General features: G+C 70.5%; 216 protein-coding genes, 1 tRNA gene and 9 pseudogenes (2 of these 226 cut by a window edge). 92 read left to right on the forward strand and 134 right to left on the reverse strand.

The window, feature by feature from the left end; all coding sequences use genetic code 11:
- The 3 genes from I6J71_RS36065 to I6J71_RS36075 form a co-directional block, all read left to right on the forward strand.
- Nucleotides 1-868, forward strand: the 3' portion of a protein-coding gene (locus I6J71_RS36065) for a cation acetate symporter (RefSeq protein ID WP_204090948.1). Its footprint begins 875 nt before the window's first position; the window shows 868 of its 1743 coding nt (coding positions 876-1743); its start codon lies beyond the left edge, outside the window; it ends in the stop codon at nucleotides 866-868.
- 71 nt (nucleotides 869-939) lie between these two features.
- Nucleotides 940-1305: a DUF485 domain-containing protein gene (locus tag I6J71_RS36070; protein ID WP_204090949.1), complete on the forward strand. Its 366-nt coding sequence runs from the start codon at nucleotides 940-942 to the stop codon at nucleotides 1303-1305.
- The gene (locus tag I6J71_RS36075; protein WP_204090950.1) at nucleotides 1305-2936 is read left to right on the forward strand and encodes a cation acetate symporter; all 1632 of its coding nucleotides are present in this window, start codon (nucleotides 1305-1307) and stop codon (nucleotides 2934-2936) included. The genes I6J71_RS36070 and I6J71_RS36075 overlap by 1 nt, the downstream gene beginning before the upstream one ends.
- Nucleotides 2937-3020: 84 nt before the next feature.
- On the opposite strand, the gene I6J71_RS36080 is transcribed toward I6J71_RS36075, so the two are convergent.
- The 4 genes from I6J71_RS36080 to I6J71_RS36095 all read right to left on the reverse strand — a co-directional run bounded on the left by I6J71_RS36080 (nucleotide 3021) and on the right by I6J71_RS36095 (nucleotide 6548).
- Nucleotides 3021-3491, reverse strand: coding sequence for a peptidylprolyl isomerase (locus tag I6J71_RS36080; RefSeq protein ID WP_370542018.1), 471 nt, complete (start codon nucleotides 3489-3491; stop codon nucleotides 3021-3023).
- 631 nt (nucleotides 3492-4122) lie between these two features.
- Entirely contained in the window at nucleotides 4123-4578 is a 456-nt protein-coding gene (locus tag I6J71_RS36085) for a hypothetical protein (RefSeq protein WP_204090951.1), read from the reverse strand.
- Between the two features lie 302 nt (nucleotides 4579-4880).
- Nucleotides 4881-5330, reverse strand: a complete 450-nt coding sequence (locus I6J71_RS36090) for a hypothetical protein (protein WP_204090952.1) — start codon at nucleotides 5328-5330, stop codon at nucleotides 4881-4883.
- Between the two features lie 30 nt (nucleotides 5331-5360).
- Nucleotides 5361-6548 carry an acetyl-CoA C-acetyltransferase gene (locus I6J71_RS36095; protein WP_204090953.1) on the reverse strand — a complete coding sequence of 396 codons (1188 nt, stop codon included), beginning with the start codon at nucleotides 6546-6548 and terminating at the stop codon, nucleotides 5361-5363.
- A gap of 130 nt (nucleotides 6549-6678) precedes the next feature.
- On the opposite strand from I6J71_RS36095, the gene mce reads away from it, so the two are divergent.
- Nucleotides 6679-7149 (forward strand): methylmalonyl-CoA epimerase, encoded by a 471-nt coding sequence (gene mce, locus I6J71_RS36100; RefSeq protein ID WP_370542019.1) that lies wholly within the window; start codon nucleotides 6679-6681, stop codon nucleotides 7147-7149.
- Nucleotides 7150-7151: 2 nt separating this feature from the next.
- On the opposite strand, the gene I6J71_RS36105 is transcribed toward mce, so the two are convergent.
- Together I6J71_RS36105 and I6J71_RS36110 are read right to left on the reverse strand one after the other, a co-directional pair.
- Complete coding sequence (locus I6J71_RS36105) at nucleotides 7152-7724, reverse strand: TetR/AcrR family transcriptional regulator (RefSeq protein ID WP_204090954.1); 573 nt, start codon at nucleotides 7722-7724, stop codon at nucleotides 7152-7154.
- A 10-nt stretch (nucleotides 7725-7734) separates the two neighbouring features.
- The gene (locus I6J71_RS36110) at nucleotides 7735-8103 is read right to left on the reverse strand and encodes an SPW repeat protein (RefSeq protein ID WP_204090955.1); all 369 of its coding nucleotides are present in this window, start codon (nucleotides 8101-8103) and stop codon (nucleotides 7735-7737) included.
- Nucleotides 8104-8355: 252 nt separating this feature from the next.
- Here I6J71_RS36110 and I6J71_RS36115 point away from each other — a divergent pair, with 252 nt between their 5' ends.
- The 3 genes from I6J71_RS36115 to I6J71_RS36125 all read left to right on the forward strand — a co-directional run bounded on the left by I6J71_RS36115 (nucleotide 8356) and on the right by I6J71_RS36125 (nucleotide 11760).
- Entirely contained in the window at nucleotides 8356-9525 is a 1170-nt protein-coding gene (locus tag I6J71_RS36115; protein WP_204097399.1) for a chromosome segregation protein, read from the forward strand.
- 675 nt (nucleotides 9526-10200) lie between these two features.
- Nucleotides 10201-10650, forward strand: coding sequence for a universal stress protein (locus tag I6J71_RS36120; RefSeq protein ID WP_204090956.1), 450 nt, complete (start codon nucleotides 10201-10203; stop codon nucleotides 10648-10650).
- A 3-nt stretch (nucleotides 10651-10653) separates the two neighbouring features.
- Entirely contained in the window at nucleotides 10654-11760 is a 1107-nt protein-coding gene (locus tag I6J71_RS36125) for an adenylate/guanylate cyclase domain-containing protein (protein WP_204090957.1), read from the forward strand.
- A 1-nt stretch (nucleotide 11761) separates the two neighbouring features.
- Here the strand turns inward: I6J71_RS36125 and paaE are convergent, their stop codons facing one another.
- The 6 genes from paaE to paaZ all read right to left on the reverse strand — a co-directional run bounded on the left by paaE (nucleotide 11762) and on the right by paaZ (nucleotide 17538).
- Entirely contained in the window at nucleotides 11762-12838 is a 1077-nt protein-coding gene (gene paaE / locus I6J71_RS36130; protein WP_204090958.1) for a 1,2-phenylacetyl-CoA epoxidase subunit PaaE, read from the reverse strand.
- A gap of 1 nt (nucleotide 12839) precedes the next feature.
- Nucleotides 12840-13337: a 1,2-phenylacetyl-CoA epoxidase subunit PaaD gene (gene paaD / locus I6J71_RS36135; protein ID WP_204090959.1), complete on the reverse strand. Its 498-nt coding sequence runs from the start codon at nucleotides 13335-13337 to the stop codon at nucleotides 12840-12842.
- A complete protein-coding gene (gene paaC / locus I6J71_RS36140; protein WP_204090960.1) occupies nucleotides 13331-14188 on the reverse strand; it encodes a 1,2-phenylacetyl-CoA epoxidase subunit PaaC in 858 nt (285 codons plus the stop codon). Before paaC ends, paaD begins: the two co-directional genes overlap by 7 nt.
- Before the next feature lie 13 nt (nucleotides 14189-14201).
- Nucleotides 14202-14486: a 1,2-phenylacetyl-CoA epoxidase subunit PaaB gene (gene paaB, locus I6J71_RS36145; RefSeq protein ID WP_204097400.1), complete on the reverse strand. Its 285-nt coding sequence runs from the start codon at nucleotides 14484-14486 to the stop codon at nucleotides 14202-14204.
- 68 nt (nucleotides 14487-14554) lie between these two features.
- Nucleotides 14555-15490 (reverse strand): 1,2-phenylacetyl-CoA epoxidase subunit PaaA, encoded by a 936-nt coding sequence (gene paaA, locus I6J71_RS36150; protein ID WP_204097401.1) that lies wholly within the window; start codon nucleotides 15488-15490, stop codon nucleotides 14555-14557.
- A 20-nt stretch (nucleotides 15491-15510) separates the two neighbouring features.
- Nucleotides 15511-17538, reverse strand: coding sequence for a phenylacetic acid degradation bifunctional protein PaaZ (paaZ, locus tag I6J71_RS36155; protein WP_204090961.1), 2028 nt, complete (start codon nucleotides 17536-17538; stop codon nucleotides 15511-15513).
- A 262-nt stretch (nucleotides 17539-17800) separates the two neighbouring features.
- Between paaZ and paaI the strand changes: the two genes are divergently transcribed.
- Genes paaI through I6J71_RS36170 form a run of 3 tightly spaced genes read left to right on the forward strand, consistent with a single transcriptional unit; the run spans nucleotide 17801 to nucleotide 20104 of the window.
- Nucleotides 17801-18196, forward strand: a complete 396-nt coding sequence (gene paaI, locus I6J71_RS36160) for a hydroxyphenylacetyl-CoA thioesterase PaaI (protein WP_204097402.1) — start codon at nucleotides 17801-17803, stop codon at nucleotides 18194-18196.
- On the forward strand, nucleotides 18193-19476 hold the full coding sequence (gene paaK / locus I6J71_RS36165; RefSeq protein ID WP_204090962.1) for a phenylacetate--CoA ligase PaaK: 1284 nt from the start codon (nucleotides 18193-18195) through the stop codon (nucleotides 19474-19476). Before paaI ends, paaK begins: the two co-directional genes overlap by 4 nt.
- Before the next feature lie 34 nt (nucleotides 19477-19510).
- Entirely contained in the window at nucleotides 19511-20104 is a 594-nt protein-coding gene (locus tag I6J71_RS36170; protein WP_204090963.1) for a TetR/AcrR family transcriptional regulator, read from the forward strand.
- 255 nt (nucleotides 20105-20359) lie between these two features.
- Here I6J71_RS36170 and I6J71_RS36175 read toward each other — a convergent pair whose 3' ends face one another.
- A complete protein-coding gene (locus I6J71_RS36175) occupies nucleotides 20360-20677 on the reverse strand; it encodes a hypothetical protein (RefSeq protein ID WP_204090964.1) in 318 nt (105 codons plus the stop codon).
- Between the two features lie 195 nt (nucleotides 20678-20872).
- Between I6J71_RS36175 and I6J71_RS36180 the strand changes: the two genes are divergently transcribed.
- The gene (locus I6J71_RS36180) at nucleotides 20873-21538 is read left to right on the forward strand and encodes a TetR/AcrR family transcriptional regulator (RefSeq protein ID WP_204090965.1); all 666 of its coding nucleotides are present in this window, start codon (nucleotides 20873-20875) and stop codon (nucleotides 21536-21538) included.
- Here the strand turns inward: I6J71_RS36180 and I6J71_RS36185 are convergent.
- On the reverse strand, nucleotides 21465-22514 hold the full coding sequence (locus I6J71_RS36185; protein WP_204090966.1) for an AraC family transcriptional regulator: 1050 nt from the start codon (nucleotides 22512-22514) through the stop codon (nucleotides 21465-21467). The genes I6J71_RS36180 and I6J71_RS36185 overlap by 74 nt on opposite strands.
- Nucleotides 22515-22595: 81 nt before the next feature.
- Here I6J71_RS36185 and I6J71_RS36190 point away from each other — a divergent pair, with 81 nt between their 5' ends.
- The 3 genes from I6J71_RS36190 to I6J71_RS36200 all read left to right on the forward strand — a co-directional run bounded on the left by I6J71_RS36190 (nucleotide 22596) and on the right by I6J71_RS36200 (nucleotide 26915).
- Nucleotides 22596-23684 carry a winged helix DNA-binding domain-containing protein gene (locus I6J71_RS36190; protein WP_204090967.1) on the forward strand — a complete coding sequence of 363 codons (1089 nt, stop codon included), beginning with the start codon at nucleotides 22596-22598 and terminating at the stop codon, nucleotides 23682-23684.
- A 76-nt stretch (nucleotides 23685-23760) separates the two neighbouring features.
- On the forward strand, nucleotides 23761-25221 hold the full coding sequence (locus I6J71_RS36195) for an NAD(P)/FAD-dependent oxidoreductase (RefSeq protein WP_204090968.1): 1461 nt from the start codon (nucleotides 23761-23763) through the stop codon (nucleotides 25219-25221).
- Entirely contained in the window at nucleotides 25218-26915 is a 1698-nt protein-coding gene (locus I6J71_RS36200; RefSeq protein WP_204090969.1) for a GMC oxidoreductase, read from the forward strand. Before I6J71_RS36195 ends, I6J71_RS36200 begins: the two co-directional genes overlap by 4 nt.
- 174 nt (nucleotides 26916-27089) lie before the next feature.
- Here I6J71_RS36200 and I6J71_RS36205 read toward each other — a convergent pair whose 3' ends face one another.
- Nucleotides 27090-28565, reverse strand: coding sequence for a chitinase (locus I6J71_RS36205; RefSeq protein WP_204090970.1), 1476 nt, complete (start codon nucleotides 28563-28565; stop codon nucleotides 27090-27092).
- A gap of 157 nt (nucleotides 28566-28722) precedes the next feature.
- Between I6J71_RS36205 and I6J71_RS36210 the strand changes: the two genes are divergently transcribed.
- Nucleotides 28723-31101, forward strand: a complete 2379-nt coding sequence (locus I6J71_RS36210; protein WP_204090971.1) for a Tex family protein — start codon at nucleotides 28723-28725, stop codon at nucleotides 31099-31101.
- Nucleotides 31102-31161: 60 nt separating this feature from the next.
- Here I6J71_RS36210 and I6J71_RS36215 read toward each other — a convergent pair whose 3' ends face one another.
- Nucleotides 31162-32871, reverse strand: a complete 1710-nt coding sequence (locus tag I6J71_RS36215; RefSeq protein WP_204090972.1) for an acyl-CoA dehydrogenase — start codon at nucleotides 32869-32871, stop codon at nucleotides 31162-31164.
- 231 nt (nucleotides 32872-33102) lie between these two features.
- Here I6J71_RS36215 and I6J71_RS36220 point away from each other — a divergent pair, with 231 nt between their 5' ends.
- Nucleotides 33103-34767, forward strand: coding sequence for a DEAD/DEAH box helicase (locus tag I6J71_RS36220; RefSeq protein ID WP_204090973.1), 1665 nt, complete (start codon nucleotides 33103-33105; stop codon nucleotides 34765-34767).
- Between the two features lie 188 nt (nucleotides 34768-34955).
- Here the strand turns inward: I6J71_RS36220 and I6J71_RS36225 are convergent, their stop codons facing one another.
- From I6J71_RS36225 to I6J71_RS36240, 4 genes are read right to left on the reverse strand one after another with little or no spacing between them, the layout of a single operon-like run.
- Nucleotides 34956-35951, reverse strand: a complete 996-nt coding sequence (locus I6J71_RS36225; protein WP_204090974.1) for a YdcF family protein — start codon at nucleotides 35949-35951, stop codon at nucleotides 34956-34958.
- 50 nt (nucleotides 35952-36001) lie between these two features.
- Nucleotides 36002-36886, reverse strand: a complete 885-nt coding sequence (locus I6J71_RS36230; RefSeq protein ID WP_204090975.1) for an ABC transporter permease — start codon at nucleotides 36884-36886, stop codon at nucleotides 36002-36004.
- The gene (locus I6J71_RS36235; protein ID WP_204090976.1) at nucleotides 36873-37664 is read right to left on the reverse strand and encodes an ABC transporter ATP-binding protein; all 792 of its coding nucleotides are present in this window, start codon (nucleotides 37662-37664) and stop codon (nucleotides 36873-36875) included. The genes I6J71_RS36230 and I6J71_RS36235 overlap by 14 nt, the downstream gene beginning before the upstream one ends.
- Nucleotides 37665-37680: 16 nt before the next feature.
- Nucleotides 37681-38739, reverse strand: a complete 1059-nt coding sequence (locus tag I6J71_RS36240; RefSeq protein ID WP_204090977.1) for an ABC transporter substrate-binding protein — start codon at nucleotides 38737-38739, stop codon at nucleotides 37681-37683.
- A 299-nt stretch (nucleotides 38740-39038) separates the two neighbouring features.
- On the opposite strand from I6J71_RS36240, the gene I6J71_RS36245 reads away from it, so the two are divergent.
- Genes I6J71_RS36245 through I6J71_RS36255 form a run of 3 tightly spaced genes read left to right on the forward strand, consistent with a single transcriptional unit; the run spans nucleotide 39039 to nucleotide 42158 of the window.
- Entirely contained in the window at nucleotides 39039-40421 is a 1383-nt protein-coding gene (locus tag I6J71_RS36245; RefSeq protein ID WP_204090978.1) for a cytosine permease, read from the forward strand.
- A 25-nt stretch (nucleotides 40422-40446) separates the two neighbouring features.
- A complete protein-coding gene (locus I6J71_RS36250) occupies nucleotides 40447-41127 on the forward strand; it encodes an SDR family NAD(P)-dependent oxidoreductase (protein WP_204090979.1) in 681 nt (226 codons plus the stop codon).
- Nucleotides 41124-42158 (forward strand): S-adenosylmethionine:tRNA ribosyltransferase-isomerase, encoded by a 1035-nt coding sequence (locus I6J71_RS36255; RefSeq protein ID WP_204090980.1) that lies wholly within the window; start codon nucleotides 41124-41126, stop codon nucleotides 42156-42158. The genes I6J71_RS36250 and I6J71_RS36255 overlap by 4 nt, the downstream gene beginning before the upstream one ends.
- A gap of 82 nt (nucleotides 42159-42240) precedes the next feature.
- On the opposite strand, the gene I6J71_RS36260 is transcribed toward I6J71_RS36255, so the two are convergent.
- Nucleotides 42241-43209 (reverse strand): hypothetical protein, encoded by a 969-nt coding sequence (locus I6J71_RS36260; protein WP_239154104.1) that lies wholly within the window; start codon nucleotides 43207-43209, stop codon nucleotides 42241-42243.
- A 95-nt stretch (nucleotides 43210-43304) separates the two neighbouring features.
- Nucleotides 43305-43487, reverse strand: a pseudogene (locus I6J71_RS51345) (multiprotein-bridging factor 1 family protein); the annotation flags it as partial.
- A gap of 56 nt (nucleotides 43488-43543) precedes the next feature.
- Here I6J71_RS51345 and I6J71_RS36265 point away from each other — a divergent pair.
- The 3 genes from I6J71_RS36265 to I6J71_RS36275 all read left to right on the forward strand — a co-directional run bounded on the left by I6J71_RS36265 (nucleotide 43544) and on the right by I6J71_RS36275 (nucleotide 45590).
- Entirely contained in the window at nucleotides 43544-43807 is a 264-nt protein-coding gene (locus I6J71_RS36265) for a hypothetical protein (RefSeq protein WP_204090981.1), read from the forward strand.
- Nucleotides 43804-44010 carry a hypothetical protein gene (locus I6J71_RS36270; protein WP_204090982.1) on the forward strand — a complete coding sequence of 69 codons (207 nt, stop codon included), beginning with the start codon at nucleotides 43804-43806 and terminating at the stop codon, nucleotides 44008-44010. Before I6J71_RS36265 ends, I6J71_RS36270 begins: the two co-directional genes overlap by 4 nt.
- A 239-nt stretch (nucleotides 44011-44249) precedes the next feature.
- On the forward strand, nucleotides 44250-45590 hold the full coding sequence (locus tag I6J71_RS36275) for an MFS transporter (protein ID WP_204090983.1): 1341 nt from the start codon (nucleotides 44250-44252) through the stop codon (nucleotides 45588-45590).
- On the opposite strand, the gene I6J71_RS36280 is transcribed toward I6J71_RS36275, so the two are convergent.
- From I6J71_RS36280 to I6J71_RS36290, 3 genes are all read right to left on the reverse strand, one after another.
- Nucleotides 45508-47478, reverse strand: coding sequence for a protease pro-enzyme activation domain-containing protein (locus tag I6J71_RS36280; protein ID WP_204090984.1), 1971 nt, complete (start codon nucleotides 47476-47478; stop codon nucleotides 45508-45510). The two genes, I6J71_RS36275 and I6J71_RS36280, sit on opposite strands and share 83 nt — an antisense overlap.
- Nucleotides 47479-47773: 295 nt before the next feature.
- A complete protein-coding gene (locus I6J71_RS36285) occupies nucleotides 47774-49327 on the reverse strand; it encodes an alkaline phosphatase (protein ID WP_204090985.1) in 1554 nt (517 codons plus the stop codon).
- A gap of 33 nt (nucleotides 49328-49360) precedes the next feature.
- On the reverse strand, nucleotides 49361-50014 hold the full coding sequence (locus I6J71_RS36290) for a hypothetical protein (RefSeq protein ID WP_204090986.1): 654 nt from the start codon (nucleotides 50012-50014) through the stop codon (nucleotides 49361-49363).
- Between the two features lie 102 nt (nucleotides 50015-50116).
- On the opposite strand from I6J71_RS36290, the gene I6J71_RS36295 reads away from it, so the two are divergent.
- Together I6J71_RS36295 and I6J71_RS36300 are read left to right on the forward strand one after the other, a co-directional pair.
- Entirely contained in the window at nucleotides 50117-53122 is a 3006-nt protein-coding gene (locus I6J71_RS36295; protein ID WP_204090987.1) for an AfsR/SARP family transcriptional regulator, read from the forward strand.
- A gap of 90 nt (nucleotides 53123-53212) precedes the next feature.
- Complete coding sequence (locus tag I6J71_RS36300) at nucleotides 53213-54334, forward strand: hypothetical protein (RefSeq protein WP_204090988.1); 1122 nt, start codon at nucleotides 53213-53215, stop codon at nucleotides 54332-54334.
- A 184-nt stretch (nucleotides 54335-54518) separates the two neighbouring features.
- Here the strand turns inward: I6J71_RS36300 and I6J71_RS36305 are convergent, their stop codons facing one another.
- Entirely contained in the window at nucleotides 54519-55079 is a 561-nt protein-coding gene (locus I6J71_RS36305) for a TetR/AcrR family transcriptional regulator (RefSeq protein WP_204097404.1), read from the reverse strand.
- Nucleotides 55080-55124: 45 nt separating this feature from the next.
- Between I6J71_RS36305 and I6J71_RS36310 the strand changes: the two genes are divergently transcribed.
- On the forward strand, nucleotides 55125-55904 hold the full coding sequence (locus I6J71_RS36310) for a methyltransferase (protein ID WP_204090989.1): 780 nt from the start codon (nucleotides 55125-55127) through the stop codon (nucleotides 55902-55904).
- A gap of 30 nt (nucleotides 55905-55934) precedes the next feature.
- Here the strand turns inward: I6J71_RS36310 and I6J71_RS36315 are convergent, their stop codons facing one another.
- The 3 genes from I6J71_RS36315 to I6J71_RS36325 all read right to left on the reverse strand — a co-directional run bounded on the left by I6J71_RS36315 (nucleotide 55935) and on the right by I6J71_RS36325 (nucleotide 59165).
- The gene (locus I6J71_RS36315) at nucleotides 55935-57245 is read right to left on the reverse strand and encodes a serine hydrolase (protein ID WP_204090990.1); all 1311 of its coding nucleotides are present in this window, start codon (nucleotides 57243-57245) and stop codon (nucleotides 55935-55937) included.
- A gap of 43 nt (nucleotides 57246-57288) precedes the next feature.
- Nucleotides 57289-58515 (reverse strand): glycoside hydrolase family 88 protein, encoded by a 1227-nt coding sequence (locus I6J71_RS36320; RefSeq protein WP_204090991.1) that lies wholly within the window; start codon nucleotides 58513-58515, stop codon nucleotides 57289-57291.
- A gap of 191 nt (nucleotides 58516-58706) precedes the next feature.
- The gene (locus tag I6J71_RS36325; RefSeq protein WP_204090992.1) at nucleotides 58707-59165 is read right to left on the reverse strand and encodes a DUF4396 domain-containing protein; all 459 of its coding nucleotides are present in this window, start codon (nucleotides 59163-59165) and stop codon (nucleotides 58707-58709) included.
- Between the two features lie 343 nt (nucleotides 59166-59508).
- Between I6J71_RS36325 and I6J71_RS36330 the strand changes: the two genes are divergently transcribed.
- Nucleotides 59509-60528 (forward strand): autoinducer 2 ABC transporter substrate-binding protein, encoded by a 1020-nt coding sequence (locus I6J71_RS36330; RefSeq protein WP_204090993.1) that lies wholly within the window; start codon nucleotides 59509-59511, stop codon nucleotides 60526-60528.
- Between the two features lie 47 nt (nucleotides 60529-60575).
- Here the strand turns inward: I6J71_RS36330 and I6J71_RS36335 are convergent, their stop codons facing one another.
- From I6J71_RS36335 to I6J71_RS36345, 3 genes are all read right to left on the reverse strand, one after another.
- Nucleotides 60576-62192, reverse strand: coding sequence for an esterase-like activity of phytase family protein (locus tag I6J71_RS36335; protein WP_204090994.1), 1617 nt, complete (start codon nucleotides 62190-62192; stop codon nucleotides 60576-60578).
- Between the two features lie 91 nt (nucleotides 62193-62283).
- Complete coding sequence (locus I6J71_RS36340; protein WP_239154105.1) at nucleotides 62284-63423, reverse strand: DUF4394 domain-containing protein; 1140 nt, start codon at nucleotides 63421-63423, stop codon at nucleotides 62284-62286.
- 32 nt (nucleotides 63424-63455) lie between these two features.
- Nucleotides 63456-64217 carry a DUF4239 domain-containing protein gene (locus I6J71_RS36345; RefSeq protein WP_204090996.1) on the reverse strand — a complete coding sequence of 254 codons (762 nt, stop codon included), beginning with the start codon at nucleotides 64215-64217 and terminating at the stop codon, nucleotides 63456-63458.
- 517 nt (nucleotides 64218-64734) lie between these two features.
- Here I6J71_RS36345 and I6J71_RS36350 point away from each other — a divergent pair.
- The 3 genes from I6J71_RS36350 (at nucleotide 64735) to I6J71_RS36360 (ending at nucleotide 68759) form a co-directional block, all read left to right on the forward strand.
- A complete protein-coding gene (locus I6J71_RS36350; RefSeq protein ID WP_239154106.1) occupies nucleotides 64735-66147 on the forward strand; it encodes a family 2B encapsulin nanocompartment shell protein in 1413 nt (470 codons plus the stop codon).
- A gap of 181 nt (nucleotides 66148-66328) precedes the next feature.
- A complete protein-coding gene (locus tag I6J71_RS36355; RefSeq protein WP_204090998.1) occupies nucleotides 66329-67714 on the forward strand; it encodes a family 2B encapsulin nanocompartment shell protein in 1386 nt (461 codons plus the stop codon).
- Between the two features lie 22 nt (nucleotides 67715-67736).
- Nucleotides 67737-68759, forward strand: a complete 1023-nt coding sequence (locus I6J71_RS36360) for a polyprenyl synthetase family protein (protein ID WP_204090999.1) — start codon at nucleotides 67737-67739, stop codon at nucleotides 68757-68759.
- A gap of 304 nt (nucleotides 68760-69063) precedes the next feature.
- Here I6J71_RS36360 and I6J71_RS36365 read toward each other — a convergent pair whose 3' ends face one another.
- Nucleotides 69064-70185, reverse strand: a complete 1122-nt coding sequence (locus I6J71_RS36365) for a CapA family protein (RefSeq protein WP_204091000.1) — start codon at nucleotides 70183-70185, stop codon at nucleotides 69064-69066.
- 422 nt (nucleotides 70186-70607) lie between these two features.
- On the opposite strand from I6J71_RS36365, the gene I6J71_RS36370 reads away from it, so the two are divergent.
- From I6J71_RS36370 to I6J71_RS36390, 5 genes are all read left to right on the forward strand, one after another.
- Nucleotides 70608-71567: a substrate-binding domain-containing protein gene (locus I6J71_RS36370; protein WP_239154107.1), complete on the forward strand. Its 960-nt coding sequence runs from the start codon at nucleotides 70608-70610 to the stop codon at nucleotides 71565-71567.
- A 65-nt stretch (nucleotides 71568-71632) separates the two neighbouring features.
- The gene (locus tag I6J71_RS36375) at nucleotides 71633-73168 is read left to right on the forward strand and encodes a sugar ABC transporter ATP-binding protein (protein WP_204091002.1); all 1536 of its coding nucleotides are present in this window, start codon (nucleotides 71633-71635) and stop codon (nucleotides 73166-73168) included.
- Nucleotides 73165-74208 (forward strand): ABC transporter permease, encoded by a 1044-nt coding sequence (locus I6J71_RS36380; RefSeq protein ID WP_204091003.1) that lies wholly within the window; start codon nucleotides 73165-73167, stop codon nucleotides 74206-74208. Before I6J71_RS36375 ends, I6J71_RS36380 begins: the two co-directional genes overlap by 4 nt.
- A 13-nt stretch (nucleotides 74209-74221) precedes the next feature.
- The gene (locus tag I6J71_RS36385) at nucleotides 74222-74887 is read left to right on the forward strand and encodes a FadR/GntR family transcriptional regulator (RefSeq protein WP_239154108.1); all 666 of its coding nucleotides are present in this window, start codon (nucleotides 74222-74224) and stop codon (nucleotides 74885-74887) included.
- Between the two features lie 103 nt (nucleotides 74888-74990).
- Nucleotides 74991-76085, forward strand: a complete 1095-nt coding sequence (locus I6J71_RS36390; RefSeq protein ID WP_204091004.1) for a glycoside hydrolase family 88 protein — start codon at nucleotides 74991-74993, stop codon at nucleotides 76083-76085.
- 39 nt (nucleotides 76086-76124) lie between these two features.
- Here I6J71_RS36390 and I6J71_RS36395 read toward each other — a convergent pair whose 3' ends face one another.
- From I6J71_RS36395 to I6J71_RS36420, 6 genes are all read right to left on the reverse strand, one after another.
- Nucleotides 76125-77441: a DNA polymerase IV gene (locus I6J71_RS36395; protein ID WP_204091005.1), complete on the reverse strand. Its 1317-nt coding sequence runs from the start codon at nucleotides 77439-77441 to the stop codon at nucleotides 76125-76127.
- 1 nt (nucleotide 77442) lies between these two features.
- A complete protein-coding gene (locus I6J71_RS36400; RefSeq protein WP_204091006.1) occupies nucleotides 77443-77760 on the reverse strand; it encodes a transcriptional regulator in 318 nt (105 codons plus the stop codon).
- Nucleotides 77757-78389: a hypothetical protein gene (locus I6J71_RS36405; protein ID WP_204097406.1), complete on the reverse strand. Its 633-nt coding sequence runs from the start codon at nucleotides 78387-78389 to the stop codon at nucleotides 77757-77759. Before I6J71_RS36405 ends, I6J71_RS36400 begins: the two co-directional genes overlap by 4 nt.
- A 53-nt stretch (nucleotides 78390-78442) precedes the next feature.
- Entirely contained in the window at nucleotides 78443-79303 is an 861-nt protein-coding gene (locus I6J71_RS36410; protein WP_239154109.1) for an ABC transporter permease, read from the reverse strand.
- The gene (locus tag I6J71_RS36415) at nucleotides 79300-80256 is read right to left on the reverse strand and encodes an ABC transporter ATP-binding protein (RefSeq protein ID WP_204091007.1); all 957 of its coding nucleotides are present in this window, start codon (nucleotides 80254-80256) and stop codon (nucleotides 79300-79302) included. The genes I6J71_RS36410 and I6J71_RS36415 overlap by 4 nt, the downstream gene beginning before the upstream one ends.
- Nucleotides 80257-80429: 173 nt before the next feature.
- Complete coding sequence (locus tag I6J71_RS36420; protein WP_239154110.1) at nucleotides 80430-82004, reverse strand: alpha/beta hydrolase; 1575 nt, start codon at nucleotides 82002-82004, stop codon at nucleotides 80430-80432.
- Between the two features lie 314 nt (nucleotides 82005-82318).
- Between I6J71_RS36420 and I6J71_RS36425 the strand changes: the two genes are divergently transcribed.
- Nucleotides 82319-83473 (forward strand): macrolide family glycosyltransferase, encoded by a 1155-nt coding sequence (locus tag I6J71_RS36425; RefSeq protein WP_204097408.1) that lies wholly within the window; start codon nucleotides 82319-82321, stop codon nucleotides 83471-83473.
- Nucleotides 83474-83732: 259 nt separating this feature from the next.
- On the forward strand, nucleotides 83733-83909 hold the full coding sequence (locus I6J71_RS36430; RefSeq protein WP_204091008.1) for a hypothetical protein: 177 nt from the start codon (nucleotides 83733-83735) through the stop codon (nucleotides 83907-83909).
- Between the two features lie 138 nt (nucleotides 83910-84047).
- On the opposite strand, the gene I6J71_RS36435 is transcribed toward I6J71_RS36430, so the two are convergent.
- Genes I6J71_RS36435 through I6J71_RS36450 form a run of 4 tightly spaced genes read right to left on the reverse strand, consistent with a single transcriptional unit; the run spans nucleotide 84048 to nucleotide 88371 of the window.
- Nucleotides 84048-85772 carry an aminotransferase class V-fold PLP-dependent enzyme gene (locus I6J71_RS36435; protein ID WP_204091009.1) on the reverse strand — a complete coding sequence of 575 codons (1725 nt, stop codon included), beginning with the start codon at nucleotides 85770-85772 and terminating at the stop codon, nucleotides 84048-84050.
- On the reverse strand, nucleotides 85769-86536 hold the full coding sequence (locus tag I6J71_RS36440) for an amino acid ABC transporter ATP-binding protein (protein ID WP_304503252.1): 768 nt from the start codon (nucleotides 86534-86536) through the stop codon (nucleotides 85769-85771). Before I6J71_RS36440 ends, I6J71_RS36435 begins: the two co-directional genes overlap by 4 nt.
- Nucleotides 86529-87422: an amino acid ABC transporter permease gene (locus tag I6J71_RS36445; RefSeq protein WP_204091010.1), complete on the reverse strand. Its 894-nt coding sequence runs from the start codon at nucleotides 87420-87422 to the stop codon at nucleotides 86529-86531. The genes I6J71_RS36440 and I6J71_RS36445 overlap by 8 nt, the downstream gene beginning before the upstream one ends.
- The gene (locus I6J71_RS36450; RefSeq protein ID WP_204091011.1) at nucleotides 87409-88371 is read right to left on the reverse strand and encodes an ABC transporter substrate-binding protein; all 963 of its coding nucleotides are present in this window, start codon (nucleotides 88369-88371) and stop codon (nucleotides 87409-87411) included. The genes I6J71_RS36445 and I6J71_RS36450 overlap by 14 nt, the downstream gene beginning before the upstream one ends.
- A 174-nt stretch (nucleotides 88372-88545) precedes the next feature.
- On the opposite strand from I6J71_RS36450, the gene I6J71_RS36455 reads away from it, so the two are divergent.
- Nucleotides 88546-89223 carry a Gfo/Idh/MocA family protein gene (locus tag I6J71_RS36455; protein WP_239154111.1) on the forward strand — a complete coding sequence of 226 codons (678 nt, stop codon included), beginning with the start codon at nucleotides 88546-88548 and terminating at the stop codon, nucleotides 89221-89223.
- Nucleotides 89224-89430: 207 nt separating this feature from the next.
- On the opposite strand, the gene I6J71_RS36460 is transcribed toward I6J71_RS36455, so the two are convergent.
- The 4 genes from I6J71_RS36460 to I6J71_RS49265 all read right to left on the reverse strand — a co-directional run bounded on the left by I6J71_RS36460 (nucleotide 89431) and on the right by I6J71_RS49265 (nucleotide 92827).
- Nucleotides 89431-89943, reverse strand: coding sequence for an NADAR family protein (locus I6J71_RS36460; protein WP_204097410.1), 513 nt, complete (start codon nucleotides 89941-89943; stop codon nucleotides 89431-89433).
- 1432 nt (nucleotides 89944-91375) lie between these two features.
- Nucleotides 91376-91705 carry a hypothetical protein gene (locus tag I6J71_RS36465; protein WP_204091012.1) on the reverse strand — a complete coding sequence of 110 codons (330 nt, stop codon included), beginning with the start codon at nucleotides 91703-91705 and terminating at the stop codon, nucleotides 91376-91378.
- A 3-nt stretch (nucleotides 91706-91708) separates the two neighbouring features.
- Complete coding sequence (locus tag I6J71_RS36470) at nucleotides 91709-92659, reverse strand: erythromycin esterase family protein (RefSeq protein ID WP_239155519.1); 951 nt, start codon at nucleotides 92657-92659, stop codon at nucleotides 91709-91711.
- Between the two features lie 18 nt (nucleotides 92660-92677).
- A complete protein-coding gene (locus I6J71_RS49265) occupies nucleotides 92678-92827 on the reverse strand; it encodes a hypothetical protein (protein WP_239154112.1) in 150 nt (49 codons plus the stop codon).
- 138 nt (nucleotides 92828-92965) lie between these two features.
- On the opposite strand from I6J71_RS49265, the gene I6J71_RS36475 reads away from it, so the two are divergent.
- Nucleotides 92966-93367: a pyridoxamine 5'-phosphate oxidase family protein gene (locus I6J71_RS36475; protein ID WP_204091013.1), complete on the forward strand. Its 402-nt coding sequence runs from the start codon at nucleotides 92966-92968 to the stop codon at nucleotides 93365-93367.
- Here I6J71_RS36475 and I6J71_RS36480 read toward each other — a convergent pair.
- The 5 genes from I6J71_RS36480 to I6J71_RS36500 form a co-directional block, all read right to left on the reverse strand.
- Complete coding sequence (locus I6J71_RS36480) at nucleotides 93342-93902, reverse strand: TetR/AcrR family transcriptional regulator (protein ID WP_204091014.1); 561 nt, start codon at nucleotides 93900-93902, stop codon at nucleotides 93342-93344. The genes I6J71_RS36475 and I6J71_RS36480 overlap by 26 nt on opposite strands.
- Nucleotides 93902-95461: a long-chain-fatty-acid--CoA ligase gene (locus I6J71_RS36485; protein ID WP_204091015.1), complete on the reverse strand. Its 1560-nt coding sequence runs from the start codon at nucleotides 95459-95461 to the stop codon at nucleotides 93902-93904. Before I6J71_RS36485 ends, I6J71_RS36480 begins: the two co-directional genes overlap by 1 nt.
- A 114-nt stretch (nucleotides 95462-95575) precedes the next feature.
- Entirely contained in the window at nucleotides 95576-96769 is a 1194-nt protein-coding gene (locus I6J71_RS36490; RefSeq protein ID WP_204091016.1) for a GTPase, read from the reverse strand.
- Nucleotides 96766-98538, reverse strand: a complete 1773-nt coding sequence (locus tag I6J71_RS36495) for an isoniazid inducible protein IniA (RefSeq protein WP_204091017.1) — start codon at nucleotides 98536-98538, stop codon at nucleotides 96766-96768. Before I6J71_RS36495 ends, I6J71_RS36490 begins: the two co-directional genes overlap by 4 nt.
- Before the next feature lie 97 nt (nucleotides 98539-98635).
- Nucleotides 98636-99685 carry an IniB N-terminal domain-containing protein gene (locus tag I6J71_RS36500; protein WP_204091018.1) on the reverse strand — a complete coding sequence of 350 codons (1050 nt, stop codon included), beginning with the start codon at nucleotides 99683-99685 and terminating at the stop codon, nucleotides 98636-98638.
- Nucleotides 99686-99992: 307 nt separating this feature from the next.
- On the opposite strand from I6J71_RS36500, the gene I6J71_RS36505 reads away from it, so the two are divergent.
- Both I6J71_RS36505 and I6J71_RS36510 read left to right on the forward strand, forming a co-directional pair.
- Nucleotides 99993-101138 carry a molecular chaperone DnaK gene (locus I6J71_RS36505; RefSeq protein ID WP_204091019.1) on the forward strand — a complete coding sequence of 382 codons (1146 nt, stop codon included), beginning with the start codon at nucleotides 99993-99995 and terminating at the stop codon, nucleotides 101136-101138.
- A complete protein-coding gene (locus I6J71_RS36510) occupies nucleotides 101135-103579 on the forward strand; it encodes a helix-turn-helix transcriptional regulator (protein ID WP_204091020.1) in 2445 nt (814 codons plus the stop codon). The genes I6J71_RS36505 and I6J71_RS36510 overlap by 4 nt, the downstream gene beginning before the upstream one ends.
- A 94-nt stretch (nucleotides 103580-103673) precedes the next feature.
- On the opposite strand, the gene I6J71_RS36515 is transcribed toward I6J71_RS36510, so the two are convergent.
- The 3 genes from I6J71_RS36515 to I6J71_RS36525 are packed head-to-tail and all read right to left on the reverse strand — an operon-like array spanning nucleotide 103674 to nucleotide 105615.
- Nucleotides 103674-104417: a ferredoxin reductase gene (locus I6J71_RS36515; RefSeq protein WP_204091021.1), complete on the reverse strand. Its 744-nt coding sequence runs from the start codon at nucleotides 104415-104417 to the stop codon at nucleotides 103674-103676.
- A complete protein-coding gene (locus I6J71_RS36520) occupies nucleotides 104387-104986 on the reverse strand; it encodes a sulfite oxidase-like oxidoreductase (RefSeq protein WP_204091022.1) in 600 nt (199 codons plus the stop codon). The genes I6J71_RS36515 and I6J71_RS36520 overlap by 31 nt, the downstream gene beginning before the upstream one ends.
- 32 nt (nucleotides 104987-105018) lie before the next feature.
- Nucleotides 105019-105615: a pentapeptide repeat-containing protein gene (locus tag I6J71_RS36525; protein ID WP_204091023.1), complete on the reverse strand. Its 597-nt coding sequence runs from the start codon at nucleotides 105613-105615 to the stop codon at nucleotides 105019-105021.
- Between the two features lie 97 nt (nucleotides 105616-105712).
- On the opposite strand from I6J71_RS36525, the gene I6J71_RS36530 reads away from it, so the two are divergent.
- Both I6J71_RS36530 and I6J71_RS36535 read left to right on the forward strand, forming a co-directional pair.
- Nucleotides 105713-106006 carry a hypothetical protein gene (locus I6J71_RS36530; RefSeq protein WP_204091024.1) on the forward strand — a complete coding sequence of 98 codons (294 nt, stop codon included), beginning with the start codon at nucleotides 105713-105715 and terminating at the stop codon, nucleotides 106004-106006.
- A 93-nt stretch (nucleotides 106007-106099) separates the two neighbouring features.
- Nucleotides 106100-106888 carry a hypothetical protein gene (locus I6J71_RS36535; protein WP_204091025.1) on the forward strand — a complete coding sequence of 263 codons (789 nt, stop codon included), beginning with the start codon at nucleotides 106100-106102 and terminating at the stop codon, nucleotides 106886-106888.
- Here the strand turns inward: I6J71_RS36535 and I6J71_RS36540 are convergent.
- The 11 genes and pseudogenes from I6J71_RS36540 to I6J71_RS36590 all read right to left on the reverse strand — a co-directional run bounded on the left by I6J71_RS36540 (nucleotide 106875) and on the right by I6J71_RS36590 (nucleotide 119330).
- Nucleotides 106875-108125, reverse strand: a complete 1251-nt coding sequence (locus I6J71_RS36540; RefSeq protein WP_204091026.1) for a cytochrome P450 — start codon at nucleotides 108123-108125, stop codon at nucleotides 106875-106877. The genes I6J71_RS36535 and I6J71_RS36540 overlap by 14 nt on opposite strands.
- The gene (locus I6J71_RS36545) at nucleotides 108122-108781 is read right to left on the reverse strand and encodes a TetR/AcrR family transcriptional regulator (protein WP_204091027.1); all 660 of its coding nucleotides are present in this window, start codon (nucleotides 108779-108781) and stop codon (nucleotides 108122-108124) included. The genes I6J71_RS36540 and I6J71_RS36545 overlap by 4 nt, the downstream gene beginning before the upstream one ends.
- A 198-nt stretch (nucleotides 108782-108979) precedes the next feature.
- The gene (locus tag I6J71_RS36550; protein WP_204091028.1) at nucleotides 108980-109192 is read right to left on the reverse strand and encodes a hypothetical protein; all 213 of its coding nucleotides are present in this window, start codon (nucleotides 109190-109192) and stop codon (nucleotides 108980-108982) included.
- A 250-nt stretch (nucleotides 109193-109442) separates the two neighbouring features.
- Nucleotides 109443-110223 (reverse strand): annotated as a pseudogene (locus tag I6J71_RS36555) (transposase family protein).
- 60 nt (nucleotides 110224-110283) lie between these two features.
- Complete coding sequence (locus I6J71_RS36560) at nucleotides 110284-110859, reverse strand: hypothetical protein (RefSeq protein ID WP_204091029.1); 576 nt, start codon at nucleotides 110857-110859, stop codon at nucleotides 110284-110286.
- Nucleotides 110856-112469 (reverse strand): substrate-binding domain-containing protein, encoded by a 1614-nt coding sequence (locus I6J71_RS36565; RefSeq protein WP_204091030.1) that lies wholly within the window; start codon nucleotides 112467-112469, stop codon nucleotides 110856-110858. The genes I6J71_RS36560 and I6J71_RS36565 overlap by 4 nt, the downstream gene beginning before the upstream one ends.
- The gene (locus I6J71_RS36570; RefSeq protein WP_204091031.1) at nucleotides 112466-113617 is read right to left on the reverse strand and encodes a toxic anion resistance protein; all 1152 of its coding nucleotides are present in this window, start codon (nucleotides 113615-113617) and stop codon (nucleotides 112466-112468) included. The genes I6J71_RS36565 and I6J71_RS36570 overlap by 4 nt, the downstream gene beginning before the upstream one ends.
- A complete protein-coding gene (locus tag I6J71_RS36575; protein WP_204091032.1) occupies nucleotides 113617-114711 on the reverse strand; it encodes a hypothetical protein in 1095 nt (364 codons plus the stop codon). Before I6J71_RS36575 ends, I6J71_RS36570 begins: the two co-directional genes overlap by 1 nt.
- 232 nt (nucleotides 114712-114943) lie before the next feature.
- Nucleotides 114944-116380 carry an ATP-binding protein gene (locus I6J71_RS36580; protein WP_204091033.1) on the reverse strand — a complete coding sequence of 479 codons (1437 nt, stop codon included), beginning with the start codon at nucleotides 116378-116380 and terminating at the stop codon, nucleotides 114944-114946.
- Entirely contained in the window at nucleotides 116377-118029 is a 1653-nt protein-coding gene (locus tag I6J71_RS36585) for an FAD-dependent oxidoreductase (RefSeq protein ID WP_204091034.1), read from the reverse strand. The genes I6J71_RS36580 and I6J71_RS36585 overlap by 4 nt, the downstream gene beginning before the upstream one ends.
- Before the next feature lie 128 nt (nucleotides 118030-118157).
- Complete coding sequence (locus I6J71_RS36590; protein WP_204091035.1) at nucleotides 118158-119330, reverse strand: sigma-70 family RNA polymerase sigma factor; 1173 nt, start codon at nucleotides 119328-119330, stop codon at nucleotides 118158-118160.
- 78 nt (nucleotides 119331-119408) lie between these two features.
- Here I6J71_RS36590 and I6J71_RS36595 point away from each other — a divergent pair, with 78 nt between their 5' ends.
- Nucleotides 119409-119807 (forward strand): ester cyclase, encoded by a 399-nt coding sequence (locus I6J71_RS36595; protein ID WP_204091036.1) that lies wholly within the window; start codon nucleotides 119409-119411, stop codon nucleotides 119805-119807.
- 101 nt (nucleotides 119808-119908) lie between these two features.
- Here I6J71_RS36595 and I6J71_RS36600 read toward each other — a convergent pair whose 3' ends face one another.
- Nucleotides 119909-122116 (reverse strand): RICIN domain-containing protein, encoded by a 2208-nt coding sequence (locus I6J71_RS36600; protein ID WP_370542020.1) that lies wholly within the window; start codon nucleotides 122114-122116, stop codon nucleotides 119909-119911.
- A 419-nt stretch (nucleotides 122117-122535) separates the two neighbouring features.
- Between I6J71_RS36600 and I6J71_RS36605 the strand changes: the two genes are divergently transcribed.
- Nucleotides 122536-122608, forward strand: a tRNA-Ala gene (locus tag I6J71_RS36605).
- A gap of 777 nt (nucleotides 122609-123385) precedes the next feature.
- Here the strand turns inward: I6J71_RS36605 and I6J71_RS49270 are convergent.
- The gene (locus tag I6J71_RS49270) at nucleotides 123386-124258 is read right to left on the reverse strand and encodes an alpha/beta fold hydrolase (RefSeq protein ID WP_239154113.1); all 873 of its coding nucleotides are present in this window, start codon (nucleotides 124256-124258) and stop codon (nucleotides 123386-123388) included.
- 748 nt (nucleotides 124259-125006) lie between these two features.
- Between I6J71_RS49270 and I6J71_RS36615 the strand changes: the two genes are divergently transcribed.
- The 4 genes from I6J71_RS36615 to I6J71_RS36630 all read left to right on the forward strand — a co-directional run bounded on the left by I6J71_RS36615 (nucleotide 125007) and on the right by I6J71_RS36630 (nucleotide 127089).
- The gene (locus I6J71_RS36615; RefSeq protein WP_204091038.1) at nucleotides 125007-125177 is read left to right on the forward strand and encodes a hypothetical protein; all 171 of its coding nucleotides are present in this window, start codon (nucleotides 125007-125009) and stop codon (nucleotides 125175-125177) included.
- A 240-nt stretch (nucleotides 125178-125417) separates the two neighbouring features.
- Nucleotides 125418-125723, forward strand: a complete 306-nt coding sequence (locus tag I6J71_RS36620) for a transposase (RefSeq protein ID WP_204091039.1) — start codon at nucleotides 125418-125420, stop codon at nucleotides 125721-125723.
- 11 nt (nucleotides 125724-125734) lie between these two features.
- A complete protein-coding gene (locus tag I6J71_RS36625; protein WP_204091040.1) occupies nucleotides 125735-126613 on the forward strand; it encodes an IS3 family transposase in 879 nt (292 codons plus the stop codon).
- Nucleotides 126614-126690: 77 nt separating this feature from the next.
- Nucleotides 126691-127089: a hypothetical protein gene (locus I6J71_RS36630; protein ID WP_204091041.1), complete on the forward strand. Its 399-nt coding sequence runs from the start codon at nucleotides 126691-126693 to the stop codon at nucleotides 127087-127089.
- Here the strand turns inward: I6J71_RS36630 and I6J71_RS36635 are convergent.
- Nucleotides 127067-127750: a hypothetical protein gene (locus tag I6J71_RS36635; RefSeq protein ID WP_204091042.1), complete on the reverse strand. Its 684-nt coding sequence runs from the start codon at nucleotides 127748-127750 to the stop codon at nucleotides 127067-127069. The genes I6J71_RS36630 and I6J71_RS36635 overlap by 23 nt on opposite strands.
- Nucleotides 127751-127944: 194 nt before the next feature.
- Between I6J71_RS36635 and I6J71_RS36640 the strand changes: the two genes are divergently transcribed.
- Entirely contained in the window at nucleotides 127945-128334 is a 390-nt protein-coding gene (locus tag I6J71_RS36640; protein WP_239154114.1) for a transposase, read from the forward strand.
- Here the strand turns inward: I6J71_RS36640 and I6J71_RS36645 are convergent.
- The 11 genes and pseudogenes from I6J71_RS36645 to I6J71_RS36695 all read right to left on the reverse strand — a co-directional run bounded on the left by I6J71_RS36645 (nucleotide 128317) and on the right by I6J71_RS36695 (nucleotide 137299).
- Nucleotides 128317-129390 (reverse strand): IS630 family transposase, encoded by a 1074-nt coding sequence (locus I6J71_RS36645; protein WP_204091043.1) that lies wholly within the window; start codon nucleotides 129388-129390, stop codon nucleotides 128317-128319. The two genes, I6J71_RS36640 and I6J71_RS36645, sit on opposite strands and share 18 nt — an antisense overlap.
- A 74-nt stretch (nucleotides 129391-129464) precedes the next feature.
- Nucleotides 129465-129734, reverse strand: a complete 270-nt coding sequence (locus I6J71_RS36650) for a hypothetical protein (protein WP_204091044.1) — start codon at nucleotides 129732-129734, stop codon at nucleotides 129465-129467.
- Nucleotides 129731-130887 (reverse strand): annotated as a pseudogene (locus tag I6J71_RS36655) (putative T7SS-secreted protein). The gene I6J71_RS36650 and the pseudogene I6J71_RS36655 overlap by 4 nt, the downstream one beginning before the upstream one ends.
- Nucleotides 130880-131173, reverse strand: a complete 294-nt coding sequence (locus I6J71_RS36660; RefSeq protein WP_239154115.1) for a hypothetical protein — start codon at nucleotides 131171-131173, stop codon at nucleotides 130880-130882. Before I6J71_RS36660 ends, I6J71_RS36655 begins: the two are co-directional and overlap by 8 nt.
- A gap of 296 nt (nucleotides 131174-131469) precedes the next feature.
- A complete protein-coding gene (locus I6J71_RS36665; RefSeq protein WP_204091047.1) occupies nucleotides 131470-131832 on the reverse strand; it encodes a hypothetical protein in 363 nt (120 codons plus the stop codon).
- A gap of 599 nt (nucleotides 131833-132431) precedes the next feature.
- Complete coding sequence (locus I6J71_RS36670) at nucleotides 132432-133253, reverse strand: formylglycine-generating enzyme family protein (RefSeq protein ID WP_370542021.1); 822 nt, start codon at nucleotides 133251-133253, stop codon at nucleotides 132432-132434.
- 60 nt (nucleotides 133254-133313) lie between these two features.
- Nucleotides 133314-133586 (reverse strand): DUF202 domain-containing protein, encoded by a 273-nt coding sequence (locus I6J71_RS36675; RefSeq protein ID WP_204091048.1) that lies wholly within the window; start codon nucleotides 133584-133586, stop codon nucleotides 133314-133316.
- On the reverse strand, nucleotides 133583-133933 hold the full coding sequence (locus tag I6J71_RS36680; protein WP_204091049.1) for a YidH family protein: 351 nt from the start codon (nucleotides 133931-133933) through the stop codon (nucleotides 133583-133585). The genes I6J71_RS36675 and I6J71_RS36680 overlap by 4 nt, the downstream gene beginning before the upstream one ends.
- Complete coding sequence (locus I6J71_RS36685; RefSeq protein ID WP_204091050.1) at nucleotides 133934-135367, reverse strand: sulfatase; 1434 nt, start codon at nucleotides 135365-135367, stop codon at nucleotides 133934-133936.
- Nucleotides 135368-135422: 55 nt separating this feature from the next.
- A complete protein-coding gene (locus I6J71_RS36690) occupies nucleotides 135423-136940 on the reverse strand; it encodes an arylsulfatase (RefSeq protein ID WP_204091051.1) in 1518 nt (505 codons plus the stop codon).
- Nucleotides 136937-137299 (reverse strand): MFS transporter, encoded by a 363-nt coding sequence (locus I6J71_RS36695; RefSeq protein WP_204091052.1) that lies wholly within the window; start codon nucleotides 137297-137299, stop codon nucleotides 136937-136939. The genes I6J71_RS36690 and I6J71_RS36695 overlap by 4 nt, the downstream gene beginning before the upstream one ends.
- Here I6J71_RS36695 and I6J71_RS36700 point away from each other — a divergent pair.
- Nucleotides 137292-137825 (forward strand): hypothetical protein, encoded by a 534-nt coding sequence (locus tag I6J71_RS36700; RefSeq protein WP_204091053.1) that lies wholly within the window; start codon nucleotides 137292-137294, stop codon nucleotides 137823-137825. The genes I6J71_RS36695 and I6J71_RS36700 overlap by 8 nt on opposite strands.
- Here I6J71_RS36700 and I6J71_RS36705 read toward each other — a convergent pair.
- Nucleotides 137765-138994 carry an ROK family transcriptional regulator gene (locus I6J71_RS36705; RefSeq protein ID WP_204091054.1) on the reverse strand — a complete coding sequence of 410 codons (1230 nt, stop codon included), beginning with the start codon at nucleotides 138992-138994 and terminating at the stop codon, nucleotides 137765-137767. The two genes, I6J71_RS36700 and I6J71_RS36705, sit on opposite strands and share 61 nt — an antisense overlap.
- Nucleotides 138995-139117: 123 nt before the next feature.
- Here I6J71_RS36705 and I6J71_RS36710 point away from each other — a divergent pair, with 123 nt between their 5' ends.
- Nucleotides 139118-140116 carry a LacI family DNA-binding transcriptional regulator gene (locus I6J71_RS36710; protein ID WP_204091055.1) on the forward strand — a complete coding sequence of 333 codons (999 nt, stop codon included), beginning with the start codon at nucleotides 139118-139120 and terminating at the stop codon, nucleotides 140114-140116.
- On the opposite strand, the gene I6J71_RS36715 is transcribed toward I6J71_RS36710, so the two are convergent.
- Both I6J71_RS36715 and I6J71_RS36720 read right to left on the reverse strand, forming a co-directional pair.
- Nucleotides 140101-141477, reverse strand: coding sequence for a sugar porter family MFS transporter (locus I6J71_RS36715; RefSeq protein ID WP_204091056.1), 1377 nt, complete (start codon nucleotides 141475-141477; stop codon nucleotides 140101-140103). The genes I6J71_RS36710 and I6J71_RS36715 overlap by 16 nt on opposite strands.
- Nucleotides 141478-141520: 43 nt before the next feature.
- A complete protein-coding gene (locus tag I6J71_RS36720; protein WP_204091057.1) occupies nucleotides 141521-142861 on the reverse strand; it encodes a sulfatase in 1341 nt (446 codons plus the stop codon).
- Between the two features lie 234 nt (nucleotides 142862-143095).
- Between I6J71_RS36720 and I6J71_RS36725 the strand changes: the two genes are divergently transcribed.
- The gene (locus I6J71_RS36725) at nucleotides 143096-144877 is read left to right on the forward strand and encodes a sulfatase (RefSeq protein ID WP_204091058.1); all 1782 of its coding nucleotides are present in this window, start codon (nucleotides 143096-143098) and stop codon (nucleotides 144875-144877) included.
- Here the strand turns inward: I6J71_RS36725 and I6J71_RS36730 are convergent.
- The 4 genes and pseudogenes from I6J71_RS36730 to I6J71_RS36745 all read right to left on the reverse strand — a co-directional run bounded on the left by I6J71_RS36730 (nucleotide 144870) and on the right by I6J71_RS36745 (nucleotide 148228).
- Nucleotides 144870-146369: a glycoside hydrolase family 3 C-terminal domain-containing protein gene (locus I6J71_RS36730; RefSeq protein ID WP_204091059.1), complete on the reverse strand. Its 1500-nt coding sequence runs from the start codon at nucleotides 146367-146369 to the stop codon at nucleotides 144870-144872. The two genes, I6J71_RS36725 and I6J71_RS36730, sit on opposite strands and share 8 nt — an antisense overlap.
- Before the next feature lie 106 nt (nucleotides 146370-146475).
- Nucleotides 146476-147006, reverse strand: a pseudogene (locus tag I6J71_RS51350) (hypothetical protein); the annotation flags it as partial.
- Nucleotides 147007-147343: 337 nt separating this feature from the next.
- Nucleotides 147344-147883, reverse strand: coding sequence for an alpha-L-rhamnosidase C-terminal domain-containing protein (locus tag I6J71_RS51355; RefSeq protein WP_204091061.1), 540 nt, complete (start codon nucleotides 147881-147883; stop codon nucleotides 147344-147346).
- Nucleotides 147884-147922: 39 nt separating this feature from the next.
- Nucleotides 147923-148228 carry a MerR family transcriptional regulator gene (locus I6J71_RS36745; RefSeq protein ID WP_204091062.1) on the reverse strand — a complete coding sequence of 102 codons (306 nt, stop codon included), beginning with the start codon at nucleotides 148226-148228 and terminating at the stop codon, nucleotides 147923-147925.
- A gap of 780 nt (nucleotides 148229-149008) precedes the next feature.
- On the opposite strand from I6J71_RS36745, the gene I6J71_RS36750 reads away from it, so the two are divergent.
- The 3 genes from I6J71_RS36750 (at nucleotide 149009) to I6J71_RS36760 (ending at nucleotide 150507) form a co-directional block, all read left to right on the forward strand.
- Entirely contained in the window at nucleotides 149009-149440 is a 432-nt protein-coding gene (locus I6J71_RS36750) for an Hsp20/alpha crystallin family protein (protein WP_204091063.1), read from the forward strand.
- Nucleotides 149441-149588: 148 nt separating this feature from the next.
- The gene (locus I6J71_RS36755) at nucleotides 149589-149768 is read left to right on the forward strand and encodes a hypothetical protein (RefSeq protein WP_204091064.1); all 180 of its coding nucleotides are present in this window, start codon (nucleotides 149589-149591) and stop codon (nucleotides 149766-149768) included.
- A gap of 49 nt (nucleotides 149769-149817) precedes the next feature.
- Entirely contained in the window at nucleotides 149818-150507 is a 690-nt protein-coding gene (locus I6J71_RS36760) for a J domain-containing protein (protein ID WP_204091065.1), read from the forward strand.
- A 229-nt stretch (nucleotides 150508-150736) separates the two neighbouring features.
- Here the strand turns inward: I6J71_RS36760 and I6J71_RS36765 are convergent, their stop codons facing one another.
- Nucleotides 150737-150958, reverse strand: a complete 222-nt coding sequence (locus I6J71_RS36765) for a DUF2188 domain-containing protein (RefSeq protein WP_204091066.1) — start codon at nucleotides 150956-150958, stop codon at nucleotides 150737-150739.
- 273 nt (nucleotides 150959-151231) lie between these two features.
- On the opposite strand from I6J71_RS36765, the gene I6J71_RS36770 reads away from it, so the two are divergent.
- Entirely contained in the window at nucleotides 151232-151606 is a 375-nt protein-coding gene (locus tag I6J71_RS36770; protein WP_204091067.1) for an STAS domain-containing protein, read from the forward strand.
- 109 nt (nucleotides 151607-151715) lie between these two features.
- On the opposite strand, the gene I6J71_RS36775 is transcribed toward I6J71_RS36770, so the two are convergent.
- Nucleotides 151716-152879 (reverse strand): NUDIX domain-containing protein, encoded by a 1164-nt coding sequence (locus I6J71_RS36775; protein ID WP_204091068.1) that lies wholly within the window; start codon nucleotides 152877-152879, stop codon nucleotides 151716-151718.
- Nucleotides 152880-153113: 234 nt separating this feature from the next.
- On the opposite strand from I6J71_RS36775, the gene I6J71_RS36780 reads away from it, so the two are divergent.
- The gene (locus I6J71_RS36780; RefSeq protein WP_204091069.1) at nucleotides 153114-154565 is read left to right on the forward strand and encodes an alkaline phosphatase family protein; all 1452 of its coding nucleotides are present in this window, start codon (nucleotides 153114-153116) and stop codon (nucleotides 154563-154565) included.
- Between the two features lie 118 nt (nucleotides 154566-154683).
- Here the strand turns inward: I6J71_RS36780 and I6J71_RS36785 are convergent, their stop codons facing one another.
- Both I6J71_RS36785 and I6J71_RS36790 read right to left on the reverse strand, forming a co-directional pair.
- Entirely contained in the window at nucleotides 154684-155328 is a 645-nt protein-coding gene (locus I6J71_RS36785; protein ID WP_239154116.1) for a PhoU domain-containing protein, read from the reverse strand.
- A 372-nt stretch (nucleotides 155329-155700) separates the two neighbouring features.
- Nucleotides 155701-156546 (reverse strand): SAM-dependent methyltransferase, encoded by an 846-nt coding sequence (locus tag I6J71_RS36790; protein ID WP_204091070.1) that lies wholly within the window; start codon nucleotides 156544-156546, stop codon nucleotides 155701-155703.
- A gap of 219 nt (nucleotides 156547-156765) precedes the next feature.
- Here I6J71_RS36790 and I6J71_RS36795 point away from each other — a divergent pair, with 219 nt between their 5' ends.
- Nucleotides 156766-157275, forward strand: coding sequence for an OsmC family protein (locus tag I6J71_RS36795; RefSeq protein ID WP_204091071.1), 510 nt, complete (start codon nucleotides 156766-156768; stop codon nucleotides 157273-157275).
- 100 nt (nucleotides 157276-157375) lie between these two features.
- Here I6J71_RS36795 and I6J71_RS36800 read toward each other — a convergent pair whose 3' ends face one another.
- The 12 genes from I6J71_RS36800 to I6J71_RS36845 all read right to left on the reverse strand — a co-directional run bounded on the left by I6J71_RS36800 (nucleotide 157376) and on the right by I6J71_RS36845 (nucleotide 168671).
- Nucleotides 157376-158602 carry an RNA polymerase sigma factor gene (locus tag I6J71_RS36800; protein WP_204091072.1) on the reverse strand — a complete coding sequence of 409 codons (1227 nt, stop codon included), beginning with the start codon at nucleotides 158600-158602 and terminating at the stop codon, nucleotides 157376-157378.
- Nucleotides 158599-158922: a YciI family protein gene (locus I6J71_RS36805; RefSeq protein ID WP_204091073.1), complete on the reverse strand. Its 324-nt coding sequence runs from the start codon at nucleotides 158920-158922 to the stop codon at nucleotides 158599-158601. The genes I6J71_RS36800 and I6J71_RS36805 overlap by 4 nt, the downstream gene beginning before the upstream one ends.
- Before the next feature lie 111 nt (nucleotides 158923-159033).
- Nucleotides 159034-159654: a dihydrofolate reductase family protein gene (locus I6J71_RS36810; RefSeq protein WP_204091074.1), complete on the reverse strand. Its 621-nt coding sequence runs from the start codon at nucleotides 159652-159654 to the stop codon at nucleotides 159034-159036.
- A 174-nt stretch (nucleotides 159655-159828) separates the two neighbouring features.
- Nucleotides 159829-161787, reverse strand: coding sequence for a hypothetical protein (locus tag I6J71_RS36815; RefSeq protein ID WP_204091075.1), 1959 nt, complete (start codon nucleotides 161785-161787; stop codon nucleotides 159829-159831).
- A gap of 89 nt (nucleotides 161788-161876) precedes the next feature.
- Nucleotides 161877-162836 (reverse strand): LLM class F420-dependent oxidoreductase, encoded by a 960-nt coding sequence (locus tag I6J71_RS36820; protein ID WP_204091076.1) that lies wholly within the window; start codon nucleotides 162834-162836, stop codon nucleotides 161877-161879.
- 224 nt (nucleotides 162837-163060) lie between these two features.
- Nucleotides 163061-164206 (reverse strand): hypothetical protein, encoded by a 1146-nt coding sequence (locus I6J71_RS36825; RefSeq protein ID WP_204091077.1) that lies wholly within the window; start codon nucleotides 164204-164206, stop codon nucleotides 163061-163063.
- Between the two features lie 114 nt (nucleotides 164207-164320).
- On the reverse strand, nucleotides 164321-165355 hold the full coding sequence (locus I6J71_RS36830) for an alcohol dehydrogenase catalytic domain-containing protein (RefSeq protein WP_204091078.1): 1035 nt from the start codon (nucleotides 165353-165355) through the stop codon (nucleotides 164321-164323).
- Nucleotides 165356-165383: 28 nt separating this feature from the next.
- Complete coding sequence (locus I6J71_RS49275; protein ID WP_239154117.1) at nucleotides 165384-165824, reverse strand: FAD-dependent monooxygenase; 441 nt, start codon at nucleotides 165822-165824, stop codon at nucleotides 165384-165386.
- A 29-nt stretch (nucleotides 165825-165853) separates the two neighbouring features.
- The gene (locus I6J71_RS49280) at nucleotides 165854-166405 is read right to left on the reverse strand and encodes a hypothetical protein (protein ID WP_239154118.1); all 552 of its coding nucleotides are present in this window, start codon (nucleotides 166403-166405) and stop codon (nucleotides 165854-165856) included.
- A gap of 9 nt (nucleotides 166406-166414) precedes the next feature.
- Nucleotides 166415-166570, reverse strand: coding sequence for an NAD(P)-binding protein (locus I6J71_RS49285; RefSeq protein ID WP_239154119.1), 156 nt, complete (start codon nucleotides 166568-166570; stop codon nucleotides 166415-166417).
- Nucleotides 166571-166815: 245 nt separating this feature from the next.
- Complete coding sequence (locus I6J71_RS36840; protein ID WP_204091079.1) at nucleotides 166816-167181, reverse strand: CdaR family transcriptional regulator; 366 nt, start codon at nucleotides 167179-167181, stop codon at nucleotides 166816-166818.
- Nucleotides 167182-167372: 191 nt separating this feature from the next.
- On the reverse strand, nucleotides 167373-168671 hold the full coding sequence (locus I6J71_RS36845; RefSeq protein WP_204091080.1) for a GAF domain-containing protein: 1299 nt from the start codon (nucleotides 168669-168671) through the stop codon (nucleotides 167373-167375).
- A gap of 154 nt (nucleotides 168672-168825) precedes the next feature.
- Here I6J71_RS36845 and I6J71_RS36850 point away from each other — a divergent pair, with 154 nt between their 5' ends.
- From I6J71_RS36850 to I6J71_RS36855, 3 genes and pseudogenes are all read left to right on the forward strand, one after another.
- Complete coding sequence (locus I6J71_RS36850) at nucleotides 168826-169956, forward strand: DUF3500 domain-containing protein (RefSeq protein WP_204091081.1); 1131 nt, start codon at nucleotides 168826-168828, stop codon at nucleotides 169954-169956.
- Between the two features lie 1277 nt (nucleotides 169957-171233).
- A pseudogene (locus tag I6J71_RS49290) lies at nucleotides 171234-171377 on the forward strand (protease pro-enzyme activation domain-containing protein); the annotation flags it as partial.
- Between the two features lie 121 nt (nucleotides 171378-171498).
- A complete protein-coding gene (locus tag I6J71_RS36855; RefSeq protein WP_239154120.1) occupies nucleotides 171499-172917 on the forward strand; it encodes a serine protease in 1419 nt (472 codons plus the stop codon).
- 48 nt (nucleotides 172918-172965) lie between these two features.
- Here the strand turns inward: I6J71_RS36855 and I6J71_RS36860 are convergent, their stop codons facing one another.
- The gene (locus I6J71_RS36860) at nucleotides 172966-173610 is read right to left on the reverse strand and encodes a PhoU domain-containing protein (RefSeq protein WP_204091082.1); all 645 of its coding nucleotides are present in this window, start codon (nucleotides 173608-173610) and stop codon (nucleotides 172966-172968) included.
- Between the two features lie 328 nt (nucleotides 173611-173938).
- Here I6J71_RS36860 and I6J71_RS36865 point away from each other — a divergent pair, with 328 nt between their 5' ends.
- The 6 genes from I6J71_RS36865 (at nucleotide 173939) to I6J71_RS36890 (ending at nucleotide 182220) form a co-directional block, all read left to right on the forward strand.
- Nucleotides 173939-175771 (forward strand): glycoside hydrolase family 15 protein, encoded by a 1833-nt coding sequence (locus I6J71_RS36865; RefSeq protein ID WP_204091083.1) that lies wholly within the window; start codon nucleotides 173939-173941, stop codon nucleotides 175769-175771.
- Nucleotides 175768-177135 carry a glucose-6-phosphate dehydrogenase gene (locus tag I6J71_RS36870; protein WP_204091084.1) on the forward strand — a complete coding sequence of 456 codons (1368 nt, stop codon included), beginning with the start codon at nucleotides 175768-175770 and terminating at the stop codon, nucleotides 177133-177135. Before I6J71_RS36865 ends, I6J71_RS36870 begins: the two co-directional genes overlap by 4 nt.
- Before the next feature lie 58 nt (nucleotides 177136-177193).
- Complete coding sequence (gene ilvD, locus I6J71_RS36875) at nucleotides 177194-178933, forward strand: dihydroxy-acid dehydratase (protein WP_204091085.1); 1740 nt, start codon at nucleotides 177194-177196, stop codon at nucleotides 178931-178933.
- 34 nt (nucleotides 178934-178967) lie between these two features.
- A complete protein-coding gene (locus I6J71_RS36880; RefSeq protein WP_204091086.1) occupies nucleotides 178968-179990 on the forward strand; it encodes a C-terminal binding protein in 1023 nt (340 codons plus the stop codon).
- Between the two features lie 82 nt (nucleotides 179991-180072).
- On the forward strand, nucleotides 180073-180966 hold the full coding sequence (locus I6J71_RS36885; RefSeq protein WP_204091087.1) for a universal stress protein: 894 nt from the start codon (nucleotides 180073-180075) through the stop codon (nucleotides 180964-180966).
- Between the two features lie 207 nt (nucleotides 180967-181173).
- Nucleotides 181174-182220 (forward strand): M20/M25/M40 family metallo-hydrolase, encoded by a 1047-nt coding sequence (locus tag I6J71_RS36890; protein WP_204091088.1) that lies wholly within the window; start codon nucleotides 181174-181176, stop codon nucleotides 182218-182220.
- 172 nt (nucleotides 182221-182392) lie between these two features.
- Here I6J71_RS36890 and I6J71_RS51360 read toward each other — a convergent pair whose 3' ends face one another.
- A complete protein-coding gene (locus I6J71_RS51360) occupies nucleotides 182393-183022 on the reverse strand; it encodes a helix-turn-helix domain-containing protein (protein WP_204091089.1) in 630 nt (209 codons plus the stop codon).
- Nucleotides 183023-183073: 51 nt separating this feature from the next.
- Nucleotides 183074-183496 carry a cupin domain-containing protein gene (locus I6J71_RS51365; protein ID WP_370542243.1) on the reverse strand — a complete coding sequence of 141 codons (423 nt, stop codon included), beginning with the start codon at nucleotides 183494-183496 and terminating at the stop codon, nucleotides 183074-183076.
- Nucleotides 183497-183512: 16 nt separating this feature from the next.
- Between I6J71_RS51365 and I6J71_RS36905 the strand changes: the two genes are divergently transcribed.
- The 3 genes from I6J71_RS36905 (at nucleotide 183513) to I6J71_RS36915 (ending at nucleotide 185617) form a co-directional block, all read left to right on the forward strand.
- Nucleotides 183513-183758, forward strand: coding sequence for a hypothetical protein (locus tag I6J71_RS36905; RefSeq protein WP_204091091.1), 246 nt, complete (start codon nucleotides 183513-183515; stop codon nucleotides 183756-183758).
- Between the two features lie 148 nt (nucleotides 183759-183906).
- Nucleotides 183907-184731, forward strand: coding sequence for an alpha/beta fold hydrolase (locus tag I6J71_RS36910; RefSeq protein ID WP_204091092.1), 825 nt, complete (start codon nucleotides 183907-183909; stop codon nucleotides 184729-184731).
- A 328-nt stretch (nucleotides 184732-185059) separates the two neighbouring features.
- Entirely contained in the window at nucleotides 185060-185617 is a 558-nt protein-coding gene (locus I6J71_RS36915) for a dihydrofolate reductase family protein (protein WP_239154121.1), read from the forward strand.
- A gap of 117 nt (nucleotides 185618-185734) precedes the next feature.
- Here I6J71_RS36915 and I6J71_RS36920 read toward each other — a convergent pair whose 3' ends face one another.
- Nucleotides 185735-186868 (reverse strand): hypothetical protein, encoded by a 1134-nt coding sequence (locus tag I6J71_RS36920; protein ID WP_239154122.1) that lies wholly within the window; start codon nucleotides 186866-186868, stop codon nucleotides 185735-185737.
- Nucleotides 186869-187118: 250 nt separating this feature from the next.
- A pseudogene (locus I6J71_RS50015) lies at nucleotides 187119-187504 on the reverse strand (hypothetical protein).
- Nucleotides 187505-187611: 107 nt separating this feature from the next.
- On the opposite strand from I6J71_RS50015, the gene I6J71_RS36930 reads away from it, so the two are divergent.
- On the forward strand, nucleotides 187612-188217 hold the full coding sequence (locus I6J71_RS36930) for a hypothetical protein (RefSeq protein ID WP_239155523.1): 606 nt from the start codon (nucleotides 187612-187614) through the stop codon (nucleotides 188215-188217).
- A gap of 252 nt (nucleotides 188218-188469) precedes the next feature.
- Here I6J71_RS36930 and I6J71_RS36935 read toward each other — a convergent pair whose 3' ends face one another.
- The gene (locus I6J71_RS36935) at nucleotides 188470-189261 is read right to left on the reverse strand and encodes an IclR family transcriptional regulator C-terminal domain-containing protein (protein ID WP_204091094.1); all 792 of its coding nucleotides are present in this window, start codon (nucleotides 189259-189261) and stop codon (nucleotides 188470-188472) included.
- Between the two features lie 98 nt (nucleotides 189262-189359).
- Here I6J71_RS36935 and I6J71_RS36940 point away from each other — a divergent pair, with 98 nt between their 5' ends.
- Genes I6J71_RS36940 through I6J71_RS36950 form a run of 3 tightly spaced genes read left to right on the forward strand, consistent with a single transcriptional unit; the run spans nucleotide 189360 to nucleotide 193006 of the window.
- A complete protein-coding gene (locus I6J71_RS36940; RefSeq protein ID WP_204091095.1) occupies nucleotides 189360-190688 on the forward strand; it encodes an MFS transporter in 1329 nt (442 codons plus the stop codon).
- 13 nt (nucleotides 190689-190701) lie between these two features.
- Nucleotides 190702-192225, forward strand: coding sequence for a class I adenylate-forming enzyme family protein (locus I6J71_RS36945; RefSeq protein ID WP_204091096.1), 1524 nt, complete (start codon nucleotides 190702-190704; stop codon nucleotides 192223-192225).
- Nucleotides 192226-192241: 16 nt separating this feature from the next.
- Nucleotides 192242-193006 (forward strand): citryl-CoA lyase, encoded by a 765-nt coding sequence (locus I6J71_RS36950; RefSeq protein ID WP_204091097.1) that lies wholly within the window; start codon nucleotides 192242-192244, stop codon nucleotides 193004-193006.
- A gap of 24 nt (nucleotides 193007-193030) precedes the next feature.
- On the opposite strand, the gene I6J71_RS36955 is transcribed toward I6J71_RS36950, so the two are convergent.
- From I6J71_RS36955 to I6J71_RS36970, 4 genes are all read right to left on the reverse strand, one after another.
- Nucleotides 193031-193957, reverse strand: coding sequence for a VOC family protein (locus I6J71_RS36955; RefSeq protein WP_204091098.1), 927 nt, complete (start codon nucleotides 193955-193957; stop codon nucleotides 193031-193033).
- A gap of 49 nt (nucleotides 193958-194006) precedes the next feature.
- Nucleotides 194007-194240 (reverse strand): amidase family protein, encoded by a 234-nt coding sequence (locus I6J71_RS36960; protein WP_204091099.1) that lies wholly within the window; start codon nucleotides 194238-194240, stop codon nucleotides 194007-194009.
- Nucleotides 194241-194291: 51 nt separating this feature from the next.
- Entirely contained in the window at nucleotides 194292-194801 is a 510-nt protein-coding gene (locus I6J71_RS49300; RefSeq protein ID WP_239154124.1) for a hypothetical protein, read from the reverse strand.
- Between the two features lie 383 nt (nucleotides 194802-195184).
- Nucleotides 195185-195667 carry a MarR family winged helix-turn-helix transcriptional regulator gene (locus tag I6J71_RS36970; protein WP_239154125.1) on the reverse strand — a complete coding sequence of 161 codons (483 nt, stop codon included), beginning with the start codon at nucleotides 195665-195667 and terminating at the stop codon, nucleotides 195185-195187.
- An 82-nt stretch (nucleotides 195668-195749) separates the two neighbouring features.
- Between I6J71_RS36970 and I6J71_RS36975 the strand changes: the two genes are divergently transcribed.
- The 4 genes from I6J71_RS36975 to I6J71_RS36990 all read left to right on the forward strand — a co-directional run bounded on the left by I6J71_RS36975 (nucleotide 195750) and on the right by I6J71_RS36990 (nucleotide 199147).
- On the forward strand, nucleotides 195750-196364 hold the full coding sequence (locus I6J71_RS36975; protein ID WP_204091101.1) for an NADPH-dependent F420 reductase: 615 nt from the start codon (nucleotides 195750-195752) through the stop codon (nucleotides 196362-196364).
- Between the two features lie 151 nt (nucleotides 196365-196515).
- On the forward strand, nucleotides 196516-196959 hold the full coding sequence (locus tag I6J71_RS36980) for a hypothetical protein (protein WP_204091102.1): 444 nt from the start codon (nucleotides 196516-196518) through the stop codon (nucleotides 196957-196959).
- Between the two features lie 63 nt (nucleotides 196960-197022).
- A complete protein-coding gene (locus I6J71_RS36985) occupies nucleotides 197023-198036 on the forward strand; it encodes a YdcF family protein (protein WP_239154126.1) in 1014 nt (337 codons plus the stop codon).
- Nucleotides 198037-198118: 82 nt separating this feature from the next.
- Nucleotides 198119-199147: a class I SAM-dependent methyltransferase gene (locus I6J71_RS36990; protein ID WP_204091103.1), complete on the forward strand. Its 1029-nt coding sequence runs from the start codon at nucleotides 198119-198121 to the stop codon at nucleotides 199145-199147.
- On the opposite strand, the gene I6J71_RS36995 is transcribed toward I6J71_RS36990, so the two are convergent.
- Nucleotides 199125-199685, reverse strand: coding sequence for a hypothetical protein (locus I6J71_RS36995; RefSeq protein ID WP_204091104.1), 561 nt, complete (start codon nucleotides 199683-199685; stop codon nucleotides 199125-199127). The genes I6J71_RS36990 and I6J71_RS36995 overlap by 23 nt on opposite strands.
- Before the next feature lie 668 nt (nucleotides 199686-200353).
- Entirely contained in the window at nucleotides 200354-200710 is a 357-nt protein-coding gene (locus I6J71_RS37000; RefSeq protein ID WP_204091105.1) for a cupin domain-containing protein, read from the reverse strand.
- A 327-nt stretch (nucleotides 200711-201037) separates the two neighbouring features.
- Here I6J71_RS37000 and I6J71_RS37005 point away from each other — a divergent pair, with 327 nt between their 5' ends.
- Nucleotides 201038-202045: an alpha/beta fold hydrolase gene (locus I6J71_RS37005; RefSeq protein ID WP_239154127.1), complete on the forward strand. Its 1008-nt coding sequence runs from the start codon at nucleotides 201038-201040 to the stop codon at nucleotides 202043-202045.
- Between the two features lie 632 nt (nucleotides 202046-202677).
- On the opposite strand, the pseudogene I6J71_RS37010 reads toward I6J71_RS37005, so the two are convergent.
- Nucleotides 202678-203712 (reverse strand): annotated as a pseudogene (locus I6J71_RS37010) (aromatic amino acid ammonia-lyase); the annotation flags it as partial.
- Between the two features lie 6 nt (nucleotides 203713-203718).
- Here I6J71_RS37010 and I6J71_RS49305 point away from each other — a divergent pair.
- Nucleotides 203719-203943 carry a hypothetical protein gene (locus I6J71_RS49305; protein ID WP_370542022.1) on the forward strand — a complete coding sequence of 75 codons (225 nt, stop codon included), beginning with the start codon at nucleotides 203719-203721 and terminating at the stop codon, nucleotides 203941-203943.
- Nucleotides 203944-204115: 172 nt separating this feature from the next.
- The gene (locus I6J71_RS37015; RefSeq protein ID WP_370542244.1) at nucleotides 204116-204529 is read left to right on the forward strand and encodes a hypothetical protein; all 414 of its coding nucleotides are present in this window, start codon (nucleotides 204116-204118) and stop codon (nucleotides 204527-204529) included.
- Here I6J71_RS37015 and I6J71_RS37020 read toward each other — a convergent pair.
- A complete protein-coding gene (locus I6J71_RS37020) occupies nucleotides 204526-204978 on the reverse strand; it encodes a nuclear transport factor 2 family protein (RefSeq protein WP_204091107.1) in 453 nt (150 codons plus the stop codon). The two genes, I6J71_RS37015 and I6J71_RS37020, sit on opposite strands and share 4 nt — an antisense overlap.
- A gap of 60 nt (nucleotides 204979-205038) precedes the next feature.
- Here I6J71_RS37020 and I6J71_RS37025 point away from each other — a divergent pair, with 60 nt between their 5' ends.
- Nucleotides 205039-205890, forward strand: a complete 852-nt coding sequence (locus I6J71_RS37025; RefSeq protein WP_204097419.1) for a sigma-70 family RNA polymerase sigma factor — start codon at nucleotides 205039-205041, stop codon at nucleotides 205888-205890.
- 4 nt (nucleotides 205891-205894) lie between these two features.
- Here I6J71_RS37025 and I6J71_RS37030 read toward each other — a convergent pair whose 3' ends face one another.
- Entirely contained in the window at nucleotides 205895-207190 is a 1296-nt protein-coding gene (locus tag I6J71_RS37030; RefSeq protein ID WP_239154128.1) for a multidrug effflux MFS transporter, read from the reverse strand.
- Nucleotides 207191-207466: 276 nt separating this feature from the next.
- Here I6J71_RS37030 and I6J71_RS37035 point away from each other — a divergent pair, with 276 nt between their 5' ends.
- The 7 genes from I6J71_RS37035 to I6J71_RS37060 all read left to right on the forward strand — a co-directional run bounded on the left by I6J71_RS37035 (nucleotide 207467) and on the right by I6J71_RS37060 (nucleotide 211603).
- A complete protein-coding gene (locus tag I6J71_RS37035; RefSeq protein WP_204091108.1) occupies nucleotides 207467-207985 on the forward strand; it encodes a hypothetical protein in 519 nt (172 codons plus the stop codon).
- A complete protein-coding gene (locus I6J71_RS37040; RefSeq protein ID WP_204091109.1) occupies nucleotides 207982-208356 on the forward strand; it encodes a hypothetical protein in 375 nt (124 codons plus the stop codon). The genes I6J71_RS37035 and I6J71_RS37040 overlap by 4 nt, the downstream gene beginning before the upstream one ends.
- Complete coding sequence (locus tag I6J71_RS50020) at nucleotides 208344-208469, forward strand: hypothetical protein (RefSeq protein ID WP_255570459.1); 126 nt, start codon at nucleotides 208344-208346, stop codon at nucleotides 208467-208469. The genes I6J71_RS37040 and I6J71_RS50020 overlap by 13 nt, the downstream gene beginning before the upstream one ends.
- A 198-nt stretch (nucleotides 208470-208667) precedes the next feature.
- Complete coding sequence (locus tag I6J71_RS37045; RefSeq protein ID WP_204091110.1) at nucleotides 208668-209105, forward strand: VOC family protein; 438 nt, start codon at nucleotides 208668-208670, stop codon at nucleotides 209103-209105.
- 115 nt (nucleotides 209106-209220) lie between these two features.
- Entirely contained in the window at nucleotides 209221-210273 is a 1053-nt protein-coding gene (locus I6J71_RS37050; protein ID WP_239154129.1) for a zinc-binding dehydrogenase, read from the forward strand.
- Between the two features lie 34 nt (nucleotides 210274-210307).
- Nucleotides 210308-210796 (forward strand): VOC family protein, encoded by a 489-nt coding sequence (locus I6J71_RS37055; RefSeq protein ID WP_204091111.1) that lies wholly within the window; start codon nucleotides 210308-210310, stop codon nucleotides 210794-210796.
- Nucleotides 210797-210811: 15 nt separating this feature from the next.
- Nucleotides 210812-211603 carry a MerR family transcriptional regulator gene (locus I6J71_RS37060; protein ID WP_204091112.1) on the forward strand — a complete coding sequence of 264 codons (792 nt, stop codon included), beginning with the start codon at nucleotides 210812-210814 and terminating at the stop codon, nucleotides 211601-211603.
- 6 nt (nucleotides 211604-211609) lie between these two features.
- Here I6J71_RS37060 and I6J71_RS37065 read toward each other — a convergent pair whose 3' ends face one another.
- The 7 genes and pseudogenes from I6J71_RS37065 to I6J71_RS37090 form a co-directional block, all read right to left on the reverse strand.
- Nucleotides 211610-212335, reverse strand: coding sequence for a class I SAM-dependent methyltransferase (locus I6J71_RS37065; protein ID WP_204091113.1), 726 nt, complete (start codon nucleotides 212333-212335; stop codon nucleotides 211610-211612).
- 67 nt (nucleotides 212336-212402) lie between these two features.
- The gene (locus I6J71_RS37070) at nucleotides 212403-212597 is read right to left on the reverse strand and encodes a hypothetical protein (RefSeq protein WP_204091114.1); all 195 of its coding nucleotides are present in this window, start codon (nucleotides 212595-212597) and stop codon (nucleotides 212403-212405) included.
- Nucleotides 212594-212767, reverse strand: a complete 174-nt coding sequence (locus I6J71_RS37075) for a hypothetical protein (RefSeq protein WP_204091115.1) — start codon at nucleotides 212765-212767, stop codon at nucleotides 212594-212596. Before I6J71_RS37075 ends, I6J71_RS37070 begins: the two co-directional genes overlap by 4 nt.
- Nucleotides 212764-213204: an NmrA family NAD(P)-binding protein gene (locus I6J71_RS37080; RefSeq protein ID WP_204091116.1), complete on the reverse strand. Its 441-nt coding sequence runs from the start codon at nucleotides 213202-213204 to the stop codon at nucleotides 212764-212766. Before I6J71_RS37080 ends, I6J71_RS37075 begins: the two co-directional genes overlap by 4 nt.
- Nucleotides 213205-213281: 77 nt before the next feature.
- Nucleotides 213282-213674 (reverse strand): annotated as a pseudogene (locus I6J71_RS51370) (hypothetical protein); the annotation flags it as partial.
- 19 nt (nucleotides 213675-213693) lie between these two features.
- Nucleotides 213694-215313, reverse strand: a complete 1620-nt coding sequence (locus tag I6J71_RS37085; protein WP_204091117.1) for an ABC-F family ATP-binding cassette domain-containing protein — start codon at nucleotides 215311-215313, stop codon at nucleotides 213694-213696.
- Between the two features lie 294 nt (nucleotides 215314-215607).
- Nucleotides 215608-217095 (reverse strand): alkaline phosphatase family protein, encoded by a 1488-nt coding sequence (locus I6J71_RS37090; RefSeq protein WP_204091118.1) that lies wholly within the window; start codon nucleotides 217093-217095, stop codon nucleotides 215608-215610.
- A 206-nt stretch (nucleotides 217096-217301) separates the two neighbouring features.
- On the opposite strand from I6J71_RS37090, the gene I6J71_RS37095 reads away from it, so the two are divergent.
- Complete coding sequence (locus I6J71_RS37095; protein WP_204091119.1) at nucleotides 217302-217679, forward strand: hypothetical protein; 378 nt, start codon at nucleotides 217302-217304, stop codon at nucleotides 217677-217679.
- A gap of 71 nt (nucleotides 217680-217750) precedes the next feature.
- Here I6J71_RS37095 and I6J71_RS50200 read toward each other — a convergent pair whose 3' ends face one another.
- The 3 genes and pseudogenes from I6J71_RS50200 to I6J71_RS37110 all read right to left on the reverse strand — a co-directional run.
- Nucleotides 217751-218572, reverse strand: a complete 822-nt coding sequence (locus I6J71_RS50200; RefSeq protein WP_204091120.1) for a hypothetical protein — start codon at nucleotides 218570-218572, stop codon at nucleotides 217751-217753.
- 70 nt (nucleotides 218573-218642) lie between these two features.
- Nucleotides 218643-218954, reverse strand: coding sequence for a 3-hydroxyacyl-CoA dehydrogenase NAD-binding domain-containing protein (locus tag I6J71_RS37105; protein WP_204097422.1), 312 nt, complete (start codon nucleotides 218952-218954; stop codon nucleotides 218643-218645).
- Nucleotides 218955-219030: 76 nt separating this feature from the next.
- Nucleotides 219031-219696: pseudogene (locus tag I6J71_RS37110) on the reverse strand (acetoacetate decarboxylase); the annotation flags it as partial.
- 107 nt (nucleotides 219697-219803) lie between these two features.
- On the opposite strand from I6J71_RS37110, the gene I6J71_RS37115 reads away from it, so the two are divergent.
- A complete protein-coding gene (locus I6J71_RS37115; protein ID WP_204091121.1) occupies nucleotides 219804-220565 on the forward strand; it encodes a class I SAM-dependent methyltransferase in 762 nt (253 codons plus the stop codon).
- A 37-nt stretch (nucleotides 220566-220602) separates the two neighbouring features.
- Here the strand turns inward: I6J71_RS37115 and I6J71_RS37120 are convergent, their stop codons facing one another.
- From I6J71_RS37120 to I6J71_RS37140, 5 genes are all read right to left on the reverse strand, one after another.
- A complete protein-coding gene (locus I6J71_RS37120; protein ID WP_204091122.1) occupies nucleotides 220603-221259 on the reverse strand; it encodes an alpha/beta hydrolase in 657 nt (218 codons plus the stop codon).
- Between the two features lie 176 nt (nucleotides 221260-221435).
- Nucleotides 221436-222119: a S8 family serine peptidase gene (locus tag I6J71_RS37125; protein ID WP_204091123.1), complete on the reverse strand. Its 684-nt coding sequence runs from the start codon at nucleotides 222117-222119 to the stop codon at nucleotides 221436-221438.
- Nucleotides 222120-222452: 333 nt separating this feature from the next.
- Nucleotides 222453-223913, reverse strand: a complete 1461-nt coding sequence (locus tag I6J71_RS37130) for an NAD(P)/FAD-dependent oxidoreductase (protein WP_204091124.1) — start codon at nucleotides 223911-223913, stop codon at nucleotides 222453-222455.
- The gene (locus I6J71_RS37135; RefSeq protein ID WP_204091125.1) at nucleotides 223903-225375 is read right to left on the reverse strand and encodes a class I adenylate-forming enzyme family protein; all 1473 of its coding nucleotides are present in this window, start codon (nucleotides 225373-225375) and stop codon (nucleotides 223903-223905) included. The genes I6J71_RS37130 and I6J71_RS37135 overlap by 11 nt, the downstream gene beginning before the upstream one ends.
- 17 nt (nucleotides 225376-225392) lie before the next feature.
- Nucleotides 225393-226163: an SDR family NAD(P)-dependent oxidoreductase gene (locus I6J71_RS37140; RefSeq protein ID WP_204091126.1), complete on the reverse strand. Its 771-nt coding sequence runs from the start codon at nucleotides 226161-226163 to the stop codon at nucleotides 225393-225395.
- 135 nt (nucleotides 226164-226298) lie between these two features.
- On the opposite strand from I6J71_RS37140, the gene I6J71_RS37145 reads away from it, so the two are divergent.
- Complete coding sequence (locus tag I6J71_RS37145) at nucleotides 226299-226895, forward strand: TetR/AcrR family transcriptional regulator (protein ID WP_204091127.1); 597 nt, start codon at nucleotides 226299-226301, stop codon at nucleotides 226893-226895.
- 52 nt (nucleotides 226896-226947) lie between these two features.
- On the opposite strand, the gene I6J71_RS37150 is transcribed toward I6J71_RS37145, so the two are convergent.
- On the reverse strand, nucleotides 226948-227200 hold the final stretch of the coding sequence (locus tag I6J71_RS37150) for an alpha/beta fold hydrolase (RefSeq protein WP_239155525.1). 452 nt of this gene lie beyond the right edge of the window; 253 of the gene's 705 nt are visible here — the last part of the coding sequence; its start codon lies beyond the right edge, outside the window; the stop codon is at nucleotides 226948-226950.

The following is a 227200-nucleotide window of genomic DNA, read 5'->3' on the forward strand; positions in this document are numbered from 1 at the left end:
CCCGCTGCTGGCGACGTGGGCGGTGCTGATCGCGACCATGCTCGGCACCATGGGCCTGCCCCACGTGCTCATGCGCTTCCACACCAGCCCCGACGGCCGCGCCGCGCGCCGGACCGCCGCGATCACCGTGGCGCTGCTGGGCGTGTTCTACCTGTTCCCCGGTGTGTACGGGGTGCTCGGCCGCGTGCTCGTGCCCGAGATCTACCTCTCCGGCGACACCGACACCGTCGTCGTCGCCCTGCCGTCGCAAGTGGACACCGGGTGGGCGGGCGAGCTGTTCACGGCGCTGCTCACGGCGGGCGCGTTCGCGGCGTTCCTGGCGACGTCGCTGGGTCTGCTGCTGGTGATGTCCGGCGCGCTCGCCTACGACCTGATGCCCGGCGGCCTGCGCCGCCTGCGGGTGACCGTCGGGTTCGCCGCCGCCGCGATGGTGGTGCTCGCGCTGCCGTCGGCGCAGCTCGACGCAGGCGTGCTGGTGACGTGGGGCTTCACCGTCGCCGCGTCGACGTTCTGCCCCCTGCTCGTGCTCGGCATCTGGTGGCCGCGGCTCACGGCCGCGGGCGCGATCAGCGGCGTGCTCACCGGGCTCGTCGCGTCGTCGGGCTCGATCCTGTTCGCCCTGGCCGGGCCACGGCTCGACGGGTGGGTGGCGATCTTGGTGTCGCAACCGGCACCCTGGTCCGTACCTCTCGCGTTCGGCGTGATGGTGCTCGTCTCACTGCGCGGCCGGCCCCCGTCGTGGGCCGGCGCGGCCACGCTGCGCCTGCACCTCGACGAGCGGGCGCCCGGGCCCGAACCGCCCCATTCGTCCTCCCCCGCGTACCGTTCGTCAACCGTTCGTCGTGTGGCACGGCGTTTGAACCGCTGACGCTTCCTCCCCCACTCCGGTCTCCCTACTGTGGCGCGGACCACAATCCGCAGCGTGGCGAGGGAGTAGCCATGAGTCCCACCGACACCGACGTGTCCGGCGAACCACCGGACACCTGGGAACAAGTCCAGTCGAGTGCCGAATTCAGGCAGCTGCGCACGCGGCTGCGCCGCTTCGTCTTCCCGATGGCGGTGCTGTTCCTCGCCTGGTACCTGCTCTACGTGCTGCTGGCGGACTACGCCCACGGCTTCATGAGCACGAAGCTCGCGGGCAACTTCACCGTCGGCCTGCTGTTCGGCCTGCTGCAGTTCGTGTCGACGTTCCTCATCACGTGGCTGTACGTGCGCTACGCCAACCGGAACCTCGACCCGCTGTCCGAGCGGATCCGCGAAGACATCGAGAACCCGGCCGAGAGCCCGGCCGAGAAGGAGCGCTGATGAAAACCCTCGCCGCGGGCGTCGAGGGCAGCAACCCGACGCTCAACATCATCATCTTCGCGGTGTTCGTGCTGATCACCCTGGTGATCGTGTTCCGCGCGAGCCGCAACACGAAGACGGCGTCCGACTACTACGCCGCCGGCCGGGCGTTCAACGGCCCGCAGAACGGCATCGCGATCAGCGGTGACTACCTGTCGGCCGCGTCGTTCCTCGGCATCGCCGGCGCCATCGCCGTGTACGGCTACGACGGGTTCCTGTACTCGATCGGCTTCCTCGTCGCGTGGCTGGTCGCGTTGCTGCTCGTGGCGGAGCTCCTGCGCAACACCGGCCGCTTCACGATGGGCGACGTGCTGGCGTTCCGCATGAAGCAGCGCCCGGTCCGCGCCGCGGCGGCGATCTCGACGCTGATCGTCTCGTTCTTCTACCTGCTGGCGCAGATGACCGGCGCCGGTGGCCTCGTGGCGCTGCTGCTGGGCATCGAAGGCAAGGCGGCGCAGTCGGTGGTCATCGCGATCGTCGGCGTGATCATGATCGCCTACGTGCTCATCGGCGGCATGAAGGGCACCACGTGGGTGCAGATCATCAAGGCCGCCCTGCTGATCATCGGCGCGCTCGTGATGACGCTGTGGGTGCTCGGCAAGTACGGCTTCAACTTCTCCGCCCTGCTGCAGGGCGCCGTCGACAAGGCCGGCAAGGCCGGGGAGACGCTGCTGGGGCCGGGTAAGCAGTACGGCGCCACGGGAACGTCCAAACTGGACTTCTTCTCGCTCGGTATCGCGCTGGTCCTCGGCACCGCGGGCCTGCCGCACGTGCTGATGCGCTTCTACACCGTGCCGACCGCGCGCGACGCCCGCCGCTCCGTGGTGTGGGCGATCGTGCTGATCGGCGTGTTCTATCTGTTCACGCTGGTCCTCGGCTACGGTGCCGGCGCCCTCGTCGGCCCGGACGACATCAAGGCCGCGCCCGGCGGGGTCAACTCGGCGGCTCCGCTGCTGGCCCTGAACCTCGGCGGCCCGGTGCTGCTGGGCCTGGTGTCGGCCATCGCCTTCGCGACGATCCTGGCCGTGGTGGCTGGTCTGACGATCACCGCGTCGGCTTCGTTCGCGCACGACGTGTACGCGAACGTGGTGAAGAAGGGCAAGGCTTCCACGGGTTCCGAGGTGCGGGTCGCCCGCTGGACGGCCGTGGTCATCGGCGCCGTCGCCATCCTCGGCGGCATCCTGGCCAACGGGCAGAACGTGGCGTTCCTCGTGGCGCTCGCCTTCGCCGTCGCGGCCTCGGCCAACCTGCCGACGATCCTGTACTCGTTGTTCTGGAAGCGCTTCAACACCCAGGGCGCGCTGTGGAGCATCTACGGCGGGCTGGTCGTGTCGATCGTGCTCATCGTGTTCTCCCCGGCGGTGTCGGGCAAGCCGATCGACGCCAAGACGGGCAAGAGCCCGTCGATGCTGCAGGGTGTCGACTTCCACTGGTTCCCGCTCGACAACCCCGGCCTGGTGTCGATCCCGGTGGCGTTCCTGCTCGGGTGGCTCGGGACGGTCTTGTCCAAGGAGCGGACGTCGAAGAAGTACGCCGAGATGGAGGTCCGGGCGCTGACGGGTGCCGGGGCCGAGAAGGCTGTGCAGCACTGAGCTCGCGGTGGACAAGCGGGCCGGGGCGTGTCGCCCCGGCCCGCTTTTTCATCGCCTTCGCAGCGGCAGCTCCGACAGCGGGTTTCAGAACCCCAGCGGCAGCACCAGCTTCAGCTGCGTCGTCCGCACCGGTTTGCCGTCGACGGGAGTGGTGCCGGGTGGGGTGCCGGCATCCGGTTGGATGCCGCCGGCGGCGATGCGGTCCAGGGTGCGCAGGCCGGGTGCGCCGACGGTGCCGAAAACGGTGTAGCCGGGCAACAGGCTGGAGTCGCCGTAGACGAGGAAGAACTGGCTGCCGTTGGTGTCCGGGCCGGCGTTGGCCATGGCGAGCAGGCCACGGGAGTACGTGCGGCGCTGCCCCGTCGGGTCGTTCGGCGCCGGCGGGAGCGTGGTGGGCAGTTCGTCGCGGAAGCTGTAGCCCGGGCCGCCCTCGCCGGTGGCCGACGGGTCGCCGCACTGGAGGACCTTGAGGGTCGGGTACGCGGTGAGGCGGTGGCAGATCGTGCGGTTGAAGAAGCCGTGGCGGCCAGGTGCAGGAAGCTCCGCACGGTGCACGGCGCCTCCGCGCGGTCGAGCCGCAGCGGGAGCGGGCCCTGGTTGGTGAGCACGGCGACGTCGACCCCGCCCCGGTCGGGCGTGTGGCGCGGGTCGGGTGGCAGCGGGACGGGGCGGGCGGCGGGCTCGTCCGGCGTCTCGGTGTACTGGCAGGCGCCGTGCGTGGTGCGCGCCGGCGCGGCTTGCGCGGCCGGGACCCCCGGCGGCGAACAGGGCGCCGACGGCCAGCGCGGTGACAAGGAACCTCTTCATCGTGGTAACTCTCCCGTTCGAGAACCGCAGTACAGGAAGGTCCGGACCACCCGGCTTCCAGCGAAATCGGGGCCTCACGAAACGCTGACCGGCTCCTGACAACTGTTCCCTGGCGTTCCGCGCATGATCACCCGAATCTTCTTCACCGTGGTGGCGGCCGCCTCCGTCGCGGTCGTGGCGCCGAGCGTCGCGTCCGCCGCGACCGGTCCCCTCGTGCAGCCCCTGGCCCCCTCGCCCGCCGAGCAGCAGGCCGTGCTCGACTACTGGCCCCCCGAACGGCTGAACGCCCTAACGCAACCGTCGTCGGGCAACCCGCCGAAGGCCGAGCCCGACGGGGCGCCGTGGACCCGGCCCGCCCCGACCGTCGGGCGGCTCTTCTTCACCGATCACGGTGCGGACGTCCAGCTGCACCGCCACGGTCGTCGACAGCGCCAACCGCAGCACGATCGTCACGGCCGGCCACTGCGTGAACAACACCGACCTCCGCGGGGAGAACAACGCGTGGAACGCCCACTCGATGTTCGTCCCGGGCTACCACGACGGGCAGGCGCCCTACGGGAAGTTCGTCGCCCGCGCCGGCGTCGCGGACCGCACTTGGCTGCGGAACGACCAGATCGACGCCCGGAAGTCCGACACGTACGACCAGGCCTTCGTCGTCCTCGATGCCGGCGCCGACGGCCGACCGGTACAGGACACCGTCGGCGCCGCCCAGCACCTGGGTTTCGACCTGCCCGGCGACACGGGCGTGCACCAGTTCGGCTACCCGCGCGCCGCCGGCGAGCCCGCACGCGAAGGCCTGCCCGAATACACGGGCGCCCGCCTCGCTTTCTGCCACGGCCCCGCCCGCCACTGGCCGGGCACCCCGGACGCCCCCGACTCCGCCGACCAGTGGGGCACCGCCTGCGTCATGGGCGGCGGCTCCAGCGGCGGTTCCCGCCCCCGCGACTTCGACCCGGCAAGACTTCGACCCGGCGACCGGCGTGGGCACCGTCGTCGGCGACAACACGCACGCCGGCTTCTTCGACGCGTCGGCAAGCCGTGCACCGCACCCGACGGCTGCACGCGGTACCTGGTGGGCCCGCAGTTCAGCGACGCGGTGACGAAGCCGTTGTACGAAGCAGCACAACACGCCCGATCTCACGCCGCATCGTCCACCACACCCCACCACGGGAAGTCCCGCGCCCGGGTGGCCGCCACGAGCCGTTGCCGGCTGCGCAGCTCTTTCGCCTCCTGCCGCGCGGCATCGCTGTTCGCGGCATCGCGCGGCGGGAACTGGACGGCCGGCACTGCCCGGAAGTCGGGCCCCTTCGCGCGGTGCACGGTGCCCACCTTCATGCGGTCGTCGGACGCGCCCGTGTGGTGTTCGAGGCTCTGCGTCGCGATGCCCGAACCTTCGAGCAGGCGGCGGCGTTCGTCGGCGTCGTGCTTGCTGAAGGTGATGAGCGCGGTGTGCCCGTGCGGCAGGTCCCGCCCCGCGTCGGTCAGGTTGATAGGAAAGAGGGTCGTGGTGATCTTCGCCGGGATGCACCCGGATGCCGCAGCCGCCTGCACATGCACTGGCGCACAAAAAACGAGCCGGGCGGCCACCAGGCCACCCGGCTCGACAAGACCGCAGGATCAGGCAGAAGGCACCCGCAGCAGCAGCGCGTCACCCTGACCGCCGCCACCGCACAGGGCCGCGGCGCCCAGGCCGCCGCCGCGACGGCGTAGCTCGTGCACCAGGTGCACCGCCAGCCGCGCACCCGAGGCGCCGATCGGATGGCCCAGGGCGATCGCGCCGCCGTTCACGTTGACCTTCGACGGGTCCAGGCCCAGCTTCTCGCTCGACACCACACCGACGGCGGCGAACGCCTCGTTGATCTCCACGAGGTCCAGGTCGCTCACGTCCAGCTTCGCCTTGGCCAGCGCCTTGCGGATCGCGTTCGACGGCTGCTCGTGCAGGGAGGCGTCCGGGCCCGCGACCACGCCGTGCGCGCCGATCTCGGCCAGCGGCGTGAGGCCCAGCTGCGCGGCTTTCTCGGGGCTCGCCACGATGACCGCGGCGGCGCCGTCGGAGATCTGGGAGGACGAGCCGGCGGTGATGGTGCCGTCGGAGGCGAAGGCGGGGCGCAGCTTGCCCAGCCCGTCGACCGTCGTGTCGGCGCGGACGCCCTCATCGGTGGAAAAGACGATCGGGTCGCCCTTGCGCTGCGGGATCGTGACCGGGGCGATCTCCTCGCGGAAGAATCCGGCCTCGATGGCGGCGGCGGCGCGCTGGTGCGAGCGCGCGGAGAACTCGTCCTGCTGCTCGCGCGTGATGCCGTAGCGGGCGTTGTGCTTCTCCGTCGACGCGCCCATCGCGACCTGGTCGAACGCGCAGAACAGCCCGTCGTAGGCCATGTGGTCGAGCATGGTGACGTCGCCGTACTTGAAGCCGCCGCGGGACTTCGGCAGCAGGTGCGGTGCCTGCGTCATCGACTCCTGACCGCCGGCCACGACGAGGTCGAACTCGCCGGCGCGGATGAGCTGGTCGGCGAGCGCGATGGCGTCGAGGCCGGACAGGCAGACCTTGTTGATGGTCAGCGCCGGCACGTCCATCGGGATGCCCGCGGCCACCGCGGCCTGCCGAGCCGGGATCTGGCCCGCACCAGCGGTGAGGACCTGGCCCATGATCGTGTACTCGACCTCGGACGGCGACACCCCGGCCCGCTCCAGCGCGGCCTTGATCGCGACCCCGCCGAGCTGCGCTCCTGAGAAGTCCTTCAACGAACCGAGGAGCCGCCCGATGGGGGTACGGGCAGCGCCCAGGATCACGGAACCGGACACGTCGTCCTCCCAAGAATTCCGAACACCTACGGTTTGTCGACTCTACCCGCGTCCGGGCTGTCTTGATTGAGCCAGTGTGAGGGGACGCACGTCACCTCCGGGCGATTCGCCCGGCGCCTATCCTGCCCCCATGAACCCTGCCTCCATGAACACCGACGCGCGGGCCGTGCTCAAGCCGTTCGTGACGGCCATCGACCACGTCGGCATCGCCGTGCCCGACCTCGACGAGGCCATCGCGTTCCACTCGGAGCACTTCGGCCTGGAGGTCGCGCACCAGGAGGTGAACGAGGAGCAGGGCGTCCGCGAGGCCATGCTGCGCGCGCCCGGCACCGCGGGCACCGAGACGATGATCCAGCTCCTCGCGCCGCTGCGCGAGGACTCGACCATCGCGAAGTTCCTCGGCCGCAGCGGGCCGGGTCTGCAGCAGCTCGCCTTCCGCGTGTCCGATGTGGACGCCGCCGCGGCCGCGCTGCGCGAACAGGGCCTGCGGCTGCTGTACGACGAGGCCAAGCGCGGCACGTCGAACAGCCGCGTGAACTTCGTGCACCCCAAGGACGCCGGGGGCGTACTCATCGAACTCGTGGAGCCCGCCGCGCACTGAGCTCAGTCGGTGCGCGCCTTCGCGGACAGGGCGTTGGCGAGGAACGTCAGCTCGCCGTCGAACTCGGCGGGCCGGTCGTCGCCGGAGTGGCGGGCCGTGGCGTGGCGGTGGCTGACGGCGCGGGCCAGCAGGCCAGACGCGCTGTCGATGTCCGCGACGGCGAGCCGCCCGCCGGTCGCGGCGACGATCACCGAGTGCACGAGCCGCACGAGCTGCTGGAAGCGGTCGCCGAGGGCGTCGCGCACGACGTGGTGGGTGTCGGCCTCGCGCCAGAGCAGGTGCGACAGGCCGAGTGAACCCGTGAAACGCCGGTCGAGCTCCGAGACGAGCCGGCGCAGCGACCCCGCGAGGTCACCGGGCACGACCACCGCCGACGGCTCGATGTGCTCGTCGGGCAGGCGATCGACCAATGCGGCCAGGAGATCGGACTTGCGGCGGAAGTAGTAGTGGACGAGACCCTTCGGCACCCCGGCGCGCTCAGCGATGCGGGACGTCGGGGTGGCGTCGAAGCCGGACTCGGCGAAGAGCGCTTCCGCCGCGCACAGGATCCGCTCCCTCGCCGAGTCCTCCGTCATGTCAGCTCCTTCAGTGCTGCCCCGCCGTCCGGTGGGCGGCGTTGGCCATCGGCATCGCGGCTGCGCCGGCGATGATCGTGAGCGCACCGGCGACCCAGGACGTCCAGGACGCCCCGTTGAACCCGGTGTACCCCATCACCCACGGGGCGATGAACAGCAACACCCCGAGGACGACCTGAATGCCTTCGCCGTAGACCGCACCCGGTGCCGCGAGCGAAACCAGGCCGTCGATGGCGATCAGCGCACCGAGGACCACCATCGTCCACACCGTCATCGTGTTCGTGCTCAGCCAAAGGGGTGAAAGAGCGGCGACAACACCGATGACGACTTCGGCCCAGTCATGGGGCCTCGTCCAGGCGCGCGTCGAGACTTCACTCATTCGTGCTCACCTCCGCGGAGAACTCGCTGTTCAGGATGTTTCCCTGGTTCGATCATGCGCCTTGGTTGGCCAGCCGGTCAAGAATGGTTCATCACAGTTCCGTTGAGACTGCTTTCGTCGGAGGTCCGAGCCATCGGGCTACTGTGTTCGGCCGCTCGGCGCACGCTCGCGAGGACAGCGTGGGTGCTCACCCGTCCGTGACCGCGTTGCGACTACGGTAGGGCCATGAGCCTTGGCGAGGAACGGGAGCTTGTGCCGCTGGGAGCCGGCTTCGACGTGGCGAAGCGCGGGTACAGCCGAGCGCAGGTCGACGAACATCTGGAACGGCTGGACGCCGATCTGAAGATGCTCACCGCCGACCGCGACGCCGCCATCGCCCAGGCGGGTGATCTGGCCAGGCAGCTGGAGATCGCGCGCGGTGAGATCGCGGACCTGCGCGGCCAGGTCGACCGCCTGGCGCAGCCGCCGACGAGCGTCGAAGGCCTGTCCGAGCGCCTGCAGCGCATGTTGCGGCTGGCGCAGGACGAGGCCGCCGACACGCGGGCGCGCGCCGAGGCCGAGGCCGGTCACATCCGCGCCAAGGCGGAGACCGACGCGAGCGCCATGCGCGCCCGTTACGAGCAGCTCCTCACCGAGCTCGACCTGCGGCGCAAGGAGATGGAGGCCGAGCACCGCAAGGTGCTGGAGGACGCCCGAGCCGAGGCCAAGTCGATCACCGACAAGGCCGAAGCCGAGCGCCAGAAGCTCGACGCCGAGTCCGAGGCCCGCCGCACGCAGGTCGAAGAGGACTTCGAGATCGCGATGGCCGCGCGTCGCACCGAGGCGATGCGCGTGCTGGCCGAGCAGGAGGCCGCGTCGAAGGCCGAGGCCGAACGCCGCGTGCGCGAAGCGGCCGAGGACGCAGCCGCCATCCGCGCCAAGGTGCTGGAAGAAGAAACCGCAGCCCGCGCCGAGATCGACCGGCGCCAGCGCGAGTCCGTGGCCGACGCGAACAAGCGCAAGCAGGACTCGATCACCGAGGCCAACGCTCGTCTCGCCGAAGCCGCCGACGAGGCGCGCCGCCGCGTCCGCACGGCCACCGACGAGTCCAACCGGCGCATCACCCAGGCCAACGAGCGGGTCGAAACGCTGCGCAACGTCCGCACCAGCCTGGCCGACCAGGTCCGCCAGGCCCGCACCGTGCTGGCCGAAGCCCACCACGTCCTGGGCGAAACGGACACGCACATCCCGGCGGACATCAAGGCCGCGCCGGCGCCGGCGAAGAAGCCGGCCGACGCTCCGGCCAAGCCGGCCGACTCGGGCTCGGGTTCGGGTTCGATGCAGGGCGACGTCGAGAAGACGGTCCGCCTCAACACCGCCGACGTGCCGAAGGCAAAGGTCCAGGCCCAGCCCTCCCCGAGCCCCGGCAAGCGCACCGACTGATCAAGCCGGCGCAGGCGCGCAGCGCCGCCGGACGCCGCCATTCCCGCACGGCGCCGTTGGGGCACACCCGCGCGGCAGGCCTGAGAATCCCCGGTGGCGCCGGCTGACGACCCCGACCTGGGTGCCACCCACGCGAACCGGCTGGGCACCGTCGTCCCCGCACGGCGCCGCCAGGCTTGCGCCGGCGTGGCCAGGCCGAAGATGCGGCAGGGTCCCGGCGGCTGACGGAACAGACCGGCCAACTCACCCGGCCTAGGCACCGAACAGTCGCGGCATCCTTCTCGCACGGCACCGAGGGCGCCCGCCTCCGAAGTCATCGCGGGAATTCCTCCTTCACCTCGGCTGGTTGCGCCGAACAGCAGGGCCGTCGTCTCCGCACGGCGCCAGTGGACTTTCTCCGAATGGCCAGGCCGAACGCGCCATGGGTGCCACCCGCTTGACCGACCGGACCGGCCACCACTCGCCGGCCAGCAGGCCAGGTGCCTCGTCGTCCTGAGCGGGCGCCGGCAGAGGTTCCGCGAGCTTGGCCAGCCCGACCACATCTGCGCCGGCCAGGGAATCCGGAGCGGTGCCCACCGTGCCCGGCACGATAACCGACTGGCGAGTAACCTTCCTCCGGAACAACCGACAAGAGGGGCGACGCCGCCCCGTTTCGGGATCGCCGGGAGGTTCTGGATGGCTGTCTATCGGACCGTGGTGGTGGGGACGGACGGGTCGGATTCGTCGTTCGCCGCGGTGGATCGGGCGGCCGGGGTGGCCGCGGACGCCGGCGCGAAGCTGGTCGTGGTGTGCGCGTATTTCCCCGCCGGCAAGCACGACATCGAGAAGGCCCAGGACGAACTGGGTGACGAGGCGTACCAGGTCGTCGGCTCGGCCCCGGCCGAAGATACGCTCCAGAGCGCCCGCGACCGCGCGGCGAAGGCCGGCGCGGCGAACGTCGAGACGGTCGCCGTGAAGGGCGAGCCGGTGGAGACGCTGCGGAAGGTCGTGCACGACCGCAGCGCCGACCTGCTCGTGGTCGGCAACCGCGGGCTCAACACGCTGGCCGGGCGGATCCTCGGCTCGGTGCCGTCCGAGGTCGCGCGCAAGTCGGGTGTGGACGTGCTCATCGTGCACACCACCTGAGCCGTGCCCGAATCCCCCGGCCTGCAGCAGCGCCTCGAGGAACTCCTCCTCGGCGGCCCCCGCAAGTACACGCGCCTCGAAGTCGCCCGGCGAGCCGGCGTGCCGGAAGAACGTTCACGCCGACTGTGGCGCGCCCTCGGGTTCGCGACCGCCGGAGACGACGAGGTGGTCTTCACCGATGCCGACGTCGAAGCCATGCGCACAGCCGACAACCTCGTGCAGTCGGGGCTCGTCGCGGGCAACCTCGAAGTCGCGGTGACGCGCGCGCTCGGCCAGCACCTGTCGCGCCTGGCCGAGTGGCAGGTGCACCTGCTGTGGTCGCTGATCACCGAGCATCCGGACCTGGCCCGCACCGACCGCCAGGTGACGCGGCTGGTCGAGCGCCTCTTGCCCGAGCTGGAGCAGGTGCAGAGCTTCGTGTGGCGGCGCCACCTCGCGGCCTACGCGGGGCGCGCCTTCGCGGCCGACGACGACCTCGAAGCGCGCCCGCAGGTCGTCGGCTTCGTCGACATGGTGGGCTACACCAAGATGACCCGCCGGGTCGACGAAGACGAACTCAGCACGGTGCTCGACGCGTTCGAGTCGCTGGCGGCCGGCGTCATCGCCGACCACCGCGGCCGCATCGTGAAGATGATCGGCGACGAGGTCTTCTACGTGACGGACTCCCCAGCGTCCGGCGCGGAGATCGCACTGACGCTCGCGGAACGCGCGGCGGAATCCGACACCCTGCCCGCTGTGCGCGGCGGTCTGGCCTTCGGGCAGGTGCTTTCGCGCTTCGGCGACGTCTACGGCTCGGTCGTCAACCTCGCCGCCCGGCTGACGTCCGTCGCCCGGCCCGGCACCGTGCTCATCGACCGGGCGCTCGCGGCCGAGCTTGCCGAGGAGCCGGCGTTCGAGCTGCGCACCCGCCGGCCTGTCGCCGTGCGCGGCTACAACCGGCTGCGCCCGTCGGCCTTGCGACGCGCCAAAGACCGGCCGGCCGGGATGTTCGCCGCCTCCCAGGAACGCGCCGCCGAGATGATGGGCCTGCCGGACACGACCCGGGCCGCCTCCGAACCGGACACCCCGGACGACCGCACCGTCGGCCGGCGTGGCCGCCGGCGACGCTGAGTCACTCGTCGAAGTCCACCGTCACGCGCTCGCTCACCGGGTGCGACTGGCACGTGAGCACGAACCCGGCGTCTACTTCGGACTTCTCCAGCGCGAAGTTGCGCCGCATGTCCACCGCGCCGTCGGTCACGCGGGCCCGGCAAGTACCGCACACACCGCCCTTGCAGGCGAACGGCAGGTCCGGCCGGAACTTCTGCGCACCGTCCAGGATGGACGACTCCTGCGGCAGGCTCATCGTGGTCGAGCGCCCGTCGAGGATCAGCGTGACCTCAGAGGACGCGCCGGCGACGGCCGGATCCACGTGCTTCACCGGCTCCGGCGGCACGTCGTCCACGTAGAACAGCTCCTGGTGCACCCGGGACTCCGGCACACCCAGCGTGGCCAGCACTTCCTGTGCGCCCGTGACCAGCCCGAACGGCCCGCAGAGCCAGAAGTGGTCCACGGACTCGACCGGCACGAGCGAACCGAACAGCGCGCGCAGCTTGTCCGCGTCGAGCCGGCCGGTGAACAGCTCGGCCTCGCGGGGTTCGCGCGAGAGCACGTGGATGAGCTCCAGCCGGGCCGGGTAGCGGTCCTTGAGATCGGCCAGCTCGTCGGCGAACATCACGGTGTCGGTGCGCCGGTTGCCGTACAGCACGGTGACGGTGGCGTCCGGCGTCTCCAGGAGCGACGCGACGATCGACAGCACCGGTGTGATCCCCGAGCCGGCCGCGATGAGCACGTGGTGACCGCCCGCGGTCAGATCCGGCGTGAAGGTCCCCGTCGGTGCCGCGACGTCGACGACGTCGCCGGGACGCACCTCGTTGACCAGCCACGTGGAGAACACACCCTCCGGCACCAGGCGGACGCCCACGCGCGGCCGCCGCCCGGCGGGCGCGCAGATCGAGTACGAACGGCGCTCGTCACGCCCGTCGACCGTGCGGCGCAGTGTCAGCGACTGGCCGGGCGCGAAGGCGAACGTCTCCGCCAGTTCCTCGGGCACGTCGAACGTCACGGCGACCGCGTCGTCGCACAGCCGCTCGACGTCGGCCACCCGAAGGGAGTGGAAGCCGGTGCGCCGGGAAATCGTGCTGGTCAACTCAGATCTCCTTGACGTGTTCGAACGGTTCCAGGCACGCGCGGCAGCGGCGCAGCGCGCGGCACGCGGTGGCGCTGAACCGCGATTGCTCCTCCGTGTCGAGCGAACCGCAGTGCGGGCACGCGATGCGTGACACGGGCGGTGACAACGTGAGGGGCACCGGTCCGCTCGCGCGCCGTGGCGCCGCGCCCGGCGGCGCGATCCCGGCCTCGGCGAGCTTGCGCCGCCCGTCGGCCGAGATCCAGTCGGACGACCACGCCGGTTCGAGCACCGTGCGGATCTCGACGTCCGCGTAGCCGGCGCCGAGCAGCGCGTGCTCCAGGTCGTCGCGCATGGTGTCCATCGCCGGGCAGCCGGTGTAGGTGGGCGTGATGGCCACGGTCACGCGACCGTCTTCTTCGGACACCGAACGCAGCACCCCGAGGTCGGCGAGCGTGAGCATCGGCAGCTCCGGGTCGGTGACGGTCGCCGCGACGGCCGCAGCGGTGGTGCTCACCATGTCGCGTCCGGCATCGCACGCGCCACGCTCTGCAGCTCGGCCAGCAGGAAGCCCATCTCCTCGGTGTGGACACCATCGCGGCCGGTTCGCCCGGACACGCCCGCGACCGCGCCGGCCGTTGGCCGCTGCAAGGTGGCCGTGGTCAGCACCTGGTCCGCCACCGCGTCGAACTCCGGCCGGAGCGTTGCCGCGTCCACGAGCTCCAGCGGGTGCGTGCGGAAGAGCTCGCCGACGTACGGCCACACCTCGTCGAAGCCCTCCTGCATGCGCTCGTGCGACCGCCGGGTGCCGTCGCCGAGCCGCACGACCCAGCGGGCCGCGTAGTCGCGGTGGTAGGCCAGTTCCTTCACGCCCTTGGCCGCGATCGCCGCGAGCACGGGATCCACACTGGACTCCAGCCGCTGCAGCAACGCCAGCCGCCACGTCGAGAACACGAACAACCGCGCGATCAAGTGCCCGAAGTGGCCGCCGCCGAGCTCGGCGAGCCGGACGTTGCGGAACTCGTGCTCCGGCCGCAGGAACGCCAGGGTGTCCTCCGAGCGGCCCGTGCCGTCGGCCTTCCCGGCGCGCGCCAGCAACAGCCGGGCCTGGCCCAGCAGGTCGAGGCCGATGTTGGCGATCGCCACCTCGTCCTCGAGCTCCGGCGCGTTCGTGACCCACTCCTGCAGCCGGTGCGAGAACACGAGCGCGTCGTCACCCAGCATCAGGCAGTACGCCGCCAGCGCGGCGGCGTCCACCCCGGACGGCACCGAAGTGTCCACACCGGACAGCGGATCCGCGAAACCCGTCCCGAACGCCCACCGGGCATCGTTGTCCTCGGTGATGGCCTCGTACACGTTGTCAAAAGACACAGCGGACATCCTTTTACATGTGCGGAACGTTGTCGGGGATGTCGTAGAACGTCGGGTGCCGGTACACCTTGTCACCGCTGGGCGCGAAGAACGGGTCCTTCTCGTCCGGCGAGGACGCGGTGATGTCGTCGGCGCGCACGACCCAGATCGACACGCCCTCGTTGCGGCGCGTGTACAGGTCGCGCGCGTGGTGCAACGCCATCTGGTCGTCCGCGGCGTGCAAGGAACCCACATGCACGTGGTTCAGCCCGCGCTTGCCCCGCACGAACACCTCGTACAACGGCCAGTCGTGCTTCACAGTGCCGGACGCGGCGGGCACGCCCTCCAGCGGGACGGCTCCATGGCCGCCCTCGGCGGTCAGGTCGCTCACTTGCGCTCCTCACGGTTCTTGGCGGCGTGCGCCACGGCAGCTTCGCGCACCCAGGCACCGTCGTCGTGGGCCTTGCGCCGGTGCTCCACGCGCTGCTTGTTGCAGGGCCCGTAGCCCTGCAGCACGTTCTTGAACTCGTCCCAGTCGACGGCGCCGAAGTCGTAGTGCTCGCGCTCGGCGTTCCACCTCAGGTCCGGGTCCGGGAACGTCACGCCCAGCGCCTCCGCCTGCGGCACCGACATGTCGACGAAGCGCTGCCGCAGCTCATCGTTGGTGTGCCGCTTGATCTTCCACGCCATCGACTGCGCCGTGTTGGGCGATTCGGCGTCGGGCGGGCCGAACATCATCAGCGACGGCCACCACCAGCGGTTCACGGCCTCCTGCACCATCTCCCGCTGCTGCGCGGTGCCCTTCATCATCGTCATCAGCAGCTCGTAGCCCTGCCGCTGGTGGAAGGACTCCTCCTTGCAGATGCGGATCATCGCCCGCGCGTACGGCCCGTACGAGCTGCGGCACAGCGGCACCTGGTTGCAGATCGCCGCGCCGTCGACGAGCCAGCCGATCACGCCGACGTCGGCGAAGGTCAGCGTCGGGTAGTTGAAGATCGACGAGTACTTCTGCCGGCCCGAGATCAGCTTGTCGGTGAGGTCCGCGCGGTCGGCACCGAGCGTGGCCGCGGCCGAGTACAGGTACAGGCCGTGCCCGGCTTCGTCCTGCACCTTCGCGAGCAGGATCGCCTTGCGCCGCAAGGAAGGCGCGCGCGTGATCCAATTGCCCTCCGGCTGCATGCCGATGATCTCCGAATGCGCGTGCTGCGCGATCTGGCGGACCATCGTCTTGCGGTAGCCCTCGGGCACCCAGTCGCGCGGCTCGATGCGCTGGTCGCGTTCGATGGTGTGCTCGAAGTGACCGAGCAGGTCCTCTTCGGACATCGTCCCAGAAAGTGTCTCGGTCACGGCTGCTCCTTCGAGACGAGGGTGAGCACGTCGTACTTCGCCACGGACTCACCGTTCTGGTTGGTGACGTCGGCGTCCCAGCGGACCTCGCCGTACTCCTGGTCGACGCGCGGGGTGATCTGCTTCGCGGTGAGCGTGACGGTGAGCGCGTCGCCTTCCTTGACCGGCGTGAGGAACCGGAGGTTCTCCAGGCCGTAGTTGGCGAGCACCGGGCCGGGCTCGGGCGAGACGAACAGGCCCGCGGCGAACGACACCACCAGGTAGCCGTGGGCGACGATCCCGCCGAACAGCGGGTTGGCGGCCGCTGCGGCCTCGTCGGTGTGGGCGTAGAACGTGTCGCCGGTGAACTCGGCGAAGTGGTCGATGTCGGCGCGCGTCACGGTGCGCGGGCCGGCCACCACGGAGTCGCCGGGGCGCAGCTCGGCCAGCGACTTGCGGAACGGGTGCTCGCCCTCGACACGCGGCGCACCTTCGACCCAGCGGCCGGTGACCGCGGACAGGACCTTGGGCGAAGCCTGCACGGCGGTGCGCTGCAGGTGGTGCAGCACGCCGCGGATGCCGCCCATCTCCTCACCGCCACCGGCGCGACCGGGCCCGCCGTGCACGAGCTGCGGCATCGGCGAGCCGTGGCCCGTCGACTCCTTCGCGTCGTCGGCGTCCAGCACGAGCAGCCGGCCGTGGTAGGGCGCGACGCCCAGTACGACGGTCCGCGCGAACTCCGGGTCCCCCGTCACGATCGAGCCGGCGAGCGAGCCACCGCCGCGCGCGGCGAAATCGATGACCTGCTCGATCGAGGTGTAAGGCAGCAGCGTCGAGACCGGGCCGAACGCCTCGACCTCGTGCGGCTCCGAGCGCTCCGGGTCGGCCTTGAGCAGCACCGGTGAGAGGAACGCGCCCGTGGACTCGTCGGCCCCGACGACGTCGACGTGCTCGGGGTCGCCGAACACCACGCTGCCGGCGTCGAGCAGGGCCTTCAGCGAGCGGCGGACCTCCTCGCGCTGCTCGAGGCTCGCCAGCGCACCCATGCGCACACCCTCAGCGGCCGGGTTGCCGACCACGACCCTGGCGAGCCGCCCGCTCGCGGCCGCGGCGACGTCGTCGAGCATCTCCGCCGGCACGAACGCGCGGCGGATCGCGGTGCACTTCTGGCCCGCCTTCACCGTCATCTCGGTGACCAGCTGCTTCACGAACAGGTCGAACTCCGGCGTGCTCGGCCGCGCGTCCGGGGCGAGGATCGAGCAGTTCAGCGAATCTGCCTCGGCGTTGAATCGGACGGAGTTGCGGACCACCGCCGGGTGCGAGCGCAGTTTCTGCGCGGTGGACGCGGAACCGGTGAAGGACACGAGGTCCTGCGCGGTCACGTGGTCGAGCAGGTCGCCGACGCTGCCGGCGATGAACTGCAGCGAACCCTCGGGCAAGATCCCGGATTCGATGATGAGCTCGACGAGCTTCGCGGTCAGATAAGCGGTTTGGCTCGCGGGCTTGACCAGGCTCGGCACCCCGGCGAGGAACGCGGGCGCGAACTTCTCCAGCGGCCCCCACACCGGGAAGTTGAACGCGTTGATCTGGATCGCGACACCGCGCAGCGGCGTGGCGATGTGCTGCGCGACGAACGTGCCGCCCTTGCTCAGCGGCTCGACCGCTCCTTCGATGTACACGGTGTCGTTGGGCAGCTCGCGCTTGCCTTTCGACGCGTAGCTGAACAGCACGCCGATGCCGCCGTCGACGTCGAACTTCGAGTCCCCCAGTGTGGCGCCGGTGCGCGCCGACAGCGCATACAGCTCCTCGCGGTGCTCACGCAGGTGGGAGGCGAGCGCCTTCAGCAGGGCGGCGCGCTGGTGGAACGTGAGCTCACGCAGGGCCGGGCCGCCCACGCGGCGACCGTGGTCGAGCGCGCCGGCGAAATCGACGCCGGCCGACGACAGGCGGGCGACCTCCTCACCGGTCGCCGCATCGTGCAGCGGCACTCCCTCGTCCGTCGCCGTGTGCCAGCCGCCGGAGACGTAGCTGCGGAGCAAAACCATGGGGCCCGACCCTCTCGCCGTGTCGTGAACCACTGAACCCTGAACCACCACTGAACCCTGAACCGATTTACCAACCGGACGTTCAGTAATTCCATCGTAGCCGGTGCGGCGCCTGATCGGAAGTCCCGGTGCTTGACACGGAACCCGGTGGCCGCCTTTACTGACGTCGGTGGTTGATTACCGGCCATTCGGTCAGTTGGACATGCCTCAGCAAGTCACCGGGAGGTCGCCGGCCGTGACGACGCGCAACGCGGCACACGCCATGTTCGACACCGACGAGGCGTCGAAGGGTCTGGGCATCGAGCTCGTGGAGGCCGCCGACGGTCGCGCCGTCGCCACCATGAAGGTGACGGAGTCGATGGTCAACGGCCACGACATCGCCCACGGCGGATTCCTGTTCCTGCTGGCCGACACCGCGTTTGCCCTCGCGTGCAACACCCACGGGCCGGTCACCGTCGCCGCCGGCGCGGAGATCTCGTTCGTCGCGGCAGGCCGGCTCGGCGACCACCTCGTCGCCACGGCCACCGAGCGCACCCGCTACGGCCGCAACGGCATCTACGACGTCACCGTGCACCGGGACGCCCCCGGCGGACCCGAGGTCGTCGCCGAGTTCCGCGGCCGCAGCCGCGTCATCGAAAAGAGCCGGGAAACCCGATGAAAGACACCGCCGAGAGACTGAGTGCCGACGAGCTCGCCGCCCTCCAGCTCGAGCGCCTGCAGTGGTCGCTGCGCCACGCGTACACCAACGTGCCCTTCTACACCAAGAAGTTCGACTCCGCAGGCGTGCACCCGGACGACTGCGAGGAGCTCGCGGACCTCGCGAAGTTCCCGTTCACCACCAAGGCCGACTTGCGCGACAACTACCCGTTCGGGATGTTCGCCGTGCCGCAGGAACAGGTGCGGCGGCTGCACGCGTCCAGCGGCACCACGGGCAAACCGACGGTCGTCGGCTACACCGAGGACGACCTCGACACGTGGGCGACCGTGATGGCGCGCTCGATCCGCGCGGCCGGCGGGCGGCCCGGCCACAAGGTACACGTGGCCTACGGCTACGGGCTGTTCACCGGCGGGCTCGGCGCGCACTACGGCGCGGAAAAGCTGGGCTGCACCGTGATCCCGGCTTCGGGTGGCATGACCGCTCGGCAGGTGCAGCTGATCACCGACTTCAGGCCCGAGATCATCATGGTCACGCCGTCGTACATGCTGACGCTGCTCGACGAGTTCGAGCGCCAGGGCGTGGACCCGCGGGCGAGCTCGCTCAAGGTCGGTATCTTCGGCGCCGAGCCGTGGACCGAGCAGATGCGCGCGGAGATCGAGGAGCGGTTCGCGCTCGACGCCGTGGACATCTACGGCCTGTCCGAGGTGATGGGGCCGGGGGTCGCGCAGGAGTGCGTGGAGACCAAGGACGGCCTGCACATCTGGGAGGACCACTTCTTCCCCGAGGTGATCGACCCGTTCAGCGAAGAGGTGCTGCCGGCGGGCGCACAGGGCGAACTGCTGTTCACCTCGCTGACGAAGCAGGCGCTGCCGATCATCCGCTACCGCACGCGCGACCTCACGCGGCTGATGGCGGGCACCGCGCGGCCGGCGTTCCGGCGCATGGAGAAGGTGACCGGGCGCAGCGACGACCTCATCATCCTGCGCGGGGTCAACGTCTTCCCGACTCAGATCGAGGAAATCGTGCTGCGCGTGGAGGCACTGAGCCCGCACTTCCAGCTCGTGCGCTCGACGCGCGGGCGGCTCGACCACCTGACCGTGCGCGTCGAGGCCCGCCACGACGCGTCGGCCGAAGCGCGCACGGCAGCTGCCGCCGCGTTGATGGCCGGGGTGAAGGACGGCGTCGGTGTGACGGTCGGGGTCGACGTGGTGGATCCGGACACCCTGGAGCGGTCGGTGGGCAAGATGCGCCGGGTGATCGACGAGCGGGACCGGGCATGACAACCGCCGGCGTGCTCCCCTCCGCGGAGACGGCATGAGCACCGCGCCGGCCCGGCGGGGGCGGCCCGGGTACGACCTGGAGTCCTTGCTGCGGGTCGCGGTCAAGCTGTTCAACGAGCGCGGCTACGACGGCACCAGCATGGAGGACCTGTCGCGCAAGCTGGGCATCACGAAGTCCGCGATCTACCACCACGTGCCCAGCAAGGAAGAACTCCTGCGGCTCGCCGTGAACCGGGCGCTGGACGGCTTGTTCGAGATTGCCGCGTCGACCGAAAGCCTGGACGGCCGCGCGATCGACCGCCTGGAACACCTCGTGCGCGGCAGCGTGCTCGTACTGGCCGACCGCCTGCCGTTCGTGACACTGCTGCTGCGCGTGCGCGGCAACACCAAAGTGGAACGCGCGGCGCTGGCCCGCCGTCGCGAGTTCGACCACCTCGTGACCGACCTCGTCAAACAGGCCGAGGCCGAAGGCGACGTCCGCCCGGACATCGAGCCGGCCGTCGCCGCGCGACTGCTGTTCGGCACCGTGAACTCGCTCATCGAGTGGTACCGCCCCCGCCGCGGCTCCTCGGCCGAAGACCTCGCGGACGCCGTCTGCAAAATGGCCTTCGACGGCCTGCGGTCCTGACGTGGCGGGGATTTCCGGGGGTTTCCCGGGACGGAATCCGACAACCACCGCACACCAGGGTTTTCGCGCCGGATTCCGCGCAACGAGCAGCAGTCAAGGCCGCCCGGCGAAGCTGCCCGAAGGCGGCCGCACAGAAGACGTTCGCGCAGCCGCACCGCGCGACGAACCACCTTCACGTGCCGCCACAGCACGAGAATCCCCGTCACCGACTGTCCTGATGTGACACTTCCCGCCGGGAGTCCCACCGGGCAGGCGTCAATCGCCGGTCGTGCTCTGGGGTGGGGGATGGGACTGCCAGAGCATGGCAGCGCGCAGTTGCTCGATGAGGACCTCGTCGTCTTCCTCGCTGGGTTCCGCACCCAGGGGGATCCAGCGTTCGGACACGAGTTCGCCGTCGGCGTAGTTGCTGATGGCGATGCCGTCGTAGGACATCGTCAACCCCGGGTCCACCGGGCAGTCCCCGGTGCAGTCGTCCGCGCAGGCGGGCTCGTCCACCCACACCTGGCGGCGTTGCAAGCGCACGCTGACCCAGCGCCCGGTGGGCCCCGTCGCGCCGCCCTCCGCATCGCTCATGTGCTCCTACCCCAGCGCCCGGCCCCCAGTCCATCCGTCGCGCGACGGGGCGGCGAAGTTACCAGCCGGTTATTCCGGTTGGGTAACGACGCCGCCCGACCGGAGAAATACCCTGCCGTACAGCACCAAAGCACGACCTTTACGCGCAGTAAACAAGTTGTTGACAGCACGACCACGGACGACGAGGCTGACACGATGAGCACCGGAACCCGGCCCACGCGGCGCCGGCTGGAACCGGCCGAACGCAGGGCCGAGATCCTCGCGGTGGCGCGGCGGCTGTTCGGAGCCGGCAGCTACGCTTCTGTGTCCACTTCGGACATCGCGGCGGCCGCGGGGGTGGCGAGGCCCCTGATCAACCACTACTTCGGCGGGAAGCGCGAGCTGTACCTCGAGGTGGTGCGGCAGATGATGATCGTGCCCGCGCCCGTGGTCGAGGCGCTGCCGGAAGGTCCGGTCCGGCGCCGGCTGGAGGTCGGCATCGAGCGCTGGATCGACGTGGTCGACCGCAACCGCGACGCGTGGCTCACGGCGATCGGCCCCGAAGCCGCGGGACGCGACCCGGAGATCGAGCGGATCATGCTGGAAGCCGACGACGTCGCGGCCGACCGCGTGCTCGCCGCGGCTCTGATGACCGACGTCAGCGAAGGCCGCGAACAGCTGCGGGCGATGATCCGCTCGTACGGCGGCATGTTGCGCGCCGCGTCGCGCGAGTGGCTGATCCGCGGCACGTTGAAGCGCGATGAGCTGCGGACGTTCCTCGTGGAGTCGATCATGAACCTCCTCGAGGTCACCTACCCGGCCGTGCTCGCGGAGCGGACCGCCGCGCGTAGGCCGCCGGCGTCATCCCCGTCCAGCGCTTGAACGCGTAGATGAAACTCGATGCCTCGGCGTAACCCAGTCGCAGCGCGACGTCCTCCACGGACAACGCGCCCGTGTCGAGCATTTCCTCGGCGAGGGTCTGGCGGACCTCGTCCACGAGCTGCCGGTACCCCGTGCCGGCCTCGGTGAGCCGGCGGCGCAGAGTCCGCGGGCTCACGGTGAGCTGGCGCGCGACCTCGGCCATGCCGGCGTCGACGCCGCCGAGGCGCACCAGGCGTTCCCGCACCAGCTGCGAGATGCCGGACCGTTCGCGGCGGCGCGCCACGAGCGCGTCGCACTGGGCCGCGCACAGCGCGACGGTCTGCTCGTTGGCCTGCGGCAGCGGCATCATCAGCAGCGCGGGGTCGAAGCTCGCCCGGTGGCGGTCGGCGCCGAACCGCGGCCCAACACCGAAGGTGTCCACATAGGACGCAGAAGAGGGGGGCGCCGCGAACGCGAACTCGAGGCCCTGCACGGAGATCTCCGGCAGCAGGTCCTTCATCACCGTGTGGATCGCCGCCAGGTCACGCAGCACGAGGAACCGTGCGACGTCGGCCGGCACGCGCGAATCGTCGAGCGCCAGGCCGATCCCGCGGCTGTCGAGCTCCACGTGCGGGATGGAGAACGTGAAGCTCAAGTCGAGGTAGCGCAGCGCGAACACCATCGCGTCGCGCATCGTCGGGCTGCTGATGCACGCGAAGCCGAAGATGCCGAACGTCGTCACGCGGTAGCGCCGGCCCAGCTCCAGCGCGAGGTCGTCGCCACCGCCGGTGTGCGCGACGAGCGCACGCGCGACGGCCAGCTCCTGCCGCGCGTCCACCTGTTTCTCGGGGCCGGCGAGCGCTTCGCGCGGAGTGCCGGGCAGCAGCTTCTCCGCGGGCACTCCATGGTCCTCGGCGAAAGCGAGCATGAGCAGCACGCTCGCGGTGCCGCGGGGAAAGTCCCAGTCGCGGACCGCGGGGGCTGCCAGCTCTGCCATGGCCGGAATTATCGATCAGAGGACCCCGCCCGCGCCTCTCGAGGGCCGGAACTGTCCGCGACGCCGGATACCCTCGCCCCCATGAAGCTCAGCCAGCGGGCCCTCAACCGCGCCACGCTCGACCGACAGCTGCTCCTGCGCCGGGTGAACCTGTCGGTGCTCGAAGCCGTCGAGCACCTCGCCGGACTGCAGGCGCAGGCGCCGGTCCCGCCGTACTACGCGCTGTGGACGCGCTTGCACGGCTTCCGGCCCGAGAACCTGGCGAAGCTCCTGCTCGACCGCGAGGTGGCGCGGCTCGTGCTGATGCGCGGCACCGTGCACCTCGTGACGTCGGCCGACGCGCTGGCCTGGCGCCCGCTCGTGCAGCCGGTGCTGGACCGCGGCCTCAAGACGAACGCCCGGCACGCCGCGCTCGTGGCCGGCCTCGACCACGGCGCCGTGGCCGTCGAGGCCCGCGCTCTGCTCGCCCAGCGCCCGCACACGAGCGGCCAGCTCGCCGCCGCGCTCGCGCAGCGTTGGCCCGACCGGTCCGGCCGCGCGCTGACGCACCTCGTGCGGTGCCTCCTGCCGCTCGTGCAGATCCCGCCGCGCGGGGTGTGGGGCCGGGCCGGGCAGCCGACGTACCAGGTCGCCGAAAGCTGGCTCGCCGGCACTTCGGCGGTGTCGTCGCTGGATCAGCTCGTACGGCGCTACCTCAAGGCGTTCGGCCCGGCGACGATCGCCGACGCGCAGGCGTGGTCCGGGCTCACGAAGCTCGACGAGGTCATCGAACGCATGGATCTGCGCACGTACCTCGACGAGGCGGGCCGGACGCTCTACGACCTGCCCGAGTCCACGCTGCCCGGCGAGGACGTGCCGGCCCCGCCGCGGCTGCTGGCGCCGTTCGAGCAGCCGATCCTGTCCTACGCCGACCGCACGCGCGTGATCTCCGACGAGCACCGCAAACGCGTGATCTCGCAGAACGGCATCGTGAAGGGCACGGTGCTGGCCGGCGGGTACGTGCAGGGCTACTGGGAGGTCGAGACCGCGCGCGAGCGGGCGACGTTCGTGCTCACGCCGTTCGAACGGCTGCCGAAACGCGACGCGGCCGCGCTGGAGAGCGCCGGCCGCCGGCTGCTCAAGTGGGCCGAGCCCGCAGCTGAGCACGACGTGCGGCTGAAGCCCGCATAACCACTGGCCGGAATTCTCGATTGTCTGACCGTTCGTGTCCTTCCGCCGCGGCGAACCGATCGGTAACTTCCTGCAGATGGGTGACACGCCAAGGACGCCGTCGGTGCTGATCGTCGGCACCGGCTTCGGCGGGGTCGGCACGGCCATCGAGCTGAAACGGGCCGGCTTCCACGACTTCACGATCCTCGAGCGCGCGGACGAGCCCGGCGGGGTGTGGCGCGAGAACACCTACCCCGGCGCGGCGTGCGACATCCCGTCGCCGCTGTACTCGTTCTCCTACGCGCCCAATCCCTGGTGGCCGAAGCGGTTCTCGATGCAGCCGGACATCCACGCGTACCTCAAGCGCGTGATCGCCGACCACGACCTCGGGCCCCACATCCGCTACGGGCGCGAAGTCACGGCGGCGACGTTCGACCAGGGCCGCTGGCGCGTCGAGACCGCGGGTGGCGAGACGTACGAGGCCGACGTGTTCGTGCCGGCCGTCGGGCAGCTGTCGCGGCCGGTGCTGCCGGACATCCCGGGGCGCGACAGCTTCGAGGGCATCAGCTTCCACTCCGCGAAGTGGAACCACGAAGTGGAGCTGGCCGGCAAGCGCGTCGCCGTGATCGGCACGGGCGCGAGCGCGATCCAGTTCGTGCCACCGCTGCAGAAGCAAGCCGCGAAGCTCACGATCTTCCAGCGCACCGCGCCCTACGTCATGGCGAAGAAGGACACGCGCTACGCCCGCTGGCAGAAGCGGCTCTTCGAAACCCTCCCGGCGACGCAACTGCTCGGCCGGCTGCGGATCTTCCTGCTGGCCGAGTACGCGACGTACGCGATGACGCGGCACCCCGTGCTGGCCAGGCTCTTCGAGCTGCGCACGGCCCAGCTGCGGCACAAGCACATCAAGGACCCGCAACTGCGGCGCAAGCTCAAGCCCGGCTACCCGTTGGGCTGCAAGCGGATCCTGTTCACCAACGACTACCTGCCCGCACTGGCGCAGCCGAACGTCGAGGTCGAGACCGGCCGGATCCGCGAGATCACCCCGCGCGGCGTGCGCACCGAAGACGGCGTGGAGCACGAAGCCGACGTGCTCGTCTACGGCACGGGCTTCAACGCCACCGACTTCCTCGGCTCGATGAAGGTGCTGGGCCTCGACGGGCGGAACCTCGACGACGCGTGGCGCGGCGGCGCACGGGCGTACCTGGGGATGACGGTGCCCGGGTTCCCGAACCTGTTCTGCGTCTACGGCCCCAACACCAACCTCGGCGCCGGGTCGATCATCTACATGATCGAACGGCAGGCGCGCTACATCCGTCAGGCCGTGGAGCAGCTCGCGCGGCCCGGAGTGTCCTACCTGGACGTTCGCCCGGAGGTCGAGGAACGCTACGACCGTGAGGTGCAGAAGCGGCTGGGACACAGCGTGTGGAGCGCGTGCACGAGCTGGTACCGGCAGGCCGACGGGCGCGTGAGCACCAACTGGCCCGGCCTGGTGACGGAGTACGACCGCAGGACCCGGGTCCTCGACCCGGCCGACTTCCGGGTGGTGGGTTCGTGAACACCGACTACGACGTGCTGGTGATCGGTTCCGGCTTCGGCGGCAGCGTCACGGCGTTGCGGCTGCAGGAAAAGGGCTACCGCGTCGGCGTGCTGGAGAGCGGCCGGCGCTTCGCCGACGACGAGTTCGCCACAACCTCGTGGCGGCTGCGGAAGTACCTGTGGGCGCCGAAGCTCGGTTTGTACGGCATCCAGCGGCTGACGTTGCTCAAGAACACGTTCGTGATGAGCGGCACCGGCGTCGGCGGCGGTTCCCTGGTATACGCGAACACGCTGTACGAGCCGCCGGACACGTTCTACCGCGACCGCCAATGGGCGCACATCACGGACTGGAAGGACGAGCTCGCGCCCTACTACGACCAGGCCAAGCGGATGCTGGGTGTGGTCGAGAACCCGCTCACCACGCCGGCCGACGAGGTGCTGCGCGAGGTCGCGGACGACATGGGCATCGGGCACACCTACCGCCGCACGCCCGTCGGGGTGTACTTCGGTTCGCGCCCCGGCGAGGAGGCGCCCGACCCGTTCTTCGGCGGTGCCGGTCCCGCCCGTCGCGGCTGCACGCACTGCGGCGAGTGCATGACCGGGTGCCGCGTCGGGGCGAAGAACACGACCGTGAAGAACTACCTCCACCTCGCCGAACGGGCGGGTGCCGTCGTGCACCCGCTGACCACGGCCGTCTCGGTGCGGCCGGTGTCCGGCGGCTACGCGGTCGACACGGAACGCACGGGCCGGTGGGTGCGCAGGGGCCGCCGGACGTTCACGGCGCGGGAAGTGGTGTTTTCCGCTGCGGCGCTGGGGACGCAGCGGCTGTTGCACAAGTTGCGTGATGACGGCACGTTGCCGGACTTGTCGCCGCGGCTGGGTGTGCTGGCGCGCACGAATTCCGAGGCCGTGCTCGCCGCGCGGTCGCTGCGCAAGGACACCGATTACACGCGCGGGGTCGCGATCACGTCGTCGATCCACCCGGATGCGGTCACGCACGTCGAGCCGGTGCGCTACGGCAAGGGCAGCAACGTGATGGGCCTGATGGCCACGGTCCTCGTGGACGCGGTTCCCGGCAAACGCCGCTGGGCGCTCGGACTGCGGGAACTGGCGCGCCGCTGGCGCGACCTGCCGCGCCTGCACAACCCGCGGCACTGGTCGGAGCGGATGATCGGCTTGCTGGTCATGCAGACACTCGACAACTCCGTGACCACGTACACGAAACGCGGCCTCTTCAGCCGGCGCATGACGACCCGGCAGGGCACCGGCGAACCGAGCCCCGACTGGATCCCCGCGGGCCACGAGGTCACCCGCCGCGTCGCCGCCAAGATCGGCGGCCTGCCCCAGGGCGCCTGGACGGACCTGGCCAACACGCCGATCACCGGCCACTTCATCGGCGGCTGCACCATCGGCGACTCCCCCGACACCGGCGTCGTCGACCCGTACCACCGTGTGTACGGCTACCCGGGCCTCCACATCGTCGACGGCTCCACGATCTCCGCGAACCTGGGCGTCAACCCGTCGCTCACCATCACCGCCCAGGCCGAGCGCGCCCTGGCCCTCTGGCCGAACAACGGCGACGCAGACCCCCGCCCGGCGCCGGGCGAACCGTACCGGCGGATCTCCCCGGTCGCCCCGCGCCACCCCGCGGTGCCGCCCACCGCCCCCGGTGCGCTGCGGCTGCCGGTCGTCGAAGCACCAAAGACGGTCTGAACAGCGGATTCAACATTTGCTCAACAGTTTCACCTACCGGCGCACGGCACTCTTACCCCCGCACGTGGTCACCCCCCTCTGAGCACGTGCACTGGGGGTGTCTTGAAAGGAGCTCCCGCGACGACGCCCTCCCTGCCGTCGCGGGAGTCCTTCCAAGGTCTGTCCGGAAACCTCCTAAGGCAGGTTCGCGAGCCCGCCTCCGACGGTGTTCGCAAACGCGTACCCGGCGGACGCGTCCCAGTTGATCGACCAGGTCATGGCCCCGCGGATCGACGGGTACGTCGCCGAAGTCTTGAAGCCCGCACAGCTGGTGCCACGAGCCAGGCAGTTCAGCGCCGACACGACGTTGGCCGGCGACTGGTAACCGCCGCCCGCCGCGGAGCCCGCGGCGGGCAGGCCGAGAGCCACCTGGTCCGCGCGCAGGCCGCCCTGGAGCTGGATGCACGCGAGCGCCGTGAGGAAGTCGACGGTGCCCTGGGCGTAGACCTGGCCGTTGCAGCCGAGCATGGTGCCCGAGTTGTAGTACTGCATGTTGACGACCGTCAGGATGTCCTTGATGTTCAGTGCGAGCTGGAAGTAGCCGCCCTGCGTGGACTGCATGTCGATCGTCTGCGGGGCCAGGGTGATGATCGAGCCGCCGCCCGAGTGGATGCTGCGCAGCGCCTGCGCCAGATAGGTGGCATTGACGCCGTTCTCGAGGTCGATGTCCACGCCGTCGAAGCCGTAGGACGAGATCAGCTGCTTCACCGAGTTGGCGAAGTTGTTCGCCGACGTCGAATCGTTCACGCTGATCGTGCCGTTCTGGCCACCGACGGAGATGATCACCTTCTGGCCGCGTGACTGCAGCGTCTTCACGTCGGCACGGAACTGCGCGTCGGTGTAGCCGCCGAGCTGGGCGGACAGGCCGGAGTCGAGTGTGAAGTTCACGGCGCCGGGCGTGCCGGTGGCGTCGGCGAAGGCCACGGCGACGATGTTGTAGCTCCTCGGCACGTCGGCCAACCGCAGGGCCTTCGCTCCGTTGAAGAAGTTCTGCCAGTAGCCCGTGAGCACGTGCTTCGCGAGGTCACCGACGACCGGCGGCTGCGAGGTGGTCGGCATCGTGGGCACGGTCGTCGGGGTGGTCGGGGTGGTCGGGGTCGTCGGTGGCGGGGTGCCCGGGCCGTCGAGGTTCACGTCGTCGGCCAGGTAGGCCGGCTGCCCGTACCAGCCGTGCAGGTAGACCGTGACGCTGGACGACGCACCCGTGGTGAAGCCGAGCGACAGCTGGTTCCACCCGCTGGTGCCGGGCGTCCACGTGCTGCTGTCGGCGCCGCCGGTGCCGGACACGCCGAGGTACACGTAGCTGCCCTGCACCCACGCCGAGAGCCGGTACGCGGTGTTGGGCTTGACCGTCACCTGCTGGGCGCATTGCGCGGTGTCGGACGACGAGGGCGCGGCGCTCAGCGCTTTGCTCCCGCTGTGGGCGCCGCTCGACACGACGGACGCGGAGCCGCTGCAGGTCCAGCCCGAGAGGCTGCCGCTCTCGAAGCCGGGGTTGGCCAGGATGTTGGCCGCCGAGGCGCTGCCGCCGACGGCCAGGGTGACACCGAGGCACGCGGCCACGGTGGCGACCAGCGAACCGAGCGCCAGTCTGGATTTCCGAGGGGACACGGTGGGGACCTCCACGCAAGAGTGAAGTACGTCACCACAAAGTGGACTAGACCAATCTCGGTGTCAAGGAACGGTTCGACAGGCCCATACGAAAGTCGCGGTGCGCCGGGCGGCAGAATGCTCGCCACGGGACACCGAGAAGGATCAGGAGCCTGTTGTGAGCGTGCAGTCGGTCGAGGAGCGCATCGCCGGAGAGCTGGGGGTGCGCGAAGGGCAGGTCAAGGCGGCCGTCGACCTCCTCGACGGGGGGTCGACCGTGCCGTTCATCGCCCGGTACCGCAAAGAGGTCACGGGAATGCTCGACGACGCGCAGCTGCGCACGCTCGAAGAGCGCCTGCGCTACCTGCGCGAGCTCGACGAGCGCCGCGTGGCGGTGCTGGAGTCGATCCGGAGCCAGGGCAAGCTCGACGAAGCCCTCGAAGCCCAGATCATGGCCGCGGACACCAAGTCGCGGCTCGAGGACATCTACCTGCCCTACAAGCCGAAGCGGCGGACGAAGGCGCAGATCGCCCGCGAGGCGGGCCTGGAGCCGCTGGCCGACGGCCTCTTGAGCGACCCGTCGACCGACCCGCAGGCGGCCGCCGCGGTCTTCGTCGACGCGGACAAGGGCGTGGCCGACGCGCAAGCCGCGCTCGACGGCGCACGCGCCATTCTCGTGGAGCGCTTCGCCGAGGACGCCGACCTGATCGGCGAGCTGCGCGAGAAGATGTGGGCGGAGGGCCACCTCGCGTCGAAGGTCCGCGCGGGCAAGGAGACCGACGGCGCCAAGTTCGCCGACTACTTCGACTTCTCCGAGCCGTACACGAAGCTCCCCTCGCACCGCATCCTCGCGATGCTGCGCGGCGAGAAGGAGGAGATCCTCGACCTGTCGATGGAGCCGGAAGAGCCGAAGGCCGAGGACGCGGAGCCGCGGGTCGGGCCCACGGAGTACGAGCAGCGGATCGCACAGAAGTTCGGCATCAAGCAGGACGGCCGTCCGGCCGACAAGTGGCTCGGCGACACCGTACGCTGGGCCTGGCGCACGAAGATCCTGCTGCACCTGGGCATCGACCTGCGGATGCGGCTGCGCCAGTCGGCGGAGGACGACGCCGTGCGCGTGTTCGCGGCCAACCTGCGCGACCTGCTGCTGGCCGCTCCGGCCGGCACGCGCACGACGATGGGCCTCGACCCGGGCTTCCGCACCGGCGTGAAGGTGGCCGTGGTGGACGCGACCGGCAAGGTCGTCGACACGCACGTGATCTACCCGCACCAGCCGGCGAACAAGTGGGACCAGTCGATCGCCGAGCTGGCCGCGCTCGCCGCCAAGCACAACGTGGAACTCATCTCGATCGGCAACGGCACGGCCTCGCGCGAGACCGACAAGCTGGCGGTCGAGCTGATCAAGAAGCACCCGGACCTGAAGCTCACCAAGGCCGTGGTCAGCGAGGCGGGCGCGTCGGTGTACTCGGCGTCGGCGTTCGCGTCGCAGGAGCTGCCGGGCATGGACGTGTCGCTGCGCGGCGCCGTCTCGATCGCGCGCCGGCTGCAGGACCCGCTGGCCGAGCTCGTGAAGATCGACCCGAAGTCGATCGGCGTCGGGCAGTACCAGCACGACCTGTCCGAGGTGTCGCTGTCGCGCTCGCTCGACGCGGTGGTGGAGGACTGCGTGAACGCCGTGGGCGTCGACGTGAACACCGCATCCGCTCCCCTGCTCACGCGCGTTTCGGGCATCACGACGTCGCTGGCGGAGAACATCGTCGCTCACCGCGACACAAACGGTCCGTTCACCACGCGCACGGCGCTCAAGGAGGTCGCGCGGCTCGGGCCGAAGGCGTTCGAGCAGTGCGCGGGCTTCCTGCGCATCCCGGACGGCGACGACCCCCTCGACTCGTCCGCGGTGCACCCCGAGGCCTACCCCGTGGTCCGGCGGATCCTCGACAGCACCGGCTCGGGCATCCGCGAGCTGATCGGCAACGCGCGCACGCTGCAGGCGCTCAAGCCCGCCGACTTCGTGGACGAGACCTTCGGGCTCCCGACCGTCACGGACATCCTGAGCGAGCTCGAAAAGCCCGGCCGCGACCCGCGCCCGGCCTTCAAGACGGCCACGTTCGCCGAGGGCGTCGACAAGATCTCCGACCTCAAGCCGGGCATGCGCCTGGAGGGCGTGGTCACGAACGTGGCGGCCTTCGGCGCGTTCATCGACGTCGGGGTGCACCAGGACGGCCTCGCGCACGTGTCGGCCCTGTCGAAGAACTTCGTGAAGGACCCGCGCGACGTCGTGAAGCCGGGTGACATCGTGAAGGTGAAGGTGCTCGACGTCGACGTGCCGCGCAAGCGGATCTCGCTGACGCTGCGCCTGGACGACGAGCCGGGCGCCTCGTCGCAGGACCGCCGCGGCGGCGGCGGTGGCGGCCGGGACCGCGGCCAGGGCGGCGGCCAGCGCCGTGGCGGCGGCCAGCAGCAGAACCGCGGCGGCGGCCAGCGCCGCGGCGGCCAGCCGCAGACCGGCGGCGGCGCCATGGCCGACGCGCTGCGCCGGGCCGGGTTCGGCAAGTAGGTCTCAGCGAAAGCCGCCTCCCCCGGGGTGCTCGGGGGAGGCGGCTTTTCGTTGTGCTGCTTACGGGTTCATCTCGTAAGCACCCGACAGCTCACGTACCATCGTCCACACGCGAGCGAACCGGTCGGCGTCCACGAGGGGCTTGCGCAGCGCCGCCAGCGCGATCTCCTGCTGCTTCGCGGTCGAACTCGCCTTGCCGATGAGGTCGACCGCGGCCGCGCTGAAGTCCTGCACCAGCACGGCGAAGAGCTGGTCGAGCACGTCGTCGGAAGCCGCCATCAGCTCGGCCTGCTCGAGGATCAGCTGGCCGTAGACGACGAGGGTGAACAATTCCGTCAGCGCGAGCCCGAAGTCGAGGTCGGCTTGCTGTGCCTCGTCGGGCGAGGCTTCGGCGAGCAGGCGCACGAGGTGCTCGGCCTGCTCGCCGAACAGGGCGACGTTCGGGATGCGAGCGGCGCGGGCGTAGGCCGTTTTCCAGTCGTGGAAGCGCACCTTGGACAGGCCGCGAGCCGGGCCCTGGCGGAAGAGGAATTCGTCGTCCGCGGCGTCGGTGCGGGTCGGCACCGGGGCGTGGTCCTGGGGCGCGAAGAGGTAGTTCGGCATGAACTTCGCGATGAGGGCGAGGTTCACCGCCACCGTGCCCTCGAGCTTGGGCAGGCCGTCGATGTCGTTCTTGGCCATCGCGAGGTAGGTGTCGGCCTCGAAGCCCTTCGCGGCGACGACGTCGGCGACCAAGCCGATCACCTTCTGCGCCTGCGTGGTCACCTTCATCTTGGTGATCGGGTTGTAGAGCAGGTAGCGGCGGTCGTCCGGACCAGCCGAGCGGAAGTAGTCCACGGCACGGTCGGAGAAGAGCTTCATGCCGATCAGCCGCGCGTAGGCCTCCACGAACTCGCGGCGCACGTGCGGGAAGTCGGTGACCGGCTTGCCGTACAGGATCCGGTTGTGGGCGTGGGTGATCGCCTCGTACAGCGAGTGCGTGGCCATGCCGATGCCGCCGAAGCACAGGTTGAACTTGCCGATGTTCACGGTGTTGAGCGCGGCGCTGAACGCCTCCGCGCCGACGTGCAGGAGGTCCTCGGCGTGCACCGGGTAGTCCTCGAGCCGGAACTCGGCGACGAACATCTGCGAGGGCACGATGTTCTTCACCAGGCGGTAGGCCGGGTGCTCGGAGTCGGCGTAGAAGAACACGTACTGGTCGGGACCTTCGACGCCGTCGATGCGGCCGAACACCGACACGGTGCGGGCGATGTTGCCGTTGCCGATGTAGTACTTCGAGCCGTTCGCGCGGTAGCCGCCCTCGCCGTCGGGCGTGAGCACGAGGTCCGACGAGTAGATGTCGGCGCCGTGGTCCTTTTCGGACAGTCCGAACGCGGCGGCGCCGCCCGCGGAAAGCGCGGCGGCGGCACGCTTTCGGGCGTGTTCGTTGGCGCTCTGCCACACCGGCCCGAGGCCGAGGATGGTGACCTGCCAGGGGTACCAGTAGTTGAGGCCGTAGAAGCCGAGGAGCTCCGACACGGCGGCGACGCGGCTGGTGTCCCAGCGCTTGTCGGGATTGCCGTCGGCTTCGGCCGCCGGGGTCAGGAAAGTCGAGAACAGGCCTTCCCGCCCGGCGAATTCGAGGAAGTCCGCGTAGAAGGTGCGGTTGTGGTAGTCCTCGGTCAGCTTGCGCTTGCCGCGGGTCTCGAACCACCCGATCGTGGCGAGCAGCAGGCGCCGGGTCTCCGGGTCGAAGGACTTCGGGTCGTACGCCCGCGGGTTCAGCAGCATGGCACTCCTCCGTGATTACCGACGGGTAACTTAGCAAGGTGGCGGGAGTGCGGGCAAACTCACTCGGCGGTTCGGGCACGGGCAGTTATACTGATCTTGCGGTCCGCACAGTTCTGCCTCGGACCGCCCTCGTTGTCAGTACCACGCGCCGCGGCCCCCCGAGGTCTGCGCCGGGCAGGACAACCCTTCTCACGTATGGAGAACCGGGGCGCCCCGCGCCCGCACGCACCTATGACCACTTTCACCGAACTCGGCCTGTCCCTGCCCCTCGTCGACGCGCTGGCCGCGCAGGGAGTCACCGCACCGTTCCCGATCCAGGAAGCGACACTGCCGCACACGCTCGCCGGGCGCGACGTGCTCGGCCGCGGCCGCACCGGCTCGGGCAAGACGTACGGCTTCGCGCTGCCCGTGCTGGCGCGCCTGTCCGGCGGCCCGACGCGGCGGCGCCCCGGCCGGCCGCGCGCGCTGATCCTGGCGCCGACGCGCGAACTCGCCACGCAGATCGACGCCACGCTCCAGCCGCTCGCGAAGGTGCTGGGCCTGAAGACCACCACGATCTTCGGCGGCGTGAGCGCCGTCCCGCAGGTCACGAAGCTGCGCGACGGCGTGGACATCGTCGTCGCGTGCCCCGGCCGACTGGCCGACCACATGCGCTCGGGTGAGGTGAAGCTCGACCGGATCGAGATCACCGTACTCGACGAAGCCGACCACATGGCCGACCTCGGCTTCCTGCCCGAGGTCCGCCGCATCATGGCCGCGACCCCCGAGCACGGCCAGCGGCTGCTGTTCTCCGCGACGCTCGACCGCGGCGTCGACGTGCTGGTCAAGCAGTTCCTGCACGACCCGGTGACCCACAGCGTCGACTCGGCCCAGTCGCCGGTCACGACGATGACGCACCACGTGCTGCACCTCGATGAGACGCACCGGCTGCCGGTGCTCGTCGACCTGACGGCCGCGCCCGGGCGCACGCTGGTGTTCACGCGCACAAAGCACCGCGCGAAGGCGCTGACGCGCAAGCTCGTCGCCAACGGGGTGCCGGCCGTCGAACTGCACGGCAACCTCGGGCAGAACGCGCGCACGCGCAACCTCGAGGCGTTCTCCTCGGGCACCGCGCGCACGCTCGTCGCCACCGACATCGCCGCCCGCGGCATCCACGTGGACGACGTCACGCTCGTCATCCACGCCGACCCGCCGGTCGAGCACAAGGCCTACCTGCACCGCTCCGGCCGCACCGCGCGGGCGGGCGCGTCGGGCACCGTGATCACGCTGATGACCGACGACCAGGTCGCCGACGTCCGCGACCTCACCCGCAAGGCCGGCATCAAACCCACGACCACCCAGATCGGCCCCGGCCACCCGCTGCTGACGGAGCTCGCCCCCGGCGAACGCACCTTCAGCCGCCGCCCGGCCGTGGACAACCGGCCGAAGAAGGTCACGGCGTCCGGCGCCGACCCCACCGCCCCGCGCTCCGGCAGCTCGGGTCGCCGCGGCGGCCCCTCCGCGGACAACCGCGGCGGCCGGGGCGCCCGCGCCGCCGCCCGCCGCCAGGACGACTCGCCGAGCCGCACCCGCCCCACCCGCGGCGGCACCGCTCGCGATGGCGCTCCTTCGGGCCGCAGCCGCACCGCCACCCCCGGCGACGGCGGCGCAGGCCGTTCGACCCGCGCCGGCACTTCCGGCAACGGTCGCGCCGCCCGCACCGGCGCTTCCGGCACCGCCGGCCGTTCCGCTCGCACGAGCAACGGCCGCGGCACATCCGCCCGCCAACAGGGCGAGCCGCGCCAGAACCGCAACGGCTCCGGCCAGCCCCAGGGCAACCGCACCCAGAAGCCGAATCGCGGCGCCGCGGCTTTCTCCGCGGGCACCCGCGCCGGCTCCCGCCGCGGCGGCCGCTGAGCCAAGTCCGCGGCCCGCTGGTTCACCCCAGCGGGCCGGTCCGGCCTTCGGCACACCACGCAGTGCGGTGGCCGCCGGCCTCGGCGGTACCGGTCCAGCTGGTTCGGATTCCCGGAAATCGCAGCCCGATCCCGACGTAGGTCGCCTGGACCGCAAGCGTTTGCGCGACCACGCCTTCGACCGAGCCGTCAGAGGACGGTGGCGAGGGCGAGCGCCGGCGGGAACCCGCCCAGCACCACGAGCACCGCGATGTTCGTCTTCTTGTACTGCACCAGCAGGGCCACGAACTCGCGCAAGAAGGCGCTCGGCACGAAGTACGACGCGGTCTTCGCGCCGATGACGTCGAGCTTCAACCCGAGCCGCCGGGCGAGGACGGCGGTGCGGAAGACGTGGTAGTTGTTCGTCACGGCCAGGAAGCGGCCGGAGATGCCGTGGTGGTGCAGGACGTCGACGCTGAAGCGGAGGTTCTCGTCGGTCGTCGTGGCGCGGTCTTCCAGCAGCACGGCCGAACGCGGGACGCCGGAGTTCTCCAGGTACGACGCCATGGCGGCGGCTTCCGACGTGAGTTCGTCGCTGCCCCGGCCGCCGGACACGACGACGACCGCGTCGGGGGACCGTCGGAGGACCTGGGCGCCGCGGTCGAGGCGGCTGGCGAGCAGGGGCGGGACGCGGTCGCCGAGGAGGCCGGAGCCCAGGACGATCACCGCGTCGGCGCGGGCGCGGCGGTTCACGCGGCTGTAGAGCACGGAGTACAGCAGCAGCGCGGTGAACACGAACGCCAGGTACGCCGACACCAGCAGCGCCGAGGCCGCCAGCACGAGCAGCCACGATTCGCGCAGGAACACGAGCGCCGCGAGTGTCACCACGAAGATCCCCAGCATCGCGAGGCCGGCCAGCAGCGACAGCATGTTCGCCGGCCGGTGCCCCTCGCGGCGCCACATCACGACGCCGTTGGCGATCAGCGCCCACGGCAGTACGAGCGCGGACATCGCCGCCACCACGCCGACGACGATCAGCACCACCACCTGCACCCACACGAGCCCGGCAGTGAGGCTGAACAACCACAGCGCGGTGAACAGGAGCGCGATCGCGAACCACACGGCGTTGCCGAACCGGCGGGGCTCGCGCAGGAAGCGCACGACGAAGATCAGATCGGCGATCAACGCCAGGATCCCGGGGGCCACGATCGGACATTGTGCTGGACGCCCGTTGCCCCGTTCGGACGAGCCCCTCACTACAGCGACGACGTGAGGCCCCGCGCCCGCAGCACCATCCGCTCCAGCGGCCGGAACACCAGCAGTTCGATGCCGATCCCGACGAGCAGGATCAGGAAGATCGCCGCGATCACCGTCTCGATCGCGTTGAGCGACGAGCCCTGGTTCAGGTACGCGCCGAGTCCCACGCCCAGCTGCGGCGACAGCGCGATCAGCTCCGCCGCCATCAGCGAACGCCACGAGAACGCCCACCCCTGCTTCAACCCGGCCAGGAACCCGGGCAACGCGGCGGGCAGCAGGATGTGCCGGGCCGCCGACAGCCGGCGCGCCCCCATCACCTGGCCGACGCGCGGCAGGATCGGCGGGATCTGGTCGATGCCCGACACGAGCCCGTTGGCGATCGACGGCACCGAACCCAGCAGCACGACGAAGTAGATCGCCGCGTCGTTGATGCCGAACCACAGGATCGCGGCCGGCACCCACGCCACCGACGGCAGGCTCTGCAGGCCCGTCAGCAGCGGCCCGATCGCCGCGCGCACCACGCGCACCTTGGCAACGAGCAAGCCCAGCGGAGTCCCGATCAGCACCCCCGCGGCGAACCCGAGCGCGGCGCGGTGCACCGATGTCCAGATGAACCCGAACACCTCGCCGTCAGTGAGCCGGCTCCAGAACTCGTGCCACACGGCCAGCGGCGCGGGCAACTGTGCCTCCGGCCAGAACGCCGCCGCCCACAGGATCTGCCACACCACCACGAGCAGCACGAGCGCGAGCACGGGCGGCAGGAACCCCCACGCGAACCGCCGCCAGAACGACGGACGGCGCTCCCCCACCGGGGCGTCGAGCGCGTCGAGGCCGGAGCCGACGGCGTCGAGCTCGTCGACCGCGGAACGGTCAGGCTGCGGCATGGGTGCTGATGACCTTTCGCAGGTGCCCCGTGATCTCGTCGGTCAGCTCTTCGGTGTCGGCCGACGCCACGTCGGTCCACTCGCGCACCACCCGGCCCGGCCGCGACGACAGCAGCACCACGCGCTGCCCCAGCCGCACGGCCTCGCGCACGTCGTGGGTCACGAACAGCACCGAAGTGCCGGTGCTGCGCCACACGCGCAGCAGCTCGCTCTGCAGCACGTCACGGGTGATGGCGTCGAGCGCGGCGAACGGCTCGTCCATCAGCAGCAGCGCCTGCTCGGTCTCGCCGCCGACCCGCTGCGTCGCGGCCAGCGCCCGCGCGAGCGCGACGCGCTGTCGCATGCCGCCGGACAGCTCGTGCGGCCGCTTCTTGCCGACGCCGTTCAGCCGCACGAGCTCCAGCAGCTCGGCGGCCTTGTGGCGGCGCTCGGCACGGCCGAACCCGGCCAGCCGCAGCGGCAGCTCGACGTTGCGGCTCGCCGTGAGCCACGGCATCAGCGCGGCTTCCTGGAACATCACGGCCGGCCGCGAGGTGTTGAGCGTGATCTCACCCGCCGACGGCGCGTCGAGCCCCGCGACGAGGTTCAGCAGCGTGCTCTTGCCGCAGCCGGACGCGCCGAGCAGGCACACGAACTCCCCCGGCGCGACGTCGAGGTCGACGCCGTCGAGCGCGACCACCGCGCGCCCGGCGGGGCCGAACGCCTTGCCCACGCCGGACAGGTGCACGGCGGCGGTGCCGGTGAAGTCCGTACGGTCATCGGGGAGGGTGACGGTCATCCGCTCGCTACCTCTCTCACTTGGCCAGGTCGCCGGATTCGACGGCGGGGAGTTTCGCGTCCTTCAGCACGTCGTTGAGCGGGCCGAAGTCGGCGAAGCCCTTCAGCGACACCGCGGACTTGGCGATCCCCGCCGTGACGGAGTCCTGGGCCAGCTGCGGGAACTGGCCCGGGATCGGGTCCGTGGTGAGCTCGATGCCGGAGAACGCGCGGTCGAGCACGGCCGGGCTCAGGGAGCTGCCCGCCAGCTTCTTCAGGGCGCCGTTCACGACGGTCTTCGCTTCGCCGGGGTTCGCCTTTGCCCAGTCGATCGCGGCGAGCTCGCCCTTGAGCACCGCGCGAACCGTGTCCGGGTGCTGCTGCAGGAACTCACTGCGCACGATCACCACGGTCGTCGGGAAGCGGCCCTGCGGCCACAGCGACTTCTCGTCCACCAGCACCTTCGCGCCGGCGTCGAGCACGAGCCGCGACGACCACGGCTCGGGCAGCCAGCCGCCGTCGACGTCGCCCTTGCGGAACGCGTCGAGCGTCTTCGGGTTGTCCATCGTAGTGACGGTGACCTGGCCGGTCAGCTTCTTGCCGGCGAGGAACTTCTTGAGGGCGACGTCCTGGGTGTTGCCGAGCTGCGGTGTGGTCAACGTCTTGCCCTTGAGCTGGTCGACGCTGGTGATACCGGGCTTGACCACGAGCTGCGCCCCGGCGGACACCGCGCCGGAGACCAGCTGGATGGCGCCGGCGGACTTGCTGAACGCCGTGATGGCCGGCCCGGAACCGATGAACGCCATGTCGAGCGACTTCCCGAGCAGTGCGTTGACCTCGTCGGGTCCCGCGTTGAAGGTTTGGGTGGTGAGCTTCGTCTTCCCCAGCTGCTGGGTGAAGAAGCCCTTCTCGACGCCGATCAGCGCCGGCGCGTGCGTGACGTTCGGGAAGTAGCCGAGCCGGACCTCGGTGGCCGCGCCCTCGTTCTGCGCTTGCTCCTGCGGCCGCTCCGCGCGCGAACACCCGGCGAGGACGCCTGCCATGGACAGCGCGGTCAGCGCGGCGGCCAGCAAGCGGGTTCTGCGGTGGGTGCGCACGTCGGGATCGCCCTTTCACGGATGTGGTGTCGGGCGGAGGTTCGCATGTCTGCGCACGAGGCCGCACCGACATCCGCATGCCGAGAAATCTCGTGGGCGCCTCTTGACAGAGCCCGTGACCGTGGTTATCGGCTGCGGGGAGACGTTCGTCGCGGTCGCTTCCCGGGAACACCCCGGAGAGGAATCATGACTCGGGCCGCACGAAGAAGGGACGATTACGACGTGAACGAGCCTGTGAGCGAACCAGTCACCACTGCGCGGCGGGCGGATGCCGGGCCGAGCGCCGGCGAGGCGAGCGCATGAGCGGGATCGACGCCGATGTCTTCGGGGGGCGCATGCCCTCCGGGGCCGGCGACCTCGCGATCGAGACGCACGGCATCACACCCGTGCCGGAGGGTAACCGCTTCGGCCGGCCGTGGCGGCTCGCGAGCGTCTGGTTCGCGCCGAACCTCACCATGACCGCCGTGTTCACCGGCACGCTCGGTTCGACGCTGGGGCTCGGCTTCACCACGGGGTTCATCGTCGCGCTGATCGGCACGGTCCTCGGCTCACTGCCGCCCGCGTACCTGTCGACCTGGGGCCCGCGCACCGGCACCGGACAGCTGCCGCTCGCGCGCCTGCCGTTCGGGCGCGGGGTCGTGCTGCCGGGGCTCGTGCAGTGGCTCGGGTCGATCGCGTGGGACGCGCTGGTCGGCCTGTTCGGCGGTGAGGCGCTGGCCGAGCTCACGGGCCTGCCGTTCTGGGCCGCCGTGCTGCTCGTGCTTGTGCTGCAGTGCGCGCTCGGGGTGTTCGGGTACGCCGTGATCCACCGCGTGCAGGCCGTGATGAGCGCGGTGCTGGTGGTCGCGTTCGTGGCGCTCGCGGTGAAGGTCGTGCTCGACCACCCGATCACGTTCACCGACTCCGCGACGGGCGGTGACTTCGCTGGCGCCGTGGTGCTGTTCTCGACGATCACGCTCAGCCTCGCCATCTCGTGGGCGCCCTACGCGGCCGACTTCAGCCGCTACCTGCCGGCGGACACCAAGCCGGCTGGGGTCTTCTGGTTCACCCTGCTCGGGCTCACCGCGTCGTACGCGCTGGGTGAAGGCATCGGGCTCGCGCTGGGATCGGCGCTCGGCGACCAGACGGCCGCCGGGGTGTCGCAGCTGGTCGGCGGCGGGGTCGTCGGCGCGCTCGCGTTGCTGGTGATCGGGCTGGCCGCCGTGTCGTCCAACGCGATGAACGACTACAGCGGTTCGCTCGCGCTGCAGACGGTGGGCGTGCGGCTGCGCCGTCCGGTGTCGGCGGTGGTGGTGACGGTGCTGGCGTTCGCGCTCATCCTGTGGATGCACAGCGGTGACCTGTCGGCGAAGTTCGAGAACGTGCTGCTGTTCGTGAGCTACTGGATCCCGCCGTTCCTCGGTGTCGTGGTGCCCGACTGGCTGCGCCGCACGCGCGGCGGCCGGCGGTTCGACGTGCTGACCGAGCTGGCGAAGCCGGCCCGGTGGTGGCCGGCGGTGATCGCGTTCGTGGTGGGCTTCGCGGCGGCCGTGCCGTTCATGAACACCACCGTCTACACCGGACCGGTCGCGGCGGCGCTGCACGGAGCGGATCTGGCGTACTACGCCGGGTTCGTCGTTTCGCTGGTGGCGTACACGATCCTGCGCCGGTTGACCTCCAGTAAGGTGGAGGTCGCAGGCTGAAAGGTACCTACTCCAGGAGGTACCCATGCCAGCCGCCGTCATCACCGGCGCGTCCGCCGGTCTCGGCCGGGCCCTCGCCGCGGCCCTCGTCCGTCGTGAGTGGACGGTGCTCGGCACCGGCCGGGGCGAGGCCGCGCTGCGGGCCGCCGCCGACGAGCTCGGCTTCACCGCCGTGCCCGGCGACGTCACGGACCCCGCGCACCGCGCCGCCCTCGCCGAGGCCGCCGGGCCGAGGCTCGACCTGCTCGTGAACAACGCCAGCACGCTGGGCGTGAGCCCGCTGCCGCCGCTCGCGCAGTACCCCGACGACGAGCTGGCGGCCGTGTTCCGCACCAACGTCTTCGCACCGCTCGCCCTGGCGCGGTTGCTGCTGCCGGCGTTGACGGCGGCGCACGGCACGCTCGTTTCCGTGAGTTCCGACGCGGCCGTCGAACCGTACGAGGGCTGGGGCGCGTACGGCTCGGCGAAGGCCGCGCTCGACCACGCCACGGCCGTCCTCGGGGTGGAGAACCCCGCGGTCGCGGTGTACGCGGTCGACCCGGGTGATCTGCGCACGGCCATGCACCAGCTCGCGTTCCCGGGCGAGGACATTTCCGACCGGCCGCTGCCGGAGACGGCCGTGCCGGCGTTCCTGCGGCTGCTCGACGATCGCCCGGCCGGTGGCCGGTACCGCGCGGCCGACCTGCTCGAGGCGGTGCGTCCGTGAGACCGGTTCGGGGCGGTGCGCCGCGTACCCGCTTCACCCTGCCCGAGGACCTGTACGCCGCCGCGCCGCCCGAAGCGCGCGGGCTCGCCCGCGACGAGGTCCGCCTGCTGTTCGCCGGTCCGTCCGGCGTCCGGCACGCCGTTTTCCGCTCCCTCGGCGACTTCCTGCGCCCGGGCGACCTGCTGGTGGTCAACACGTCCGGCACGCTGCCCGCGGCCGTCGACGCGGTGCGCTCCGGCCAGGTCGTCGGCGTCCACTTCTCCACCGAACTCGACCACGACCTGTGGGTCGTCGAACTCCGCTCCCCCGGCGGCCCGCTGCTCGACGGCCGGCCGGGCGAGCTCCTGCGCTTGCCGGCGGGCGCGACTCTGACGCTGGACGCCCCCCACGTCCCGGGCGGGCGCCTGTGGCGTGCTCGCGTCGGCGTGGAGGGCGGCGTCGCCCAGTACCTGGCGCGGGTCGGGCGCCCGATCCGCTACGGCTACGTTCCGCGCACCTGGCCCCTGACCGACTACCAGACGGTGTTCGCCCTCGACCCGGGCTCGGCCGAAATGCCCAGCGCCGCCCGCCCGTTCACCGAAGCCCTGGTCACCCGCCTCGTTTCCCGCGGCGTCCTGTTCGCGCCGCTGCTCCTGCACACGGGCGTCTCCTCCCCGGAAGCGGGCGAACCCCCGTACGCCGAGCGCTTCCACGTCCCCGCGACGACCGCGGCGCTCGTCAACTGGGTGCGTGCACAGGGCGGGCGCATCATCGCCGTGGGGACCACCGCCGTGCGCGCCCTGGAATCGGCGGTCGTGGACGGGGCGGTGACGAGCGCGTCGGGGTGGACTTCGCTGGTGCTGGGGCCTGCGCACCCGGCCTCGGTCGTCGACGGCGTGATCTCGGGCCTGCACACCCCGGAGGCTTCGCACCTGCTGCTCCTGGAGGCGGTCGTCGGCCCTTCGCTCGTCCAACAGGCCTACGACGCGGCCGTCGAACGGCGGTACCTGTGGCACGAGTTCGGGGACGTGTCGCTGTTGCTGAAGCGGTGACTGTTCTCCGGTCCTTTGTGGACCTTCAAGCGCAACCGACTTTCCCTGCCGTTCCGCGCCGGCGGCGGTGGCGTCGTTGCGCTCACAGCCGGATGCCTGCCCACGGCGCGAACCCGGCCAGCGAGCCGGTGACGCGCCGCTCGGCGGCGGCCGGCGCACGCACGGTCTCGGTGACCGACGGGTGGTGGCGAGTGGCGTTCGGCGCGACCTTCCGCGCCGCGGTCAACTCGGCGAGCGCCCTTTCCCGGTTGCCGTGCAGCAGCCACGCCCGCGCCATGTCGATGTGGTGGTGCCCGACGCGCTCCGGACGACCGGGATCCACCACGGTCACCGACTCGGCGCGGCGCACGGCTTCGGTGGCGTCGTAGTTCTCGACGGGCGCCGCGAACCAGTGGACGACTATGTTCGTCACGCTCGCGTCCACGTTGTAATAGGGCGTCTCAGGCGGGTGGAATTCGTCGGCGAACGCACGCGGCTCGGACAAATACCCGTCGGCCTCGTTCGGGTCGCCGGCGCGCGCGGCGAGGATCGCCGAGCGCAGATCGAGCTGGATCGCGATGGCGCGGTCGGCCGGCCCGGCGGCGACGTGCCGGCGCGCACGGTCGAGAAGCCGCAGCCCGTTGCGGTAATCGCCGTGCTGGAGGTAGCGCGTGCTGCGGTGGTACGCGCTGATCGCGATGCGCAGCGGGTCGCCGGTGGCCGGCGCGAGCTGGATGTGGCGCTCGGACGCGATCGCAGCGAGGTCAGCCTGCCGAAACCGCCCGGCGACGGTCGCCGCCATCCGGTAGGCGTCGTGCAGGAACGCGCGCGCCTGCTCCCCGGCGTGGCCCCGCTCGTCGGCCAGAACGTACAGGTGGTGCAGCAGAGGGGGCAGCTCGGCGAGCACGTCGGCGTTGCGCAGCAAGAGAGCCTTCGCCGAGGTTTTCGTGAGGCGTCCGGCGATGGTGTCGAGGGTGAGCGGGTCCCCCTCAGGCCGGGGGTCGTCGTAGGCGTCGAGCGCACTGCGCAGCTCGGCGACACCGGCTGACTCCGCGCTCGGCTCGTCGAGCACCTCGTTTTCCCGGGTGCCGTACAGCGTGGCGACCTGATCCCGAGCACTCGGGCCGCTCCCGCCACGAACGCGGCGCTCGGCGGCTTGCTGCCCTGCGCCACCTTCTTGACCAGCGACTGCGAGAGGTTGGCGCGCCGTGCGAGCTGGAGCTGGCTCAGCCCCTTCAGCTTGCGAGCTGCTTTGAGCCGATCGGCGACGCTGTCCCCGGAAGATCGGGCACGCGCATGGTGCTCCTGCCGTCCGCCTGGTGTCCCTTCGGTGTCCCTCCAGCAAACCAATCACTTTTAGCCTCTCGGCAGTAACTATCAGCTACAACGCGTGTGGACGGTGCACGATGACGGCGCAGATTGCGGGCACGCTGCCCGCAGACGAGATCGAAGAAGCGGCGTACGCCGTGCACTTCTGGGCGGAGGAAGCCCGCAACCACCTGTTCCGCCGGGCCGAGGTCGACGACCCGGTTCACGACGTGCTGGAACCGCAGTGCACCCGTGGGCGCGTGATCCCCGCGCGCTGGGTGTTCCGTTCGGAGCTGTCCGACGAGCACGGCGGCGACCGCGACCGTCCGCGGGAGGGCCGGCTGTGCTTCCGGAGGCGATGACGGTGGGCTGGTGGATCCGCGACGACGGCGGCGAGACGGTCACCGACCCTGAGACCGGCGTCGTGATCGCGTCGGCGATGTCCACGACTTCGTGCGAGCTGTCCTCCGGCAGTCGGGTGCTCTCCTGGGAACAGCCCGCCGCCGACCTGTCCGAACCGGGCACGATCGAGCTGCCGTGCCCCAACGCCTGCGGCGACGAGTGACGGAGCGTGACCGGGTTATCGAGCAAACCGAGGACCCGGCCCACGAACCATTCGCGGCCGGGCGGACCAATCCCGGGAAATCGGCCACGACTTCATCACTGCCATCCTTCGGCAGACCGGGCATCTCGAGCATTGACCGGCGCAGCGGCGCGGAGGTGCCGAAACCGCCGAAGTCCTTTGTGGACCCCCCGGCCGTAAACAACTTCCCCGGCCGCCCCCTGCCCTGCCAAGATCACCGGATGGGGGTTCCACGGCCGTTGCGCCACCGGCGGTTCACGCTGTTCTTCACCGCTCGGCTGGTCTCGCTGCTGGGCAGCTCCATGACCCCCGTGGCGCTCGCCTTTGCGGTGCTCGACAGCAGCCGCACCACCGGTGACCTGGGCGTGGTCCTCGCGGCCAACATGGTGCCCATGCTCGCCCTCCTGCTGGTGGGTGGGTCGGTGGCCGATCGGTTCCCGCGGGCACTCGTCCTGCGCGCCGCGAACCTCGGCAGCGGCGTGACACAACTGGTCGCGGCCGGGATCCTGCTCACCGGTGACTACTCGCTCCCGGCGCTCATCGCGACGGAGTTCCTCAACGGCGTCCTCACCGCGTTCACCACGCCGGCGCTGCGCGGGATCGTGCCGCAGCTCGTGGAGCGCGCGAGCCTGCGGCAGGCGAACTCGCTGCTGGCCACGGCGCGCAACGTGGCCAAGGTGACGGGCCCGTCGCTCGCCGGGGTGCTGGTGGTGACGACGAGCGGCGGCTGGGCGATCGCGGCCGACGGGGTGTCGTTCCTGGTCGCCGGTGCGCTGCTCAGTGCGTTGAAGCTGCCACCCGCGCCCGCCGCCGCCCGGGAGTCGGTGGTGCGCGGCATCCGCGAGGGCTGGCGCCACTTCCGCCGCATCCCGTGGCTGTGGCAGATCGTGGCCGCCTACACGGTGGTCAACATCGCGCAGACGGGCGTGTGGCAGGTGCTCGGCCCGATCATCGCGCGCGACACAGTGGGCGAGGCGTCGTGGGATGTGGTGCTCAGCGTGCGGGCCGGGGGCGTGCTGATCACGGGTGTCCTGATGTACCGCGTCGCAATCAGGCGGATGCTGTCGCTGGGCCAACTGTGCGCCGCGCTCGGGGCTACGCCGTTGCTCGTGCTCGGCACCCACCCCGGCTTCCCCGCGCTCGCCGCGGCGGCGCTCATCGCGGGCGTCGGCAGCGGCGTCGCCAACGTCGCCTGGGACACCACGATGCACGAAAACATCCCGAGCACCTGCTGTCGCGCATGGCTTCCTACGACGACTTCGGTTCCTACGTGGGCATTCCCCTCGGCCAGCTCTCCGCGGGGCCCCTGGCCTCGGCCTTCGGCGCGGGTCCCGTGGCCACCGCCGGCGGCGTGCTCCTCGCGACGGCCGCGCTCGTCCCGCTGCTGTCGCCGGCTGTGCGGAGCATGCGCCACGACACGAAGCAGGCCCCCTCCCTGCCGTGACGGGGAGGGGGCCTGCTCCGACCCTCAGTGGCGGATCACACGAGCAGCAGGAACGGCAGGCCGTTCGGCGAACCGAGGCCGGTCACGTCGTCGTAGCCCTCGGTCGTGTGGATCGTGAGGTTGGGGTAGTCGAACGTGCGGGCCGACGTGAGCAGCCCACCCGACGCGTCGACGCTGTTGGCGAAGTCCACGCGCTCCACGGCACCGTCCACGTGCTTCACGTCGTAGATCACCGAGGTGCGCGACGTGAGCTGGTACAGCGCGGGGTTGATGAAGCCGTGGTGGAAGTGGTCGAGCGAGTCGGCCACGGCCATCACGCCGGCGAAGACCGGCGACGCGAGACTGGTGCCGCCGATGCGGTACTGGTCGTAGTAGTCGCCGTCGGGGAAACGCTGCGTCTGGCCCACCAGCATGCCGGTGTTCGGGTCGGCGACCGCGGAGATGTCCGGGACGACGCGGCCCTTCTTGTTGCCCTTCTGGTTCTTCGTGGACAGCGCGTCCGGCACGACCCCCTTCTGGTAGAAGGGCTGGCCGAACACGCGGCTCGTGCCACCGCCGGCGCCACCGTTGAACGCACCCGGGAACGCCGGGGCGTACGCGCCGTTGGTCAGCGTCGACTTGCCGGTCTCCCAGCCCGTCTCGAAGATCCGCTGGCCCTTCTTGTCCACCGCCAGCGAGGTGCCGCCCACCGCGGTCACCCACGGCGACGAAGCGGCGAAGTCGGGCGAAGGCGTGCCGAGGCGCGCGGCCTCGTCACCGTTGTCGCCGGAGGAGAAGTAGACGCCGATGCCCTCGAGCGCCGCCTGCTCCGCGATCTGGTTGAACGCCTTGATCTCGCTCGCCGGCAGGTCCTCGCCCGTGTCGCCGTAGGAGTTCGACACGATGTCGGCCTTGTGGCCCGCGACGACGTAGTTCAGCGCGGTGTCCAGTGACAGGTCCTCGCAGTCGGAGCCGCCGACGTAGAGGATGTCCGCACCGGGCGCCAGGCCGTGCGCGGCCTCGACGTCGAGGGTCTCCTCGCCGTACCAGCCCGAAGCGTCGCACTGGTCCGGCGGCTCGAGAGCCGGGTTCGCCGGGAAGACGTGCTGGCTGAACTGCGACTGCTTCAGCGGGTGCGCCGGGTCGTTGCGCTTGGCGTACTCGGACGCGTCGGCGTAGATGGTCGGCGACGCGAAGGCATCCACGATCGCGATCGTGGTGCCACTGCCGTCGGCGCCCAGCTTGGCGGCCTGGTCGACGCCGTAGGCAGAACGCAGCTGCGCCGGCGTGTAGCCGCACGGCGCGTACGGCAACTGCTTGCCGTTGTACGCCGGGTCGGTGGTGTCGGTCTTCTCGCCGTAGTAGGCGCTGCACGGACCGGAGTTGCGGAAGCCGGGTCCGGGCGGCGCGGTCTGCGGGCCGGACGACTCGGCGGTCCGCGAGTCGGCTCCGTCGGTGTGGTCCGGCTTCAGCAGGTTCGTGGCCTGGTCGACACCGACCACGCCGAGCACGTCGGCGGCCACCGACGCGGGCACGGACAGGTCCTTGTCCGCCGCGCGCAGCGTCTGGCCCTTCACCGAGTACTTGCCGAGCGTGACGTCGAACGCCCGCTGGACCTGGTCGGCCGAGCCGGTGGCCTCGACGTACGCGCGGTTCGACGGCACGTCACCGATCTTGAACCCGGCGCCCGAGAGCCAGTTCTTCACCGCCGCCACCGTCTGGTCCGACGCGGCGTAGCGGTCGCGCACCTGCTCCGGCGACAGGTACTGCTTGTAACTCTTCGACTGCGGGTTCGACACGGCCGCGGCCGCGGCTTCGGCGCCGGCTTCGTCCCGCTGGTTCAGGTACACGCGGAAATCCAGCTGAGAGGCCGGCGCGGTGTCGGCGACCTTGGCCCCGGGGTTCGCCCAGAGCGGGTGCGACTGGGGGATGTCGGCCCGCCCCTGGGCCGACGCCACCGCCGGCGTGGTGGCCGCGAGACCACCCGCCACCGCCAGCGAAAGGAACACGGTGAGACTTCTTCGCACAGGCAACTCCCTCGTGAATCGCGGACCCCAGGCCGCGAACGTCCGGCCTGAGACTAGGTCCGCACCCGCCGCCGGGGAAGCGCCGGCCACGCCGGTTCGCAACCGTTATCTCGCCCGCCGGATCGATCTTCGGCGGCAGGACAAGGAGAAGTCCGATTCGTCCGCACTGTCCCGAGTGGAATGGCGGGAGATACGAGGAAAGTCCGGTTTTCGTGTTCCGCCGAACGGTAACACGGAGCACGCCGGGCGGCCGAGCACCACCTACTTCCGTCTGGTGCTTCGGCCGCCCGGATGATCAGACCGCCTGCAGGCCCTTCGAACCCGCGTTGACCACGAAGCTCTTGTCCGCGTTGATCACGAGCTTCGCCGGGTCGTTGACACTCGTGTCCGACACGACCACGAAGTCCGCCAGCAGCTGCGCCGGCGTCGCGGTGACCCGCACGTACCCGCGTTCGCCCTTGCAGTACTTGATGTGCGGGTTGTTCGCGAGCCACGCGGCGCTCGGCGGCGCCGCGTCGTCGCTGTTGGACGTGACCGAAGTGGTCACCAGCTCCGAGCCGACGATCGGATCGCTGTGGTCGAAGTAGTCCTTGCGCAGGTCGGCCGCCCAGTGGCGGTGCACATCACCGGTGAGCACGACCGGGTTGGGCACCCCGCGGTCGATCCAGCCCTGCGTGATGCGGTCGCGCGAGGCCTCGTAGCCGTTCCACGAATCCGGGCTCTCGCACGTGGCCGAGCTCCCGTCGCCGTCGCGCTGCGCGAAGAACACCTGCTGACCCAGGAAGTCCCACGTGGCCGGGTGCGACTCGAACGCCTTGAGCAGCCACTGCTCCTGCGCCGTGCCGGTGATGGTGCGCGACGTGTCGCGGTAGGGCCCGCACGCCGTGCCGCTGACCTGCGCGCTGCGGAACTGGCGCGTGTCCATCATGTGGAAACGCGCCAGGTTGCCCCACAGGAACTGGCGGTACAGCTGGATCGACGCGCCGTTGGGCTTGGCCGTGGACCGGATCGGCATGTGCTCGTAGAACGCCTGGAACCCGTAGCCCTTGCGCGCGGTCGAGGCGGGGCTCGTGGTGCTGTTCCAGTTGTTCATCACCTCGTGGTCGTCGAACACGACCATCCAGGGGGCCAGCGCGTGCGCGGCCTGGAGGTCCACATCGGTCTTGTGCTGGCCGTGGCGCGCGCGGTAGAGCGCGAGCGTGGTGGTGTCCGAAGGCACGGCGAGCTTGCGCGGGTTGAGCTCCGCTTTCTTGCGCCCGGAAGGCTTTTCGTAGATGTAGTCGCCGAGGAACAGCACGAGGTCCGGGTCGTCGCGCACCACGCCCTTGTACGAGTGGTACCAGCCCTCTTCCCAGTGCTGGCAGGAGGTGAAGCAGTACTTCAGCCGGTTCACGGCCGCGCCGGCGGCCGGCGCCGTGCGCGTGCGCCCGACCGGCGAAATGTACCCACCGGCCTTGAAGCGGTAGAAGTAGTCGCGGGCCGGCTCGAGGCCCGTCGGTTCGATGTGGACACTGTGCGCCGAAGCGCGCACCGCGCTGGCCGATCCGCTCTGGACGATCGAGGAGAACGCTTCGTCGTTCGCGATCTCCCAGTCCACGGCGTACGTCGCGTCCGGCATGCCGCCGAACCCGTCGGCGTTGAGCGGCGCGGGCGCGAGCCGCGTCCACAGCACGACGCTGTCCGGCAGCGGGTCGCCCGAGGCGACACCGAGCTGGAACGGGTCGTGGATCGGCGGTGCGGCGATCGAGGTGCGCGCGGTGGCCCACGAGGGCAACGCGCTCGTGGTCGCGGCGGCGGTCACGGCGGCGAGTCCGCCCAGCAGCACCGAGCGCCGGTTCACCTGGCCCATGGCAGGGTTCCTTTCTGGAGAACAGGGGTTGTGTCAGGCTGCGAAGTCGGTGAGGCCGGCGCTGCACCCGGCGAAGGTCGGCGGCGACGTGTGGTGGCCCGTGCAGACCTTGTAGAACACCCACTTGCCCTTCGCGACGGGCGCGGCCTGGTCCACCGATGTGCCGTTGCCGCCGGAAGCCCAGACGTAGTAGGGACCCGAGCCGTCGGCGAGCCAGTACTGCACGACCCCGGAACTGCCGTCGGCGTTGGTGTCGTAGGCGACGAAATGCGCGTCGGCCGAGCGGAACACCCCTTCGGCGGCGCACGACGCGGCGCACTGCGCGCTGCCCGTGCCGGTGCCGCAATCGGGGGCGACGCGGCCGTCGGACCCGGTCTGCACGTAGCCGTCGGACACGTACCCGCCGAGGGCGGGCACGTAGTCCCAGATCGTGGTGGTGCCGAGCGGTCCGGCCGCGGAGTTGCCCGTGGTCTGGCACTCGATGTTCACGGTGGCACCGTTCGCGACCGTTTTTACCGACGTGGCCGCGGTGTTGGGCGCGCGGCGGACGTTCAGCGGGTCACCGGCGGTCTGCACCTTGCCGGGGACAGTGGCGGACGCGGGCACCGCCGCGGTGAGCGCGAACCCGCCCACCGCGGCCAGGACGACCCCGAAACCGGCGAGGCGCCGGAGCTTCGAACGCTTCATGGCCGTAGCGTGTCGAGGCGTTGTACACGACCCGTACAAAACGCATTTCAGGGGCGTTCAGCGGCCGAATGGATCTAGCTAAGTGCCACGGACGCTCCTAGCATGCCCGGTCATGGGGACCTTGCCGCTCAGGCGGGTAAATTGTTGACTTCGCTCGCGTTCCGGATTCTCGGGCCGCTGGAGGTCGTCGCTGAAGGCCGGGCCGTCCCGCTGGGCGGGCCGAAGCCGAGGTTGCTGCTGGCCGCGCTGGCTTTCCAGCCGAATGTCGTGGTGTCCACCGAAGTGCTGGTCGAAGTTCTCTGGCCGAGCGCAGCACCTCGTTCCGCGGCAGCCAACATCCGCACCTACGTCCATTCCCTCCGCCGGCGGCTCGCGGACTCGGCGCCCGAGCTGGGCGACCGAATCAGCAGCCGCGCGTCGGGATGCCTGCTCTCGGCCGCAGACGAAGAACTCGATCACGTCGTTTTCGGCAAACACGCCGCCGAAGCGCGGAATGCGTTCGAACGCGGCGACGCGGAATCGGCGCTCGCGCTGCTCGACAAAGCCGACGCGCTCTGGCGCGGCGAAGTGCTCGAAGGCCTGCCGCACGACCACAGCTGGGGTGCCGCGATCGCGCGGCTGACCGAGCTGCGGCTGGCAGTGCAGGAACAGCGGCTGAAAGCGCGGCTCGAGCTGGGCCGCCGCGGCGAGGCGATCGCCGAGCTGCGCGGCCTCGTCACCGAGCACCCGCTGCGTGAACAGCTGTGGCAGCAGCTCGTCACGGCGTTGCGCGACGGCGGCCGGATCGCCGAGGCCGTCGAGGCCTACGAGCTGGCCGAACGCACGCTCGAAGAGGAACTCGGCGCCCGACCCGGCGCCCGGCTGCGGGAGCTGCGGGCGACGCTCGTGGCGCCCGAGACCGCCGTGCCGGTCGTGCCCGTCGACTTGCCCGCCCTCCGCCCGGCGGCTGACCTGCCGATCTGCCAGCTGCCACTGGACCTGCCGGACTTCACCGGCCGCGACGACGTGGTCGAACAGCTGGTCACGCGGCTGCGCGAGCACGGCGAGACGGGCAAGCCGACGGTGGTCGTGTTGTCCGGCGCGCCGGGCGTCGGCAAGTCCGCGATCGCGGTGCGGGTGGCCCACGCGGTACGCGACGCGTTCGGCGACGGCCAGCTCCACGTCGACCTCGCCGGCACGTCGTCGTCGCCGCGGGCGCCGATGGGTGTGCTGGCCGAGTTGTTGCGCGCCCTCGGCATCCCGGATGCCGGGCTGCCGCGCGACCTGCCGGAACGCTCGGCGCTGCTGCGTTCGCGCCTGGCCGGCAAGCGCATGTGCGTGGTGCTCGACGACGCCGGCAGCGCGGCGCAGGTGCGTCCGCTGCTGCCGGGCACGGGCGCGTGCGCGGTGCTCGTGACCAGCCGTGTGCGCCTGCCCGACCTCGACGGAGCGGCGCCGGTGGACGTCGACCTCCTGCCCGAGCCGGAGGCGGCGCGGCTGCTGGAGGGCATCGTCGGCGCGGAGCGCGTGGCGGCCGAACCCGACAACGCGGCGGCGATCCTGCGCCAGTGCGGGCACCTGCCGCTCGCGATCCGCGTGGCCGGGGCGAAGCTGACCAACCGGCCGAGCTGGTCGCTGCGGATCCTGGCCGACCGGCTGCACGACGAGAGGCGCCGGCTCGACGAGCTGCGCGTCGGCGACCTCGCCGTGCGGGCCAGCGTGACGCTGTCCTACGACCTGCTGCCGATGTCGGCGGCCGCGGCATTCCGCTGGCTCGGGGCGCTGGGGCCCGTGCAGTTCCCGGCGTGGGTGGTCGCCGCGATGCTGGGCCGGCCCTCGGCCGACGACGTGCTCGACGTGCTGGTCGACGCCCACCTCGTGGAGCTCGTCGCGTCCGACGCCACCGGCCAGCCCCGTTACCGGCTCCACGACCTGCTGCGTGTGTACGCGGCGGAGCTGGCGGAGCGGGACGCGCCAGGGAAGACGAAGCAGGCGGCGCGACGGGTGCTCGAGGGGTACCTCGGGCTGGCCGTCGCGGCGGCCGAGCGGATGCCGATCCACTTCTTCGGGCAGTACCGCGACCACGCCGTGCCGTATCCGGAACCGCCGGACGGGACCGACGAGCTGCTGGCCGACCCGGCCGCGTGGTTCGCCGCGGAGCGCCACTCGGGCGTCGCCGCGGTGACGCTGGCCGCGCAGCGGGGGCTCGACGACCTGGCCTGGCAGCTCACGGCCGCGTTCACGCCGTACTTCGACCTGCGCGGGCACCAGGACGACTGGCACGCCACCCACGCGGTGGCGCTCGCGGCGGCCCGGCGCGCGGGGGCCGTGCGCGGCGAGGCGATCATCCAGCGCAACCTGGGGCAGATCCACCTGTACCAGGACAGCTACGCCGAGGCGTTCGTGGCGTTCGACGCGGCACGTGAGCTCTACGAGCGGGTCGGCGACGCGCAGGGCACCGGCGTCGCGCTGGCCGGGCTCGGCACGATCCTGCGGATCCAGGGTGACAACGACCTCGCGCTCAAGCGCTGCCACGAGGCATCGGAGCTCTTCGCCGAGGCCGGTGATCCGCACGGTGAGGCGGTGGTCCGGATCGCCGTGGGCGCGGTGTGGATGGCGCAGAAGTGCTACGCGCCGGCCAAGCGGTGGTTCACCGACGCGCTCGAGCTGGCCGCGGCCATCGGCGACCGGCACCGCGAAGCCCACGCGCTGCAGCGGCTCGGGCTGCTGCACCAGCACGAGGGCAACCTCGGGCCGGCGCGCGAGCACGTGACGCGCGCGATCGCCGTGTTCACCGACCTGGGCGACGACCACTGCGTCGGGTACGCCAACCAGAACCTCGGTGAGCTCTGCCTGGCCAGCGGCGACTTCGCACACGCGCAGCTGCTGCTGGTCAACTCACTGAGCGTGCACCGCCGCAACGGCGACCGCCGGTCGGAGGCCGAGGTGTCGCAGCTGCTGGGCGAGCTGCACTCCGCGCTCAGCCAGCCGGAGCGGTCGCGCACGTACTCGGAGCGGGCGCTGGCGATCTGGCGAGAGCTCTCGGCGCGGCCGCAGCAGTCGGCGCTGGAGACGAGGCTGGAGTCCGCGGACTCCACGGGTGAGGGACCACGGATCGTGTCAGCCTGACCCCCATCCGCGCGGCGCCGCTTGCCACCGCGAAGGGTCCTGCCGGGCCGAAGATTCCGGCGGGACCCTTTGTCGTGGGAGGAAACGCGGATGGTGCGGCTCGTCGCGGCTGTTGTCTTGGCGTTGACGGTGGCGCCGGCGCCGCCCGGTTCGTGGCGGGTGGATCTGTCCACGGTGGACGGCGACGACGTCAACGTCTTGTGGACCGGCGACGGACTGACGTTGCGGGATCCGAACCCCGCGTCCGCCGGGAGTCTGGTCAGCCCGACCTTTGCCGTGCCCGTTCCGGCCGGTCGGGTGATCGCGCGCGTGGCGGCGGACGAGCCGCTCGGCACGGCGGTGGAGGTCGACGTCCGCGGCGAGGACGCGGCCGGGAACTGGACGGAGTGGACGAACGGGGCGTTCCCGTTCGCGGTCGACCTGGTCCAGGCGCGGGTTTCCCTGTCCTCTTCGGTGCGTGGGGTGGCGCCGGTCGTGCGGAGCGTGACGCTGTCGGCGGTCCCCGGCGCGGCGCGGTCCGCTGTGGACACCGCGCCCTCGACGTACCGGATCTACGCGACGCGCGAGGGCCTCGTCGGCAGCACGACCTCCAACGGGCACGTGATCGCGAGCCGGGACCACTTCGTGTCGTTCCCGTCGACGAAGTCCGTGTCGCCCAAGGGAAGCGGCACGTACACGGCGAAGGTCTGCCGCACCGACGGCACCCGCTGCGAGTACGCGCCCGTGTGGGAAGTCGGCCCGTGGAACACGCACGACGACTACTGGAACCCGCCGGCTTCGCGAGCCACGTTCCCGACCCTGCCCCAAGGCACCCCCGAGGCGCAGGCGGCCTTCCAGGACGGCTTCAACGGCGGCAAGGACGCGCGCGGTCGCGTCGTCAAGAACCCGGCCGGCATCGACCTCGCCGATGGCGTCCTGTGGGACGGCCTCGGGCTGACCGGGAGTTCGTGGGTGGACGTGACCTTCCTGTGGACAGGCACGGCGGAGGGCTGGGGAGCGGTGACCACGGCGGGCGCGCCGCTGAACCTGCGCGCGAGCGCGAGCACGTCGGCCGCGGTCACGGGACTGGCGGCGAACCACGCCCGCGTGCCCCTCGAGTGCTGGGTGCCCGGCGAGGCCGTCGACGGCAGCGCACGCTGGGACCGGCTGGGCCCGGGCGAATACGTGGCGGAGGCGTGGGTTCAGACCACGGGCGACGTGCCGCCGTGCTGAGTCAGCGGTTCGTGTCGGGCGTGATGTGCTCGATCGTCGGCCCGGAGCGCGCGGCGCCATCGGGTGCGGCCCAGCGAAGCGCCGGGATGGTGAGGCAGCGGGCGCGCGCGCCGTCAGCCCCGCTCTTCGGCGACACCGACGTCCAAGCTCGCCTGTGTGACCGGCAGCGTGCCGGCGTGCTGAGTCAGCGGTTCGTGTCGGCCGTGATGTGCTCGAACAATCCCGGCCGGATCCGCGTGCGCACCCCCTCGGCCCATGGCGCAGCCACCTCGTCGGCTCCGAGCGCGGCGGCGCCGTTGAGGAGCGCGCCGAAGGCGAGGAACGACTTGACCGTCACCGCGTCGAGGCCCGTCGTGTCCGCGACCGTGTCCCACATGCGGGCGACGCGGGCGCGAACCAGTTCGCGCACCTCGTCGTCGCCGCAGGCGGCGAAGCCCTGCAGCTGCAGTTTGAGCGTGGTGCGGTCCGCGAGGGACTCGTAGTAGCGGGCGCCCATGCGGGTCAGCGCTTCGCGGCCGCTGGTGTCCGCCGCGGCTTCGGCCATGCCCTCGCTGAAGCGGTCGAACGCCGCGCCGACCAGCTCCAGGAACAGGGCCTTCTTCGTGCCGAACATCCGGAACACGTAGGCCTGGGTGATGCCCGCCTCGTGCGCGATCGCCTCGACCGACGCGCCGTGGAGCCCGTGCTCGCCGAACTCACCCGCGGCGATGGACAGGACCTGGGCCCGCCGTTCCGACCCGCTCATCCTCACGTGCCCAAGTTATCAGTGACTAACTGCTAACTTCGGGGCATGGCCGATGACACCTGGGCCGGCTTGGCCGACAGATTCGCGGACGGCGCGTACGCCACCGTGAAGGGGCGCGTGCGGACGTACGTGATCCACCAGCAGCTGCTCGACCACCTGCCCGCTCCGCCGGCCACGATCCTGGACGTCGGCGGCGGCGCGGGGCACCAGTCGTTCCCGCTGGCCCAGGCGGGATACGACGTGACGCTGCTCGACCCGTCGGCGGGCATGCTGAACAAGGCACGCGAACGGCTGCCGGCCGCGTTGCAGGACCGCGTGACGTTCGTGCAGGCGGACGGCGAACACGCGTCGACGGCGGTTTCCGGCGTGTTCGACGCCGTCCTGTGCCACGGCGTGCTGGGTTACCTGGAGGACCCTGCCGAGGTGCTCGACCAGCTCTGCGCCTGCGCCGCGCCCGGCGGCCTCGTCTCGATCATGGCCGGCAACGCTCACGCGTCCGCCGTGCGCCCCGCCCTGGAACGCCGCTGGGCCGATGCCCTCGCCTCCTTCGACGCGACGAGCGAGATCGGCGTCCTCGGCCTCCCCACCCGCAGCGACACCGTCGAAGACCTCAGCGCCGAACTGACCGGCCGCGGCGTCTCCCCACTCGAGTGGTACGGCGTCTGGCACTTCGTCGACTGGCTCGACCTCAGCGGCGCCGACCTCGACCCGGACAACACCGCCCAGGTCGCCGCAGCGGCGGCCGTGGAACTGGAGGCGGGCCGCCGCGACCCGTACCGGCAGCTCAGCCGGATCTTCCACTTGGTGGGACGCAAGGAATCCTGAGTCCGGCCCGGATGGCGTCGGCGGCGACCATCAGGCGATCCGGCAGGCGGCCGCGCCGTTGTGCAGAAAGCGGGCGCGGCCGTGCCGGTCGGCGCCGACCAGGGACAGGACCTGGTGGCCGTTGGCCTTCGGTGCGGCGGTGATGATCGCGCTGTCGCCGAGGCGGACGACCTCGACGCGGTCGTCGGGCTTGCCGAGGAAGGACTTCGCGCGTTCGGCGCGGGGGCGTCGGGTGAGGAACGCGTGGTCGTTCTCAACGGTGAGCGTGAGGTCGTACTGGGTGGTGCGGTAGGTGCCGCACATGCGGTCCACGTCGATGGGGGCCGGATTCGCGGGCGGCGCCGGCAGCGGCGCCGTCTCGACGCCGGCCAGATCCCTGAGCACTGCGCCGAAGATCTCGTGGGCCAGCGGCTCGGCACCCGAACTGTTGGTCAGCACAGCCACCGCCACGCCGGCCGACGGAGCGACGCGCAGGAACGCCTTCTGTCCCCTGGAGACACCGGTGTGGCCGACGACGCCGTCCCGGTAGCGCATCCAGCCGAGCCCCCAGCCGAGGATGCCGCCGCCGAAGTCCGGGACGGGTTCGAGCTGGGGTTCGCGCAGTGCCGCGAGCGCGCGGTCGTCGAGGTGCAGGCGGACGAACTCCAGCAGGTCGCGTGCGCTCATCGCGAGATGGGAGCCACTGGGCGTGGAGAAATAGCGGACCGCCCAGCTCTTCGTGGGCACGAGTGCCCCGCCGGTCTCGACATGGCCGACCGCCGCCCGGTGCAGGATCGCCTCGTACGTGGTGGTGGCGACGGTGGGCAGGCCCAGTGGCGTCACGAGGCGCTCGCGCAGCACGTCGTGGAAGGGCTTGCCGCGCAGCACCTCCACGAGCCGGCCGAGCACCACGTACCCGCTGTTGGAGTAGGAGAAGAGGGTGCCCGGCGGGAGAAGGTGCTCGGCATCGGCGAGGGTGGCGACGAACTTCTCGATCGCGTCATCGTTGCGACCGGTGTCGGGGACGTGGTTGCCATCGATTCCGCCGGTGTGGGTGAGCAGGTGGCGGGTGGTCAGGGATTCCGTCGCGGCCGCGTCGCTCAACCGGAAGCCGGGCAGGTAGTCGCGAACGGGACGGTCGAGGTCCAGGACACCGTCGTTCACCAGGTGCTGGATCAGCGTGGCCGTCCAGATCTTGGTGATCGAGCCGATCTTGAACACCGAGTTGGTCGTGGTCTCGACCCGGGTGTGCAGGCTCAGCACTCCCGCGGCTTCGTCCTGGATTTGCCCGCCGGCCAGCACCGCGACCTGTGCACCCGGTACGTCGTACTTCGCGATGAGCTCGCGCAGCTGCCACCCCACCTCACCAGCCTAGGGCAAGCAAACCGGGGGCGAGTGCTCGAGATCAGCAGCTCGACAGGTCGATCGCCCGGTCCAGTTCCCGCGGCTTCAGCACCCGGAGAATCCCTTCCAGCAGGTAGTAATCCGCATACGGCAACGAAATCTCGACCCCGTCCTCGGCGGGCCGGTTGCGCGTGCAGCGGGCGACCACCGCGTCGGCCCGGGTCGAGCGGGTGGTCAGGCAAGTCCGGGCCGTCGCCTCCAACAGGCGCAGGCCCGCGACCCGGTAGTGCGGCTGGCCCGAAACCTCGGCCAGGTCCAGAAGCCCGCACGCCATCACCACGCCGGCGGACGCGTCCTTGATGTCGTTCGGCGCCTGTGGGGCCAGGTAGTCCCACACCGGCACGTTGTCCGGCGTCAGAGCCCCGAGTGCGAAGTCCGACAGGCGCCGCGCGGTGGTCAGGAACGATCGGTCGCCGGTGCGGCGGTACATGGTGGTGAAGCCGTAGATGCCCCACGACTGGCCACGCGACCAGCACGAACTCGCGCTGTAGCCCTGCACCGTGCCGGGGCCGAGTTCGGCGCCGGTGGCCGGGTCGAAGTCGAAGACGTGGGGCGTGGACCCGTCGGGGCGCACGAACACGCGCTGGGCCGTTTTGGCGTGCTCCACGGCGATGTCGAGGTACTGGCGCTCACCCGTCTGCCGAGTCGCGAAGTCGAGCAGGTCGAGGTTCATGATCGTGTCCATGATGATCCGGCCCGCGTCCTTCGGGTCGGTCAGCGCACCCCAGGCCCGGATGAAGTGGCCCTTCGCGTTGTAGCGCTTGATCAGCGACGCCGCGGCCTGCAGCGCGCCGGCGCGCCACTTGTCGTCGCCGGTGAGGCGCCAGGCGGTGACCCACGACGGGTAGAAGAGAAACCCGAGGTCGTGGGTGGAGGTGTCGTTCTGGCGCGGAGCGAGTTTGTCGGCCGACGCGAGAGCGAGGTCGCTGAATTGCGAGTCGCCCGTGTAGAGGTGCGCCATCCAGAGCGTGCCGGGCCAGAATCCGCCGACCCAGTCACCATTCTGGGAAAAGGCCCATTTCTCGAACTTGGTCCCCGTCGGAAACGCGGTGACGCCCGGCGCGACCGCGCGCAGCTTCTTCACCGCGTAGTCTGCCGCTGAGCGGAACACCGCGGTTTGACCGGAGACGCCCTGGTCGGAGGCTGCCGCCGGAATGGTGCTGGTGGCCGTCGCCGCCACCGCGGCACCGGCCGCCGTGGTCAGCAGAGTACGCCGGGAAACGCTCACGAGTGCCCGCCATTTCACAAGTGGGGAAATGCATAACCGGAAGGTCGACTGAGTTTTACACGACCGTCCTGACCTTGTACACCCGCCGAAGCGAGCATTCACAACCGTGAATTGTTCAAGGATGTGAACTCGCATTTCCGCGGCAGGAGCGGCTCCCGGGCGGCGAACCGGAACCGCTCCGGCCGGACCACTCAGTGGTGGTGGTGCGCGTGGACGACGGCGTGCCCCTTGCCACGGCCGATCATCCACTTGTTCACCGGCACCGTGACCACGAAGGCGACGGCGAGCGAGAACGCCAGCGACAGCCAGAACAACGCGCTCGTCAAGCCGGCGTCCAGCGCGCCCGGGATGACCACGACCACGAGGTTGTCGATGATCTCCATCACCGCGATCGACACGGTGTCGGCGGCCAGCGCGACCTTGAACGCCGCGGCGAGCGCGAGGCCGGACTTCAGGACACCACGCATCGTCAGGCCGTAGCCGAAGACGAACGCGAGCACGATCGACAGCACCACCGTGGCCGCGTTGTGCAGCCCGAACGCGGTGCCGAGAACCATGCCGAGCACCTCACCGATGGCACACCCGGTGAGGCAGTGCAGTGTCGCCTGGATCGCGGTGGACCAGGGTGCTCCGTGCTGGTGGTCGGTCATGGCGCTCACCATACCCCCTTAGGGTATAAACCGACGAGCATCGTCTTCAGCGACGCGATCTCCGCCTACGCGGGCCGACGACCTACCGGGCCATCGCGTTCCCGGCTGTGGCACTCCCCTGCACCGCCTCAGTTCGCGCCACCTCGACGGCACCCGAGGGGTGGGCATCTCGTGATCAGCCTAGCTAAATACCCCGAACGGGTACCCCGTTACTGCGCCATCCGGTTGAACTCACTTCAGTAACCCTTTGCACACAACCGGTTGACCCCCGTGACCGGTCTCCCTTACGTTCGCTCCAGGTCGCCGGCGGTGCGCAGACCGGGAAACCGAAGGAATGGTGGGGATGCGAAGGCCGTCCAAGACGCTCGTCCTGGGCGTCGCACTGCTGCTCAGCGCGGTGACGGGCCTCGGCAGCTGCTCGTCGGAGTTCCGCACCACGGCGACGGACGACGCCCCCGTCAAGATCGCCTTCGTGCCCAAGGTCGCCGGCATCGCGTACTTCGACGCCATGAGCGCAGGCGGGGTCGAAGCGGCCAAGCGGCTGGGCGTGCAGTGGCTCACCAGGGGCCCCGCGACGGTCGACCCGGCCGCCCAGGCCGCGATCGTGCGCGACCTCGTCGCCCAGCACGTGAACGTGATCGCCGTGGCGCCCAACGATCCCGCCGCACTCGCGCCCGCGATCGCCGACGCGCGGGCCCGGGGCGTCCACGTGCTCACCACCGACACCGACGCGTCGCAGTCACAGCGCGAGGTGTTCGTGAACCAGGCCTCCCCCGAAGGCATCGGCACGGCGCTCGTCGACTCGCTCATGGCGAAGACGGGCGGCGCCGGCAAGATCGCCCTCGTTTCGTGTGGTGAAACCGCGGCGAACCTCAACGCGTGGATCGACGTCGAGAAGTCCTACACCGCGCGGCGCTACCCGAAGGCGCAGATCGTGGAAACCGTGTACGCCGGCGAAGACACGACGACCGCGACCGAGCTCGCGAAGGAGGTGCTCGACCGCCACCCGGACCTCACGGGCCTGATCGGCGAGTGCACCACGTCGGCGCCGGGTGTCGCGCAGGCCGTGCGCGACCAGCAGAAGATCGGCCGCGTGTACACCGTCGGCACGGGCACGCCGCAGACGATGAAGCCGTACCTGCTCGACGGTTCGTGCTCGGCTTCGGTGCTGTGGAACGTCGAATCCCTGGGGTACCTCACCGCGTGGACGGGGCAGCAGCTCACCGAAGGCCGCGGCTTCTCCCCCAGCAACGATGTGAGTCCCGAGCTGCCGGCGGTGAAGTACGACCAGCGCACGAAGACCCTGCTGCTCGGTGACCCGCTGCTGATCACGCAGAACAACGTCGACCAGTTCAAGTACTGAGCACGGCCGGGGCCCCGCGGGGAACCCCGGCCGTTTTCGGACAGCGCTCAGCGGACGTCGATCGTGACCGTCGCCGTCGTGGTGCGGGCGGGCAGCTTCGCCATGTCGATCTTCAGGTACTCCCCGTCGTCCTGCTGCCCGTTCGGGAGCGTTTTGGCGTGGAGCGTGTACGGCGGCTCCGTGTCGGTCAGGCCATCGATGCCGAAGTCGTTGTCGTTGCTGACCACCACGGTGCGGCCGCCGTCGGTGGTCGCGACGCCTTCCACCTTGTCGTGGCCGAAGAAGCCGCCGGTCGGGTCGAACCCGGTCACGAGCGCGCCGAGGTCGAGGAACAGCTTCTTCGACACCGGCTTGATGCCGGCCTTCGCGAGGGCGGCAGTGGCTTCGTCGGTGGTGTCCTTGCCGACGTAGGCGTCGATGCTCTGCTTGGCGTCGCCGACGAGCAGGCCGCCCTTGACCGCGTCGTACGAAGCACCCGAAACGTTCGCCTTCGGGCCGACGTCCGTAGCGCCCGTCAGGTCGATCTCGTAGAGCTTCTTGAACGCGCCCGGCTCGAAATCGCCGTCGCGTTCGTCCACCAGGAACTTCGTGGCCGACAGCGCGGTGATCTCGCTGACGGCCGTGCCGGTGTCGTCCGGGTCGTCAAGCAAGTAGAGGTACTCGTGCGTCGCGCGGGACTTGAGGTCGACGGTCACGATCCGCAGCGTGGTCACGTTGCCGGGCTTCTTGGTGAGGTCCGGCTGCTGCAACGCCGACTGCATGACCCCGACGAGCGTGCGGCCGTCGGGTGTGAGCGCGAGGCCCTCCATGCCCTTGTTCGGCACGCGGTACTTCAGCTCACGCGGCAGCGTGCCGTCGAACGGCGAGAGCCGCTCGATCGCGCGGCCGTCGGCGCGGAAGTGCGTGATGAACGGACCGTACTCATCGGACACCCAGAACGTGCCGTCGCGTTCGGCGACCAGCCCCTCCGAGTCGTAGCCGTTCGGCGTGGCAGGCAAGGGCTTGCCGTCGAGACCCACGATCGTCTCGCCGGTGTCGGCGGCGGTGCTGACCTGGCCGTTGTACGGCGAACCGTCTTCGGCACGCAGCGGGATCCGCTTCTCCAGCACGGCCTTGCCGTCCTTGAGGCGGAATTTGCCGATGGCCGGGTCGAAGGCCGGCAACGGCTCGACCTTGGCCCCGTCCGGCGCGTCGACGTTCGGCCCGCGGTCGGTGAGCCCGTAGAACTCGTCGCGCGAACCCGGCACCGGCGTGAGCGCGGAACCGTAGGCGCCACCGGTGATCTTCACGCCGCCGATGGTCGCGAGCGGGGGCAGGTCGGTCGGGTAGAGCCGCACCGCGTCCGACACCGAGTAGGTGAAGGAGTCGAGCCCGTGGAAGTCCGCGGCGGGCGTGTAGCGGAACGTCCCGTCGGGGTTGAGGGTCAGGGAACCGTGCGCGGGCGCGGTGTGGCGGACGATCGCGCCACTGTCGCCGCTGCCACGCCCGTCGTTGCCGAGGACCCCGTCGCCGCGCACCTGCAGCGGCTGGCCGGCTCGCGTCCCGTAGTGGTCATCGCGGGCGGCGAACGCGGGGTCGCCACCGCCGTGCGCCGACGCCGTGCCGGTGGCCACCAGCCCCACGGCGAGGGTCCCCGCGGCGACCCCGATTCTCACGCGCTTCATCCGTTTTCTCCTCCTCCGGCGTCACCCGACGCCGGAGGACGAGTCTGGTTACCGGAGTTGGACAACGCCCGTCATCGAGGCGACGCCCGCGTTAACGGCCGCGCCTCACATGCGCGGCGGCTGCGCCGCCGCCGAGGATGAGGACCAGCGCGGTGAGGCCCCACCTGCGGTGTTTCTCGACGCGCTCACCGGCGTCGGCCACCGGTCCGGCCGTCGGGACCGGACGGAAGTTCGCCGGCGGCGCCGCGGCAGCCGGTGCCGCGACAGGATCCGCCGGCGCCGAGACCGGCGCCGGGTTCACGGACGGCGGTTGTTCGGCCACTTGGCGCGGTGGCGCGACCACCTGCGACGGCGCAGGTATCACGGAACTCCGCGACGGCGTGGGAGACGGCGGTGGTGGCAGTGACGGTGGTGGCAGTGACGGTGGTGGCGGCGGTGGGGCCGCGACGGCGAGGCACCCGGCGGCGTCCGAACTGACGAGCTCCGGACCCGTGCTGATCTCCACGGCCGGCCCGGCTCCGTTACGGGGCAACCGGTACGTGACGCTGCGGCGCCCGATCTTGTTCGCGGTCGCGTAGAGCGCACCATCCAGTCCGAACACGACCGAGCCGTACGACGTCGCGAGCGGGAACTCCAGCCCAGGCACGGCAGCCACCCGGCCGTCGCGCGGGTTGATCGTGACCACCGAACCGTGGCCGGCCGCGGTGACGGAAACGCCGTACAACAAGCCATTCGCGGGGTTGTAGGCGATGTCGTCGACACCGGCGGACAGCACGACGGGCCGCAGCTGCACGCGCCCGGTGACGTCGAGGTACGCGCGACTCGCCGGATCGGCGTCCACTGTGTACAGGTTGTCGGCGCGCAGCACGTACCACGTGTTCGCGGCCATGGCACCACCGACGGCGCCGGTCACGCCCGCGCCGCGCTGGCTGCCGAGGTCCGTCACCCGGCCCGAACTGTCGACGCGCACGACGTGAGCCTTGTCCGTGACGCCGTACGACACGCCTTGCTCCGCCGAATAGGCCAGCGCGTTGATCGAAGAGCCGGCGCTGCCTAGCACGCGGCGCTCACCGGAGGGCAGCGTGAGCCGCACGATCGAGGACGAGTGCGTGGTCTGGTTCTCGACCTGCAGGACGGGACACGACGCGGGTGCCGCCCCGCGCGTGCGGCCGGGCGGCCCGAGCCAGCCCGACACGACGAGCAGGGCCGACACGGCGACCGCGGCCGCCACCACGGGAACGAACCGGGGAAGGCACACGGCGGTCAGGCGAGCCGGGACAACGCCGACGTGAACGCATCGGGCTGGATGCTCGCGCCGCCGGCGAACGAGTTCTGCAGCTGGTAGATCGCGTAGACCAGCAGCGCGATCGTGCCCGCCAGCGTCGACACGATCACCAGGTGCGCCGCCATGCGCGTGCCACCGAAGAGGTTCGGCAGCAGCACGCAGATGACGCTGCCGAGGATCAGCGCGAACCACACGACCGAGCCGACGCCGCTGGTGGCCGCGGCGGTGAGCCGGGCCTGCCGGGCCTGGTAGACCTGCCACAGGTCGTTGGCGGCCTCGGTTTTGCGGTCGTTCTGCCAGTCGTTGCCGGCCGGCGCCGCGGCGATCGTCTTGCGCAGCTGGTCGAGCTGCGTCCAGCCCGTCTGCGGGACCTCGCCGTCGTCGGCGAGCCGCGGCCACTCCTGGTGCTGCACGGTGTTCGCGTACGCCTGGGCCAGCTGCTGCACGCGCGGCCCGGTGTCGCCTGGCAGCGCTTCGGCGGCCCACGTCATCGCGACGAGGCTGTCGGCCTCGGTGTAGGAGCCGTCGCGTGCCGTGCCGACCGTGTCGAACAGCGAGATCAGCACGAACGCGACGAGCACCGCGTGGAGCCCGCCGACGATGGTGAACACCTGACCGGCCGCGTCGTTGTTGTCACGACGACCTTCGTCCCAGCCGAACCGCCGCACCAGATAGCCGATCACGGCGGCCACCACGGCCGCTCCGACCACCCAGAAGATCCCGGTCAGGTAGACGTTCATCCGACCCCTTTCCCACTTGAACACCGCGCGTTTCACCATTGTTCGGCGAATTCCCGACGCGGGCCCGGCTCAAGCTAGTCACGCGATTCCGGCGCGACAAGCAACAGCACTTCGGTTCATTCGAGTGGCCGTGTGCGGGACCTGCTGATCACTGGAACGGAGCAGTTGAACGTTGGAACACCCGCTCTGAATAGGCCTGTCACCTGCGAACCACCGTAGATCTCTCGCAGAAACTCCCAACCGGGTGACAGCCATCGACCCACGGTGACCGGAATCGGACATCGGAAGATCATCTCGAAACTGGCAGTCTGACAACAGGAACTGAAATGCCCGATTACCCCTTCTGGCAAACAGGTGAATCGAGTCTGCTGACCCGATCGTGGGGTTGTCCGCACAGGTCGGCTTGATATGTTGAATCCCGCGGCGCCGTTGAAATGAATTCACGCAGCAAACGATGTTGCATTCGTGCTGGACCCTATTTCGCACGTTGGATATTCGACGATGGGTGGTTTTCGCAGTGACCGTCACGGACCCCGTGGACTCCGCGAACCCGGAACAACCGCAACTGAGCCTGGGCCGGGCCGCGGCCCGCACGCTCGCGACGACGACCAAGTCCGTTCCGCAGATGCAGGGCATCACCACGCGGTGGCTGCTCAAGGTGCTGCCGTGGGTCGAGGTCTCGGGCGGGGCGTACCGCGTGAACCGCCGGCTGAGCTACTCCGTCGGCGACGGCCGCGTCACGTTCGCCACCACCGGTGCCGAGGTGCGGGTGATCCCGCCGGAGCTGGGCGAGCTGCCCCCGCTGCGCGGCTACGACGACGAGGAGGTGCTGACCGAGCTGGCCGGGCGGTTCGTGCAGCACGAGTTCGAACCCGGCGACGCGCTCGTGGAGTTCGGTCACCAGGCCGACCAGGTCTTCCTCGTGGCGCACGGCAAGATCAGCAAGGTCGGCACCGGCGCGTACGGCGACCAGACGGTGCTCGGCACCCTCGCCGACGGCGACTACTTCGGTGACACCGTGCTCACCACGGCCGACGGGATCTGGGAGTACACGGCCAAAGCCGTGACCGCGTGCACCGTGCTTTCCCTGTCCCGCAGCGAGTTCCAGGGCGTGCTCGAGCGGTCCGATTCGCTGCGTGAGCACGTCGCGGCCGTCGCCGAGGGCGCGGCGGGCCCGGCCAACGACCACGGTGAGGCGGCGATCGACGTCGCGTCCGGTCACGACGGCGAACCGCAGCTGCCCGGCACCTTCGTGGACTACGACTCCGCACCGCGGGAGTACGAGCTGAGCGTGGCGCAGACCGTGCTGCGGGTGCACTCGCGCGTCGCGGACCTCTACAACCAGCCGATGAACCAGATCGAGCAACAGCTGCGCCTGACCGTCGAAGCCCTGCGCGAGCGGCAGGAACACGAGCTGGTCAACAACCGCGACTTCGGCTTGCTGCACAACGCGGACTACGCGCAGCGCGTGTCGACCCGCACCGGGCCGCCGACCCCGGACGACTTCGACGACCTGCTTTCCCTGGTGTGGAAGGACCCCGCGGTCTTCCTGGCCCACCCGAAGACGATCGCCGCGTTCGGCCGCGAGTGCAACCGCCGCGGCGTGTACCCCGACGCCGTGGACCTCGGCGGGCACCAGGTGCCGGCGTGGCGCGGGGTGCCCGTGCTCCCGTGCAACAAGATCCCGGTCACCGACACGCGGACCAGCTCCGTGCTGCTGCTGCGCACGGGCGAGCAGGCGCAGGGCGTCGTGGGCCTGCACCAGACCGGTCTGCCCGACGAATACCAGCCGGGCCTCAACGTGCGGTTCATGGGCATCAGCGAGCAGGCGATCATGTCGTACCTGGTGAGCGCGTACTACTCCGCCGCCGTGCTGGTGCCCGACGCGCTGGCTGTGCTGGAGAACGCCGAGATCGGACGTGGTGACTGATGCCCGCGCCGGCCACGCCGCCGCGGCCGCCCGAGGCGGGGGCTCCCGGGCCTTGCGCGGCGCCCCTGCCGCCGTCGGCGTTCGGGCCGACGGGGCTCGGCACGAGCGCGCTGAAGATCGTGCCGAGACCGGCGGACGCGCGAACCCCGGACGCTCCCGAGCCTGACAAGCGAGGAACCGCATGACCGTCGCCGAAGAACCGCGCGCGCCGCTTTCGCTGTCCACGCGCGCGGCCCGCACGCTCGCCACCACCACGAAGTCGCTGCCGCAGATGCGCGGCATCACCCCGCGCTGGCTGTTGTCGCAGCTGCCGTGGGTCGAGGTGCCGTCCGGTTCGTACCGGGTCAACCGACGGCTCACCTACACGCTCGGCGACGGCCGGGTGAGCTTCTACAACACCGGAGCGCAGGTGCACGTCGTGCCGGCGGAGCTGGCGGAACTGCCGCTGCTGCGCGGGTTCGGCGACGCCGACGCGCTCGCGGCACTGGCCGAACGGTTCGAGCAGCGCGAGTACGAGCCGGGCGACACCGTCGTGACGGCCGGCGCGCCGCTCGACACGGTGGTGCTGGTGGCCCACGGCAAGGTGGCGCGGACGGCGCCGGGCGCCTATGGCGAGGACGCGCACCTGGGCACGCTCACCGCGGGCGATCACTTCGGCGGCTCGGTGCTCGGCGGCGGCGCCGGGACCTGGGAGTTCACCGCGAAGGCACTGACCCGATGTGTCGTGCTCGTGCTACCGGCCGACGCGTTCGAGCGGCTCAACGGGCGCGTCGAAAGCCTGCGCTCGCACATTCGGTCCGTGCTGCAGAACCCGGCGAAGGCGCACAACAAATCCGGTGAGGCGAACATCGACCTGTCCGCCGGGCACGACGGCGAGGTCGCGCTGCCGGGCACGTACGTGGACTACGACCCGGCGCCGCGGGAGTACGAACTCGCGGTGGCGCAGACGATCCTGCGCACGCACAACCGCGTGACCGACCTGTACAACCAGCCGATGAACCAGCTCGAGCAGCAGCTGCGGCTCACCGTGGAGGCGTTGCGCGAGCGGCAGGAGTACGAGCTGGTGAACAGCACGGACTTCGGCCTGCTGCACAACGCGGACCTCGGGCAGCGCATCACCACCCGCTCGGGTCCGCCGACGCCCGGCGACCTCGACGAGCTGCTGTGCCGCCGGCGCAAGTCGCGGTTCTTCCTGGCCCACCCCAAGGCGATCGCCGCGTTCGGGCGTGAGTGCACCGCGCGCGGGCTGTACCCGGCGAACGCGGTTCTCGACGGCCGGCGCGTGACAACGTGGCGGGGCGTGCCGCTGCTGCCGTGCGACAAGACCCCGGTCTCGCCGCGGGGCACCACGTCGATCTTCGTGCTGCGCACGGGCGAGGAGGACGCGGGCGTGATCGGGCTGCGGCCGGCGGAGCTGCCGGACGAGTACCAGCCGGGCCTGAACGTGCGGTTCATGGGCGTGAACGACCGGGCCGTGACGTCGTACCTGGTCAGCGCGTACCACTCGGCCGCGGTGCTGGTGCCGGACGCGCTGGGTGTGCTCGACGACGTGGAGATCGGGCGCTGAGGCTCACCTTCGGAGAGGACGTATGACCACAGTGGACACGCGGGCGAGGTCGGTTCCGGAGGTGCTGGCGTGGAGCCGCGAGCTGTGGGAGCCCGCGATGCGCGCGGCGGTCGACCGGCTGCCCGAATCGATGCGGCGCATCGCCGGTTACCACTTCGGGTGGTGGGACGGGTCGGGCTCGGGTGCCGCGGTACCGAGCGGCAAGGCTTTGCGGCCGGCGTTGGTGCTGTTGTCGGCGGAGGCCGCCGGCAGCGATCCGGCCGACGCGGTCGCGGCCGCCGTGGCGGTGGAGTTGGTGCACAACTTCTCGTTGCTGCACGACGACGTCATGGACGGCGACGAAACCCGGCGGCATCGGGCGTGCGCGTGGACCGTGTTCGGGACCAGTCCGGCGATTCTGGCCGGCGATGCCTTGCTGGCGCTGGCTTTCGACGTGCTGTCGGTGGACGGTCCGACTTCGGCTCGGGTGTTGAGCACTGCGGTGCTTCACCTGTTGCACGGGCAGAGCGAGGATCTGGCGTTCGAACGGCGGCCGTCGGTCGATCGGGAGTCGTGCGTTCGCATGGCGGAGGGCAAGACCGGGGCGCTGCTGGCGGCGGCTTGCACGCTCGGTGTGCTGGCGGTGGGTGGGCGTGGTGAGCACGTTGCGGGACTGGGGGCGTTCGGTCAGTCGTTGGGGCTGGCTTTCCAGCACGTCGACGATCTGCTGGGGATCTGGGGTGACCCGGCGGTGACGGGCAAGCCGGTGTTTTCGGATCTGCAGAGCCGGAAGAAGTCGTTGCCGGTGGTGGCCGCGTTGGGTGCTTCTGGTGCGGCTGCGGTGGAGTTGGGTGGGTTGTATCGGCAGCAGGAGCCGTTGTCCGAGGCCCAGCTGGTGCGGGCGGCTGAGCTGGTGGAGTCGGCTGGTGGGCGGGAGTGGAGTGCTTCGGAGGCTTCGCGGTTGGTCGGGTGTGCGTTGGAGGCGCTGGAGGGAGTGGCGCCGGTGAGGAGGGCCGGGGCGGAGTTGAGGGGGATTGCCGAGCACATCACGCGTCGGGATCGTTGAGGGGTGGGGTTGGCGGTTGTGGTCTCGCGCCTTGGCCAATGGGCGCGTGGATTCGGTTGCGGGAGAATGCTTGCGACTCGTTGCGCTGGCGCGCAACGTTGCGCGCAGGGTGGTTGCGAGGGGCACCCCGATCGTTGAGTGTCACCGGAGGCGGGGATCGAGGTGCTGGGCGGGGGCTGGGTGCACCGGTGGGTTTTGCAGATCGGTGCGGGGAGGCTCGGTGGGTGGTGCGTGGCGTAGGCGAGGTGGGTGGCGGGGGCACCGGGGCTTGTTCTGTGGCCGCTGGGGCGCCGGTGGATTGCGGCTACTTGCCTGGACGGGTGAGGCCGTTGTCGGCGGCGCCGCGGGAGAGGACTACCTCGTCGGTGTTGGAGAGGGCTTCCGTGCCGCGGGGGGTGGGGGTGGCGGTGGTCAGGTCGCGGAGGCGGATGGGTGGGCCGAGGTCGATGAGGGTCGGCAGGTATTCGGCGCGGGAGACGGTCCAGTGGGCGCCGGAGCGGGAGAAGGTGAAGCGGGCGGCGACGCCTTCTTCGGTGGAGCCGCGGGGGTCGTCGTGGCGGGCGATTTCGTTGCCGAGGCCGTAGGCGACCCACTTGTTCTCCACCTTCTCGAACGGCTGGACCACGTGGGCGTGGTGGCCGATGATCAGGTCGAGATCAGGGGAGGCCAGGAGTTTGCGCGCCAACGACTCCTGTGAGGCCGTCACCTCGTGGTGGTATTCGGTGCCCCAGTGGAGGCTGGCGATCACGACCTGCGCGCCGGCTTCCCGGGCGGCGTGGGCGGCGGCGAGGATCGAATCAGCGTCGATCTCGTTGGCCAGCCACGGTTTGCCGGCCGGGCGTTCAATGCCGTTGAAGCCGAAGGCGTAGGAGAGCTGCGCGACGCGGACGCCGTGGACATCCAGGATCAGGGGCTTGGCAGCTTCCGCGGCCGAACGCGCCGAACCCGTGTGCTTGAGGCCCACCGCGTCGAGTTTGTCCAGCGTGCGCGTGATGCCCGCCGCGCCCTTGTCGAGGGTGTGGTTCGACGCCGTGGAGCAGGTGTCGTAGCCGGTGTCCTTCAGGGCGTCCGCGATGACCGGCGGCGCGCTGAACGACGGGTACCCCGTGTACGGCCCAGCCTCGGGCGCCAACGGTGTCTCGAGGTGGCAGATCGCCAGGTCCGCCCCGGACACGAGCGGCTTCACGCCCGCGAGGATCTGCCGGTAGTCGATGGTGCCGCCACCGTCGGCCATGGCCTGGTCGGTCAGCGGCGGGTGGATGAGGACGTCGCCGGTGGCCACCACCGTGAAGGAAGCCGCGGGAGCAGCCGGCGACGAAGGCACCGGCGAAGCGGGCAGAGCCGGCTGCGCGGCCGGCGCACCACTGCACCCCGCCAGCACCAGCACGGCTCCGGCCCACGCCAAGGCCGGTCGGATGCGTGCCACGTTCGCCCCCTTCGTCCAGATACGGCCGCGTTGCGCGCCACATCCTGCCGCATGTCCACCGGACAGGCCGCAAGCCCCGGCATCACGGATCGTAATCACACCTAAGTCAACAAGAAAACCCACCAGCGACCGCAAACCGGTCACCACCAGCGCAGGGTAACAAACCCTGGCCAGGCAGGAAAAAATACGATAATTACCGCGTCCGCCGCCGTGAAGTGATCACACTGAGTAGGTAACACCCTGCTAACCGCCCACAAACCTGTGGTTGACGTCACCCGATCCAGTGTCTTGTAATACGAGCCACGCGCGGTTCACGCAGACGCACCACTCGCCTTCGGCCCCCATGGGAGCACTGGATGTCCACATACCCGCACAGGTTGCGCACCTGGAGCGTTGTTGGTTGTTGTTTGATTGCCGGTGCGGTGTTGGCCGGGTGCTCGTCGGGCAAGGACGCCGCCGCACCCGCGCAGCAGGCGCCTACCAACGGCAAGATCACGCTGTACTACCTGCAGAAGCAGGGTGACCAGCAGTACTTCGTGGAGCAGGCGCAGGGCGCGCAGGAGAAGGCGAAGGAGCTGGGCGTCGACCTCAAGGTCGTCAACCTCGGCCAGGACGCCAACAAGGCCATCACCGAACTCGACGCCGCCGTCGCGCAAGGCGCCAACGGCGTCGCCATCGTGGTGCCCGACCAGGCCATCGGCCCGGAGGTCATCGACAAGGCCAAGAGCGCCGGCATCCCCCTCGTCGCCTCCGACGACGTCATCAAGGACGGCCAGGGCAAGGCCGCGGCGTTCGTCGGCTTCAACGGCACCCAGATGGGCACGTCCGTCGGCCAGGAAGCCGCGAAGCTGTTCAAGGCCGCCGGCTGGTCCGCCGCCGACACCAAGGTGATCAGCGCCTACAAGCAGGACCTCACCGTCTGCACCGACCGCGTCAACGGCGCCAAGGCCGCGTTCGAGAAGGACTCCGGCGCGCAGGTGCAGGTGATCGACGTCGGCACCGACAACTCCCCCGTCGACGCGCAGAACCGCTCCGGCGCCGTGATCAGCTCCAACCCGGGCGTGAAGCACTGGATCGTCTGGGGCTGCAACGACGAGAACGAGACCGGCGTCGTCACCGCGCTCGCCAATTCCGGCGTCGCCGCGAACAACATCCTCGGCGTCGGCTTGGGTGCCTACCTCGACTGCAAGGACTGGGCCGCGGGCAAGGACACCGGCAACAAGTCCTCGCTCTACATCTCGGGAGCCGAGGTCGGCAAGACCGCGATCCAGGTGCTCGTCGACAAGATCAAGAACGGCAAGGAGCTCCCCGCGGAGAGCATCGCCAAGACCACGATGGTGAACAAGGACAACTTCAAGGCGGCCGGCGTCAACTGCACCTGACGCGTCCGCGGCCCGGGGGTGTCCACAAGCGACGCCCCCGGGCTCCCCTGTGAGGAAGGCTCACCATGGCCAGTTCCACGGCGCTGATCGCCGAGGGCATCGGCAAGCGCTTCTCCGGCGTCACCGCGCTCGACGACGTGACGCTGGAGTTCCACTCCGGCGAAGTCCTCGCGCTCATGGGCGAGAACGGCGCCGGCAAGTCGACCCTGCTGCGCGTGCTCTCGGGCGACCACGAGCCCAGCGAGGGCACGCTGCGCCTCGACGGCGAGCCCGTGGTGTTCGACAACCCGCGCGCCGCGATGGCCGCCGGCGTGCGCGTGATCTACCAGGAACCGGAGATCATCCCGCACGTTTCCGTGGCGGAGAACGTGTTCGTGGGCGAACTGCCCGCGCGCGCCCGCGTGTTCAGCCGCCGCACGCTCAACCAGCGCACGCACGACGCCCTCGTCGAGTACGGGTTCGAAGGCGTGCTCGACCCGGCCACGCTCGGCAGCAAGCTGTCGGCCGCACAACGCCAGCTCGTCGAGATCCTGCGCGTGCTCACCGCGGCCACGCCGCCGCGCGTGATCGCGTTCGACGAGCCGACGTCGTCGCTGTCCGAGCACGAGGTCGAGGCGCTGTTCCGGCTCATCCGCCGGCTGCGCGACTCCGGCGTGGCCGTGGTCTACGTGTCGCACCGCATGAAGGAGATCTTCCAGCTCGCCGACCGCGTCGCCGTGCTGCGCGACGGCAAGCTCATCGGCGTCGAGCAGGCCGCCGGCACCGACGAGAACCAGTTGGTGCGCATGATGATCGGGCGCGACCTGTCGGCGCTCGAACGACGCGAGACGGCCGAGACCGGCGAGGTCGTGCTGCGGCTGGAGGGCTTGACCACCGACGACGTCACCGACATCTCGTTCGAGGTCCGCGCCGGTGAGGTCGTGTGCCTCGCCGGGCTCGTCGGCGCCGGCCGATCGGAGCTGGCGCGCGCGATCGTCGGCGACCTACCCGTGCGCTCCGGAACCGTGGAACTGGGCGGGAAGCGCTTCAAAGCCCACAACCCCGGCGACGCGGTGAAGGCGGGCATCGGGTTCGCACCCGAGGAACGCAAGACCGACGCGTTGCTGATGCAGCGATCCGTGCGCGACAACGTGTCCATCGCCGTGCTCGACCGCCTGCGCCGCTTCCGCGTGATCCGGCGCGCGAAGGAGCGCGAACTCGTGGCGGAGTACGTGCGCGAGCTGCGTGTGCGCACGCCGTCGATGGAGCAGGAGGTGCGCAAGCTCTCGGGTGGCAACCAGCAGAAGGCCGTGCTCGCGCGCTGGCTCGCCCGCCGCCCGCGGCTGCTGATCCTCGACGAGCCCACGCGCGGCGTCGACGTCGGTGCGAAGGCTGAGATCTACCGGATCATCGACGGTCTCGCCGAAGAAGGCATCGCCCTGCTCGTGATCTCGTCCGACCTGCCCGAGGTGCTCGCGCTGGCCGACCGCATCGTCGTGATGCGCGCCGGGCACGTCGCGGGCGAAGTGGGCCGCGACGAAGCCACCGAAGAAGCCGTACTGACCCTGGCCATCCCGGCGACGGAGCCGGCCGCCGAAGACATCCAGGAGGTGGGGGCGTGAGCACCCCGACCCGGCCCAGCTCCGCGCAGGAGCAGCCGACCGACCACCCCGATCCGCACCGCGTGTCGACCGCGCGCAAGGTGCTGGGCGGCATCGGCGTGCAGAACAGCAGCTTGATCATCACGCTCGTGGTGCTCGTCGTGCTGCTCTCGACGCTCAACGACAACTTCCTGCGCACCAACAACCTGCTGCTGATCGGCAGCGCGATCACCATCATGGGCCTGCTGTCGCTCGTGCAGACGCTGGTGATCATCCTCGGCGCGCTCGACATCTCCGTCGGTTCGATGGCCGGCCTCGCGTCGGTGATCTCGGCGATGGCGTTCACGTCCACCGGCAGCTCGATCGTCGGCATCCTGGCCGCCGTCGGCACCGGCATCGCGTGCGGGCTCGTCAACGGCCTGATCATCATCTTCGGCCGCGTGAACCCGGTCGTCGCGACGCTGGCGACCCTCGCGACGTACAAGGGCATCGCGCAGGTCGTATCGGATGGCAAGGCGCAGGGCTACACGGGCGCCGACGACCTGTTCATCTTCCTGGCCAAGGGCAGCGTGCTCGGCCTGCCGACGCTGGTGTGGGTGTTCCTGATCGTCGCGGCGGTGCTGCACTTCCTGCTGAAGTACACCGACATCGGCCGCAACGTGTTCGCCATCGGCGGCAACGACACGGCCGCGCGCCTGGCAGGCATCAACATCAACCGCTACATCATCGGCGTGTACGCGCTCGTCGGTGTGGTCGCGGCCATCGCGGGGGTGCTGATCACCGCGCGCACCGGCTCCGGCCAGCCGACGTCCGGCTCCGAAGGCCTCGAGCTGCAGGCCGTGACGGGCGCGGCGCTCGGCGGCACGATGCTCAAGGGCGGCAAGGGATCCATCGTCTCCACGGTGCTCGCGGTGTTCATCCTCGGCGTGCTCGACAACGGCATGTCGGGCCTGGGCATCAACCAGTTCTGGCAGAACGTGGCCCACGGTGCGCTGCTCGTGGTCGCCGTCGTGCTGCAGCAGCTGCGCAGCGGGGAGCGCCGCGTCGGTCTCCCGGCCTGACGTGGGCTCTGTCGTGGGGGAGGACGGAGCCGGCCTGCACGCCCGCGTCGTCGACGCGCTCGGCCGGCTGATCGTCGAAGGCACGCTGCCCGCCGGCGAGCCGATCGTGCCGGAGGACATCGGGCGCCGCTTCTCGGCCTCCCGGACGGTGGTCCGGGAGGCCCTGCGGGTGCTGCAGTCGAAGGGCTTGGTGGCGGCGCGGCCGCGGGTCGGCACGTGGCCGCAGCCGCCGGAAGCCTGGGACGCGATCGACCCGGACGTGATCGGCTGGCGCGTGGGTGGGCCGGACGGGCAGCGCCAGCTGCACGATCTGCTCGAGCTGCGCCACCTCGTCGAGCCGCAGGCCGCCCGGCTCGCGGCGCAGCACCGGAACCGCGACGAGCTCTCGGCGCTGGCCGCCGCGTACGGGTTGCTGACGGACGCGGTGGAACGCGAAGACACCGCAGAGTTCGCGGAAGCCGACGCGCTCTTCCACGCCGCACTCGTGCGGGCCGCGGGCAACGCACTGATCACGCAGCTGCAGGTGCCCGTGGTCGCCGCGCTGCGCGCGGCGCCGGAACCGACGGCAGGCACGCTGGTGGCGCACTCGCGAGTGCTCACCACCGTGCTGGCGAAGAACGCCGACGGTGCGGAGAGCGCGACGCGGCGGCTGCTGGAAACCGTTGCGGCGTACCACTGACCGGCACCTTGACACGTCAAGTGGTCCACACCATAGTCCGTGATCGACCGGCCACCGATCGCGGTGGCTCCCGCCGCCCTGAGCCTTTGAGGAGGACGCAGCCATGCGTTTCCCGGGAATCCGCGGCTTCGCCGTGCTCGCGGCGGCGGTGACGGCCGGCGGGCTGGCACCGGCGGCCACCGCGGCCGCGGCGCCGGCGGCCCCCGCCGCGCAGTGCTCGGTGGCCGACCTGATGGTCAAGGCCGGTGACTACTGGGTGGCCCACGGCGAGAACCTGGCACCGGCGGACTCGCAGAACGCGACGTTCCACGTGGGCAACCTCGCCGTCGTCAGAACCACAGGCGTGTCCAACCACACGACCCTGCCGTGGGGCCAGGCCAACAACTACCTGCTGCCGGCCACACCCGGTCAGCCGTTCCGCGCCGAGGACGAGGCAGCCGGCGAGGCGTACCTCGACCTCTACACCTACTTCCACCCCGACCCGCCGATCCTCGCGGACCTGCGCTCGCGCCTGGCCGACGAGGTGGCGAGCGTCCAGGCCGGGCACACGGCCTACTGGGACCACGTCGGCGCGCTGAACATGGCGATGCCGTCGTTCGCCCGCATCGGCGTCATGGACTCGTCCGAACCCACGCTGGAGGCGATGCAGAAGCTCTTCCACAGCACGGAAAAGAACCTCTTCGACGAGTTCACCGGCCTGTGGCGCACCGACGCGCGCTCGATCGGCTACTGGTCGCAGGGAAACGGCTGGGCGCTCGCCGCGCTCGTGAAGGTGCTGCAGGTCCTGCCCGCGAACGACCCGCGGCGGCCCGAGTACCTGCGGGTGTTCAAGAAGATGGCGACGACGCTGAGCGTGCTCCAGCGCCCCGACGGCTTCTGGAACGCCAACCTGCTGCTCCCCTTCGGCGGCCCTGAAAGCAGCGGCACCTCGCTCATCACCTACGGCCTCGCATGGGGCGTGAACGCGGGTGTCCTCGACAGCCGCTGGTTCAAGCCGGCGGTCGAGAAGGCGTGGCAGGCGTTGTCCACCAAGGCCGTGACGGCCGACGGTCTCGTCGGCTACGTCCAGCCCAAGACGGACGGACCCGGGCCGGCCGCGGCGACGGACACGTCGGGGTACGGGGTCGGCGCGTTCCTGCTGGCGGGTCAGCAGGTCGCGGACCTCACGCCGGGCTGCGCGCTGCCGCCGGCGCAGTGACCGCGGTCGGGCCGTTCCGCCCAGGAGCGGCCCGGCCGGCTACTTCAGGCAGTCCTTCGGGTCCCCGCGGGTGAGCGCCGGGTCGGTCTGCTCGAACGTCCGCGCCACCCCCGGGCCCGAGGACCGGGTCTCGAACCGCACGGTGACGCGGCCGTGGCCCGCGCCCTGCACCCAGCCCGTGCCGAACTCGGCGTGGACCACGTCGTCGCCCTGGCGCCAGCCGCTCGAGGACACCGGTGCCGACCCGCCCGGCGACGGCGTGGTCGCCACCACCGGTTCCGCGGCCGCGGGCACGGTGAGGGTGAACAATGCGTCCTGGTGCGGCACGGAAAGGCCGCTGAACGCGACCCCGGCCAGCCGCACGCCGCCGAACTCCCGGGGGTCGAGCAGCAGCCGTTCGGCGGTGGCGGCGAGCTGGCCGAGGTCGTCGGTGGGCGACGCGGTGGTCTCCGACCGCGTCACGGTGCTCATGTCCGTGTGCCGCAGCTTGATCACGACCGTGCGGGCAACCCGCCCGGCCTTGACGAGCCGCGCGTGGGCGCCCGCGGCGATCTTGCGGACCTCCGCGCGCAACGTCGGCAAGTCGACGATGTCGGTGTCGAACGTCGTCTCCGCGCTGACCTGCTTGGCCTCGCCGCGTTCGGCGACGGCGCGATCGTCGGTGCCGCCCGCGAGCTTGCGCAGTTCACGGCCCACCACGCCCCCAAGCGTCGCCACGGCGTCGGCCTCCGACAGCGCGGCCAGCTCCCCCAGCGTGAGCACGCCGATCGTGCGCAGCTTCGCCTCCGCAACCGGCCCGATGCCCCACAACGCCCGCACCGGCAGGGGCGCGAGGAATCCCCGCTCCGTGCCCGGTGGCACCACGAGCAAGCCGTCGGGTTTCGCCCGGTCGGAGCCGATCTTCGCGATCTGCTTGCCCGTGCCCGCGCCGATCGACGCCGTGAGGCCGGTTTCCGCGCGGATGCGCGCCCGCAGGTCCTCGGCGAACCGCGTCACCTCCTCGACGGAAGCCCCGGCCAGCGACGGCGGTTCGGCGAACGCTTCGTCGAGCGAGATGCGCTCCAGCACGGGCGCGACCTCAGAGACGACGTCGAAGACCTGCTTGCTCAGCACTTCGTAGAGCCGGAACCGCGGCGGCAGGACCACCGCACCGGGCGGGAGCAGCCGCCGCGCCTGCGACATCGGCATCGCCGAGCGCGCGCCGTACTCGCGGGATTCGTAGCTGGCCCCGGCCACGACCCCGCGCGGGCCTGTGCCGCCGACGACCACCGGGCGACCCCGCAGCGTCGGCCGCGTGAGCTGCTCCACCGAGGCGTAGAAGGCGTCCAGGTCGAGGTGGACGACCCAGCGGGTCACGTCAGCTCCCGCCGGTGGCGTCCAGGAGCCGGTGCAGCGCCTCGGTGTAGGCCTCGAACGCGGCGCGGCCCTTGGCGGTCAGGCGCACGAGCGTGACGGGGGTGCGGTGCTCGTAGGCTTTCGTGATCTCGACGTACCCGGCGTCCTCGAGCTTGCGCAGGTGCGTGGAGAGGTTGCCGGCCGTCATGTCGAGCAGTTGCTGCAGCCGCGGGAAGGTGATCTGGTCGCCCCGGTGCAGCCCGGCGAGCGCGACCGTGACGCGCAAGCGGGCCTGGGCGTGGATCACCGGGTCGAGTTCCGGCAGGCTGGCCTCGGTCACCGCTCGGCCGCCCGCGTCGGCCCGCGGCGCCGCTCCCGGACGAAGTACACGAGCGAAGCCACGAGGAAGCCGCCACCGCCGGCCAGGCACAGCACGAGGAAGTTGCCCGGCACGCCCACGAGCACGCTCGCGCCGCCGGACACGATGATCCACACGCCGAAGCCGTACTGGAGCTTGTCCTGCCACAGCATGCCGCCCGCGAGGTACAGCACCCCCGTGAGCAGGAGGGAGGTGCCCGACCACAGCAAGGAGATCGTGTGCGGGTCGAGCACGCCGGCGTTCATCACGCTGATGTTGATCAGGCACAGCGCGGCGAACGAGATCATCCAGCTCCAGCCGTACATCGCGCCGATGCGCCGCGACGGGCCGCGGATGCCGCGGTTGATGCGGCTGCCGTAGTAGATGGAGTACGCGATCGCCGACACGAACAGCACTGCGACCACCACCCCCGAGAGCCACCCCGGCATGAGCGGCCTCGCGTGGCTGGGATCGGACAGGAACACCAGAGCCCAGCCGACCAGCCACGCGAGGGCCCATACCCCGAGCAGGCGCGCCGGGCCGGCCCCCAGCTCCCGCCGCGTCCGCTCGTTCTGCCGGGCGATGAGGTTCAGCGACTCGGCCGCCGTCATCGGCTGCTCTTCGTCGTCTTCCACCTTGCTTCGCCCTCCCACCGTGCTGACCCCTATGCAGCACGGAAGCTACTGTGCTGCTCGTTACCGATCCGACCACAGTCACGGCGGGAACGGTCGCCAGACACGGTAACGTCCCGTTGGGTGCCCGCCTGCTTTTGGTCGGATTGGCAACAAGTCACACGACCTTCGCCGTGTCCAACCGGAACCGCCGCACCACCACGAGCGCGGGCACGACCAGCCACGCGGCCAGTACGCCGACGGCGAGCCCGAGCCCGCCGGAGTGCGTCACCGGCATCGCGCCGACGCGGCCGAGCCAGTACGTCGGGACGAAGTGCGCGACCGTCGTCATCCACGTCGGCATGATCGACAGCGGCATCCACAACCCGCCGAACACGCCCAGCGGCAGCATCAGCGCCCCCGGTCATCGCGCCGACGGTGTCGCCCTTGCCGAACAGCCCCAGCATCAGCCCGAGCACCGCGAAGGGCAACGCGGCCAGCCACACGGCCAGCGCCGTCAGCAGCCACTGCCCACCGGTGAGGTCGACGCCGCGCAGCGCGCCGGCCACGAAGACCACGACCAGCACAGGCAGCGCCATCGCCATCGCGGACGCGAGCTTGACGAACAGGTAGTCCGGGCCGCGCATCGGCGTGAGGCGCAGCTGGCGCTGCCAGCCGTCGGTGCGTTCGGTCGCCACGCGTGTGCCGGTGAACAGTGCACCGCTCATGGCGCCGTACGCACCCGTGTTGATCATCGTCGTGGTGCTCGCCCGGACACCGTCGGGCCCGACGTAGTCGCCGAACAAGCCGCCGAAGAGCAGGAACATGCCCAGCGGCACGGCGATCGTGAACAACGCGAACTGCGGACTGCGCACGATGCGCAGGATCTCCAGGCGCAGGTAGACGAGGTTCATCGCAGAGCTCCTTCCGGTCCGCCGGTGGTGTCCGGGGCGTCGGCAGTGTCGGCGGTGTCGGCGGTGTCGGAGGTGTCGGAGGTCAAGGCGAGGAACGCTTCTTCGAGCCCGACGGCCGTGATCTCGATGTCACTGGCTTCGGGGAACGTCGTGAGCAGCGCGCGGATCGCCAGGTCGGAGTCCGCGCACGCGAGCTCGGCCCGCGCGCCCTGGATGCGCGCCGTGGTGACGCCGGCGAGATCCGCCAGCGCGGCCTGGCTCGCCCCTGGCACCACGGCGCGCAGCACCCGCCCGGACACGGCGGCGCGCACCTCGGCAACGGTCCCGTCGGCCACCACGCGGCCGTGGCGCATGAGGACGACGCGGTCGGCGTAGTCCTCAGCCTCGGCGAGGTAGTGCGTCGCGAACAGCACCGTGCGCCCGGACGCGCTGAACTCGTGCATCGACGCCCAGAAGGACCGGCGCCCGTCCACGTCCATCGCGGCGGTCGGCTCGTCGAGCACCAGCAGTTCGGGGTCGCCGGCGAGCGCCAGTGCGTATCGCACGCGCTGCAGCTGGCCGCCGGACAGCTTGCCGCATCGGCGATGGGCGAACTCGCCGATGCCCGCCCGTTCGACGACTTCCCCGGCGGGCAGCGGGTTGCGGTACATCGACCGCATCAGCGCCACCAGCTCCGCCGGCGTAACGTCGCGCAGCAGGAACCCGTTCTGCACCATCGCCGCCAGGCGCCCGGCGTCGACGGCCGCGCGCGGCTCGCCACCGAACACCCGCACGTCCCCCTCGTCGGGCTTCGTCAGCCCCAGCAGCATGTCGACCGTGGTCGACTTGCCGGCCCCGTTCGGGCCCAGCAGTGCCACCACTTCGCTCCGTTCGACCTCCAGTGACAACCCGTCGACCGCGAGCACGGGACCGAACCGCTTGGTCAGTCCCCGCAGGCTGAACGCCTCGCTCATCTCGTCCCCCGTCGACTTTGCATCGCAAACCTCCAGGCGAACTTTGTAACACAAACTTCGCTGCGAAGGAAAGCCCTATGTGCGGCGAAGCCGATTGATCAAGGCCCCGCAGACGGCGAAGCGCCGGGTGGGGAAAGTCCCCACCCGGCGCTTGGCCGTGCTGTTTCAGCAGGTCAGAGGTGACCCACCAGCGGCAGCGACCGCGCCTTCGCCTGCTCCTGGGCGGCCGGCGCGGACGGCGCCGGCTGCGGCTGGGGCAGCGGGGCGCACTCGACGTCCGCCGTGCGGCCCGGCTTGCGGGCCGGCAGGGCGCCGGTCGCCAGGTAGTCCGCGATCTTGGTGTCGACGCACGCGTTGCCGCGCGGGGTGATGGCGTGGCTGGTACCACCCGGCTCCGCGATCAGCGACGCACCCGGGAAGCGGCTACGGACCTCGAGGCTGCCTTCGTACGGCGTGGCCGCGTCCAGCGTCTCGTCGATCATCAGCACGCTCTTCACGCCCTTGCCGTCGACCTGCACCGGCTTGCCGGCCTTCGCGGGCCAGAACACGCAGGGCGCGTTGAACCAGGCGTTCTGCCAGGTGAAGTACGGCGCCTTGAGGAACGTCTTCCAGTTGTCGACGCGCCACTGGTTCCAGTTCGTCGGCCACTGCACGTCGGTGCACTGCACGCCGAGGTACACGGCGTAGCCGTTGTCGCTGTCGGACTCGAACAGGGCCTTGACCTGCGACGGGTCGCCCTTGGTCACGAGGGCCGACAGCGCGTCGGCGACGCCGAGCCAGGTCAGCTGGTAGTACGAGGCCTGCTGGATGACGTCGGTGAGCTCGTCCGGGCCGATCTGGCCGCCGGCGGGCTTGAGCGAGAGCTTGACCAACTCGCGGTCCACGGTCGCCTTCACCGCGGCCTGCGTCTTGCCCAGGTGGTACGTGCTGTCGTACTTGGCGAGCCAGCCGAACCAGATGTTGATGTTGCGGTCGAACGCCACGTCCTGGTTCAGGTTCGCCTGGTACCACACGTTGCGCGGGTCGACGGTCGAGTCCAGCACCATGCGGCGCACGCGCTGCGGGAACATCGTGCCGTAGACCTGGCCGAGGTAGGTGCCGTACGAGTAACCGTAGAAGTTGATCTGCTCGGCACCCAGCGCGGCACGGATCGAGTCCATGTCGCGCACCGTGTCGGTGGTCTTCAGGTTGTCGAGCAGCGCCTTCGGGTTCTTCTTGGCGCAGTCCGCGGCGTAGTTCTTGGCGCGGTCGAGCCAGGTCTTCTCCAGCTGCGGCGTGAGCGGCACGTAGGAGGGCCGGTCGAAGCTCGTGTAGCCGTTGTCGCAGGACAGCGCGGGCTTGCTGGAGCCGACGCCGCGCGGGTCGAAGCCGATCCAGTCGTACGCGTCGCCCGCGTGGTTCGGGACGTTGCCGCCGACACGCGCGAGCGTGAGCCCCGAACCGCCGGGGCCGCCGGGGTTGGTGAGCATGACGCCCTGGTACTGCGAGTCCGGCGTCTTGTGCTTGATGCGGCTCACGGCGAGCTGTGCCTTGGCGCCGCCGGGGTTCTGGTAGTCCAGCGGCACGGTGACGAAACCGCACTGGGCGCCGGCTGCCTGGAGGCCGGCGTTGTCGCACGGTCCCCACGCCACGGGCGGCGGGGTGTAGGCCGCGGGGGCCGGAGCGGCGGGCGCCGCGCCGGCGGCGGGCGCGGCGACCAGCGAGGCCAGCGTCGCGGCGGCGACCGCCGCGAAGACAGCACGTCTCACAGGTGTTCCTTCCCTGTCGGGTTCGAGTCGGTCGGGGGCCCGCCAGACCCTAGACCCCTTCGTGCCCGCTGAGCGGCACTTCGCCCGTCGCGGCCCGATAGTCCCTACTAAAGGTGGACGTTCGAGCCGGAAATCGGGTTGGTCGTCGCCCACGCGGGCCGCTACGGTGGCCCGCATGACGATCTTCCCGCGCATTCGGCGGCTCTGACCCGGCGTGACTCTTCACCGCCGCGCACGTGCGCGGCCGTCCCCTTGCGCGCCGGGCCCTTCCTGCAGTCCGGAAAGGACCCACCACCTTGCGCGAACACATCGTGATGGTCGGCGCCACCGCGCCGAGCCACATCTACCCGTCCCTGGGTGTCATCGCCGAACTCGTGCGCCGCGGCCACCGCGTGAGCTACGTCGTCGGTTCGCCCCTGGCGTCGCTGGTCGAGCCGACGGGTGCCGACGTGGTCACCCACCCGACGATCCTGCCCCTCGGCGAGGCCGGCATCTGGCCCGACGACCCGGCCGACGCCATGCGCGTCTTCCTCGACGAGGCGATCGCCGTGCACCCGCTGCTGCTGAAGGCGTTCGACGACGACCGGCCGGACCTGGTGCTCTACGACATCGGCGGGCTCGGCGCACCGCTGCTGGCTTCGCGGTACGGCGTGCCCGCCGTACAGCTCTCGCCGACGTTGGTCGCGTGGGAGGGCTACGACGAGGACATGGCCGAGGTCATGGACCCGATCAAGACCTCTCCGTCCGGTGTGGACTACGCGCGGACTCTCGGCGAGTGGCTGCTGCAGAACGGCGTCGACGAGGACGCGTGGACGTGGCTGGGCCACCCGCCGCGCGTGCTGTCCCTGATCCCGCGCGCAATGCAGCCGCACGGGGACCGCGTCGGTTCACACGTGCAGTTCGTCGGGCCGTGCCTGTCTCCCGACCGCCTGGCCGACCGCAGCTGGACCCCGCCGTCCGACGGGAAACCCGTGCTGCTGGTCTCGTTCGGCACGGCGTTCACCGACCAGCTGCCCGTGTACCGGGCGTGCCTCTCCGCTTTCGCGGATTCCGGGTGGCACGTGGTGCTGTCGCTGGGTTCCTCCGTGTCACCGGCGGACCTGGGCCCGCTACCGTCGTCGTTCGAAGTGCACGAACGCGTGCCCCAGCTGGCGGTTCTCGAGGCCGCCTCGGCGTTCGTCACCCACACCGGGATGGGCAGCTGCACGGAATCCCTGTGGTACGGCGTGCCCGCGGTCCCCATCCCGCAGGCCGCCGACCAGTTCGGCAACGCCGCCCAGCTGGAATCCCTCGGCGTCGGCCGCCACCTCCCGGCCGCGGACGTCACTCCCGCGTCCCTGCGCAGGCTGGTGGACGAGGTCGCCGCCTCGGCGGACGTGGCCGCACGGCTGGCCGCGCTGAAGGCCGAAATCCGCGCACACGGCGGGATCGAAGTGGCCGCCGATGCGGTGGAGGCGTTCCTGGAGTGAGCGCAGGGCGGGGTCCCCGGTGACCTTCGGAACCCCGCCTCTCTCACGTGCGGATCGCGAAGCCTCGGCAGTGATCACCGCCGGCGCTTTCGTTTCGGCGCGTTGTGCCGTTGGTGTTGCGGTTCCCGGTCCGCGCTACACCCCGGCAACAACCGAGAGCACTCGTCAGGCCCGCAGCCCAACAGCACAGTCGAGGCCACCGAACGGCTCGGCAACGCGCTGACCGACGTCGTTCTGAAGAACATCGAACAGGCATACCGTGGACCGTTGCCGAAACCGGGTCACCAAGGTCATCCTGCAGTCGCGTGAGCAACATCGCCGGCTGCCGCTCGAAGAGGTCGTGGTGAAGACGGCGGTCAAGAGTGTGTGGAACCTCTTGCAGCCGCGGACGTGGTTCGGAGTGCTCACCGGATTCAAGAATGACCTGCTGCGTTGATCCCTTGCTGAATCGTTGACCGGCAAGGTGAAGCAGCGCCTTCTCAAGGCCTTGAGCGACGGGCTTCCTCGGCTGCTGAGCGAAGCCGGGGCTGCGGCGGCGTAACCAGCCGTTCCGCCGCAGCCCTCCTCGCTTCTCTCACGCGCGGATCTCGTTGAGGTAGTTGTAGATCGTGTACCTCGTGACGTCCAGGTGCGTCGCCAGGTGGTCCACCGCGTCTTTGATCAGGAAAAAGCCCGCTTCGTCGAGTTCGCGGACCACGGCGGCCTTGTGGCGCTTCTTCATGAGCTCCACCGGGATCCCCGCCTTGCCGATCGCGCGGTCGACGAGGAAGCGCTGCAGGCTGTCGACGTCCGGGGGGAACGTTTCCGCGCGCGCAAGCGCGGCGGCGCCGTCCGCGGATGTCTCGCTGTTCACGCACAGGCAGCCGACGGCGGCGCCGTCCGCGTCGCGCAGGAAGAGGGTGGACGAGCGGATCGGGCGGCCGTCCGGGCCGTGGGTCTGGTAGTTCGTGAGGTCCTGCGTGGTGCCGCGACGGACGAGGCCCAGCAGCAGGTCCGTCATGGGGCCGCCGACCGTCCGGCCGGTGACGTCGCCCGCGATGGCGACGATGGAGTCGGGCAGGCGCGACAGGTCGTGCAGCAGCACCTCGTTGCCGGGGCCCAGCATGGCGGCCAGGCCGTCGACGGCGGGGATCAGCGAGGTCAGCAACGCGTGCGTCGCCGCGCCGGCGGCGGCCGGGGGGACGACGACGAACCTGCGCGGCCGCAGCAGATCGTCCAAAGCGGACCGAAGCGCGTCGGCCGCGGAGACGGCCGTGGATGCGTGCGGGGAGAGCCGCACGTGCTCCGGGCGGACCGTCGCCGCGATGCCGGCCGCGGACAACGCCGCGCCGACCTGCTCCGCCGGGTGGCCGGGCAGGGTGAACGCCAGGATGCCCGCGCGCCGTTCAGTCGCGGACACGATCGAAGCGCCCAGCGACAGCAGCACTTCTTCCAGCGCGCCCACGCGTTCCGCGATCCGGCCCGCGATCGCCGCGACGCCCGCTTCCTCCACGAGTTCCAGTGCCGCCGCGAAGGCACCCGACGTGACCGGGCTCAGGTTCGAGATCGACCAGCCCGCGGCGGTCGCGTCGGCGGGGTGGATCTCGTCGTCGAAGAGGCCGGGGTCGCGCGCGCCCGTCCAGCCGGACAGGATCGGCTCCAGCCGCTCCAGCGCGCGGTCGGACAACACGGCGAACCCCGTGCCCCAGCCCGCGCGCAGCCACTTCTGGCCACCGGCCACGAGCACGTCCGCGACCTCCCACGGCTCCTCGACCACGCCGAAACCCTGGATGGCGTCGACGACCAGCAGCCGGTCGCCCACCGCTTCACGCAGCGCGGCGAGGTCCGCGCGGTAGCCCGTGCGGAAATCGACGGCGCTCACCGACACCACCGTCGTCTCCGGCGTCAGCGCCTCCGCGACGCGAGAAGCCGTCACGTACCCGCTGGGCAACCGCCGAACGTGCACCCGCCCGGCCTGCTCGGCCCGGGCCCACGGATACGTGTTCGCCGGGAATTCCGCCGCCGACACGAGGACCTCACCGGTGCTGTTGAACGCCGCCTGGAACAGGCCCAGGCTCGTGTGCGGCAGCAGCACCGTGTGGTCGGTGTCGCTGCCGCACAGCCGCGCGGCGGCCGCCTTCGCGCGCGTCTCCTGGCGCATCAGCTCGTCCACAGTGGACGGGCCGGCCTTCGTCGTCGCCTCGAGCAGGCTCGCCGTGGTGTCGAGCACCGCGTGCGAGGGCGGGCCGAAACGCGCGAAGTCCAGGTAGCCGGCGGGCTCGTCGAACTGCAGCAGGTACCGGGGCGAGATCCGCGTCACGAGAGGACCCGCGCGAGGAACTGGCGGGTGCGCTCGTGCTCCGGCGCCTTCAGCACGCGCTCCGGCGGACCGGTTTCGACCACCGCGCCGTCGGCGAGGAACACCACCTCGTCGGCCGCCTCGGCGGCGAAGGCCATTTCGTGCGTCACGACCACCATCGTCATCCCCTCCTGCGCCAACGTACTCATCACGGCGAGCACCTCCCCCACCAGCTCCGGGTCGAGCGCCGACGTCGGCTCGTCGAACAGCATCAGCTTCGGCTTCATCGCCAGCGATCGCGCGATCGCGACACGCTGTTGCTGACCACCCGAAAGCTGCGCCGGGTACGCGTCGGCGCGGTGCGCGAGCCCGACGCGGTCCAGCAGGTCCAGTGCCTCCGTGCGCGCCCGCTCCGCGTTCGTGCCGAGCACGCGCACGGGCCCTTCGACCACGTTCTCGAGCACCGTCCGGTGCCCGAAGAGGTTGAAGCGCTGAAACACCATGCCGATGTCCCGGCGCTGCCTGGCGACGTCCTTTTCGCGCAGCTCGTACAGCTTCCCGCCGCGCAGCTTGAACCCGATCGGCTCGCCGTCCACCCACACCTGGCCGGCGTCGATGGTCTCCAGGTGGTTGAGGCACCTGAGAAAGGTGCTCTTGCCCGCCCCCGACGGCCCGAGCAGGCACACCACCTGGCCCCGGTGGACTTCCAGGTCGATGCCCTTCAGCACCTCGGTGTGCCCATAGCTCTTGCGGACGTCGACCGCACGCAGCAAAGGTTCAGACACGTGCACTCCTCACCAGCGGCATCCCGCGCAACGCCTTGCCCGCGCGCGCCACCGGGCCCCGGTCGGCCGCCCCGAACGCGCGTTCCAGGTAGTGCTGGCCGACGCCGGCCACGGTCACCACGACCATGTACCAGATCGCCGCCGCGATCAGCGTTTCCATCACCAGCAGGTTGTTCGACGAAATGTTGTTGGCCGCGTGGATCAGCTCCGTCACGCCGATCACCGACGCCATCGACGTGCCCTTGAGCATGTTGATGAAGTCGTTGCCGGTCGGCGGGATGATCACGCGCATCGCCTGCGGCAGCACGACCCGCCGCAGCGTCGCGCCCGGCGTCATGCCGATCGACTTCGCGGCTTCGGTCTGGCCGACGTCGACGCTGTTCAGGCCCGCGCGCACGATCTCGGCCATGTACGCGCTTTCGTTGAGCGCCAAGCCGAGCAGGGCGGCGGTGAACGCGCTGATCAGCACGTTCGTCTGCTCGTGGACGAGGTAGCCGCCGAAGGGCAGCGGGATCGAGATCGTCGGGAAGATCAGCGCGAGGTTGTACCAGATCAGGATCTGCAGCAGCACCGGAAGCCCGCGGAACAGCCAGATGTACGCGGCGGCGAACCACCTCGCCACCGGGTTGGCGCTGCGGCGCAGCAACGCGATCAGGATGCCGAGCACGATGGCGACGGCCTGCGAGATCACCGCGAGCACCACGGTGTTGAGCAGGCCGACCGCCATCACGCGGTAGAACACGAAGTCCGGCACCGAACCCCACTCGATCTGGGCTTGCGCGAGCGCGAACCCCAGCAGCACGAGCACGGCGATGATGAGCACCGCCGCAATCCAGCGGCCCCAGTGCCTGAGCCGGACGATCGGCAGCGGCTCAGCTCCCGCCATTGACGGCTGCCTCCTTGACCGCGCCCTGCTCCACGCCCCAGGCCTGCAGGATCTTGCCGTACGTGCCGTCGGCGACGAGTTCCTGCAGCGCCTGCTTCACGGCGTCGCGCAGCTTCGTGTTGGTCTTGGTGAAGCCGATCCCGTACGGGCCGCCCTCGATGGGCTGGCCGGGCACGACCTCGAAGAACTTGCCGTCGCCGGCTGTGCGCGAGATGTAGACGGCGCTGGGCAGGTCGTTGAGGATCGCGGCGACGCGGCCGGTGCGCAGCTGGTTCTGGTTCTGCGTGTCGGAGTCGGTGGCCGTGACGGTGATCGCGGGCTTGCCGGCCTGCGTGCACTTGGTGCTCTGCGCGGCGGCGAACTTCTGGTGGCTCGTGCCCTGGACGACGGCGACGTTCTTGCCGCACAACGTGTCCGGGCCCGTGATGCCGTCGGGGTTGCCCTTGCGGACCATGATCGTGATGCCGGAGGAGAAGTAGTCGACGAAGTCGATCTGCTGCTGGCGCTCCTTCGTGTCGTTCATCGCGGCCATGGTCAGGTCGACCCGGCCGGACTGCAGGCTCGTGATCAGTGAGCCGAACGCCATGTCCTGGTACGACACCGTGACGCCGAGCTTGGCACCGATCGCCTTCGCGAGGTCGACCTCGTAGCCGATGGGCGTCTTGCCGTCGCTCGAATAGAAGTTGTTGGGCGCCGACTGGATGTTCGACGCGAGGTGCAGCGTCTTCGCCTGCGCGACCGCGGGCGGCAGGGCGGCGGTGAGCTGCGCGTCCGGCTTCACGGCGGAGATGAGCGCGGAGTTGTCCGGGATGGCCGAGGCCGCGGGCTGGTCGGCGGCGGCCGAGCCGCCGGCGCCGTCGGGACCACCTCCGCAGGCGGCGGTGACGAGAGCGAGTGAGCCGGCGAGCAGGCCGGCCTGCCAGGCGCGGGTACGGGACGGCGACGGCATGTGGGGACCTCCAAGGCGTCGTGGTGGGCGGAACGCTACAACTCGTTGTTGAAGAGGTCAACGCCTAGTTGAAGTCCGCTGGTCCGCTGGTGTGCCGGATCATGCGCAGGGGAGTGCTCGGAGCCGCCGCGATCGCACCCGCGGCCTTCCTGAGGCCGGCCCGGGAGAACCCGGATGTGGACATCGCCGCCGTCGCCGCTCGGGATGTCGTGCGCCCACGCGTTCGCGGCGAAGCACCGCATCCCCCAGGTGCACTCGACCTACGAGGAGCTGCTGGCGGACCCGTCGATCGACGCGGTCGACAACCCCACCCCCAACGGCCTACACGGACGCCGGACGCTCGCCGCGCTGGCCGCGGGCAAGCACGTGCTGTGCGAGAAACCGTTCACCGCCAACGCTTCCGAAGCCCGCGCCGTCGCCGACGCGGCGGACGCGTCGGGGCTCGTGGTGATGGAGGCGTTCCACTACCGCTACCACCCGTTCGCGCGGCGCATGGAAGAACTCCTCGCGTCCGGCGAACTGGGCGAGGTGCGGCACGTGGAGGCAGCGGTGTGCTTCCCGCTGCCCCGGTTCAAGGACATCCGCTGCGACCTGCGCCTGGCCGGCGGCGCCACCATGGACGCCGGCTGTTACGCGGTGCACCTGGCCCGCCTACTGGGCGGCGCCACGCCTACGGGGCGGCGCCACGCCTGCGGTGGTGTCCGCCCGCGCCAAGCTGCGCTCCCCCGGCGTCGACCGCGCGATGACGGCGTCACTCGCGTTCCCGTCCGGCGCGACGGGCCGGGTGCGGTGCTCGCTGTGGTCCTCGGACGTGCTGCGGATCAGCGCGCGGGTGCAGTGCAGCCGCGGTGAGCTGCGGGCGGTCAACCCGATCTCGCCGAGCTTCTACCACCGGTTGTCGATCCGGCGCTCCGGCGGCAGCCGCGAAGTCGTCCGCTTCACGCGACGGCCGTCGTATGCGTGCCAACTGGAGACCTTCGCGGACGCAGTGCTGCACGACGGCCCCGTGCCGACCTCTCCGGCGGACGCGATCGAGACGATGACGGTGCTGGACGCGATCTACTCGGCCGCGGGTTTGCGCCCACGCGTGCCGACCGCCCGACGGACCTCCATCAGCGCGAAGCCGAGGAGGTTCAGCCCCCGCCACGCTCGCGGTTCACCAACGCGCCGATCGTCGGGCGCGAGGCCGATCCCCCACACCCGGTCCACCGGACTCGCCTCGACGAGCACGCGTTCACCGGTGTTGCCCAGGTACTGCCCGAGCCCGGCGTTCTGCCCGAACTTCGCCGCGTTGCCCTCGACGACGATCTCGAAGCGGTGCGCGTTCCACACGTCGGCCTCGAACCCGCGCACCTCCCGGCCGAACGCCTTGGCCTGCCCGGGGTGCTTCGCGGCGAGGATCTTCGCAGCCGCCGCAGCGTCACCGAAGAGGACGGCTTTGCGCCACATCATGTAGTGCTCGGCAGTCGCGAAGATCCTTCCCTCCCGCTCGAACGCCGCCGGCCACCACTGGCTCAGACACCCCGCCCCGATGCGGTTACCCGGGTCCGGCCGGTGTACCCAAAAGGGCAAGTACTTGAACCGCCGGCCCCGATCGAGGGCACGACAGAGCTCGTCGAACGTCCGGGGCTACGGTGGCATACCGACAGTGTGGCTGAGGGCAGGGGAAGTTGCGTGGTGTTTTCGCTGGTTGGGCCGGATGGCGGGGGTTGGGTGGTGCTGGTGGCGGGTGGCCCGGGCTTTGAACTGGACCAGTTCGGTACGGGCCGGTGGGCGTTCGGCTGGCTGTGGTCGGCCTCTGCGGTCTGACCGTTTGCGCGACCGCTCGTCGAACCGGACCAGCCTCACCGGTGACCGGCTGCCATCCGCCCGAGCGCAGCCTATAACCGGGCTGGCCACCGCGTGCGACCACTCCTCGAACCCGACCACCCTCACCGGTTGACCAACTGCCATCTGTCCGGCCCGCGGCCGATTCAATCGAGCTGGCCACTTTGTGCACCGCTCCTCGAACCCGACCGCCCTCACCGGTGACCGACTGGCATCTCCGCCACCGCGGCCGATTCAGTCGGACTGGCCATGTTGTGCGACTGCCCGTTGAATCCGGACCGGCCTCACCGGTGACCGACCGCCATCCGCCCGACCGCAGCCCATTCAACCTAGCTGGCCACCTCGTGCGACCGCTCCTCGAACCCGACCACCCTCTTTGGTGACCGACGGCCACTTCCCCAACCGCAACCCGTCCGCACCGACCCGACCTCTCCACGGCCTCTCTTCAAACCAGGCCACCGCCACCCGCGACCGACCACCATCTACAAAAAGTCACCGATGCTCGGACGAACGAGAACGACCAACCCCCGCCCTGCTCCCCGATACGAAGCCAGAACGCGGTTCTGGGCCTCTTGTCAAGGTACGCTTTCCCGCCTTGACAAGAGGCCCCGAACCGTAGTCACAATTTGGCTTCGGGGAGCGTCACGTGAGCTTTTCGCCGAAGGCGAAGTCTCTTTTTGCCGTAGGCAATGGTTGTTCTCGCGGAAGGCGAGCGTCGTCCTCACCAACACGGAAAACGCGCTACGGGAGAAAAGATTCCATGGGAACGACATCCTGTCATTGTGTCAAGGCTGGAAAGCGTACCTTGACACAAAGTGAGTACCGTAGAGGAGGCCGAGGATCGGGGCCGGGGGGGGAGGTGTGGGTGATTACTATTTCGTTTTTTCGTTGCAGCCGGTTATTGGTTGGCAATGCAACGAAGTGGGTCGTTCTCTCATGTTCGAGGCGTTGCGGTCGTGTCTTCAGCAGCAGTGCGGCGAGCAGGTGGGTTAGCTGCGGGGTTTCGTCTTCACGGCAAGCTGTTGGCGATGCGACAAGGCGTGTGATTCCGTCGCGGAGCGCCGCGGTCGAGTATTCAACAGGGCCGCAAACGATGCCGACGGTTTCCTCGTTCACCCGAGGGGGAACCATTGCCGTCCCGCAGGGGTTTAGCAGTCCAACGAAGCACCGTGCCGACTCAGTCTTCGTCGTCCTTGAACCAGTGGCCGATGTTGGTCCAGGTGAAAGCGGCTTTCCATTGGCCGTCACCTTTCAGCCAGCCGAGGAATGCGGTGGTGACCTTTCCCCTGGAAACAGTGAGTGTTTGATAGTGCTCGGAGGGGGTGCCGGCGCGGTACTCGCGTTGGTAGATGCCGTTGGGGCGGTACCAGACTTGCCAGAATTCGTTGTCGTGGGCGCAGTGGAGGATCGCGAGGGCGCCGCGGGGCAGGGATTCCAGCAGGGCCGCAAAGGTGTTCGCGGTCGGGTTTCCAATTCTGACGCCGGTTGAGGTGGTGAGGGTGACCAAGGGTCAGGTGTCCTTCAGGTCGTTCGTCGTCTTGGTGGTGTCCGTGATCTGGAGTATCGCGTCGGCCGTGTCGATTGTTGCTTGGGCCAGGGGGAAGTAGCCGCGGTCGGGGTGGGGGGTCGGGCGGGGTGGGGCCGCGCGGAGGAGCTTCGGGGAGACAAGGTGCCAGGAAGTCGTAGGCGGTGGGGTCGGGAGTTCGAGGGCGTCGGTGGTGGAGGGGATGAAGAAGTAGTCCCGCGAAACCGCCGTGAGGATCGAGCCGGCGCTGGGCCAGTCCAGCTTGGTCAGCGGGGAGGACCAGGTGCACAGGGGGCGTTGCAGGTGGAGGTTGTGGGCGGAGACCAAGGTGGCGCCGCGGGTGGATTCGCGGTGGCGGATGTCCAGGAGGTTCCGGGCCATCTGGGCGTCGCGGACGGCGGAGAGGAGGGAGATGCGCGTGCGGAGGTCCGCGGCGGTAGCGGCGGTGCGGTGGTAGCGGAGCAGGCCGAGGGCGGCGGTGCAGTGGGTGTGCGCGCGGAACCACGACTCGCGCGAAGTGGCGGTGATCAGCGCAGGCGCGCGGACGTACAGGAGCGAAAGCAGGTCGTCGGCCAGCGCGCGAAGGCGGTCGGACGCGGGGGTGGCGCCTGGGGAGCACGCGGGGTCCAGGACGGCCTCCTCGCGGGACCAGTCGTCGTCCGGGCCCGCCAGCGCCGCGATGTCCCAGTCGAGGGCGAGGTAGTCGCGAGTGTGTTCCAGGTACGGGCGGGGGTTGGGGGCGCTGGTCATCTCGGTGGGCAGGTCGAAGCCGTGGAAGTGCACCCGGTCGGCGGGGCAGGCCGCGGCGTTGTGATCGCGCAGCCACTCGACCAGGGCGCGGTTGCCCGCCAGGGAGCCGAAGGTGTGGGTGAACCCGGTGGCCAGCAGGTCGTCGAGGGCGCCGCCGCGGCCCAGGACGTAGTCGTTCACCTTCATGGCGGCCACGCGGTCGGTTTAGAGGACGATGGAGCGAAAACCGGCGGCGACGAGCTGGGCGAAGACGGCGTTGCGGGCCCACTGGAAGGCCGGTTCGGAGTGAGTCGGCTCACCCAGGGCGACGAGCTCGGCCGACGGTGGGACGAAATCGCGGATCTGCTGGTTCATGAGCTTCAATCGTATCGTTGAACGCTCGGTTGAAACCTCTCCCGAGAACAGGGGCGAAGACCACCCAGAACCTTCAAACGGGCAGTTCACCCACCCCGTGGCGCGGGATGCGCCGCACCGCGAGCTAGCGTGCGGGGTATGGAGATCGACCTGACCGCGCGCGGCGACGAGTTCCGCGCCTTCTGGACCGAGCGGCGCCTCGCCTCGCTGACCACCGTCCGCGCCGATGGGACGCCGCACGTCGTCGCGGTCGGGGTGACCGTCGACTTCGAGGCGGGCGTCGCGCGGGTCATCACGTTCGCCGATTCGCACAAGGCGCGCGTGACCCGAAACGGCACCGGTGACGGCGTGGCCGCGGCCGTGTGCCAGGTGGACGGTCCGCGCTGGTCTACTTTGGAGGGCCGCATGATCCTGCGCGACGACGAGGAATCCGTGCGCGACGCCGAAAACCGCTATGCGCAGCGCTATCGCCAGCCCCGGCCCAACCCGAAGCGGGTCGTGCTCGAGATCGCGATCAAGCGGGTCCTCGGCAACGCCTAGCGCGCGAGTGCACCAGCCAGGTGTACTCCGCGATCAACGCCGGCAAGTCCGTGTCCTCCCCCGCCGCCGCGAGCTGCTGGTGGCCGACGAGCATCGCCAGGCCCAGTGCGGTCAGCGTGCGCGCCGGAACCGCGTCACTCACGATGCCCTTCACGGCGCGCCCGACGGTCCGCAACCGCGCGTGGTCGACGCGTTTCTGGGCAGCTCGCACCGTTTCGTCGTTCACCGACCACGCGCGGATCGCCGCTTCGGCCTTGTGGTGCAGCCCGAGCGTCAGATCCATCAGGGCGGCGAAGTCGGCGGCCGGGCCCGCCGTGCCGAAATCGCCCGCGGCAAGGATCAGGACCTGGCGGTTCTCCCAGAACGCCAGCAGCTCGTCGACGAACGCCGCCCAGCCGCCGAAGTGGTGGTAGAACGAACCGCTCGTCACACCCAGCTCGCGGCACAGGCGGCCGACGTTCAGGCCCGCGAAGCCATCGGCCGACAGCACGCCCAACGCCGCCTCGAAGTACTGCTCCCTGGTGACCGCGGGCATCAGACGTTGCGATCCCGGTCCCGCCAGTACGGCTCCCGCAGCGTGCGCTTGAGGATCTTGCCGGTCGCGTTGCGCGGCAAGGCTTCGAGAACGTCCACACTGGACGGGCATTTGAAGTGCGCCAGGCGCTCGCGGCAGAACTCCAGGAGCTTGTCCACGTCCACGGCCTCGTCCGGCAGCGGCGCGACCACGGCCTTCACCTGCTCACCCCACCGCTCGTCCGGCACGCCGATCACGGCGACGTCCGCGACGCCGGGAAACTCCGCGACCACGCGCTCCACCTCGGGCGAGTACACGTTCTCACCACCGGTGATGATCATGTCCTTCACCCGGTCCTCGAGGAACAGGAACCCGCCGTCGTCGAGGCGGCCGATGTCGCCGGTGCGCACCCAGCCGTCCACGACGGTCTCCGCGGTCGCCTCCGGTTTCCCGAGATAACCTGACATCCGCTGGTCCGTGCGGATCCAGACCTCTCCCGATTCCGCGTCCTCCGACGTCGCCGGATCCACGATGCGAACCTCCACACCGGACACGGGGCGGCCCGCGGACGCGAGCCGCTCGGGACGCGAGGTGTCGCGGTGGGCGTCGTTGTCCAAAGTGGTCACCGCACCCGAGAGCTCGGTCATGCCGTAGACCTGCACGAACCGCATGTCCGGCCAGGCCGCCAGCGCCGTGCGCAGCAGGGGTAACGGCATCGGCGAAGCGCCGTAGCCGAGGTACTTCAGCCGGGAGAGCGCCGCGATCGCCTGCTCCCCCGCCTGCACGATCGCGCCGACCACCGCCGGCACCAGGAACGCGTGGGTCGCGCCCGCGGCGAGCGCACCGAACAGCGACTTCGCGTCCGGCTCGCGCGTCATGATCGTGGGCAAGCCGGTGAGGAAACCCACGATGGCGTAACAGGTACCGCCGACGTGGAACAGCGGCATCGCGACCAGGTTCTTGTCCCCCGGGTCCATCGGGAACGCCTTGCCCACGGCCGTCCCGTGCGTGAGCACGCTCCGGTGCGTGAGCACCGCGCCCTTCGGGAACCCCGTGGTACCGCTGGTGTACATCACCAGCACCCCGTCGCCCTCTGCGACCAGCCCGGAGTCCACAGCGGACGGATCGCAGTTCGCGGCGAACGCCTCGAACTCGTCGTCCTCCCCGCCCACCACGACGATCCGCCGCACAGCGGGCAGCCGGTCGCGGATCGCCTCGACCGTGGGCAGCAGGTCGGCACCGGCGAACACGACCTCCGCACCGGAGTCGTTGAGCACGTAGACGAGCTCGTCGGGCGACAGGCGCCAGTTGGGGATCGCGTTGGCCGCGCCCAGCCCGCCCGCCGCGAACGTCACTTCGAGACAGGCCGGGTGGTTCTTGTCCACGAACGCCACCCGATCGCCGCGGCCCACCCCGGAAGCGGCCAGCGCCGCCGAGAGCCGCCGAACGCGCTCGTCGAACTCCGCCCAGGTGCGCGTGACGCCGCCGAAGGTGACCGCCGGCTCGTCGCCGCGCTCCCGCGCCCAGTGCGCGAGCACGTCCCCGAGGAGACGGAAGTCAGGACGCTCGCCGACAGCCATCGCGGCTCCCTTCGCCGGGACCATAGAGTGCTCTATGGTGCGACCAGGACCGCCGAGCGTCAACTCCCCGGGCAGGCGAAAACCGGCCACGTCGCGTCACGAAACCGGGCAGGCTCACGCGAACAGCGCGAGCACCCCCTCCGCACTGCGCACCACGACCTGCGCCGCCGCCCGCTCGGCCGGCGGCCGGTCGGGCCGCTCGGCTTCGTGCCGCCACCGCATCACCGCGTCTACGCCCGCGGCGTAGACCTCGCGCGGATCGGTCTCGACCTCGAACCCCAGGCGTTCCTCCGGCGTCGTGCCCTGCGCACCCAGCAGCCGCACGGCTTCCTCCGCCGGATCCCCGGACAACGCCGTGCGCCCGCCGCGGATGTCGGCGATCAGCCGCAGTTCGCGGAAGTCGTGCGCGGTCGCGGCGAAGCGCTCCACGCGCGCTTCCAGCCGGTCGCTCTGCGGCCGCGGCTCGTTCTTGAGCACCGTTTCCAGCCGCACCACGGCCGTGCGCGCCTTCAAGGCGTCGGCTCGCGCCGCGAAACAGCCCGCGATCGTGTCCCGCAGCTCGCCGAGCCCGCTGCGGCGCACCAGCTCCGTCGACAGCTTCACGCGGCTGTCGCTGCCGGTGCGGATCAGCGTGAGCGCGAGCTTCACCCCGAACAGCCCGAACCGCGACACAAGCGAACGCCGCGTGTCCACGGAGACCGGGCCGGGGAACGCCGGATCCGTGAAGGCGTCGACCGACAGCAGGTAGCGCTCCATCTCCTCGCGCGGCACGGCGGCGAAGGCGGCGAGCAGTTCGAACTCGTCCTCGGTGAACATGCGGGCCCCGTACGCGAGCTGCCCGGCCACCGCGATCACGCCCTGCGACCCGCTGCACAACGGGTCTTCGCGCCACGCCCGGCGCGCGAGCTGCTTCGCCGTGAGCAGCGCGTCGATGCGCCCGGCGCCCGTCTCGTCGGCCCGCGCGAGCACCAGGACCGTGTCCACGGCCGTCTGCCGCGCGAACCCCGAGCGCGCGGCGGCCGGCGCGCTCGCCAGCTCGTCGGGCTCCAGGTGCCGCAGCAGCCGCACGGTCGCGTCGGTGAGCACCGATGGCGGCGGGTCGTCCACCAGGGCCAGGTCGCGCAGCGCCCGGATCTCGCCGAGCGCCGCCGCCAGCGTCGATTTCCCCGTGCCCGGCGCACCGGTCACGCCGACGCGCAACGGTTCTTCCAAGTGGTCCAGCACTTCGCGCAGCGACGCGGCCGCGCGCGGGCTGTCGCGGTAGAAGGCACAGGCGTCGGCCAGCAGGCCGCGAACGTCGTCGGTCACGCCGGCAACTCCTTCGGCGCCCGGCCCGCGAGCACACCCAGCTCGCCCGCGCGCTGGTGCAGCGACGCGAGCCGCTCGATCTCGCGGCGCAGCCGCACAGTCCGCCGTTCCCGTTCGGCGGAGCCGGCGATGATCATCTCGCGTTCGCGGGCGAGCTGATCCGAGAGTTCCTCGGCCAGTGAGGCGAAATGATCGCGCAACCGCCGCTGCACACCGCGGATCGCGTCGCGGCACTCCTTGGAAAAGCGCAGGAAGACGTCGTCGACGTGGCGCTGCGCGGTCATCTTCGCCACGGCTTGGCGCCGTTGCAGCCGCATACCGCTCTCGTCGCTGATCGTCTTCGCGGCGAACGCCGCGCCCGCGCCGAGCGAAACGGGGTTGATCAGCGGCAGCCCGGCGAGGCTCGTCACGAGCCCGAACATCAGCACACCGCCGTAGGAGCCGCGCAGACCGGTGAAGAGCTTGTGCCCGATCTTGAACCCCTCCACGCGGGGCCGGCGGACGTCGGTGATCAGCTCCGCGCCAGGCGAGTCCAGCCGCAGCTCCGGCAGGTCGTACTGCTCGCCGAACGCGATGGCGACCGCCCGCGCGATCCACTCCGCCCGGTCGGCGGTGAAGGCGTAGTTGGTCTCGACGGCCTCGGACAGCGTCTTGTCGAGCCACGGCCCGAACTCGTCCCACACCTTCACCGGGTCGCCGCGGTCGAAGGTCTCGTCGATGGTCTCGACGATCTTGCGGGTGCGCTCGCGCAGGTCGTACTCGGCATCGGACTGCAGATCGGCGATCTCGTCGGCGAGCAGGTTCTGCCAGCGGGTGTTGCGCTTGCGCAGCTCGTCGGCCTTGCGCTGCGCGCGCTGCAGCAGGGTCGTCTGGTCCACACCGGCTTCCTGCGCGGCGATCTCGGCGCGCGCCCGCAACGCCTCCACGAGCTCCGCGGCGGCGGCCCGCACGCTCATCGCCGCGAGCACGGCGTTCGTGTGCTCCGGCGGGCGCGCGGCCTGCTCCGCGATCCACGACAACAGCTGCGGGAAGCCCGAGCGTGCGTTGAGCTCCTGGTCCCCCGTCTTGGCCGCGGCGAGGCGGACGGTGGCCGAAACGGGCAGGACGGTCGCGTCGATGCCGGCGTTCGACAGCAGCGCGCGGTCGCGCTCGGCGACGGCGCGCCAGCTCGGGCAGACGTCGATCTTGGTCAGCGCCAGCACCACGTGGGGCACCCAGGTGCGCACGTGGTGGGCGAGGGCGATCTCGGCGGGGCCCAGCGGCGTGGTGGCGTCGGAGACGAGCACCACGGCGTCGGCGTCGGCCAGCACGTCGAGAGCCGCGGCGGTGCGCGGCGAGCGCGGGTCGCCGATGGCGGGGGTGTCGACGAGCACGAGGCCCGCGGAGAGCAGCTCCCGCGGCACGCCGACCTCGACGCGGCGCAGCGAGCCCGAGGGGCGTGCCCCGAGCTCGCCGGTGAGGCGTTCGACGGGAACGGGCACGCGCTCGTCGGCGCGGCCGACGAGCGTCGCGGTGGGCTGGGCGGAGAAGCCGATCTCCACCGGTACCGCGGGGGTCGGCGCGTCGCCGACGGCGCACACGGGCGCGTTGAGCACTGCGTTCACGACGTAGCCCTTGCCCTGCTTGGGAAAACCCAGCACGGCGATGCGGGTGCCGCCCGGCGGCCGGTCCCGGCGTCTGCGCAGGCGCTGCACCAGGTCTTCGCGGCCGTGGGTCCGGCAGGCGTCCAAGGCCTCGTCGAGCACTTCGAGCCAAGCGGAAGCGGTCACGACGAAGGAGTGTCCCCCGTGCACGGGGAGTACGCGAACCGGGTGGTGGCTCCGCGGTCGCACCCAGACCGCGAAGCCGCCACTCTAGGACCTCAGATCAGAGGTGAAGGTCCAGCTCACCGCCGCCGTGGCTGGTCTCGGCGCCCGCGTGGAGGTCGAGGCCCAGCGAGTGCTGGCCGAGGTCGGTCACGGTCGACACCGTGTCGTGCACCACACCGACGCCCGCGTCGGTGCCCGTGTGCGCGTCGGTGCCCGCGTCCGAAGCCGCCGAGCCCAGGTCCGGAGCCTCGTGCGTGAGTGCGCCGACCTCGTGGGTCACGCCACTGACGGCGTGGTCCACGCCACCGGCGCCGAGGCCGCCGGTGAGGTTGCCGACCTGGTCCGTGACCGAGCCGGCGAGGTCGCTGACGTGGCCCGCGACGCCGCCGCCGGCCTCCGCCAGGCTGTTGGTCAGGTCGCCCACCGGGGCAGCGGCACCGGCGACGGCCGGCAGGTCGCTCGCGTGGACCGGGGAGGCGGCGCCGACGGCGTTGCTGACGTCCGCGCCGACCTGGTCGACCTGCCCGACGGCGCCGTTGACGACACCGCCGACCTTGTTGACGGCCTCGGAGTCCAAGCCGCGCGAGAGGTCGTTGCCGAAGGAGAACGCGCCGGTCGGGTCCTGCGCGAGGGCGGTGACGCCCGCAGCGGTGTTCTGCAGGTCGCTGGCGCCGGGGAGATCGCTCAGGGCCGGGAGGCCGGACAGGCCACCGACGGCGGGCAGCTCGCCCACCGCGGGCAGCTCGCCCACGGCCGGGAGCTCGCCGACGGCCGGCAGCGCCGAGAGGTCGCCGACCGACGGAACAGCCACGCCGGGGAGACCGAACGAAGCGGTGAGCGCCTGCAGCTGCTCGATGGCACCCTGCGGGCCGTCGGCGAGGACGCCGGTCAGGTCGCCGGCCTGCGGCAGGCTGCCCAGCGAACCCAGGTCGTCGACCGGGATGGTGTCGAGCACCAGCGGCATGACCTCGTGCACGTCGGCGGCGTTGATGTCGCCGAGCCCAGCGGCCTCGAGCGCGGCCTGCGGGTCCTGCGCGAACGCGGCCAGCGACGTGGGGTCGTTGAGCAGGGTGAGCGTGAAGTCGTGCAGAGTCTGCACCGGGTCCATGTGGGGATCTCCAGTTGTGTTGATTACGGGGGATGCCCCGGCCGTTCACGGCCGGGAGTGGCGATCAAGCTAGGGACCGGGCACCCCCGCTCACATCGGGGTTTACTCCCAGTCGCCACTCGCTCAGCCGTTAGGGGGTCGATATGAGATCGTTAGGGAGTTAGGGGCTCATCCATACGGGGGCTCGGTTGGGTTAAATCCCACCCCAGCTTGCCGAGATGACCCGAACGGGTGAGGATGACGTACCCCTAGGGGTACGGATTGCGCTCCTTGGCCCGTCCCGGTGCGACGAAGGGAGGAAGCGGCGTTGCCCTATGTGCTCGGCATCGATGTCGCCCACACCCGGACCCACGCCGCCACGCGCCGCAGGCAAGCCGACGGCTGGGGTGCCCCCGAACCGGTGTGGCTCGGAGAGGGCTCGCCGGCTGCCGCGACGGCGTTGTTCCTGGACAGCGAGGGTTATCTCCTCACCGGCGACGCCGCGACGCACGCCGGAGCGGGCACCCCGTCTCGGTTGCTGACGGGGTTCCACCGCCGCATCGGCGACGACGTCCCGGTGTTCGTCGCGGGCGAGCGCTTCTCTCCGGAGTCACTCACCGCAGTCCTCGTCGAGGGCATCGCCGAACACGCGGGCGCGCAACTCGGAGGAGCTCCGCGCCACCTCGTGATCACCCACCCCGGTGATTGGGGGAATTACCGGCGTGACCTACTGCGACGAGCGCTCGGCGAATCCGGCTTCGCGGCCGTGACGCTCGTGCCCAGCGCGATCGCCGCGCTCTACGCCCACGTCCCCGAGCCCGGACCCGGCGACCAGACGGCCGCCGTGTGCGAGTTCGGGCCGGACGGCGTCACCGTCACGCTGGCCACGATGTCCGGCGCGAGCGGCTGGGTCGCGCGCACGAGCACCGAGGGCGTGGCGCCCGCGGCCGCCGTGAGCACCGCGTTCGCGCTCGCCCACGGCATTTCGGTCGCCCCGGATGCGTTGGCGGGCATCGTGTTCTGCGGCGAGCCGGGACCGGGCGTGCTGCCGGGCCGGCTCCCCTGTCCCGTGTTCACCGGAGCGCAGCCCGCGCTCACGGCCGCGTTCGGGGCCAGTAGTCTCGCCGTCCAGCGGATGAGCCCGCCGACGCGGCGGGACCAGCCCGCCGCGGAAACCACCTTGCTTCCCCGGGTCGAAAGCCGGCCCGAGCTCACCGAGCGGCCCGCACCGCCGCCCGTGGAGATCACGCCCTTCGAGCTCCCCGAGCCAGAGGGGCCCGCGAAACTGCTCCGCCGCTGGCGGCCGCTCGCCGCCGCGGCGGCGGTGCTCGCCATCGGTTCCTCCGTCCTGATCGCCGCCCTGACGTCCCACGAAGCCACCGCGGACAAGGGCACTCCCCCAGCGCACCCCGCTTCCCTCAGCTCCTGCGCCCGCCCCGCCGGCGCAGCCCCCACCGGTGAAGGTCACTGTTGAACGCACTGCTGGCGAAATCCGGCACCGAAGCCATCCACCCCGTCGCCCGGCTGCTCCTCGCGGAGCTGACGGCTGCCTCCGACGCGCCGTTGCGGCTCGTCGTCGTCGCACCCGGCGGCTACGGCAAGAGCGCGCTGCTCGGCGCGCTCGAAGCGGGCTGCCGCGAGGCGGGCGTCGACGCGACGTTCGTCGACGACGCCGACCAGCTCGGTGCGCAGGACCTGGCGAGACTCACGTCGGTGGCGGGCCCGGTCGTGCTGGCACACCGGCCGAACCCGCGCGCGGAGGCGTTGCGCGCGCTGACCGAGCCGATCGCACGGCAGGTGCACCTGCCGCCGCTGGACACCGAGGCGGTCGGGCGGCTGGCCCGGCAGCTGACGGGCCGGCTCGTCGACGCCGCGGCCGCGGCCGCGCTGCACTCGCGCACCGGCGGTGTGCCGCGGCTGCTGGAACGCACGCTGACCGGCCAGCTCGCCGACTTCCGCGCCGAGCTGGCCGAGCTCGACGACGACGTGCTGCGGTACCTCATTGCCGCCGAAGCCGGTGCGAGCCGCAACCTGGACCTGTTGTGCGCGCTGCTCGACCGGACGCCCGACCGGCTGCCCGAGGTCGTCGACGGCGCCCGGGCCACGGGCCTGCTCGACGCGAACGACACCCTGCTGCCGGTAGCGGCCGAGGCGGTGCGCACGTACGGGCCGCCGGCGCGGCGCCTGACGGTGCTGCAGCAGCTCGTGGAAGTGCAGCTGAGCGGTGGTCTGCCGGTGCTGGACCTGGCTCGTTCGCTGCTGGACACCAGGAGTTCCGGCGCGAGCGCGGCGGCGGCGTTCGCGGCGGCCGCGGGCGAGGCGCTGCCCGGAGACGCGAAACTCGCGGCGCGGCTGTTCGAAGCCGCGTTCGACGCCGGGGCGCGCGACGCCGCCGTGACGACGGGCTGGGCGCGCGCCGCAGCGCTGTCCGGTGATCTCGACACGGCGCTGCGGCTGGGCGACGGCATGGTGACCGGCGACGACCCCGAAGCGCGCGCGGCCGGCGCGGAGATCGCGGCCACCGTGCTGGCGCACCGGGGCGAGCTGGCGCGCAGCGCGGAGCTGTACCGCTGGGCCGCGGCGGCGGACTCGGCGACCGGCTCACCGGGCCCCGATTCGCACCGCTGGGCCGGGCGAGGCGCGGCGACCGCGTTCGCGGCCATCGCGCTGGCCGGCACGGGACAGCTGGCCGCCGCCCGGGAGCTGGTCGACGCGCCGGTGCCCGGAGTGGCGCCGACGTTGTTCGCGGGGGCGGTGGCGCGGACCGCGAGCGGGATCGTCGACTCGGTGAACGGCCACGGCGCGGAGACGCTCTCGGCGCTCGTCGGTGCGGCCGCCATGCTGGAGCCCGCGTCGGGCGGCGCGCCGCTGCCCGACAGCCCGGCCGCGCTGGCCGCGCTCGTCGGGCTGCACTCCGGTGAGCTCGGGCTCGCGGAGTCGGCACTGGAGCGCGCGCTGGCGCGCGACGTCGGCGGCGGCCTGCTGACCGCCCGGCACCGGCTGCTGCTCGGCTGGGTCGCGATGACCAGCGGCCACCTCACCGCCGCCGCCGCCCACCGCGACGCCGTGGCGGACACCCGCCTGGAAGCCCGAGACGAACTGTTCTTCGCCACGTTGGAGCTGGGCCTGGCCCGGCGCGCGAGCGACCTCGTGGGACTGCAGCAGTCGTGGGACCGCGCGTACCAGGCGTCGATGCGGCAGCAGACGGACCTGTTCACCTTGCTGCCCCTGGGCGAGCTCGCGATCGCCGCCGCGCGGACGGGCGCCCAGGCGAAGCTCGCGCGCCAGCTCGACCGCGCCCACGCCATGCTCGGCGAACTGAACAACCCTCCACTGTGGACGGTTTCGCTGTGCTGGCACGAACTCCACGCGGCGATCACCGTGGAGGACCTCGACACGGCCGCGCGCCAGCTGGCGGCGCTCACGGAATTCGCCGGCCACGGCCGCTACCCCGCCGCCCTCGCCCGCGCCGCGACCTGCTGGCTGGCGGTCCTGGGCGGCACCTTCGACCACGACGAGGTCTCCGCGGCCGCGGCCGAGCTCCACGGCCTCGACCTCTGCTGGGACGCCGCCCGCCTGGCCGGCCAGGCCGCCATCCGCACCTCCGACCGCAAAGCCATGGTCCAGCTGCTGGAAGCCGCCCGCCAGTTCCAGGCCGGCACCGGCCGCCGCGAATCCGCCACCCCGGAATCCGGCGCCGCCCCGGGCCTGAGCTCCCTGAGCGAACGCGAACTCGAAGTCGCGCGCTTGGTGGTCGACGGGCTGACGTACAAGCAGGCCGGGAGCAAGCTGTTCATCTCCGGCAAGACCGTGGAACACCACATGGCCCGCATCCGCGCCAAACTGGGCGCCGGCGACCGCCGGGAGCTGCTCGCGACGCTGCGGGAACTCCTCGCCAAACCCGACCCGTCCTGAGCGCGGCCGGCTCCCGCACGACAGCTGTCGCGGGGGAGCCCCGCAGGCCCTGATCAGGTTCGGCTGAACCCCCTGAGGAGGCGTTTCTCCTCGGTCAGTCGCGGCTGGGGCCGAAGCGTTCCGTGCGGATCGAGTGCGGCGAGTGGCCCAGCGCGAGCAGGATGTCGGCGACCGTTTCGACGAACCCGGTCGGCCCGCAGACGTACGAGGTGGCGCCGAAATCGGCCGGCCAGCCGGCCGTGTTGAGGGTCGCCACGCTGATGCGGCGCGGGATGCCGGGGTCACCGTCGGGAAGTCGGCGGGTGTAGACGTACGTGACGTCGAGGCCGGCGTAGGGCTTGCGCAGCTCTTCCGCGTAGTACAGGTCCGCCGGGGTGCGGACGGAGTACACGAGCCGGAACAGGGCGCGGCTGCCGGCGGCGCGGCGGGCGCGCACCATGGCCATCAGGGGCACGATGCCGGACCCGCCGGCGACGAGCAGGACGGGCGCTCGGTCGGCCGGCCGCCACACGAACCAGCCGCCGATGGGGCCGCGGACCTCTACGGGGTCGCCCACGGCGTACGGGCCGGTGAGGTGCTCCGAGACCTCACCGCCGAGGACGCGCTGGACCGTGAGCTCGATCCGGTCCCCGTCGGTGGGCGCCGCGACGGAGTAGCTGCGCTGGGCGGTGTAGCCGTCGGCGGCGGTGAGCCGGACGTCGACGTGCTGGCCCGCCAGGTGACCGGGCCAGCCGGGGACGTCGAGCACGAGGGTGCGGGCCGTCGCTGTCTCCTGGCGGATCTCCGCCAGCGTGGCGACGCGCCAAGCTAGTCGCCCTGATACCGCTGTTCCCGCCATGGGTCTCCGTAATCGTGGTAGCCGGCGGTTTCCCAGAACCCCGGTTCGTCCTTGGTGGTCAGTTCCAGCCCGCGCACCCACTTCGCCGACTTCCAGAAGTACAGGTGCGGCACCAGCAGCCGCGCGGGGCCGCCGTGCTCCGGCGAGAGCGGCTTGCCGTTGTACTCGTAGACGACCCACGCCTGCCCGTCGAGCAGGTCGGCGAGCGGCATGTTCGTGGTGTAACCGCCGTAGGAGTGGGCCATCACGTAGTCGGCCTCGGTGTCGAGGTCGCCCAGCAGCGTCGCCACCGGTACGCCGCGCCAGCGGGTGTCCAGTTTGGTCCACTGCGTGACGCAGTGGATGTCCACGGCGAACTTCTCGCTCGGCAGCGCCGTCATCTCGTGCCACGAGAAAGAGCGCTTCTCACCCTTCTCCGTCGTGACGGAGAACTCCCACTTGTCGAGGTTCACGCGCGGTGTCGGGCCGGCGGACAGGACGGGGAAGTCCTCCGTGAGGTACTGACCCGGTGGCAGCCGCGGGTTTCCCCCGCGGGCGCGACCGGCGAACCCAGGCGTGATGACACCCATTGCCCACTCCTCCCGAGAGACCCTGCCGCAGCCTACCCGCGCACGTGCACGCCCAGCGAGGTCACCAGCACGATCGCTTGTTCAGGGGACACGATCGCGCCGCCCAGCTCCGCGCGCACCGGGTCGAGCGCCGACAGGTCGCTCCCCCGCAGCTCGGCGCCGCCGAACTTCACGTCGAGCAGCTCCGCTCCCGACAGGTCGACCTCGGCGAACGTGGCGCCCGTGCAGTCGGCCGCAGTGAGCTCGGCTTCGCGCATCCGCACGCCCTGGAACTTCGCGCCACGCAGGTCCGCGCGCATCAGCCCCGTGAACGACCAGTCGCCGCCCAGCACGCGCAGCGGCCGCAACGCGCACTCGACGAACCGGCTGCCGACGAGCTTGCAGCCGCTGAACTCGGCGTCGAACAGGTTGCAGCGCGTGAAGGTGCAGCCGGTGAAGGCGGTGTCCACGTGCTGTGACGCGTTGAAGCGGACGTTGCCGAACACGCAGTCGACGAACACCGCACCACGCGTGACGGCTTCGGTCAGGTCGACGTCGTGGAATTCGCACCGCTCGAAGCGCCGGCCGGTGAACTCCTCCGCGTACCAGTCTTCCCGGCGGAACGTGAGGTCGCTCTCTGCGGCAGGCACGCGGCCAGGCTAGCCGCCTGTGTGGCGCCGTGCGCCAACCGGCGCAATCTTCCCGGTGGCGCGTTTTACCCTCACTCGGAAGTGGGAATTACCAGGCATGTCCAGATGGCGAGGCTCCACCAGAACCAACACGGCAGCGCGAGTGATCACCGGAATCGGCGGGTTGTTCGCGGTGATCGAAGTGCTTTACCTGGTCATGCTGCTCGCCGGCGCCAACACGGCGAACGGCTTCTTCACCTTCATCCGATCACTGGCCGAACCGCTGGCCCTGTTCTTCCCCGGCTTGTTCCCCGTGAGCAACGGCGACCTGGCCGTAATCCTCAACTACGGCCTGGCCGCTGTGTTCTGGCTGGTCGTGAGCGGGATCATCGCCCGTCTCGTCGCCCGTTGACCGGGCTGAACCCGTTTTCCGGAAACGGAAACAAAAAGGGGGCGAACGCCACAGCCGAGAGCGATCGGGAAGCACGCGGAATACGCTGTCCCGGTGTCCGAAGGCCGATGGTTCGAAGCCGTGGTTCCCGAAATCGCGGGTCTCGCCGCTTCCCTGTTGCCGAACGTGCCCGCCACCCCGGCGGCGCTGGCGCGCACGATCAGCGAACAGCTCGTCGGCCGGCGCCTCGCCGCCAAGGTGAATGGCGGCGAGGCCCGGTTCACGATCACCGAACTCGACCATCCCGCAGACTCCCTGCGGCTGGCCACCGGCCGCGTCGGTGACGTGCGGCTGGTGGCCGAAGACGTCGAGTGGCCGGCCCCACCCGGCAGCATCCCGGTGCGGCGCGTCGTGGTGCTGGCGGCGGACGTCCGCCTGCGCGGCCTGCCGGCGCCCGCCGTCATCCCCGGCGTCGTCGAACTCGACATCACCGTGCCCGGCAGCGTCGTGCGCGACCGGGTCGCCGCGGTGCGCCCGGACATCGTCGCGACGCCCTGCCCCGACGGGTTCCAGGTGCGCTGGGCGAAGCACCCCCGCTGGGGCCGGCTCACGCTGACCCCCACCGTGGCCGAAGACGCCGTCGTGCTGACCCCGACGACCCTCCACATCAGACAGAAGGGATTCCGTCCGCCGAAACGGATCCGCCCCGTCGTGCTGCCACTGCCCGAGCTGCCGAAGGGCCTGCGCCTGACCGGAGTGACCCCGGGTGAGGACGAGCTCGTGCTCCGCACCGTTGCCGACGAGTGGCCGGAGCGCCTGTCACGGGTCCCGCTGCCCGACATGCTGGCGTGGCTCACGACGGCCGCCCTCACCCTGACGGCGCCCCGGCTCAGGACCAGGTGACCGGCAGCGAGTGCACGCCGTAAACGAGCATGTCGGTGCGCAGCGGCACTTCGGCGGCGTTGATCGCGAGCCGCAGCCCGGGCAGCCGCGTCACCAGCTCCGCCAGCCCGACGCGCAACTCCGAGCGCGCGAGCTGCTGTCCCAGGCACTGGTGCACACCGTGCCCGAAGGCCAGGTGCGGCGTGCGCGGGCGCGTGAGGTCGAGGCGTTCGGGCTGCGGCCAGTGGTCCGCCGCGCGGTTGGCCTGCGGCACCGAGATCAGCACGGTGTCGCCCGCGGCGATCGTCACCCCCGCGATCGTGATGTCCTCCGTCGCGACTCGCGACGGTCCGATATGGATGATCGAGAGGTAGCGCAGCAGCTCGTCCACGCCGGTGTCGAGCACAGTGGGGTTCTCGCGCACCAGCGCCAGCTGCTCCGGGTGCTCCAGGAGCGCGAAAGTCCCCAGCGCCAGCATGTTCGCCGTCGTCTCGTGCCCGGCACCCAGCAGCACGGTCGCGATGTCGACGAGCTCTTCCTCCGTGAGCGGCGGCTCGGCGTCGCCGTGGATCAGGCCCGACAACAGATCGTCGGCCGGGTGCTTGCGCTTGTGTGCCACCAGTTTCCGCATGAAGCCGTGGATCGATTCGGACGCGCGGCGCCGTTCGTCCTCGGGTTTGGTGAGGTTCAGCGCGACCGAAGTGTGGTCCTGGAACTCCGCGCGGTCGGCGTAGTCCACACCGAGCAGCTCGCAGATCACCAGTGACGGCAAGGGCAACGCGAACGCCGGCACGACGTCGCCCTCGTTTCCGGCCGCCCGCATGGCTTCGAGGTGCTCGACCGCGATGTCGCGGATCCGTGCCTCGAGCGTCTGCATGCGCCGCACGGTGAACTGACCGGTGAGCAACCGCCGCAGCCGCGTGTGCTCGGGCGGGTCCATGAACAGGAAGCGGCCGTCCTCGCGCTGGGGCACCTCGACCGCGCACCGCGGCTTGCCGACTTCCTCGGGCAGCAGGTCCAGCGCGCTGCGGTTGCGGACGGTGTCGGAGCTGAAGCGTGTGTCCGCGAACACCGCGCGGGCTTGCTCGTAGCCGGTAACCACCCACGCGTGCGCGCCGTTGAGCAACTCGACGCGCGTGATCGGCGCCTGCTCGTCGAACCGGGCCAGCTCCGCCGGCGGGTCGAACGGGCACCCGCCGCGGCGCAGCATCGCCGGCGGGACCGGGCGGCGCATGGCGGGCGGTTTGGTGCTGGTCATGAACGTCCTTCCGCAGTGAGGTGGAGATCATGGCGCGGAGCGGTCAGCAAGCCGGTCAACGCGTCGGTGAGCGCCGCACCGACCAGCGCCCAGTCGGCCGGCACGCCGGTGGTCGCCGCGAGCCGCTCCTGCTCGGCGCACGTGTGGATCACCGCGACGCGCGCGGTCTGGCTGCGCAGCGCCGACTCCGCGGGCGGCAGCGGCGCGACGTGCTCCCACACCGCCGCCGAGCCGTCGACGAACTCGACCGCCAGCACGGGATCCACGCCCTCGGTCTCGTCGAGCAGCGCCGGATCCGTCACGACCTGGGCCAGGAACCGCGCGCACCAACTGGGGTTGCCGAGGCTCGCCAGGTGCTCGGTGTAGGGCAGCACGAGGCTGGCGACGTGGTCACGTGGGTTCTTCGACCGCCGCGTCCGTCCCACGCGCTCCCGGGCCCGCGCCGCGATCGGCTCGACGTGCGAGCGCGTGATCGCCCGGATCAACTCCGTGCGGCTGCCGAAGTGGTAGGCCAGCGCCGAGTTGTTCGCTTGCCCGGCGGCCTCGACGATCTGCCGGTTCGGCACCTGTGCCAGGCCCCGCTCGGCGAACAACCGCTCCGCCGTGCGCAGCAACAGCTCCCGCGTCGCTCCGGCCTGTTCGCGGCGGATTTCCACGGCGTACCTCCGTAAGACGATCTTCTTACTGGGCCGACAGTAGCCTTGAGACGCGTGTCTTACAACCCACGTGGTGAGCTATTCCTGCGCCGGTGGTGGAGGACGGACCACGACCGGACCCGAGCAGTCCGGCCCGCTTGAGCATGCCGTTGGCAATCCCCGTGCGGCCGTCTCAACCGGGCGCGCGGCACCACGCTCTCACCGTGGTTTTGCCCCGTCCGGCGCGCCACGAGCTGTCATCCACGCCTGTTCGAAGTCGGCACCAGGAACCTCGACGACCTGGTCCGACTCGTCCCAGCCACTCACATCGCCCTCTGCGAGCAAACCGTAACGATGTTCGTATCCCTGCATGTCGGCGAGCTCGCCGCGGTCGCGGATGTGCAGCACTTCGTCGAGAGCTGCCGCGGTCACCGGCCGCCGATCAGGACCTCGCAGCTCGACCTGCCGGACCGCCCACCCGTCGGCCCCGACCTCCAGGAAGCACGTCGTGTCATCCTCGCCCGAGTAGTGACGGATCCACTGCGTCACACAGCACGTGGTGGCCCAGCCACGGTAGAAGTCAGCTCAGCGCGAGCGGGACCCGACTCTGTCGGCCCTCGGGCTTCCCGCCTAAGGGATGTCTCGTAACTGATCTTGTGGTTGGTGGGGCTGGTGTTGTGGATCAGTCTGCGAGGAGGATGTTGTGCAGATGGGCGATGCCGGAGATCGTGTCGTTGAGCGTGCTGGCGGCGCGGCGATAGTCGCGCAGGATCTTCCAGCACTTCATCCGCGCCAGTGCGTGCTCGACGCGGGCACGGATCTTGCGATGGCCAGCATTGAGATCTTCCTGCCAGTCCAGCAGATCGCTGCCGTCACGAGGTTTGCGGTAGGGCATGATCACGGCCTGGTTGCCTTGGTACCCACCGTCGGCCATCACCGAACGCCCCGCCAACTCCTGCTCGATGCCGCAGGCGCAGTAGACAGTGCAGTCATTGCGGTTGCCCGGATGCGCGTCGCCGGTGGCGATCACCAACCGGGTGTCCGCGTCGATCGCGACCTGCACGAACGCCCGAGTACCGGTAGTTCTTCGACGGTGCCGCCAGCCGGTGATCCCGTGTCGGCACCAGGGTGCCGTCCACGATCGCGACAGAGTCGATCCGACGCTTGCGGACCGGGGCCAGCGCCAGCAGCGGTCCGATCGTGTCGATCACCCGGTGCGCCGCGGAATGCGACACTCCGAACAGCGGCCCGATCTGGCGCATCGTCAGGTTCGTCCGCCAGCATGTCGCCACCAGCAGCACACGATCAGCCAGGTCAAGCCGCCACTGACGGCCAGGTCGACCATCGGCGATCTCGTCACCACCACGGTTCGCCACGACCCGCACCAACTTGCGGAACTGACCCGGTTCCAACCCCGTGAACGGGGCAATCCACTCCGACCGCGACGCCGAGATCACCTGCACCACAACATGATCAACTATCTAGGCAACCAGACCCACACCGGGTTACGAGACATCCCTTAGCTAAGCGTCCTCGCCGAGGTAGCGCGTCTGGTCCTTCTGCTGGTTCACCTCGGCGGCGTAGTACTCCTCGGCCAGCTGGTGCGCCCGGTGTTCGATGAGGTCCAGTTGTTTCACCAGCTCGTGGCCCGCGTCGGCGCGGCTCGCGGCGAACCAGCGCGGCAGGTTGAGGTACGTCTGCACCGACAGCGGCAGGTCCGTGCGCGCGAGCAGCAGCACGCGGTGCTGGAGGTCCGGGTTCGCGGCGAGGCGGGCGGGGTCGGCCAGCAGGTCCGAGAGCATCTCGGCGACGCGCCGCACACCGTCCACAGCGGACGCGGGCAGCCGTCCGGCGTGCCCGGAGACCGTGTGCGCCAAGGCGTCCAGCGACGAGCGCACCTGCACCGCCTCGGCCTCGGGGTCGACGACGAGCCGCACCTTGTCCGGCGGGCCCAGCAGCGCGCCCGCCGCGTAGAGCACCGCGACGACCACGACCATGAGCCACAGCGGCCCGACCACCCCGACCACGTACAGGACGAGCCCGAGCAGGCCGCCGATGCAGCCGAAGAGGTTCTTGGTGGAGCCGAACCAGCGTCTCATTGGTACCCGCGAATCTCCTGGAACACGCTGGCGAGCCGCACGTTCCGGGCGTCGAAGACCTTGCCGCCGGTCATCGTGGCGACCTGGGTGAGCTCGTCGCCGCTGCCCTCGCCGAACAGGATCGTGAACACCGGGATCTGCCGCAGGGCCTGCGGCAGCGAACCGAACGCCGCCGTGAACGCCGCGAGGTCCGAGCCGTTCTCGTTCTGGCCGTCGGTCATCAGCACGATCGACGTGAACCGGTCGGGGTCCTTGGCCTGCAAGGGTGCCATCACCTGGTACGCGCGCCCGAGGCTGTCGTAGATCGCGGTGCCGCCGCCGGCTTCGAGGCCCTCCGCGTAGTCCTTGAGCTTCGCCAGCTCCGCCTGCGGGTTCTGCTCGGGCACGGTGAAGGTCGTCGGCTCGCCGGGTGAGGTGTTGAACGGCAGCATCGTCACCTCTTCCCGGCTGTGGAACTGCCGGTACCGCCCGACCAGCGAGTTGTCCGCGCCGGTGAGCCCGGCCAGCGCCGTGCGCAGCGCCTCGATCCGGTTGCCCTCCATCGAGCCTGACGTGTCCAGCACGTACAGCGTGCGCGACGGGCGGCGGATCTTGCTGAAGTAGGCCGAAAGCAGTGCGTCGACAGCCTGCTGCGTCGCCGGGAACGGCAGCTCGACGAGGTCGCGCGGCGCGAACTGCTGCCCCAGCCGCACGCCGGGCACGACCGGACGCCGCTGCGTGACCTGCATGATGCGCCGCTGCGCGCCGGGCGTGCGCAGGTAGTCCGTGAGCTTCTGGTGCGCGTCGCGCGCGTCCTGGCTCGCACTGGTGAGGAGCGTCAGCGGGTAGTCGGCGGTGACGACCCCGTCGGCGGGGTAGATCAGCTTCAGCTGCTGCGGCAGCTTGCCCGAGGAGTTCATCGACAACAGCACGGACTCGTAGTTGATCAGCCCGTCGACCTTCTGCCCGGGATCCTGCCCGGTCGCGCGCCGCTGGAAGGCGTCCGACAGCCAGCCCGACGAACCGGAGGACAGTTGCTGCGCGCTGAAGAACTGCGTGAGCTGCGGCGTGACGGCGGTGATCTGCTGCGCGTCGAGCGCCGTCCCGGAGCCGGCCAGCGCGGACGCGACTCCGACGAGCGCGGAGAAGCCGGAGTTCGACGCCGACGGGTCCGCCATCCCGTACGTGAACTCCTTCTTCCCCGCCGCCACCGCGATGTCTCCCCACGTCGGCGGCTTCTTGTCCCAGCCGAGGCGCTGCGCGACCGGTTGCGAAAGGCCCAGCACGACCGGCGAGCTCATGATCTTGACCTGGTTGCCGAGCCGCTTGGCCGCGTCGGGGATGCCTGCCGGGTAGCGGTTCGACGAGAACCACACCGCGTCGTACTTCCCGTCCAGGCCGCCGTCCGCGAGCGACTCCGTGCCCTCCAGCGTGCCGGTGAAGGTGAACTTGACCTTCACGCCCGTGGCTTTCGCGGCTTCGTCGAGCACCGGCTGCAGGTCGGCGAGTTCACTGCCCGCGAGGATGCGCAGGGTGCCGGCCTCGGCCGGACCCGGGTCGTCCGACCCTCCGGCCGAGCAACCCGTCACCAGCAGCGCGGCGGCCAGCGCCAGTGCGGCGAGTTTCTTCACAGCTCCCCCTCGTGCGAACGGCGCAGGCGCTCCTCGGCGCGGCACAGCTCCCCGGACAACGATTCCACTGTGGACGCCAGGTGGGACACAGCTTCGGCTTTGAACCCGTCGATCGCGTCGAGCGCCGAGTAGATGCGGTCGAACGATTCGCGCAGCGTGTCGACGGCGACGGCCGGGTCGCGAGAGGCCTTGCGGATCTCCTCGCTCTGCGACTGCAGCAGCTGTCCGTTGGCGCGCAGCAGGCCGTTGGTGGTGGCCTGCAGCGCGTCGACCTCGTCGAGCACGTCGCGCTGGTTGGCGAGCGCGGCACTCACCAGCATCGCCACCCGCAGCGCGGAAACGGTGGTGGTCACGGCCCGCTCGACGCCCCGGATCAGCTCGTCGTTGGTGCGGCGCACCAGGTCGAGCGCGAGGTAACCCTGCGCGCTCACGGCCAGCTGGGTGAGCACGTCCTGGTGGCGCTGGCGGATCGGGTACAGGATGTCGGCGCGCAACGCGTTGGCGTGCGCGGGATCCGTCAGGTCGAAGACGCTGGCCTGCCGGTCGATCGCACCGTCGACGGCTTCAGCGAAGGCCGCCGCTTCGGCGAGTTTGCCCAGCGTCGCCCAGAGGCGTTCGCGCTCACCCCTGATCGTCGCGTTGTCGCGCCGCAGCACGTCCTGGCGCACCTTGAGCTCGCGGACCAGCGCGGTGACCGGTTCGTTCGCGGCGCGGTAGCGGTCGAGGGCGCGCTTGGCGCTCTGCGCGGCGGGGAAGATCCCCAGCAGCTTGCGACCGGTGATCGGCAGCTTCGCCGGGTCGAGCTCCGCGACCGTGCGGCGCAGTTCCGACAGGCTGGTGGTCACCTGCTGCTGCGGCGACGCGACGGCGCCGCGAGCGGAGTCCAGCGCCTTCGTCGAACGATCGAGCATGGACCCGGCGACCGTCGCCGCCGCGCGCATGTCCGCTTCACCGACGGCGAGGAGCTCGTCGAGCAGCACCGTGAACTCGGGCGATTTGACGTCGAGCGCTTCCAGCCGCGTGGCGAACTCGTCGGCGCGGCGGGAAATCTCGGCGCGCGTGTCGTCGCCGAGCGCGATCAGCCCGGCGGCGCGCTCCACGGGGACCGCCGCCACCGGCTCGGGCGGGGTGAGGGTGAACTCGTCCATCAGTACTGCTTCTGGATCGCGTCGAGCATCCGTTCCAGGGTCTCGAAACTCGGCGGCTCGACGGTGTCGACGAGGTCGGCAGGCACCGGTGCCTTCGCCGCGGCGACGACGTCGCGGAACAGCTGCGGGTTCGTGGTGCGGAACCCGAAGGTGGCGGCGAGCTTGCCGAGTTCGGGGTCGGTGGACAGGAGCCGGCCGACCTCGTCGCCGTGGGGCGAGAAGGGCACGAGGGTGTGCTTCGAATAGACCGTCGGCGCTGTGTAGAGCATCCGCATGTCCGGGCGGATGGACCCGTCATGGCGCACGAGGCGGTCCACGTACTGCGATTCGTAGATCAGCGCGAGCGGGGTCTTGCCCATGCCGGCGGAAAGGTAGTCCTCGAAGGGTCCCTCCGTGCTGTTCTGCGTGTAGCCCTGGTCGAGGAAGAGCTTCGACAGCCGCGGCAGGACCTTGGCCTCCTGGTCCGGGCCGGCCACGACGGTGTTGCCGTTGGCCACGAAGGAAACGATCGACAGGTACATCGCCGCGGAGTTCGACTCGCGCGGGTCGGTGGTCGTGACGAGGACGTTCTTGCGCGCGGGGTACGCCGAATTGTCCGGCAACTGGTCCCAGCGCGTGCCGGCCTGCGTGAGCTGCAGGTACTTGGCGATGTCGAGCACCTGGTAGTCGCCGGCACCCTTGTGCACGACACCGCCGGCGCTCAGCAACTGCACGATCGGTGCGAAGGTCGCGATCGCCATGGGCGACTGGAACGGCGTGTAGACCGTGGTGACCTTCTTGTCGCGCTGGATCTTCTGCGCCGCGGGCGAGGAGGAGGGGAACGCGAACTCGTACTTGCCGAGGTCCACGGTCGTCGCGATCTGCCGCGATCCGGCCGTGTCGACCTCGACCTTCAGGCCGTGCTTGGCGAAGGCGTCGACCACGCGCTGATCGGTGAAGAAAGCCTGCTTCTCCGACCCGATCACGCCGCGCACGACGGTGAGGTCACCGCCGCCGCCCGCCTCGTCGCCACCGCCGGACCGCCCCCAGATGATCACCCCCACCACGGCGAGCACCAGAACCACAGCCAGCCCGATCGACAACCGGCGCTTCACGAACCCACCTTCCGCACGTCCCCCGACGCGTCACCTCGGATCCTCCAGTCCCAGCAACTCGTTTGACGCGCGGCACGAGGAGTTCGAAGTGAACGGTCGATGAACGGACGGGTTCAGTCGGATCTTCGCCGGAAACGGGGCGGCTCGGCGGTGCGGTGGAAGGGAAATCACGCACCGGCGCCCCGGAACCGACGGCATTTCTGCCGTGGTCCCGGGGCGCCCGGTGTGGGTGTCAGAGCGAAGCCTGCTCCTCGATCGGCAAGCAGATCTCGAACCGCGTGTCGCCCGGCTCGGAGGTCACCTTGATGTCGCCCGAGTGCCGTTCGACCACGATGCGCCACGAGATGTCCAGGCCGAGACCCGTGCCCTCGCCGACGCCCTTCGTGGTGAAGAACGGTTCGAAGATGCGCTGCCGCACCTCTTCGGGGATGCCGGGGCCCGTGTCGCCGATTTCGACGCGGATCTGCTTGCCCTCCTGCCACGTGCGCAGGGTCAGCTTGCCCGCGCCTTCGACGCCGCCCATGGCGCCGAGTGCGTTGTCGATGACGTTGGTCCACACCTGGTTCAGCTCGGCGGCGTAGGCGGGGATGCGGTCGATGCTGCGGTCGTACTGCTTGACGACCTCGATACCCGGCCCGATCTTGCCCGAGAGCATCACCAGCGTGGAGTCGAGTCCTTCGTGGACGTCGATCCACTGGTGCGGCGCGCGGTCCATCTGCGAGTACTGCTTCGCGGCGCCCACGAGCGCCGAGATGCGCGTGGTCGAATCCTCGATCTCGCCCATGAGGATCTCGGTCTCGAGCGCGTACGCGAGCCAGCGCACGGCTCCGTCGATGAGACCTTCGCCGACGGACTCCAGCACACCGTCGAGGTTTTCCGCGCGCAGGCCGGCGGCGACGAACGTCGCGGCGAGGTCCCAGCCCTGGTCGATGTCGTGGTCGTCGAACCAGTCGCCGATCTCGTCTTCCCGGTCGGCTTGCTGCATGGCGGTGAGCTTGGGCGCGTCACCGACCTGCTTCACCAGCTGCTCCTGCACGTCGAGCAGCTGCTCGAGCAGGTCCGGGTCGATGTCCTTCTTCGCCAGCATGGCCAGCTTGTGGCGCATGCCGGCCACGCGTTCGCGCAGCGACGCCGTGGCGCGCACCGCGGCCGCGGCCGGGTTGTTGAGCTCGTGGGTGAGGCCGGCCGACAGCTCGCCCAGCGCGAGCAGCCGCCGCCGCGACGAGACGACGGTGTCGGTGTTGCGCCAACCCAGGTACATGCCCTCGAGCAGGTGCGCCGCCATCGGGAACCACTTGCGGAACTCGATGGCGAACTCCGCGGCGGGCAGCGTGAGGAACGTCAGGTCGCTCACCGCGTACACCGTGGCGCTGTAGGCGTGCTCGTTCTCCTGGTGCACGAAGAACTGCGTGGCACCGCAGTACGAGCCGCGCTGATCGGAGCGCTTGACCTCGACTTCGGCGCCGCTCACGAGCCGCGTCATTCGCAGCGCGCCGGAGAGCAGGATGTAGAAGCACGTGGCCGGCTCGCCCTCGCGGATCACGGCGGTGTCGCCGGCGTAGTGCTCCAGCACGGCGTGCTCGTCGATCCAGTCGAGCTGCTCGTCGGACAGGTGCTCGAACAGGAAGAGGCCGCGGAGTTCTTCTCGCGGCAGTGCGGGCTCCTTCACTGCTCCTCCAGGTAGCGGTGGACCAGGGTCACGGCCATGGCCCCTTCGCCGACGGCGGAGGCCACGCGCTTGACCGACTGCGATCGGACGTCGCCGGCCACGAACACGCCGGGCACCGACGACTCCAGGTGGTAGGGGTCGCGATCGAGCGGCCAGCCCGGCGGCCGGCGCCCCTCGTCGACGAGGTCGGGCCCCGTGCGGACGAACCCGTGGTCGTCACGCTGGATCGTGTCGCCCAGCCAGTCGGTGCGCGGGGCGGCGCCGATGAAGATGAACAGGTGCCCGGTGTCGACCCGCTCGGTCTTGTCGCCGTGGCACAGGGTGATGCCCTCGAGGTGGTCGGTGCCGTGGGCCTCGACGACCGTGGTGCCGGTGCGCACGGTGATGTTCTCGATGCCCGCGATCTGCTCGATCAGGTAGTGCGACATCGACTTCTCGAGTGACTCGCCGCGCACGAGCAGCGACACCTCGCTGGCGTGCCGCGCGAAGAACACCGCCGCCTGACCCGCCGAGTTGGCCCCGCCGACGATGTACACGTGCTGGCCCTTGCACTCCGGCGCCTCGGTGGCCGCGGAGCCGTAGTAGACACCGCTGCCGGTGAGCCTCGCCATGCCCGTGGCCTCGTGCGCGCGGTAGGTGACGCCGCTCGCGAGGATCACGGAGTGGGCGGCGATCTCCGACCCGTCGCCGAACGTGACGACCCGGCTCGACCCGCGCACCTCCAGCCCCACCACGTCGCGGGCGGTCAGCACCTCGGCGCCGAACTTCTGCGCCTGCCGGCGGGCGCGGTCGGTGAGCTGCGCGCCGGACACGCCGTCGGGGAAACCGAGGTAGTTCTCGATGCGGGAGCTCGTGCCCGCCTGGCCGCCGGTCGCCTTGCGCTCGACGAGCACCGTCCGCAGGCCCTCCGACGCGCCGTACACGGCAGCGCCGAGGCCGGCAGGTCCACCGCCGATCACCACGAGGTCGTAGAACTCCTGCGCCGGCCGCGTCGACAAGCCCACAGCGTCGGCGATTTCGCTGCCGGTCGGCTGCTTCAGCACGGTGCCGTCGGGTGTGACGACCACGGGGATGTCCGTCTCGGCGGCACCCGCGGCCTGCAGGATGCGGCCGCCCTCCTCGTCGTCCACGGAGTACCAGCGGTACGGCACCGCGTTGCGGGCGAGGAAGTCGCGCACCTTGAACGACGGCGCCGAGTACCGGTGGCCGACGAGCTTGGTCTCCTCGACGGACTTGTCACCGACCGCGAGCCACGTCTCGACCAGGGAGTCGATCACCGGGTACAGCTTCTCCTCCGGCGGGTCCCACGGCTTGAGGAGGTAGTGGTCGACGTCGACCACGTTGATGGCCTGGATGGCCGCATCAGTGTCGGCGTACGCGGTCAGCAGCGCGCGCCGGGCGTTCGGGAACAGGTCCATCGCCTTCTCGAGGAATGAGATCCCGTCCATGTGGGGCATGCGGTAGTCGGCGAGGATCGCCGCGACGGCGTCGCCGCGCAGCTTGATCTCTCGCAGGGCGTCGAGCGCGTCGGCCCCGGAGTCGGCACGGATCACGCGGTAGTCCTTGCCGTAACGGCGACGCAGGTCTCGCGCGACCGACCGCGACACCGCGGGGTCGTCGTCGACGGTCATCAGGATCGGCTGGCTCACAGACGACAGCCTACGGCTTGCGGTCGGGCACCGAGAACGCTCGCGCGAGCTGGACTTGCTCCAGCTCACCCTCCACCTGCGGATCGAGTCCGGATCTCCCTGAGCGAACGGTCCACTCGTGCCACGGGCTACCCCGCCGGCAGCGCGAGCGCTCGCGTCGCCAGCGCCCGCACCCGCTCCCACTCCGGCGCAGCGGCCAGCGCCTCGAACGACCACGGTCCGGTCGGCCCGCTCAGGTCGTCCAGCAGGGCGTCGAGCTCGCCGAGCACCTCGGCGGTCTCGGCGGGCAGGACGTCCTTCAGCGGCGCGAAGCAGCCGTCGAACTCCAACGCCAGCTCATCGGCGTTGCCCAGTCCCTGCTTCACCAGCAGCTCCACCTGTTCCGCAGCCGGGCGCGCGAGGTCGCGGACGGCGGTGACCAGATGGCGGCGCAACGCCCGCCGGCTGAACTGCGTGCGCAGGTACCCCAGCCGGGCCGGGTCGGCGACCGTGCGCAAGGCCGAGATGCGCCCGTCGCGCGTTTCGACCACGGTGAGGCCGACGACGGCGCCGCCGGAGAGGAAGAGGATGCCCGGGGCGCCGTTGACCTCCGTGAGCAGGAAGTCGGAGACCGAGGCGAAGCGGGCGAGCGTCGACGCGGCGTTGCGGCGGACCGCGGCGCGGCCGCGCACGTGCACGTGTTCCCCGTCCGGCAGGTCCATCCAGGTCGCGATGTCGGCCACGAGCAGGTCTTCCAGCGCCGAGAGCCGGCCCGAGCGGACGGCCGTCATGAAGCTCTCGGTGAGCCGCATCGAACCGGCGTCGGAAGTGGGGAAGCGGGTCTCGCCTGCGTCGACGCGGCGGCGGGCGCGGCTGTGGAGCTGGCGGGCGTTGGCTTCGGTGAGGTCGAGCAGCCGCGCGAGCTCCGGGTACGGATAACCGAACGCCGAACGCAGCACGAACACCGCGCGCTCCACCGGCGTGAGCGCGCGCAGCAGCACGAGCATGGCGAACGACACCGACTCGCGTTGCTCGACCGTCTCCAGCGGGCCCAGCTCCCCGTCGCCGGTCAGGACGGGCTCCGGCAGTTCACCGGCGGCGGTCTCGTGCCGGGCGTGCGCGGAGGTGAGCCGGGTGAGGCAGAGGTTCGTCACGGCCTTCGTGAGCCACGCGCCGGGCGCGGCGATCGCGGCGTGGTCGGCTCGCTGCCAGCGCAGGTAGGCGTCCTGCACGGTGTCCTCGGCGTCTTCGGCCGAGCCGAGCAGGCGGTAGGCCAGGCCGAAGAGCCGGCCGCGTTCGCCGGTGAAGTGGTCGGTTGTCACAACGCGCTCCCCTGTTCAGTCCTCACTGCACCTGCGCAGGAAGACCGAACCCACCACCACCCTAGAGAGGTGAACCTCGTGCCCACCACCCGCGAAACAGTCGAACGCTTCTACGCCGAGCTGTTCAACGGCCGCCGCTTCGACCTGATCGACGAGCTGCTGACCCCCGACGCCGTGAACCACGGCCCCACCGACGAGCCGGCTCGCGAAGCCGTCGCCGGCGCGGACCGGATCGTGCACGAGTCGTTCTCCGACGCCGTGCTGCACGTGGACGACATCCTGGTCGACGGCGACAAGGCCGCTGTCCGCTGGACGATGACCGGCACCCACGACGGCGACTTCCTCGGCACCCCGGCCACCGGCAAGGCGATCCGCATGGGCGCCACCGTCGTCTTCGGCCTGCGCGACGGCCGCATCGCCGAGCTGTGGCCGCAGCTCGACTTCCACGGCCTGATCCGGCAGGTCACCGGAGCCTGACGGGGTCACGAAAGCCGCCCAGTCGCCGGCAACTGGGCATCTCCGACGGAAGTGAGGGACCGGTGCGCGCCGCGGCCGCCACCACGGCGCGCACCGGCTGTCTAGGGATAGCTGACCAGGTTGACGGGCTTGGTGCCCGGCGGCGTGGTCGCGCCCGTGGTGTTGATGACGTGGGTGATCGTGCCCGCGTAGTTCAGCGACACGGTGACCATGTCGTGGAACCGCACGCCCGGTGTGTTCGGCGCCTCGTAGGCGTGGGCGCTGGCCACCGACGGGTTGGTGTTGAAGAAGCAGTAGCTGCCGAGGCCCCACGCTTCGTGGCTGGTGACGTTCGGCCCGACCTCGTACGCGGAGAACCCTTGCGTGGAGCCGTTCATCCAGGACGCCTGGTTGGGTACGTCGTAGGGCATCTCGTTCTGGAAGAAGTACGTGCGCCCGCCGTTGCCGTTCCAGACGACCTGCGTCTTCTGGTAGTGCTCGACGAACAGGCCGTACATCGTCACGTTGTCGCCGTTGACGACGAGGCCGGTGTCGGCGGTGTTGGTGGTCCAGCCGACGAAGCTGTTGTTCGCAGCGTGGTCGGCGCGCCAGATCCACATGTGGTCGCCGATCACGTTGTTGCTGTTCACCACCAGGCTCGTGGTCGCCTTGCCGACAGCGGCGCCGCCGATGCGGAAGAACACGTCGTGCAGCGACGTCGGGTCGGCCGAGTGCTCGGCGTCCGAGCCGGCCGCACCGACCTGCATGAGCGTGTTCGAGTTCGTCGTGCCGGCGTCGATGAGCAGACCGGCCACCTTCACGCCGTTGACGTCGTCGACGTTCATCGCGGTGATGCCGTTGTCGGGCACCAGGGTCGCGATGCCGAGGCCGAGCACGACGGTGTCGGGCCGGGTCACGTGCAGGGTCTGGTCGAGGTGGTAGACCCCGGGTGTGATCAGCAGGTTCTTGCCCGCCGCGAGCGCGGCGTTCATGTCCGCGGCCGTCGCGCCCGGCTTGGCGATGTAGAACTGGTCGATCGGGATCGACGAGCCGGGTGCGGTGCCGTTGGCCCAGGAGGTGCCGGACGTGTTGGTGCGCAACGCCGGGACGAACACCTGGTACGTGCCGGCGTTGTCGAGGTAGAGGAACGGCTTCTCCCGGACCACGGGCGCCTGGCCGACCGTGGTGTAGGGCGGGCTCGGGAACGTGTTCTGCGGCGCGCCGTTCACGCCGACGAACACCATGTTCCAGTTGGCGCCGTTCCAGCTGCCGAACTGCGAATCGCGCGAGATCCACTGCTGCTGCGAACCGGAGCGGACCTGGCCGTCGATCTTGGAGTCGGAGATCCAGCCGCCGCTGGCCCAGCCACCGTCGTCGAGCTGCAGGTCACCGCGCACGTGCATGCGCCGGTACGGCGCCGCCTGCGACACGGCCCACCGGTCGGCGCCGCCGGTCGGGTTCACCGACAGGTTCTCGGCGCCACGCCAGAAGTTCTGCGTCGCGTTCTGCGGCGGGAACCAGTCGGCCTCCACGTGCACGGCACCGTTGATCGTCACCGCGTCGGGGTTGAGGCCCAGGCCCAGCACCTGCGTGTAGAAGCCGACGTTCACGTCGTTGGCGTACGTGCCCGGCTTGAACATCACGGCATAGCGCTGGCTGCCGAACTGGTTTTTCTCTTGCTGGCTGAAGATGCTGTTGAGCCTGCTCTGGATGCTCGCGCTGGACATCGACGGGTCGAAGATCACGACGTTCGGGCCGAAGTCCGGCTGGTCCGAGCTCGGAGGAGTAGTGCCACCCACGGGGGTAATCATGAACGATTGAGCACCGGTGCCATTACAGGCGTACTGCTGCAGCTGCACGCTGTCCGCCGTCGACGCGCCCGGCACGTCGAGACACTTGCCGCTGTTGCGGTTCACGAAGTGGTACGAACCACTCGCCTCCGGCACCGGCTGCCACTGCTGGTTCAGACCGTTCGAATACGACCAGAGCTGCACGAGCCCGCCGTCTGCTTTCGAGACGTTCGTGACGTCCCACGACTGGGCCGCGTTGAGCTGCGAGTTCACCCGGAAGTACCCGTCGCTGGTCGGCTGGAACTGCCAGACCTGCGACCCGGTCTGGTTGCAGCTGTACTGCTGCACCACCGTGCCGTTCGCGCTGCCGGCCGCTTTGGCGTCCACGCACTTCCCGCTGTTCACGGCCTTCACCGTGACCCATTGATCGGGCGCGATGGCCTGGGTTTGGGCTGGGGCTTGCGTTTGTGCCTGAGCCGGGTGGACGAGCGCCGCGTACCCTGCGACGACCGTCAACGCGGACAGCAACAGACTGCCCACTCTCCGCACCCCCATCGGAACCTCCTCCGCCGCACCGCGGCGTTCGACGAGCAGGAAACGGCAAGGCTCGTACCCAGGGATGAAGACGCGGCGTAGCGGGCGGGGACCTCGGCGTCACAACCGCGGGAAAATGTAACCGGGCCCACACCGGGAGTCAATACACAGCTAAAAATAAGTCATGAAAGCGCGGCGGGCCTGCGGGTTCATGACGTCTTCGGCGATCTCCGCAAGGACGCCGGCGGCGGCAAGCGCACCTCGGGCGGCCCCGGCCTCCCTGGCGGCGGCCTTCGTGACTCGCCGTGACCTACGGTGACCTGGGGTTTCGCGAATACGAGCCTCCTAGGCCACCCCCCTGCAGGGGCCCTCCGGTGCCCGGTGTACTGTGTGTTCACACGAGATGCGGAGTTCACCTTCGCTTCGGGGCTATGGCGCAGCTGGTAGCGCACCTCACTGGCAGTGAGGGGGTCAGGGGTTCGAGTCCCCTTAGCTCCACTGTGACGAAACACCGCCCACCGGATCTAATGATCCAGGTAGGGCGGTTTTTTCGTTCCACCAAAGTTCGAGTTTTTGCTTGGTCAAGTTCGGTTGAGTGACGGAAACTGGAGCAAAACTGGAGCAGCCCGTACGAAGGCGTTGCGGGCGCAACCTGCATCAACCCTGACGACGTCGTCCTGATGGGTGAACCTTCAGAGTCATTTTCGTCGGCGCCAGCAGCGATCTCGCCGCCGATCGAGTCGAGTCGGCTCCCAGATGGTGAAGTCGTTCAGCACGCACGCGGCGAACTTTGCTCGGCCAACCGGCCGTTCACGGCCTGGGGCCCGGTCCGACTGATCATGATCATCGACGGCGTGAACATCTGCTTTCTGCACGTGCGCTCACCCCACGAGACGCCCTGCCGATGATCACGACGCACGGGGCCGGCTCGGTGATGGAACTGCTCGATTCCCTCAGCGCGCACACCGACCCGGCCACGAACGACGGCCACGACGTGCTGCCGTCCCTCCCAGCTACGGCTTCTCCGCCGGGCCCACCGAACTCGGCTGGGACCTCGGCCGCACCGCACGCGCCTGGATCAGGTTGACGCGCCGCCTCGGCTACACCCCACTTCCCGCTGCGAACGCGGGACGCCCGCCCCGAGAAACGGCTGTACGTCCAGGCATGCTGTGGTAGATATTGCACGGTGGTCGCGACTCTTCCTGTGCACAAGCTGATCGAGGCAGCCGAGCGAGTCGGCGTCGACCTCCGCAAGACCGGCAACGGCGGCAACCTCTACGTATGGCACACGCCCAGCCCAGAGGACGCGGTCGTGTACATCGGCAAATCAGCCTCGGATCTTCGGGTCGAAAACGAGACACGTTGGCGCGACGGCCTCGATCCCGGCATCAGATTGTCTCCGGCATCGTAACGCTGCTGCGGGTCAACCAGGCAGACCTGCAGGCGTTCCACTACGATCCAGCCTCGTTCGACGGTCGGCGATGGCGGGATATCCGCCTCAAGAACGGCTGGTCGGGCAGCCTGTTCGATCGTCTCGACTCGGATCTTCCGGCCGGCTACGGCTTGTCTGCAAGCACCGTCGAGAAGCTCCTTGTGCGAATCGCGGTCCGGTACGGCGTGCCCATCGGCAACTCCCATGACGTCGTAACGTCCTTGGATCAACACGGCCGGAATCCGGTGGAGCCGCTTGATGTCGCACAGGAGCTGCCCCTCGTCCAGAAAGCAGCCGTGGGACCAGTAGTGGGTCACGATGCGCGCGAAGGCCAGCTGAAATGACTGGTCGGCGACCGACAAGAACGGTGCGGCGTCGGGGGCCAGGGACATGTAGGTGTCCTCCCACTCGCACCACCTGCGTGCGGCCTTGGCCCGGACCTCGGGGTCGGGATCGTGGAGCAGCCGACTGTAGGCGGCCGAGAGATCGCGATCGCGTTCGGCGGCGGGTTCGCCGTCGTGGAACCGTTCCCACTCGCGCGGGAAAATGCGCCCCATGTCACGAGTGAGCCAGTCGCGCCGGTCGCCGGTGGTCACGGCTTTTAGCACCATTTCGGTCACCCGTTCCGGATGCGCCTGCGCGTAGGCCAGCGCGAGCGTGACGCCCCACGAGCCACCCCACACCAGCCACCGCTCGATTCCCAGATAGACCCGCAACGCCTCCGGCCAGTTCGAAACGCTCTTCGAACGGACCGCCCCAGCCGGCTCACTGAAACACGAGCGGGGTGGGCGAGGCGGAGGGGTGTGTGCGCTTCAGTGCGGATCGCCGCAGGTCAGGCATATCCGCAAACTTCTTTCCGTGGAACGCGCGAAGCCCCAGCAGGCTGCCTGCCGGGGCTTCGTGTTCGTGTCTTGCCGAGGCAACGGCAAGACACGGTAGTCCTGTGTGCGGGCCACGTCGAATAGCGTCGCTCAGGATGACACGCCCGGTCGAGAAATTTTTCCTCGACCTGTGATAACTGGACTGTAGTCGATAGCGTACACGTTTGGCCAGAGGAGTTCGACACGAGCTCAGGGTGTTCTAGCTGCAAAAATGTGGTATGCGGACAATTTAACTGTCAACGGGCTTGCCTCCCTTCGGAAGTTGGACACGTTCGGCCAAAGGGGTGACGGCGGTCGATGCAGGCTTGTGGCGGGCTCGAGTGTGTCGGTTCGGCGTGAGATCCTGGCTTCGGCCTCGACGGATTCGGTGCGGATATCGAGGTCCGCGGGAGAGGGAAGGCAATCCCATTCTCGCGAAGTTGGAGACGTATTCGTCTCGGGCCACGTCGAAATGTCGCCCGGCGCACTGAGCTGGGCGGCTCATTGTCAACCTCAGGAGTGCGCATTGACGGTCGTATCACCTCGCACCGCTGTAGCCCAGCCCGGGCCTGTGTCGGACCACGCATGCCAGACGTTCCCTGCGGTGCTGCTGGCGATTTCCGTATTCGTTTTCACCGCCTGGTTGATCATGCGCGGCTATCAGCCCTGGGCGATTCCCAGCGCCGACGCGGCTGCGGTCAGCCTCAGCCAAGGTCTCACCGGGCTTCCGCGCGCATTCGTGGGGGCTCTGCGCTGGGCGGGGAAGAACCTGTGACCGGCCAAAAGCAGCCGATTGCGCTGTCCTGGAACGAAACCGTTCGGGTCGCCCGCGTTCTGCCGTTCTTGGTACAGGCAGAGATCAGTGACGCTGGTGCGGGCGTCGAGGACGTCGCTCGCTGGACCTCGTTCCCTCTTGACGCGATTCAGGGCTTCCTCGACGGACGGCACCTGAGGTTCCCCCGCTTTCACGGAGAGCTCCAAGCCGTGGTCCGATAGGACCGGAAGGAGCGCGACAGTGGCAGCACCGAAGAAGTACCCCGACGAGCTGCGGGCCCGCGCGGTCCGGCTCTACCGCGAGTCTGATCCGAAGCCGGTGATCCGCAAGCTGGCTGAGCAACTCGGTGTGCATCACGAGGCGTTGCGGAACTGGATCCGCCAGGACGAAGCCGACCGCGGCGAGCGGGCCGACCGGCCGACCAGCGAGATGCTCGAGGAGAACAAGCAGCTGCGCAGGCGGGTCGCGGAGCTGGAGCGGATCAACGCCGTGCTGCGTGATGCGAGTGCGTATTTCGCCTCCGAGATCGGCCAGACCCGGAGGTGATCCTGCGGTTCGTGCACGAACACCCGCAGCACCCGGTCGGTCTCGTCCTACGGGTCTTGGGCATCGCGTCCTCGACCTTCTACGGGTGGCTCAAGCAGGCGAAACAGCCCTCGGCCCGGCGGGCGGCCGACGACGGCCTGCTGGCCGAGATCGTCGAGATTCACACCTGCTCGGGCGGTACCTACGGTGCGCCGCGGGTGCACGCGATGCTGCGCCGCCGGGGCATCGCGGTGGGCCGCAAGCGGGTGGAGCGGTTGAGGCGCCAGGCCGGGTTGCAGGGCGCGTTCCTGCGCAAGAAGCGGCGAGTCGGCTCCACCCGGCAGGATCGGCGGGCCACGCCGGCGCCGGACCTGGTCAACCGGGACTTCACCACGGTCGAGCCGAATCGGTTGTGGGTGGCCGACGCGACCCGGATTGTCACTGGTCAGGGGGTGTTTTGGCTCGCTGCGGTCCGGGATGCGTTCTCCAACCGGATCGTGGGCTGGAAGTGCTCGGATCGCTGCGACACCGAGCTGGTGCTCGGCGCGCTGGAGTATGCGGTGTGGTCACGGCAGGTCCGGGAGGGCCAGTTGGTCCACCATTCGGACAGAGGATCGACCTATACGGCGTTCCGGTTCTCGAATCGGTTGGCGGACAACGGGATCGCGCAGTCGATGGGAACGGTCGGCGACAGTTACGACAACGCGTTGATGGAGAACTTCTTCTCCACGCTCAAGACCGAGTTGGTCTATCGAACCAGTTGGCGGACAAGGGAAGAAGCCGAGAACGCCCTGTTCGCCTACATCGATGGGTGGTACAACACCCAGCGGATACAGAAGAAGCTGGGCTGGCGCTCGCCCGCCGAGTACGAGGCCAGCTACCATCAACCCGTCCCCGCCGGAACCAGATAATTCGCTCTCCGGCCGAACGGGGGAACCTCAACCTGCTTTCCTGTCCCGCGCTTGCCCGGATCCTGCGGCTGATCGGCATGCCGTTGTTCCAGCAGAAGGAACACCTGGTAGATCTGCAACGTGTGATATCGGCTATGCCGAACATGCGTGTGTGGGCTCCGACGCCACTGCCGTTGCCCGACGAGATGCTGGCGATCGCCACGAACGCCGAGCTGGCCGCGGTACTGCGGCACGCGGTCGACGCATCAGGTCAGCCGAAGAGGTACCTGGCCGCGCAGTCGCTGCTGAACCGCAGCCAGCTGTACTACCTCATCGATCCAGCACGGAACTCCCTGCCCCGCAAGCCTGCGCAGCTCGTCCGGCTTCTCGAGTCGTGCGCGGTCCCCTACCGCCAGATCGTGCAAGTGGCGGAGCAGTGGCAGCGTCTCGATGAATGTCGCAACGCTGCGAGGATCAGACTTCCCGAGGCCGCATGAACCACACCCGCGTCAGGGTTGCGGGCTGAGCGAGCGGGGACCCGTCTGTCGTCAGACGGACGGGTCCCCCCTCGCCACGCGCCGACTGTTGTAGAAGAGACGCCTCTGGCGAGGGCAGGACCACGGTGAACATGGACGTGCTTTCTGCCGAGCAGCGCCGAGGCGGGTTCGGGCCGTCGAGGCCCGGTGCGCGCTCATGGGCAGGCGGCACAAAGGCTGCGGGGCGGCGACGCTGTTCACCCACGACGAGTTCGAGTTCCTGCGATTTCTGCCTGGCGGTGTGCACGACGTCGAGCTGCTGCGCTGGTGCGAGCTGCAGCCTGGGCACGGCGGGCTGCACGAGACGCCGGGCCAGCAGGACAACGACAACGAGTGGTGGCCGTGCTGGGATCATGACGATCACGCCGCCGGCCGTGACCTGCGGATCCGCGTGCCATGCCCGGCCGAGTCCGGGCCGGACGCGCTCGGCGACACCGAGCCCTGCCTGCTCCCCGACGGGCATGCCGGCGACCACGGGTACGAGTTCGACGTCGGCGATCCTGCCGGCCGCGCGGCCCGCCGGTGCTGCTGCCCGCTCTGCCGGCGCCCTGACGGACATGCAGGCGGCGAAACAGCGGCTGCTGCGCCGACACGGGCTGACCGGAGAGGTGTACTCGTACATGGCGAGCCTGCGGTTGTGGGAGGAGCACTTCGGGGGAGTCCTCGACGCGTCACCTCGGCGGGGACACTCGGTCGCCCGCTCCACAGCTGTGCCGCATTCTCGCCACCGACTACGGGGCGCAGGGCTTCCTCGAGGCATTCACGCGTCCGCCCTACCTGCCGGTGAGCAGATCCCCGGTAGCCACCGGCGTGGTCGTGGCCCTCACTCCGGCAGGCCGGGCGGCGCTCGACGCCGTCGATGCCCTGCTCGACTGGCAGCTCTACCTCGTGTGCGACAACCTCTCCCCGCACAAGAAAGCTGAGATCACTGACTGGTGCCAGGCCAACGAAGTGGAACTGGTGTTCACACCGAGCAACGCCTCGTGGTTGAACTGGATCGAACGCGAGTTCACCGCGCTGCGCTACTTCACTCTCGACGGCAGCGACTACCCCAGTCACACCGCCCAGGAGCGCGCGATCGCCCGCTACCTCCGCTGGCGAACCAGCGAGCCCATCCCAAACGCCGCTTCGCCATCCACTCCAAGATCCGCCGACCCGATTACCTACCCAACGTTGCTTGACGAGGCACTAGTCGTCTGTGTTTGAAGTGGTCTGACGGTTGGACTTCTTGAGGATCTCGTCGGCGGTTTTGGTCCAGATGAAGGGGTGGCAGCGTTCGTTCCAGCCGTCGATGAAGGCGCGGATCTTGGCGTTGAGGTCGTGGACGGAGCGGAAGCTGCCGCGGCGGATGGTTTGGCGTTCGATGATGCCGAACCAGACCTCGACCAGGTTGAGCCAGGAGCCTGAGGTCGGGGTGAAATGGACGTGGATTCGCGGGTTCGCCGCGAGCCAGTCGCGGATCTCGGGACGCTTGTGCGTGGCGTAGTTGTCCATCACCAGGTGTAGCTCGTCGTCGGGGTAGGCGCGGGCGAGCTGTTTGAGGAATACCAGGAACTCCTGGTGCCGGTGCCGCGGTTTGACTGCGCCAGTGACCTTGCCGGTGGCGATTTCCAGCGCGGCGAACAGGGTGGTGGTGCCGTGCCGGACATAGTCGTGGGTGCGCCGCTCGACCTGTCCAGGTTGCATCGGCAGCATTGGCTGGGTCCGGTCCAACGCTTGGACCTGGGACTTCTCGTCGACACAGAGCACGATCGCGTTCTCCGGCGGCGCCAGATACAACCCCACCACGTCGGTGACCTTGGCGACCAGCTCTGGGTCGGTGGAGAACTTGAACGTCTCGCTCCGCCAAGGCTGCACCCCGTAGTCCCGCCACGCGCGGGCCACCGTGCCGTTGCTGATCCGCAGCCGGGCGGCCAGCAGCCGGCTCGACCAGTGCGTCACGCCGAGCTTCTTCGGCGGCGGCTTCAGCGTGGCCGCAACGATCTCTCGATGGTCCACCAGCCGGGGCCGCCCCGAGCGCGCCTCGTCGTGCAGGCCGTCGATCCCACCACCCTCATAACGTTCCCGCCAGCCGATCACGGTCGGCCGCGACACCCCGACCCGTTCGGCGATCACACTGTTCGCCACGCCCTCGGCGGCCAGCAGCACGATCCGCGCCCGCTGCGCCAGGCCCGCCCGCACCGACGAACTCCTGGTCAACGACAGCAACCGCTCACGATCACCATCACGAAGAGACAGCGCGGCAGCCGGTCGATTCGCCATACCGCATTCTGACACCCACCCAACCGTCAAACAACTAACGACACGCGACACTAGCGCGCACAGTCACATCTCAGTTACTCCTCGAGAATGACCTCAGATGGCCATTTCGTGAGGAAAGCGCCGAGCGCGTTGTCGATGAGGACCCCCTGGGGCGTGGGTTCCTGGCCGGGCCCCAGGTGCTCGGAGAAGGCGTCGGCTAAGGCGTCAATCACTGCTTCTTGCTGGTCCATGGTCGGCTTTTCCTGTGCCCGAAGGGCAGCCAGCAGCTCGGGGTCTCGTTCTGCAAGCAAGCTGATGATGATGTCCCGGAATTCGTCCGGGAGGGTATCGATGACGCTGTTCACGGCTTCCTCCAGCCGGCTTGGGTGCGGGCCCACGCAGTGACGACCTTTCCATCTTTGTTGAGGTTCACCACCGCGTCCTTTCCAGTGAAGCGGTAAGCGCCACCGTAGGCGTCGGACCGGTATTTCGGGGGTATGACGGGGTTTTTGACCGCGTCGTGGGCGGCGGCGTCGTTCACGCCGTGTCCGTCGCGGGTGGCCATTTGCTCCTCACCGTGCGCGGTCTTGCCGGTGATCTCCTTGGGCGCTGGGAACGGCGGTTCGGTCTCGGCCGGCGCGGGGCTGCTGCCGTGGTTGGTGTTCGCCGGTGATACCCGGTCGTCGCCTGCGGCGTGGACTGCCATGTTCATGGCACCAACACCGGTCATGGAGACGCCCGCAGCTATCCCCGCCGCGGAGACCACGTTCAGCGGCACACCAGCGACGGCGCCCGCACCGGTGGCATCCAGGAGGCCACCAAGCCCTTCCCCGGCCGAGCTGATGACGGTGAGCCCGATTCCGGCTGCGGCGGTCAGCGCATCTCCGGGGTGGTTCAGGATGGCGTTGCCGATGGAGGCCGAGAAGTTGACGAGGTAGCCGCCGGCGTCGGCGAGGAAGTTTCCCGCGTCGTCGAGCCAACTGGAGTCCTGGGGTGCTCCGCTGGCGGCATCGCTGATGGCGCCCGCGACGGTGTCACCGACTTCAGTGAGCTGGGCACGGGCGCGGTTGAGAATGTCTTGGGCGGCCTGACGAGACGCCGTGCCGGGATCTGTGAATCCCGGGGTCGGTTCGCCGTTGGCGGCTGCTTGTGCCGCAGCTTGGTCGTGCTGGGCCTGTGCGCGCTGGGTGGCGGCCTGGGCCTGATTCCACGCGGCGATCGCCTCGGTCGCCTGCCTTGAGCCCAGCGCAGCGTGCTGGCGTAGTGGTCCAGGGCATCGGCTGCGGACAGCAGCGAGTCGGCGGCGGCGTACCACTTGCCCGGTTCGTAGGAGAACTTGTCGTGGAATGCATGCGCCGCCGGTCCGGTCCAGGCTCCCGTATCGATCGCTTTGAGACCGTCGGACGCGCGGCCCGCCCGGTCGGCGCGAGCACGCAACACTCGAACGTTGTCTTCGATGGCCTGTGGCTTACCCGGCACCAGCTCGGCTGGATCCTGGGTCTGTCCCAGTTCAGCCATCGTTGACTGCTCCCACGGCTGGATCAGTCTTCAACGAGCGGGTGGCTGCTTCGTCGATCGCGCGGTATGCCTGAGTCGCGCGGGAGAGCGTGTCCGCGATGGCGCCGGCATCGTCGGTGAGCGTGTCGAGCCCGTCACTCCAGCGCACGCAGAAGTCCATCAACGCGTCGTGCACACCACCATGCCCGTATAGACTGCTTTCGCCGCAGAGCCCGCGAAGCTCGAAATTCTCCTGATCATCCACGCACTGCCTGATGCCGCTTGCGGCCTCATCAAGCTTGTCCACATCGACGTGAAACCCAGACCCATCCACCGCAGCTCCCCCTCAGCAAATGCTCGCGGTTGTCGGGGTGGTGGCCGAGCCGCCGGGCCTGCGCGATGTCCGGTGTCCACCGGCGATCAGCCAGGTTTGTGGCTGTGGCGCAACCCATGGAACGTCAAACCCGGTCGTACCTGCACACACCCAACGCGAGCACCAGGTCCTGTGCTGTCCACCGCCGGCCGGAACACCCGCCGCAGGACCGTCGAACGCCACACCCGGCAACCACTCGGCGTCGTGAACACAAACCGGTACGGATGGGTTTAGAGATGCGCACGGAGCAACTTCACCAGAAACAGCGGCAACGAGACCGTGCTCGCGGACGACGGCGTCTTCGGCGGACCCAACCATCGGACCGAACCCGACTTGTGCAACGACCCCACCAACGGATCGATCACCAGCACACCGCGTTGCCCATCGACATTCTCGCGACACAGACCCGCCAACTCACCCCACCGGCAGCCCGTCCACTCAGCAGTGATCGCCAGCAGCCGCGCGATCGGACCACCCAGAACGCCTGCCTGATCGGCGATGGCACCACGTCCTCCGGCATCGCCCACACCCGCTCCGCCGTCACCGCGCGCGCCCGCCGGCCACGCCTCCGCCGACGACGAACCGGAGTACACGGGATCAACTGTTCGTTCACCGCATCAGCGAAAATCATCGGCAACAGATTGACCAAACCATGCACCGCCGCCGGCGCGAAGCCCGCGTGCTGCAGATCTCGAATCCATTCAGCCACCCCAACGGCGTCACCGCACCCAACGCCACGACACCAAACCGCGGCAAAATGTGACACCTCAGGCGACTGCGGTAACTCTCCACCGTGCGCGGATCCAAATCCAGTGGGTGGAGCCACCGCCCCACCCACTCCCCCACCGTCACCGCACTGTCAACCGGATCAATCCACACCTGGCGGCGCCGAGCCGTCTCCAATCCAGCCGCATACGCCAACGCATCACGCCGTGACCCAGACCCCGACACCGACCCCACAGCCGGCCCCGACCGCCGATACCGCACCGCCACGACCCGATTCCAACCTGCTCCACCCGCGCCATCACAACCTCCAACCGCTCACCCCAGGCCCGAGTTTGCAACGGGGGAAGGCAGTCGAGGTGAGTTCCACCAGTGACACCGATGCCCACGACGAGCAAGAAGAGGCTGCTGGCCTCACTCCACCTGCTGACCTGGTCGCAGGCTGGGTCAAACCGGCGCTCTCCCGGTCTTAGATGTCGGCGGCGGTGCGGAAGCCGGTGTTGCCGCTGGAGCTGTCCGGGGTGTTGCCGGTGCGGGCGGCGACGCGGTAGCGGTTGCAGTAGGACTCGTGGCACAGGTACGAGCCGCCGCGCATCGAGCGGTTGCCGGTGCCGAACCAGTCGGCGCACCACTCCCACACGTTGCCCGACACGTTGTAGAGACCGAACCCATTGGGCTGGAACGCATCCACCGGGGCGGTGCCGACGTGGCCGTCCTCTTCCGTATTGTGCACCGGGAAGCGGCCCTGCCAGATGTTGCACCGGTGCTCCCCGCCCGGCGTCAGCTCGTCACCCCACGGGAACCGGGCCTGGTCCAGCCCACCGCGCGCGGCGTACTCCCACTCGGCCTCACTCGGCAGCCGACGCCCGGCCCAGGCGCAATAAGCGAGCGCGTCGGTCCAGGACACGTGGACCACGGGGTGGTCCTGCCGCAGCGAAACGTCGCTGCCCGGCCCCTCCGGCGCCCGCCAGTACGCGCCCGAAACACCGATCCACCACGGCGTCTGCTGCGGCCGCGGCGCCCCCTTGCGCAACGCCGACGGCACGAACTTCGCGAACACATACGTCCAACCGAACTTCTCCGCATCGGTTCGGTAGCCGGTCGCGTCCACGAACTCCGCGAAGCGCGCGTTCGTCACCGCGAACGCGTCGATCGCAAACGGCGCGACGGTCACCTCACGCACCGGGCCCTCGCGATCATCGGGGAACCCGTCAGCGTCGTCGGTACCCATCCGGAAGGTGCCGCCGGGCAGCACGAGCAGACCGTCGGTGTTGGTCGCCGGACCGAGCACGACGTCACCCGAGCCCCCCGACGAGCGGGACGGCGGACAGCAATGCGACACGAAAACCTCCTACTCGCACACTAACCGCACGGTGACCAGCAGCGCCGTGACGCACGCCGCACCTGCCGAAACCCGCAGCCGCCACGGACGGGTGCCCGGGCGCCGCGCAGTCAGCCAACAGAGGACGACCACCACGACCGCACACCCGCCCGCGGCCAGGTCCAGCACCGAACCGGCCGCGAACCCGGTGCGCAGCAGCAGTGCAGCCGCCACCGCAGCGGACAGCCCCGTTCGCTGCCACGCCAGGGCCGTGCGCTCTGGCTGCAGCCCGCGATCGCTCACCGCACCACCACGACGAGCACCACAAGCAGGCCGGTCAGCGCGGCGACCACGCCGACCACCGCGGGCAGCCAGTCCATCGGCAGCGGCCGACGGTGCCGCATCGCGCGCTGCACCGTCGCCCAGCGCCGGTAAGCCAGCCCGGCCAGCACCGTACCGGCCACCGCGAGCAGCACCGCGAGGCCGGTGCGCACGCCGGCGACGGGGAACGGCGGCACGAGCTGCGTCAACGCCACCGACCCGGCCACCAGTGCCAGCGAAGTGCGCAGCCAGGCGAGGAACGTGCGCTCGTTGGCCAGAGTGAACCGGTAGTCCGGCTCCTCACCCTCCGTGTACCAGCGCGGGCTCACTCAGACTCCCGCCGGCCGCGGCTGGCTCGGGTGCGGCTTGTCGCCCAGCCGGGCCTGCTCCCGCCACATCGCGGTCTTGAGTTCCTCGCGGATCTCGGCGTAGGCCGGGTCGTCGTAGACGTTGCGTAGTTCCTGCGGATCGGCAACCAGGTCGTAGAGCTCCCACTCCGGCGGGTAGGTGAACGGCCCCGTACCGGGGATCCCGAGCCCGTCGTTGTAGAAGTAGATGAGCTTGTACCGCTCCGACCGGTAGCCGTAGTGCGCGGGCGCGCGGTGGAACTTGTCGTCGTGTTCCCAGTAGCGGTAGTAGATTCCCGTGGCGGGTGGGTGCTCCGGCCTGCCGAGCAGGTCGGGCCAGAAGCTGCGGCCCTGCATGCGCGGGTGGTGGGGCACGTCGGCGGCGTCGAGGATCGCCTGGGCGAAGTCCACATTGGTCACCATGTCCGTGAAGGCCTCGCCGGCGCCCAGGCGGCGCGGGTAGCTGAGCACGAACGGCATCCGCAGCGATTCCTCGTACATGAACCGCTTGTCGAACCAACCGTGGTCGCCGAGGAAAAAGCCCTGGTCGGAGGCGTACATCAGCAGGGTGTCGTCGAAGTCGCCGCGGGCGCGCAGCCAGTCGATCACCCGGCCGACGTTGTCGTCCACGCTGGCCACGCAGGCCAGGTAGTCCTCCATGAACCGCTGGTACTTCCAGATCGCCAGCTCCTCGTAGGTCAGTCCCTCGGGCGGGGTGACCTTGAGGTCCTCCTCGTTCAGGTTCTCGGCGAGCCGCACGGCGGCGCGACGGGCCGAGGACGAGCGGGTGGCGTAGTCGTCGTCGAACGTCGCGGGCAGGGGCACCGGATCGGTGTACATCCCCTGGTGCTTCTCGTCCGGTTCCCACGGCCGGTGCGGGGCCTTGTGGTAGATCAGCACGCACCACGGATCGTCGCCGTCGAGGCCGTCGACCCAGTCCGTGGCGAGGTCGGTGATGATGTCGGTCGCGTAGCCCTCGACCGTGCGCAGGCCGTCGGCGGAGAGGAACCGGGGGTTCCAGTACTCCCCCTGCTCGATCACGACGTCCCAGTAGTCGAAGTTCTGCGGGTCGTGGCCGGCGCCGTCGCCCATGTGCCACTTGCCGATCATCGCGGTGCGGTAGCCCGCTTCGCGCAGCTGGCTGATGAAGGTCGGCTGGCTCGCGTCGATCGGGGTGACGAGCGTGGTCACTCCGTTCACGTGGCTGTAGGTGCCGGTCAGGATCGACGCCCGGCTGGACGAACACAAGGCGTTGGTGGCGAAGCAGTTGTCGAAGCGCCAGCCGTTCTCTGCGATCTCGTCGATGCGCGGTGTCCGGTTGACGACCGAGCCGTACGCGCCTATCGAGTGCGAAGCGTGATCATCGGTCAGGATCATCACGATGTTGGGCCGACGGTCGCACGTCGCGCTGCCCATAGGATTCCCTCCCCTATTTTCTCCACTTTCAAAATTAACACGAGGTGATCGAGTTTCAGTGGGCGCGGATGGTCTCCCACGAGATCACACCGACCTCGTCGGCCCACCGTTGCCAGGCCGTGGCGAGCTCCGCGACCAGCGCGGGCCGGCCGGCCGCGAGGTCGTGCTGCTCGGCCCGATCCGCGACGAGGTCGTAGAGCTCCCACGGCCCGCTGGTCTCGCGCACGATCTTCCAGCGGCCGCGGCGCACGGCGGCGTTGCCGATGTGCTCCCAGAACAGGGTGTGCTCGCCGTGCCCGGGGTCGCCGCGCCATTCCGGCAGCATCGACGTTCCCGGCCCCGCCGGTGCCGCGAGCCCGGCCGCGTCGAGCAGGGTCGGCAGCACGTCGGTCAGCTGGTGGGGCGTGTCGACGACGGTCCCGTTCGCCAGGGCACCGGCGGGCCAGGAGACGAGGACCGGGGTCGCGATCCCGCCCTCGTGCACCCACCGCTTGTAGAGCCGGAACGGGGTGTTGGACAGGTTCGCCCACGCGCGGCCGTAGCTGGCGAAGGTGTCTGCGGCGCCCGGCGCGATGTCCGGCTCGTTGCCGATCCGCATCGGCGCGCCGTCGACGGTGTGCGAGGGCTGGCGTTCGCGGAACTTCGGGGCGTCGAAGGGCGGCAGGTCCTCGGCGCTGGCGCCGTTGTCGGACAGGAACACCACCAACGTGTCGTCCGCGACACCGGCTTCCTCCACAGTGGACAGCACGTGGCCGACGGCCCGGTCCATCGCCGTCACCTGCGCCGCATACACGCTCATCCGTCGGGCTTGCCACTCCTGGTGCTCGGTGTCCACCCAGGCCGGTTCGCCGGCATCACGAGGGCTCAGGACCGCGTCGCCGCCGACGAGCCCTTCGGCGGCCAGGCGTTCGAACCGCCGCTGCCGCAGGGTGTCCCAGCCCTCGTCGTAGCGGCCTTCGTAGCGGCGGACGTCTTCCGCCGGCGCGTGCAGCGGCCAGTGCGGCGCGGTGAACGCGAGATAGAGGAAAAATGGTGTGCCCGCGCCGGCCTGGCGGGCGACGAAGTCCGCCGCGTGCCGGCCGACGGCGTCGGTGAAGTAGTAGCCGTCGCCGGGGATGGGCTGGCGTTCCTCGCCGGTGTAGAGCGCGCGCGGGTGGAAGTAGTCGCCCGCGCCGCCGAGGATGCCGTGGAACTCGTCGAACCCGCGACGGGTCGGCCAGGTCTCGTCGGGCACCTCGGTCTGGGCCGACAGGTGCCACTTGCCCGACAGGCAGGTCGCGTACCCGGCCTCGCGGAACCGCTCGGCCACGGTCGGCACCGCCGGGTCCAGCGAGCCCGGGTAGCCCCACGGCCGCTGGTCGTCGTTCAGGATGCCGACTCCGGTCTCGTGCGGGTGCCGCCCGGTGAGCAGGCTCGCCCGTGAAGGTGAGCATCGCGCCGTGTTGTAGAACGCCGACATCCGGACGCCTTCGCGGCCGAGCCGGTCGAGGTGCGGAGTGTCGATTTCGCCGCCGTAGCAGCCGAGGTCGGAGAAGCCGAGGTCGTCGGCGAGGATCAGGACGACGTTGGTCACCGAGCCGCCCGCCCGACGTGGACGCCTGCCTCGATCTCCTCGAGCGTGCGGCCCTTCGTCTCCGGCACCCAGGCCAGCACGAACAGGCACGAGACCACGCCCATCACCGCGAAGACGGCGAACGCGGTGCCACTGCCGGCGGCCAGCAGGCTCGGGAAAACCAGCGAGAGAGTGAAAATGGACGCGAAGTTGAAGATCTCGGCGAAACCGAGCGCCGAACCGCGCACGCTGAGCGGCAGGATTTCCGACGCCACGATGCGCGTCCCCGTGCCCCACGACAGCGAATAAGTCGCCTTGAACACCGTGAGGCAGGCGATGGCGAGGAACGGCCGCGCCGACGACGAGGCGTTCGTGAGCATGCTCGACCTGTTCCCGACCTTCTGTGAAGCGACCGGCATCGCCGTGCCCGCCGGTCTCGACGGCCGGTCGCTGCTGCCGCTCCTGCGTGGCGAGCCGGACACCGGCCGCGAGCGCGTGTTCACGGTGTTCCACGAGACCTCGGCCAAGCAGCGCTTCGAAATGCGCTGCACCCAGGACGCGCGCTTCGGCTACGTCTGGAACGCGTGGTCGGACGGACGTGCTTACCGCGCCGAGAACATGGAGGGCCTGACGTGGCCGGCGATGGTCGCCGCCGCCGATCCGGCCGTCGCCGAACGCGTCGCGTTCTACACGACCCGCGCGCCCGAGGAGCTGTACGACCTCGTCGCCGATCCCGACTGCTTGCACAACCTGGCCGCGCAACCGGCGTTCGCGGACGAGCTGGGCGCGTGCCGCCGATACGTCGCCGGGTGGCTCGCCGAGACCGGTGATCCGCTGGAAAGCCGTTACCTGGCCCAGGAAAGCGCGTCGAGCGGCGAGAACTCACGGTCGACGGGGGCGGCGTAGAAGAACTGTTCGAGTGCGGTGGCCGCCGCGCCGACCGTGCCCGCGTTGTCCCCGAAACTCGTGCGCCGCACCTGGAAGGATTCACGCAACAAAGGGAAAACGCGTTCGCGGGTCGCGGTCGCGAGGTCGCCGAGGAACACATCGGACGCGTTCGCGAGCATGCCGCCGACGACGATCAGCTCGGGATTGAAGAGGTTGACGACGTTGGCGAGCCCGGTCGCGAGGTCGCCGAGGTACTGCGCACGCACGCCCGTGAGCGCCGGATCCGCGATCGCCGCCCGGTCGATCGCCGACAGCGGCGCCTGACCGGCCCCCTCGTGTCCGACCGCGGCCAGCCGCCGCGCGAGCGCGGGTTCGGAAGCGACGGTTTCTAGGCAACCGTGGGCACCGCACGCGCACAGCTCACCGTCACCGACGAGCTGCAGGTGTCCGAGCTCGCTCACGCCGTGGCGCCCGCCGGCGAACAGCCGACCGCGCAGGACCAGCCCCAGTCCGACGCCGGTCCGGGCGTGCACGAACGCGATGTCGCGCCCGCTCTGCCCGAACCGGTTCTCCGCCAGTGCCATGCTCTGCACGTTGTGCTCGACGGTCGCCGGCCGGCCGCAGACCCGTTCGAGGATCTCCGCCATCGGCACGTCGCGCCAGCCCAGGTTCACGGACATGAGGTTCACCCGCCGCACGGCGTCGACCGGCCCGGGCGCGCCGACGCCGAGCGCGATGACCTCGTTGGCCGCCGTCTCGAGCAGCTCGGCGCGCACACGCTCCGCGACGTCGGTCATGACCTGCTCCGCGTCGCTGTCTTCCGAGAAGGTGAACTGGATCGTCCGCTGGGTGGCGCCGACGGCGTCGACAAGTGCGGCCTGCACGGTGCCGACGCCGATCTGGATGCCGCACACCGCGACCGCGTCGGGCACCAGCCGCAGCCCGATGGCCGGGCGCCCGATCCGCGGCTCGGCGCCGCTGCCGGTTTCCTCGACGTACCCGCTCGCGATCAGCGGGGTCACCGCCTTCGTGACGGTCGTCGGCGAAAGCCCGGTGATCTCCGAGAGCCGGCTGCGCGACAGTCCGGGCTGCGTTCGCAGCAGTCGCAGGACGAGACCCCCGTACTTCCCCTCCACCACGGGCGCTGGGCCTGAAAGCGAGTTCGAACTGCCGGTCACGGAGCGCACGAGGACATATTACACAGGAGCCGGAGTTAGTGCATCGAGTGGAGAAAGTGGTCGGGGCTCCTCGCTGACGCATCGACGCGCTGATGGATCGGTGAGCACGCGGCGGAACGCTACGCTGCGTACGTGGGTTCACGGATCACGCTCAAGGACGTCGCGGCGCGAGCCGGGGTTTCGCGGGCCACGGCGTCCCTGGTCGTGCGCGGTGCGGGCCGGGTCTCGGAGGCGACGCGCAAGCGCGTGTTCGACACCATGGACGAGCTCGGCTACGTGTACCACCGCGGCGCCGCCGCCCTGCGCAGCCAGCGGACCGACGTCGTCGGCGTGCTGGTCACCGACATCTCCAACCCGTTCTTCGCGGAGATGACGCTCGGGCTCGAGGCCGAGCTGGACACCCGCGGGTTCGTGTCGCTGCTGACCAACACGCTCGACGACCCGCGCCGCCAGGAGCACCTGCTCACCGCGCTGCGCGAGCACCAGGTGGCGGGGCTGGTCGTGGTGCCCACGCAGGGCACCGGCGCAGGCCTGATCGACAAGCTCGAAGCCTGGGGTGTCACCTACGTGCTGGCCACCCGCTACCTCGAAGACCGCACCACGCACTACGTCGGGCCCGACGACGTGCGTGGCGGTGAGCTGGCCGCGACCCACCTGATCGAGCGCGGCTGCCGGACGCTGGCCTACCTCGGTGGTCCGGTCCACGCGGTCGCGCGCCGCGACCGCGTGCGCGGGGTGCGCGCGGCGGCGGCCGGGAAGGCCGAGGTGCTCGACCTTCCCGGGGAGACCAGCGGCCGCGGCGGCCGGGAGATTGCGCGACAGCTGACCGAGGTACCCGACGGCGTCATCTGCCACAGCGACGTCGTCGCGTTCGGTGTCTACCGTGAGCTGCGCGACCGGGGCGCGGCGGAACCGCTCGTGGTCGGCTTCGACGGCGTCGCCGAGGGCGAGCTGTGGGAACCGCCGCTCACGAGCGTCTCGGCCCATCCGCGTGAGCTCGGACGGCAAGCGGCCGAGCTCCTCACCCGGCAGCTCACCGACCCCTCCGACGCCCCTGAGGTCGTGCTGATCGAACCGCAGCTGGTGGTTCGCCGCTCGACGGAGGGATCCCCGCCTCAGCGTGCGAGCTGAACCGCGGCCTGTTCGACGTCCTCCAGGCTCTTGCCCGCGCCCGTTTCGGGCAGCAGTTTCGCGACGAACACCACCGCGATGATCCCGACCACGGCGAAGATGCCGAAGCTCAGCGCCGCGCTCGTCGCGAGGATCGTCGGGAAGAACTGGTTCACCACGAAGTTCGCGAACCACTGCAGCACCAGCACGAGACCCGAGGCGCTGCCGCGGATCGCCGACGGGAACAGCTCGGACACGACCACTCGCACCAGCACGCCCCAGGCGAAGGCGAACGACGACAGGAACACGATCATCCCGACGAGCGTGGCGTAGGCACCGGCCGCCGACGGACCGGACTGCAGCAGCGTGAAAACGGCGAGGAACACCTGCGCCACCGTCATCCCGATCGCACCCCACAGCAGCAGCCGCCGCCGGGGAATCCGGTCCACCAAGGCGATGCCGAGGATGGTGAACACCACGTTGGCCACGCCGATGCTGATGTTCGCGGTCACGGCCGCGGTCTGCCCGAAACCGGCGTGCGCGAGCGTCGTCGGGGCGTAGTAGACGATCGAGTTCGTGCCGACGGTCTGCGCGAGCACGGCCAGCACGATCCCGGCGGCCGTGCTGCGCCGCAGCGCGGGGGAGAACATCTCCCGCAGCACGTCACCGGTGCTGCGCCGGTTGCCGTTCGCCGTGGTGACGACCCGGTGCAGCTCCTGCAGTTCCGCGTCCGCGGTACCGCCGCGCCCCAGACGGCCCAGAGCCGTCCGGGCGTCGCCGTCGCGACCTTGCTGCACGAGCCAGCGCGGGCTTTCCGGCGCGAAGAACAGCGCGCACACGATGAGGACCGACGGGATCAGCGTGAACCCGAGCATGAGCCGCCACTGGCCCGACGCGTCGAGCGAGTAGCCGACGAGGTAGGCGAGCATGATGCCGAGCACCACCATCATCTGGCCGAGCGCACCGATCTTGCCGCGGTGACGCGTCGGCGCGATCTCGATCAGGTACACCGACACGACCACAGCGGACGAGCCCACGCCCAGCCCCATGATCAGCCGGCCCAGCACGAGGATCGCCACCGACGGAGCCAGTGCCGCGACCAGACCACCGACGCCGAAGATTGCGCCGACCAGCAGCAGGGTCGGGCGGCGGCCGTGGCGGTCCGACAGCCGGCCGGCGAAGCCGACGCCGATCGCGGCGCCGAGCAGGAGCGAGCTCACCACGAGCCCCTGCGTCGCCGGGGTCAGCGGGAACTCCTTCTTGATCGACAGCATCGCCGTGCCGATGATGCCGGTGTCGTAACCGAAGAGGAGCTCGGCGAACGCACCGATGAGGTAGATGCCCCACGGCGCTCTGGCCGGTGCGGCGGTGGTTCCGGTCATGTGAGTACGTCCTTGTCTCTCATGTTCTCGCGCGGGCGGGGATTCACGAAGGGTCTTCGGGGCGCAGGTGCGGCAGTAGTGGCAGTGCGTCGACTTCGCGGCTGCGCGGCCCAGGCACGGGTGAGCCGCCGGTCAGGACCGGGTCGTCGGTCGCGACGAGCCGCTCGTCCAGCAGGTGCGCGTACTGGGCCAGCACGTCGGCGTACGCCGGGTCGCCGGCGACGTTCGTGAGCTCGTCGGGGTCTTTGCGGCGGTCGTAGAGCTCTTCGGCCGGGCGAGGCGCGAGGTGTGCGTCGCCCATCCCCCGCCGGGTCGGGCTGCTCTCGAGGTCGAGCGACAGCGTCAGGAGAGGTCCCGGCCGGAAGTTGCGGATGTAGGTGAATTCGCGCGAGCGCACGGCGCGCATCGGGTCATAGCTGTCGTGGTAGCTCTTGCCCGGGTAGAGCACACGATCGGGATCGCCGGTTCCCCCGTGCAGCAAGGGAACCAGGCTCGTGCCTTCGAGCTCCGGCGCGGGCGCGCCCCCGGCCACGTCGAGCAGGGTCGGCACGAGGTCGAGGTGGGACACGACGTCGGTGACCCGCCGCGGCGCGACGGCCCACGAACGCGGCGGGCGAACCAGCAGGGTCACGCCGGTGCCGGCGTCGTAGAGCGTGCTCTTCGCGCGCGGGAATGCCGCCCCGTGGTCGGTGGTGAAGATCACCATCGTGGTCTCGGGGTCGAGCGTCGCGTCGATCGTGCGCAGCAGCGCGCCCATCGCGTCGTCGAGCTGGCGGATCGAGCCGTGGAACGCGGCGATGTCTTCGCGGGTGTGCTCGTTGTCGGACAGGAAGTCCGGCACGTCGACCTGCGCCGGATCAGCGGGCACGTAGTCCTCTGCGGGCCACGGGCGGTGGACCTCCCACACCCCGACGGTCAGGAAGAGCGGCTTGCGCTCGGCCCGGTCCGGACACGCGCGCAGCCAGCCGGCCGCCGCGTCCGCGACCTGGTGCGCGCGGGGCAGGAACCCGAGCCCGCCGACCTCGTCGAAGCCGAGCACGGTCGGGTCGGCGTGCTCGTGCTGCAGCCCGATGAGCACCGAGTGGTAGCCGAGCGGCCGCAGCCGTTCGGGCGCGGTCACCACGTCGTGGCGGTAGCGCCACCCGTGGTGCGCCAGGCCTTCGACTCCGTTGCGGTGCGGCGAGATTCCCGTGAACAGAGCCGCGCGAGCCGGTGAGCAGAGCGGCGCGGCGGCGTGGGCGTTGTCGAACACCACGGCGCTCTCCGCGAAGGCGGCCAGGTTCGGGCTCGGCACGTGCGGCATGCCGTAGACCGAGAGCCACCGCCCCAGGTCGTGGCCGTGGACGAGGACGACGTCCGGGGCGTCCGCCTTCTGCTCAGGCACGCAAGCTCCTCCGAAGTGACACTTGGTAGATCGATCTACCTACGCTAGATCGATCTACCATAGCTCTGGCCGATGCGTTCGACAAGCACTCCGCAACGTGGCCGAAGTCGTCACACACCGTGTCGACCCTCGACTTGACGGACTACGTTTGCCCATGTCAACCTCTGCGAGATCGATCTACCACCGGTGGTCGCGCAGCGTGGTCACGCCGCGACCGGAACGGGAAGAGGCAGCGTGCGCGCGATTGTCCTGATGTTCGACACCCTCAACCGCCGGCACCTCGAGCCCTACGGCTCGACGGAGGGCCGGACGCCGAACTTCACCCGTCTCGCGCAGCACTCCACGCGCTTCACCCACTGCTACGCCGGCAGCATGCCCTGCATGCCCGCACGCCGGGAACTGCACACCGGGCGCTACAACTTCCTGCACCGGTCATGGGGGCCGTTGGAGCCGTTCGATGATTCGGCGCCGCAACTGTTGCGCGGTGCGGGCGTCTACACGCACCTGGTCACCGATCACTACCACTACTGGGAAGACGGCGGGCTCACCTACCACAACCGGTTCGACTCCTACGAGTTCTTCCGCGGCCAGGAGGGCGACGGCTGGAAGGGCCACGTCGCCGACCCGGTCACGCCGGACACGATCAACGCGAAAAACCCGCGAACGCGCCGAAACTGGGTGAGCCGCGAGTACCAGCAGACCGAAGACCTGCACTCGCAGACGCTCACGGTCGACGCCGGTCTCGAGTTCCTGGGCCGCAACCACACCGAAGACGACTGGCTGCTGCAGATCGAGTGCTTCGACCCGCACGAGCCGTTCTTCACCTACGACAAGTACCTGGAGCTGTTCGAAAGCGGGTACGCGGGCCGCCACTTCGACTGGCCTGCTTACAAAAAGGTCGTCGAGAGCGACGCGGAAGCCGAGCACCTGCGCCACAGCTACCTGGCGCTGCTGGCGATGTGCGACCACTCCCTCGGCCGCGTGCTCGATTTCCTCGACGAGCACGACATGTGGCGCGACACGATGCTCGTGGTCTGCACCGACCACGGCTTCCTGCTCGGCGAGCACGGCTGGTGGGGCAAGAGCGTGCAACCGTGGTACGACGAGAACATCCACACTCCCCTGTTCGTCTGGGACCCGCGTCATCCGGCCGCCGGCGAAACCCGGGCCAGTCTGGTCCAGACCATCGACTTGGCGCCGACGCTGCTGGAATACTTCGGCTTGGAGCCGACGCCGGACATGCAGGGGCGGCCGCTGGCCTCCGTGCTGGCCGAAGATCACGCGATCCACGAGGGCGCGTTGTTCGGCTCTGCGGGCGGGCACGTCAACGTCACCGACGGCCGGTACGTCTACCTGCGCAACACCGTGAACCCGGACAACCGGCCGCTGTTCGACTACACGCTGATGCCGACCCACATGCACGCCCCGTTCTCGCCGGCCGAACTGCGCGACGCGGAACTCGTCGACGGATTCGGCTTCACCAAGGGCGTGCCGGTGCTGAGGGTTCCCGGGTGGACGTTCGGCAACCCGTACCCGTTCGGCACGATGCTGTTCGACCTCGAGACCGACCCGGGGCAGCAGTCGCCGCTGAGCGACCCCACACTCGAGCTGCGCATGATCGAGCTCCTGGTGAAGCTGATGCGTGAAACCGAGGCACCGGCCGAGCAGTACCAGCGCCTCGGGCTGCCCGCGACCGGCCCCGTCACCGAGGAGCACCTGCTCGCCGACGCGCAACGCGACCTCGTCGACGCCGCCGCGCGCCCGCCCGTGCGCCGCGCGGACCTCTCCCCCGACGCGCTCGTCGCCACGGTCCCGATCCGCGAGCTGTTCCGCGTTCCCAAGGCCCGCGCGGCGATCCTGCCGGTGCTGCCACGGCTCGACACCCCGACCGGGCGGACGATGCTGGTGCACCTCACCGTCGTCGACGTCGCGGCCATGCACCCGGACCTCGACCCAGCCGCGGTGTACGAACTGGAGGAAACACTGAGCGGGCTCTGCGGGGTGCGCGCTACTTGAGCTCGATGTCCGCCCACAGCGGGAGGTCCGCGACCGAGGTACCCACCGCGACGGTGAACCCGCTCGGTTCGTAGTGCCAGCCGCCGGGTTGCCAGTCCGCGAAAGCGCGGGCGGGCAGCGTCACCGTGACCGGCACGGATTCGCCCGGTGCCGCCTCGACGGTGGTGAACCCGGCGAGCCAGCGGACCGGCCGGTCGACCGCGGAGTCCGGGCGCGCCAGGTAGACCTGCACGACCTGCTTGCCCGCCCGAGCGCCCGTGTTGGTCGCGGTGAGCTCGACCTCCGCGGTGCCACCGGCGGACACCGCCGGGCTGACGCGCAGACCGTCGAGCGACCAGGTCGTGTAGCCGAGCCCGAAACCGAAGGGGTACGCGGGTTCCCGGCCGGACTTGAGCCAGGCGCGGTAACCGACGTGGATGCCTTCGGTGTAACGCAGGGCATCGTCGACCGGGGTTACGTCGAGCACGGGGACGTCCATCGTGGCCGGCCAGGTCGTGGGCAGGCGGCCGCCGGGTTCGCGCGCGCCGAGCAGCACGTCGGCGAGGGCGTGACCCATTTCCTGGCCACCGAAGTAGGGTACGAGCACCGCCGCGACGTCCGCGCGCCATGGCAGCAGCACCGGCGAGCCGGAGTTCACGACGACGACCGTCGGGGTACCGGTGGCGGCGACGGCGCGGACGAGGGTGTCCTGGTGACCGGGCAGGGCGAGGTCGGTGCGGTCGTGGCCTTCCGACTCGACGGCGGAGTTGGTGCCCACCACGATGATCGCGAGGTCCGCGCACGACGCCGTGTCGGCGGCCTCGGCGAGCAACTCCGCGGGGTCGACGTCGGGCGGGGCGAGCCCGATCGTGAGCCCGAACGCGTAGCCGAGGCTGCCTTCGCCGGGCACGCGATCGAACAGGAGCCGCACGGCCACGGGCCGGCCGGCTTCGACCGTGACGGGCGCGGCCGCCGACCGTGGTGACAGGACGGCCGCGCCGGGGTCCGCGCCTGCATCGGCGGTGCCATCGAGGTGGAGCTCGCCGTCGAGGTCGATCCGCGCGTGGCCGGCGGCCGCGAACCCCAGCCGGACCGGGCACGACGCGCCCGGCGTCCAGGTGGTCGTGAGCTCAACCGCTGCGGCTTCGTCCGTCGGGGCGTCGCCGCCCAGGTACACGAGCGACGCGGCCCGGCGGTCTTCGCGGTACAGCTCGGCGCCGTCGCGGTCGAGGAACCGCACGAGCAGGCCCGGCTCCCCCGTCTCCGGGTGCGTGATCTCCTCCGGGGCGAACGGCGCGACCCCCTCCTGCACGACCGCGCCCAGTGCGTAGTTCACTTCGACATCCGGGAGCGCCGCGCGCAAGCCGTCGAGCGGGGACACGACGTGGTCCGGGATGACGGTCGCCGAACCACCGCCCTGCGTGCGGGCCAGTGCCGCGTTGTGGCCGAGGACCGCGACCCGGGTCAGGTTCGCGGTGGCCAGCGGCAGGATGCCGTTGTTGGCCAGCAGCACCGTGCCCGCCGCGGCGACCTCGCGGGCGAACGCGACGCTGGCGACCGCCGGCGAGCATGAGGACCACCATGATCCACAGGAACACCGTCTGGATGCCGAGCACGTCGGCCAGCTGCCCGGCGCCGAGTGAGAACAGGGCCCAGCCCACGGTCTCGAAGATGGTCAGCCAGATGGCGAACGCCTGCCCACGCAGCTCCGGCAGCACCACGGCCGCGACGATCGGCCGGTTCACCGGCGGGTTCACGCCCTGGCCGAGCCCCATCAGCGCCCAGAACACGCAGTAGGTGCCGATGCTCCCGTCCTGGAACCGCGTGCCGAAGAACGCGGCCGCGGCGAAGAGCACCTGCGCGATCTGCAGGTAGTAGATGCGACCGCGGGCCGGGAGGACCTCGTCGAGCAGCCGCACGACGAAGATCGAGATGAGCAGGTGCCCGGACAGCAGGCGCGAGAGCATCATCAGCGCGAAGGTCGGGATGCGGAACAGCGACAGGACTGACTGTGCGGTCACTTTCGTCTTGATCCTGTCCTTCGTGGACAGATCGGCGAGCTCGCTCTCCGCGGCGCCGACTCCGGGGTCGGTGAAGAACAAGGCCACCATGAGCCCCGACACGACGCAGATCGTGCCGATCGTCCACATGCCGTAGCGCCGGCCGTCGGTCAGGCCCGTGAACAGCGCGAGCACGGGGCCGAGGAACGCGGCGATCGAGTTGACCGCGCCGTAGAGGTACCCGGCCGCCAAGCTCGTACACCGTGGCTCCCGACTGGTAGCCGTCGATCAGCTGCTCGATCTCCCCGGAACCGAGCTGCCGCGCGCGACCAGGTAGGTCCCGCCTGGCTGACGGTGGCTCGGGCTGTCAAAGCCGGGAAGCTTCTCCCGAAGCTCTCCCAGGGCCGTGACCTGGTCTTTTGTGTTTGAGTAAGGCCCCCTAACCTCCACCGAACGACAAACCCGTTGGCCTGGATATGGATCCAGGTCAGCGAGTTTTTTCGTAGTGCACACCGTGGTCCACTGTGGAACTCGGTGAAGTTACCGGGCAGTCGCCGAAGCCGAACTGGAGGCACTGTAGATCCACCACCCGGCGGCGTCGCGAAGGCAAGCAGCGCACCGGAACCCGTTCAGGCGGTCTGGATCGAGTTCGGCGCGGGCCCCGCGCGGATTCGCGGTCGGCGGGCGTGCGCCCGGCCGATCGGCAGGCGCACGCCCGCCGGTGTTTCCGCTGCGTCGCCCGCGAAAGCGGCTGCGCTCGGATCGGCTCAAGCTCGCGGACCCGGCGGGTGACCACCGTGGGAGTCAGGGCCTTCGTGGTCGCGCCGACCGGGACTTCGACCTCCGGTCGCAGCCGGCCGTCCTCAATGGACCGCGCGCAGCGGGCGAGGCCGCGCGGCGCCCGGTAAGTGGCGGCGACGCGCGTGATCGCTCCGCCGGGCTGGGCTGTTCGATGCGCATCGCCCGACCGCGCCAAGGCAGTCGTGGTTGCAGGAGTTCGTCGCAGGGGAATGCGGGCCGGGTTCAAGCGTCCGGCCGTCCCAGCGCGCTCAGATCGTGGTGGCGATCAGCGCTGGTCGAGCTGGGCGCGCAGGTCGTGGATCGTGTTCTCGGCGTCGGCGAGCTGGTCCTGCAGGCCGATGATGCGGGCGGCGGCGAGGGCGTGGCCTTCGTCGAGTTGTTCGCGCAGCCGGACGAGGGTGAGCCGGCGGCGGGAGTAGCGGCGATGCCCGCCGTCCGAACGCGGGGGGCGGACCAGGTCCGCGGTGTCCAGGCTGCGCAGGAACGCTTCCTGCACGCCCAGCATCTTCGCGGTCTGCCCGGTGGTGAAGGCCGGGTAGTCCTGGTCGTCGAGGTTGCCCAGATCAGCCACGCACACCTCCTTCGCGGGTGGAACGCACGCCAGTCGCTACAGATTATCTGCGGCGGGCGCTTGACACAACTTGCAGTGTGCGCTATAGAAATGGAGAGGCGGTACATGACCTGGTGTCGAACACGACGATGTTGCCGGGGAGTGATCGACGATGCCGGACGCCACCCGTCACGCGGCGGTGACCAGCGGGTTCGCCGAGCTGGTCTGCGCCGATGCGGCCTGGCTGCGCGCGGAGTTCGACGCGATCATCGCCGCCAACTTCGGAGCTCTCGCGCCACCTCCAGCACGGCCGCGGCCTGGGTCCGCGGGCCCGCAGCAGCCCGGCCGCACGCCCCGCGCAGCTGCCACCGGCGACCGGCCGCCCGGCGTGACACCGGTGCTGCGAGCTGGTCATCGGCAGCGTTCCCCTCCGCTGCCCGGTTCGCCTGTGCAATCAGCGAATACAACGGCGACCTCGAAAGGCAGGTGATGCCCACTCCTGGAGCCCGTCAGTTCGCCGGCGAGGATGCCTGCTTCGCCAGACGGCCGAGAGACCCCGACAGCGGTCCCGGCCCGGATCCAGCGGCGCACCCTCACGCCACCGAGCCGGCCCGACTACGGCCGGGGCGGGCACCGGGAACGCTCGCACACGCAACCCACCGAACTGGTTCCGGCCGCCGCCAGGGTGGCGGCGGCCGGAGTTCGACGAGCACACCAGACCAGCGGTACAGGCTGCCGAATCGCCGCCGGCCACCAGCACGCCGGTGGCGCGCAGGGAAGGAGCAAAGGAGGCGGAAGGTCATGTTGATGCGGACTGACCCGTTCCGGGAGCTGGACCGGCTGACCCAGCAGTTCTTCGGTGCCAACGGCACCACGGCGCGCCCGGCGGTCATGCCGATGGACGCCTACCGGTCCGGCAATGAATACGTGGTGCAGTTCGACCTGCCCGGTGTCGCGCCGGACTCCATCGACCTTGACGTGGAGCGCAACGTGCTCACCGTCAAGGCCGAACGCAGCCCGGACTACGACGAGGGCGCCGAGGTACAGGTGTCCGAACGACCCCGCGGGGTGTTCTCCCGCCAGCTGTTCCTGGGCGACACCCTCGACGCGGACAACATCGAAGCGCGTTACGACGCGGGTGTGTTGACGCTGCGGGTACCGATCGCCGAGCAGGCCAAGCCGCGCAAGATCGCGATCAGCGGCGGGGGCGAGGCCAAGCAGATCAAGGCGTGAGCGCCCCGAACCCCGGCTCGGCCGATTCGCGGCCCCACCCAGCGCGGCCTCGACCGCTTCGGGCGGGGCCGGCGTCGTCTTCGCCGCAGGGACCCGAGCCCTCTGCCGCGCCACGACCAGTGCGCACAACCCGAAGGGAGAACCGGTCATGCTCGACGAAGCCCCTACCCACGATGTCGCCGACCAGCAGCGCCCGGCCCGCCCCGAACCCTTCGACGACGAGCAGGTTCCGCGTGGCATCGGGGATTCGCTGGACGCCGATCCTGCTGATGTCGCCGACCAACACCGCGACGCACCCGTAATCGACGACGGCGAACCCTGGCCCTGATCCGGCGCCCCGTGCCGGGGCGAGCACAGCACGAGGAGAAGCGGAAGCGATGGGCACCACCCGACGCCGGCCGGCCACGATCGCGACCACCATGGCCGCGACAGCCCGAGAGCTTCGGCTCACGATCCGCGCGGCCGACCCGGCCCAGCCACCTGGCGTGGCGCAGCTGCGGGAGGCCGGCCGGCAGCCGGCGGACCTGGTGGCTCTGCCGGCCGAGCACCCCGGCCACCGCACCCAGCGCCCCGGGCGGCTCCGCCGGCTCGACGACGCGCCGGCCACACCTCCTCTGGGCTGCCGAGAACTGGCCACCCCGCGGCACGTCCTCAACAGCGCCCACAGAGCCGCGCGCGACTACTGCACCGAGATCCGCGGCTCACCGCAGCTGTACCCGGTCCGCTTCAGCCTGCGACATGAACACGCCTCACCCCCGGGCCCGCCCAATCCCTACGCGGTGCTCGGCCTGTCCCCCAACGGCGGCGCCGCCGAGATCACGGCCGCCTACCGGCGCGCGGTCCGCGACTGCCACCCCGACGCCCCGCACCCGGACCGCGACCGGCTCGCGGCCGTGATCGCCGCCTACCGCCAGCTCCGCGACCACCCCGCACGGCAGGCCACCGACGAACCGCGCCGGCACCCCACCCACGGCCGCGATGTTCCTGTGCGCGTGCACCCCCGCACCACGCCTCCGGCGCCAGACGTGCGCGCCGGCCCCGTCCATCGCCACCCCGATCGAACTTGATCGAGCTTCGAGTCCTCGCAGGCCATGACCGTTCCGTGCTGCACCGGCGCTGACCTGCGATGTGCCGGGACCAGCGCCGATCATCCGCCGTCGTACGCCAGCTGCTCGGCGCACGCAGGTGGCGAGGCCGTCACGTTGTGCGGAGCCGCCCGGGCCGTTCCCACGCGGCGGCGATCGGCTACGCGTGTGCGCCACGCCGATCGTTGCTGGGGGCGCTGTGAGCCGTCAGTCAGCCGGGGATGGTGCGGGGGTCGTGGCCGTAGGTGTTGCGCTCACCGATCCGGCCGTCCTTGGTGCGGATGAAATGCTCGACCTTGCGCTCGCGGGCCATGTCCCGGCCCTTGCCGACGGCCGCTTCCTTCGAGTCGTGGATGTTCGCGGCCCGGCTGCTGCCTTCGACCTTGTTCTTCCACTGGCCACCCTGGAAATAGGTCTCGATGTCGCCCGTCATCGGTCGGTCTCCTTCCCTGCCGGGCGCGCCTCAGCCGGGTGAATACCCGTTCTGCGCTGCCGGGACACGGTGATTGGTGACCGCCGCGCTCAGCGCGGGTCCGGGCGGCGGGCGGGCGCTCATAGTGCAGATGTACTACACTGGTGGTTCGGTCAAGCAGCCGGCCGTACCTGACCTTCCCGCACTCCGGGCAGCAGTTGTTGCGTGGCCGCACGATCGCCTCGATCCCCCTCAGCGTTGTACCTAGGGTGTGGCCAACGAAAGTGGGCCACCATGACCAGCACCATCGCCGACTTCCGCCCGAGCACACTGGCCCAGCCGCATCCGTTGCAGCTGGGCACCCAGCGCCCCACCGATGACACCGTGATCGTGCGGGTCGATGGCGACATCGACGGCGACACCGCACCCCGGCTGCACGAAATGCTGCAGGAACGCGTCCACGGCACGATCGGCACGCTGGTGATCGATCTGACCGCGGTGACCTTCCTGAGCTCGAAGGGGCTGCGCACGCTGGAGCTGGCCTACCTCCTGGCGGTGGAACGCGGCATCGCCTGCACCCTGCGCCCACCGATGTCCGCGGCCGTGCAGCGCATCCTCACCCTGTTCCCGATGCGGTTCACCAAGGCCATCGCCGCACCGCAGTCCTGACCCACAGGCCGGCCTCACTGTCGTCGGCCTGGAGGTGAGGCCGCAGCCGCTGGACCTGCGGCCTCCCGGTGGGTGAAAGCCGGCGGGGACTCGTTCAGGCGGCCGGACGTCAGGCCTGGGAAAGGTACTCCAGAGCTGCCGACAGCAGCGGCCGGTGACCCTCGTACAGCTTGCCCCCGGCACTCTCGATCGCTGCTGTCAGTGCCTGCAGGCTGGTGAACGGGTACCACGCGGCTTCGGCGGCGTCGTCACCCGCTGAGGCCGTGACTGGTTCCTCCAGCCGGTAGAGAGCCACCGTGCTCGATGCCCACGCGTGATCGGTGTTCCGCCAATCCTCCACGTAGGCCCGGGTCAGAATCACCGGGTCGAAACCGGCGAGGTCCACATTGGTCTCTTCGTGCAGCTCGCGCGCCAGCGCGTGCGGCGCGGTTTCGCCGGGGTCGACCATGCCGCCCGGAATGGCCCATTCCCGGCAGTCGTCGCGCAGGATGAGGAGCACCTGCGGCTGTGCAACGCCGGCCACGACGATCGGGTCCACCGCCTGGTTCTCGCCCCATTTCCCGAGGTACCGCCCAGTCCTGCCGGTGCGGCCGGTGGGGTTCAGCGGCCGCCCCCGGTCATCGAGCCGGTACGGCACCAGCGCAGCAGCCTGGCGGTCAGCCCAGTCCGGGACCTCGTCCGGTGTCGCGTAGGGATCGGCCCAACCCTCGCGCACACTCCGTTCCAGGCCGGCGCCCCGCAGGTCCGCGGGAGTGATGTCCACGGGGAGATATCCCGGCCACGGCGTCGACCACGAGCGCATGGCATCCGGCACCCGCGCGCCGGCGCGGTCTGCCGAGCTGCTGCTGCCGGTCGCCCACAACTCGGCCGGCCCTGGCTCACCGAGGTCGTCGCGGCGGCGCTGCGCGGTGGTCGGGGGCACCCCCATGGCCGCCGCCAGCTGACTGTCGGAGCCGCCGTCGCGTGTGTGCGCCCGGATGCCGGCGGCACGCACACCCTCCAGGTGCTCCATCAGCCCGCAGACGTCGCGGAGCAACCGTTCGTCCCACGCCGGCCCGGCACCGATCGGACCGTTGTCGACGTCATCCGCGTTGCCCGGGGACTGGATGGCGCGCCCGCGTCGCAGCACGGCCAACCCCGCCAGGACCGTGTCCAGCGCCTCCGCCATTTCCGCCGCGTCGGTTCCCAGCGCGGCAACCTCGTCCTCGGTCAGTGACAGCACCAAATCCAGGCCGCCACATCGCGCCTCGGCACCCTCGCGGTAGGTGAACATCGCTTCCCACCTCCAAGCCGGGTCGCGCACGAGCCAACGTACGAAAGATGTGCGCACGCCGACAAGGGGCGGCACCTCCGGCCCGATCGGCACCCACCGCTCACGCGGGCAAGCCAAGTAAACGTTTGTCACCGCCTCGCCTCGCGGATGCCGGGTTTTCCGACGCCCTTCACCACCGCCGTCTTCAGTCGGTCCGGCCTGTTTTCGGCGAACGAGCAGAGGGAGACATTCCAAATGGAAGGACTCACCCGGCGGCGGTTCCTGGGCTCGGCGGCCGCGACAGTGGGCCTGGCCGGCTTGGCACAGCTGCCCTCCTCGATGCGGAAGGCACTCGCCGGCCCGGCGCGGGACCTGGCGCACCTGCGCGAGATCGAGCGCGTCGTGATCCTCACCCAGGAGAACCGCTCCTTCGACCACTACTTCGGCGCGATGTCCGGAGTCCGCGGATTCGACGATCCGAACCCCCAGGTGCTGACCACCGGACGCTCGGTCTTCCACCAGCCGGACGCGCTCAACCCGGACGGGTACGTGCTGCCGTTCCACCTGGACACGACCAAGACCAACGCCGCCGCCATCCACGACCCCGACCACGGCTGGCCCTCGCAGCACAAGGCCTGGAACGGCGGCGCGATGGACGGCTGGGTTCCCGCACAACGGGCGAGAGTCGGCGACTTCGGCCCGCTGACCATGGGCTACTACACCCGCGACGACATCCCGCTGCACTACGCGCTGGCCGACGCGTTCACCATCTGCGACCACTACCACTGCTCCGTGATGGGCCCGACGTGGCCCAACCGGCTCCACACCATGACCGGCACGATCGACCCGACCGGGGCGCACGGCGGCCCGAACGTCGCGACGAACGTGCTGCCCCCGAGCGGCGGGTTCACGTGGACCACCTACGCCGAGCGCCTCCAGGCGGCCGGGATCAGCTGGCGCAGCTACCAGTCCCACGTCTTCGGGGACGGCCCCGAGCTGGGCTGGTTCCGGCAGTTCCAGACCGCGCCCGTGGGCTCCCCGCTCTACGAGAACGGCATGAAGCTGCGGTCGAAGACCGCGGTCATGGACGACATCCGCAGCGGCACCCTGCCGCAGGTGTCGTGGGTCCAGTCGGAGGCCGACGAGCACCCGAGCGGCCTGCCCGCGGCCGGCGCCGCGTTCATCTACGACCTCCTCGACGCGCTCGCCTCCACTCCGGAGGTCTGGAACAAGACCGTCTTGTTCATCACCTACGACGAGAACGGTGGCTTCTTCGACCACGTCACCCCACCGACACCCCCGCCGGGCACGCCCGGGGAGTACCTGGCCGGGCCCCTGCCCTCGCAGGCGGGTGGCATCGCCGGCCCGATCGGCCTGGGTTTCCGCGTCCCCACGTTCGTCATCTCCCCGTGGAGCCGGGGTGGCTGGGTCGCCGGCGAGACGTTCGACCACACCTCGCTCCTGCGTTTCCTCGAAGCGCGGTTCGGCGTCCCCGAGCCGAACATCAGCGCCTGGCGGCGGCAGACCGTCGGCGACCTCACCTCGACCCTGCGCTTCCCTCGCCGCGACGTACCGTTCCCCACGCTGCCCGACCCGGCGCCCGTGCTGGCACAGCAGAAACAGGAAGCCGCCACGCTGCCGGCCCCGTCCGTACCGACCGCGCAGTCCGTACCCCATCAGGAGCCCGGCTCACGTCCGCGCCTGTGAAGCCGCGCGAAGGCTGACGCGCTGCGGCTGGTCAGCGCTCTTGTGGGTGGGGAATCCCAGTGTGGCCGCGATTCCCCATCCACAAGCGGAGCCGAGCGCCACCAGCAAGGAGCACCGCTCAGCGGGGCGGGGTGCCGGTGGTGGTGAGCTCGATGTGCCGGGCCACGGAGACGACCTGGTCGCCGAAGCGCTGGTAGAACCGTGCGAGCAAAGCCACAGCCAAGGCATCGGCCGGGTTCTCGCCCCAGTTCGACGCCGTGATCAGCCCGAGGATCTCGTCGTGCAGGTCGTCGACGGCGGAGTCGGCGCTGTCCAGCTCGGCGGACATCCCGTCGACCGGGTCCGCCAGCAGCGCGGTGAGCCGATCGGCCATGGCGGCGGTGAGTTCACCCAGCCGGCCGAACCTGTCCAACAGCACAGCGGGAGCAGCCGGACGCGGCTGTTGGGACCGGACGGTCTCGGCGATACGGGCAGCCAGGTCACCCATGCGCTCGACGGTGTCGGCGCAGTACCCGATCGCACGCACGAGCCGCAGTTGCGGGGCCCCCGGAGCCGGCGACGCCAGCAGCGCCTGCGCCCGCTCCTGACACCTCGCGCGCCGCGCGTCCAGCTCGGCGTCCCGGGCGATGACCTGCTCGGCCAGCGCCAGGTCCGCGGTCAGCAGCGCCGTCGTGGCGTCCCGCATCGCCTGCGCCGCGAACAGGCACATCTCCTCCAGCGCCATGCCGAGCCGCGCCAGCTCCTCGGCGAATGGGTCCCGCACGAACCTCAACGTAACGCCGGGCACCGCAGCCGGCGGGCCGCGGTGAGCGACAGGTTTTGCAGCATCACGGATCCGGCTCGCCGTCCGGTGCCGCTGGGCGAGGGCAGTGCAGACCAGAGCAGTGGGCGAGCACAGCGGCACGCCCGAGCAAGTGCCCGGCCTCTGCTACCTCTGCGACCGGATCGTGGCCGTCGGCATCGTGCGGCACGGCTTCGTGCCCGGCTCGTCGGCCATCCACACCTACGCGACCGATTTCGGCAGCGCGCGGACGGTCAGCGGGTGCGACGACGAGCACCCGCAGCAGCTGGCCGGGCAGTGCACCCGCCGGTTCGTCGACGCTGAGCGGTTCGTGGGTGACGGCCGCGGAGCGGCTCAGGGTTTGCGGGCAACTCCGCCGACCATGATCCGCTGGGCGATGTTCGGGGGCCGCAGCAGCGGTCCGTCCGGCCACCAGTCGATCAGCGGCACGATCTCCGGGGTCCGGTCCGGCCCGGGAGAGATGAGTTCGGCCTCGTGGAACAGCTCGCGAATCTCGGCCTTCGTGCGGGCGATCACGCCCTTCAGCGAGCCTGACCTCAGGACCTCCTGAAGTTCCGCGATGGCCTGGTCGTCGCCGGATCCGTCGCTCGGGTCGACGAGGTGGGAGATGACGACGTACGAGCCCGAGGGCAACCGCTTCACGAATTCGGCCGTGACCTCGGCGGGCCGGCCGCGGTCGCCCTTGTGGTGGTGCAGGGTGGCGACGAACAGGACCGCGATCGGCTGGTCCCAGTTCAGGTGCGTTCGCACGGTTTCGTTGTCGAGGATGCTCTCCGGCTCGAAGATGTCGGCCTCGACGTAGCGCGTGCGGTCGTTGTCTTCCAGCAACGCGCGGCCGTTCGCGGCGACGATCGGGTCGTAGTCGGTGTAGACCACCTTCGACTCGGGGTTGATCCGCTGGACCACCTGGTGCACGTTTTCCGCGGTCGGCAGCCCCGACCCGCAGTCGAGAAACTGGGTGATGCCCGCGTTGGTCGCGAGGAACCGGCACACCCGGATCAAGAACGCGCGGTTCTCCCGTGTCGCGTCGGCGATCTCAGGCATCGTGACCATGATGCTCTCGGCCACCTTGCGGTCCGCCTCGTAGTGGTCCTTCCCGCCGAGCAGGTAGTCGTAGACGCGGGCGACGCTGGCCCGCGTCGGATCCACCCCGGGAGGAGCGTTCAGCTCATCCGACACAGGACACCATCCTCCTCGGAATCGTGGCTACCGCCGCACACAGTGTAGTCATTGGTCCGGACGTCAGCACTCCGGATCGCCCGTAGACCACATGAGGAGAACGAGTCGCGGTGACGGCCGGTGGTGACGGCTCCTCGTCATGCGCAAGCTCCCTTCAGCCCGGCCACAGCGCGTGGAAAGTCAGACAGGCCGCCTGCGCTCATGGGCATAATCGGTCGCATGGACTCCGAACAGCTGCGCGCGACCCAGGCCCCGTTGAAGGACAAGTACCGCGACGAACCGGAGAGCGCGCTCGTCACGCTGCACGCCGACGCCGAACTGGACGGCCTCGGCATCTCCTGCAAGGTCGAGACCGGCCGCGCGATCGTCGAGGCCGGGCTGCACCCGGCGACCGGCGGCGACGGCACCCTCGCCTGCTCCGGTGACATGCTGCTCGAAGCGCTCGTCGCCTGCGCCGGCGTGACGCTGCGGGCAGTGGCGACCTCGCTGGGCCTCGAAGTCCGGGGCGGCCGCGTCCGGGCCGAGGGCGACCTCGACTTCCGCGGCACGCTGGCCGTCGCGAAGGACGCCCCGGTGGGGTTCCGCGCGATCCGGCTGTCGTTCGACCTCGACACCGACGCCGACGCCGACCAGCTCGCGACGCTGAAGAAGCTGACCGAACGCTACTGCGTCGTGTTCCAGTCGCTGCGGACGCCGCCGGAGTTCGCCGTGACGCTGGCGGCGGGCTGAACCGTCCTAACGCGACGATGCCGGCCCTGAGACCTGGTCTCGGAACTGTTTCCTGCGCCGCCCGAGGCTAAGCGCGGCGCGCGGGCGATCGGGAGCCCCGCTACCCCAACTGGTCGCGGCGGCGGGTCAGGGAGGCGGTCTCGGCGGTGTTGCCCGCCAGCTCGATGGCCTTGTCGTAGGCCGCGCGTGACTCCTGGCTGCGGCCCAGCCGGCGCAGCAAGTCGGCGCGGGCCGCGTGGTAGGCGTGGTAGCCGGCCAAGGTGCCGCCCAGACGGTCGATGGCCGCCAGTGCCACCTCCGGACCGTCGATCTCGGCGACCGCGATGGCCCGGTTGAGGGCGACGATCGGCGAGGGGTCGAGGCGGACGAGCTGGTCGTAGAGGGCAACGACCTGCGACCAGTCGGTGTCGCGGACGTCGCGGGCCGAGGTGTGCACGGCGTTGATCGCGGCGAGGATCTGATAGCGACCCGGCGCAACCCCGGCGGCGAGGCGCTCGCGCACCAGCCGGTGCCCCTCGACGACCAGCGCGGCGTCCCAGGCCCCACGGTCCTGCTGGTCGAGGGTGACCAGTTCGCCGCCGGCCGACACCCGGGCGGTGCGGCGGGCCTCGATGAGGAGCATCAGTGCCAGTAGCCCGGCCACCTCGCCGTCGTCCGGCAGGAGGGCACGGATCAGTCGGGTGAGGCGGATCGCCTCGGCGGTCAGGTCGTGCCGTACGGGATCGGTGTCGGGGCCGGTCGCGAGGTAGCCCTCGTTGAAGACGAGGTACAGCACGGCGAGTACACCGCTGACGCGGGCCGGGAGATCCTCGGCGGCCGGCACCCGATAGGGGATGCGCGCCGCCTTGATCTTGGCCTTCGCGCGGGTGATCCGCTGCCCCATCGTGGTCTCCTGCACCAGGAAGGCACGTGCGATCTCGGGCACGGTCAGACCGCCGACCATGCGCAACGTCAGCGCCAGGCGGGCTTCCATCGCCAGCGCCGGGTGGCAGCAGGTGAAGATCAGCCGGAGCCGGTCGTCGTCGATGGCGCCGAGAGGCTCGGGCGGGTCGTCGTCGTACACCAGCTGAGCCTCCTTCTGCTTGTCGTCGCGCTTGTTCTCGCGCCGGAGCCGGTCGATGGCCTTGCGGTTGGCGGTGGTGGTCAGCCACGCGCCGGGGTTGGGGGGCGCGCCTTCGGCCGGCCACCGCTCGACGGCGGTCGCGAACGCCTCGGCCGCCGCCTCCTCGGCGATGTCGAGGTCACCGAAACGCCTGGTCAGGGCGGCGACCACCCGGGCCCACTGCTCGTGGTGCACCCGGGTGATCGCCTCCTCGACGTCGCTCACAGGAATGGCCGCACCTCGATCTTGCGATCGCAGATCTTCGACGCCTCGGTGGCGAGCTTCAGCGCCACATCCAGGTCGGGGGCCTCCCACACCCAGACGCCGGCGAGGTACTCCTTCGACTCCACGAACGGCCCGTCGCTGAACACCGGCTGCTCGCCCCGGTTGTCGATGACCGTGGCCGTGGTGGTGTCCGCGAGCCCGCCCGCGAAAACCCAGTAGCCCTCGGCGATCAGTCGTTCGTTGAACGCGCTGATGGCGGGCTGCCTGTCCGTGCTGCCGGGATTGCTCTTGTCGTCGATCACGGAAACCAGGTACTGCATGCGAGGATCATCTCCTGTGGTGTCAAGACACTGTGTTGTAGATCAGGGTTGTACGGATCAGGGTTGTACGGATCAGGGTTCTACCGGTCAGGGTTGTACCGGTCAGGGACTTCAAGCCGCTGGATACCGCGGGCGCCCGGCCGGCCGGTAGACCTGGATCGTCACGCCCTTCGAGTCGACGCGCGACTCGATCAGGTCGAGCGCGAGGTCCGGGCCGGTCTCCGGGAACAATCGCGCGCCCTGGCCGAGGATCACCGGGACCACGATCAGAGTCAGTTCGTCGACCAGCTCGTTCTCCAGCAGCCACCGGGTCAGGGCACCACTGCCGTGCACCTGCAGCTCACCCCCCGGCTTGGCCTTCAGGTCCGCGATGGCGGTCCCGAGGTCGCCGGACCGGACAGTGGTGCCCGGCCGGGCGGGATCGGTGAGCGTGGTCGACGCGACGTACTTGGGCTGCGTGTTCAACGACCGCAGGACGGGCTCCCAGCCGGGGACCTCCTCGGCCGTCAAGGACCCCCACGAGCCGGCGAACAACTCGTAGGTCCGCCGGCCGAGCAGGAACGCGCCGGCGCGCTGGTAGGTCTGGTTGGTGAACGCATGGGTCTCGTTGTCACCCTTCCCCCGGGCCCATCCGCCGCGCTGGAACCCGTTCCTGCGGTCCTCATCCGACGCGTGGCCGTTTCCCTGCATCACTCCGTCGACGCTGACCTGGGTCATGGTCGTCAGCTTCATGATCGCGGTTCCTTCCCGTGGGCCGACCCTTGCGAGCGACTGCTCACCCCCTCTACGAACAGCTGCGCCCCGATCCGACACCCCTCCTGGATTTCTTTCGACGGCTCTCCGATCCGCCGGCCGACAGCACGACAGCCTCGCGGCGGCCGCGCCCCACTTCATCGAGCGCGATCCTCAGGCGAGCATCGGCTCGATCGGGAACGGCCGGTAGCCCGCGAGCTCGGGGAGGTCGAAATGCTCGAACGCATCTCGCCGCGGGTGCCAGCGGATGATGCGGCGGGTCGAGGCGTGGTGTGGCTGGGAGAAGACGAGCGTGTCGGGGCTTTCCCAGATCGGCGCCATCGGCGGGATTTCGCCGACCTCGCAGCCCGCGGGGAGCGGGTGTCGGGTCCTCGTGTCGGTGGCCAGTTCGAGCAGCGCCAAGGTGGGCGGGGTGTGCTGGAAGGAGTACAGGCTCGCGCCACCCGGGACGAAGCGGCCGGGCTGGGTGTCCAGCGTCTGCCGCCGCTCGCCCGATGCGGTGAACACCGTCATTCCCTCGGCTTCCTCGCGCACGGTTGCGCCGGACAGGGGGTCGAGTCGGTGTACCGGCGAGGCGAGAGCCACGGGTTCTCGGCCCGGCACCCAGCGAGAGCTGGTGAACGCGCCACTGCTCGACCGCGTGGAGAAGTACACAGCGCCATCGTGGATGCCCACGACGTAGCGCGTCAGGCCCTCGGACCTCGGCAGGCTCCACACTTCTTCCGTTGTCACGTCGAAGAAATGGACCTGGTCCCACGGGTGCCGGCCGGTGTGCACCTGCACGCCGGCCAAGTGCCGTCCGTCGGCGCTGCGAACGGGACGGGAGTCCAGGTCCACCGGAAGCCGGCTCCTGGCCCCGGCCCAGGTCACCAGTTGTCCTTGCCCGGCGGAGGCGGCGATGTAGATGCCGGCCGGGGTTTCGAACGCGCGGTAGCGGTAGTCGCTGTCGACCCGGCCGAGGACCACAGGTTCCCCTGCGCGCCACACGACAACCGTGCCATCGCCGGCGACGAACCCCGCGCGCGGCGGAGCACCGGCCACTGTCACCGGCTCCTCGCGGTGAACGCTCCGCGCGATCAGCCGTCGAACCGGCTGAGGCCGTGGCGCCGGGCGAGGAAGCGCTGTGACGGTGCGGTTTGTCCGGTGGATCAGCAGCTCGCTGACCGCGAATTCGAGCAGTGGTTCGACGGTTTCCGCGGGGACAGCCAGCAAGGCGGCCAGATCCTCGATGTGCGCCGGATTCGACCAGGCCGCGATGCTGGTGAGATCGGACGCGAGCCAGATGTACGCGGTGCGGAGTGCGTCGGCCTTCAACCGGGCTTCCAAAATATCCGGCAGGTCGAGCACTTCCGTGGCCGGCCGGGGCGTTCCCGCCGAGAACCCTCCGGCTCCGTCGTCCGCCAGCAGCCCCGCGGCGACCAGCAACGGAATCGCGTCCCGGCGCGTGCGCGGCGGGTCGATACCGAGCTGGGCGCACACGCTGTCCGGCGGCTGGGAGTTGCCGGGCAGCGGTTCGTCGAGCCACCCGTCCGGGCGCTTCATGCCGGCGAGCGTGAAGAACCACGACACTTCGATGACGTGGTAACCGAGCACCTGCTGCCAGCCCGGATCAGGCCGGTGAACCGCCGCCCGCGTGCGTTTGAGCCACCGCGGCGCCTCCGGGATTCCCGGCACCGGCCAGAACTGGATCAGCCACACGTCGCCTTCTTCGCCGCCGGCTGCGGGTTTCCGGCACACCCGGGCGCGAAAAAGGCCCTTGGCACCCAGATCCAGTTCGTCGCCGTAAGTGCCGCCGGTCAGCCCGCCCAGGCCCACGGCGCCCGAGCGGCTGTGAAACGGCGTCTCGACGATCTCTTCCCAGTCCTCTGGCCGCACGGCCGGCGGCCCGTCGTGCGCCTCGCAGCGAATTGCTTGGTACGGATCGCCGGTCGTGCCGTGCAGCCAGCCGTCTCCTGCCGTCGCGACCGTGCCGGACAACGCCGTCGTCGCGAGTTCACCGAGCAGTTCGTTGGCCGGCGAAGGCAAACTGTCTTCGCGGTACACGTCGCGGACCACGACTGTGCCGTGGTCGGGCAGGTACTCGTCGTCCTCGCAGAACCCCAGAAGCGCCATGCCGGGGACGTTAGCGCCCCGGACCGACACTCGTGGCGGATCGCCTCACCGAAGCGCGCGAGGCGCCCGCGGGTACGGGGCCGCTCCGGTCACGAGGCCGCGTGCCGTTCGCGGATGTCCACCGCGGTTTCCAGCATCTGCCGCGTGCTGGTGAACCAGTCCTGCAGGTTCAGGTCGACGATGAGCTCGTCCGCGCCGGCCTCCGCGGCCGTGTGAATGTCGTCCATGACCTGGTCGAGGGTGCCGACGAACGCCGAACGGTCAGGCCCAGCCGGACGGTCGGTGAAGGTCACGTTGCCCACCACGACCATCTCCATCCGGCTCGTGTCCCGCCCGTACCCGGCAGCCAGGTCCCGGATCCGGTCCCAGCTCGCCCGCAGTTCCTTCGCCCCGGCCGGGCCGGGCGTGGTGAGCAGTGGCAGCCAGCCGTCCGCCCGCTGGGCGATGCGCCGCACCGCCGCGGAAACGGTGCCGCGGCCCAGATCGGCGCCACCGCCACCCAGCAGCACGGGGATCTTCGCCACCGGCTTGGGCAGGACCGCGGCCTTGTCGATGACGACCCGAGGGCTCCGGAAGGACACCGGATCCGGCCCCCACACCGCATCGAAGACGTCCAGCGTCTCGTCGAGGAACCGGCCGCGATCCGCCCGGATGACGCCCGTGGCCTGGAATTCGTCACTCGACCAGCCGGTGCCCAATCCCGCGATCACGCGGCCACCGCTGAGCTGATCGACCGTCGCCAGCGCCTTCGCCAATTGCAGCGGCCCATGCAGTGGCGCCACCAGTACGGAAGTACCGAGGCGCACCTTCTCGGTCACCACCGCGGCGGCCGTGAGAATCGCCAGCGGATCGGCCGCCTGCCGCGAGGCTTCCGGCCACGGCACGTCCGGCAGGCCCGCATACGGTTCGACGGGCGACTCGGGGAACAGCAGCCGTTCGTAAGTCCACAGGCCGGCGTAGCCGGCCGCTTCCGCCGTTCGGGCCGCCTCGACCACGTCGTGCTGCAAGTCCACACCCAGCCGCTGGGGCAGACGGAGTCCGAGCCTCACTTGAAACCTCCGATGTCGTCGTGAATGGCCTGGCCGCAGGGACCGGGCCGAGCCGCGGACCTGCTCCACCTCCCAGGCGAAGTACGAATTTCCGCCGGCCCTGGCAATCCTTAAACCTTCACACCCATGTGAAGGTCAACGTAAGCTGGAGCACATCAGGACTGCGGAGCTTTCCGCTGAACCGGCGTTTCGCCGCGGCCCGTTCGTGCGAACGACCGGCGAGATCACCTGTCCGCGGGGCGTTTGCCCACGCCGTAGGAGCCGAGAAACACCACGTACGAGAGCGTCCAGAGGATCGCCCAGTCGACGAAACCCAGCGCGTCACCGTGGAGCGTCCCCACGGAGACCGGCTCGTGCAGCACGTGCGGCGCCAGCACGAAGTAGTCGAGCGGGTAGGTCCCGCAGGCCAGGACGCCGGTGATCGCGATGCGGACAAGCACGTTCACACCTGCGCTGAAACGCGTTGGCCGGTTGCCGAAGACATTGGCCCAGGAGATCATCCAGAACGTCCAGCACACCCCGAGTTCGGCCGCGTGCACGGTCACTCCACCGCCGAGCGCGGTGACGTTCACCGGGCCCATCAGGAACTTCACGACGGGCAGGAGGACGAAGTAGACGAGCGTTCCGAGCAGCGCGTTGCCGAACAGGGACGCCGCCGCCACCCTGGCGGGACGGCCGGCCAGGCGCCACGGCAGGTTCTCGCCCAGCACACCGGTCAGGACCGTGGACACGACCAAGGAGTAGAACCAGCCGATCATCGTCGGCGTCGACAGCAGCGCGCTGCGCGGGCTCGCCCACGTCGCGACGTTCGGCAACGCGAACACGGCGTAGGCGACCAGCGTGGGAACGAACACCAGCGTGAGCTGCCCGAATCCGCTCCAGGGCTGCCGGAATTTCGTCGACCACGGCCAATGCCCGTGGCACACCGCGGACAGCACGTAGAAGAAGAAGCCGAACAGCACGAACAGGTTGCCCGCGGTGAACCCGGCGCCACCGGCGCGTCCCGCGGCGAAACTCGGGTCGATCCGGCCCCACCCGTAGCCCAGCAGCACCGTGACGCCGATTCCGGCACCCGCCGTCGTGGCGATGCCGGCCAGCCCACGCCACGGCTGCGGCCAGCCGGCCGGCCCGAGCCACTCGAAGGTGAACGCGACCCACACCGTGCCCATCAGAAGCCAGAACAGCAATGCGGTGAACGGTTGCGGGTAGAGCCCAGTGACACTCCATTGTGGATCAGCCAGCAGCCACCACGTCACCACCGAGACCACGAGCACGACGGCCAGCGTCGCCAGTGCGCTCCGCCACCGGGGCGCGGGCCGCGGATCGACGGTGGGTTCGGGGCGGGTCAGGGATTCCTCGGCAACCGACATGGGATGCTCCTCGTTGAGCGCTTCGAAAAGATCTTGGACGGGCGGAACCGGGGCGGGCGACGCAACGCCGCCCGCCCGGTGCGACCGGTCAGGGCGAACCGGCCCAAGGCACACTCAGTCGTTCTTCAGCACGACCTTCAGCGCGCCCGTTTCCGCCGCCGCGAGGAACGTCCGGTACCCCGCTTCGGTTTCGTCGAGCGACAGGCGGTGGGTGATCATCGGGGTGGAGTCCAGCGCACCGGTCGCGATCGAGTTCATCAGCTGCGGGATCGTCAGCCCGGACGGGATGCCGGTGGTGATGGTGATCTGCTCGGCCCACAGCTTTTCCAGGTGCAGAGTCGCCGGGCCCTCGTGCACACCGATGTTGGCGATCCGGCCACCGGAGCGGACCAGGTCGGCGGTCAGCTCGAACGCGTCGGGGAAGCCCACCGCTTCGATGGTGACGTCGGCGCCGAGGCCGTCGGTGAGCTCGTCGACGAGACCGTGCACTTCGTTCTCGTCGACCGCGTGGGTGGCACCGAGTTTGAGCGCCATCTCCCGGCGGCTCGCGACGCGGTCGACCACGACGAGGTTGCGCGGGGAGAAGAGCTGAGCGGTCGACGTGGCGGACAGCCCGACGGGGCCGGCTCCGACGATCACCACGGTGTCGCCGGGTTGCACGCGTCCGTTGAGGACACCCACCTCGTAGCCGGTGGCGAGGATGTCGGTCAGGAAGAGCACCTGCTCGTCGGCGAGGTTGTCGGGGATCTTGTACACGGAGTTGCGGGCGAACGGGATCCGGGCGAATTCCGCCTGCACGCCGTCGATCGTGTTGCCCAGGGCCCAGCCGCCGTGCAGGCACTGGCCGTAGAGCCCGGCGGTGCAGAAGCGGCAGTAGCCACAGGCACTGACGCAGGCGGCCAGGATGCGGTCGCCGGGTTTCACGTTCTGCACAGAGCCGCCGACCTCGGTCACCACGCCGGTCGCCTCGTGGCCGAGCACCGTGCCCGGCTGGACGGTGGGCACCCCGCCTTTGATGATGTGCGCGTCGGTGCCGCAGATCGTGGACTGCGAGATGCGCATGACGATGTCGGTGTCCGCCTGCAGCAGCGGCATCGGGTGCTCGCGGTACTCGATCTTGCCGGGGCCCTCGTAGACGAGCGCTTTCATGAGCCAAACTCCTTTGTTTGAACCGGTATTACTCGCCGGGCCCGTACAGACCGAACCGGAGGTCGGGGTCGCCGGGGACCCACGTACCGGTGAACTGCGAACGAGCGCCCATCGCGGCGACCCGGTCGATCAGCTGGTTGCCGAGCTCCAACCGGCCCGGTTCCCAGCGCTTGAGGACGTCGGCGATTCCGCCGTCCCCGGCTTGGAGGTGTTCGTAGAGCTGCCACGCATCGTCGGCGGCTTTCGCAGTGCCCGCCGCGGCGTGCGGCCGCGCGGCGAACGCCGCGTCGCCGATGATCGCGACCCGGCCGTCGACCATGCCGGGAGTGCGCGTGTCGAAGACGACCTGTACGTAGGGCCGCTCGGTACGCGTCACGACCTCGGCGACAGCCGGTGCGAGGACGGCGGCCGCGGCCTCACGCATCTCGTCGACGTAGCGCTGCTGCACCGCGCCGGGGTGGATCGACACCGGGCACTCGAAGCCGCGGGTGTCCGTGGTCAGCTCGCGGGTCCGGCGGCGACGTTGCGGTACCAGACGTAGTTGAAGAGCCGTTTGCCGTCCGCCAGCTCGCCGTCCACGCCCGGGATCGGGTACATCACGCACTGCGTGGCGGGAGCGATGCTGTAAGTCAGGGAATCGGCCAGCAGTTCGTGCGTGTCCCGCGAGGCCTGGTCTTCCCTGACCGCGCCCCGCCAGCCCACGTAACCGGAGTACTGCCGGTCCAGGTCCGGGAACATCCGCTTCCGCCCAGTGGAGCTGATCCCGTCGGCGAAGACGACGAGATCCGCACGCTCCACCCGGCCCGAGACGAACCGGAGCTCGACCTGATCGACGTCCTGGCCGTAGCCGGCACAGAACTCGCCCAGGTGGTAGTGGTCGGTGCCGAAGTCGCTGAGCAGCGCCCGGTAGACGGTGCCCCACGAGGTGTAGCGCCAGTCGGCCGGTTCCTCGTGCAGGATCGCGTTTCCGGAGCCGAGGTAGCGCAGCCGGCTGCTGCTGGTGCTGAGTTCGGTGATCTTGCGCGCGCTGTGCCCGTCGAACCACTTCATCGTGATGGGCTACAGCACGATGCCGCCTCCCCGGTGGTCCAGCTGCTCGGGTGTTCGTTCGAACACCTCGACGGAAAAGCCGAGCTTGCGAAGCAGCAAGGCGCTCGTGAGTCCGCCGATCGAGCCGCCAACGACGACAGCGCGTGAGCCTTCGTAGTGCTGCACGATCAGTCCTCCTTGACTCGTTGCGACCGGCACAGCATGGCCGCACGCCTGGAGAGCGAGCACTGTGCAATCACCCAGCCATTGGGCGTTCGGCTGGGGACATCACCATCCGCGGGGCGGCCCGATCCGGTTGGCTGAGCTCAAAGCGACCTTCGTGGGGGGACGCCGAGGACGATCCCCGGAGACGGAGCACGGATCACCGCGCACGTCGACCGGATGGCGCGCGAATTCCTCGGCGCCGCCGGCTATTCGCCGCGCGAACCGGCCCGCGACGAGGACCGGATCCTGTTCGAGCTTCGGGTGGACCGGGGCGCCGCGTTCGGCCGACCCAGCCGCGGGTCCGGCGGCGCGGGTTCCGGGCCGTGGCCGGTCGCGCCGCCGAACACCTCGTCGGCCATGAGCGCGACCTTCAACCGCAGCAGCGCTTCGGGCTGCTGCAGGGAAACGCCGACCAGCTCCTCGACGCGTTTGAGGCGCAGCCCGATCGTGTTGGGGTGCACGAACATCGCGGCCGCCGTGCGCGCGACGGTCATCCCTTCGTCGAGGTAGCGACGGACCGTGTCGACCAGCTCGGCGTTCTTCCGATCGTCGTACTCGCGCAACGGAGTCAAGACCCTGCGCGGCGAACCGGACCAGTTCGATGGGGTCGGTCAACTGCAGCAGCAGACCGTAGACCCCGAGGTCCGGCAACGCGACCGTGCGATCGGCGCCGTGCTGCCGGGGATCTCCAGCGCGCCCCGCGCGGTGCCGACCGCCGCGGACGCCTCCTGCGCGTGCGCGCACCGCTGGCCCACGACCACCGTCACGCTCCCCTCGGCGAGTGCCCGCCGCGCGCGGGTGCGGACGAGGTCCGCCGTGGCAGCGGCATCGTCCCCCGCGACGTCTCCGGCCACAGCACGACGACGTGCTCGCCGGCGGTCGTGACCAAAGGCCTTGGCTCACAACGGTCCGCGAGACTGTGGACCACGCTCAGGAGAGCCCGCCCGGCGTGGTCCGCACATGGCGCGTCCGGCGCCGCGACGAGCACCGTGTGCGCTCGCTGCAGGTCGTGGCCGAGGTTGATCGCGCGGGCCTGCAGCCGTTCGACAGCGGCGCCCGCCAGCAAGTCGGCCAGCAGGTCGGCGCGCAGGCTCCACTCCACGTCCTCGGCGGTGCGCCGCCGGACGAGCTCGAGCGAGCAGACGAGCGCCGCGTGCTCGATCGCCCGGCCGTCCAGCTCCGCCAAGCCGGCCAGCGAACCCGGCAACCACAGGCGAGCGACGACGTCCCGCCCGAGCAGCACCGGCGCGGAGAGCCTGCCGGTCACGGGAACCTCGTCGAGGCCGTCGTCCGCGGGCTCTCCGGCGACGTCGGATGCGGGCGCGAGTTGCACACCGCGATGGGTGGCATTGGCCAGCACCGCGTTGTTCGCGTCGGTGACCAGCACCGGCCTCCCCAGCAGCTGAGCCAGCGCCTCCGTGACCCCTCGCACCCCGCCTGCCCGCGGCGCGACCGCGGTCAGCTCCCGGTGGATCGCTTCCGCCTGTTCGAGCAGCCGGCGTTGCTCGGTGAGCGAGGTGATCATCCGGGAACTCTGCAACGCCATGCCGGCCTGGCTGGCCAACGTGGCGAGGAGCGTGAGCTCGTCCTCGCCGAACTCGTGCACTTCCCACTGGTAGCAGTTCAGCGTGCCGACCTGCGTTCCGGCGATCAGCAACGGAACCGACGTGATCGCCCGGTAACCGTAGTCGCGGGCCAGTCCCGCCCACGGTTCGAAGGACGGGTCGGACATGATGTCCGCGATGGGCACCGGCGCCGCCGTGCGGAAAGCCCGGCTCGACGGGCCGATGGAGAGCGGGCCGGACGCCAGTGTGATCGTGCGCCGCTCGTTGACATCGGCGACGTAGCCGGCCGAGAGGCCCGCGGAGCCGGAAATCCGCAGCACCTCGCCCGCCTCGTCGGCGAGCAGGACCGCGCTCGTGTCGTACCCGGTCAGCTCGCAGGCCGTGCGTGCGATCAAATCGAGCAACTCGGTCAGCGGGGTCGTGGCGTTCACCGCGGCGGCGATCGCGCCGACGCCGGTCAGCCAGTGCCGCACATCGTCGCTGGTGTAGCTGCGCACGGCCACCTCGCGTATCCGGCTCCGCCCCGGACGGCAGCCCCGCGACCAGATGTGCGGAGCGACAGTGCCCGCCGCTTTTGCTGTGGAAAATACCAGCTCCCGCGCTCGGCGGAAGGCGTACGTTCCGGGGCAGGACACCGATCAGGGAGACGTCATGACGCACCCGGACCCGGCCCGGCGCATGGTCGACGCCGCGAACGCCTGGCTCGACAGCCTCGACGACCGGCAACGGTCCGCCGCGGCGGTGGCCTGGCCGTCGGACGAGGAACGGCACCGGTGGTACTACACCCCGACCGATCACGGCGGGTTGCCGCTCCAGCAGATGCGCCCGGCTCAGCAGAGTCTCGCCATGCAACTGCTGGCCACGGGATTGTCGCGCCCCGGGTACGTGACGGCCACGACGATCATGGGCTTGGAGAACGTGCTCGACCAGGTCGAAGGCTGGCAGGTCGGCTGGGGCCGGGAACGAGGCCGCGATCCCCAGCTGTACTGGCTGCGCGTGTTCGGCGAACCGAGCGTCGCCGGGCCCTGGTCGTGGCGGTTCGGCGGGCACCACATCTCGGTGCAGCACCTCGTGGCCGGCGGCCGGGTCGAGGCCAGTTCGCCGGCGTTCCTCGGCGCCGACCCGGCCGAGTCCCCGTTGCTGGGTGGGCATCTCCTACGTCCGCTCGGCGCGGCCGAGGACCTCGCACGGGACCTGGTCCGGTCTCTCGACGACGGCCAGGCGGCCCGGGCGTTGATCTCACCGGTCGCGCCGGTGGACATCGTCGGCGGCAACCGGCCCCGCATCCAGGACGGCGACCGGCTGATGCCGCTTCCCGACGTGTGGCGCGGCCGGTTCGCCGATCCCCGCCTCGCCGACCGCGTCGAGGCCATGCACCGGGGAGCCGAGGAGAAGGCGGATTTCGGGCCCGAACACGACGAGGCGGTGCGCCTCACCCGGGTCCCGAAAGGCATCGCGGCCGCCGACCTGAGCCGCGAGCAGCAAGCTCTGCTGCGCGCGGTGCTGGACGTTTTCCTCGGCCGGATCCCCGACGAACTCGCCGAGCGCGAGGCCCGCAAGTTCGCCGGGGACCGGCTGCGCCCGGTCCGCTTCGCCTGGGCCGGCGGCTTCGAACGCGGCGAGCCGCACTACTACCGGCTCCAAGGGCCACGTCTGCTCGCCGAATACGACAACACCCAGCGCGACGTCAACCACGTGCACACCGTATGGCGCGACCCCGAGGGCGACTTCGGGGACGACGTGCTCGCCCGCCACCTCGCCGCGTTCCACCCGGGCCGCTGATCCGCAGCCGGAACCGAATACGACGAGCTCGTTCAGCGCATTGCTGGGATACGCATGCGTCATTCGAGCATTGCCGCGAGGGAACAGCGTCCGGTCGCCGATCAGGGGCGCGCGGCGAAGACGTCGGCGACGGGGGACGCCGCTGAAGACGGTGGTGCTCAACGGCTCGAGGGCGCGCGGCGCGAGGAAGAGCCGCTCACCCGCACCCACGACGACCGGGTCTATGGGGATGCAGGGCAGCGGACAATCCCCACCAGAGGACCCGGTTTGCCCACCTTCCGAACCACGAACCGCGGCTGACGCTGAAGGGGTTGACGAGCCGGCGACTGCTTGCCTGTCCCACTACTCCCCCCCACTACTCCCCGGGAAGGTTCTTCGACTCCTGAGTGCGTGGTGGTTTGATTCCGGAACACGCTACAACGTGCGTCATGTCGACGCTCAAGAAAGGGGGGAAGTTGCACCTTCCCTGAGGCCAGTCCTCAACTTCTCCGAGAGCAACGAGGCGTTCATTCCACGCGACCAGTGCATGCACTGCCTCCTCATAGCCCACCGACGGCCGGCCAACTCGTGCGGTGAGTTTCTGCCGTCGATGGAAAGTCGCTCGCGCCGCGGCGGTGTCGGTGCCTCCATCCCAGATTTGGCGCTCCGCACCGCGCAGAGGTGCCTCAGCAGCCATCCGCCACACCGTCGGGCCGCCGGCCAGTAGCTCGACCAATCTTGCGCGTTCCACTGGGCTGTTCTTCCATTCAGGTTCACCGTGCTCACCCGATGTCCGCACACCGCGCCCATGCTCGCCTGCGGCAGCCGCGCGCTCGGTCGGCCGATGTCGGCGGGTCCGGGAGGTGGAGGCGCCGCACTGAATCGCGAGCGCGAGCGAAAAGTCAAGATCGCCGGGACGATCAGGGAGTGCTTCTGCGCTGCCGACGTCGGAGCGTTCCGCGGGTGCCCGGCGGCGAGCTGGGTTCCGGTCGACGGTCAGGATCACGAGGGAGCCGGTCGTGCGGAAGAGTCTCGCCGTTGTCCTGTCGCTGGTAGTCGCTGCCACAGTGGCGTCGGGAGTGGCGCCGGGAGTGGCGCCGGCCCGAGCGGGCCGATCTGCCCGAGTCGCACCCGCTGTGGGCGACTGCCGAGGCGAAGGTGGCCGAGCCGGCACCGAAGTCCACAGTGGACTTTTGGGTGTACCTGAACCCGCGTGCCGAGGCCGGCGAGGAGTCGACCGCCGCGGCGGCGTCCGACCCGCGGTCGCCGAGCTACGGGAAGTCTTGACGCCGGAGCAGGTGCGGGAGCGGTTCGGCCCGTCGGAGCAGGCGGTGTCAGCGGTGTGGAACCGGTTGTCCGGCGCCGGGTTCACGGTCGGGGCCGTGCCGTCGAACCGTGCGTACGTGTCGGCAGCCGGGACGGTCGATCAGGTCCAGCGGGCGTTCGACGTCGAGCTGGGCAAGTACTCCGTGAAGGGCAAGGCGCTGCGCGCGGCCGACGGGACCTGTCCGTGCCCGCGGCGGTGGCTGGGGACGTACTCGGGTCGTCGGTGTGGACCAGGCCATGAGCCTGTTCGAGCCGGCGGTCGCGCCGCCTGCGCCGGGCTTCCGCAACACCGGCCCGTGCAGCGCGTACTACGGCGAGAAGACCGACAAGACCGGTCCGGCGTACGGCGAACGGCTTCCGTACGCGCCGTGCGGGTCCACGCCTTCGCAGCTGCGTTCGGCGTACGGCCTGGACCAGGCCGCCCGGCTGGGTGCGGACGGCCGCGGCACGAGGATCGCGATCGTGGACGCGTTCGCCTCGCCGACGATTTTCGCCGACGTGTCGGAGTACACGAAGCGCAACGACCCCGCACACCCGCTGACGCGAGCGCGGTTCAGCCAGGACGTCCAGCCGCAGAACGCGGCGGACGAGGACCAGTGCGGCGCGTCGACCCGGTACACCGAGGAAACCCTCGACGTCGAAGCCGCGCACGCCATGGCGCCCGGCGCGGACATCCTCTACGGCGGTGCCGCCGACCGCACCAGCATCGACGCCGCGATCAACGACGTGATCGCCGGCCACAAGGCCGACCTCATCTCCAACTACCTCGCCCACCCCGGCGAAGACGGGTCCGCCGACCAGATCAAGTCGTTCGACCAGCTCATGCTGCAGGCCGTGCTCGAGGGCATCGGCGTGTACTTCGCGTCGGGCGACAACGGCGACAACGCCGCGAGCCTCGGCAAGGCGATGCCGAACTACCCCGCGTTCGCGCAGTGGGTGACCGCCGTCGGCGGCACTTCACTGGCGATCGGAGCCGACGGGGAGCGCCTGTTCGAAACGGGTTGGGAGACCGGCAAGTCGACGCTGGCGAACGTCGCCTACCCGCCGGCTTCGTTCAGCCCCGGCTCCGGCGGCGGCACGAGCCACGTGATCCCCCAAACCTTCGTACCAGCGCGGGATCGTGCCCGACGCACTATCCACAAAGGATCAGACGGCGGCGGGAAGGGGCGCGTCGTCGCGGGCATCTCGGTCGTCGGCGACGCCAGCACCGGCTTCCTCATGGGCCAGACGCAGCGCTTCCCCGACGGCGACTACTACGGCCAGTTCCGCGAGGGCGGCACCAACCTGTCCACCCCGCTGTTCGCCGGCATCGTCGCCGTGGCTGACAGCCTCGACCACTACCACCACGGCTTCCTCAACCCGGCGCTCTACCGACGTGCGGCGATGATCCACGACGTGCAGCACGTCGGCGGCGCCGTGGAGCGGATCGACTTCGCCCACAGCGTCGACGCGTCCGGCGGCCTGCTGACCTCCGCCCGGACCCTCGACGACCCCGGCCTGACCATCCACACCACCCAGGGCTACGACGACGTGACCGGGCTGGGTTCGCCTGCCGGCTTGCCGTTCCTGCTTCTCCGGTGCCGGTGGGATGGTGAAAGAGGAGCTGTGCCGACAATTCTAGGCACTCCCCCACTCGAGGGATCCGCTCACCGGTAACAGGGCCGGCACCCCCTCGCGCGGTTCATCCACAAGAGACAGTGCCGGTCAGGCGGGCAGACTGCCGGTCGCGGCGAATTCGAGGCGTTTGGCCACCGAAACGACCTGGTCACCGAAGCGTTCGTAGAAGCGCGCCAGCAGGGCCGCGTTGGACGCGACGGCGGGGCCGTCGTGCCAGGTCGGGGTGGTGATCAGGCCGAGGACGCGGGCGTGGAGGTCGTCGACGGCCTGGTCGGCGTTCTCCAGTTCGGCGTGCATGCCCTCGACCGGTGCGGCGAGCAGTTCGGTGAGCCGGTCGGCCATGGCGGCGGTGAGCTCACCGAGCACGCTGAACATCTCTTCCAGCTCGGCGGGGACCGCGTGGTGGGGGTGGTGGAATCGGGCGATGCCGGCGATGTGGGCCGCCAGGTCGCCCATCCGCTCGATCTTGTCCGCGCTGTAAACCGCGGCGAGCACGCTCCGCAGCTCGTGGGCGACCGGCGCCTGCAACGCCAGCAGCGCCTGGGCGTGCTCTTCGCACTCGGCGCGCCGCCAGTCCAGCTCGGCGTCTCCGCTGAGCACCTGCTCGGCCAGCAGCAGGTCCGCGGTCAGGAGCGCTCTGGTGGCTTCTCGCATCGCCTGCGTGCTGAACGCGCACATTTCACTCAGCTCGCCGCCGAGCTGAGCCAACTCGCCGTGGAACGTGTCCCGCACACCTCCACGGTAGTCCTCTCGGTGGCACCCGCCAGAGCTGCAACACGACTGTCATGATCGGCGCCCCGGCGGGCGTGTGCCGCAGGTCAGGGCCCTCTTCGCGACTCGACGTGCGGCTTCCGGGATTTTTCGCGACGCAGACCCCTCACCCGGCGCGGGTGATGCGGCACCGGCCGTGTCCTCGCTAAGCCGGTAGCAGAGGTAAGTGTCTGCGCTTCCGACCGGGGGAGGTCATGCTCGTGCTTGCTGCCTGGGAGTCTGATCCGCAGCAGAGCGCGGGGGCGCGGCTGCGTGGGCGTCAGGGCCGTCTCCCTCGGCGAGGGACGCGATGACACTCGAACCGGACCCGCCCTTCCGGCCGGTCCGCACCCGGGACGGCTACCCGCCGCTCGAGGACCTCGGGCTGATCGGCGACGGATCGACCATCGCGCTGGCCGGCCTGGACGGCAGCATCCGCTGGTTGTGCCTCCCGCGTTTCGATTCCGAGCCGCTGTTGTGCGGTTTGCTGGACCGTGAGCACGGCGGTCAGTTCAGCATCACGCCCGAAGGCCTGACCGAGGCGCGGGAGCGGTACGAGCCCGACACCGGGGTGCTGGTCACCGAGCTGCGCAGCGCGACCGGCACGGTCCGGATCACCGATGCGCTGGCGCTGCGCCCGGGCGCCGACCTCACCGATGACGTGCCCGCGGGCCGGGGTGAGCTGGTCCGATCGGTGGTGGTCCTGCACGGGCACGTGCGGCTGCGGGTGGATCTGGAGCCCCGTGACGGCGCCCAGGCCCGCGTTGCCGCCAGCGGCCTGGTGGTCATGCCCGCGCGGCGGCCGGACCTGCGGCTGCACCTGCGGTCCAGCCGACCGCTCAGTGGCCTGCACGGGAGTTACGACCTGGTGCAGGGCGATTCGGTGGACCTGGTGCTGTCGTGGGGCCGCATTCACCGCCACCACCGGTTCGACGCGAGCGCGATGCTCGAGGCCACCGCAGGGGCGTGGCGCAAGTGGATGGCGGGCTTCAGCTACGCCGGCCCGGCCGAGCCCTTGGTCCGGCGGGCTGCGATCACCTTGAAGCTGTGCGACCACTGGGTCAGCGGGTCACTCGTCGCCGCGCCGACGTCGTCCTTGCCGGCGCCGGTCGGCGGAGTGCGCAACTGGGACTACCGCTACACCTGGATCCGGGACGCGGCCTTCACCGTGTTCGCCCTGCGCCGGATCGGGTTCGCGGACGAGGCCGACGCGTTCCTGGGCTGGGTGCTGGACGCGTTCGAGCAGAGCCGGCGGCCGCGGATCATGTACGACCTCGACGGCGGACCGGTCCCGGCGGAATGGGAGGACGCGGGTCTCGAAGGGTACCGGCGCTCCGCCCCGGTGCGGTGGGGCAACGGCGCGGCCGACCAGCGCCAGCACGACGTCTACGGCGAGGTCCTCGACTGCGCAGACCAGTGGGTCCGCGCCGGCAACCAGCTCGAACAGCCGCTGTGGTCCGCGCTGGCCGGGCTCGCCGAGGCCGCCGGGGAGTCCTGGCGCCAACCCGACCAGGGCATCTGGGAGGTGCGCAGCGAGGGCCGGGTCTTCACCTACTCCGCGGCGATGTGCCAGGTGGCGTTGGACCGCGCCGCGTCCATCGGCGAGCGGCTGGGCCTGCCGGGGCCGGTTCCGGCGTGGCGCGCAGCCGCGGCCAAGCTGCGCCAGATCATCCTCGACGAGTCCTGGGACGAGCGAGCCCAGACGCTGAGCGAGCACCTCGACGGCGGCGGCAGCCTGGACGCGAGCCTGCTCGCCCTTCCGCTGCGGCGGGTCCTCCCCGCCGGTCACCCGCGCATGGTGGCCACCACCGCGGCCGTGGCCGAGCGCCTGTCGGCCGGCGGCGGATTGCTCTACCGCTATTTGCACGACGACTCTCCCGACGGCATCGCCGGTGACGAGGGCGCCTTCCTGCTGTGCAGCTTCTGGCTGGTCGACAACCTGGCCCTGCAGGGCCGGCTCGACGAGGCCGACGAGCTCTACGCCTCGCTGTGCGCCCGGGCCAGTCCACTCGGCCTGCTGCCGGAGCAGATCGACCCGTCGACGGGCGAGTTCACCGGGAACTTTCCGCAGGCGTTCAGTCACATCGGCGTGATCGCCAGCGGCGTGACTCTCGCCAGGGCCAGGGCACGTGCATCGAGATGATGGAGCGGCTCGCGATCTTCGGGGCGACCGGTGACCTCACCGCGCGCTACCTGTTGCCCGGGCTCGCCGCATTGCGAGCAGCCGGGCACCTCGGCGACAGCTTCCAGCTGGCCGGCGCCGGCCGGCACGACTGGGACACCGCCGAGTTCCGGTGCTGGGCCGGCGCCCAGCTCGACCGGCACGCCGGAGAACTCCCGGCTTCGGTCAGGGACACCGTCGTGGCGGCATCGCACTATCGGCGTGCAGACGTCAGCGACCCCGCCGAAGTCGCTGCTGTCGTCGCCGGTGACGGGCCGGTCGCCGCGTACCTGGCGCTGCCTCCGGCCGTGTTCCCCGCGGCGGTCTCCGCTCTGTCCGAAGCGGACCTGGCACCCGGCAGCAGGATCGTCCTGGAGAAGCCGTTCGGTGAGGACCTCGACAGCGCGGTGGAGCTGAATCGCCTGCTCGCCGACCTCATGCCCGAGCAGGCGGTGTTCCGCGTCGACCACTTCCTCGCCATGACCACGGTCCAGAACGTGCTCGGCACCCGGCTGGCCAACCGCATGCTGGAGCCGGTCTGGAACGCCGCGCACATCGCCGAAGTGGACATCACCTGGGACGAATCACTGGCGCTGGAAGGCCGGGCGGGCTACTACGACGGCGCCGGCGCGCTCAAGGACATGGTGCAGAACCACCTGCTGCAACTGCTCTGCCTCGTCGCCATGGAACCGCCGATCAGCCTGGGCGAACGCGACCTGCGCGACCGCAAGCTCGACGTGCTGCGCTCGGTGCAGCCGCTCACCGACGCCGACATCGTCCACCGCACGCGCCGCGCCCGTTACACGGCCGGGCGGCTCGACGGCCGTGAAGTCCCCGCCTACACCGGCGAGGCCGGCGTGGACACCGCCCGCCGCACCGAGACCTTCGCCGAGGTGGAACTCGAACTGGACAACTGGCGCTGGGCGGGCACGATCTTCCGGCTCCGCAGCGGGAAAGCACTCCGGCGAGACCGCAAGGAGGTAGCGGTGCACTTCCGGCACGTGCCGCACCTGCCCCTCGGCCACAGCGGAGAAGCGCTGCCCAACGTGCTGAGGTTCGGGCTCGACCCCGAGGACGTGACCCTGGACCTGACCGGCATCGGGGCCAGCGCCCACACCTTCGCCCCGCTCACGCTGACCGCCCGGATCGACCCGCCCGAGCTGCCCGCCTACGGCCGGCTGCTGCTGGACGTGCTGGACGGCAACGCGGCCCTGTCCATCCGCGGCGACGAAGCCGAGGAAGCGTGGCGCGTCCTCACCCCCGTGCTGTCGGCCTGGGCCAAGGACCTCGTCCCGCTCGACGAATACCCCGCCGGCTCGGACGGGCCGGCGGAAGGAACCCGCTAGCCGGCCTGCCCGCCGGCGCGTGCCGCGACCCGCCGGCGCAGAAGGGAGGGCACGACCGATGGAACAAGATCGCCCGCTGCTCAGGAGCCAGCGGCTGCGCCTGGTCAACCACCAGGGTGACGCGCTCCGACTCGGGATGAACTGGACAGAGGAAGACCTCGGCAAACCGCAGGTGCTGGTCGACAGCGCCTACGGCATGGGCCACCCGGGCACGTTCCACTTCCGGGAACTGATCGAGGAAGTCAGCAACGGTGTCTACGAGGCCGGCGGGAAACCGGGGGTCTTCACCGTGAGCGACATCTGCGACGGCGTCGTCCAGGCCACGGACGGCATGAGCTATTCGCTCATCTCCCGCGACATCATGGCGGCCATGATCGAGATCCACGCGCTGGGACATCCCCACGACGGCATGGTCCTGATCTCCGGCAACGACAAATCGGTTCCCGCCCACCTGCTCGCGATCGCCCGCTGCGACCTGCCGGCCATCCACCTGCCCGGAGGCACTCAGCTGAACGCACCCGACTACGTGACGTCGAACAAGATGTGGGAGATGGGGGCCGCCGTCGAACGCGGCGAGCTTCCGCGCCAAGACCTGGAGAGCGCGCAGCGCGGCGCGTGCCCGACCTGCGGGGCGTGCCAGTTCATGGGCAGCGCCAGCACCGGACAAGTGCTGGCCGAGGCACTCGGCCTGGCCCTGCCCGGATCCGCGCTCGTCCCGGCGCCACTGACCAAACTGCTGCGGTACGCCAGGGCGACGGGCAAACAGCTCGTCACCATGATCCACCAGAACCTGACGCCACGGCGCATCCTGACGCGTGAGGCATTCGAAAACGCCATCATCATCCACGCCGCTGTCGGCGGATCGACCAACGCGCTCCTGCATCTCCCGCCGATCGCGCAGGAAGCGGGTGTCGAGATCACCATCGACGACTTCGACCGCATCCACCGGCGGGTCCCCGTGCTCGCCAACGTGAAGACGACCGGCCGCTACCCGGTCGAATACTTCTGGTACGCGGGCGGCGTTCCCGCGGTCATGCTCGAGCTCCGGGAAATGCTGCACCTCGGCTGTCTCACCGTGACCGGCAAAACGCTCGGCGAGAACCTCGAGGACATCGAGCACGACCCGTTCTTCTTCGCGGAACGGCGCGGTTACCTCAACAACGTCAAGGTCGAGCGTGACGAGATCATCCGCACGCGGTCCGACCCGTTCAGCGCCGACGGTGGAGTGGCCGTGCTGTACGGGAACCTCGCGCCCGCCGGCGCGATGATCAAGACGTTCTCCGTACCCGAGCAGATGCACGTCCACACCGGGCCCGCCCGGGTGTTCGACTTCGAAGAAGAAGCGGTCCACGCTCTGGTCAAGCGCCAGATCTCGCCGGGCGACGTCCTCGTCATCCGCTACGAGGGTCCACGCGCCAACGGCATGCCGGAGATGTACTACGCGGCCGCCATCCTCTCCGCCGACCGCGTCCTGAACACCACCACCGCGATCGTCACCGACGGCCGTTACTCGGGTGCGATGAGAGGACCGTGCATCGGGCACGTCGCACCCGAAGCGCTGGAAGGCGGTCCGATCGCGCTCATCGAGGACAACGACCTCATCGAGATCAACGCGCCCGAACGGCGGCTCGCGATCGTCGGGGTGAAAGGCGAACGCCGCCCGCCGGACGAGGTCGAGACCGTTCTCGCGGAGCGACGCAGCATCTGGAAGCCGCCGCAACCACGCCACAGCAAGGGAATCCTCTCGCTGTACTCACGGGTTGCCCCCGGCACGGCCGAAGGAGCCTCGATCACCTAGGGCAGAACGCGTCCACCTCGTGAAGGTGCCGAAAATGACGAAGCAAACGCAGCAGACCGTGGTCATCGCCGACTACGACTACGGTGACGTGGACGTCGAGCGGGCGATCGTCGAGGACGCCGGTCTCCGGCTGGTCGCCGCCGACTGCAAGACCGAGGACGAGGTCATCGCGGCCGCCGCGGATGCCGACGCGATCATCGTCCAGTACGCCACGGTCGGAGCGAAGGCGATCAACGCCTTCACCCGGTGCAAGGTCATCGCGCGCTACGGCACCGGTGTCGACATCGTCGACGTGGGCTCGGCCACCCGGCGCGGCATCCTCGTGACCAACGTCCCCAACGACTGGTGCGAGAACGAGGTCGCCGATCACGCCATGGCCCTGCTCCTCGCCGCCGCCAGGAAGATCCGCGGCTACGATCGCGCGGCCCGCGCCGGGACCTGGCAGTGGCAGTCCGGCGAACCGATCCGGCGGCTGCAGGGACGTACCCTCGGGCTGCTGGCGTTCGGCGCGATCGCGCAGGCGATCGCGACGAGGGCACGCGCGTTCGGCATGCTCGTCATGGCCCATGATCCTTACCTGGCGCCGGAAGACGTGGTGGCGCACGGTGCCCAGCCGGCCTCCTTCGACGAGTTGCTCGCGCACTCGGACTACCTCGTGGTCCAGGCGCCGCTGACCGAGGAGACCCACCACCTCATCGGCGAGCCGGAACTCCGGCGCATGAAGCCGACGTCGATTCTCATCAACACGGCTCGCGGGCCCATCATCGACGACGAGGCGCTGTACGCGGCGTTGAACGAAGGCCGGATCACCGCAGCGGGCTTGGACGACCTCGAGGAGGAACCCGCCAAGCAGCGGAACTGGAAACCGGTGAACCCGCTGTTCAGCCTGGACAACGTGCTCATCACGCCGCATGCGGCCTACTACTCCGACGAAGCGATCCGCACGGTCCGCGACTTCGCGGCCCACGAGGTGGTGCGGGTGCTGACCGGGGCGCCGCCGCTGTCACCCGTGAACGCCGCCGAACTCGCCGTTGTCCATTCCGGACCGTCGTCGTGAGCCGCGCGGCGGGACGTTCGCCGTTCGCCTCGGCCGGGTCCGTCAGCTCCGAGACCGTGACGGTGGAAGAAGGTGAGCGGGCATGACCGCGTGGGGACGCACGATGGTGGTCGGAACGGATGGCTCGCCCGGGGCCCAGGAGGCCGTGCGGTGGGCGGCGGCCATGGCGTCGGAGCGCAAGCGTGATCTGCTGATCGCGCACGGCATGGAGTTCATCCTCCGCTTCCACGACCTCGACATCGCGGGGATCGACGAGGTGGGCACGCTGGCCCAGCACGTCGCGGAAAGCTATGTCGCCGAAGCCCGCGAGGTGGCGCTCACGGTGGACCGTTCACTCACCGTCACGACTGAAATAGTGCCCGAATCGGCCGCGGCTCTGCTGGTCGACCTGTCCCGCAACGCGCGGATGGTCGTGCTGGGCGGGAGCGGGATGGGCGCGTTGAGCGGCATACTCGTCGGCTCGGCCGTGCCGACGGTCGTGAGCCAGGCGCACTGCCCGGTGGCGGTCGTCCGCGACCGCGACGGGACGGTGCCGACGGTGGGGCCGGTGGTGGTCGGCGTCGACGGGAGCCCGAACAGCGAGCAGGCGATCGGCGTCGCCTTCGAGGAAGCATCGTTCCGCGGGGTGCCCCTGGTCGCCGTGTACGCCTGGAGTGACATCACGTACGAGTACATGTACGGGACGGCGAAGGTGATGCCGCAGTGGGAAGCCATCGAGCCGGCCGAGCAGCGGCTGCTGGCCCAGCGGCTGGCAGGCTGTCAAGAAGACCACCCGGACGTGCAGGTCCGGCGCCGCCTGGTGCGCAACAACCCGCGGCAGGCGTTGCTGGAGGAGTCGGCGCACGCGCAACTGGTGGTGGTCGGCAGCCGCGGCCGCGGCGGGTTCAAGGGGCTGCTGCTGGGGTCGACGAGCCAGGCGTTGGTCCGGCAGGCGCAATGTCCCGTGCTCATCGTCCGCCCGGAGCCGGCGGCGTGACGGTGCCGAACGGGTTTTTCGCGCGGTCGTTGGCTCGTGTGACGTTGGCGCGCGAGAACGGTTGTCCGGCCCTTTCACACCACGAAGGGATCCTTCACCAACCCAGGCGCCGTCAAACCGAGCAGCATTCACCTGTGGCGTGCGGTGTGTTTCTCTGCTGATCTGCGACGGTGGAAGGTCCGGCCGAGCGGATGAGGAGCAGCTGTGATGCGGTCACCGAAGAGCGTCCTGACCCGGAGGAGATTGGCGCTCGCGTTGATCGCGGGTGTGGTCGCCGGCGGCTGTTCGTCGCCGGGTGCGCAGCCTCCGGCGCCGAACGTGCAGGTCGTGGACGGTCCGGTGGCTCGCCAGCTCAAGGCCTCGGTGAGTGATGCCGGAGCGGTCACCCACCTCCAGGCGTTGCAGAAGATCGCCGACGACAACGGTGGCAACCGCGCTTCACCAGGCCCCGGTTACGACGCGAGCGTCGACTACGTGACAGGCGTCCTCCGGGCCGCCGGCTACGACGTGGCGACCCCGGCCTTCGAGCTGCCCCGCAAACGCGGTCGGGAGCAGGGCACGGCGCGCAACGTCATCACGCAGACCCGCACCGGGGACCCCGCCCACGTGGTGGTGATCGGGGCCCACCTGGATTCGGTGGAGGACGGGCCCGGGATCGTCGACAACGGTTCCGGTGTCGCCACGCTGCTGGAAATCGCGCGGCACCTCGGTCCCTCCGCGCCGCTGCGCAACACCGTCCGGTTCGCGTTCTTCGGCTCGGAGGAGAGCGGTTCCGAGGGCTCGACGTCGTATGTGAACGGCCTTTCCACCGCCGATCGCGAAAAGATCGCGCTTTACCTGAACGTGGACATGGTGGCCTCGCCCAACGGCGGCTACTTCGCCCAGGGCGGCGTGGGCGACGAGCAGTCCCAGACCGGCCCGCCCGGTTCGGCCGCCGTCGCCGGTGTCCTCGCCGGCCAGCTGGCTGCAACCGGGGTGAAAGCTGAGGCCATCAAGTTCGTCGGGGACGACGAGACACCGTTCGTCGACGCCGGCATTCCTTCCGGCGGCGCGGAAAACGGTGACCGCAAGGACAAGTCCGGGGAGCAGGCCCAGGCGTGGGGCGGCCAGGCGGACGAGCGGTACGACCCCTGCTACCACAAGGCCTGCGACCGCCTCGAAAACGTCAACCGCGTGGTGCTGGGCCATTACCTCACGGCGATCGCCGGGACGGTCGCCTACTTCGCGACCTCGGACCAGTCGATTCTCCGGTGAGGCGGTGAGCGGGCGTCGGGCCCCGCCGGCGGCAACCCTCCGCTTCACCGGCGACGGCCTCGTCGGCGGCAGGCCACTCAAGGCCCGCTCGCACCTGCCGGCCGGCGCGCTGGCCGGGCGGACTGCCGCCCCGACCGCGGCGGTCGGCTCCCGGCACTCGACTCGAACCGACTCACGTGGAGCGCGTTGCTCCGGCGAACACTGCTGCGGTCGCCGGTGATGAAAGCGTCAGCACCATCTGCTGCAGCCAGCTGCTCACCTCGGCCGGGCTCCCCGGATCGCGGCGCGCTGCCGTCGCCGGCCACGACGGCGCCGCGAAGCGCGAAGTGCGTGCCGGGCTAGACGCCGTTGACACCGGCGCCGGGTCGGCCGGCCGGCGCAGTGGACCCACTACGCCCATTCGCATCACGCCGTCGCGCCTGACCTCCGCGGAACTGGGCTTGCCCCGCCGGCGAGGGATCAGCCCGGCAGCGGTGCTCGGTGACTGTCCGCCAGCATGGCTCGGCGGTACTCCCCCGGAGTGGTGGCGAATTCGCGCCGGAAGGCTTTCCGCGAGGGCGAAGGCGGACCCGTAGCCGATGGCCGAAGCCACCTGCCCCAAGGGTTTGTCGGTGTCGCGCAGGAGCCGGGTGGCCAGGGTCGTCCGCCGGCGGGTGAGGTACGCCAGCGGCGGTTCGCCCGCTACTGCGGTGAACCGTCGCGCGAAAGCGGCTCGCGACAATCCCGCCGCGGCACCGAGGTCCTCGACGGTCCACGCGTGCGCCGGTTCGCCGTGGATGGCGGCGAGGGCTCGTGCGGTCACGGGATCGGCGAGGGCGGCCGACCAGCCGTGCGGCTGCGCGGTCTAGCGCAGTCAGCACGGAGCATGTACACCAGCAGGGTGTCCACCAGCGACGGCAGCGCCGGGAGGCCGTGATTCCAGTTCGTCGCCGAGGAGCTGGACCAGTGCGCGGAGGCTGGGGTGCCGGCACGGCCGGCCGGTGCACCACCTCGGGCAGGTCCCGCAGCAGCGGGTGCGGCCGGTGCCGGTGCAGCCGGTACGCGCCGCACACGATCGTCGATCGCGCGCCGGCGCCGGGGAGCGAGACGCGACCGAAGGGCGTGCCCGGCGAAGGACGCGTCGGCCTGAAGTCGACCGGCGGCGTACCGGACGCGAAGACCACAGCGTGCGGCACGCCGCGCCCGGCAGGGCCACGTCACCCGGTTCGAGCTCGACCGGCTCGAAGCCGGCGCCGCCCGGCAGCGGAGCGAGCCGGCACGAGCCCTGCAGCACCACGTGGAACGCCGCCCCGGTGACGTCGTCGAAGACGGCGCTCAACGCGCTCGCGCTGTTCTACGCCCACGCCCTGGCCGGTGCCGGGTTCAAGGTCAACGCCCTGGCCCCGGGTCTGCGTCACACGGACCTGAACGAACGCGCGGCCGCCGCCGACGGGGATCCCGCAGAAGCCGCCGCCGGTGCCGTCGGGCTGGCCCTGCTGGCGGACGACGGACCCACCGGCGAGTTCGTCTCGTGGGACGGGAGTCCCGCTCCGTGGTGAGCCGGCTTTCGCCGGCGCACGGCCGCCGACCACCCGCCTGAGCGCTGTTTTTCACGATCCTTGTCCGCTCCGCGCCACGGCGGGCATCGTGGGCAACGACCCGACGGGCCGGGCCCGTCGCACCACTGGACGAACGGAGACCGCGACCATGCCGACGATCACCACGAACGACGGTGTCGAGATCTTCTACAAGGACTGGGGCACCGGCCAGCCCATCGTGTTCAGCCACGGCTGGCCGCTCTCGTCGGACGACTGGGACACCCAGATGCTGTTCTTCCTGCAGCAGGGTTACCGCGTCGTCGCGCACGACCGCCGCGGCCACGGAAGATCCTCGCAAGTCGGCGACGGGCACGACATGGACCACTACGCCGACGACCTCGCCGCCGTCACGGCCCACCTCGACCTGCACGACGCGATCCACGTCGGACACTCCACCGGCGGCGGCGAGGTCGTGCGCTACCTCGCCCGCCACGGCGAATCCCGCGTCGCCAAGGCCGCGATCCTCAGCGCCGTCCCGCCGTTGATGGTGCAGACGCCGGAAAACCCCGGTGGTCTCCCGAAGAGCGTCTTCGACGACCTGCAGGCGCAGCTCGCCGCGAACCGCTCGGTGTTCTACCGCGCGCTCGCCTCGGGGCCGTTCTACGGATTCAACCGACCCGGCGTCGAACCCGACGAGGCGATCATCGAGAACTGGTGGCGCCAGGGCATGACCGGCGGCGCGAAGGCCCACTACGACGGCATCGTCGCCTTCTCCCAGACCGACTTCACCGACGACCTCAAGAGGATCACCGTCCCCGTCCTCGTCGGCCACGGCGACGACGACCAGATCGTCCCCTACGCCGACGCCGGACCCCTGTCGGCGGAACTGCTGCAGAACGGCACGTTGAAGACCTACGCGGGCTTCCCCCACGGCATGCCGACCACCAAGGCGGAGACGATCAACGCGGACCTGCTGGAGTTCTTCCGGTCCTGATCCGTCCACAACGGACTCGCGCCGGTGCCACCGCGGACTTCGCCGTGGCGGCACCGGCGGCGGGCAGCCACGTGCGCGTCGGCCGCGAAGCCGAGGGAAACGGGTCGAACGCGGTGCAGCAGACGCAGACGCGTACCGCCACGAACCGGCGCGGTACGCGCGGGCACACGACTCGTTGCCGGCGCGGCCGTCGCGTCAGCGGTCGCCCGCCGGAACTCAGGCGCGGAATCGGTTCCCGGCGCGATCGGGCACCCGGCGCAGGCGTTTTCGCGACGACGTCGATCCGGCGGCGGTCCGTTCGACGTATCCGTGGAACGAGGAGGCAATCGTGACCGGACCCATCAGGCTGTACATGACCATGTCGCTCGACGGCTTCATCGCCGGGCCCGACGACCGCCCCGGGCAGGAGCTCGGCCGCGGCGGCGGGCGGCTGTTCAACTGGCTCGACCACCGGGACGGCGACGGCGCCAGCGGCCAGATCTTCGCCGAGGCGATGGCGACCGGCGCCCTCATCTCGGGGCGCCGCACCTTCGAACTGGCCGGCCGCTGGCAGGGTGACCACCACGACGGTGTGCCGATCCACATCCTGACCCACCACGTCGGACCCGCCGACGTGCCGCCGGTCCGCTTCTACACCGACGTCGCCGCGTGCGCGCGCGACGCCCGGGCCGCGGCGGGCGACCGCGCCGTCATGGTGCACGGTGCGGGGGCAGCGCAGTCGCTGCTGCGCGCCGGCGAGCTGGACGAGCTGGAGATCCACCTGGTCCCCGTGCTGCTCGGCGCAGGACGGCGGCTGTTCGACTCCGTCGGCCCCACCGAACTGGAGCTCGTCCGACGGCTGGAGGACGAGGGCGTGACCCACCTGCGGTTCGTCGTCCGCCGCTGATCGGTCGCAGGAAAGCTCAGCGCAGAACCGTGCGGAAATTCAGTCCCGGGAGTGTCCGTTGTGGACACGGCAGGGCGGGCCGTCTCCCGGAGGAAACGGCCCGCCGCTCGAGCGAGCTCAGCTGTGGGCCGCGGCTGGCTGGGCCTGGTCGTCGGACGGAACGAGTTTCGGGTACTCCTTCTGGAACTTGGTGATCATCGTCGCCGAGTGGACGATCTTGTTCGGGTTGCCCTGGCTCGTCGCCTGCTTCTCGCCCCACGCGCCGGCAGCCTTGCGCTGGTCCGGAGTGCCGTGGGAGTGCTGGCAGTCGCCGATCGAGGCGTTGAGGTAGGTGACCTCCTGCTGGGCGCGGGCGTCGAAGACCTCACCCTTGGCGTGCGCGACGAAGTAGCCGCCGTAGGCGTCCGGGCCCATTTCGCCCGACTCGTTGCCCGGGAAGTTGTTGTGGGCGAAGTCGAGCTGGTGACCGTACTCGTGGCCGAGGACGGCTTCCACCGAGACGTCGTCGAAGCCGAGGGCCTTGGTGACGTCGAGGATCCCGTCACCGAGGGCCACGCGCTTGCCGCCGATGTCGTTGGCGGGCGCCGAGAACGCGTTCAGCGTCAGAAGCGGGTTGCGGCCGCCCTGCAGCGCCGGCAGTTCGTAGAGGACCTTGCTCGTGAGCGCGGCCGCTTCCGTGGCGCGCGCCGGTTCGAAGCCGACGCCGTAGGTCTGCGCCATCTTGTCCTGGCTGCCGAGGTCGGTGCCCTTCCAGGCGACGAGCTGGATGTTCCAGCTCTCGATGTCCCAGAAGCCGCGCAGCTTGCCGATCGTGGCGCCCGCACGCTGCGTGTACTGCCCATCCGTGCCGAACACCTGCGGCGTCTTGTCCGACGCCACCCCCTCGGCGTACAGCTGGCCGAGCGCCGACAACGCGTCGAAGGCCTTGCCCTCCACCGGGGTCAGCTCCGAGAACGCCTTGTCCGCGTACTGCAGCAGCGCGCCTTCGGTGCAGCCCGGGATCGGTCCCTGCGCCGCGTTGGCCTGCTTCTTGCCGATGTGGTCCACCGGCGAGTCGATCAGCGGGTCGATCCCCCTCAACGCGCCGGCCGGGATGCTTCCGTACAGGTCCACGACGTTCTGGTACAGCGCGTCGACGTCCTGCTCGACGGTCGACGGCTCGGCTGCGAACGCCGGCACGGCCGTGGCCAGCGTCAGCGCGCACAACGTCCCCGCCGCGGCGAGGGATCTGGTGAGCAACCTCTTCTGCACTGTGGATTCCCCTTTGAGTGATTCGGATCAAGATCACGAAGCAAGATCACCCTAGGGCCGGTGTTGTTCTTGAAACCCCCGCCGGACGAAGTCCCCCGGGATGGCCTACACCCATCGACGGGTCGCAAGCCCGTTGCCTCGGCCGGAAGTACTAGGCCACCTGGCCGACCGGCGATGGCTCCCACTGAACGAAAAAGGCGCTGCTCTCTTCGGGGGAACGCTTTCCGATGCAATTACCGGCGCATGAAAACTATCGGTGGTCCACTGTGGACATCACGTCGCCGGTGGACCAGCGCAGCAAGAACCGCAGCACTTCTTCCGACGGCGAGCCCGGCTCGGCGGTGTAGGCGACGAGCTGTTGGTCCGGGTGGGTGTCGACGGAGAACTGCTGGACGTCGACCACCATCGTGCCGGCGACGGGGTGCACGTCGGTCTTCGCCAGCCGGCGCGGGCCGCGGACCTGGTGCGTCGCCCACCAGGTGCGTAAGTCCGGGTCGCCACCCTCGGCCCGCCGCAGGCGGCATGCCGGGGAAGGGGCTGCCTAGGCAGTCCAGGACCGAGCAGGGCGGCGGCGCCGTGGTTCCAGGCGAGGACGTCGGTGCGGCGGTTGAGCACCAGGGCGGGGATGTCGGGCATCGTGTCCAGCAGCTGCTGCAGCCGCGGCGCCACCTCGGGCGAGGCGGCGCGCCGGGCGGGCGCCCGCCACCGATTTCGGCGCGCTGCCCGCCGGCGAGCGCAACCTCATCCGCCTCACCTTCCTCGACCCCGCCTTCCGCTCGCTGTACGGCGATGGGGAGCGTTCGGCCCGCGAATGCGTCGCCGTGCTGCGCATGGAGGCCGGCCGCACACCGCACGACCGCGCGCTGAGCAACCTCGTCGGCGAGCTCACCGTGCGCGGACTCGAGATCGCCGGCCACCGCCACACCCCGTGCGCGGAGCCGCTCGCCGCGCTGGTCGTCGGCCACCCCGGCACGGGCGTCAAGGAGCAGGCGGCCGGCCTGTACGCGCGACGCCTGGCTTCCGCCGGTTTCGTGACCCTCGCGTACGACGCCGCCTACCAGGGCGAGCGCCGCGGTCTCCTACCTGACGACCCGCGCCGACGTCGACCCGGACCGCATCGGCCTCGTCGGCATCGTCAGCTCCGGCCGCCGGGTGAAGTCCCGATCGGCACGCTGCTCCGCGACCGCGCAGACCTTCAGGAACTCGTCGTCGCCGCACGACATCACCCAGGCAGCCACCGCGTCTTCGCCGTACTCCGGCAAATCCCGGGCGCCAGCACCTCTACTGGTCGACAACATCGCACACTCCTTCGCCCCCAGAAGGTCTTCACCACGTGGGCGACGCCGTAGTACGTACCGCGCTTGCGTTGCTCGTCCGAGTCCGGCGAGCGGTCGAACGGGATGCGCCGTTACGTCATGCTCGCATCAGGAGTCGACGGACCTCGCATGGGGAGCCAGTCCGCAACGCCGCACACGCGCAGGAAGTCGTCCTCGCTGCACGAATCGACCCACCGCGTTGTGGCGTCTTCGTCGTACTCCGGCTAATCCCTCATAGCCAGTCCGCGGCTGGTCGACAGCAGGTCTCACCCCCAGGAGATCAACCTACATCCCGAACGAGTGCAGCAGGGCCGGGAGTCGCTCGAATTCCCGGCCCAGGCTCTCGGCCAGCTCTCGCAGCAGCGGCAGCCGCGTCGCCACGAACTCGTCGACGGGCAGGTAGCCCGAGACCGTCGAGCAGCTCACGCCGGCGATGACCGACCCGCCGAAGACCGGGCAGCCCAGCGCGGTGATCCCGACGTCCAGCTCGTCCACGACGACCGCGTAGCCGTCGCGGCGGACGTCGGCCAGTGCGGAACGCAGGGCGTCGGGCGAGGTGATCGTGCGGGAGGTGCGAGGCGCCAACGTGGCGCCCGCCAGGAAAGAGTCTACAAAGGACGGCGACTGGTGCGCCAGGATGGCCCGTCCGGAGGCGCTGACGTAGGCGGGCACACGGGCGCCGGGGGTGATGGCGAAGCGCATCAAGCGGTCGGTCTGCACGTGGACCACGTGGAGGATGTCGGTGCCCGCCAGCGCGGTCAGGGAGACGCTGTCGCCCGTTTCGTCGCGGACGCGCTGGAGCAGGGGCTGCGCCAGGCTGCTCAGGTTCATCGAGCGCGTGTACCCGGCGGACAGCTCCAGCACCCGCGGCGTCAGCACGAACCGCTTGTCCACCTGGGCCAGGTAACCGAGCTCCACCAGCGTCAGCAGGAACCGGCGCGCGGCGGCCGGCGACAGTCCCGTCGCGGCGGCGACCTGACTCAGGGACATTTCGGGTTGTTCCGGACCGAACGCCCGCAACACGGTCAATCCCCTGGCCAGCGACGTGACGAACTGTTCCTTGTCCGCGCTTGACATCCGCGCCCGCCCCTTCTTAACGTCTGTTGTCGCTCAGCGGAAACTTATTCGCTTAGCGAAAACTCTAGCACTGGTCCGGCTCAACGAGGAGGCTCGGCGTGCGCACTGAGAGCAGTTCCCACCTGACCCGGCGGGCCACGATCGCCGCGTCGTTCGGCACGGTCGTGGAGTGGTACGACTTCTTCCTGTACGGCACGGCGTCGGCCCTGATCTTCCCGAGCCTGTTCTTCCCGTCCGCGAACTCGCTCACCGGATCCCTGCTGTCGTTCGCCACGTTCGCCACCGGGTTCGTCGCGCGGCCGCTCGGCGGCGCCATCTTCGGCCACGTCGGTGACCGCATCGGGCGCAAGAACGCGCTGGTCGTCACGCTGCTCGCGATGGGATTGGCCACGCTCGCCGTCGGCTTGCTGCCCACGTACGGTCAGATCGGCGCGGCCGCGCCGATCCTGCTGGTGGTGCTGCGCATCGTCCAGGGCATCGGCACCGGCGGCGAGTGGGGCGGCGCGGCCCTGCTGACGAAGGAGAACGGCAGCACCCGCCCCGGGTTCTGGGGCGGATTCCTCTCCAGCGCCGTCTTCGCGGGCCTGATCCTCGCGTCCGTGGTCTACGTCGTGATCGGCGCGCTGGTCAGCAACGACCAGCTGCTGAGCTGGGCCTGGCGCATCCCGTTCCTGCTCAGCGTCGTGCTCGTCGGGCTCGGGCTGTGGATGCGCAAGAGCCTGCCCGAAACGCGGGAGTTCGACCGCATCAAGCGCGCCGGAGAGCAGGAACGGGCGCCGCTGCTGCGCGCGTTTCGCAAGCCGCGCAACATGGTCGCCATCTTCCTGATGCGGGTCGGCCAGAACGCGACATTCAACATCGTCTCCGTCTTCGTCCTCACCTACGCCACCAAGCAGCTGGGCCTGGGCAAGTCGCAGATCCTGTGGGCCACGGTCATCGGCGCGGCCGTCGCGTGCGTGCTGTGCCCGGTCTACGGCCACCTCGGCGACCGCTTCGGCTTCGGCTGGGTCATGGTCGTCAGCCTGCTCTTCCAGGCCGCGTTCGCGTTCCCGTTCTTCCTCCTGGTGGACAGCAAAGGCGTCGCACCGGTGATCATCGCCGTGACCGTCGGCATCGCCGGAGCGGGCGCGGCGACCGACGCCATCCAGGCCGGCTACTTCGCGGGGCTGTTCGGCACCCGCAGCCGCTACAGCGCGATCTCCGTCGGCCGCGAGGGCGGCACCGTCGTGGGCGGTGGCCTCGCACCGCTGATCGCGACAGCCCTGCTCGGCTGGTTGCACGGCAGCCCGTGGGCGATCGCCGGCTGGATGGCGCTGACCAGTGTCATCGGCGTCGTGGGCGTGCTGCTGGTGAAACCGCTGCGCGAAGCCGAACCCGAAGACGTCGTGCCGAGCGCCGGGCCCCGGTCCGGCTCGGCCGTGAGCTGACGAAGGAACCTGGATGACACAAGGAAATCCGGCCCTCGAAGCCGCCGGCAGCACCGTCGCCACCCTGTTCGAGAACCGGGCCCGGACCCACCCCGGCCGCGTCGCGCTGCAGTCCGGCGAGCGCCAGGTCACCTACGGCGAACTCGCCGACCGCAGCCGCCGGATCGCCGCCGTGCTGGCCGGCCGGGGCGTGACGCGCGGCGACCGCGTCGCGGTGGTGTCGGAGAACCGCACCGAGTACCTCGAGGTGGTCCTGGGCGCGGCGGTGCTCGGCGCGACCGTCGCGTGCCCGGGCCTGCGCGCGGCTCCCGGTGAACTCGTCGCCTGTCTCGACCTCGTCGAGCCGGCGGTGCTCATCACCTCCGAAGGCGCCACGCGGAAGTTCACCGAGGTGCTCGAACGGCGGACCGAACCGAAGCTCGAGTTCGGCGACGGCTTCGAATCCGAGCTGAGCACGACGGTGCCCTGGCGCGAACCGTCGGCGGCACGACCGGAAGACGTGCTGGTCGTCATCTACACCAGCGGCACCACGGGCGTGCCGAAGGGCGCCGCGATCAGCCACCGTGCCGAGATCGCGCGCAGCTCGGCCACCCGCGCCGAGTACGGCCTCGCCGGTGACGACGCGTTCGTCGCGTGGTCACCACTGAGCCACATGGGCGCGTTCGACAACTCGGTGAGCACGCTGATCAGCGGCGGCAAGGTCGTGGTCGTCGACGGGTTCGACACCGCCGCGCTCGCCCACGCCGTGGCGACGGAACGCCTCGGCTGGTTGCTGCTGATGCCCGGCACGGTGCGCCGCTTCGCCGAGGTGTTGCGCGAGAAACAGATCACCCCGAAAGGCGTCCGGCTGTGCGGGGTGATGCCGGACCTGATCGGACCCGACGAGATCGCCGAGATCACGCGCCTGCTCGACGCGCCGTTCGCGAACACCTTCGGCGCCACCGAAACCGGCTGCCCGCCGTGCTCGGGCGACGCGCTGGCGGTGGGCGTCGAACCGCGGCGGCTGAGCAAGGTGCAGAGCGCCTACTGCGAGATCCGGCTCGTCGGACCCGACGACGAGGAGGTCCCCGACGGACAGCCGGGCGAGCTGTGCATGCGCGGCCCCACGGTCTTCAGCGGGTACTGGAACGACCCGGCGGCCACCGCCCACGACTTCCGCGGCGGCTGGTTCCACCTCGGCGACGTGTTCGTGCGCAACCCGGACGGCACGCTGGACTTCGTCGACCGCGCGAAGTACCTGATCAAGAGCGGGGGCGAGAACATCTACCCCGCCGAGATCGAACGCGCGCTGCTGCGCCACCCCGAAGTGCTCGAAGCCGTGGTCGTCCGGCGCGCGGACGCCACGTGGGGCGAGGTGCCGGTCGCGTTCGTCGCGCGGGCCGGGGACTCTGTGACGGCGGCGGAGCTGATCGAGCTGTGCGGCACGCAGCTGGCCAAGTTCAAGCGGCCGCGCGAGATCCACTTCGTCGCCCCGGAGACGTTGCCGCGCAACGCGTCGGGGAAGGTCGTCCGCGGCGAGCTCGAGAAGCACGCCTGAGCAAGGGAGCAACCGCATGTCGTTCGAGTCGCCGGACTTCCGGTCCGACATCAGCTGGAGCACCGCCAAGTCCATCACCGTGTTCGGGCACGACCTCGTCGGCGAGCTCGTCGGCACCGTGAACCTCGGAGACATGGGGTTCCTGGAGCTGACGGGCCGCCTGCCGACGCCCGGTGAGTCCACAGTGTTCAACGCGCTCACCGTCAGCCTCGTGGAACACGGCCTGACGCCGAGCGCCATCGCCACGCGGATGACCCGCTACGGCGCGCCGGAGTCCCTGCAGAGCGCCGTGGCGGCCGGGCTGCTCGGGCTCGGGAGCACGTTCGTCGGCTCCATCGAGGGCGCCGCGCGCTACGTGCAGGAGGCCGACCTCGACGGCGACCTCGAGGACGAAGCCGCGGTCATCGTCGAGAAGTTCGTGTCCGCCAAGGCGATCGTCCCCGGCATCGGCCACCCGATCCACAAACCGCTCGACCCGCGCGCGGAACGCCTCTTCGGCCTGCTCGACGAAGCCGGTCTCGGCGGGCCGCAGGTCACGCTGATCCGCGAGGTCGCGCGCCAGGCCGGCGACGCGCTGGGCAAGGTCCTGCCGGTGAACGTCACGGGCGCGATTGGCGCCATCGCGTCGCGGCTGGGCATCGACTGGCGCGTGGCCCGCGGCATCGGGGTGATGGCCCGCGCCGTCGGCCTCGTCGGGCACGTGCTGGAGGAGATCCGCACGCCCACCGCGCCCGCGATCTGGCGCGAGGTCGACGAAGCCGCGACGCGGCACCACGAGTGACGCGGGAGCCGGGGCCGCTCGGGCTCAGATGTCGATCGGTTCGAGCTCGCCCAGGATCTCGTCGCGGCGCGACTCGAACTGCTCCGGCAGCTGGAAGCGCTTGCCCAGTTCCTGCGGCGACTCGTCGCAGTCCCAGCCGCCCTCGTTGTGCGTCACGGCGAGTTCGAACAGCGCCCCGCCGGGCGAACGGACGTAGACGGACTTGAAATACTTGCGGTTGCGCACCTCGGACATGTCCGTGTAGCCCGCACCCTCGATCTCGAACTTCAGCTCTTCCTGGTTCTCGAGCGTGTCGGCGTTCCACGCGAAGTGGTGGATGGTGTCGCCACCGTAGATCCATGTCCCCGGGTCGTCCGTGCGGTTCACCACGAGCTCGACCGCCCCGCCGAGACCCGGTTTGCCCGCCTCGAACGCGAACCGGTCGCCCTCGGCCAGCCCCTCGCGGGCGCCGAGGTGGTCGGCGGCGAACTCGACGGCGGTGTCCGGGCCGGTCACGTGCACGCCGACGCCGTAGATGCCGTGGATCGCGTACTCCTCCGGCACCCCACCGCCGGTGAAGCCGCGCCGCGGGTCGTCGTCGACCTCCACCAGCTGGTACTCGATGCCGCACGGGTGGCGGAACAGCACGCGGCGGCGGTCGAACACCGTCGCGTCGTACACGTCGGGCGCACGGCCGGTCAGCCGGTCGGACCAGTAGTTCAGCGAGCCCGACGGCACGGCCAGCAGCACCTCGCGCGCCTGGTTCGTGCCGCGTCGGCCGTGGATCCCGGCCTGTGCGAAGGGAAACGTCGTGAGCACGGCGCTGGGGTCGCCGTCGGTCGGGATCTTGCCGTCGAACAGCACGGTCCGCTTGATCAGCCGCAGGCCGAGCACGTTGACGTGGAAGTCGACGTCCTCCTGGGCCCCGTTCACCGACATGGTGATGTGGTGGCTACCGCTGATGTAGGGCATGGGGGCTTTCCTCCTCCTCGGTGAACTTCTCGGTCAGCTGCTCGACGAGCTATCCCGTCTCGAACAGCAGCTCCTCACGCCACGGCGGCGCGGTCAGCTGGACGCCGACGGGCAGCCCCGCGAGGTCGAGACCGCCGGGCACCACCAAGGCGGGCAGCCCGGCGAGGCTCTGCGCGGAAATCGCGGGCAGCACCCGCTGCCGGAAGTCGCCGGGCACGGCGTCGATCCGCGGCGGCGCCACGGCCGCGGCAGGCGACAGGACCACGTCGACGCGGGTGAACAACTCGGCCCACCCTGAAGCTGCGGTTCCTGAAGTACTGCGGTTCCTGAAGCACTACGCGGACGCGCCGAGCACGAAGCCCGGCAAGGCGTAACCACCCGCGCCACGCCCGACGAGCGGCAGCGTCGCCACGGCCGGGCGCCACGAGCGACGGCCGAGGAAGGTGAGCAGCCCTCCAGCGACGACGAGCAGCGCCAGCCCCTGGCCGGGATAGCGGAGGATCACGAGCCGGTACAGCTCGTCGGCCACGAAGAGCGCGACGAGCAGCGCGAGCCCGGCCGCGCCGAGGCGGTTGCCGACCGCGTCGAACGTGCGGAAGCGCCGCCGCCCCGGAGTTTCGGCCGGATCGGCCCCCACGACGTCGTACCCCGCCGCGGCGAGCGCCCGCGCGGTCGCGTCGACGTCCACCACGAACGCCGGGTGCGCCTTCGCCGCCGGCCGGAAGTCCGCCTCGACCCCGACGTGCAGCTCGCCGTCCAGCCCGCCCACACCGGGCACGCGGAACCAGCACCCGCCACGCCGGGCGAGCACCGGCGGCTGGGGCAGCTCGGGCCGACCCGGCACGCCGGTGTAGAAGCCGCGCTGGTCGCGGCGCCTTGGTGACGTGGCGACACGGCTTGGATGATCTTGCTCTGGGTGAGTACCCGAGTTTCGGTGTGGCTCACCACAACCTGCACCGAAGCCGGCAGGTCCTCATGGTCCACGGTCGGGGCCGGCTCAGCGGGCCATGCGAACCGGGACCACAAGGCCCGGTGACGCGCAAGGACACCGCAATCGCCGCGGGATGGGCTACGCCCTCCTCCACCGCTCTCGACGATCACCCACGCCCTCGGCTACACCGAAATCCGGTCCGCCGAGACCGCCGTCACCTGCGCACACTTCCTGGAACCCCGCACCGGCGGCCACGCCCCCGCCGGCCGCGGCACCACCTTCATCGAGCAGCACAGCTAGAGCCAATCCGGGCGGGTCACGCCGTCGGGGTCGACGCGGGCGAGGATGTGCTCGTGGGCGGCGTGCAGCTGCGCGAGCTCGCCCGTTTCGAGGGCGTCGACGATCAGCGCGCGGACCGTTTCGACGTGCCGGGGTGCTGCGGATTCGACGAGTGCCAGCCCGGCGTCGGTGAGCACGGCGCGGGTGGCGCGGCGGTCGTCGGGGTCGGGTTCGCGGGCGACCAGGCGACGGGTCTCGAGGCGTTTGACCACATTGGACAATCGTGACAACGACGAGCTGGTGATCTGCGCGAGCCGGCTCATCCGCAGGGAGCGCTGCGGCGCCTCCGACAACATCGAGAGCGCGTGGTACTCGAAGAAGGTGAGGCCCGCGTCGTGGTCGAGCTGGGCGTCTAGGGCCGCGGGCAGGCGGGTGAGCACGCGGACGAAGCCGAGCCACGCCACCTTCTCGTCGAGGGTCAGCCACCGGGGTTCGGACACGGCGGTCACTTTACTTGACGCGTGAAGCATTTCGTCCTAGTTTGGTTCAAGGTTGAACTAAACATCGTGCGAGAGGGAAATCATGCGCATCGCCATCATCGGAGCGGGCAACGTCGGCGGCGGCCTGGCCGCGGCCGCGACGAAGGCCGGCCACGACGTCAAGGTCGTCGCCGCTCACCCGGAGCACGCGGAGAAGGTCGCCGCCGAGACCGGCGCCACGGCCGCCACCGCCGCGGACGCGGCCGGTGACGCCGACGTCGTCGTGCTCGCCGTCCCGTTCGGCGCGGCCGCCGGGGTACTCAGCGAACTGGGCGCCACCGTGGCGGGCAAGGTCGTGGTGGACGCGACCAACCCGCTGGACGACACGTTCAGCGACCTCACCACTGTCGGCACGAGCGCCACCGAACTGCTCGCCGCGCAGTTCCCGCAGGTGAAGCTCGTGAAGGCGCTCAACACCGTCCTCGCGGGCCGCCTCACCTCCGCCGCCGGCCTCGACGCGTTCTACGCCGGCGACGACGCCACGGCGAAGGCGGCCGCCGTCGAACTCCTCCAGTCCCTCGGTTTCTCCCCCGTCGACGCCGGCGGCCTGCGCATGGCGCGCACCCTGGAGGAGATGGCGCTGCTGAACATCACGCTGAACGTGCGCAACAACTGGCCGTGGCAGAGCGCTTGGGGTCTCTCCCACCAGGGTGCCTGAACCGGCGCCGCGCTGCGCCGGCGCCAGGACCGGCTCAGCGCACGATTTCCGGCATCTGGGTGAAAACGCAGCAAAACCACCACCCGGCGTCGTCGCGCCGAGCACAGTGACCCGGCTCGCCGAAGTCCGGCGGGCGAGGGGAGGATTCATCGTGTTCAAGCGGACCCTGGCCGCCGTCAGCGCATGCGTTGCGGCGACGTTCGCCCTCGTGCCCGGCGTGGCGGCGGCGGCCACGAACCCGTACAGCGCCACCGAAGTGTGCGGATCCAGCTACCACCTGCAGTACAGCATGCCGGTGAAAACCACCGTCGGCGCCGAATGGGGCCGGGTCTATCTCCTGTACAGCGCGACGACCCGGAAGAATTGTGTCGTCACCCTCAAGTCGGCGTACGTCGGCACGGCGACGACGACCACGGCGTACGTCGATGCCCAGAACGGCGCAGGCGGCTACGACAGCGACAACTTCGCGTACTACGCGAGCGACTACGTCTCAGCCCCCGGCACGTGCGTCATGTTCGGCGGCTACATCTACAGCCGGCCCGACAGCGGTGGCACCTACGCCTACGCGCACAGCGATTGGGGCTGGTGCGGCTGAACGCGGGCCGATTCACCCGAACGTGACCCGCCTGCGCGGTAAAGATCGTTTTATGTTCGATCCGTGGGTTACCTGATCACGTCGATCCCGTTCTTCGCCGGCTTCGCGATCAGCTTCCGGTTCGAGCGGAGGCGGATGCTGAACGGCGTGCTGCTGCTGGCTGGGCTGCTACTGGTGGCCATCGGCGGGCTCTTCGCGCTGCTGGACCTGCCCGCGGTGCGCGACCGGGTCAGCGGCGGCGAGCTCGTGTTCCTCGCCTTCCTGGTGCTGACCGTGCTGCTGCCGGCGTTCCTGGTGCTCAACGGGCTGCAGATGGTGCGCCGCGAGGGGCGGCGGCTGGGCAACCTGCTGTCGCTGCTCGCGGGCGTGGCGATCTTCGGGTTCGCGCCGCTGCTGCTGATGCTGGGCAAGAACGCGATGCCGCGGGCGCTGGAGGTGGTGGTGATCAGCGCAGGTTTCGTGGTCGGGTACCTGAGCCTGGCGTTCGCAGCTTTCGTGCTGTGCTCCGTGGGCTACGGGCTGCTGCGCCCGCCGTCCGGCGCGGACTTCCTGGTGGTGCACGGCTCACGGCTGATCCGCGGCGCCGTGCCCCCGCTGCTCGCCAGCCGCCTCGACCGGGCGCGCACGCTCTACGCCGCGGGCGCCGCACGGGGAGCGGCGCCCACGGTGATCACCTCCGGCGGGCAGGGCGCCGACGAAGCCCTCCCGGAAGCCGTCGCGATGGCCGACTACCTCGTCGAGCACGGCATCTCCCGCGCCGAGATCGTGCTGGAGGACCGCTCCACCACCACGCGCGAAAACCTGGTGTACAGCCGGGAACTCATGACCGCGCGCAACCCGGGCTACCGCTGTCTGCTCATCACCAACAACTTCCACGCCTTCCGCACGGCGATGCTGGCCCGCCGCCTGAAGGTCAACGGCCAGGTCATCGGCTCCCGCACCGCCTGGTACTACATTCCGAGCGCCACGATCCGCGAGTTCGCCGGCATCCTGCGCGACTACCGGGTCCTCAACGCCGCGGTGATCGTCCTGATCGCAGCGGCTTATCCGGTGTCAATGCTGTTCCAGCCGCACTGACACGCGGGCACACCGGCTGCTCGAACGGCTCGATTTCCCCGCCACACCTTGACACCGGCGGTTCGACGTCCACAGTGGACAGGTGGAGAAGTTCGCCGATCGCATGAAGACGATGCTCAACGAGGCGTGCCTCGCCCTGCAGGTGAGCGTCGGGCACCAGACTGGGTTGTTCGACGCGCTCACGGGTCTCGCGCCGTCGACGAGCAGTCAGGTCGCCCGGGCCGCGGGGCTGAACGAGCGGTACGTGCGGGAATGGCTGGCCGCCATGACGGTCGGTGGCATCGTCGAGTACGACCCGGCGAAGCGCAGCTACACGCTGCCGCCGGAGCACGCGGGATCCCTGGGGCGCGGGCCGGCGAACCAGGCGTCGATGCTGCAGTACATCGCGATGATGGGTGAGGTCGAGCAGCAGGTCGTCGCCGCGTTCAAGGACGGGCGCGGCGTGCCGTACTCGGCGTACCCGCGGTTCCAGAAGCTGCAGGGCGAGGAGTCGGCGCGCACCTTCGACGCCGAACTGCTCACCCGCGTCCTGCCGCTCGTGCCGGGGCTCGAGGAGCGACTGACGCGTGGGATCTCCGTGCTGGACGTCGGCACCGGCCAGGGCCACGCCGTGACCCTCCTGGCTCGCGCGTTCCCGGCGAGCACCTTCACCGGCGTCGACGTGTCCGAAGCCGGCATCGCCGCGGCCCGCGAGGAAGCGCGGGGCCTCGGGAACGCGCGCTTCGCCGTCGCCGACGCCACGGAGGTCGAAGGCGAGTACGACCTCGTCACGACCTTCGACGTCATCCACGACTGCGCCGCGCCCGACGACGTCCTCGCCGCCATCCACCGCGTCCTACGGCCCGGCGGCACGTACCTCATGCAGGACACCGCGTGCTCCTCGCGCCTGGAGGACAACCTCGGCCACCCGCTCGGCCCAGCGCTGTACACGTTTTCCGTCTTCTACTGCATGAGCGTCTCCCTCGCGCAGGGCGGTGCCGGGCTCGGCACGATGTGGGGCGAACAGGACGCGCTGGCCCGGCTGGCGGAAGCCGGCTTCACCGACGTGACCACCGGCAAACGGCCCGACGACGTGATGGATCTCTACTTCATCGCCCGCAAACCGGCGTAACCACAGGAATCTGCCGGAGCGTGGTCGACAGGTCGGTGCCGCGCAAGCGGGATGTCCGATGTGGACACCGAGCGAACCGGAAGAAGGGAATCCAGGAAGAGTTGCGGGCCAGCGGCCAGCGCCGCCCGATCGCGACGTGCAGGATCACCGACACGCCGATGGCGTTGAGTGCCACGTGCCCGGCCCAGTCGACGGGCGCGGCGCGGTCCCAGTCGAGCGAGCCGGCGAGTGCGAACAGGGCCACGTACAGCACCACGGCGAGCGCCAGCGCGAGCCCCAGGGACACGACCCGTTCGAGCCACGCCGGCCACCGGGCGGGCAGGGCGTCCTCGAACTGCATGCCGACGACGAGCCCGGCGGCCACGAACGACCCGGCGAGCGCGGACAGCACCGAGACCGGCACCCACAGGTTCAGCACCGCGTAGGTGAGGATCCCGCCGCCGATCGTGCCGGTGTTGGCGCAGGTGAACCGCACCCACTGCCGCCCGACGAGCCGGAACGGCCGGCCCCACCACACCACGAACAGCAGCACCTGCATAGCCCCACGCCAGGGTCGAGCAGCCCGTGGCCACCGCCGCGGAACGGGGTGCCGCCGAGCAGCCGCACGTACAGCAGGATCGCGATCGCCCACGCCAGCACCACCGCGCACGCCCCGCCCGGGATGGGCTTGACCACAGGCGCACCGGCCAGTGTTCGCTCACCAGCGTCAATTCGAGCATCACGACGAACGCGGCGCCGGCGAGCGGCATGGTCGCCGGGAAGGTGCTGAGCTCGAGGTCGTCCGGCGCCGGGTCGAACAACGCGCCGAGCGGCAGGTGGCCCACCACCGCCTCGCCGACGAACGCCAGCACGATGCCGGCGAACACGATGAGCGCGGTGTCCGCCCAGCCGGCCCAGTCGGGGCCCAGCCGGGTGCCCGGCCAGTCCTCCCAGCAGAAAGCGATCATCGACACCACGGGTAGAGCGAAGGTGATCAGCGGCGCGAGGATCAGCAGCGACGGTTCGGCGCCACCCGCGCCGATCGCGAGCAGCACCGCCACCGGGAGCACCGTCAGCAGACCCGCCAGCCCGAGGCCGGGCTGACGCGCCCAGCGCGAAGCCCCGGGGCCGTCGGATCGTGCCTGCGGTGCCGTTCGCGGCGGCTGATGGCCGGGCGCGGCGGTGTCGTGTCCGCGGTGCCGCTGCGTGCCCCGTCGGCTCTGCCGCTCACCTCGAGCGGTACTCCTCGTCGGTCACCAGGTCGCCCCACTCGGACTCGGGGCCGCCACCCGCACGCGGGGCTTCCCACATCGCGAGGTGCGACATGAAGTTCCCCGGGGCTGCGCCGTGCCAGTGCCACTCACCCGGCGGCGTGTGGACGGTGTCGCCCGCACGCAGTTCCACGACCTCACCACCGCGCGACTGGACGAGCCCGCGCCCTTCGGCCACGTGCAGGGTCTGCCCCACGGTGTGCGAGTGCCACGCGGTGCGGGCACCGGGCGCGAAGCGCACCAGGTTCACGCGCAGGCGCGAGGGTTCCTGACCGTTCGCGACCACGTCGAACCACACGTCGCCGGTGAACATGTCAGCCGACCCCTTCGTCCGAGGGCCGCTTCGGCTGCAGTTCCATGCCCGGTTTCTTCCTCTTCGGCGGTGTTCCCGAGCGCCGCACCGCGACCACCGCAGGCCCTACGCGTGACACGAGTTGGGCTCAGGCTAGCCATCGCCCCAGGTCATCTCAAGGACGCGGACGCGCGCGGTGACGTTCGGGCACGGGTGCGTCCCGAGCGGTTTCCCCGGACGGGCGGACTTCGGCCGGCGTGCTCATCTCCGGGGAAATCCGTCTCTACGGTCAAGGTCAGTGACTTCTTACGTCGACTATCCTTTTCGGACACATTCCTGGAGTGCGCCATGCCTTCACGCGCGCCGGCCCTCGTCGCCGCTGTGCTCGTCCTCGTGCTGTCGTCGTTCGCGGTCCCGGCTTCGGCCGCTTCGCAGACCTCGTGCCGGGACCTCGACCTGCCCGTCCCCGAAGCGCTCGCCGGCGGGGTCGTGCACGGCACCCTGTGCGTGCCCGGGGGCGCGCGGACCGTGCTGGTGCTGACCCCCGGGGCCACCTACAACTCGACGTACTGGGATTTCCCGTACCAGCCCGACCGGTACTCCTTCACCCGCGCAATGAACCGAGCCGGCTACGCGACGATGAACCTCGACCTGCTCGGCACGGGCCGCAGCAGCAAGAACCCGGGCCCACTGCTGACGTCGACCGTCGAGGCCGCCGCCGTGCACCGAGTCGTGCAGCGGATGCGCGGCGAGTTCGGGCGGGTCGCGCTCGCCGGGCACTCACTCGGCTCGTCGATCGACGTGCTCGAAGCCGCCACGTACGGCGACGTCGACGCGCTGCTCGTGTCCGGCGACGAGCACCGGGTGAACCTTCTGGATACCGCGGAACTGTTCACCACCGACCTCGTGCCCGCGCCCCTGGACCCCGGCTTCACGCGCACCGGCTACGACCTCACGCAGCTGACCACCGCGACCGGCCGCCGGTACGAGGCCTTCCACGCGCCCGGCGTCGTCGACCCGGAGGTCGTCGAGGTCGACGAGCAGACCAAGGACGCGTTCGCGCTGGCGCAGGCGCCCGACGCGATCGGCATCGCGATCCTCACGGCGTACTCGAACCGCATCACCGCGCCGGTGCTCATCGCGATGGGCGCGCGCGACAAGTACTTCTGCGGCTTCGTCGCCGCCACGTGCACGGTGCGCGGCATCCTGGCCGACGAAGGCCCGTACTATTCCTCGGCGCGCTCACTCGACGCGTTCGTCCTGCCGACCTCGGGCCACGACCTCAACCTGAGCCCGCGGGCGGCCGACCTGCACACGGCCGTGGCGAGCTGGCTGGGGCGCGTGCTGCCGGGCTGAGGTGGCCATCAGCTGGCTCGCGTGCGGGCCGCGCTGCACGGGAATGCTGTGGCCACCAGGGGCAGGGGCCCCGCTGGTTTCCGGTAGCCCCCCAGAAGTCGACGCAGCCGGGCACGGTGTCGTCGAAGGGGCGAAGTCTCGCGCCGCGGCCGCGGGACACGCCCCGGTTCGAGCGCTGCACTTCGGCGAAGGTGACGCGATAGCGGGCCCAGGGCGTCACCAGCCGGCGCCGCGCACTCCTGATGCGCGGGGTTGATGCGCGGGGTGGCGCCGACGGGCAGCTCCAACAGCTGTCTTCACCGGGAACGGCTTCGGCGTGAACCGCCCGCGGTCGTGGCCGCTCTCGACGCGGGCGGGCCCGAGGGCGAGCCGGTCCGCGCGCGCCGCAAGCCCGTCCTCGAACGCCGAAGTCATCCGGCCATCTTGCCGGAGTCCCAGCGAATCACGCGGCACGGCACACGTGGCACAGAACTGCCTTGCCCATCGATCGTCACCCTGCGGACCGAGGGGTGGATCCAGGGGCAAGGCGCGGGCGACGGCGGCGAAGAAAGGGACTTCGCCGACGGCGCCGGCCAGTTCGAAGACCGCACGTCCGTCCGCCTCGGCGACGGCGGCCTCGACGTCCGCGCGAATCACAACACCGCCAGTCGATCCAGCAACCGTTCCGCCTGGGCGATTTCCGTGCTCAGCGGGTGGTCCTCGGCGAGGTAGGGCAGCGCCCCCTCGGCGAGCCGGAACGCCTCGCGCAGCGGGGTGTCCGGCAGGGCCAGGCCGGAGAGCCGCAGGGCGCGGATCGCGCCGAGCAGTTCGCAGGCCAGCACGGTTCGGTAGGCGGCCGTGGCCGCGACGGTGCTGCGGACGGCGTGCGTGGAGAAGCTCGCGTGGTCCTCGAGGCCGCGCGAGATGACCGCCGTGCCGAGGGTGACCGGGGCGGCGGCGTGACGCAGGGTGCCGAGGGCGTCATGGGCGACGTACTCCAGGATCATGATCCCCGAGCTCCCCGCGGGGCCCTGGCTCAAGAACGGGGACAACCCGCTCAAGACCGGCTCCACGAGGTCCCCCAGGCGCGCCGTCGACAGCTCGGCGACGTGGTGCAGAGCGGCGCGCAGGTGGTCGAACGCCAGCGCCACCTGGGCGGTCGAGAACTGGCCGTGGTGGTAGGCCTGCTCGGTCTCCACGTCGATCAACGGGTTCTCGGCCGCGGCGTTGATGTCGATGTCCAGCACGCGCTGCACCCAGGCGGCGGCGTCGAGGGCGGGGCTCTGGACCTGGGGGAAAGCGCGCAGGCCGAACGGGTCCTGGATGCGACGGCCCTCGACGGCCTCGTCGTCGGTGAGCAGCAACCGGCGCAAGGCGGCGGCACACGCAACGGCGCCGGGGTGCGGGCGAGCGGCGTGGACCCGCGCGGAGTACGCCTCCGCGGAGCCGCCGAGGGCGACGAAGGTCAGGGCCGTCACGACGTGGCTCGCGGACAGCAGGCGGGTGAGGTCGTGCCAGGCCAGCACGGCTTCGGCGAGCGTGGCGGCGTTGCTGGAGATGAAGGCGAGCGCATCGCCGGGGCTGATGGCCAGCGGGTCGAGATCGCCGGCGGCCCAGGGCAGTTCGCCGGCCAGGGTCAGCGCGACCTCGGCCAACACGGTCAGGTCACCGGTGCCGATGGCGCCGATGCCGGGATGTTCCTGCAGACCGTGCTGCTGCTGCTGCGTGCCGAAGGACTGCACAGCTGCCCGCAGATGACGTGGGCGAAGTTCCACCGGACCGTCGCGGAAATCGTGTCGCCGCCCGGCGCGCTCGTCCTGTTCTGCGGCATGTCGATCGGGTTCGAAGACCCCGAAGCCGCTCAGCCGCGCACCGGGCGGGCGCCGCTCGGCGAAACGGTCACGTTCGTCGAGCGGTGAGCCGCGTCGGCGACGGCGATCGAGCCGGTCCTGGCAACACGCCGCCGCACCTCATCCCGGGGAGGCGAGGAACCCCGCCCCCCGAAGGTTCACCGTTGGGGCGACGGTGAACCGACGAGAGGCGGGACCGATGTCCGACTACATCCGCATGCAGGGACCGGATCAGAAGGCGATGGACTCGGCGCGGCCGCCGGGCATGGTGACCACCACCGGGTCGACCGGGTGGCTCGCGTTCGCCGGCACGATCGCGATCCTCGCCGGGTTCTTCAACATCATCATGGGCCTGGTGGCACTGTTCAGGAACGACTACTACGTCGCGGCGCCGGGTGGTTACCTCGTGCTGAACCTCACGGGCTGGGGCTGGCTGCACCTGATCGTCGGCGTACTCGCGGCGGCGGCCGGCACGGCGTTGTTCTCCGGAGCGGGCTGGGCGAAGGTCGTGGTCGTCGTGCTGGCCGGGTTCAACGCGCTGGCACACCTCGCGTTCCTGTCCGCCGCCCCTGCGTGGGGACTCATCGTGATCGCCATGGACATCCTGGTGATCTGGGCCGTCATCGCCCACTCCGGAGAACGCTCGACGGTCTAGGACTCACCCTTGACGGATGAGGCCTCGCCGGTGAGCGGCGCCGTGTCGACGTAGTGCATCTCGTACACGCGCTCGGTGAACTTCCAGCCGTCCGGGGTACGCCGGTACCGGTCGTGGTACACGGACTGGTTCAGGTGTGAGCTGCCGTCGCGCAGGCGCCCGAACTCGACGATGTACGCGCGGCCGGTGGCGGTGTCCCCGTCGAGCCGGATCGACCCGGGGTGCGTGGTCTGCAGGAAGTACTCCCAGAGGTCACGCGCGCCTTCGATGCCGCGGCGGATCTCGGCGCGGCTGCCGAGCTCGATGTTCGCGGCGGGGATCCGCAGGGTGCCCTCGTCGGTGAACAGCGCCGCGAGGCGGTCGAAGTCGGCCATCATCCCCGCGTCGGTGAACTCCGCGCACAGCGCGCCGATCTCGACGCGGTCCGCGACGGCCTGGAAGTCGGTCATGGTCTGTCACATCCTTCGTCCGTGGTTCGTCAACGCTCTGACGGATCGCGACGGAGGAACCTGACAGTGGAACGATTCCTGGTCGAGCAGTTCGAAGCGCACCGCGAGCACCTGCGCGGGGTCGCCTACCGCATGCTGGGCTCGCTGACCGAGGCCGACGACGCCGTGCAGGAGGCGTGGCTGCGCCTCGCCCGCACGGACACCGCGGACGTAGCGAATCTGGGCGGCTGGCTGACCACGGTCGTCAGCCGCGTGTGCCTCGACGTGCTGCGCTCACGGAAGTCCCGGCGCGAGGAGCCGCTCGAGACGCACGTGCCGGACGCCGTGGTCGCGGATCCGGAGCAGGATCCCGCCGCCGAGGCGGTGCTCGCCGACTCGATCGGCCTGGCGCTGCTCGTGGTGCTGGAGACGCTGGCGCCCGCGGAACGGCTGGCGTTCGTGTTGCACGACATGTTCGGGGTGCCGTTCGCCGACATCGCCCCGATCGTCGGCCGCTCCCCCGCCACCACGACACAGCTCGCCAGCCGCGCGCGCCGGCGCGTCCGCGGCGCGACGCTGTCCGACGCCGACCTGCCCGCCCAGCGCGCCGTGATCGACGCCTTCCTCGCCGCTTCCCGTTCCGGCGACTTCGACGCGCTCGTCGCCGTGCTCGACCCGGACGTCGTCCTGCGCGCCGACGCGGGCGACGCCTCGCGCCTGGTCCGCGGCGCCGCCCAGGTGGCGAGCCAAGCCGTGCTCTTCCAGCAGACGGGCGCCACGGGGCGGCCGGTGCTCGTCAACGGCGCGGCCGCGATCCTGACCTTCGTCGACGGCGAACGCGCCGCCCTGTGGTGCCCCACCGTGCGGGGCGGGCGGATCGCCGAGATCAACATCATCGCCGACCCGGCCCGGCTCGCGCTGCTGGGCGTGTGACGCGTCAGCCCGCTTCGGCGCAGGCCACCGGCTGTGGCTCGGGGGCGCCGGCCGGCTCGGCGGTGCCGGCCGGGACTGGTACCTGCCACGGGCGCGCGACGGTCCACAGCACGACGCCGGCGAGCACGAGGCCGCCGAACATGACGATGGCCATGGCGGCCGCGTTGTTGCCCAGGAAACCGACGACGGGCGAGATCGCCGCGCCGATGCCGAACTGGACGGCGCCCAGCAGGGACGCCGCGGTACCGGCGGCTTCGCCGTGGGCGTCGAGGGCGACGGCGGGCGCGTTGGGCAGGATCAGGCCGGCGAAGAACAGCACGACCCACACCGGCACCGCCACGCCGAACATGCCGCCGAACCCGGTGACGGCCGTGACGACCAGGATCGCGGCGGAAACTCCGGCCGCGACGCTCGCGACGAGCAGCACCTGCGCGGGTTCGTAGTGGTTCATCAGGCGCGCGTTGATCTGCGTCGCGGCGATCAGCCAGATCGCGCTGGCGCCGAAGAGCAGGCCGAACTGCTGCTGGTCGAGCCCGAACTGCTGCTGGAACACGAACGAACCACCGCTGACGAACGCGAACAGCCCGGCCATCGCGAGCCCCGCGACGATCACGAGGCCGACGAACGAGCGGTCCGTGAGCAGCCCGCGGTAGGAGCTCAGCGTCGCCTTGGCCTGCCACGGCTGGCGCCGCGCCTTCGGCAGTGTCTCGGGCAGCAGCAGCGCCGCGGCGAGCGCGCTGGCCGCGCCGATCACGGCGAGCGCCACGAACACGCCACGCCACTCGGTCCAGTTCAGCAGGGCGCTGCCGATCGTCGGCGCGAGCACCGGCGACACGCCCATCACGAGGATCAGCCGCGACAGCAACCTGGCCGCCCCGCGGTCGGTGTAGAGGTCGCGCACCACGGCCAGCGCCAGCACAGCCCCCGCCGACGCGCCGAGGCCCTGCAGCACGCGCGCAGCGGTCAGCAGTTCGACGTTGGGCGCCACCAGGCACAGCAGCGACGCGGCGACGTGGATCAACGTCCCCGTAACCAGCGGGATCCGCCGGCCGACCGCGTCGGACAGCGGCCCCACCAGCAGCTGCCCGAGACCCAGTCCGAGGACCGTGCCGGTCAGCGTGAGCTCGATGGTGGACTCGGACGTCACGAGGTCCTGCGCGATGCGCGGCAGCGCGGGCAGGTACATGTCGATGGACAGCGGGCCGAGCGCGACCAACGCCCCCAGCACGAGCACCAGCTTCAGCTGCCCGCCCCCAGCGGACACGCCGGCGCTGGGTTCGGCTTCCAGCCTGTTCGTCACAGCTCTCTCCCTCAGTCGGCAGCCACCACACCTCTACGACGAACGGGACCCGGCTATTCCGACATCTCCGCCGGATCACATCGGGATGCGCACTCTTTGACCGCTGGTGATCGCGCGGCTACGACCTGCCGTTATCCGATGACGGTGGGATGAACGGCGGCCGAATGCCTCTATCTGACGTAAATGTCCACTATGGACGATCCGGCTCACCCGGTCGGGCGTGCGACGTGTCGTGGTGCTGGAAGCACTGCCCAAGACGACAGGAATGCCGGTGCGGTGGCTGAGCGCGGCCGTGCTGCTGCTGGTGGGCTCGGGGTGGCGTTCGCGGCGCTGGGTTGGGCGTGGGCGACACCGCCGAGCGTTCCCGGGCCGACCGCGGCGCCGCCCACGCTGGGGGCCGCAGCGGTGCTGCGCGCGTTGAGCCCCTACGCGGTCCTCGTGCGGGGCTTCCTGGTCGCGTTCCACCGGCGGCCGTCGGTGTGGGCGACGGTGCTCGGGTGGGCGGGGGTGCTGCTCGGGCTGGAGCTGCCGGCCTCCGGGGCGATCGAATCCGCGCTGGGGACGGCGCACCGGCGGCGCGCGCTCGTCGCGGCGCCAGTCGCGGTGATGGCGGCGTACGGCTGCGGCCGGCTCGCGCGAGTCGTGTTCAGCCGGCCGCTGGGCCGGGACCTGGCGTCCGCCCGCACGGAGGTCGCGGTCCGGCTGACCGACGGGTGGCTGCTGGTCCAGCCCGACCGCGTCGTGCGCGGCGCCGCCGGGAAGCTCGGTGGGCCGAGCGGCCGGGGCCGGCGATGACGTACCACGAACTCGTCCACGGCCGGCTCGGCCGCGCCGGCGACCAGCCCGTGCTCCGGCTGGCGGGCGAGCAGCGGCAGTGGCTGCTGGAACTGCGGGACCCGGAGCAGGGCCTGGAGCTGGTCGTCGTCCGGGCCGAGCGGGCCGCGCCGGTGGCCGCGCAGAGCCGCAGCTGCGCCGAAATCGACGTGCGCGCCGGCACCACGGCCATGCACGGCGGAGCCGGGCTCAAGGGCCCCGGCTTCGTGCCGGTCGTCGCCATCGTGTCCCTGGCCATCGCTGTGCAGTCCTTCTTCCCGGCCCGACGAACCTGGTGTTCACCGGCTCGTCCGCCCACGCCGACATCGGCGGCGGGATCGTGTTCGGGCTGATCGGCCTCATGGCCGCGCACACCTACCGCCGCTACCGCCGCGGGTTGCGCCGGCACCTCGCGGCGCGGTGGGCCGCGGTCACTCCGGAACGGGCAACGGCTCCGAAGCCCTGAGCCACTGCGAATCGCGCACCGGCGCGACGCGCCCAGTGCGGATCGAGCAGGTCCGCGTAGCCGACGACCTCGCCGACGTGGGGAGCGGTAAAGAACTCGTCGGATCCGGACGGTTCCCGCGCTTTCGCGACCGGCTTAGCGTCGATTCAGGCACCCGCCGCCGCCGGGGTGGCGGACCCGAAGCGGAAGGCGGCCACCATGGCGATCGTCAACGCCCTCGGCGGCGTCCACCACCTCCGGCTCACCGTGACCGACCTCGAATGCTCGCGCGCCTTCTACCAGGACGTGCTCGGCTTCCGGGTCGTCGCCGAGTCTCCGGGCAGCCCGCGGGACCCGGCCGTGCGCGAGGATCCCGACGCGCTCTACGGCGGCGTCGTGCTGGGCAACGACTCCCTGATCCTCGGCCTGCGCCCGGTCGCCGACCCCGCCGACCGGTTCGAGTCCGAACGCGTGGGCCTGGACCACGTGAGCTTCCGGCTCGGCTCCATGGCCGAACTGCGCGAAGCGGCCGAACGCCTCGACGGCACCGACGTGAGCCACGGCAAGCTGCGGGACCTGCCGGCCTTCGGCATCGCGATCCTGTCGATCGACGACCCCGACGGGATCCACCTCGAGCTCACCGCCGCGCTCGAGTAGTCCACGGAGGACGATGCCAGGCACGGCTGCCGGTACGGACGGCCCACATCCGTTGATCTTCGCGGGAACCCGTCGTTAGGGTCCGGGAAAGCCTTGAGACGAGGAGGGGTTTCCCATGGGCGGGCTTCCGGCCACGATGCGGGCGGCGCGGTTCGACGCGGAGACGAAGGCGCTGACCGTGGAGACGGTGCCCGTGCCGGCGCCCGGTCGCGGCGAGGTCGTGGTGCGGGTCGCCGCGTGTGGGATCTGCCATTCGGACCTGACGCAGCTCGACGGGCACTTCACGCCGCGGTTGCCCGTGATCACGCCCGGGCATGAGACGGCAGGCACGGTGGCCGCCGTCGGCGACGAGGTGGACTTCTGGGCGCCCGGTGACCGCGTGGTCGTCGCCGCGGGGCGGCCGTGCGGGTCGTGCCGCGAGTGCCGCCACGGTGGCGGGATCGACGCGTGCGAGCGCCTCGAGATCATGGCGTTCGACTACGACGGCGCGTGGGCCGAGTACGTGGTCACGCCGGCGACCACGCTCGTCGGCGTGCCGGAGCACGTGCCGCTGGAGCAGGCCGCCGTGCTGGCCGACGCGGTGTCAACCCCGTACGGCGCCCTCGACACGGTCGGCCTGCGCGTGGCGGAATCCGTGGGCATCTGGGGCCTCGGCGGCCTCGGGACGCACCTGGTGCAGCTGACGCGGATCAGCGGCGCGTCGCCGATCGTCGCGCTCGATCCACTGCCCGCCGCGCGCGAACGGGCGCTGGGCCTCGGCGCCGACTTCGTCCTCGACCCCCTCGACGACGCGACCCCGGAGCGGCTCGCCGAGATCACCGACGGTCACGGCCTCGACGTCGCGTTCGACTGCGTGGGCCGCGCGTCGAGCATCGCGCAGGCCGACCGCGCGCTGGGCCACCGCGGGCGCCTCGCACTCGTCGGCATGTCGCCCGACAAGCTGACGCTGGGCGCGGAGATGAACTTCGTGCGGGGCCGCCACACGGTCGTCGGCCACCTCGGATACCGGATGTCGCACCTGGTCGACCTGGTGGAGCTCGTCGCCCGCGGCCGGCTCGACGTGTCGGGCTCGATCAGCGCCGTCCTGCCGCTGGAAGAGGCCGCCGACGGCGTGCGGCGGCTGCGCGAGCACGAGGGCAACCCGATCCGGGTCCTGCTGAAGCCTTGACCCTGCCGCGACAGGAGGGTTGAGCATCGAGGACGTGACCGAATACACCAGTCCCGTCCCGCTGCCCGCCCTCGACGCCTTGGCTCCCGAGCCCTACCGGGAGATCTACGGCATGCCGATGTTCCCCCTGGTCCCGACCGCCGACCTCGAGGAGTCCAAGGAGTTCTGGCTGAACGGCCTCGGGTTCATCGACCTGTTCTCCATCCCCGGCCGGATCACGCACCTGCGGCGCTGGGCCTTCCAGGACGTCCTGCTCGTGCCCGGCGAACCCGCCGAACCGTCCGCGCTGAGCATCAGCTTCTCATGCGTGCCGAACCAGATCGACGAGATCGGCAAGCGGTGTGAGGAGCTCCGGCCCGGCTGCACAAGCGGGCCGGAGGAGAAGCCGTGGAACTCCGTCGAGCTGACGATCGTGACGCCCGAGCACACGCGGGTTGTCATGACAGCCGCGCGGCCGATCGACCCGGACAGCGAGCAGGCCGCGCAGCTGCGCGCCGTCGGTATCGACGTCCCGCGCGGCTGAGGCCACACTGGCCCGATGAGCGAAGGCTTGACGGTCGGCCGGGCGGCCGCGCTCGTCGGCGTCAGCGTGAAAACGCTGCACCACTGGGACGCGATCGGGCTCGTGCGGCCGAGCGAACGCACGTGCGCGGGGTACCGGGTGTACTCGGGTGACGACGTCGCCCGAGTACACCGGGTCCTCGTGTACCGCGAGCTCGGCTTCCCGCTCGCCCAGATCGGCCGGCTCCTCGACGACCCGGCCGTCGACGCCCACGCCCACCTGCATCGGCAGCGCACCGAACTCGTGGAGCGCATCGAGCGGCTGCAGACGATGGTGTCCGCCGTGGACACGATGCTCGCGGCCACGAAGTCGGGGCTGCAGCTGACCCCCGAGCAGCAGGTGGAGATCTTCGGCTCCGACTGGCACCCCGAGTGGGCCGGCGAAGCCGAAGACCGCTGGGGCGACAGCCCGCAATGGGCCCAATACGCCGAACGTGCCGCCACCATGAGCCCAGCCGACTGGGAGAAGATCGCGGCCGAAGTCGAGCAGCTCAACAGCGACCTCGCCACGGCCCGCACCGCCGGCATCACGCCGGGCTCCCCCGAGGCCAACGCTCTCGCCGAACGCCACCGCGCCACCATGGCCGTGTACTTCGACTGCCCCCACGCCCGCCACGTCTGCCTCGGTCGCCTGCTCTCCTCACCGGAGGAAGGCTTCGCCGAGTACTACGGCAAGCTGGCCCCCGACCTGGCCTCCTGGCTCCGCGACGCCATCAACGCCAACGCCGAAGCCCACGGCGTCGACCCGGCGACGGCGACCTGGGATTGACCCCGGTCAGTCCGCGTGCACGACGAAGAACAGGAAGCTCGGGTTCGTCGTCAGTGCGCGGTACCCGTCGGGGAACAGCTCACGGACTTCCGGCAGCGGCGGGGGCTCGCTGATGGCGGAGATCCGGAACCCGGCCGCGGTGAAGGCGTCGGTCATCGCGTGCAGCGGGCGGTTCCAGACGCTCATACGCACGGGCGGGCCGCCGAACACCCACTCCTCGGTCCACTCGTAGGTCGCGAAGTAGTTGGTCTGCTGCCCTTGATCGCGCTGGATCATGTGGACCGCGTAGGGGTGGTCGACCGACACGATGAGCCGGCCGCCCGGCTTCAGCACGCGGTGCAATTCGGTCAGCGTCGGTCCCCAGTCCTCGAAGTAGTGCAGCACCAGGGACGCGATCACGTCGTCGAACGTGGCATCGGTGAACGGCAGCGGGCCGGCCAGGTCGGCGACCCGCAGGTCCGCGTCGGGGCCGAGCCGCTGCCGCGCCTGCGCCAGCATCCCGGCGCTTGCGTCGATGCCGGTCACGGCGGCGCCGCGATCGCGCAACAGGGCGAACAGCGGGCCGGCACCGCAGCCCGCGTCGAGGATCCGGCGACCGGCCACGTCTCCCGCGAGAGCCAGTGTGGCGGGCCGTTCGTAGTACGCGTTCTGGAGACTGGTCTCGTTTTCGGCGGAGTACCCCTCGGCCAAGGTGTCGTAGTCGTTCGCCGGGACCTGATCGGGAGGCGCCATGCGACCCATCGTGGCACGGCCCGAGCGGGACCGGCCGCGGAAAGTCCGGCCGGTCCCGGTGAGCGGTTCAGTCCAGCGGGATCTCGGACTTGTGTTCCTGCAACCACTCCTCCAGCGGCTTCAGCCGCGGGTTGAGCCGGCGGACGCGCTCGAGGTCGCGCGACTCGATGAACGAGTCCGCGGCGTCGGCGTAGAACTGGTACATGTTGCCGATCTCGACGGCGCCCGGGTAGCTGCCCGCGCGGGTCTCGTCGTGGGTCAACGGCCGGTAGACGACTTCTTCACCCAGGGCCTTCGTGAACAGCGCCGCCAGTTCCGGGCCCGTGTGGTGCGCCCGGCGAGGCCGACGGTGCGGCCGATGTAGGCCGGGCCCGCCAGGAAGATGCCGTAGGCGGTGCGGCCGATGTCTTCGGCCGCCACCAGCGCCATCACCGAGTCGCCATCGGGTTGGTCAGCGCGCGCTTGCCGTCGGTGCCGCGGTGCGGGCCCTGGCCGGCGAGGAACGACTCGTAGTAGAAGGTCGTCTCCAGAAACGTCGTCGGCACGCCCAGCTCGGTGAAGAACCGGCTCGCCTCGCTCTTGGCGTCGAAGTGCGGGACCTTGTACTCGCCGAGCAGCGTCGGCAGCTCGGTGCCCTGGTGCTCGAAGTGCGGGCGCGTGTCGTCCAACGTGGACCAGACCACGTGCTCCAGTCCGGCCGCCTTCGCCGCGCGGGCGGCGACCGCCGCGGTCCAGCTCCATCTGCGCCCGCGTGCGCGCCGCTTCGTCTTCCGGCGTGCGCTGGGCCCAGAAGTTCGTGACCACGAGAGCCCGTACGCGCCGGCGAACGCCCGAAGCACGCTCCGCTCGTCGTCCAGATCCGCCTCCACCACGGAAGCGCCGCGGCAGCCGGTTCCTTCGCCGCCGCCGAGCCGGCGTCGCGGGTCACGGCGCGAAGGGCGAACGGCCCGCCGGCGTCGTCGAGGATCGCGCGCGCCAGACCGCCGCCCTGCGACCCGGTTGCCCCCACCACGGCGATGATCTTCATGTCAGTCATCGGTTTCTGCCTCTCTCGTCGCAGTTGTCCTGACGAGTCCAGGCTGTCCCCGGCGAGCGATCCGCACCTCTCCCCGTCGTGGGGTACCCACGCGATGGGGTCCCTACAGCCAGCCGCGCTCGTCGGCGACGCGCAGCGCCTCCATGCGGTTGCACGTCCGCTGCGGGGGTGGTTGAGGTCTTCGGGGGACACAGTGGCGGAGCCGGCGTTCATGACTGTCCTTTCCGGACTGAGTGGAAGTCTCCCCTTGTGCTCCACCCATGCTGGGCGAGCGCCCCGGCCCACGGCAGGGAGCCGGTGCATCCCTCGCCCATGACATTTGTCAGAAACCCGGCGGCGGCCCCGATTCGGCGAGCGTGCCGCCGGCCAGCGTCAGCCAGCGGCGCACCCCGATCTCCGCGAGGAACCGGTCGTCGTGGCTCACCACCACGAACGCGCCCTGGTACGCGTTCAGCGCGCTCACCAGCTGCTCGACGCTCGCCAGGTCCAGGTTGTTCGTGGGTTCGTCGAGCAGCAGCAGCTGCGGCGCGGGCTCGGCGCACAGCACGCACACGAGCGTCGCCCGCAGCCGCTCGCCGCCCGAGAGCACGCCGACCGGCAGGTGCGCCCGCGGCCCGCGGAAGAGGAACCGCGCGAGCAGGTTCATCCGGTCGGCCTCAGCGAGCTGCGGTGCGGCCGCGCGCAGGTTCTCCGCCACCGTGCGGTTGTCGTCGAGCAGGTCGAGCCGCTGCGACAGGTAGGCGACGCGACCGTCGGCCCTGGTCAGCAGGCCGCTGTCGGGCTCGAGCTGTCCCGCGACGAGCCGCAGCAGTGTCGACTTGCCAACTCCGTTGGCGCCGATGAGGGCGATCCGCTCCGGCCCGCGGATCGCCAGCGTCACGCCCTCGCCGGCGAACAGCTCCCGCACCCGCAGGCGCTCGCCGTGAAACACCGTGCGCCCGGCGGGCACGGCCGTACCGGGCAGCGACAGCACGATCGTGTCGTCCTCACGCGCGGCGCGGCCGGCCTCGTCGTAGCGGGCCTTGGCGGCGTCGAGGCGCTGCGCGTGCATGTCGCCGGCCTTGCCCGCTGCCGTCTCCGCCCGCCGCTTGATGTTGCCGAGCGCGATGCGCGGGATGTCGCTGCCGGTGCGGGCGCCCGTGGACGCGCGCCGGGCCGCGCGTTCACGCGCTTGCTGAAGCTCGCGCTTCTCGCGCTTGAGCTCCTGCTCCGCCGCGCGCACGTTCTTCTCCGCGACCTCGCGAGCGGCCTGCTTCGCCGCCTCGTACTCGGTGAAGCTGCCGCCGAACAGCCGCAGCGAGCCGTGGTCGAGCTCCGCGATGCGGTCCATCCGGTCGAGCAGATCACGGTCGTGGCTGACCAGCAGCAACGCGCCCTTCCAGTCCCCGAGCACGGCCTGCAGGCGCCGGCGGGCGTCACGGTCGAGGTTGTTGGTCGGCTCGTCGAGCAGCAGCACGTCGGGCTGCTTGAGCAGCTGGGCGGCGAGACCGAGCGACACGATCTGGCCACCGCTGAGGCTGTCGAGGCGGCGGGCGAGCGTGACGTCGCCGAGCCCGAGCCGGTCGAGCTCGGCACGGGCGCGCTCCTCGATGTCCCAGTCGGCGCCGACGGCGGTGAAGTGCTCTTCGCTCGCGTCGCCGGCCTCGATGGCGGCCAGCGCGCGCACGATCGGCGCGATCTCCAGCACGTCGGCCACGGGGGGCTCACCGGCGAGCGGCAGCGTCTGGGGCAGGTAGCCGAGCAGGCCGTCGACGGTCACGGAACCGGCCTGCGGGCGCAGTTCCCCGGCGACGAGCTTGAGCAGCGTGCTCTTGCCGGCGCCGTTGGGCGCGACCAGCCCGGTGCGGCCCGACGCGAGCGTGAAGGACAGGTCGTCGAACACCGAGGTGCCGTCCGGCCAGGAGAAGGACAGGCCGGTGCAGACGACAGAAGCTTTGGACATGGCGGAACTCACAGACGCGATGCGGGCGCACGGGGGCAGCCCGGAAGAGTGCAGGGGCTGTTGGAGGAGGACATGACGAAGTGCGGTGTCGCGTACGAGCGCACCGCTGTCGTCGCCGGGCTCACCCGGAGATGTCGTCCTCGGCCACCATCGCGGTGGTCAGCTCCCTGTCCCTCGTGATCACGTGCGTCCGCCAGTCTATCAGCGACATCCGCGCGGACGCGCCTCGATTCCGGCCACACGAGGCCGGAGCCCGTCCGTCGCGAATGGACGGACGAGCCCCGGCCCGGCAGGTCAGGAGGTCTTCGGCCGGTGGCCGGGCTCCTGGCGGGGGAAGGTCTGCTTGTCGGTCGGGATGGCCGGCAGCTTGAACTGGCTCACCTCGAACTGCGCCAGGTTGTACTGGCCCTGGGTGTCGGGCAGCACGGGCGCCCGCTTGCTGGCGTCGTTGAAGCGGAACGCGGACGTGAGGTCGCCCACGGTGCGGCGGCGCCAGTCGCTGATGTTCGGCTCGCTCACCCCGGTCACGCGCTCCAGCAGCCGCAGCTGCGACGTGTGGTCGGAGGTCTCCGAGCACACCCAGCCGCCCACCGTCCACGGCGACACGATGATGCACGGCACGCGGAACCCGAGCCCGACGGGCAGGCCGCCGCCGTCAACGCCCGTCACCGACGTCTTGAACACGAACTCGTCCGGGGTACCGGGCTTCGGGGTCGGCGGCACGACGTGGTCGAACAGGCCGTCGTTCTCGTCGTAGGACAGGATGAACACCGTCTTGGCCCACACATCGGGGTTGGCCGCGATGGCGTCGATCTTGCCGGCGACGAACGTCGCGCCCGCGGCCGGCAGGTTGGCCGGGTGCTCGTCGTAGGCGCTGGGCGGCAGGATCCAGCTGACGGTGGGCAGCTGGTCGTGAGCCGCGTCGTACTCGAACTGGCCGAGCGGCTGCGGGTTCATCGCCTTCTCGAACAGGTCGTCGCCCGGCTTCGCGTTGAAGTACTGGGCGATGTGCGAGATCGACGCGAGCCCTGTGGTCGAGCCGGGTGCGTGGTAGATCTTCCAGCTCACGCCGGCCTCGGTGAGGCGCTCGGGGTAGGTCTTGAACGAGTACTGGCCGTTGGGCGCGCTGGTGGTGAGCGACGGGCCACCCGCGACGCCGTTCGGGTCGATGGTCCCGGCCATCCACATGTGCCGGTTCGGGCCTGTGGGGCCGAGCACCGAGCAGTGGTAGGAGTCGAGGATCGTGAACGCGTCGGCCAGCGCGTACTGGAACGGGATGTCCTCGCGCGTGAAGTAACCCATGGTGTACTGGCCGTTGATCACGCCATCGGCGGCCATGTGGGCGGGCAGCCAGTTGTCGTTCTTGCCACCGTTCCAGGCCTGGTGCTGCACAGCCCACTCGTGGCTCGTCGACGGGATGGCCTGCGCGGCGGTCGACTTCGTGTCGAGGTGGTAGGGCAGCAGGTAACCGTCGGGGTTGTTGGGGTCCTTCTGGTAGAAGACCGAGCGGCCGTCGGCCTGGCGCGCGACGTTCGGGTCACCGAACCCGCGGACGCCCGAGAGCGTGCCGTAGTAGTGGTCGAAGCTGCGGTTCTCCTGCATCAGCATCACGACGTGCTTGACGTCGGAGATCCGGCCGTTCTTCGGTGCGGGGGCCGCGATCGCCTTGCGGACGTTGGCAGGCAGGGCCATGGCCGCGGCGGCGAGCCCGCCCGCGGCCGCGGCGGAACCCAGCAGCCGTCTGCGCGTGAAGCCGTTGCCCTGCTCTTCGTTCTCGCTCATCAAGGTCCTTTCGGGAGTGGGAGCCTCCGCAACACTCACCCGTCCGAGTGAGCCGCAGGACGGGGAGTTGATGAGCAACGGCTGAACTTCGGGAGAAATGACGGCCCGATTCCGGACGAAGTGGCGGAACCAGACGTAGGATCCGCCCATTGTGGACCGAAATTTTCCCGTCAGCGAAACGGCCGCGCGCGATTAGGGTGGAGTGCGTGAATCGCACGATCGCGGTGAACTACCCCGCACCGATCCCCGTGGGACACGTCGTCGAAGTGACCGAGTTCACCGACACCCGGCCGGAGAAGAAGCGCCGCGGGTTCGACATGAGCGAAGCCTTCCGGCACCCGGTGCTGTTCGATCGCACCACCGGCATCCGCTACATGAACCACGTCCACGCGTCAACCGGTGGCAACGGGGGCAACACCTTCACACCCCACCTGTACAGCGTGCTGCCCCGTCCGGACCTGCCGGTGTCGGCCGTCTGGACGGGCAGGGTCGTGGCGTGTGCGCTCGTGATGAACGAAGGCCTCAGCGGGCAGCACACCACACTGGTGCTCGAACCCGCAGATCTGCCAGCAGGGCAGGCCTGAGCGCGCCGCCACCGGCAGCTGCTCGCTCCCGGTGAGCTTCGGCCGGTGCGGCGGATGTCCACTGTGGCCCGTCAGGGCATCGCTGGACCCCGGCGCGGGCCCACGGCAGCACCGGCGACCACGAGCACGGCACCGGCGACGAGCAGGATCGGGCCGATCCCGAGCTGCGAGAAGCTGCCCCAGTACATCGTCGCGATGCCGGCGAGGTGCAGCACGAGCATCACGGTCGCGCGGCCGCCGAACACCGCGCGGTACCACCAGAAGTTCGCGCGCGTGAGGTCGCGGCTGCGGATCCCGCTGAGCAGGAAGGCCGAGCGCTTCGCGCGCAGCCCCCCGAGCGTCCACGGCAGTACGGAGACCGCGGTGGCGGCTGTGATGATGAACGCCAGGAAGTGCACGTAGGCCGCGGCGAACCCGTCCGCACCGACCTCGCTGACGCGCTTGAACAGGTCGAGGAACGACATCGTCACCGACTGGCTGCCGTTGGTGAAGGTGATCCACGGCAGGGCGAACAGCGCGACGAGCTCCAGGACGACACCCAGGATCGCCGGGGCCGCGGCCCAGCCGGCCAGGGTGAGCGGGCCGGCCGCCGGGCGCTGCTGCGGCGGGAAACCCTGCTGCTGGGAATACTGCTGTGCGGGCGCGCCCCACTGAGGCTCACCCGGCTGCGCTGGGTGACCCGGCCGTCCGGGCCGGGCGAACCCCCGGGGCGAACCCGGCTGCGGGTGGCCCGGCTGGGCGAAACCCTGCGGTGACCCGGCCTGGTACGCCGGTCGCTGCGGCTGCCCCTGCTGCGGGAAGCCCTGCGGCGAACCCGGCTGCTGCGGAGAGCTTTGCTGCGGGTAGCCCTGCGGAACTCCCTGCTGCGACTGCTGGCCCCCTGGGTGGCTCATGATCGGAGATGGTAACCGCCCGCGGGTGATCCCACCGTTCGTCAGCTCAGCGGCTTGTCGAGCACCGCCTTCAGGTCGGTGGACGTGTCGATCGAGTACTTGCCGTGGTAGCGGCCCATCCCGTTTTCCCCACCGGGCCGTTCTCCTGGACCACATCGGCTTCGGCGACGGCCGTGGCGAGGTCGGGTTCGAAGCTCACGGTGAGGTTGTCGGCGGGCAGGCCCAGCTCCCGCAACGCCGGTGCCGGCTCCGCGAGCCCGACGCCCACGGTGTCCTGGATGCCCGGCGCCGGATCGCTGATCGTCACGTCCAGCCCGCGCGCGGCCATGAGACCCGCCCCGGACACGCCGATGACCCCGCCGCCGACGACCGTCACCTTCATCGCGTTCCCCTCGAGCCAGGTAGTCGTGGACGGCCGCGGCTCGGCCGAGCGTGAGGTCGGTGAGCAGGTGGCTCGCCGACACGATCTCGAGCACCGGCAGGTCGGCCGGCGGCGCGACCGCGTGGGGCACGGGGTGCAGGCGTGCGGGCCCGGTCCACGCCCCCTTGATCGTCACGTCGCTGATCCGGCTCCGGGCCAGTTCGCAGATGCGGGGGCTGCCGTCGTAGCCGGGCACGATCTTGAGCATGAACGAGGGCGCGGTCAGCTCGGCGCGCGCCCGCTCCTCGTCGAGCGCGCGGTGCTAATAGCCCATCGTGGCCGGCGCGACCCGGATCGAACCGTAGTGGAGAGCGCCGACGAGCGTGTCGGAAGCGGTGTACAGTCGCGGCTTGCCGAGCTTCTTCGGGTACGCCGCGACCTCGCGGCCGCTCGCGATGGCGGGCGGGCTGTCGACGTCCATGCCGAGAGTGACCTCGCCGGCCTCGTCGCCGTGGCGGACCAGCGCGACCTGGCCGGATTCGGTGCAGTCGCCGAGCCCGGTCACGTCGGGCATGCGCAGCACCTCGAACCGGACCAGCGGCTCGTCGACCACCAGCGGCTCAGGCACGAGCGCCCGCAGCGCCACCGGATCCGTCCGGTACGTGATGTTCAGGTACTCCGGCTCGGTGAACCGGTACGGCCCGCGCGGGAACGCCGGCGCGGCCAGGGGCGTGGTGATGCTGGGCGAGGACCTCGTCCTCACGCATGAGCGACTTCCCGCAAGATCACGAACCGGAATCTACCTGCGGTTTTCGGCCGCCGCATCTCGCCGGGGTTGTCCCCGGGGCGGGCGTCCGGTGTGATGGCGCGATGGCGTGCGGGTTCGACTACGACGGCGAAATGCGGCGCTACCAGCCGCGGCTGCGGGAAGCCCTGGCCGTCGGCCCGGACGACGTGGTGCTCGACATCGGCTGCGGCAGCGGCACGACGACCCGGGAGGTCGCCCGGCTCGCGACCAGGGGCAGCGCGGTCGGTGTCGACGTTTCGCCCGAGCGGCTGGCGGTGGCCCGGCGCGACGCCCCGGCCAACGCGAGCTTCGTGCGGGCGGACGCGCAGGTGCACCCGTTCCCACCCGCGCGGTTCACCCTGGCGTTCAGCCGATACGGCACGATGTTCTTCGCCGATCCGGCGGCGGCGTTCGCGAACATCGGCCGCGCGGTGCGGCCTGGTGCGCGGTTCGTGCAGCTGGTCTGGCAGGGCTCGGCCCGGCAGGAGTGGGTGACGGAGATCCGCCGCGCGCTGGCCGACGGCGCGCCCGTGGCCGGGGACGAGAGCGCGTTCTCGCTGGGTGACCCCGCCGTGGTCACGGAGTTGTTGACCACGGCGGGGTTCATCGGCGTCGGCGTCACCGACCTGTCCGAGCCGATCTGGTACGGCCCGGACCCCGACGCCGCCGTCGAGGCCGTGCTGCCGCTACGCCTGACGCGAGACGTGCTCGATCAGCTGGCCGGGGCCGACCGCGAACGCGCCTTCGACCGGCTGCGGGCCGTCATGGCCGCACACCACACCGCGGACGGTGTGTGGTTCGGCTCGCGGTCGTGGCTCGTCACCGCGCGAGGAGGTGGCGGCTGAAGAACCGGACCGCGCTGTCGGCTTCGAAGCGCGGCAGCTACTTGTGCTTGCCCGCGTTGGCGTGCAACGTCTTCTCCGGTGAGGCGAAGGCGTCGAACAACGCGAGGGCGGATTCGCGCGGGATGTGCTCGTCGTCCCACTGGATGTCGAACTCGATCGGCACGGTGATCTGCTTGGCGAGCTCGACCAGCGATTCCGGCCAGAACTGGCCCAGCACCGCGGCCGTGATCCGGGGTTCGGCGGCCACCAGCGGCACGCCGATCGCGGTGCCCATGTTGATGCCGTAGTAGCCGACCGGGCCGGGAACCTCCTCCAGCAGGGCGTCGAGCGCCACCCGGTATTCCGGCACGGCTTGCTCCGCGAGCAGGCCGTTGTACCGGACGACGATCGGGCCGACCGGCTCGCCCGTCGCCATGGCCTGCTGCATCGCGGCGATCTCACGGTCGTCGTCGGCCGTGCGGGGCCGGTCGCCGTGACCGGGTGCGTCGAGCACGGCCACGGAGAAGCCCGCGGCCAGCAGGAGCTGCGCGCGACCGGTCATGGCCGGCGCCTTCTTGTGCGTGCCGCCGCCGTGGCCCATCAGGACCAGCGGGCCGGCGCCCGCCGCGGGCGTCCAGAGGACGCCGGGGACCGCACCGACGGTGAAGTCGCGTTCGACGACACCGTCCGTCGAGGTTTCAGAAGCGAAGTACATGGCCTGCCGCCTTTCGAGAATGCCTTACGGCGCTCCCGGCGGCACCTGTCGCCCAACCGCGACCACGAGGGGGAGCACCCACATCGATGAACTGAACACGGGTCCCACCTCCTCGAGCCGAATCACGGTCGAGGCGACACTACCGACCCCGGCGTCCTCCGGCCAGCTCTTTTCGCTCAGAGCCCGGCAGGCCGTCGGGCGTGCCCACCCCCGTCGGCGCGTCGTAGCCGGGCGACGCACAGGTAATCGCCGCCGCCCTTGACGCCGCCGCAAAGGCGGTTGTTGGTGCCGTCGGTGACGTCGAAGAAGTGCGCCGCACCGGCGTACAGCGTGGCGGCGGTGGTCGTGCCCGCGTGCCCGGCCCGCGCGATCAGGCCGGCGACGAACGGCGCCGACGCGCTCGTGCCGTCGGCCGTGCCCCAGCCGCCCGCGCCGGGGAAGTGGATCGCCAGCTGCCCGGCGGCCGCCGCCACGTCGGCGACCGTCCGATTGCGACAGTGCGAATCCTGCTGCCACGCGGGTTTCGCGACGTACGCCGAGCAGCCGCTGCCCCCGGGCGACCACGCCGACTCGGCGAAGCCGCGCGCGGACGAGTCGCGCGTGAGCGTCGTGCCGCCCACGGCCACCGCGTCCGGCAGCACGGCCGGAAAGCTCGCCGCGGTGTAGCCGGCGTCGCCCGCCGACACGACGGTCGTGACACCCGGGTGGGGGTAGCTGCTCGCCGACGCCGGCGAGACACCGCTTTCGCGTCCGCCATGGCTGTTGGTCACGATCTTCGCGCCCAGCCGCACCGCGGTGTCCTCCGTGGCCGCCGGATCCGGGAAGTTCGGGCTGTCCCCTCGACCACGAGGAGCCGGCACGACGAGCAGGCCACCGACGCCATCGAGACGTCCAGCGTGGCCTCCAGGTTCCAGCCGAATTGGCTGACCGGCAGGGGCCCCGCGGCACCTTCGTGGTTCACCTCGCGGAAGCAGCCGGTGTCCGAAGTGCACGGTGGCAACCCGTACTGCGCCCGGTAGGTGGCGAGGTCCTGCTCCGCGACCCCTGCCCTGTCACGACGAGCGCCGCGACCCCCAGGACGGTCAAAGGCTTCCGCACACACACCTCCAGGTGGTAACGATCACCCGCTACCTACGTGAAAGGTGCGGCGGAGGTTCTGCCGCCGTTTCGAATTGCTCAGTTCAGCCCAGCACTCAGGCGGGCTCGACGACGTAGTCCGCCAGCCGGACGCGCCGCGTCCGGCGCCAGAACTCGACGGTGCCGGCGGGCCACAGGACGGTGTTGCGGCCCGACCGCGGGTCCTGGTACCAGCTGCGGCAGCCGCCCGTCTGCCAGACCGTGTGGGCCAGGCGCGAATCGAGCCAGTCGTTGAAGGCGGACTGGACCTCCGGGCGCACCTCGAACGACTTCGAGCGGCGCAGGCGGCGCAGGGCGGCGAGCACGTAGGACGCCTGCGCTTCGATCATGAAGACCTGGGAGTTGTGCCCCAGTCCCGTGTTCGGGCCGACCATGAGGAACAGGTTGGGGAACCCCGCGACGGTCGTGCCGAGGTAGGCCTGGTTGCCGCCGCGCCACGCGTCGGCGAGGGTGCGGCCGCCGCGGCCCACGACGTCGAAGCGGATGGTGTGCTGGGTGTCGAAACCCGTGCCGTAGACGAGAACGTCGGCGGGGACGGCCGTCCCGTCGGAGGAGACGACGGCGTCCGGCTGCACCGAAGCGACCCCGCCGGAAACCACGCTGACGTGCGGTCGCGACAGCGCCGGGTACCACGTGCTGGAGATCAGCAGGCGTTTGCAGCCGATCGTGTAGTCCGGCGTGAGCCGCGCGCGCAGCTCCTCGTCCGGCACCTGCTTGCGCAGCAACCGCCGCGCGAGGTCAGCGGTGCGCTGCATCGCCGCGGGGTCCGCGACGAACCCGACGGCGCGCTTCTCGTGGATCCAGTACAGCCGGTCGCGCACGTACCAGCGGTAGGGCGGGAACCAGCGTGCCCAGAACTTGTGCCGGGCGTCGAACGCGCGGTCGGCTTTCGGCACGATCCAGGGCGGCGTCCGCTGGAACACCGTCAGCGCCGCAACCCGGTCGACGATCGCCGGCACGAACTGGATCGCACTCGCGCCCGTGCCGATCACCGCGACACGCTTGCCGGTGAGGTCGACGTCGTGGCGCCACCGCGCGGAGTGGAACACCTCGCCGCGGAACGACTCCACGCCCGGCAGCTCCGGCACCGCCGGGAAGTGCAACGGGCCGACGGCCGACACGACGAACCGCGCGCGGTAGGTCTCCCCCGTCGCGGTGGTCACGTCCCAGCGCCCGGCCGCTTCGTCCCACGAAGCGCGCGTGACGCGCTGCCCGAACCGCAGCCGGTCGAGCAGCTTGCGCCGGCGCGCGACATCGTGCAGGTACTCCAGGATCTCCGGCTGGCCCGCGAACAGCCTCGTCCAGTCGGGTTTCTGCGCGAACGAGTACGAATACAGCGGCGCCGGGATGTCGCAGCCACAGCCGGGGTACGTGTTGTCGCGCCAGGTGCCGCCGAGGTCTTCGGCGGCTTCGAGGACGCGGAACGAGCGGAAGCCCGCCTTGTCGAGCCGCGCGGCGACGCCGAGCCCGCTGAACCCGGCGCCGATCACCACGATGTCGACGTGCTCAGCCGGCATCCGCGAGCTCCCGCTTGAGGACCTTGCCCGACGGGTTGCGCGGCAGCTCGGTGACGAACCGCCACTCCACCGGCACCTTGTAGTCCGCCAGGAGCTTCGCCGCGTGCTCGCGCAGGCTCTCCTCGGACGGCGTGTGCCCGGGCCGCGGCACCACGACAGCGCGCACGCGTTCGTCGAAGATCGGGTCGGGCACGCCGATCACGGCGACCTCGGCGACGTCGGGGTGCTGCGCGAGCGCGCTCTCGACCTCGAGGCTGTAGATGTTCTCGCCGCCGCGGATGATCATGTCCTTGAGCCGGTCGAGCACGCGGACGAATCCGTCGGCGTCGATCGAGCCCACGTCGCCCGTGTGCAGCCAGCCGTCGACGAACGTCTCGGCCGTGGCCTGCGCGTTGCCCCAGTAACCGGCGACGACCACAGGCCCGCGCACGCACAGCTCGCCGACGGTGTCCCGCAGATCGCGCGGCGGCTCGCCGGGCAGCGCGATCGCGACCTCGACGCCGTCGACGACCGGCCCGACGCTCCACGCGTGGCTCTTGTACTCGGCACCCGCGGTGTAGGTGACGATCGACGTCGCTTCCGTGAGGCCCCAGACGTTGCCCAGCACCAGATCCGGCAACTGCTCGGCGACCTGCGCCGGGAACGACTCGGGCACCGGCGACCCGCCCATCACGAACAGCCGCAGCGACGAGAGGTCCGCTCCGGCATCGTCCGCCTTCAGCAGGATGAGCCGCAGCATCGCCGCGACGCCCGCGAAGAACGTGATGCGCTCGGCGGCGATGAGCGCCACGACCGTCTCCGCCTTGAACGCCGGCGCGAACACGCAGCACGCCCCGTTGGCGAGGAACCCGACGAACTGCGAAACGATCGCGGTGGCGTGGAACATCGGCGCGGCGACGAGGGTGCGTTCGCCGGGAGCGGCGCCGAGGCGGTCGCGCACGGTACCGGCGTTGAACATCAGGTTGGCGTGCGTCTGCATCGCGCCCTTGGGCCGGCCGGTGGTGCCGGACGTGTACAGCAGGTGCGCGACGTCGCCAGGCTCGCGCTGCCGGCCCGGCTGGGCGGCGGGGTCGGCGGTTTCGCCCGTGTCGGCCGTGAGCACGGCCGCGTCGATGGTCGGCGCACCCGGCAGGTCGCGGTCGGTGAGCACGAGCTTCGCTTCGCTGTCGCCGAGCACGTGGTCGATCTCGGGGCGGGTGAAGCGCGTGTTCACGAGTACTGCGATGGCGCCCGCGAGCTGCACGCCGAAGTAGCCGACGGCGTACTGCCAACCGTTGGGCAGCAGAATCGCGACGCGGTCGCCGGGTTCGACGCCGAGCTCACGCAACCGCGTCGAGACCACGGCGGCGCGGCGGACCATTTCGCCGTGGGAGAGACGGAGTTCGCCGTCGACGAGGGCCTCGCTCGGCCCGTGTCTCTCGGCGACGGCGAGCAGCATGGCGGGCAAGGTGGTGGGGGACATGCGAGATCTCCTGGCGGTCAGCGGTAGAAGCCGCCGCGGGTGAGCCCGGCGCCGCCGTCGAGGCGCAGCGCCTGGCCCGTGGTGTACCCGGCGGCCGGGGAAAGCAGGTAGAGCACGGAGCCGACGATTTCGCCGAGCGTCGCGACGCGGCCCATCGGCACGTCGGCGAGCAACCGGTCGCGCGCCGCCGCCGGCATGGCGAGGACCTTGGGCGTCGCGAAGAGGCCGGGCGCCACCGCGTTCACGCGCACGCCGTCGCCTCCCCACTCCGCGGCGAGCGAACGGGTCAGGCCGAGCACTCCGGCCTTCGCCGCCGCGTACGCCGCCTGCCCGGGCAACCCGTCTTCGGCGGCGACGGACGACAGGAAGACGATCGCGCCGCGGGATTCCTTCAGCGCCGCGTGCGCCGCCCGGGCGACGACGAACTGCGCGACGAGGTTGGCGTCCACATCGGACTTGAACGCGCCGAGCGGGAAAGTGCTGGCGCGGTGCACGGTGTCGACCACACCGGCGGCGCCGATCAGGGCGTCGAGACCGCCGAGGCGTTCAGTCGCCTCGGCGACGGCCTGGGCCGCGGCGGTTTCGTCGGTCAGGTCGGCGGTGAGGTGGTCCGGCGGATGCTCGGTGTCGCCGGCGTTTCCGGTGGGAGGTGCCACCCGGTCGATGCCGACCACCCGGGTTTCCGCCTGGGTCAACGCCATGACGAGCGCCTGCCCGAGCCCACCGGCCGCTCCGGTGACCACCACTCGGCTGCCCGGCCGCGGAAGCGGCGACCAGTCCTGTTCCACCCTTGCCCCACCCTCGCGTGCCGATCGATTGATCGACACCCAGGTTAGCCACGCGGTGTTCGGCGCGTCAACGTGGCGATCGTACGATCGGCACGTTCGTCCCTCAGCTCTGCACGTCCGGTCGAGAGGAGCGCCGTGGCCAGGAAGAAGAGCCTCGACGACGGGCCCGCGCTGCGCGGCCTGATCCTCGGGCGCGCGAGCGAGCTCTTCCACGAGCGCGGCTACGGCGCCACATCGATCCGGGACATCGCGGACGCCGTCGGCATCTCGTCGTCGACGATGTACCACCACTTCACCAACAAGCAGGACGTGCTGCACGCCATCGTGTCGCGGTTCATGACCGACTTCGTCGCCGCGACCGTGCCGGTGCTGCGGGACCGTTCGCTGCCACCGGCCGAACGCATCCGCCGGACCGTGCGCCGGCACCTCGAACTGAGCGACGACCGGCGTCCGGAGCTGCTGGTGGGCAACCCCATCCGGTACGCGCTCGACCCCGCACAGCAGGAAGAGGGCATCCGGCTGCAGACCGCCTACCACGACGCCGTCCGCGACACGCTCGCCGAAGGCGCCGCCGCCGGCGTCTTCCGCATCGACGACGTCGCCCTCACGACCATGGCGGTACTCGACATGCTCAACGGCGTGCGCGAGTGGTTTTCCCCCGCCGGCCGGCTGAGCCGCGACGAGCTGGTGACCGCGTACGTCGCGTTGGTCGAGCGGTTGATCGGCGCCTGAGCCCACGCGGAAAGCCCCGGCCGCGGCCGGGGCTTTCCGCTCGTCGCATGCGTTACTTGGTGGTTGCCTCAGCCGCGCTCAGGATGATGTCGGCGACCTTGTCCGGCCGCGAGACGAGCACAGCGTGCGAAGCGCCGGGCACGACGACGGTGTGGGCGCGGGCGCGCTGGGCCATCCACTCCTGCGCCGCCGGCGGGATGTTCTTGTCACCGGTCGGGATCAGGCTCCACGACGGGATGTTCTTCCACGCGCCCGGACCCGAGGCCTCGTCGAGCGCCGCCGCGGTGATCGGCCGCTGCTCGACG

The sequence above is a fragment of the Amycolatopsis sp. FDAARGOS 1241 genome (assembly GCF_016889705.1).
Lineage (GTDB): Bacteria > Actinomycetota > Actinomycetes > Mycobacteriales > Pseudonocardiaceae > Amycolatopsis.

Excerpts from the sequence above, each read along its gene's own strand:
- I6J71_RS36070 (WP_204090949.1), top strand. The coding sequence starts at position 940 with ATGAGTCCCACCGACACCGACGTGTCCGGCGAACCACCGGACACCTGG.
- I6J71_RS36075 (WP_204090950.1), top strand. The coding sequence starts at position 1,305 with ATGAAAACCCTCGCCGCGGGCGTCGAGGGCAGCAACCCGACGCTCAAC.
- mce (WP_370542019.1), top strand. The coding sequence starts at position 6,679 with ATGAACCCTGCCTCCATGAACACCGACGCGCGGGCCGTGCTCAAGCCG.
- I6J71_RS36105 (WP_204090954.1), bottom strand. The coding sequence starts at position 7,724 with ATGACGGAGGACTCGGCGAGGGAGCGGATCCTGTGCGCGGCGGAAGCG.
- I6J71_RS36110 (WP_204090955.1), bottom strand. The coding sequence starts at position 8,103 with ATGAGTGAAGTCTCGACGCGCGCCTGGACGAGGCCCCATGACTGGGCC.
- I6J71_RS36120 (WP_204090956.1), top strand. The coding sequence starts at position 10,201 with ATGGCTGTCTATCGGACCGTGGTGGTGGGGACGGACGGGTCGGATTCG.
- paaD (WP_204090959.1), bottom strand. The coding sequence starts at position 13,337 with ATGGTGAGCACCACCGCTGCGGCCGTCGCGGCGACCGTCACCGACCCG.
- paaA (WP_204097401.1), bottom strand. The coding sequence starts at position 15,490 with ATGTCCGAAGAGGACCTGCTCGGTCACTTCGAGCACACCATCGAACGC.
- paaZ (WP_204090961.1), bottom strand. The coding sequence starts at position 17,538 with ATGGTTTTGCTCCGCAGCTACGTCTCCGGCGGCTGGCACACGGCGACG.
- paaI (WP_204097402.1), top strand. The coding sequence starts at position 17,801 with ATGTTCGACACCGACGAGGCGTCGAAGGGTCTGGGCATCGAGCTCGTG.
- paaK (WP_204090962.1), top strand. The coding sequence starts at position 18,193 with ATGAAAGACACCGCCGAGAGACTGAGTGCCGACGAGCTCGCCGCCCTC.
- I6J71_RS36170 (WP_204090963.1), top strand. The coding sequence starts at position 19,511 with ATGAGCACCGCGCCGGCCCGGCGGGGGCGGCCCGGGTACGACCTGGAG.
- I6J71_RS36175 (WP_204090964.1), bottom strand. The coding sequence starts at position 20,677 with ATGAGCGATGCGGAGGGCGGCGCGACGGGGCCCACCGGGCGCTGGGTC.
- I6J71_RS36180 (WP_204090965.1), top strand. The coding sequence starts at position 20,873 with ATGAGCACCGGAACCCGGCCCACGCGGCGCCGGCTGGAACCGGCCGAA.
- I6J71_RS36185 (WP_204090966.1), bottom strand. The coding sequence starts at position 22,514 with ATGGCAGAGCTGGCAGCCCCCGCGGTCCGCGACTGGGACTTTCCCCGC.
- I6J71_RS36190 (WP_204090967.1), top strand. The coding sequence starts at position 22,596 with ATGAAGCTCAGCCAGCGGGCCCTCAACCGCGCCACGCTCGACCGACAG.
- I6J71_RS36195 (WP_204090968.1), top strand. The coding sequence starts at position 23,761 with ATGGGTGACACGCCAAGGACGCCGTCGGTGCTGATCGTCGGCACCGGC.
- I6J71_RS36215 (WP_204090972.1), bottom strand. The coding sequence starts at position 32,871 with ATGCTGCTGAACCCGCGGGCGTACGACCCGAAGTCCTTCGACCCGGAG.
- I6J71_RS36220 (WP_204090973.1), top strand. The coding sequence starts at position 33,103 with ATGACCACTTTCACCGAACTCGGCCTGTCCCTGCCCCTCGTCGACGCG.
- I6J71_RS36230 (WP_204090975.1), bottom strand. The coding sequence starts at position 36,886 with ATGCCGCAGCCTGACCGTTCCGCGGTCGACGAGCTCGACGCCGTCGGC.
- I6J71_RS36235 (WP_204090976.1), bottom strand. The coding sequence starts at position 37,664 with ATGACCGTCACCCTCCCCGATGACCGTACGGACTTCACCGGCACCGCC.
- I6J71_RS36245 (WP_204090978.1), top strand. The coding sequence starts at position 39,039 with ATGAGCGGGATCGACGCCGATGTCTTCGGGGGGCGCATGCCCTCCGGG.
- I6J71_RS36250 (WP_204090979.1), top strand. The coding sequence starts at position 40,447 with ATGCCAGCCGCCGTCATCACCGGCGCGTCCGCCGGTCTCGGCCGGGCC.
- I6J71_RS36265 (WP_204090981.1), top strand. The coding sequence starts at position 43,544 with ATGACGGCGCAGATTGCGGGCACGCTGCCCGCAGACGAGATCGAAGAA.
- I6J71_RS36270 (WP_204090982.1), top strand. The coding sequence starts at position 43,804 with ATGACGGTGGGCTGGTGGATCCGCGACGACGGCGGCGAGACGGTCACC.
- I6J71_RS36275 (WP_204090983.1), top strand. The coding sequence starts at position 44,250 with ATGGGGGTTCCACGGCCGTTGCGCCACCGGCGGTTCACGCTGTTCTTC.
- I6J71_RS36285 (WP_204090985.1), bottom strand. The coding sequence starts at position 49,327 with ATGGGCCAGGTGAACCGGCGCTCGGTGCTGCTGGGCGGACTCGCCGCC.
- I6J71_RS36290 (WP_204090986.1), bottom strand. The coding sequence starts at position 50,014 with ATGAAGCGTTCGAAGCTCCGGCGCCTCGCCGGTTTCGGGGTCGTCCTG.
- I6J71_RS36295 (WP_204090987.1), top strand. The coding sequence starts at position 50,117 with ATGCCCGGTCATGGGGACCTTGCCGCTCAGGCGGGTAAATTGTTGACT.
- I6J71_RS36300 (WP_204090988.1), top strand. The coding sequence starts at position 53,213 with ATGGTGCGGCTCGTCGCGGCTGTTGTCTTGGCGTTGACGGTGGCGCCG.
- I6J71_RS36305 (WP_204097404.1), bottom strand. The coding sequence starts at position 55,079 with ATGAGCGGGTCGGAACGGCGGGCCCAGGTCCTGTCCATCGCCGCGGGT.
- I6J71_RS36310 (WP_204090989.1), top strand. The coding sequence starts at position 55,125 with ATGGCCGATGACACCTGGGCCGGCTTGGCCGACAGATTCGCGGACGGC.
- I6J71_RS36325 (WP_204090992.1), bottom strand. The coding sequence starts at position 59,165 with ATGACCGACCACCAGCACGGAGCACCCTGGTCCACCGCGATCCAGGCG.
- I6J71_RS36330 (WP_204090993.1), top strand. The coding sequence starts at position 59,509 with ATGCGAAGGCCGTCCAAGACGCTCGTCCTGGGCGTCGCACTGCTGCTC.
- I6J71_RS36335 (WP_204090994.1), bottom strand. The coding sequence starts at position 62,192 with ATGAAGCGCGTGAGAATCGGGGTCGCCGCGGGGACCCTCGCCGTGGGG.
- I6J71_RS36345 (WP_204090996.1), bottom strand. The coding sequence starts at position 64,217 with ATGAACGTCTACCTGACCGGGATCTTCTGGGTGGTCGGAGCGGCCGTG.
- I6J71_RS36355 (WP_204090998.1), top strand. The coding sequence starts at position 66,329 with ATGACCGTCGCCGAAGAACCGCGCGCGCCGCTTTCGCTGTCCACGCGC.
- I6J71_RS36360 (WP_204090999.1), top strand. The coding sequence starts at position 67,737 with ATGACCACAGTGGACACGCGGGCGAGGTCGGTTCCGGAGGTGCTGGCG.
- I6J71_RS36375 (WP_204091002.1), top strand. The coding sequence starts at position 71,633 with ATGGCCAGTTCCACGGCGCTGATCGCCGAGGGCATCGGCAAGCGCTTC.
- I6J71_RS36390 (WP_204091004.1), top strand. The coding sequence starts at position 74,991 with ATGCGTTTCCCGGGAATCCGCGGCTTCGCCGTGCTCGCGGCGGCGGTG.
- I6J71_RS36405 (WP_204097406.1), bottom strand. The coding sequence starts at position 78,389 with ATGACGGCGGCCGAGTCGCTGAACCTCATCGCCCGGCAGAACGAGCGG.
- I6J71_RS36410 (WP_239154109.1), bottom strand. The coding sequence starts at position 79,303 with ATGAACCTCGTCTACCTGCGCCTGGAGATCCTGCGCATCGTGCGCAGT.
- I6J71_RS36415 (WP_204091007.1), bottom strand. The coding sequence starts at position 80,256 with ATGAGCGAGGCGTTCAGCCTGCGGGGACTGACCAAGCGGTTCGGTCCC.
- I6J71_RS36425 (WP_204097408.1), top strand. The coding sequence starts at position 82,319 with ATGGTCGGCGCCACCGCGCCGAGCCACATCTACCCGTCCCTGGGTGTC.
- I6J71_RS36445 (WP_204091010.1), bottom strand. The coding sequence starts at position 87,422 with ATGGCGGGAGCTGAGCCGCTGCCGATCGTCCGGCTCAGGCACTGGGGC.
- I6J71_RS36450 (WP_204091011.1), bottom strand. The coding sequence starts at position 88,371 with ATGCCGTCGCCGTCCCGTACCCGCGCCTGGCAGGCCGGCCTGCTCGCC.
- I6J71_RS36455 (WP_239154111.1), top strand. The coding sequence starts at position 88,546 with ATGTGGACATCGCCGCCGTCGCCGCTCGGGATGTCGTGCGCCCACGCG.
- I6J71_RS36470 (WP_239155519.1), bottom strand. The coding sequence starts at position 92,659 with ATGAAGGTGAACGACTACGTCCTGGGCCGCGGCGGCGCCCTCGACGAC.
- I6J71_RS49265 (WP_239154112.1), bottom strand. The coding sequence starts at position 92,827 with ATGAACCAGCAGATCCGCGATTTCGTCCCACCGTCGGCCGAGCTCGTC.
- I6J71_RS36475 (WP_204091013.1), top strand. The coding sequence starts at position 92,966 with ATGGAGATCGACCTGACCGCGCGCGGCGACGAGTTCCGCGCCTTCTGG.
- I6J71_RS36480 (WP_204091014.1), bottom strand. The coding sequence starts at position 93,902 with ATGCCCGCGGTCACCAGGGAGCAGTACTTCGAGGCGGCGTTGGGCGTG.
- I6J71_RS36485 (WP_204091015.1), bottom strand. The coding sequence starts at position 95,461 with ATGGCTGTCGGCGAGCGTCCTGACTTCCGTCTCCTCGGGGACGTGCTC.
- I6J71_RS36500 (WP_204091018.1), bottom strand. The coding sequence starts at position 99,685 with ATGGACCCGGTGCAGACTCTGCACGACTTCACGCTCACCCTGCTCAAC.
- I6J71_RS36515 (WP_204091021.1), bottom strand. The coding sequence starts at position 104,417 with ATGGCGGGAACAGCGGTATCAGGGCGACTAGCTTGGCGCGTCGCCACG.
- I6J71_RS36520 (WP_204091022.1), bottom strand. The coding sequence starts at position 104,986 with ATGGGTGTCATCACGCCTGGGTTCGCCGGTCGCGCCCGCGGGGGAAAC.
- I6J71_RS36530 (WP_204091024.1), top strand. The coding sequence starts at position 105,713 with ATGTCCAGATGGCGAGGCTCCACCAGAACCAACACGGCAGCGCGAGTG.
- I6J71_RS36540 (WP_204091026.1), bottom strand. The coding sequence starts at position 108,125 with ATGACCAGCACCAAACCGCCCGCCATGCGCCGCCCGGTCCCGCCGGCG.
- I6J71_RS36560 (WP_204091029.1), bottom strand. The coding sequence starts at position 110,859 with ATGAGACGCTGGTTCGGCTCCACCAAGAACCTCTTCGGCTGCATCGGC.
- I6J71_RS36570 (WP_204091031.1), bottom strand. The coding sequence starts at position 113,617 with ATGGACGAGTTCACCCTCACCCCGCCCGAGCCGGTGGCGGCGGTCCCC.
- I6J71_RS36630 (WP_204091041.1), top strand. The coding sequence starts at position 126,691 with ATGCCGTTGTTCCAGCAGAAGGAACACCTGGTAGATCTGCAACGTGTG.
- I6J71_RS36635 (WP_204091042.1), bottom strand. The coding sequence starts at position 127,750 with ATGTACGAGTACACCTCTCCGGTCAGCCCGTGTCGGCGCAGCAGCCGC.
- I6J71_RS36645 (WP_204091043.1), bottom strand. The coding sequence starts at position 129,390 with ATGGCGAATCGACCGGCTGCCGCGCTGTCTCTTCGTGATGGTGATCGT.
- I6J71_RS36685 (WP_204091050.1), bottom strand. The coding sequence starts at position 135,367 with ATGGGCAGCGCGACGTGCGACCGTCGGCCCAACATCGTGATGATCCTG.
- I6J71_RS36695 (WP_204091052.1), bottom strand. The coding sequence starts at position 137,299 with ATGCTCACGAACGCCTCGTCGTCGGCGCGGCCGTTCCTCGCCATCGCC.
- I6J71_RS36715 (WP_204091056.1), bottom strand. The coding sequence starts at position 141,477 with ATGACCGGAACCACCGCCGCACCGGCCAGAGCGCCGTGGGGCATCTAC.
- I6J71_RS36750 (WP_204091063.1), top strand. The coding sequence starts at position 149,009 with ATGTTGATGCGGACTGACCCGTTCCGGGAGCTGGACCGGCTGACCCAG.
- I6J71_RS36755 (WP_204091064.1), top strand. The coding sequence starts at position 149,589 with ATGCTCGACGAAGCCCCTACCCACGATGTCGCCGACCAGCAGCGCCCG.
- I6J71_RS36760 (WP_204091065.1), top strand. The coding sequence starts at position 149,818 with ATGGGCACCACCCGACGCCGGCCGGCCACGATCGCGACCACCATGGCC.
- I6J71_RS36765 (WP_204091066.1), bottom strand. The coding sequence starts at position 150,958 with ATGACGGGCGACATCGAGACCTATTTCCAGGGTGGCCAGTGGAAGAAC.
- I6J71_RS36770 (WP_204091067.1), top strand. The coding sequence starts at position 151,232 with ATGACCAGCACCATCGCCGACTTCCGCCCGAGCACACTGGCCCAGCCG.
- I6J71_RS36775 (WP_204091068.1), bottom strand. The coding sequence starts at position 152,879 with ATGTTCACCTACCGCGAGGGTGCCGAGGCGCGATGTGGCGGCCTGGAT.
- I6J71_RS36780 (WP_204091069.1), top strand. The coding sequence starts at position 153,114 with ATGGAAGGACTCACCCGGCGGCGGTTCCTGGGCTCGGCGGCCGCGACA.
- I6J71_RS36795 (WP_204091071.1), top strand. The coding sequence starts at position 156,766 with ATGGACTCCGAACAGCTGCGCGCGACCCAGGCCCCGTTGAAGGACAAG.
- I6J71_RS36805 (WP_204091073.1), bottom strand. The coding sequence starts at position 158,922 with ATGCAGTACCTGGTTTCCGTGATCGACGACAAGAGCAATCCCGGCAGC.
- I6J71_RS36810 (WP_204091074.1), bottom strand. The coding sequence starts at position 159,654 with ATGAAGCTGACGACCATGACCCAGGTCAGCGTCGACGGAGTGATGCAG.
- I6J71_RS36815 (WP_204091075.1), bottom strand. The coding sequence starts at position 161,787 with ATGGCGCTTCTGGGGTTCTGCGAGGACGACGAGTACCTGCCCGACCAC.
- I6J71_RS36825 (WP_204091077.1), bottom strand. The coding sequence starts at position 164,206 with ATGTCGGTTGCCGAGGAATCCCTGACCCGCCCCGAACCCACCGTCGAT.
- I6J71_RS36830 (WP_204091078.1), bottom strand. The coding sequence starts at position 165,355 with ATGAAAGCGCTCGTCTACGAGGGCCCCGGCAAGATCGAGTACCGCGAG.
- I6J71_RS49280 (WP_239154118.1), bottom strand. The coding sequence starts at position 166,405 with ATGAAGTGGTTCGACGGGCACAGCGCGCGCAAGATCACCGAACTCAGC.
- I6J71_RS36850 (WP_204091081.1), top strand. The coding sequence starts at position 168,826 with ATGACGCACCCGGACCCGGCCCGGCGCATGGTCGACGCCGCGAACGCC.
- I6J71_RS36855 (WP_239154120.1), top strand. The coding sequence starts at position 171,499 with ATGAGCCTGTTCGAGCCGGCGGTCGCGCCGCCTGCGCCGGGCTTCCGC.
- I6J71_RS36865 (WP_204091083.1), top strand. The coding sequence starts at position 173,939 with ATGACACTCGAACCGGACCCGCCCTTCCGGCCGGTCCGCACCCGGGAC.
- I6J71_RS36870 (WP_204091084.1), top strand. The coding sequence starts at position 175,768 with ATGATGGAGCGGCTCGCGATCTTCGGGGCGACCGGTGACCTCACCGCG.
- ilvD (WP_204091085.1), top strand. The coding sequence starts at position 177,194 with ATGGAACAAGATCGCCCGCTGCTCAGGAGCCAGCGGCTGCGCCTGGTC.
- I6J71_RS36880 (WP_204091086.1), top strand. The coding sequence starts at position 178,968 with ATGACGAAGCAAACGCAGCAGACCGTGGTCATCGCCGACTACGACTAC.
- I6J71_RS36885 (WP_204091087.1), top strand. The coding sequence starts at position 180,073 with ATGACCGCGTGGGGACGCACGATGGTGGTCGGAACGGATGGCTCGCCC.
- I6J71_RS36890 (WP_204091088.1), top strand. The coding sequence starts at position 181,174 with ATGCGGTCACCGAAGAGCGTCCTGACCCGGAGGAGATTGGCGCTCGCG.
- I6J71_RS36910 (WP_204091092.1), top strand. The coding sequence starts at position 183,907 with ATGCCGACGATCACCACGAACGACGGTGTCGAGATCTTCTACAAGGAC.
- I6J71_RS36935 (WP_204091094.1), bottom strand. The coding sequence starts at position 189,261 with ATGTCAAGCGCGGACAAGGAACAGTTCGTCACGTCGCTGGCCAGGGGA.
- I6J71_RS36945 (WP_204091096.1), top strand. The coding sequence starts at position 190,702 with ATGACACAAGGAAATCCGGCCCTCGAAGCCGCCGGCAGCACCGTCGCC.
- I6J71_RS36950 (WP_204091097.1), top strand. The coding sequence starts at position 192,242 with ATGTCGTTCGAGTCGCCGGACTTCCGGTCCGACATCAGCTGGAGCACC.
- I6J71_RS36955 (WP_204091098.1), bottom strand. The coding sequence starts at position 193,957 with ATGCCCTACATCAGCGGTAGCCACCACATCACCATGTCGGTGAACGGG.
- I6J71_RS36975 (WP_204091101.1), top strand. The coding sequence starts at position 195,750 with ATGCGCATCGCCATCATCGGAGCGGGCAACGTCGGCGGCGGCCTGGCC.
- I6J71_RS36995 (WP_204091104.1), bottom strand. The coding sequence starts at position 199,685 with ATGCAGGTGCTGCTGTTCGTGGTGTGGTGGGGCCGGCCGTTCCGGCTC.
- I6J71_RS37000 (WP_204091105.1), bottom strand. The coding sequence starts at position 200,710 with ATGTTCACCGGCGACGTGTGGTTCGACGTGGTCGCGAACGGTCAGGAA.
- I6J71_RS37005 (WP_239154127.1), top strand. The coding sequence starts at position 201,038 with ATGCCTTCACGCGCGCCGGCCCTCGTCGCCGCTGTGCTCGTCCTCGTG.
- I6J71_RS49305 (WP_370542022.1), top strand. The coding sequence starts at position 203,719 with ATGTTCCTGCAGACCGTGCTGCTGCTGCTGCGTGCCGAAGGACTGCAC.
- I6J71_RS37015 (WP_370542244.1), top strand. The coding sequence starts at position 204,116 with ATGGACTCGGCGCGGCCGCCGGGCATGGTGACCACCACCGGGTCGACC.
- I6J71_RS37020 (WP_204091107.1), bottom strand. The coding sequence starts at position 204,978 with ATGACCGACTTCCAGGCCGTCGCGGACCGCGTCGAGATCGGCGCGCTG.
- I6J71_RS37040 (WP_204091109.1), top strand. The coding sequence starts at position 207,982 with ATGACGTACCACGAACTCGTCCACGGCCGGCTCGGCCGCGCCGGCGAC.
- I6J71_RS37045 (WP_204091110.1), top strand. The coding sequence starts at position 208,668 with ATGGCGATCGTCAACGCCCTCGGCGGCGTCCACCACCTCCGGCTCACC.
- I6J71_RS37050 (WP_239154129.1), top strand. The coding sequence starts at position 209,221 with ATGGGCGGGCTTCCGGCCACGATGCGGGCGGCGCGGTTCGACGCGGAG.
- I6J71_RS37060 (WP_204091112.1), top strand. The coding sequence starts at position 210,812 with ATGAGCGAAGGCTTGACGGTCGGCCGGGCGGCCGCGCTCGTCGGCGTC.
- I6J71_RS37065 (WP_204091113.1), bottom strand. The coding sequence starts at position 212,335 with ATGGCGCCTCCCGATCAGGTCCCGGCGAACGACTACGACACCTTGGCC.
- I6J71_RS37085 (WP_204091117.1), bottom strand. The coding sequence starts at position 215,313 with ATGTCCAAAGCTTCTGTCGTCTGCACCGGCCTGTCCTTCTCCTGGCCG.
- I6J71_RS37090 (WP_204091118.1), bottom strand. The coding sequence starts at position 217,095 with ATGAGCGAGAACGAAGAGCAGGGCAACGGCTTCACGCGCAGACGGCTG.
- I6J71_RS50200 (WP_204091120.1), bottom strand. The coding sequence starts at position 218,572 with ATGAGCCACCCAGGGGGCCAGCAGTCGCAGCAGGGAGTTCCGCAGGGC.
- I6J71_RS37105 (WP_204097422.1), bottom strand. The coding sequence starts at position 218,954 with ATGAAGGTGACGGTCGTCGGCGGCGGGGTCATCGGCGTGTCCGGGGCG.
- I6J71_RS37115 (WP_204091121.1), top strand. The coding sequence starts at position 219,804 with ATGGCGTGCGGGTTCGACTACGACGGCGAAATGCGGCGCTACCAGCCG.
- I6J71_RS37120 (WP_204091122.1), bottom strand. The coding sequence starts at position 221,259 with ATGTACTTCGCTTCTGAAACCTCGACGGACGGTGTCGTCGAACGCGAC.
- I6J71_RS37130 (WP_204091124.1), bottom strand. The coding sequence starts at position 223,913 with ATGCCGGCTGAGCACGTCGACATCGTGGTGATCGGCGCCGGGTTCAGC.
- I6J71_RS37135 (WP_204091125.1), bottom strand. The coding sequence starts at position 225,375 with ATGTCCCCCACCACCTTGCCCGCCATGCTGCTCGCCGTCGCCGAGAGA.